This is a genomic window from Niallia laureatilytica (genome assembly GCF_046613985.1).
GTDB lineage: Bacteria > Bacillota > Bacilli > Bacillales > Cytobacillaceae > Niallia.
Map to the genome: position 1 here is coordinate 1 of NZ_JBKKHP010000003.1, position 230,686 is coordinate 230,686.

Annotated in this window: 210 protein-coding genes, 4 tRNA genes, 1 pseudogene and 6 riboswitches (1 of these 221 cut by a window edge); of the genes and pseudogenes, 149 read left to right on the forward strand and 66 right to left on the reverse strand. The window is 39.1% G+C overall.

Going from position 1 to position 230,686, the window contains the following annotated elements:
* Nucleotides 1–175: 175 nt before the first annotated feature.
* The 8 genes from ACLIJJ_RS09760 to dnaA all read right to left on the reverse strand — a co-directional run bounded on the left by ACLIJJ_RS09760 (nt 176) and on the right by dnaA (nt 10,540).
* On the reverse strand, nt 176–1,255 hold the full coding sequence (locus tag ACLIJJ_RS09760) for an HD-GYP domain-containing protein (RefSeq protein WP_237940500.1): 1,080 nt from the start codon (nt 1,253–1,255) through the stop codon (nt 176–178).
* Between the two features lie 179 nt (nt 1,256–1,434).
* A complete protein-coding gene (gene gyrA, locus ACLIJJ_RS09765) occupies nt 1,435–3,945 on the reverse strand; it encodes a DNA gyrase subunit A (protein ID WP_233319103.1) in 2,511 nt (836 codons plus the stop codon).
* Nucleotides 3,946–4,018: 73 nt separating this feature from the next.
* Nucleotides 4,019–5,944 (reverse strand): DNA topoisomerase (ATP-hydrolyzing) subunit B, encoded by a 1,926-nt coding sequence (gyrB, locus tag ACLIJJ_RS09770; protein WP_396953844.1) that lies wholly within the window; start codon nt 5,942–5,944, stop codon nt 4,019–4,021.
* A 76-nt stretch (nt 5,945–6,020) separates the two neighbouring features.
* Nucleotides 6,021–6,269: an extracellular matrix regulator RemB gene (gene remB, locus ACLIJJ_RS09775; protein WP_233319102.1), complete on the reverse strand. Its 249-nt coding sequence runs from the start codon at nt 6,267–6,269 to the stop codon at nt 6,021–6,023.
* 15 nt (nt 6,270–6,284) lie between these two features.
* A complete protein-coding gene (recF, locus tag ACLIJJ_RS09780) occupies nt 6,285–7,403 on the reverse strand; it encodes a DNA replication/repair protein RecF (RefSeq protein WP_233319101.1) in 1,119 nt (372 codons plus the stop codon).
* Between the two features lie 17 nt (nt 7,404–7,420).
* A complete protein-coding gene (gene yaaA / locus ACLIJJ_RS09785) occupies nt 7,421–7,633 on the reverse strand; it encodes a S4 domain-containing protein YaaA (RefSeq protein ID WP_233319099.1) in 213 nt (70 codons plus the stop codon).
* Between the two features lie 245 nt (nt 7,634–7,878).
* Nucleotides 7,879–9,012, reverse strand: a complete 1,134-nt coding sequence (dnaN, locus tag ACLIJJ_RS09790) for a DNA polymerase III subunit beta (protein ID WP_233319097.1) — start codon at nt 9,010–9,012, stop codon at nt 7,879–7,881.
* Between the two features lie 187 nt (nt 9,013–9,199).
* Nucleotides 9,200–10,540 (reverse strand): chromosomal replication initiator protein DnaA, encoded by a 1,341-nt coding sequence (gene dnaA / locus ACLIJJ_RS09795; protein WP_233319096.1) that lies wholly within the window; start codon nt 10,538–10,540, stop codon nt 9,200–9,202.
* A 731-nt stretch (nt 10,541–11,271) separates the two neighbouring features.
* Here dnaA and rpmH point away from each other — a divergent pair.
* The 10 genes from rpmH (at nt 11,272) to ACLIJJ_RS09845 (ending at nt 21,103) form a co-directional block, all read left to right on the forward strand.
* Nucleotides 11,272–11,406 (forward strand): 50S ribosomal protein L34, encoded by a 135-nt coding sequence (gene rpmH, locus ACLIJJ_RS09800; protein WP_127738799.1) that lies wholly within the window; start codon nt 11,272–11,274, stop codon nt 11,404–11,406.
* A 192-nt stretch (nt 11,407–11,598) separates the two neighbouring features.
* A complete protein-coding gene (gene rnpA / locus ACLIJJ_RS09805; RefSeq protein ID WP_233319094.1) occupies nt 11,599–11,949 on the forward strand; it encodes a ribonuclease P protein component in 351 nt (116 codons plus the stop codon).
* A 122-nt stretch (nt 11,950–12,071) separates the two neighbouring features.
* Nucleotides 12,072–12,851 (forward strand): YidC family membrane integrase SpoIIIJ, encoded by a 780-nt coding sequence (gene spoIIIJ, locus ACLIJJ_RS09810; protein ID WP_233319092.1) that lies wholly within the window; start codon nt 12,072–12,074, stop codon nt 12,849–12,851.
* On the forward strand, nt 12,848–13,483 hold the full coding sequence (jag, locus tag ACLIJJ_RS09815; protein ID WP_251647947.1) for an RNA-binding cell elongation regulator Jag/EloR: 636 nt from the start codon (nt 12,848–12,850) through the stop codon (nt 13,481–13,483). The genes spoIIIJ and jag overlap by 4 nt, the downstream gene beginning before the upstream one ends.
* Before the next feature lie 372 nt (nt 13,484–13,855).
* A complete protein-coding gene (mnmE, locus tag ACLIJJ_RS09820) occupies nt 13,856–15,241 on the forward strand; it encodes a tRNA uridine-5-carboxymethylaminomethyl(34) synthesis GTPase MnmE (RefSeq protein WP_233319088.1) in 1,386 nt (461 codons plus the stop codon).
* 30 nt (nt 15,242–15,271) lie between these two features.
* The gene (mnmG, locus tag ACLIJJ_RS09825) at nt 15,272–17,152 is read left to right on the forward strand and encodes a tRNA uridine-5-carboxymethylaminomethyl(34) synthesis enzyme MnmG (RefSeq protein WP_233319112.1); all 1,881 of its coding nucleotides are present in this window, start codon (nt 15,272–15,274) and stop codon (nt 17,150–17,152) included.
* A 100-nt stretch (nt 17,153–17,252) separates the two neighbouring features.
* Complete coding sequence (gene rsmG / locus ACLIJJ_RS09830; RefSeq protein ID WP_233319086.1) at nt 17,253–17,972, forward strand: 16S rRNA (guanine(527)-N(7))-methyltransferase RsmG; 720 nt, start codon at nt 17,253–17,255, stop codon at nt 17,970–17,972.
* Nucleotides 17,973–18,196: 224 nt separating this feature from the next.
* Nucleotides 18,197–19,087 (forward strand): nucleoid occlusion protein, encoded by an 891-nt coding sequence (gene noc, locus ACLIJJ_RS09835; RefSeq protein WP_233319083.1) that lies wholly within the window; start codon nt 18,197–18,199, stop codon nt 19,085–19,087.
* A gap of 404 nt (nt 19,088–19,491) precedes the next feature.
* A complete protein-coding gene (locus ACLIJJ_RS09840; protein WP_233319081.1) occupies nt 19,492–20,253 on the forward strand; it encodes a ParA family protein in 762 nt (253 codons plus the stop codon).
* Nucleotides 20,246–21,103: a ParB/RepB/Spo0J family partition protein gene (locus tag ACLIJJ_RS09845; RefSeq protein ID WP_233319079.1), complete on the forward strand. Its 858-nt coding sequence runs from the start codon at nt 20,246–20,248 to the stop codon at nt 21,101–21,103. The genes ACLIJJ_RS09840 and ACLIJJ_RS09845 overlap by 8 nt, the downstream gene beginning before the upstream one ends.
* Nucleotides 21,104–21,137: 34 nt before the next feature.
* Here ACLIJJ_RS09845 and yyaC read toward each other — a convergent pair whose 3' ends face one another.
* Complete coding sequence (yyaC, locus tag ACLIJJ_RS09850; protein ID WP_411410817.1) at nt 21,138–21,755, reverse strand: spore protease YyaC; 618 nt, start codon at nt 21,753–21,755, stop codon at nt 21,138–21,140.
* Nucleotides 21,756–22,060: 305 nt separating this feature from the next.
* Here yyaC and ACLIJJ_RS09855 point away from each other — a divergent pair, with 305 nt between their 5' ends.
* The 23 genes from ACLIJJ_RS09855 (at nt 22,061) to rlmH (ending at nt 41,733) form a co-directional block, all read left to right on the forward strand.
* Nucleotides 22,061–22,921, forward strand: coding sequence for a mechanosensitive ion channel family protein (locus tag ACLIJJ_RS09855; protein ID WP_233319076.1), 861 nt, complete (start codon nt 22,061–22,063; stop codon nt 22,919–22,921).
* Nucleotides 22,922–22,934: 13 nt separating this feature from the next.
* Nucleotides 22,935–23,132 carry a DUF951 domain-containing protein gene (locus ACLIJJ_RS09860; protein WP_233319074.1) on the forward strand — a complete coding sequence of 66 codons (198 nt, stop codon included), beginning with the start codon at nt 22,935–22,937 and terminating at the stop codon, nt 23,130–23,132.
* Nucleotides 23,133–23,294: 162 nt separating this feature from the next.
* Nucleotides 23,295–24,395 (forward strand): redox-regulated ATPase YchF, encoded by a 1,101-nt coding sequence (gene ychF, locus ACLIJJ_RS09865; protein WP_233319072.1) that lies wholly within the window; start codon nt 23,295–23,297, stop codon nt 24,393–24,395.
* Nucleotides 24,396–24,657: 262 nt separating this feature from the next.
* Nucleotides 24,658–25,809 carry a glycosyltransferase family 4 protein gene (locus ACLIJJ_RS09870; RefSeq protein WP_411410818.1) on the forward strand — a complete coding sequence of 384 codons (1,152 nt, stop codon included), beginning with the start codon at nt 24,658–24,660 and terminating at the stop codon, nt 25,807–25,809.
* A gap of 146 nt (nt 25,810–25,955) precedes the next feature.
* Nucleotides 25,956–26,246, forward strand: coding sequence for a 30S ribosomal protein S6 (rpsF, locus tag ACLIJJ_RS09875; RefSeq protein WP_233319109.1), 291 nt, complete (start codon nt 25,956–25,958; stop codon nt 26,244–26,246).
* Between the two features lie 54 nt (nt 26,247–26,300).
* The gene (gene ssb, locus ACLIJJ_RS09880) at nt 26,301–26,819 is read left to right on the forward strand and encodes a single-stranded DNA-binding protein (RefSeq protein WP_233319068.1); all 519 of its coding nucleotides are present in this window, start codon (nt 26,301–26,303) and stop codon (nt 26,817–26,819) included.
* Between the two features lie 41 nt (nt 26,820–26,860).
* Nucleotides 26,861–27,097 (forward strand): 30S ribosomal protein S18, encoded by a 237-nt coding sequence (gene rpsR, locus ACLIJJ_RS09885; RefSeq protein ID WP_233319107.1) that lies wholly within the window; start codon nt 26,861–26,863, stop codon nt 27,095–27,097.
* Between the two features lie 296 nt (nt 27,098–27,393).
* Nucleotides 27,394–29,367, forward strand: a complete 1,974-nt coding sequence (locus ACLIJJ_RS09890; protein ID WP_411410819.1) for a DHH family phosphoesterase — start codon at nt 27,394–27,396, stop codon at nt 29,365–29,367.
* The gene (gene rplI, locus ACLIJJ_RS09895; RefSeq protein WP_411410820.1) at nt 29,364–29,813 is read left to right on the forward strand and encodes a 50S ribosomal protein L9; all 450 of its coding nucleotides are present in this window, start codon (nt 29,364–29,366) and stop codon (nt 29,811–29,813) included. The genes ACLIJJ_RS09890 and rplI overlap by 4 nt, the downstream gene beginning before the upstream one ends.
* A 144-nt stretch (nt 29,814–29,957) precedes the next feature.
* Nucleotides 29,958–31,322: a replicative DNA helicase gene (gene dnaB / locus ACLIJJ_RS09900; protein ID WP_233319065.1), complete on the forward strand. Its 1,365-nt coding sequence runs from the start codon at nt 29,958–29,960 to the stop codon at nt 31,320–31,322.
* A 253-nt stretch (nt 31,323–31,575) separates the two neighbouring features.
* The gene (locus ACLIJJ_RS09905) at nt 31,576–32,868 is read left to right on the forward strand and encodes an adenylosuccinate synthase (protein ID WP_233319064.1); all 1,293 of its coding nucleotides are present in this window, start codon (nt 31,576–31,578) and stop codon (nt 32,866–32,868) included.
* Nucleotides 32,869–33,042: 174 nt separating this feature from the next.
* A tRNA-Lys gene (locus ACLIJJ_RS09910) sits at nt 33,043–33,118 on the forward strand.
* 11 nt (nt 33,119–33,129) lie between these two features.
* A tRNA-Glu gene (locus tag ACLIJJ_RS09915) sits at nt 33,130–33,201 on the forward strand.
* Between the two features lie 19 nt (nt 33,202–33,220).
* Nucleotides 33,221–33,296, forward strand: a tRNA-Asp gene (locus ACLIJJ_RS09920).
* 58 nt (nt 33,297–33,354) lie between these two features.
* A tRNA-Phe gene (locus ACLIJJ_RS09925) sits at nt 33,355–33,427 on the forward strand.
* Between the two features lie 465 nt (nt 33,428–33,892).
* Nucleotides 33,893–34,603: a response regulator YycF gene (gene yycF / locus ACLIJJ_RS09930; RefSeq protein ID WP_233319063.1), complete on the forward strand. Its 711-nt coding sequence runs from the start codon at nt 33,893–33,895 to the stop codon at nt 34,601–34,603.
* A gap of 9 nt (nt 34,604–34,612) precedes the next feature.
* Complete coding sequence (gene walK, locus ACLIJJ_RS09935) at nt 34,613–36,445, forward strand: cell wall metabolism sensor histidine kinase WalK (protein WP_233319061.1); 1,833 nt, start codon at nt 34,613–34,615, stop codon at nt 36,443–36,445.
* A complete protein-coding gene (locus ACLIJJ_RS09940) occupies nt 36,442–37,761 on the forward strand; it encodes a YycH family regulatory protein (RefSeq protein WP_233319059.1) in 1,320 nt (439 codons plus the stop codon). The genes walK and ACLIJJ_RS09940 overlap by 4 nt, the downstream gene beginning before the upstream one ends.
* Nucleotides 37,748–38,560: a two-component system regulatory protein YycI gene (locus ACLIJJ_RS09945; protein ID WP_237942180.1), complete on the forward strand. Its 813-nt coding sequence runs from the start codon at nt 37,748–37,750 to the stop codon at nt 38,558–38,560. The genes ACLIJJ_RS09940 and ACLIJJ_RS09945 overlap by 14 nt, the downstream gene beginning before the upstream one ends.
* Nucleotides 38,561–38,567: 7 nt before the next feature.
* On the forward strand, nt 38,568–39,356 hold the full coding sequence (locus tag ACLIJJ_RS09950; protein WP_192486398.1) for an MBL fold metallo-hydrolase: 789 nt from the start codon (nt 38,568–38,570) through the stop codon (nt 39,354–39,356).
* A 243-nt stretch (nt 39,357–39,599) separates the two neighbouring features.
* Entirely contained in the window at nt 39,600–40,805 is a 1,206-nt protein-coding gene (locus tag ACLIJJ_RS09955; protein WP_233319055.1) for a S1C family serine protease, read from the forward strand.
* Nucleotides 40,806–41,011: 206 nt separating this feature from the next.
* Nucleotides 41,012–41,173 carry a CxxH/CxxC protein gene (locus tag ACLIJJ_RS09960; protein WP_192486417.1) on the forward strand — a complete coding sequence of 54 codons (162 nt, stop codon included), beginning with the start codon at nt 41,012–41,014 and terminating at the stop codon, nt 41,171–41,173.
* A gap of 80 nt (nt 41,174–41,253) precedes the next feature.
* On the forward strand, nt 41,254–41,733 hold the full coding sequence (gene rlmH, locus ACLIJJ_RS09965; RefSeq protein WP_192486400.1) for a 23S rRNA (pseudouridine(1915)-N(3))-methyltransferase RlmH: 480 nt from the start codon (nt 41,254–41,256) through the stop codon (nt 41,731–41,733).
* 329 nt (nt 41,734–42,062) lie between these two features.
* Here rlmH and ACLIJJ_RS09970 read toward each other — a convergent pair whose 3' ends face one another.
* Complete coding sequence (locus ACLIJJ_RS09970; protein WP_411410821.1) at nt 42,063–42,545, reverse strand: GyrI-like domain-containing protein; 483 nt, start codon at nt 42,543–42,545, stop codon at nt 42,063–42,065.
* Between the two features lie 109 nt (nt 42,546–42,654).
* Here ACLIJJ_RS09970 and ACLIJJ_RS09975 point away from each other — a divergent pair, with 109 nt between their 5' ends.
* Nucleotides 42,655–43,617, forward strand: coding sequence for a helix-turn-helix transcriptional regulator (locus ACLIJJ_RS09975; protein WP_411410822.1), 963 nt, complete (start codon nt 42,655–42,657; stop codon nt 43,615–43,617).
* 208 nt (nt 43,618–43,825) lie between these two features.
* Here ACLIJJ_RS09975 and ACLIJJ_RS09980 read toward each other — a convergent pair whose 3' ends face one another.
* Entirely contained in the window at nt 43,826–44,311 is a 486-nt protein-coding gene (locus tag ACLIJJ_RS09980; protein WP_192486409.1) for a hypothetical protein, read from the reverse strand.
* A 251-nt stretch (nt 44,312–44,562) separates the two neighbouring features.
* Here ACLIJJ_RS09980 and ACLIJJ_RS09985 point away from each other — a divergent pair, with 251 nt between their 5' ends.
* Nucleotides 44,563–45,441 carry a radical SAM/SPASM domain-containing protein gene (locus ACLIJJ_RS09985; protein ID WP_233316168.1) on the forward strand — a complete coding sequence of 293 codons (879 nt, stop codon included), beginning with the start codon at nt 44,563–44,565 and terminating at the stop codon, nt 45,439–45,441.
* Between the two features lie 168 nt (nt 45,442–45,609).
* The gene (locus ACLIJJ_RS09990; RefSeq protein ID WP_192486411.1) at nt 45,610–46,431 is read left to right on the forward strand and encodes an alpha/beta fold hydrolase; all 822 of its coding nucleotides are present in this window, start codon (nt 45,610–45,612) and stop codon (nt 46,429–46,431) included.
* Between the two features lie 56 nt (nt 46,432–46,487).
* Here the strand turns inward: ACLIJJ_RS09990 and ACLIJJ_RS09995 are convergent, their stop codons facing one another.
* Nucleotides 46,488–47,627, reverse strand: coding sequence for an MGDG synthase family glycosyltransferase (locus ACLIJJ_RS09995; RefSeq protein ID WP_192486412.1), 1,140 nt, complete (start codon nt 47,625–47,627; stop codon nt 46,488–46,490).
* Nucleotides 47,628–47,631: 4 nt separating this feature from the next.
* Nucleotides 47,632–48,627: a metal-dependent hydrolase gene (locus tag ACLIJJ_RS10000; protein WP_411410823.1), complete on the reverse strand. Its 996-nt coding sequence runs from the start codon at nt 48,625–48,627 to the stop codon at nt 47,632–47,634.
* Between the two features lie 534 nt (nt 48,628–49,161).
* On the opposite strand from ACLIJJ_RS10000, the gene ACLIJJ_RS10005 reads away from it, so the two are divergent.
* Nucleotides 49,162–49,920, forward strand: coding sequence for a DUF6270 domain-containing protein (locus ACLIJJ_RS10005; protein WP_237942169.1), 759 nt, complete (start codon nt 49,162–49,164; stop codon nt 49,918–49,920).
* Between the two features lie 158 nt (nt 49,921–50,078).
* Here ACLIJJ_RS10005 and adhP read toward each other — a convergent pair whose 3' ends face one another.
* Nucleotides 50,079–51,101: an alcohol dehydrogenase AdhP gene (gene adhP, locus ACLIJJ_RS10010; protein ID WP_411410824.1), complete on the reverse strand. Its 1,023-nt coding sequence runs from the start codon at nt 51,099–51,101 to the stop codon at nt 50,079–50,081.
* Nucleotides 51,102–51,307: 206 nt separating this feature from the next.
* Here adhP and ACLIJJ_RS10015 point away from each other — a divergent pair, with 206 nt between their 5' ends.
* The 4 genes from ACLIJJ_RS10015 to ACLIJJ_RS10030 all read left to right on the forward strand — a co-directional run bounded on the left by ACLIJJ_RS10015 (nt 51,308) and on the right by ACLIJJ_RS10030 (nt 56,104).
* The gene (locus tag ACLIJJ_RS10015; RefSeq protein ID WP_411410825.1) at nt 51,308–52,270 is read left to right on the forward strand and encodes a DUF4822 domain-containing protein; all 963 of its coding nucleotides are present in this window, start codon (nt 51,308–51,310) and stop codon (nt 52,268–52,270) included.
* Between the two features lie 44 nt (nt 52,271–52,314).
* Nucleotides 52,315–53,766, forward strand: coding sequence for a sensor histidine kinase (locus tag ACLIJJ_RS10020; protein WP_411410826.1), 1,452 nt, complete (start codon nt 52,315–52,317; stop codon nt 53,764–53,766).
* Between the two features lie 15 nt (nt 53,767–53,781).
* On the forward strand, nt 53,782–54,477 hold the full coding sequence (locus ACLIJJ_RS10025) for a response regulator transcription factor (RefSeq protein ID WP_411410827.1): 696 nt from the start codon (nt 53,782–53,784) through the stop codon (nt 54,475–54,477).
* 220 nt (nt 54,478–54,697) lie between these two features.
* Nucleotides 54,698–56,104, forward strand: coding sequence for a PQQ-dependent sugar dehydrogenase (locus tag ACLIJJ_RS10030; RefSeq protein ID WP_411410828.1), 1,407 nt, complete (start codon nt 54,698–54,700; stop codon nt 56,102–56,104).
* Between the two features lie 10 nt (nt 56,105–56,114).
* Here ACLIJJ_RS10030 and ACLIJJ_RS10035 read toward each other — a convergent pair whose 3' ends face one another.
* Nucleotides 56,115–56,675, reverse strand: coding sequence for a YybS family protein (locus ACLIJJ_RS10035; protein WP_411410829.1), 561 nt, complete (start codon nt 56,673–56,675; stop codon nt 56,115–56,117).
* Between the two features lie 219 nt (nt 56,676–56,894).
* On the opposite strand from ACLIJJ_RS10035, the gene ACLIJJ_RS10040 reads away from it, so the two are divergent.
* The 4 genes and pseudogenes from ACLIJJ_RS10040 to ACLIJJ_RS10055 form a co-directional block, all read left to right on the forward strand.
* A complete protein-coding gene (locus ACLIJJ_RS10040) occupies nt 56,895–57,611 on the forward strand; it encodes a VCBS repeat-containing protein (RefSeq protein WP_411410830.1) in 717 nt (238 codons plus the stop codon).
* A gap of 182 nt (nt 57,612–57,793) precedes the next feature.
* On the forward strand, nt 57,794–58,933 hold the full coding sequence (locus ACLIJJ_RS10045; protein WP_411410831.1) for a glycosyltransferase family 4 protein: 1,140 nt from the start codon (nt 57,794–57,796) through the stop codon (nt 58,931–58,933).
* Nucleotides 58,920–59,939, forward strand: a complete 1,020-nt coding sequence (locus ACLIJJ_RS10050; protein WP_411410832.1) for a hypothetical protein — start codon at nt 58,920–58,922, stop codon at nt 59,937–59,939. Before ACLIJJ_RS10045 ends, ACLIJJ_RS10050 begins: the two co-directional genes overlap by 14 nt.
* 164 nt (nt 59,940–60,103) lie before the next feature.
* Nucleotides 60,104–60,256 (forward strand): annotated as a pseudogene (locus tag ACLIJJ_RS10055) (phosphonate ABC transporter permease); the annotation flags it as partial.
* 97 nt (nt 60,257–60,353) lie between these two features.
* Here the strand turns inward: ACLIJJ_RS10055 and ACLIJJ_RS10060 are convergent.
* Complete coding sequence (locus ACLIJJ_RS10060; RefSeq protein WP_233316098.1) at nt 60,354–60,995, reverse strand: GntR family transcriptional regulator; 642 nt, start codon at nt 60,993–60,995, stop codon at nt 60,354–60,356.
* A 274-nt stretch (nt 60,996–61,269) separates the two neighbouring features.
* Here ACLIJJ_RS10060 and ACLIJJ_RS10065 point away from each other — a divergent pair, with 274 nt between their 5' ends.
* The 8 genes from ACLIJJ_RS10065 to ACLIJJ_RS10100 all read left to right on the forward strand — a co-directional run bounded on the left by ACLIJJ_RS10065 (nt 61,270) and on the right by ACLIJJ_RS10100 (nt 68,899).
* Nucleotides 61,270–62,187, forward strand: a complete 918-nt coding sequence (locus ACLIJJ_RS10065) for a phosphate/phosphite/phosphonate ABC transporter substrate-binding protein (protein ID WP_237942153.1) — start codon at nt 61,270–61,272, stop codon at nt 62,185–62,187.
* Between the two features lie 12 nt (nt 62,188–62,199).
* Nucleotides 62,200–62,997: a phosphonate ABC transporter, permease protein PhnE gene (gene phnE, locus ACLIJJ_RS10070; RefSeq protein WP_233316095.1), complete on the forward strand. Its 798-nt coding sequence runs from the start codon at nt 62,200–62,202 to the stop codon at nt 62,995–62,997.
* Between the two features lies 1 nt (nt 62,998).
* A complete protein-coding gene (locus ACLIJJ_RS10075; RefSeq protein WP_341079283.1) occupies nt 62,999–63,844 on the forward strand; it encodes a PhnE/PtxC family ABC transporter permease in 846 nt (281 codons plus the stop codon).
* A 10-nt stretch (nt 63,845–63,854) separates the two neighbouring features.
* Nucleotides 63,855–64,628 (forward strand): phosphonate ABC transporter ATP-binding protein, encoded by a 774-nt coding sequence (gene phnC, locus ACLIJJ_RS10080; protein ID WP_233316167.1) that lies wholly within the window; start codon nt 63,855–63,857, stop codon nt 64,626–64,628.
* 25 nt (nt 64,629–64,653) lie between these two features.
* Nucleotides 64,654–65,448 carry a tyrosine-protein phosphatase gene (locus ACLIJJ_RS10085; protein ID WP_233316092.1) on the forward strand — a complete coding sequence of 265 codons (795 nt, stop codon included), beginning with the start codon at nt 64,654–64,656 and terminating at the stop codon, nt 65,446–65,448.
* 193 nt (nt 65,449–65,641) lie between these two features.
* Entirely contained in the window at nt 65,642–67,447 is a 1,806-nt protein-coding gene (gene cstA / locus ACLIJJ_RS10090; RefSeq protein WP_233316091.1) for a carbon starvation CstA family protein, read from the forward strand.
* 223 nt (nt 67,448–67,670) lie between these two features.
* Entirely contained in the window at nt 67,671–68,405 is a 735-nt protein-coding gene (locus tag ACLIJJ_RS10095; protein WP_411410833.1) for an SDR family NAD(P)-dependent oxidoreductase, read from the forward strand.
* A 71-nt stretch (nt 68,406–68,476) separates the two neighbouring features.
* The gene (locus tag ACLIJJ_RS10100) at nt 68,477–68,899 is read left to right on the forward strand and encodes a MarR family winged helix-turn-helix transcriptional regulator (RefSeq protein WP_233316165.1); all 423 of its coding nucleotides are present in this window, start codon (nt 68,477–68,479) and stop codon (nt 68,897–68,899) included.
* A 66-nt stretch (nt 68,900–68,965) separates the two neighbouring features.
* Here ACLIJJ_RS10100 and ACLIJJ_RS10105 read toward each other — a convergent pair whose 3' ends face one another.
* Complete coding sequence (locus ACLIJJ_RS10105; protein WP_237942146.1) at nt 68,966–70,264, reverse strand: globin-coupled sensor protein; 1,299 nt, start codon at nt 70,262–70,264, stop codon at nt 68,966–68,968.
* A 209-nt stretch (nt 70,265–70,473) separates the two neighbouring features.
* On the opposite strand from ACLIJJ_RS10105, the gene ACLIJJ_RS10110 reads away from it, so the two are divergent.
* From ACLIJJ_RS10110 to ACLIJJ_RS10120, 3 genes are all read left to right on the forward strand, one after another.
* Nucleotides 70,474–70,881, forward strand: a complete 408-nt coding sequence (locus ACLIJJ_RS10110) for a hypothetical protein (protein ID WP_237942144.1) — start codon at nt 70,474–70,476, stop codon at nt 70,879–70,881.
* A 1-nt stretch (nt 70,882) separates the two neighbouring features.
* Nucleotides 70,883–71,536 carry a PspA/IM30 family protein gene (locus ACLIJJ_RS10115; protein ID WP_411229728.1) on the forward strand — a complete coding sequence of 218 codons (654 nt, stop codon included), beginning with the start codon at nt 70,883–70,885 and terminating at the stop codon, nt 71,534–71,536.
* Between the two features lie 200 nt (nt 71,537–71,736).
* Complete coding sequence (locus ACLIJJ_RS10120) at nt 71,737–73,662, forward strand: FUSC family protein (protein ID WP_411410834.1); 1,926 nt, start codon at nt 71,737–71,739, stop codon at nt 73,660–73,662.
* Nucleotides 73,663–73,699: 37 nt separating this feature from the next.
* Here the strand turns inward: ACLIJJ_RS10120 and ACLIJJ_RS10125 are convergent, their stop codons facing one another.
* Nucleotides 73,700–74,098, reverse strand: a complete 399-nt coding sequence (locus ACLIJJ_RS10125; protein WP_233316164.1) for a DoxX family protein — start codon at nt 74,096–74,098, stop codon at nt 73,700–73,702.
* 415 nt (nt 74,099–74,513) lie between these two features.
* Here ACLIJJ_RS10125 and ACLIJJ_RS10130 point away from each other — a divergent pair, with 415 nt between their 5' ends.
* The 3 genes from ACLIJJ_RS10130 (at nt 74,514) to ACLIJJ_RS10140 (ending at nt 77,977) form a co-directional block, all read left to right on the forward strand.
* The gene (locus ACLIJJ_RS10130; protein WP_233316085.1) at nt 74,514–75,542 is read left to right on the forward strand and encodes a polysaccharide pyruvyl transferase family protein; all 1,029 of its coding nucleotides are present in this window, start codon (nt 74,514–74,516) and stop codon (nt 75,540–75,542) included.
* Nucleotides 75,543–75,724: 182 nt separating this feature from the next.
* Nucleotides 75,725–77,188 (forward strand): protein adenylyltransferase SelO, encoded by a 1,464-nt coding sequence (locus ACLIJJ_RS10135; protein WP_411410835.1) that lies wholly within the window; start codon nt 75,725–75,727, stop codon nt 77,186–77,188.
* Nucleotides 77,189–77,296: 108 nt separating this feature from the next.
* Entirely contained in the window at nt 77,297–77,977 is a 681-nt protein-coding gene (locus ACLIJJ_RS10140; RefSeq protein WP_233316083.1) for a YdeI/OmpD-associated family protein, read from the forward strand.
* Between the two features lie 29 nt (nt 77,978–78,006).
* Here the strand turns inward: ACLIJJ_RS10140 and ACLIJJ_RS10145 are convergent, their stop codons facing one another.
* Nucleotides 78,007–78,711: a DUF421 domain-containing protein gene (locus tag ACLIJJ_RS10145; protein ID WP_237942136.1), complete on the reverse strand. Its 705-nt coding sequence runs from the start codon at nt 78,709–78,711 to the stop codon at nt 78,007–78,009.
* 162 nt (nt 78,712–78,873) lie between these two features.
* On the opposite strand from ACLIJJ_RS10145, the gene ACLIJJ_RS10150 reads away from it, so the two are divergent.
* The 3 genes from ACLIJJ_RS10150 to ACLIJJ_RS10160 all read left to right on the forward strand — a co-directional run bounded on the left by ACLIJJ_RS10150 (nt 78,874) and on the right by ACLIJJ_RS10160 (nt 82,454).
* Complete coding sequence (locus ACLIJJ_RS10150; RefSeq protein ID WP_233316081.1) at nt 78,874–80,136, forward strand: ATP-binding protein; 1,263 nt, start codon at nt 78,874–78,876, stop codon at nt 80,134–80,136.
* Between the two features lie 10 nt (nt 80,137–80,146).
* Nucleotides 80,147–81,040 (forward strand): response regulator, encoded by an 894-nt coding sequence (locus ACLIJJ_RS10155; RefSeq protein WP_233316163.1) that lies wholly within the window; start codon nt 80,147–80,149, stop codon nt 81,038–81,040.
* A gap of 139 nt (nt 81,041–81,179) precedes the next feature.
* Nucleotides 81,180–82,454, forward strand: a complete 1,275-nt coding sequence (locus tag ACLIJJ_RS10160; protein WP_233316080.1) for a cation:dicarboxylate symporter family transporter — start codon at nt 81,180–81,182, stop codon at nt 82,452–82,454.
* A gap of 55 nt (nt 82,455–82,509) precedes the next feature.
* Here ACLIJJ_RS10160 and ACLIJJ_RS10165 read toward each other — a convergent pair whose 3' ends face one another.
* Together ACLIJJ_RS10165 and ACLIJJ_RS10170 are read right to left on the reverse strand one after the other, a co-directional pair.
* The gene (locus tag ACLIJJ_RS10165; protein ID WP_411410836.1) at nt 82,510–83,652 is read right to left on the reverse strand and encodes a 5-methyltetrahydropteroyltriglutamate--homocysteine S-methyltransferase; all 1,143 of its coding nucleotides are present in this window, start codon (nt 83,650–83,652) and stop codon (nt 82,510–82,512) included.
* Nucleotides 83,653–83,792: 140 nt separating this feature from the next.
* Nucleotides 83,793–83,892, reverse strand: a riboswitch (SAM riboswitch).
* A gap of 151 nt (nt 83,893–84,043) precedes the next feature.
* Complete coding sequence (locus ACLIJJ_RS10170; protein WP_411410837.1) at nt 84,044–84,802, reverse strand: SDR family NAD(P)-dependent oxidoreductase; 759 nt, start codon at nt 84,800–84,802, stop codon at nt 84,044–84,046.
* A gap of 129 nt (nt 84,803–84,931) precedes the next feature.
* Here ACLIJJ_RS10170 and ACLIJJ_RS10175 point away from each other — a divergent pair, with 129 nt between their 5' ends.
* From ACLIJJ_RS10175 to ACLIJJ_RS10195, 5 genes are all read left to right on the forward strand, one after another.
* Nucleotides 84,932–85,756, forward strand: coding sequence for a methyl-accepting chemotaxis protein (locus tag ACLIJJ_RS10175; RefSeq protein ID WP_282581410.1), 825 nt, complete (start codon nt 84,932–84,934; stop codon nt 85,754–85,756).
* Nucleotides 85,757–85,918: 162 nt separating this feature from the next.
* A riboswitch (cyclic di-GMP riboswitch) is annotated at nt 85,919–86,018 on the forward strand.
* Nucleotides 86,019–86,138: 120 nt separating this feature from the next.
* Nucleotides 86,139–91,505, forward strand: a complete 5,367-nt coding sequence (locus tag ACLIJJ_RS10180) for an OmpL47-type beta-barrel domain-containing protein (protein ID WP_411410838.1) — start codon at nt 86,139–86,141, stop codon at nt 91,503–91,505.
* A 165-nt stretch (nt 91,506–91,670) separates the two neighbouring features.
* A riboswitch (Lysine riboswitch) is annotated at nt 91,671–91,855 on the forward strand.
* Nucleotides 91,856–91,959: 104 nt separating this feature from the next.
* The gene (locus ACLIJJ_RS10185; RefSeq protein ID WP_233316075.1) at nt 91,960–92,793 is read left to right on the forward strand and encodes a transporter substrate-binding domain-containing protein; all 834 of its coding nucleotides are present in this window, start codon (nt 91,960–91,962) and stop codon (nt 92,791–92,793) included.
* Between the two features lie 64 nt (nt 92,794–92,857).
* Nucleotides 92,858–93,604, forward strand: a complete 747-nt coding sequence (locus ACLIJJ_RS10190; RefSeq protein ID WP_233316074.1) for an amino acid ABC transporter permease — start codon at nt 92,858–92,860, stop codon at nt 93,602–93,604.
* Between the two features lie 16 nt (nt 93,605–93,620).
* Nucleotides 93,621–94,361 carry an amino acid ABC transporter ATP-binding protein gene (locus ACLIJJ_RS10195; RefSeq protein ID WP_233316073.1) on the forward strand — a complete coding sequence of 247 codons (741 nt, stop codon included), beginning with the start codon at nt 93,621–93,623 and terminating at the stop codon, nt 94,359–94,361.
* 46 nt (nt 94,362–94,407) lie between these two features.
* On the opposite strand, the gene acsA is transcribed toward ACLIJJ_RS10195, so the two are convergent.
* Nucleotides 94,408–96,117, reverse strand: coding sequence for an acetate--CoA ligase (acsA, locus tag ACLIJJ_RS10200; RefSeq protein WP_237942128.1), 1,710 nt, complete (start codon nt 96,115–96,117; stop codon nt 94,408–94,410).
* 226 nt (nt 96,118–96,343) lie between these two features.
* Here acsA and ACLIJJ_RS10205 point away from each other — a divergent pair, with 226 nt between their 5' ends.
* Nucleotides 96,344–97,345, forward strand: a complete 1,002-nt coding sequence (locus ACLIJJ_RS10205) for a DUF3231 family protein (RefSeq protein WP_411410839.1) — start codon at nt 96,344–96,346, stop codon at nt 97,343–97,345.
* A 31-nt stretch (nt 97,346–97,376) separates the two neighbouring features.
* On the opposite strand, the gene ACLIJJ_RS10210 is transcribed toward ACLIJJ_RS10205, so the two are convergent.
* The 3 genes from ACLIJJ_RS10210 to guaC all read right to left on the reverse strand — a co-directional run bounded on the left by ACLIJJ_RS10210 (nt 97,377) and on the right by guaC (nt 102,412).
* Nucleotides 97,377–98,279 carry a Gfo/Idh/MocA family protein gene (locus tag ACLIJJ_RS10210; protein ID WP_411410840.1) on the reverse strand — a complete coding sequence of 301 codons (903 nt, stop codon included), beginning with the start codon at nt 98,277–98,279 and terminating at the stop codon, nt 97,377–97,379.
* 236 nt (nt 98,280–98,515) lie between these two features.
* The gene (locus ACLIJJ_RS10215) at nt 98,516–101,188 is read right to left on the reverse strand and encodes a DUF4084 domain-containing protein (RefSeq protein WP_251647649.1); all 2,673 of its coding nucleotides are present in this window, start codon (nt 101,186–101,188) and stop codon (nt 98,516–98,518) included.
* 240 nt (nt 101,189–101,428) lie between these two features.
* Nucleotides 101,429–102,412, reverse strand: coding sequence for a GMP reductase (gene guaC / locus ACLIJJ_RS10220; RefSeq protein WP_233316068.1), 984 nt, complete (start codon nt 102,410–102,412; stop codon nt 101,429–101,431).
* A gap of 283 nt (nt 102,413–102,695) precedes the next feature.
* Here guaC and ACLIJJ_RS10225 point away from each other — a divergent pair, with 283 nt between their 5' ends.
* Nucleotides 102,696–103,358 carry a DUF975 family protein gene (locus ACLIJJ_RS10225; RefSeq protein ID WP_411229720.1) on the forward strand — a complete coding sequence of 221 codons (663 nt, stop codon included), beginning with the start codon at nt 102,696–102,698 and terminating at the stop codon, nt 103,356–103,358.
* Nucleotides 103,359–103,402: 44 nt separating this feature from the next.
* Here ACLIJJ_RS10225 and ACLIJJ_RS10230 read toward each other — a convergent pair whose 3' ends face one another.
* Together ACLIJJ_RS10230 and ACLIJJ_RS10235 are read right to left on the reverse strand one after the other, a co-directional pair.
* The gene (locus ACLIJJ_RS10230) at nt 103,403–104,410 is read right to left on the reverse strand and encodes a FecCD family ABC transporter permease (protein ID WP_233316066.1); all 1,008 of its coding nucleotides are present in this window, start codon (nt 104,408–104,410) and stop codon (nt 103,403–103,405) included.
* The gene (locus ACLIJJ_RS10235) at nt 104,410–105,441 is read right to left on the reverse strand and encodes a FecCD family ABC transporter permease (protein ID WP_233316065.1); all 1,032 of its coding nucleotides are present in this window, start codon (nt 105,439–105,441) and stop codon (nt 104,410–104,412) included. The genes ACLIJJ_RS10230 and ACLIJJ_RS10235 overlap by 1 nt, the downstream gene beginning before the upstream one ends.
* Nucleotides 105,442–105,654: 213 nt before the next feature.
* On the opposite strand from ACLIJJ_RS10235, the gene ACLIJJ_RS10240 reads away from it, so the two are divergent.
* The 3 genes from ACLIJJ_RS10240 (at nt 105,655) to ACLIJJ_RS10250 (ending at nt 109,753) form a co-directional block, all read left to right on the forward strand.
* Nucleotides 105,655–106,620, forward strand: coding sequence for an iron-hydroxamate ABC transporter substrate-binding protein (locus ACLIJJ_RS10240; protein WP_233316064.1), 966 nt, complete (start codon nt 105,655–105,657; stop codon nt 106,618–106,620).
* A 117-nt stretch (nt 106,621–106,737) separates the two neighbouring features.
* Nucleotides 106,738–107,181, forward strand: a complete 444-nt coding sequence (locus ACLIJJ_RS10245; RefSeq protein WP_251647644.1) for a VOC family protein — start codon at nt 106,738–106,740, stop codon at nt 107,179–107,181.
* Between the two features lie 94 nt (nt 107,182–107,275).
* Complete coding sequence (locus tag ACLIJJ_RS10250; protein ID WP_237942121.1) at nt 107,276–109,753, forward strand: DEAD/DEAH box helicase; 2,478 nt, start codon at nt 107,276–107,278, stop codon at nt 109,751–109,753.
* 42 nt (nt 109,754–109,795) lie between these two features.
* Here the strand turns inward: ACLIJJ_RS10250 and ACLIJJ_RS10255 are convergent, their stop codons facing one another.
* Nucleotides 109,796–111,232, reverse strand: coding sequence for an NAD(P)-binding domain-containing protein (locus ACLIJJ_RS10255; RefSeq protein ID WP_411410841.1), 1,437 nt, complete (start codon nt 111,230–111,232; stop codon nt 109,796–109,798).
* A 516-nt stretch (nt 111,233–111,748) separates the two neighbouring features.
* On the opposite strand from ACLIJJ_RS10255, the gene ACLIJJ_RS10260 reads away from it, so the two are divergent.
* Nucleotides 111,749–112,189 carry a hypothetical protein gene (locus ACLIJJ_RS10260; protein WP_233316162.1) on the forward strand — a complete coding sequence of 147 codons (441 nt, stop codon included), beginning with the start codon at nt 111,749–111,751 and terminating at the stop codon, nt 112,187–112,189.
* The gene (locus tag ACLIJJ_RS10265; RefSeq protein ID WP_233316060.1) at nt 112,177–112,464 is read left to right on the forward strand and encodes a YxcD family protein; all 288 of its coding nucleotides are present in this window, start codon (nt 112,177–112,179) and stop codon (nt 112,462–112,464) included. The genes ACLIJJ_RS10260 and ACLIJJ_RS10265 overlap by 13 nt, the downstream gene beginning before the upstream one ends.
* Before the next feature lie 52 nt (nt 112,465–112,516).
* Here ACLIJJ_RS10265 and ACLIJJ_RS10270 read toward each other — a convergent pair whose 3' ends face one another.
* Nucleotides 112,517–113,554 (reverse strand): PTS sugar transporter subunit IIC, encoded by a 1,038-nt coding sequence (locus ACLIJJ_RS10270; RefSeq protein WP_233316059.1) that lies wholly within the window; start codon nt 113,552–113,554, stop codon nt 112,517–112,519.
* Nucleotides 113,555–113,786: 232 nt separating this feature from the next.
* On the opposite strand from ACLIJJ_RS10270, the gene ACLIJJ_RS10275 reads away from it, so the two are divergent.
* Nucleotides 113,787–115,007 (forward strand): sensor histidine kinase, encoded by a 1,221-nt coding sequence (locus ACLIJJ_RS10275; protein WP_237942118.1) that lies wholly within the window; start codon nt 113,787–113,789, stop codon nt 115,005–115,007.
* An 88-nt stretch (nt 115,008–115,095) separates the two neighbouring features.
* On the opposite strand, the gene ACLIJJ_RS10280 is transcribed toward ACLIJJ_RS10275, so the two are convergent.
* The 5 genes from ACLIJJ_RS10280 to ACLIJJ_RS10300 form a co-directional block, all read right to left on the reverse strand.
* A complete protein-coding gene (locus tag ACLIJJ_RS10280) occupies nt 115,096–116,220 on the reverse strand; it encodes a 5-methyltetrahydropteroyltriglutamate--homocysteine S-methyltransferase (RefSeq protein ID WP_233316057.1) in 1,125 nt (374 codons plus the stop codon).
* Between the two features lie 108 nt (nt 116,221–116,328).
* Nucleotides 116,329–116,432, reverse strand: a riboswitch (SAM riboswitch).
* Nucleotides 116,433–116,527: 95 nt separating this feature from the next.
* The gene (locus ACLIJJ_RS10285) at nt 116,528–117,538 is read right to left on the reverse strand and encodes a FecCD family ABC transporter permease (protein ID WP_233316056.1); all 1,011 of its coding nucleotides are present in this window, start codon (nt 117,536–117,538) and stop codon (nt 116,528–116,530) included.
* Nucleotides 117,535–118,533, reverse strand: coding sequence for a FecCD family ABC transporter permease (locus ACLIJJ_RS10290; RefSeq protein ID WP_411229714.1), 999 nt, complete (start codon nt 118,531–118,533; stop codon nt 117,535–117,537). The genes ACLIJJ_RS10285 and ACLIJJ_RS10290 overlap by 4 nt, the downstream gene beginning before the upstream one ends.
* Before the next feature lie 76 nt (nt 118,534–118,609).
* Nucleotides 118,610–119,533: an iron-hydroxamate ABC transporter substrate-binding protein gene (locus ACLIJJ_RS10295; protein ID WP_233316054.1), complete on the reverse strand. Its 924-nt coding sequence runs from the start codon at nt 119,531–119,533 to the stop codon at nt 118,610–118,612.
* A complete protein-coding gene (locus tag ACLIJJ_RS10300; protein WP_233316160.1) occupies nt 119,484–120,329 on the reverse strand; it encodes an ABC transporter ATP-binding protein in 846 nt (281 codons plus the stop codon). The genes ACLIJJ_RS10295 and ACLIJJ_RS10300 overlap by 50 nt, the downstream gene beginning before the upstream one ends.
* A gap of 181 nt (nt 120,330–120,510) precedes the next feature.
* On the opposite strand from ACLIJJ_RS10300, the gene ACLIJJ_RS10305 reads away from it, so the two are divergent.
* Complete coding sequence (locus ACLIJJ_RS10305; RefSeq protein ID WP_411410842.1) at nt 120,511–121,593, forward strand: NAD(P)/FAD-dependent oxidoreductase; 1,083 nt, start codon at nt 120,511–120,513, stop codon at nt 121,591–121,593.
* Nucleotides 121,594–121,626: 33 nt separating this feature from the next.
* Here the strand turns inward: ACLIJJ_RS10305 and ACLIJJ_RS10310 are convergent, their stop codons facing one another.
* Nucleotides 121,627–122,388, reverse strand: a complete 762-nt coding sequence (locus ACLIJJ_RS10310) for a hypothetical protein (RefSeq protein WP_411410843.1) — start codon at nt 122,386–122,388, stop codon at nt 121,627–121,629.
* A gap of 697 nt (nt 122,389–123,085) precedes the next feature.
* Between ACLIJJ_RS10310 and ACLIJJ_RS10315 the strand changes: the two genes are divergently transcribed.
* From ACLIJJ_RS10315 to rfbB, 8 genes are all read left to right on the forward strand, one after another.
* On the forward strand, nt 123,086–124,255 hold the full coding sequence (locus ACLIJJ_RS10315) for an ABC transporter substrate-binding protein (RefSeq protein WP_237942115.1): 1,170 nt from the start codon (nt 123,086–123,088) through the stop codon (nt 124,253–124,255).
* 86 nt (nt 124,256–124,341) lie between these two features.
* A complete protein-coding gene (locus ACLIJJ_RS10320) occupies nt 124,342–125,217 on the forward strand; it encodes a branched-chain amino acid ABC transporter permease (protein WP_233316050.1) in 876 nt (291 codons plus the stop codon).
* A gap of 9 nt (nt 125,218–125,226) precedes the next feature.
* On the forward strand, nt 125,227–126,168 hold the full coding sequence (locus ACLIJJ_RS10325; RefSeq protein WP_411410844.1) for a branched-chain amino acid ABC transporter permease: 942 nt from the start codon (nt 125,227–125,229) through the stop codon (nt 126,166–126,168).
* A complete protein-coding gene (locus ACLIJJ_RS10330; RefSeq protein WP_411410845.1) occupies nt 126,155–126,937 on the forward strand; it encodes an ABC transporter ATP-binding protein in 783 nt (260 codons plus the stop codon). The genes ACLIJJ_RS10325 and ACLIJJ_RS10330 overlap by 14 nt, the downstream gene beginning before the upstream one ends.
* Nucleotides 126,937–127,644: an ABC transporter ATP-binding protein gene (locus tag ACLIJJ_RS10335; RefSeq protein ID WP_411410846.1), complete on the forward strand. Its 708-nt coding sequence runs from the start codon at nt 126,937–126,939 to the stop codon at nt 127,642–127,644. The genes ACLIJJ_RS10330 and ACLIJJ_RS10335 overlap by 1 nt, the downstream gene beginning before the upstream one ends.
* A 110-nt stretch (nt 127,645–127,754) precedes the next feature.
* A complete protein-coding gene (locus tag ACLIJJ_RS10340; protein WP_411410847.1) occupies nt 127,755–128,279 on the forward strand; it encodes a sigma-70 family RNA polymerase sigma factor in 525 nt (174 codons plus the stop codon).
* Nucleotides 128,272–129,654 (forward strand): DUF4179 domain-containing protein, encoded by a 1,383-nt coding sequence (locus ACLIJJ_RS10345; RefSeq protein ID WP_411410848.1) that lies wholly within the window; start codon nt 128,272–128,274, stop codon nt 129,652–129,654. The genes ACLIJJ_RS10340 and ACLIJJ_RS10345 overlap by 8 nt, the downstream gene beginning before the upstream one ends.
* A 214-nt stretch (nt 129,655–129,868) precedes the next feature.
* The gene (gene rfbB, locus ACLIJJ_RS10350; protein WP_411410849.1) at nt 129,869–130,849 is read left to right on the forward strand and encodes a dTDP-glucose 4,6-dehydratase; all 981 of its coding nucleotides are present in this window, start codon (nt 129,869–129,871) and stop codon (nt 130,847–130,849) included.
* Nucleotides 130,850–130,914: 65 nt separating this feature from the next.
* Here rfbB and ACLIJJ_RS10355 read toward each other — a convergent pair whose 3' ends face one another.
* A complete protein-coding gene (locus tag ACLIJJ_RS10355; RefSeq protein ID WP_233316043.1) occupies nt 130,915–132,111 on the reverse strand; it encodes an NAD(P)/FAD-dependent oxidoreductase in 1,197 nt (398 codons plus the stop codon).
* Nucleotides 132,112–132,241: 130 nt separating this feature from the next.
* Here ACLIJJ_RS10355 and ACLIJJ_RS10360 point away from each other — a divergent pair, with 130 nt between their 5' ends.
* Nucleotides 132,242–132,580 carry an MGMT family protein gene (locus ACLIJJ_RS10360; RefSeq protein WP_233316042.1) on the forward strand — a complete coding sequence of 113 codons (339 nt, stop codon included), beginning with the start codon at nt 132,242–132,244 and terminating at the stop codon, nt 132,578–132,580.
* A 78-nt stretch (nt 132,581–132,658) separates the two neighbouring features.
* On the opposite strand, the gene ACLIJJ_RS10365 is transcribed toward ACLIJJ_RS10360, so the two are convergent.
* From ACLIJJ_RS10365 to ACLIJJ_RS10375, 3 genes are all read right to left on the reverse strand, one after another.
* Nucleotides 132,659–133,660: an alpha/beta fold hydrolase gene (locus tag ACLIJJ_RS10365; RefSeq protein ID WP_267913420.1), complete on the reverse strand. Its 1,002-nt coding sequence runs from the start codon at nt 133,658–133,660 to the stop codon at nt 132,659–132,661.
* 297 nt (nt 133,661–133,957) lie between these two features.
* Nucleotides 133,958–134,905 (reverse strand): L-lactate dehydrogenase, encoded by a 948-nt coding sequence (locus tag ACLIJJ_RS10370; protein ID WP_233316040.1) that lies wholly within the window; start codon nt 134,903–134,905, stop codon nt 133,958–133,960.
* Nucleotides 134,906–134,936: 31 nt separating this feature from the next.
* Nucleotides 134,937–136,553: a lactate permease LctP family transporter gene (locus ACLIJJ_RS10375; RefSeq protein WP_411410850.1), complete on the reverse strand. Its 1,617-nt coding sequence runs from the start codon at nt 136,551–136,553 to the stop codon at nt 134,937–134,939.
* Between the two features lie 313 nt (nt 136,554–136,866).
* Nucleotides 136,867–136,968: riboswitch (TPP riboswitch) on the forward strand.
* A 108-nt stretch (nt 136,969–137,076) separates the two neighbouring features.
* Between ACLIJJ_RS10375 and tenA the strand changes: the two genes are divergently transcribed.
* From tenA to treP, 5 genes are all read left to right on the forward strand, one after another.
* Nucleotides 137,077–137,760, forward strand: coding sequence for a thiaminase II (tenA, locus tag ACLIJJ_RS10380; protein ID WP_233316038.1), 684 nt, complete (start codon nt 137,077–137,079; stop codon nt 137,758–137,760).
* Nucleotides 137,760–138,356, forward strand: coding sequence for an ECF transporter S component (locus ACLIJJ_RS10385; protein WP_233316037.1), 597 nt, complete (start codon nt 137,760–137,762; stop codon nt 138,354–138,356). The genes tenA and ACLIJJ_RS10385 overlap by 1 nt, the downstream gene beginning before the upstream one ends.
* Nucleotides 138,334–139,947 carry an ABC transporter ATP-binding protein gene (locus tag ACLIJJ_RS10390; RefSeq protein WP_411410911.1) on the forward strand — a complete coding sequence of 538 codons (1,614 nt, stop codon included), beginning with the start codon at nt 138,334–138,336 and terminating at the stop codon, nt 139,945–139,947. Before ACLIJJ_RS10385 ends, ACLIJJ_RS10390 begins: the two co-directional genes overlap by 23 nt.
* On the forward strand, nt 139,913–140,644 hold the full coding sequence (locus ACLIJJ_RS10395; protein WP_411410851.1) for an energy-coupling factor transporter transmembrane component T family protein: 732 nt from the start codon (nt 139,913–139,915) through the stop codon (nt 140,642–140,644). The genes ACLIJJ_RS10390 and ACLIJJ_RS10395 overlap by 35 nt, the downstream gene beginning before the upstream one ends.
* A 282-nt stretch (nt 140,645–140,926) precedes the next feature.
* Entirely contained in the window at nt 140,927–142,360 is a 1,434-nt protein-coding gene (treP, locus tag ACLIJJ_RS10400) for a PTS system trehalose-specific EIIBC component (RefSeq protein ID WP_233316035.1), read from the forward strand.
* A gap of 40 nt (nt 142,361–142,400) precedes the next feature.
* On the opposite strand, the gene ACLIJJ_RS10405 is transcribed toward treP, so the two are convergent.
* Nucleotides 142,401–143,339: a Gfo/Idh/MocA family protein gene (locus ACLIJJ_RS10405; protein ID WP_411410852.1), complete on the reverse strand. Its 939-nt coding sequence runs from the start codon at nt 143,337–143,339 to the stop codon at nt 142,401–142,403.
* 139 nt (nt 143,340–143,478) lie between these two features.
* On the opposite strand from ACLIJJ_RS10405, the gene ACLIJJ_RS10410 reads away from it, so the two are divergent.
* Entirely contained in the window at nt 143,479–144,810 is a 1,332-nt protein-coding gene (locus tag ACLIJJ_RS10410) for an MATE family efflux transporter (protein WP_411410853.1), read from the forward strand.
* Between the two features lie 55 nt (nt 144,811–144,865).
* On the opposite strand, the gene ACLIJJ_RS10415 is transcribed toward ACLIJJ_RS10410, so the two are convergent.
* Nucleotides 144,866–146,230: an MATE family efflux transporter gene (locus ACLIJJ_RS10415; protein WP_233316032.1), complete on the reverse strand. Its 1,365-nt coding sequence runs from the start codon at nt 146,228–146,230 to the stop codon at nt 144,866–144,868.
* Nucleotides 146,231–146,563: 333 nt separating this feature from the next.
* On the opposite strand from ACLIJJ_RS10415, the gene ACLIJJ_RS10420 reads away from it, so the two are divergent.
* The 17 genes from ACLIJJ_RS10420 (at nt 146,564) to ACLIJJ_RS10500 (ending at nt 166,147) form a co-directional block, all read left to right on the forward strand.
* Complete coding sequence (locus ACLIJJ_RS10420; protein WP_233316031.1) at nt 146,564–147,769, forward strand: MFS transporter; 1,206 nt, start codon at nt 146,564–146,566, stop codon at nt 147,767–147,769.
* Between the two features lie 475 nt (nt 147,770–148,244).
* Complete coding sequence (locus ACLIJJ_RS10425) at nt 148,245–149,261, forward strand: PTS sugar transporter subunit IIC (protein WP_233316030.1); 1,017 nt, start codon at nt 148,245–148,247, stop codon at nt 149,259–149,261.
* Nucleotides 149,262–149,313: 52 nt separating this feature from the next.
* The gene (locus ACLIJJ_RS10430; protein WP_237942106.1) at nt 149,314–150,840 is read left to right on the forward strand and encodes a PucR family transcriptional regulator; all 1,527 of its coding nucleotides are present in this window, start codon (nt 149,314–149,316) and stop codon (nt 150,838–150,840) included.
* Nucleotides 150,841–150,976: 136 nt separating this feature from the next.
* Nucleotides 150,977–151,654 carry an aspartate/glutamate racemase family protein gene (locus ACLIJJ_RS10435; protein WP_237942105.1) on the forward strand — a complete coding sequence of 226 codons (678 nt, stop codon included), beginning with the start codon at nt 150,977–150,979 and terminating at the stop codon, nt 151,652–151,654.
* Between the two features lie 48 nt (nt 151,655–151,702).
* Nucleotides 151,703–153,325 (forward strand): OPT/YSL family transporter, encoded by a 1,623-nt coding sequence (locus ACLIJJ_RS10440; protein ID WP_411410854.1) that lies wholly within the window; start codon nt 151,703–151,705, stop codon nt 153,323–153,325.
* A gap of 10 nt (nt 153,326–153,335) precedes the next feature.
* Nucleotides 153,336–154,391 (forward strand): S-methyl thiohydantoin desulfurase family protein, encoded by a 1,056-nt coding sequence (locus ACLIJJ_RS10445; protein ID WP_233316026.1) that lies wholly within the window; start codon nt 153,336–153,338, stop codon nt 154,389–154,391.
* A 20-nt stretch (nt 154,392–154,411) separates the two neighbouring features.
* Nucleotides 154,412–155,356: a DUF1177 domain-containing protein gene (locus tag ACLIJJ_RS10450; RefSeq protein WP_233316025.1), complete on the forward strand. Its 945-nt coding sequence runs from the start codon at nt 154,412–154,414 to the stop codon at nt 155,354–155,356.
* A 57-nt stretch (nt 155,357–155,413) separates the two neighbouring features.
* Entirely contained in the window at nt 155,414–156,085 is a 672-nt protein-coding gene (locus tag ACLIJJ_RS10455) for an AroM family protein (RefSeq protein WP_251646873.1), read from the forward strand.
* 16 nt (nt 156,086–156,101) lie between these two features.
* Nucleotides 156,102–157,052 carry an aminopeptidase gene (locus ACLIJJ_RS10460; protein ID WP_411410855.1) on the forward strand — a complete coding sequence of 317 codons (951 nt, stop codon included), beginning with the start codon at nt 156,102–156,104 and terminating at the stop codon, nt 157,050–157,052.
* Nucleotides 157,053–157,295: 243 nt separating this feature from the next.
* On the forward strand, nt 157,296–158,663 hold the full coding sequence (locus ACLIJJ_RS10465) for an FAD-dependent oxidoreductase (RefSeq protein ID WP_251646874.1): 1,368 nt from the start codon (nt 157,296–157,298) through the stop codon (nt 158,661–158,663).
* 86 nt (nt 158,664–158,749) lie between these two features.
* Nucleotides 158,750–159,358 (forward strand): DNA-3-methyladenine glycosylase, encoded by a 609-nt coding sequence (locus tag ACLIJJ_RS10470; RefSeq protein ID WP_411410912.1) that lies wholly within the window; start codon nt 158,750–158,752, stop codon nt 159,356–159,358.
* Nucleotides 159,359–159,502: 144 nt separating this feature from the next.
* The gene (locus ACLIJJ_RS10475) at nt 159,503–161,416 is read left to right on the forward strand and encodes a BglG family transcription antiterminator (protein ID WP_233316021.1); all 1,914 of its coding nucleotides are present in this window, start codon (nt 159,503–159,505) and stop codon (nt 161,414–161,416) included.
* Nucleotides 161,417–161,621: 205 nt separating this feature from the next.
* Nucleotides 161,622–162,953, forward strand: coding sequence for a PTS sugar transporter subunit IIC (locus ACLIJJ_RS10480; RefSeq protein WP_233316020.1), 1,332 nt, complete (start codon nt 161,622–161,624; stop codon nt 162,951–162,953).
* Between the two features lie 2 nt (nt 162,954–162,955).
* Nucleotides 162,956–164,005 (forward strand): mannonate dehydratase, encoded by a 1,050-nt coding sequence (gene uxuA, locus ACLIJJ_RS10485; RefSeq protein ID WP_411410856.1) that lies wholly within the window; start codon nt 162,956–162,958, stop codon nt 164,003–164,005.
* Nucleotides 164,005–165,447: a glycoside hydrolase family 1 protein gene (locus tag ACLIJJ_RS10490; protein WP_411410857.1), complete on the forward strand. Its 1,443-nt coding sequence runs from the start codon at nt 164,005–164,007 to the stop codon at nt 165,445–165,447. The genes uxuA and ACLIJJ_RS10490 overlap by 1 nt, the downstream gene beginning before the upstream one ends.
* A 22-nt stretch (nt 165,448–165,469) precedes the next feature.
* Complete coding sequence (locus ACLIJJ_RS10495) at nt 165,470–165,790, forward strand: PTS sugar transporter subunit IIB (protein WP_237942099.1); 321 nt, start codon at nt 165,470–165,472, stop codon at nt 165,788–165,790.
* A gap of 18 nt (nt 165,791–165,808) precedes the next feature.
* Nucleotides 165,809–166,147 carry a PTS sugar transporter subunit IIA gene (locus ACLIJJ_RS10500; protein WP_233316016.1) on the forward strand — a complete coding sequence of 113 codons (339 nt, stop codon included), beginning with the start codon at nt 165,809–165,811 and terminating at the stop codon, nt 166,145–166,147.
* Between the two features lie 37 nt (nt 166,148–166,184).
* Here the strand turns inward: ACLIJJ_RS10500 and ACLIJJ_RS10505 are convergent, their stop codons facing one another.
* Both ACLIJJ_RS10505 and ACLIJJ_RS10510 read right to left on the reverse strand, forming a co-directional pair.
* Entirely contained in the window at nt 166,185–167,159 is a 975-nt protein-coding gene (locus ACLIJJ_RS10505) for a bile acid:sodium symporter family protein (RefSeq protein WP_233316015.1), read from the reverse strand.
* 38 nt (nt 167,160–167,197) lie between these two features.
* Nucleotides 167,198–167,851, reverse strand: a complete 654-nt coding sequence (locus ACLIJJ_RS10510) for an oxidoreductase (RefSeq protein WP_237942098.1) — start codon at nt 167,849–167,851, stop codon at nt 167,198–167,200.
* A 184-nt stretch (nt 167,852–168,035) separates the two neighbouring features.
* Between ACLIJJ_RS10510 and ACLIJJ_RS10515 the strand changes: the two genes are divergently transcribed.
* The 8 genes from ACLIJJ_RS10515 to ACLIJJ_RS10550 all read left to right on the forward strand — a co-directional run bounded on the left by ACLIJJ_RS10515 (nt 168,036) and on the right by ACLIJJ_RS10550 (nt 176,459).
* Entirely contained in the window at nt 168,036–168,794 is a 759-nt protein-coding gene (locus tag ACLIJJ_RS10515; RefSeq protein ID WP_233316012.1) for an ABC transporter ATP-binding protein, read from the forward strand.
* A gap of 19 nt (nt 168,795–168,813) precedes the next feature.
* Nucleotides 168,814–169,632: an ABC transporter permease gene (locus ACLIJJ_RS10520; protein WP_233316011.1), complete on the forward strand. Its 819-nt coding sequence runs from the start codon at nt 168,814–168,816 to the stop codon at nt 169,630–169,632.
* Nucleotides 169,633–169,789: 157 nt separating this feature from the next.
* Nucleotides 169,790–170,812, forward strand: coding sequence for an ABC transporter substrate-binding protein (locus tag ACLIJJ_RS10525; protein ID WP_233316010.1), 1,023 nt, complete (start codon nt 169,790–169,792; stop codon nt 170,810–170,812).
* 147 nt (nt 170,813–170,959) lie between these two features.
* A complete protein-coding gene (gene chbG / locus ACLIJJ_RS10530; RefSeq protein ID WP_251646877.1) occupies nt 170,960–171,664 on the forward strand; it encodes a chitin disaccharide deacetylase in 705 nt (234 codons plus the stop codon).
* A gap of 174 nt (nt 171,665–171,838) precedes the next feature.
* A complete protein-coding gene (locus ACLIJJ_RS10535) occupies nt 171,839–173,077 on the forward strand; it encodes a helix-turn-helix domain-containing protein (protein WP_411410858.1) in 1,239 nt (412 codons plus the stop codon).
* A 148-nt stretch (nt 173,078–173,225) separates the two neighbouring features.
* Nucleotides 173,226–174,362: an alanine dehydrogenase gene (gene ald, locus ACLIJJ_RS10540; RefSeq protein ID WP_341079189.1), complete on the forward strand. Its 1,137-nt coding sequence runs from the start codon at nt 173,226–173,228 to the stop codon at nt 174,360–174,362.
* 175 nt (nt 174,363–174,537) lie between these two features.
* The gene (locus ACLIJJ_RS10545) at nt 174,538–175,479 is read left to right on the forward strand and encodes an ABC transporter ATP-binding protein (RefSeq protein ID WP_341079186.1); all 942 of its coding nucleotides are present in this window, start codon (nt 174,538–174,540) and stop codon (nt 175,477–175,479) included.
* Nucleotides 175,476–176,459, forward strand: a complete 984-nt coding sequence (locus ACLIJJ_RS10550) for an ABC transporter permease (RefSeq protein WP_411410859.1) — start codon at nt 175,476–175,478, stop codon at nt 176,457–176,459. Before ACLIJJ_RS10545 ends, ACLIJJ_RS10550 begins: the two co-directional genes overlap by 4 nt.
* Before the next feature lie 34 nt (nt 176,460–176,493).
* Here ACLIJJ_RS10550 and ACLIJJ_RS10555 read toward each other — a convergent pair whose 3' ends face one another.
* The 5 genes from ACLIJJ_RS10555 to ACLIJJ_RS10575 form a co-directional block, all read right to left on the reverse strand.
* Nucleotides 176,494–177,681 carry a MalY/PatB family protein gene (locus tag ACLIJJ_RS10555; protein ID WP_411410860.1) on the reverse strand — a complete coding sequence of 396 codons (1,188 nt, stop codon included), beginning with the start codon at nt 177,679–177,681 and terminating at the stop codon, nt 176,494–176,496.
* A gap of 8 nt (nt 177,682–177,689) precedes the next feature.
* The gene (gene malX / locus ACLIJJ_RS10560; RefSeq protein ID WP_233316003.1) at nt 177,690–179,246 is read right to left on the reverse strand and encodes a maltose/glucose-specific PTS transporter subunit IIBC; all 1,557 of its coding nucleotides are present in this window, start codon (nt 179,244–179,246) and stop codon (nt 177,690–177,692) included.
* 139 nt (nt 179,247–179,385) lie between these two features.
* Nucleotides 179,386–180,177, reverse strand: a complete 792-nt coding sequence (locus ACLIJJ_RS10565) for a MurR/RpiR family transcriptional regulator (protein ID WP_237942094.1) — start codon at nt 180,175–180,177, stop codon at nt 179,386–179,388.
* 148 nt (nt 180,178–180,325) lie between these two features.
* Nucleotides 180,326–181,735 (reverse strand): M20 family metallopeptidase, encoded by a 1,410-nt coding sequence (locus ACLIJJ_RS10570; protein WP_233316001.1) that lies wholly within the window; start codon nt 181,733–181,735, stop codon nt 180,326–180,328.
* A 186-nt stretch (nt 181,736–181,921) separates the two neighbouring features.
* A complete protein-coding gene (locus ACLIJJ_RS10575) occupies nt 181,922–182,059 on the reverse strand; it encodes a hypothetical protein (RefSeq protein WP_233316000.1) in 138 nt (45 codons plus the stop codon).
* A gap of 229 nt (nt 182,060–182,288) precedes the next feature.
* On the opposite strand from ACLIJJ_RS10575, the gene ACLIJJ_RS10580 reads away from it, so the two are divergent.
* From ACLIJJ_RS10580 to ACLIJJ_RS10590, 3 genes are all read left to right on the forward strand, one after another.
* The gene (locus ACLIJJ_RS10580) at nt 182,289–182,615 is read left to right on the forward strand and encodes a MerR family transcriptional regulator (protein WP_144455070.1); all 327 of its coding nucleotides are present in this window, start codon (nt 182,289–182,291) and stop codon (nt 182,613–182,615) included.
* Between the two features lie 209 nt (nt 182,616–182,824).
* The gene (locus ACLIJJ_RS10585; protein ID WP_233315999.1) at nt 182,825–183,589 is read left to right on the forward strand and encodes a threonine/serine exporter family protein; all 765 of its coding nucleotides are present in this window, start codon (nt 182,825–182,827) and stop codon (nt 183,587–183,589) included.
* A 15-nt stretch (nt 183,590–183,604) separates the two neighbouring features.
* Nucleotides 183,605–184,060, forward strand: a complete 456-nt coding sequence (locus tag ACLIJJ_RS10590) for a threonine/serine exporter family protein (protein ID WP_233315998.1) — start codon at nt 183,605–183,607, stop codon at nt 184,058–184,060.
* Between the two features lie 152 nt (nt 184,061–184,212).
* Here the strand turns inward: ACLIJJ_RS10590 and ACLIJJ_RS10595 are convergent, their stop codons facing one another.
* Nucleotides 184,213–184,968 carry a MurR/RpiR family transcriptional regulator gene (locus ACLIJJ_RS10595; protein WP_233316156.1) on the reverse strand — a complete coding sequence of 252 codons (756 nt, stop codon included), beginning with the start codon at nt 184,966–184,968 and terminating at the stop codon, nt 184,213–184,215.
* A gap of 111 nt (nt 184,969–185,079) precedes the next feature.
* On the opposite strand from ACLIJJ_RS10595, the gene ACLIJJ_RS10600 reads away from it, so the two are divergent.
* The 13 genes from ACLIJJ_RS10600 (at nt 185,080) to ACLIJJ_RS10660 (ending at nt 201,377) form a co-directional block, all read left to right on the forward strand.
* Nucleotides 185,080–186,417: a 6-phospho-beta-glucosidase gene (locus tag ACLIJJ_RS10600; protein ID WP_233315997.1), complete on the forward strand. Its 1,338-nt coding sequence runs from the start codon at nt 185,080–185,082 to the stop codon at nt 186,415–186,417.
* A 284-nt stretch (nt 186,418–186,701) separates the two neighbouring features.
* Nucleotides 186,702–186,995, forward strand: a complete 294-nt coding sequence (locus ACLIJJ_RS10605) for a WXG100 family type VII secretion target (protein ID WP_233315996.1) — start codon at nt 186,702–186,704, stop codon at nt 186,993–186,995.
* Between the two features lie 168 nt (nt 186,996–187,163).
* Nucleotides 187,164–187,403 carry an ESX secretion system protein YukD gene (gene yukD, locus ACLIJJ_RS10610; RefSeq protein WP_233315995.1) on the forward strand — a complete coding sequence of 80 codons (240 nt, stop codon included), beginning with the start codon at nt 187,164–187,166 and terminating at the stop codon, nt 187,401–187,403.
* Nucleotides 187,404–187,417: 14 nt separating this feature from the next.
* A complete protein-coding gene (essB, locus tag ACLIJJ_RS10615) occupies nt 187,418–188,581 on the forward strand; it encodes a type VII secretion protein EssB (protein ID WP_411410861.1) in 1,164 nt (387 codons plus the stop codon).
* A gap of 44 nt (nt 188,582–188,625) precedes the next feature.
* Nucleotides 188,626–193,092 carry a type VII secretion protein EssC gene (essC, locus tag ACLIJJ_RS10620; protein ID WP_233315993.1) on the forward strand — a complete coding sequence of 1,489 codons (4,467 nt, stop codon included), beginning with the start codon at nt 188,626–188,628 and terminating at the stop codon, nt 193,090–193,092.
* Nucleotides 193,092–196,199: a type VII secretion protein EsaA gene (gene esaA, locus ACLIJJ_RS10625; protein ID WP_411229693.1), complete on the forward strand. Its 3,108-nt coding sequence runs from the start codon at nt 193,092–193,094 to the stop codon at nt 196,197–196,199. The genes essC and esaA overlap by 1 nt, the downstream gene beginning before the upstream one ends.
* Nucleotides 196,186–196,695 carry a type VII secretion protein EssA gene (essA, locus tag ACLIJJ_RS10630; RefSeq protein ID WP_251646883.1) on the forward strand — a complete coding sequence of 170 codons (510 nt, stop codon included), beginning with the start codon at nt 196,186–196,188 and terminating at the stop codon, nt 196,693–196,695. Before esaA ends, essA begins: the two co-directional genes overlap by 14 nt.
* 2 nt (nt 196,696–196,697) lie before the next feature.
* Nucleotides 196,698–197,123: a YwqH-like family protein gene (locus tag ACLIJJ_RS10635; protein ID WP_233315990.1), complete on the forward strand. Its 426-nt coding sequence runs from the start codon at nt 196,698–196,700 to the stop codon at nt 197,121–197,123.
* Between the two features lies 1 nt (nt 197,124).
* Nucleotides 197,125–197,388, forward strand: a complete 264-nt coding sequence (locus ACLIJJ_RS10640) for a YwqI/YxiC family protein (RefSeq protein WP_233315989.1) — start codon at nt 197,125–197,127, stop codon at nt 197,386–197,388.
* Nucleotides 197,389–197,394: 6 nt separating this feature from the next.
* The gene (locus ACLIJJ_RS10645; RefSeq protein ID WP_411410862.1) at nt 197,395–199,431 is read left to right on the forward strand and encodes a ribonuclease YeeF family protein; all 2,037 of its coding nucleotides are present in this window, start codon (nt 197,395–197,397) and stop codon (nt 199,429–199,431) included.
* 15 nt (nt 199,432–199,446) lie between these two features.
* Entirely contained in the window at nt 199,447–199,920 is a 474-nt protein-coding gene (locus ACLIJJ_RS10650) for a hypothetical protein (RefSeq protein WP_411410863.1), read from the forward strand.
* Nucleotides 199,921–200,319: 399 nt separating this feature from the next.
* Nucleotides 200,320–200,703: a hypothetical protein gene (locus ACLIJJ_RS10655; RefSeq protein ID WP_411410864.1), complete on the forward strand. Its 384-nt coding sequence runs from the start codon at nt 200,320–200,322 to the stop codon at nt 200,701–200,703.
* A 338-nt stretch (nt 200,704–201,041) separates the two neighbouring features.
* Complete coding sequence (locus tag ACLIJJ_RS10660) at nt 201,042–201,377, forward strand: hypothetical protein (protein ID WP_411410865.1); 336 nt, start codon at nt 201,042–201,044, stop codon at nt 201,375–201,377.
* 88 nt (nt 201,378–201,465) lie between these two features.
* Nucleotides 201,466–201,553: riboswitch (cyclic di-GMP riboswitch) on the reverse strand.
* 10 nt (nt 201,554–201,563) lie between these two features.
* On the opposite strand, the gene ACLIJJ_RS10665 is transcribed toward ACLIJJ_RS10660, so the two are convergent.
* Entirely contained in the window at nt 201,564–201,725 is a 162-nt protein-coding gene (locus ACLIJJ_RS10665) for a hypothetical protein (protein WP_233315985.1), read from the reverse strand.
* Between the two features lie 185 nt (nt 201,726–201,910).
* On the opposite strand from ACLIJJ_RS10665, the gene ACLIJJ_RS10670 reads away from it, so the two are divergent.
* Nucleotides 201,911–202,813, forward strand: coding sequence for an NAD(P)/FAD-dependent oxidoreductase (locus ACLIJJ_RS10670; RefSeq protein ID WP_233315984.1), 903 nt, complete (start codon nt 201,911–201,913; stop codon nt 202,811–202,813).
* A 30-nt stretch (nt 202,814–202,843) separates the two neighbouring features.
* Here ACLIJJ_RS10670 and ACLIJJ_RS10675 read toward each other — a convergent pair whose 3' ends face one another.
* Nucleotides 202,844–203,569 carry a class I SAM-dependent methyltransferase gene (locus tag ACLIJJ_RS10675; RefSeq protein WP_251646885.1) on the reverse strand — a complete coding sequence of 242 codons (726 nt, stop codon included), beginning with the start codon at nt 203,567–203,569 and terminating at the stop codon, nt 202,844–202,846.
* A 162-nt stretch (nt 203,570–203,731) separates the two neighbouring features.
* Here ACLIJJ_RS10675 and ybaK point away from each other — a divergent pair, with 162 nt between their 5' ends.
* Nucleotides 203,732–204,208, forward strand: a complete 477-nt coding sequence (ybaK, locus tag ACLIJJ_RS10680; RefSeq protein WP_233315982.1) for a Cys-tRNA(Pro) deacylase — start codon at nt 203,732–203,734, stop codon at nt 204,206–204,208.
* A gap of 65 nt (nt 204,209–204,273) precedes the next feature.
* On the forward strand, nt 204,274–205,173 hold the full coding sequence (locus ACLIJJ_RS10685) for an SDR family oxidoreductase (RefSeq protein ID WP_411410866.1): 900 nt from the start codon (nt 204,274–204,276) through the stop codon (nt 205,171–205,173).
* 28 nt (nt 205,174–205,201) lie between these two features.
* Here the strand turns inward: ACLIJJ_RS10685 and cydC are convergent, their stop codons facing one another.
* The 4 genes from cydC to ACLIJJ_RS10705 are packed head-to-tail and all read right to left on the reverse strand — an operon-like array spanning nt 205,202 to nt 211,070.
* Nucleotides 205,202–206,944: a thiol reductant ABC exporter subunit CydC gene (gene cydC / locus ACLIJJ_RS10690; protein WP_411410867.1), complete on the reverse strand. Its 1,743-nt coding sequence runs from the start codon at nt 206,942–206,944 to the stop codon at nt 205,202–205,204.
* A 13-nt stretch (nt 206,945–206,957) separates the two neighbouring features.
* Entirely contained in the window at nt 206,958–208,658 is a 1,701-nt protein-coding gene (gene cydD / locus ACLIJJ_RS10695) for a thiol reductant ABC exporter subunit CydD (protein WP_411410868.1), read from the reverse strand.
* A complete protein-coding gene (gene cydB / locus ACLIJJ_RS10700; RefSeq protein WP_233315978.1) occupies nt 208,658–209,674 on the reverse strand; it encodes a cytochrome d ubiquinol oxidase subunit II in 1,017 nt (338 codons plus the stop codon). The genes cydD and cydB overlap by 1 nt, the downstream gene beginning before the upstream one ends.
* The gene (locus tag ACLIJJ_RS10705; RefSeq protein ID WP_233315977.1) at nt 209,667–211,070 is read right to left on the reverse strand and encodes a cytochrome ubiquinol oxidase subunit I; all 1,404 of its coding nucleotides are present in this window, start codon (nt 211,068–211,070) and stop codon (nt 209,667–209,669) included. Before ACLIJJ_RS10705 ends, cydB begins: the two co-directional genes overlap by 8 nt.
* A gap of 481 nt (nt 211,071–211,551) precedes the next feature.
* Between ACLIJJ_RS10705 and ACLIJJ_RS10710 the strand changes: the two genes are divergently transcribed.
* Nucleotides 211,552–212,406 (forward strand): Cof-type HAD-IIB family hydrolase, encoded by an 855-nt coding sequence (locus ACLIJJ_RS10710; RefSeq protein WP_233315976.1) that lies wholly within the window; start codon nt 211,552–211,554, stop codon nt 212,404–212,406.
* Between the two features lie 71 nt (nt 212,407–212,477).
* On the opposite strand, the gene ACLIJJ_RS10715 is transcribed toward ACLIJJ_RS10710, so the two are convergent.
* The 3 genes from ACLIJJ_RS10715 to ACLIJJ_RS10725 form a co-directional block, all read right to left on the reverse strand.
* Nucleotides 212,478–213,122, reverse strand: a complete 645-nt coding sequence (locus tag ACLIJJ_RS10715; protein WP_233315975.1) for a TetR/AcrR family transcriptional regulator — start codon at nt 213,120–213,122, stop codon at nt 212,478–212,480.
* Nucleotides 213,123–213,209: 87 nt separating this feature from the next.
* A complete protein-coding gene (locus ACLIJJ_RS10720) occupies nt 213,210–214,220 on the reverse strand; it encodes an ABC transporter permease (RefSeq protein WP_411410869.1) in 1,011 nt (336 codons plus the stop codon).
* A complete protein-coding gene (locus ACLIJJ_RS10725) occupies nt 214,210–214,944 on the reverse strand; it encodes an ABC transporter ATP-binding protein (RefSeq protein ID WP_411410870.1) in 735 nt (244 codons plus the stop codon). Before ACLIJJ_RS10725 ends, ACLIJJ_RS10720 begins: the two co-directional genes overlap by 11 nt.
* Before the next feature lie 227 nt (nt 214,945–215,171).
* Here ACLIJJ_RS10725 and ACLIJJ_RS10730 point away from each other — a divergent pair, with 227 nt between their 5' ends.
* Nucleotides 215,172–215,639, forward strand: a complete 468-nt coding sequence (locus ACLIJJ_RS10730) for an SRPBCC family protein (RefSeq protein WP_233315972.1) — start codon at nt 215,172–215,174, stop codon at nt 215,637–215,639.
* A gap of 26 nt (nt 215,640–215,665) precedes the next feature.
* Here the strand turns inward: ACLIJJ_RS10730 and bshB2 are convergent, their stop codons facing one another.
* From bshB2 to pdxK, 3 genes are read right to left on the reverse strand one after another with little or no spacing between them, the layout of a single operon-like run.
* Nucleotides 215,666–216,334 (reverse strand): bacillithiol biosynthesis deacetylase BshB2, encoded by a 669-nt coding sequence (gene bshB2 / locus ACLIJJ_RS10735; protein ID WP_233315971.1) that lies wholly within the window; start codon nt 216,332–216,334, stop codon nt 215,666–215,668.
* A gap of 30 nt (nt 216,335–216,364) precedes the next feature.
* Nucleotides 216,365–216,712, reverse strand: coding sequence for a YojF family protein (locus ACLIJJ_RS10740; protein ID WP_233315970.1), 348 nt, complete (start codon nt 216,710–216,712; stop codon nt 216,365–216,367).
* Nucleotides 216,713–216,730: 18 nt separating this feature from the next.
* Nucleotides 216,731–217,552 (reverse strand): pyridoxine/pyridoxal/pyridoxamine kinase, encoded by an 822-nt coding sequence (gene pdxK, locus ACLIJJ_RS10745; RefSeq protein ID WP_237942075.1) that lies wholly within the window; start codon nt 217,550–217,552, stop codon nt 216,731–216,733.
* A gap of 268 nt (nt 217,553–217,820) precedes the next feature.
* On the opposite strand from pdxK, the gene ACLIJJ_RS10750 reads away from it, so the two are divergent.
* Genes ACLIJJ_RS10750 through ACLIJJ_RS10760 form a run of 3 tightly spaced genes read left to right on the forward strand, consistent with a single transcriptional unit; the run spans nt 217,821 to nt 219,539 of the window.
* The gene (locus ACLIJJ_RS10750) at nt 217,821–218,285 is read left to right on the forward strand and encodes a molybdenum cofactor biosynthesis protein MoaE (RefSeq protein ID WP_233315968.1); all 465 of its coding nucleotides are present in this window, start codon (nt 217,821–217,823) and stop codon (nt 218,283–218,285) included.
* The gene (moaD, locus tag ACLIJJ_RS10755) at nt 218,278–218,511 is read left to right on the forward strand and encodes a molybdopterin converting factor subunit 1 (protein WP_233315967.1); all 234 of its coding nucleotides are present in this window, start codon (nt 218,278–218,280) and stop codon (nt 218,509–218,511) included. Before ACLIJJ_RS10750 ends, moaD begins: the two co-directional genes overlap by 8 nt.
* Nucleotides 218,512–218,516: 5 nt before the next feature.
* On the forward strand, nt 218,517–219,539 hold the full coding sequence (locus tag ACLIJJ_RS10760) for a ThiF family adenylyltransferase (protein ID WP_411410871.1): 1,023 nt from the start codon (nt 218,517–218,519) through the stop codon (nt 219,537–219,539).
* Nucleotides 219,540–219,578: 39 nt separating this feature from the next.
* Here the strand turns inward: ACLIJJ_RS10760 and ACLIJJ_RS10765 are convergent, their stop codons facing one another.
* A complete protein-coding gene (locus ACLIJJ_RS10765) occupies nt 219,579–219,902 on the reverse strand; it encodes a YflT domain-containing protein (protein ID WP_233315965.1) in 324 nt (107 codons plus the stop codon).
* Nucleotides 219,903–220,099: 197 nt separating this feature from the next.
* Here ACLIJJ_RS10765 and ACLIJJ_RS10770 point away from each other — a divergent pair, with 197 nt between their 5' ends.
* The 4 genes from ACLIJJ_RS10770 to ACLIJJ_RS10785 all read left to right on the forward strand — a co-directional run bounded on the left by ACLIJJ_RS10770 (nt 220,100) and on the right by ACLIJJ_RS10785 (nt 222,459).
* On the forward strand, nt 220,100–220,816 hold the full coding sequence (locus tag ACLIJJ_RS10770) for a DUF4230 domain-containing protein (protein ID WP_233315964.1): 717 nt from the start codon (nt 220,100–220,102) through the stop codon (nt 220,814–220,816).
* A 12-nt stretch (nt 220,817–220,828) separates the two neighbouring features.
* A complete protein-coding gene (locus ACLIJJ_RS10775) occupies nt 220,829–221,518 on the forward strand; it encodes a uracil-DNA glycosylase (protein ID WP_233316154.1) in 690 nt (229 codons plus the stop codon).
* A gap of 260 nt (nt 221,519–221,778) precedes the next feature.
* Nucleotides 221,779–222,069, forward strand: coding sequence for a YwdI family protein (locus tag ACLIJJ_RS10780; RefSeq protein ID WP_411410872.1), 291 nt, complete (start codon nt 221,779–221,781; stop codon nt 222,067–222,069).
* 18 nt (nt 222,070–222,087) lie between these two features.
* Entirely contained in the window at nt 222,088–222,459 is a 372-nt protein-coding gene (locus ACLIJJ_RS10785; protein ID WP_233315962.1) for a DUF423 domain-containing protein, read from the forward strand.
* A gap of 43 nt (nt 222,460–222,502) precedes the next feature.
* On the opposite strand, the gene gerQ is transcribed toward ACLIJJ_RS10785, so the two are convergent.
* On the reverse strand, nt 222,503–223,015 hold the full coding sequence (gerQ, locus tag ACLIJJ_RS10790; protein WP_233315961.1) for a spore coat protein GerQ: 513 nt from the start codon (nt 223,013–223,015) through the stop codon (nt 222,503–222,505).
* Between the two features lie 188 nt (nt 223,016–223,203).
* The gene (hemQ, locus tag ACLIJJ_RS10795) at nt 223,204–223,947 is read right to left on the reverse strand and encodes a hydrogen peroxide-dependent heme synthase (RefSeq protein ID WP_233315960.1); all 744 of its coding nucleotides are present in this window, start codon (nt 223,945–223,947) and stop codon (nt 223,204–223,206) included.
* 319 nt (nt 223,948–224,266) lie between these two features.
* Here hemQ and pta point away from each other — a divergent pair, with 319 nt between their 5' ends.
* Complete coding sequence (gene pta / locus ACLIJJ_RS10800) at nt 224,267–225,244, forward strand: phosphate acetyltransferase (RefSeq protein WP_233315959.1); 978 nt, start codon at nt 224,267–224,269, stop codon at nt 225,242–225,244.
* A 149-nt stretch (nt 225,245–225,393) separates the two neighbouring features.
* Nucleotides 225,394–226,239: an octanoyl-[GcvH]:protein N-octanoyltransferase gene (gene lipL / locus ACLIJJ_RS10805; RefSeq protein ID WP_233316153.1), complete on the forward strand. Its 846-nt coding sequence runs from the start codon at nt 225,394–225,396 to the stop codon at nt 226,237–226,239.
* Nucleotides 226,240–226,372: 133 nt separating this feature from the next.
* On the opposite strand, the gene ACLIJJ_RS10810 is transcribed toward lipL, so the two are convergent.
* Nucleotides 226,373–227,152, reverse strand: coding sequence for an RsfA family transcriptional regulator (locus ACLIJJ_RS10810; RefSeq protein ID WP_233315958.1), 780 nt, complete (start codon nt 227,150–227,152; stop codon nt 226,373–226,375).
* A gap of 125 nt (nt 227,153–227,277) precedes the next feature.
* The gene (locus ACLIJJ_RS10815; RefSeq protein ID WP_237942070.1) at nt 227,278–228,618 is read right to left on the reverse strand and encodes an MFS transporter; all 1,341 of its coding nucleotides are present in this window, start codon (nt 228,616–228,618) and stop codon (nt 227,278–227,280) included.
* A 276-nt stretch (nt 228,619–228,894) separates the two neighbouring features.
* On the opposite strand from ACLIJJ_RS10815, the gene ACLIJJ_RS10820 reads away from it, so the two are divergent.
* From ACLIJJ_RS10820 to ACLIJJ_RS10830, 3 genes are all read left to right on the forward strand, one after another.
* Nucleotides 228,895–229,119 (forward strand): YuzB family protein, encoded by a 225-nt coding sequence (locus ACLIJJ_RS10820; protein ID WP_233316152.1) that lies wholly within the window; start codon nt 228,895–228,897, stop codon nt 229,117–229,119.
* Between the two features lie 160 nt (nt 229,120–229,279).
* Nucleotides 229,280–230,578 carry an HD domain-containing protein gene (locus ACLIJJ_RS10825; RefSeq protein ID WP_237942355.1) on the forward strand — a complete coding sequence of 433 codons (1,299 nt, stop codon included), beginning with the start codon at nt 229,280–229,282 and terminating at the stop codon, nt 230,576–230,578.
* Nucleotides 230,579–230,622: 44 nt separating this feature from the next.
* A protein-coding gene (locus ACLIJJ_RS10830; RefSeq protein WP_411410873.1) for a YwgA family protein crosses the window boundary here: on the forward strand, nt 230,623–230,686 show its 5' end (the start). The gene runs 443 nt beyond the window's last position; the window shows 64 of its 507 coding nt (coding positions 1–64); its start codon is at nt 230,623–230,625; the stop codon falls past the right edge of the window.

Genomic DNA, 230,686 nt, shown 5'->3' on the forward strand with positions numbered 1-230,686 from the left:
TCGTTGCTATCAGAAGCAACTTTTATATAGTAACATATCATTCTATACAAGTCAACAGGAAATTTTAGAGGTTTTTCACAAAACTTTCTATCTGTCTTGCTGACTTGTATGATTATAGCAACTTATTTCAAAGAGTGCAATATCTTTTTATAAAATATAAATAGATTTTTTAATTTCAGCTATAATGCAGAATTTCATCAATATAAAGATGCCTGTTTTTTTCCAGATCGAGCATCATACCATCCTCTGCTATCTTTACAAGAGGTCTTGTGGCAGACTTACCTTCAATAAATAAAACCTCAGCTCTTTGCCCGTTAGAAAGCTTTACAGTACTTCCAATAGTATACTGAATAATACTGCTGCTCAAAGCCTGAAGTACGACGTGATCAAACTTTCCGAAATAATCCTGCTGCATCTTTTCTAGAACTTTAAAAGGCGATTGCTTGCTTCTATATAACCTTTGGGAGGTCATAGCATGAAAAGTATCAGAGACAGCTATAACTTTTGCATATGGATGAATTTTGTTATCTTCATTACCTAATGGATAACCGCTCCCATCAAGTCTTTCATGATGCTGAAGTATAGCAAGTCTTGTTTCTTTTTTTAAGAGAGCATGCTCTGGCAGCATTTGCAAACTATAGCTTGTATGTCTTTTCACTTCCTCAAATTCTTCTTCCGTCAAAGGTTCTTCCTTTGTAATTAAGTTAGATGGTATTTTTGACATCCCTGCATCACTTAAACAGCCGGCCATAGCGATTTGGACGATTTCCCCTTTACTGTAGTCCATTTTTTTTGCTATAAGAGCACTAATAACACCTACTGCAACAGAATGCTGATAGATATATTCTTTTTTATTAGATAAATGATATAAAGAAAATACTTCCTTGCTATACTGCTCTAAATCCTCCAATAGCGGCAGCATTATTGTGCGAACTGCAGGAATATTCAGCGGTACACCATACTGCCAAGAACGAAACTCCTTTTTGTACTGGTTAACAGCAAGAAGAAATTTATCAAAGAAACTCTCTTCTTTCTTTTTCAATCCTGCACTATCTTCCTCTTTAAGCTCATCGAGAAAGTTTCCATCAATCTGAGTATTTTCAATCTCTATCTTCTCAATTTGAAATGCTTTAAGAACATTTATATGCTCGTCTGTCAATACAGTTTTAGAAGTTATTATCGGTCTATTCGTCATGCTGAAAACATCTTCTGCTAAGATGCACCCGGCCATTAAACGATTAACACTTACATTCATGTATTACTCCACCCTCATAAGGACTTTTATACTATATTCTACTTTATTTTTTATTGAAATGATAACCTTATTTTTAAAAAAAATACTGGAAAATTCTTATTTTTGGGATTATAAGGGTCATATTACCTATACCATTTAAATGTCCAGAGCGAAAAAAAGAAGCTGCTTTTGGCAGCTTCTTACTCCTCTGTTTCAGCAGCATCAGATACTGTGCTATCTTCCGCTGTTTCTTCAGGCATTTCTGTTTCAGCTTCTTCTTCTTTTTCCACTTTAGCGACTGTTGCTACAAATTCGCTTTCACTTTCATTAAGCTTAATCAGCTTAACACCTTGAGTGCTTCTACCCATAGATGATATATCGCCGACAGCCATACGGATTAAGACACCGCCCGTAGTAATTAGCATCAGGTCTTCCTCACCATTTACTGCCTTCATGGAAACTAACGGTCCATTTTTGTCAGTAATATTGCAAGTCTTAATACCTTTACCGCCTCTTCCTTGGATTCTATATTCCTCTGCAGATGTTCTCTTTCCGTAACCATTTTTCGTCACGATAAGAATTTCTGAACCTTCCTCTAACACTTCCATACCAACAACTTCATCATTAGAGGATAGGGTAATCCCTTTAACACCAGTAGCTGTTCTACCCATAGAGCGAACATCTGTCTCTGGGAAACGGATTAGAAGCCCATTTTTAGTTCCAATGATAATTTCCTTGTTACCGTCAGTGAGACGTACAGAAATCAATTCATCTCCATCTCTTAGGTTAACGGCAATTAGCCCGTTATTCCTGATATTTGCAAATGATGATAGCGGAGAACGTTTTGATATTCCTTCCTTAGTCGTGAAGAATAGGAACCAATCATCGACAAATTCTGAGACTGGTATGATAGCATTCACCCATTCATCCTTCTCTACTCCAAGGAGGTTGATAATCGGAATCCCCTTGGCTGTGCGGCTGAATTCAGGGATTTCATAGCCTTTAAGGCGATATACCTTCCCTTTATTCGTAAAGAATAGAATCGTATCATGAGTGGAAGTTGTGCTAAGCTGTTCCACAAAGTCATCTTCATTTGTTCCCATACCTTGAATACCGCGGCCACCGCGTTTTTGAGCGCGATAAGTAGACGCAGGCAATCTCTTAATATAACCGTTATGAGTTAGTGTGATGATGATATTTTCTTCTGGAATTAAATCTTCATCCTCGATATTTTCAATTCCGCCCGCTACAATTTCTGTACGGCGTTTGTCATTGAAACGCTCTTTTACTTCAAGGAGCTCCTCGCGGATAATATCAAGCAGCTTTTCTTCATCAGCTAAAATAGATTTTAACTCGGCAATCAATGCTACTAATTCCTTGTATTCTTCCTCTATCTTTTCTCTTTCAAGTCCAGTTAATCTTTGCAGACGCATGTCCAAGATTGCCTGAGCTTGCTTTTCTGACAGATTGAAATTGCTCATTAATCCTTCTCTAGCAATATCTGTTGTTCTAGAACCGCGAATTAAGGCAATTACTTCATCTAAATGATCAAGTGCAATGCGCAAGCCCTCTAATATATGAGCGCGCGCTTCTGCTTTTCTCAACTCAAATTCAGTACGGCGGCGAATGATAACCTTTTGATGATCCAAATAATAAACAAGGCATTGCTTTAAGTTAAGCACTTTAGGCTGTCCGTCCACTAGCGCAAGCAAGTTAATACCAAAGCTTGTCTGCATTGCTGTGTGCTTATATAAGTTGTTCAGCAGCACATTAGCATTTGCATCCTTGCGAACTTCAATAACAACCCTCATTCCATTACGGTCTGATTCATCTCTTAAGTCTGTAATACCATCAATCTTCTTATCCCTAACCAACTCAGCAATTCGCTCTACTAGACGAGCTTTATTAACCTGATAAGGGATTTCTTTGACGATTATTACTTCTTTACCATTCGGCTTTACTTCGATTTCCACTTTTGCTCTAACAATGATAGAGCCTCTGCCTGTCTCGTAAGCCTTTCTGATGCCAGATCTCCCGACAATCATTCCACTTGTAGGGAAGTCAGGACCAGGTATTATTTCCATCAATTCGGGAATTGTAATATCAGAGTTTCTGCTGACAGCCAAAACACCGTCAATAACCTCTCCTAACTGATGCGGCGGTATGTTTGTAGCCATACCAACTGCAATCCCGCTTGTTCCGTTTACCAAAAGGTTTGGGAAACGGGATGGTAAAACAACAGGTTCCTTTTCTTCTCCATCGAAGTTTTCTGTGTAGTCGATAGTATCCTTGTTGATATCCCTTAACAGCTCCATCGCTATTTTGGACATTCTTGCTTCCGTATAACGCATCGCTGCAGCAGAATCGCCATCAACTGAACCGAAGTTACCGTGACCATCTACCAACATATAACGGTAGTTGAAATCCTGCGCCATACGAACCATTGTTTCATATACAGCACTATCACCGTGGGGATGGTACTTACCAATTACTTCCCCAACAATACGAGCAGATTTCTTAAACGGTTTGTCAGAATGCATTCCTAAATCGTGCATAGCATATAATATCCGGCGGTGAACAGGTTTAAGTCCATCTCGAACATCTGGAAGTGCACGGGAAACAATGACACTCATCGCATAATCCAAGAAGGATGTACGCATTTCCTTGCTTATATTTATTTCTTTAATTTGAGAATTCGGCATATCAGCCATATAGGAACCTCCTTAAGCAAAGCGCAAGGTGCTAAATCTCCTTTAGCACCATAGTCATTCTTTTGCATTTATCTTAAACATCCAGGTTTTTCACATATACTGCATTTTCTTCGATAAAGTTTCTGCGTGGTTCTACTTTATCACCCATTAGCATTTCAAATGTCTCATCCGCTTCGATTGCGTCATCTAGGCTTACCTGCAGCAACACTCTTGTGGAAGGATCCATTGTCGTATCCCACAGCTGTTCTGCATTCATTTCACCTAAACCTTTATAGCGTTGGATATTCGGTTTTGGTGATGCTGGCAATTTTTCAAGTACCTCAGCCAATTGGCGGTCATTATATGCATACTCAAGCTTTTTCCCTTGCTTGACACTGTAAAGCGGTGGTTGAGCAATATAAATATATCCAGCTTCTACAATTTTCCGCATATAGCGGTAGAAGAAAGTGAGCAGCAGTGTTCGAATATGTGCACCGTCAACGTCCGCATCTGTCATAATAACAACCTTATGATATCTAGCCTTTGAAATATCATAGTCGTCTCCAATTCCAGTACCAATAGCGGTAATCATAGAACGAACCTCATTATTGGATAAGATACGATCCAATCTAGCCTTTTCAACATTCAGGATTTTTCCTCTTAACGGCAGGATTGCCTGGAAATGCCGGTCTCTTCCTGATTTTGCTGAACCGCCTGCAGAATCACCCTCAACTATGAATAATTCGCTTATTGCAGGGTCTTTTGACGAGCAGTCTGCTAATTTACCAGGTAAGCTGGAAACTTCAAGGGCACTTTTTCTACGCGTTAACTCCCTTGCTTTTTTAGCAGCAATTCTAGCTCTCAATGCCATTTGACCTTTATCAACAATTTTCCTAGCTACTGAAGGATTTTCAAGCAAGAATTTCTCAAAATGATCAGCAAAGATTGTGTCAGTGATTGCCCGAACTTCTGAGTTGCCTAGTTTTGTCTTTGTTTGTCCTTCGAATTGCGGGTCAGGGTGCTTAATTGAAACGATAGCCACAATCCCTTCCCTGACATCTTCTCCTGAAAGGTTTGCTTCTGAATCCTTAAGCACTCCGTTTTTCCTTGCATAGTCATTAATTGCTCGAGTCAATGCAGTTTTAAAACCGGATTCATGTGTTCCGCCTTCGTGTGTATTGATATTATTAGCAAACGAGAAAATGTTGCCTGTGTAGCCATCGTTATATTGGAGTGAAACCTCGACAGTAATGCCGTCTTTTTCTCCTTCAATATAGATAGGCTCTTCAAACAGCACCTCTTTATTGCGGTTTAAATGCTCAACGTAGGACTTTATTCCACCTTCATAGTGATATTCCTTACGCTTCTCCATACCTTCTCTTGTATCTTCAATGGTAATTTTAATATTGCGATTCAAGAAGGCTAACTCTCTAATTCTGTTTGCCAATGTTTCATAATCATAGACGAGAGTTTCTTTGAAAATCTCACTATCCGGTTGGAATCTTGTTGTTGTACCTGTTACATCTGATTCACCGATAATCTTAAGATCTTCCTGAGGAACACCTTTTTTATATTGTTGGTAGTATATGTTCCCATCCCGGTGAACAAAAACTTCCAACTCGGATGAAAGGGCGTTAACAACAGATGCACCTACACCATGAAGACCTCCGGATACTTTGTATCCTCCGCCACCAAATTTACCACCGGCGTGAAGTACTGTCATGATTACTTCAACTGCAGGTCTTCCCATCTTTTCATGAATCCCGACAGGAATACCACGTCCATTATCCTTAACTGTAATGCTGTTATCTTTTTCAATAATGACGTTGATTTCATCGCAGTAACCTGCCAGTGCTTCATCAATACTATTATCTACAATTTCCCATACAAGATGGTGCAAGCCTTTACCGCTTGTTGAACCAATATACATCCCTGGTCTTTTGCGGACCGCTTCTAACCCTTCAAGTACCTGTATCTGACTTTCATCATATGATTGTTGTTCCATTGGATCATGTTCCATTGACAAATTGATCACCTTACTTTCTATTGACATCCAAAAATTTACTCTTTGCTTATCCTATTAGACCTTAAAATTGCTAATACTCCTGAGCTGTCAGTCTGTATGATCGCCTTTTTAGTGTATTGGAAGCAATTGGAGAATAATAAATGGCATCTTTTGTTATAACAATAGATTTATAAGCTTTACTGTCGCCACTTATTGTTGTCTCTTTTTGCGTATTTAAAAATTCAGTTGTAATCTCAGAGGAACCAATTGTTTGTTTGTCTAAAATTGTAATGATATCTACAGTTCTTATAAGTACATTTTCACCAATATGAACGTACACTTTTTCACCTCAAAGCTATTGAATCTTTTTCATCGTTCCTGCTTCCACCTGGAATGTAGATGCTTCTTTTAATGTTTGATGATCAATTCCATCCACATTCGTAGTCGTCACGAATGTTTGTACCTTTCCTTGGATGGTATTCAAAAGATGAGATTGTCGATAATCATCTAATTCAGAGAGCACATCATCTAATAAAAGGATAGGATACTCACGGATCTCCGCATGTATGAGTTCGATTTCTGCCATTTTAATCGAAAGTGCTGTAGTTCTTTGCTGACCTTGTGAACCAAAAGTTTGAACATCTCTTCCATTTACGAAAAACAATAAATCATCTCGATGGGGACCGAACAAGGTCATACCTCGGTCAATCTCTCTTTTTTTCACACTGGCAAACTTTTCTTCGTATACTCTTCTCATTTTCGACAAATCTAGATCTTCTGATACATCTGCCGAGGGTTTATACTGAATTTGTAATGTCTCCAGTCCTCTTGAAATTCCTTTATGAATTGGGATTGCCCAATTTTCCAGAAGTTCCAGGAATTCAAAACGCTTTGATACTATCTTCACTGCCATATCAATAAACTGCTCTGTCAGTATTTCAAGCATTGTATGATCTGACTGTTTATTCATCTGCAGTTGTTTTAAGTAAGTGTTTCGCTGCTGCATAATCTTTTGGTACTGGCTCATATCGTGCAAATAAACAGGGGAAATCTGCCCGATTTCCATGTCAATAAATCTTCTTCTAATTTGAGGACTACCCTTAACAAGATTTAGGTCTTCCGGAGCAAACATCACAACATTCATATTGCCGATGTATTGGCTTAGCTTCCGTTGCTCAATATGATTGTACTTAGCTTTTTTTCCTTTTTTAGACACAACTAACTGCATGGGTAGCGGCCCATGTGCTTTTTTTAATCTACCTTCTATTTTAGCATAATCTGAGTCCCAGCGAATAAGATCTTTATCATTTGAAGTTCTGTGGGATTTTGCCATTGCTAAAACATAGATGGATTCCATGACATTTGTTTTGCCTTGCGCGTTTTCTCCCAGAATGACATTTACCTTATTCTCAAATTCCACTTCCAGGTGCTCGTAATTACGGTAATTCCTCAATTGCAGCTGCTCAATAAACATAAGGGATCATCCTTTTTTTACAGAACTGTAAATGTACCAATAGAGGGAATTTCAATCTTATCGCCTGACCTTAATTTTCTGCCTCTGCGCTGATCTTGTTCTCCATTGACAAATACTTCATGTTCACTTAAAAACCATTTTGCCATTCCTCCAGATTGGATAATATCTGCAACCTTCAAGAATTGGCCTAATGTTATATATTCCGTCTCAATTTTAATTTGATTGTTCATGTTTTCACTCTTTCAAGTTTAATCGTATCTCTTTATTTTACTAAATTATTTAACGATACACAAAGAAAACTGAAATATTTCTATAAATTAGTAGTATTCAACACATTTTCAAGAGATTTTGACGAACATTTAGGCATTAAATTCGTCTATAAAAAACATTCATAATTCCTGCTTTGCCTAAATATATTATTCATGAAGGAAAATAGGATGCCCCTATGGGACACCCTATAAGCTTTAGGCAGCTGTTAATATGTTCGCACTGGAAGAATTAGCTGAAGGATAGAATCATCATTTAACGGATTGATTACAAACGGTCGCATAGCACCAGTGAAGTTAATTTTCACTTCCGTTCCTTCTAAAGCCTTTAAAGCATCCATCATATATTTGGCACTAAAAGATATTTTCAGTTCTTCACCTTGAATAGACTCGCTGATTAGCTCCTCTACAACTTTACCAATTTCAGGCGTAAAAGATGAAATTTCAATTACATCCTCTCCAATGGTGGAGAATTTAACGACATTATTCCGTCCTTCTCTTGCAAGCAAGGATGCACGATCAATAGATTGCAGGAATTCTTTTGCATTCACAACTATTTCCGTTTTGCTTTCTGTCGGAATTAGACGATTTGTGTCAGGATAATTCCCTTCAAGCAGGCGAGAGAAGAATAAGATATGCTTCGCCTTAAATAGAATTTGGTTTTCTGTCACAACAATCTCAACCGGTTCGTTATGGTCATCTAAAATACGGTTTAACTCATTTAAGCTTTTCCCAGGAATCACAATATTAAATGACTGTTCCGTATTTGAATCAATTTTTGCTTTTCTTAATGCAAGCCGATGGCTATCTGTTGCAATACAGATTAAGTCATCATTTTCAATCTTCCAGTTTACACCTGTCAACACCGGGCGTGTTTCTGAGGTGGACACTGCAAACACTGTTTGTTTGATAATGTTTTTTAGCAGGTCAGTTGGAATTTTAAAGATATTTTCTTCTGATATTTGAGGCAAATGTGGATATTCCTCAGAATCAAGACCGTTTAAGTTAAATTCCGATTTCCCTGAACGAATTACCGTTTGTAAGTTATCTACTTCAAGTTCTACTTGGCTAGTAGGAAGCTTTTTAACGATTTCACTAAAAAATTTAGCTTGCAGCACGATTGATCCAGGACGTTGAATTTCCACAATGACAGAATCATTTTCTTCTTTAGGAATAAAGGATTCAATAGAGATATCTGAATCACTTCCTGTTAATGTAACACCTTCTTCTGTTGCTACGATTTTTATCCCTGTCAGAATTGGAATTGTTGTTCTGCTAGTTATGGCTTTCATTACATCCTGTACCCCTTGGACAAGATTATCTTTTTGGATGATAAATTTCATTAATTGATCCTCCGTTATCATTAGTTTTTTTATTGCGTATTTATAATAATATTTCTTTTAAAGATCGTAGTAATAGTAGTAGGCCTTGTTAATTTGTGAATAACTCGCTTTTTCAAAGGAAACACAGTCTATCCACATGTGGATAGACTGTGTCTAAGTTGGTTAAAGTTATGCACAGTATTCAGCTTTATACTTTTAAGAGCTCGTTGATTTCTTTTAGCTGTTTTTGCAAAAGCGAATCAGATACAAGGAGCTTTGAGATTTTTTCATGTGCATGGATAACTGTAGTATGATCTCTTCCGCCGAATTCTTCGCCGATCTTCGGAAGGGAAAAGTCTGTAAGTTCACGTGACAAGTACATGGCAATCTGTCTAGGAAAAGCGATGGATTTCGTTCTTTTTTTAGCCTTAAAATCCTCTAATTTCACACTGAAATGTTCCCCGACTACTTTTTGAATATCATGTATTGTTATGACGCGCGGCTTAGAGCTAGGGACAATATCTTTTAATGCTTCTGCCGCAAGATCTGCATTAATGTCTTTGTTGATTAAGGAGGAATATGCAACAACTCTTATAAGTGCACCTTCTAGTTCACGGATGTTGGAATCAATTTGATTCGCGATATAAAGCATGACTTCATTTGGAATGTCCAACCCATCAGCTTTTGCTTTCTTTCTAAGAATGGCAATCCTTGTTTCTAAGTCAGGCGGAGTTATATCCGTTATTAGTCCCCATTCAAACCGTGAACGAAGCCTGTCTTCCAAAGTTGGAATCTCCTTTGGCGGCCTGTCACTGGAGATAATGATTTGTTTGCTTTCCTCATGCAAAGTATTAAATGTATGGAAAAATTCTTCCTGTGTTGATTCTTTTCCAGCAAGAAACTGAATATCATCTATGAGAAGTACATCAACATTCCGGTATTTATCACGGAATTCTGCACCTTTATTGTCTCGAATACTATTAATGAACTCATTTGTAAACTTTTCCGAAGATAAATAAACAACCTTTGCTGAAGGATTATGATCTAAAACATAATGCCCGATTGCATGCATTAAGTGAGTTTTTCCAAGACCTACACCCCCGTAAATAAAAAGCGGGTTATAAGCTTTAGCCGGTGCTTCAGCTACTGCTAAAGAAGCAGCATGTGCAAAGCGGTTCCCAGAACCAATTACAAACGTATCAAAAGTATATTTAGAATTCAGTATTGTTTGTTCGGTTGTTTCTTCTTCTTTTTTCTTTTGTTTAGAGGAGATTTGAAGATCAAATTCTTCCTCCTTTTGGTTTTGAGGAATAATAAATTTTACACCAAGCTCTTCACCAGTTATTTCTTCAAGAATGTCCGAAATAAGCTGGGAATATCGTTCTTCCAACCAGTCTCGAGCAAATTCATTAGGAGCTGTTATGATTAGGCTGTCACCTTGAAGGGCATGTGCCTTCGTTGCTTTAAGCCATGTATCAAAGCTAGGTTTGCTGATTTTTTTTTCAATATTGCTTAACGCTTTATTCCATAGATCCGCAATATTTTCCAACCAATTTCCCTCCTTTTCCTTTTTATTTGCGTGCCGAAAAGAACAGATTCCTAAAAAAAGAGCTAATCTGCCAATACATTAATAATGATCTGTGGAAAAAATATATAATAAGGAAGTTAAATAGCATTTCGACAGTATCCACTATTTGTGGACAACTCTTTTAAGAGGTGTCTAATAAGCTGTCCACATTTTATCCACATTCTGTGGATAAAAGAGTTATACACAGAAATTATTCAAATGTGAAAACAAAACTATAATATCAAAAAATCATAATAACTGCAATGGTTTTTCATATCTTATCCACAAGTGAAACAATATGTTGATAATAAATGTCCACAGGTTATTAGTTTGTTAAAAACCTGTAAATAAGTATTGTGGACAGTGAAAAAAATGTCGAAATTTTATCCACAGGCTCGAAATATGCAATTTAAGTGCTTATTTAAGCAATGTAAAAAAATTAAATATCCATTTGGGGAGAAGCAAAAAATGACAGCGTATTGACAAGTGGCCTTCTATTCCTTATTATTACTATTCAGAAAGAAATATAGTACGTAGCATATGTTTTACAGGATATTTCCGATGTTATAGAACATAAAGCAAAAACTTGTTAGAGCGATCAACAAGGATAAATAGACTAGAAAATAAATGAATGGTTGACAATCAATCAGCTATGTTTATATAATTGTAAGGACTGTCTGTAACAGCTATTCCTCAGGGAGGTGTCATATACAATGAAAAGAACTTTTCAACCAAATAAACGTAAAAGAAGTAAAGTTCACGGATTCCGCAGCCGCATGAGCAGTCCAAATGGACGTAATGTTTTAGCTCGCCGTCGACGCAAAGGAAGAAAAGTATTATCAGCTTAGGCCACTGAAACGTCAGTGGTCTTTTTTTCGATAAATGGACTGAAAAGTTATGGGCTCTTAGAATAAATCTTAAGAGCCCATACTATAATGGATATATAAGCTCCTGGTTTTGAAGCAAAGGATGTTTCTATGTTGGAAGGTACATAAATAATATAGATTCGGAAAGTATTGAATAAATAAGGAGTAAATGATTTGAAGAAAGAATATCGCGTAAAAAAAAGTAAAGAGTTTCAAGAAGTATTTAAAAAGGGACAATCATTCGGCAATAGGCAGTTTGTTGTATATAAGTATGAAAAAAGCGGACAAGCTCATTTTAGAATTGGGCTTTCTGTCAGCAAAAAGATTGGAAATGCCGTTATGAGAAATAAAATTAAACGGTATATAAGGCAGATATTTTTGGAAATCGGAGATTCTTTGGAAAATGAAGCGGATTATGTCATTATTGCTAGAAAGCCTCTAGCTGAAATGGAATATGAGGAAACAAAAAAGAGCCTTCTCCATGTTCTGAAAATTGCAAAGGTCTTAAAAAGAAAGATTCAGTGAAATTTCAAGTTAAGCGTTTCCTATATCATCTAAATTAGGATACAATTATCATCTAAATTAGGATACAATGAAGCCAGAAGCTAATTTTGGCTCTATTATTTATTAACAGGAGGATTTTACGGTTGAAGAAAAAATTAGTGTTGCTATTTGGTCTATTATTTTTAGTGACTATCTTGGCTGGATGTACAGAATTCAATCAGCCGATCACTTCAGAAAGTGATGGCTTCTGGAATGAATATATTGTTTATCCATTATCACAGCTCATCATTAAAACAGCAGAACTTGCCGGCGGAAGCTTTGGCGTATCTATCATTATTGTAACAATACTAGTTCGTCTTGTTATTTTGCCGTTAATGATTAAGCAAACTAAAAACAGTAAAGCGATGCAGGCAGTGCAGCCTGAAATGGAAGCATTAAGAAAAAAATACAGCTCTAAAGATCAAAAAACACAACAAAAGCTGCAAGAAGAAACAATGAAGCTTTTCCAAGAAAATAAAGTAAATCCATTGGCAGGATGTTTTCCATTAATCGTTCAGATGCCAATATTGATTGGTTTCTACCACGCTATTTCACGTACAAGAGAAATTGCTCAGCATGAATTTTTATGGTTTAACTTAGGACAGCCAGATCCATTCTATCTGCTTCCTATCATTGCAGGGATTACGACATTCATCCAAACAAAAATGACAATGGCAGGAACAGCTAACCAAAACCCGCAAATGGTTATGATGCTTTGGATTATGCCAATCATGATCTTAGTATTTGCTATTAACTTCCCAGCTGCATTATCACTATACTGGGTTGTAGGTAATATCTTTACAATTATCCAAACGTACTTCATCAAAGGTCCGGAGTTGAAGAAGTCCGGTCAGACAGGAAAATTGGAGGGAGCCAAAAAGTGAGAGAGGTAACTGCTACAGGACATTCAGTCGAAGCAGCAGTGGAATCAGCTTTAGCTCAGCTTAAGACAACAAAGAACCAAGCCGAAATCATTGTTGTTGATAAAGGAAAAAAAGGTTTTTTAGGAATTGGGGCCCGCTCGGCTACTGTAACTGTAAGGAAGCTTGAGACGCCTCTAGAATCTGCAGAGCGATTTTTGCAGGATATTTGCACCCAAATGGGAGTTAACGCATCTATTTCGGCAAAAAAGTCGGGCAGGAATATCTTTTTTGAATTAAAAGGAGACAAGATCGCCCTTTTAATTGGAAAAAGGGGACAAACGCTCAACTCACTTCAGTATTTAACGCAATTGGTCATTAATAAGAATTCCGATGAATACTTAAGGGTCACGCTAGACGCTGAAGGCTACCGGGAAAGAAGAAAGCAATCCCTTATACAGCTTGCAGAAAGAACGGCCCATAAAGCCCTAAAGATTGGCAAAGAAATTTCGTTAGAGCCAATGCCGTCAAATGAAAGAAAAATCATTCATAATGCATTAACAGGCATTAAAGGTATAAGCACCTGTTCATCAGGTGAAGATGCTTTCAGGCATATTATCATTTCTCCAGAAAAAAAGCCTGTTCAAAAAGCATAAAATAAGAAAAAAAGACAATCTCAAAATTTTTGGGATTGTCTTTTTTTGTTCCTTCTTACATTAACATTCTGCAAAATTCCCTTCAAAAGTTAACCAGTATTCATCTTTACAGAGCATATTCGGCAAAATAGCCATAAAATCTGTGAATTATTTGTCTGAACAGCGCTATTTTTGGTGCGTTTTATTGTTATTCACATGTGGATAAGATAAAATGGTAATAATAAAGAATAGTAATGTGGATAAGTGTGCGGATTTTTTTCTTTTTTTAAAGTTGTGGATATGATAATCTAATCTATTGTAACAATTAAATGAGTTGTTGATAAGTTTACATCAGTTTCTATATATAGATTTTTAATGATTTGAGGTGACAGCATGGAATTTGATACTATAGCTGCAATCTCCACACCAATGGGAGAGGGAGCGATTGCGATTGTAAGATTGAGTGGGCCAGACTCATTTGCGATTGCAGATAAGGTATTTAAAAGTATAGGAAATAAAAAGATAAAAGAGGTAGCAAGTCATACTATTCATTATGGGCATATCATTGACCCGGCTACGGATGAAACAATTGAGGAAGTAATGATTTCTGTAATGAAGGGACCAAAAACATTCACTAAAGAGGATGTTATTGAAATTAACTGTCATGGCGGAATGGCTTCTGTAAATCGTTTGCTTCAGTTGCTTGTAACGAACGGTGCAAGACTTGCTGAACCAGGTGAATTTACGAAAAGAGCATTTCTAAATGGAAGAATCGATTTGTCCCAAGCAGAAGCAGTCATGGATTTGATCAGAGCGAAAACGGACAAAGCAATGAATGTAGCCCTTGGACAAATGGAAGGAAGACTTTCAAAGCTGATTAGAACCTTGAGACAAGAAATATTAGAGACACTCGCGCAAGTTGAGGTTAATATAGATTATCCTGAATATGATGATGTGGAAGAAATGACTCATCAGCTTATGCTCGATAAATCTCGGTTTGTACAGGCGGAGATAAAGAAGCTGCTTCAGACTTCTCAGCAAGGCAAAATATTAAGAGAAGGACTTTCAACGGTTATTGTAGGACGGCCTAATGTAGGAAAATCCTCATTGTTGAACAGCTTGGTCCAAGATAATAAGGCAATCGTAACAGATATTCCTGGTACGACAAGAGATGTTATTGAGGAATATGTTAATGTGCGCGGTGTACCTCTTCGTCTGCTAGATACGGCAGGTATCCGTGAAACAGAGGACATTGTTGAAAGAATTGGTGTTGAAAAGTCCAGAAAGGTTTTAAAGGAAGCAGACTTAATCCTGCTTGTTCTCAATTATGCAGATGCTTTGACAGAAGAGGATGTCAATCTGTTCAAAGCGGTTGAGGGAATGGATTATATAGTGATTGTAAATAAGACAGACCTGCCGCAAAAAATTGATATGGAGCGTATAAAGGAATTGTCAGCTAATCAAAAAATGGTTACTACTTCACTGTTGCAGGATAAGGGCATCAACCAGCTAGAAGAGGCAATTTCCAGCCTGTTTTTTGAAGGTGCAATTGAAGCAAGTGATATGACATATGTGTCCAATACAAGACATATCTCCCTTCTGAACCAAGCGCTTCAATCTATTAATGAAGCCATTTCAGGAGTGGAAATGGGAACCCCAATTGATATTGTCCAAATAGATTTAACAAGAACTTGGGAACTGCTTGGTGAAATCATCGGCGATAGTGTACACGAAAGCCTGATTGATCAGCTGTTCTCCCAATTTTGCTTAGGTAAATAAAAGAAAAAGTTGCAGTTAGGAGGCACCATGATGCAGTACGAAGCAGGAAATTATGATGTCATTGTGATTGGGGCAGGACATGCTGGGTGTGAAGCAGGTCTTGCAGCCGCAAGATTGGGCGCCAATACATTGATGTTGACTATAAATTTAGATATGGTAGCTTTTATGCCGTGTAACCCATCTGTTGGGGGGCCGGCTAAAGGAATTGTCGTTAGAGAAATTGACGCACTTGGCGGAGAAATGGGTAAAAACATCGATAAAACCTATATCCAAATGAGAATGTTGAATACAGGAAAAGGGCCTGCAGTCAGAGCTCTTCGTGCACAGGCAGACAAATATATGTATCAGCACGAAATGAAAAAAACACTGGAAAATCAGCCAAACTTAACATTGATCCAAGGTATGGTTGAACAGTTGATTGTAGAAGACAATACAGTAAAAGGTGTTATCACAAAAACAGGTGCTACTTATACTGCTAAAACGGTTGTAGTAACTACGGGAACTTATCTACGCGGAGAAATTATCCTTGGTGAGCTGAAATATTCAAGTGGTCCAAATAACCAGCAGCCATCGATTCGTCTATCTGAACATCTGCAGGAATTAGGATTTGATCTTGTTCGTTTTAAAACAGGAACACCGCCGAGAGTAAACAGTCATTCTATTGACTACAGCAAGACGGAAATCCAACCAGGTGATGATGTTCCAAGAGCTTTTTCTTACGAGACAACAAAATATATTACAGAACAGCTGCCATGCTGGCTGACATATACAAATGAAAAAACGCATCAAATTATTGATGACAACTTGCATCGATCCCCAATGTATTCTGGGATGATCAAGGGAACAGGGCCGCGCTATTGCCCATCTATTGAAGATAAAGTCGTTCGCTTTAATGATAAGCCAAGACATCAAATTTTCCTTGAGCCGGAAGGTAAGAATACGCAGGAGGTTTATGTACAAGGCTTGTCAACAAGCTTGCCTGAGGATGTACAGCAAGAAATCCTTCGTACAATTCCTGGATTGGAAAATGTCCAAATGATGAGAGCAGGTTATGCCATTGAATATGATGCTATTGTACCTACTCAATTATGGCCAACATTAGAAACAAAGAAAATTAAGAATCTCTATACAGCAGGTCAAATTAACGGTACTTCAGGTTATGAAGAGGCTGCCGGCCAAGGTTTAATGGCAGGAATTAACGCAGGTTTGAATGCCACTGGTAAAGAACAGCTTATCTTAAGCCGCTCTGATGCCTATATTGGAGTATTGATTGATGATCTTGTTACGAAGGGCACAAATGAACCGTACCGCCTGCTAACTTCCAGAGCAGAATACCGCCTTCTGCTTCGCCATGATAATGCAGATTTGCGCTTAACTGACTATGGATATGAAATCGGCTTAATAGCGGAAGAAAGATATAATAAATTCACTGACAAAAAGCAACAGATCGAACAAGAAAAGAACCGCTTAAAAGAAATTATCCTTAAGCCAAATGAACAAGTTCAAGCTGTCATTAAAGAACAAGGCGGCAGTGAATTGAAAGACGGCATTAAGGCAGCGGATCTGCTGAGAAGACCAGAAATGAACTACAAGCATATACAACAATTAGCACCAAGTGAAGCTGGTTTATCTGACGAAGTAACAGAACAAGTAGAAATCCAGATAAAGTATGAAGGTTATATTGATAAATCATTGCAGCAAGTAGATCGTCTGAAGAAAATGGAAAACAAAAAAATTCCAGAGAACATCGATTATGATGCAATTTCCAGCCTTGCAACAGAAGCAAAGCAGAAGTTGAAAATGGTACGGCCATTATCTTTGGCACAGGCTTCTAGAATCTCTGGAGTAAATCCTGCAGATATATCCATACTATTAGTATATTTGGAGCAAGGTCGCATAGCGCGAGTGTAATAGAAAGTGATTGGCTTTTTGCCTGTATTACCATAGGCAAGAAGCCTCTCCTGTTGTAAAAAATATACATAATCAGGAATTGGATGGAAAGGGAGCAAGCATGAATACAGAACAATTTAGACAAATGCTCCGAGAGAAAGGTCTGGAGCTCTCTGATAGGCAGATGGAACAGTTTAAGATTTATTTTGAAACACTTGTTGAATGGAATGAAAAAATGAACCTGACTGCTATTACAGAACAATCTGAGGTTTATTTGAAACATTTTTATGATTCCATCACAGCAGGATTTTATTTAGAAAGCTTTAAGTCGCCTATTCATATTTGCGATGTTGGAGCAGGGGCGGGATTCCCGAGCATACCGCTGAAAATAGCTTTCCCGCAGCTGAAAATAACAATTGTTGACTCATTAAAAAAACGTATTCACTTTTTAGAGCATTTAGCAAAGGCTTTAGATTTAAAAGAAGTCCAGTTTATCCATGACAGAGCGGAAACATTCGGACAAAACAAAGAATATCGGGAAACTTTCGACATGGTAACAGCAAGAGCTGTAGCAAGGTTATCGGTTTTAAGTGAACTATGTATGCCATTGGTAAAGGTTGGAGGCGTATTTGTTGCTATGAAAGCGGCAAGTGCACAAGAGGAAATAGAAGCTGGCAAAAAAGCCATAGCTGTTCTAGGCGGGAAATTGGTCAATGCCCATTCATTTACTCTTCCAATTGAAGAAAGTGAGCGCAACATACTTGTTATCTCAAAAGAAAAACAAACGCCGAAAAAGTACCCTAGAAAACCAGGTACTCCAAACAAGGAACCGATTGAATGAATATATGCTATGTAAAATAGCATATATTCATCAAAGAAATAGCTTATCAACAGGCGATTATCTTATTTTTTGTACTATATCATTTTTTCTATCTACTATATAATATAACTATAAAAAGCACAGTAAATGAAAATTAAAGAAGTTTCTTATTATATTTATATATTGCAGTAAAAATGCTTGGATTTTTTTAAATAATAGGGAGTTTCGTAAAGGTGGTGCAGGTTTTGAAGCCTTCTTTCTCACGCTTTTTTGGCTTAGGCGAAAAAGGGAATAATACAGAAGAAGAAAGTCAATTCGAGACGGTAGACGCTAATGAGGAGCTTGAAAAAATGGTAAATAATGAAGAGATTAATAGATTGCCAATAAGCCAGATTGTTCCAAACCGTTTTCAACCAAGAACTGTATTTGATGATGAAAAAATAGAAGAATTATCAAGAACCATTCATACACATGGCATTATACAGCCAATTGTTGTACGGGAATATGATAGAGGTAAATATGAGATAATTGCAGGTGAAAGACGCTGGCGGGCAATGAAAAAGCTAGGGTGGGAAGAAGCTCCTGCTATCATTAAGAATATGAGCGATACAGAAACTGCTTCTGTAGCCTTGATAGAGAACCTTCAAAGGGAAGAACTGTCACCGATAGAAGAGGCTGTAGCCTACGGCAAATTACTCGAACTCCATAACCTGACACAAGAGGCACTTGCCCAGCGGTTAGGAAAAGGACAGTCAACGGTAGCTAACAAGCTGAGACTGTTAAAACTTCCTGAGGAAATACAGGAGGCACTTCTCAATAAGCAAATATCAGAGCGTCATGCCAGATCTCTGATTCCATTGAAAGAAACAGAAAAGCAGCTTAAGCTCCTTCAAGAAATACTAGAGAAGAACTTAAATGTAAAACAGACAGAAGAGCGCGTCGCTAAAATGCTGGAACAGGCAGAACAAAAGCCTAAGCCAAAAAGAAAGGCTTTCAGCAAAGATATGCGTATTGCAGTCAATACAATTCGACAATCCCTTACAATGGTGTCTGACAGCGGTATTAATTTAAATGCTGAAGAAGAAGAGTTTGAGGATTTTTATCAATTCACCATAAAAATTCCAAAAAAGAAATAGCTATTATAAAATGAATAATCATTCACTGTGAGAACATTAGCCATTTTGGTTTCAATTTCTCACTTTTTTTCTGCAAAAAAATAAATGCTACTAAATTCTTAGAAAAAATGGGCTTTCAGTAGCATATATAGAAGTAAAAAATAGAGCAATGCCTCTATATATTATAAAGTCTATTAAAAAATGACGATATTTAGAAGTTTTCATGATAAAATAATAGATGATTGTGCTACATTTGTTCCTTTTAGGAATAAAAACAGTCATAATCACGGGAAAACGGTGTATTTAACACCTGATTACCAATAAAATAACTTTTTCATGTCTGATTTAAATAAATAAAATAACATTTACAGCACCTTCTGCTGAATAATTGAAGGTAATTTATCGTAATAAAGGTAGGTGACATCATGGGGAGAGTAATTACGGTAGCTAATCAAAAAGGGGGAGTTGGAAAAACAACAACCTCGGTCAATCTTGGCTCTTGTTTAGCTTACATCGGAAAAAGAGTACTTTTAGTTGATACAGATCCACAGGGAAATGCCACAAGTGGCGTTGGTATTGAAAAGGCAGATGTAGATCATTGCATTTATGATGTGTTAGTAGATGACATTGAAGCAAGCCAAGTCATCAAAGCAACAAATGTAGAGAACCTTGATGTAATTCCAGCAACAATTCAATTAGCTGGGGCAGAAATAGAGCTTGTTTCCACAATCTCCAGGGAAGTCCGCTTAAAAAGAGCATTGGAAGAAGTTAAGGACAGATATGATTATATTTTGATCGATTGTCCGCCATCTTTAGGCTTATTAACAATAAATGCACTAACTGCATCTGATGCTGTCTTAATTCCAGTACAATGTGAATATTATGCACTTGAAGGATTGAGCCAGCTTCTGAATACAGTAAGATTGGTGCAAAAGCACTTAAATCATGAGCTTGCTATTGAAGGTGTCTTATTGACAATGCTTGATGCCCGTACGAATTTAGGGATACAAGTAATAGAAGAAGTAAAAAAATACTTCCAGGATAAAGTGTTTAAAACAATTATTCCACGTAATGTAAGACTAAGCGAAGCGCCAAGCCATGGGGAACCAATTATCATTTATGATCCAAAGTCCCGTGGAGCAGAAGTATATTTAGAGTTGGCAAAGGAAGTGGTTACGAGTGGCTAAGGGATTAGGGAAAGGTCTTGACGCTTTTTTTCCGAGCATGGAAGTAGAAAAGGAAGAAGTAATTAAGGAATTAAATATAAAAGAATTGCGACCAAACCCTTATCAGCCAAGAAAAGTTTTCGAGAAAGAGGCAATTGAGGAACTTAAAGCATCAATCTTGGAACATGGGATACTTCAGCCAATCATTGTACGTAAAAGTATTAAAGGGTTTGAAATTGTTGTTGGGGAACGGCGCTTTCGTGCGGCAAAAGAAGCTAATTTAGAAGTGGTTCCCGCAGTAATTCGAGAACTGTCTGAACAGCAAATGATGGAACTTGCTGTACTGGAAAACCTGCAGCGTGAAGATTTGTCTCCGATAGAAGAAGGACATGCCTATCAGCTGCTTATGAAAAAATTAAATTTCACACAGGAAGAGTTGGCTAAACGCCTTGGCAAAAGCCGACCTCATATTGCCAATCATGTCAGACTCCTATCACTTCCGCCGGCTATTCAAGAGATGATTACAGATGGAACCATTTCAATGGGACACGGAAGGGCATTATTAGGATTAAAAAATAAAGATAAGCTGCCACTGCTTGTTGAAAAGACAGTCAAGGATGGTTTGAACGTTAGACAGTTGGAGTATTTAATTCAACAAATGAACGAAGATGTTTCACGTGAAACACCGAAAGAAAAGAAAGAAACAAAGAATGTCTTTATAAAGGAACAAGAAACTTTCCTAAGAGAAAGATTCGGTACTACAGTGAATATCAAACAAACGAAAAACAAAGGTAAAATTGAGATTGAGTTCTTTTCTGAAGATGATTTAGATAGAATTTTACAGCTTCTCGATCGTAATGAGGATATTTAAAAAGAAGAAACCAAAATATGGTTTCTTCTTTTTGTTAAATGGGCCGTTCTTGAAGAGAGTATTCTTCCTGTCCTTCAGCATAGCGATAACGAAGACTGCTTTGATAAATACCTTTTGAAATCGTTTTAGCCATTTCAAGCACAAGACTGAGTCTTGTATTTTGTAGTACAAGAAACTCCATTAAGCCGCTTATGTTAACAATTCCAGTGATATGAATATTACCTACTGGCGGCAATTCCTTTTTAACTCCACTTCCAGGTTTGACGGGGCCATCCCCTAGATGTATGACACCAACACTTTTCATCCTGCCTAAACAAGCATCTATCCCAATGATAAAAGGATCTTTATGCTTTTCGTGAATCTCCATCATCTTTTCTTCTAAGTTCAGCGCATGGATAGGTTCATTTAAAGTGCCATAAACAAAAAAGGAACCTAGTTTTTTTTCTGCTAATAATGTTCCAATAAGTGGTCCGAGTGAATCACCTGTAGAGCGATCTGTGCCAATACATACAAACACAATTGGCTGTGCAGAGGAAGCTGGTGGCAACTGTTTATACAAAGAGTCTGCCAGTTTATAGGATGCTAACTGCTCATTATGGGCGATTCTTATCGGAAGTTCACTTTTATCAAATATATTGGTATAGATGCTCATCAAATCTACTCCTTTGCACTAGGAAACTATAAATAAGCAAGCTGTTCAATTTAATATGTTATTTCAAAGTAAAAGTAATACCATTATAGGAATATATATTAATTTCTATACATCTTCATGCCAATTCCATTGATAAAGAGGGAGAAAGATAGGGGTCATACAAGTCGATCTATGATAATATACCTAGAAAATAACAGGTAGGTTATTACTTCAAACTAAAATTAGAACCTGTTAAAATAAACTAAATAGCCAGGAATAACAATCTGGCTTTTGAAAAGGGAGAAAAGAGGCAGCAGGGGTGTGTTATGGATAATTTAGAAGAAAAAGTGAACGATAGTGTAGATGTTATTACAGATGAGAATATATGGATAAATTTAGGCCAGGGATCTTTAAAAATTATTATTATCATTTTAATAAGCGTTGTTGTTACAAGGGTTGCTAAGATTGCTGTGCGGAACATATTTAAGGTTAGAACACATTCTGCACTCAGAATATCGGAAAGAAGAGAAGCTACACTAGTTAAACTATTGGAAAATACCCTTACCTACGTTATCTATTTTATTGCCTTTATGATGATTTTAGGTACATTGAATATTGACGTGAAGGGATTGCTTGCCGGAGCGGGAATTGTTGGCTTAGCCGTCGGTTTTGGTGCGCAAAGTTTAGTGAAGGATATTATTACTGGATTTTTCATTATTTTTGAAGACCAGTTTTCTGTAGGAGATGTTGTGCAGATCGGCCAATTTCAAGGTGTTGTGGAGGAAATTGGGTTAAGAACAACGAAAGTAAAAAGTTATACTGGCGAAGTGAATATTATACCGAATGGAAGTATAATGGAAGTAACAAACTTCTCATTAAACAACAGTAAAGCAGTTGTTGATGTCAGCATAGCGTACAAGGGCGATATAGATAGGGCTGAAAGTGTTATTAAAGATCTTATTGAAACATTTCCGGAAAAATATGAACAAATTGTCGGTGTCCCGGAGCTTTTAGGTGTTGAAAACATTATGGCAGCAGAGGTAGTTATAAGAGTTGTTGCTGAGACATTGCCAATGCAGCATTATACAGTTGCCCGTGCGTTAAGGAAGGAAATTAAAAATGTCCTTGATGAGAATGGAATAGAGAGCCCATATCCGAAATTAATGATGTACTCTAAACCGGAATAAAACAGGAGGGAATATGGAACAGAAAGAGTTTGCTATCAATGATATAGTTGAAATGAAAAAAGCACATCCTTGTGGCACAAATCGTTGGAAAATTATTAGGATGGGAATGGATATCCGCATTAAGTGTGAAGGCTGTGAACATAGCGTCCTTATTCCAAGGCGAGAGTTCGCGAGAAAAATGAAAAAAATGTTAGTAAAGCATGAAGAGTGATTCATGCTTTTTTTTATGAAAATAAGGTATTTTTACCTTGCGAACAAGCATGGCTACTTGTCTTTTTTGAAGGTTAAATCTATAATTGGTAAAGGTTTAATAGTACAAATGAAATTAATTTCTGCTCAATAAAAAGCAGGTTTATTATAAGGGAGTGACATTATGGCGTTAACTGCTGGAATAGTTGGATTGCCGAACGTCGGTAAATCTACATTGTTTAATGCAATAACACAGGCGGGTGCAGAATCTGCAAACTATCCATTCTGTACAATCGATCCGAATGTTGGAATCGTAGAGGTACCAGATCCAAGGTTAAATAAGTTGACTGAGCTTGTTCAGCCGAAAAAAACTGTACCGACAACTTTTGAATTTACAGATATTGCTGGAATTGTAAAAGGTGCGAGTAAAGGAGAAGGCTTAGGAAATAAGTTTCTTTCCCATATTCGTGAAGTAGATGCTATTTGCCAAGTGGTGCGCTGCTTTGCTGATGACAATATTACTCATGTTTCTGGAAAAGTAGATCCAATTTCCGATATTGAAACAATTAATCTAGAATTGATTCTTGCAGATTTAGAATCTGTTGAAAAAAGAATTGCCCGTGTAGGGAAAATGGCTAAACAAAAAGATAAAGATGCAGTGGCAGAATTGGAAGTTCTTGAAATTCTAAAAGCAGCATTTGAAGAAGAAAAGCCAGCAAGAGCTGTTGAATTTACGGAAGAGCAGGCTAAATTAGCGAAGAATCTTCACTTGCTGACAATCAAGCCAGTTCTTTATGTGGCAAATGTCGGCGAAGATGAGGTTGGCGATACAGATAATAATGAATATGTGCAGAAAGTTAGAGAATTTGCTTCTAATGAGAATGCAGAAGTAATCGTAATCTGTGCAAAAATTGAAGAAGAAATTGCAGAGCTTGAAGGGGAAGAAAAAGCAATGTTCCTTGAAGAGCTTGGCATTGAAGAATCTGGTCTTGATCAGCTAATTAGAGCTGCTTACCACTTGCTTGGTCTAGCAACATACTTTACAGCTGGAGTGCAAGAAGTTCGTGCTTGGACATTTGTTCAAGGAATGAAAGCTCCGCAATGTGCTGGTATCATCCATTCTGACTTTGAAAGAGGCTTTATTAGAGCAGAGACTGTTTCTTATGAAGATTTAATGGTAAGTGGAAATATGGTTGCGGCAAAAGAGGCAGGTAAAGTTCGTCTAGAAGGAAAAGATTACGTAGTTAAAGACGGAGATATTATTCACTTCCGCTTTAATGTTTAATAGCTGTATATATATGAGAGAAAAACCGCCCTTATACAAGTGAGGGCGGTTTTTTACATTTTCTTTAGCTTATTCGACACAAGCACTTGGAAAAGAGTTTAGCAAGTAGGAAAAGTCCAGAAAAATAGCTTATGAATAATAAGCTTATTTCGACAGTGTGATAAAGAAAATACTTTTACAGTGCCTTTACATGCCCCTTTCAAACCGGTGCTATCATTTCTTTAGAGGGATCATAATACATGTTCCAAAGGGGGATTCACAAGTGAAAATTGCAATTTTTACAGACACCTATTTTCCGCAAGTGAATGGAGTAGCCAACTCTTTAAAGAGATTAACAGATCATCTGGAAAAAGGGCAGATTCAATATCAGATTTTTGCACCGGAAGTGGAGGATACTCCAGCATACCCAAATATTAATCAATTTTTTAGCATTCCAGTTTTTTTATATCCTGAATGTAGGACCGCATTAGCAAACCCTAAACGGATTAAGGCTAAAGTTCAAGAATTTAACCCAGATATCATACATATTGCAACACCGTATATGATGGGGCTCTACGGCCTGTTTTGTGCTAAAAAACTTCACATACCAGTTGTTTCCTCCTACCATACTCATTTTGACCAATATTTGGAGTATTATCGAGCATCATGGCTGCTGCCTGTTCTTCATAAGTACTTAAAATGGTTTCATGAGTCCACAGAAAGAACCTTTGTACCTTCAAAAGAGACCAAATCAAAGCTGGCTGAGCTTGGCTTCCATTCCTTGTCAATATGGGGAAGAGGGGTAGATTGCTCTCAATTCCATCCTATTGCAGTAAACCAACCCATTAGAGAAAAATACAATATACAAGAAGAATATATTCTTTTGTATGTTGGCAGATTTGCTCCAGAGAAAGATTTAGCCACCCTTTCAGCGATAATGGATTCCCTCCCTGAAAGCTGGAATAATAGAGTTCATTGGCTGCTGGCAGGAGACGGACCATGCTTGCCTGAATGGAAGCGCAAAGCTGCAGAAAGAAAAAATATGACTTTAACCGGTTATTTAAAAGGTGCGGAATTATCACAGGTGTATGCAAGTGCAGATTTATTTGTATTTCCTTCCACAACTGAAACATTTGGAAATGTCGTACTGGAATCCTTAGCTTCAGGAACACCTGCTATCGTCTCCAATTCAGGCGGTGTTAAGGAAATGGTGGAGGATGGTGTAACGGGAAGAATTTGCCAAGCAAAAAGCACAGAACATTTCACTGCTGCTATCATTGAATTATTAAATCAAACAATGATGAGAAATATGTTTGGTACAGCAGCCAGGAAATATGCGTTAAGCCAATCTTGGGAGAGTATACTTGACGGTTTGATTGGCGAATATGAAGAAGTGATAATGAATAGCAGAGAAGATCAAAGAATATATGCGTAAAGTATTGCTTAAAACATTAACTGTGGCAATTCTTTTTAGTATTCATTGCAAATTGTTTTTCAATATGCTATAATTTTATCTTGTGAGTAATGTATATATTGCTCCTTGCCCAATCGGGCCGTTTAGACCAAAAGGAGGTGAAAGTGATGAAAAAGTACGAAATTATGTACATCATCCGTCCAAATATTGAAGATGAAGCTAAAAAAGCTCTAGTTGAGCGTTTTAACGGTATTCTTGCTGATAATGGAGCGGAAGTTACTGAAGCGAAAGAGTGGGGTAAACGTCGTCTTGCATACGAAATCAATGATTTCCGTGATGGCTACTACCAACTAGTGAAAGTTAACGCTGCACCAGTAGCAGTTGAGGAGTTCACTCGTCTAGCTAAAATTAGCGAGGATATTATCCGTCATATTGTTATTAAAGAAGAAGCTAAATAATAAATAGAATGAATTCATGTTCCACGTGAAACATGATGAAGGGAGTTGAAACTGATGATGAACCGTGTTGTTCTTGTTGGCCGATTGACGAAGGATCCTGAACTGCGATACACACCAAGTGGAGCTGCTGTTGCAACTTTCACTCTTGCGGTCAACCGTACTTTTACGAACCAACAAGGTGAAAGAGAAGCAGACTTTATCAATTGTGTAGTCTGGAGGAAACCTGCAGAGAACGTAGCTAATTTCTTGAAGAAAGGAAGCTTAGCTGGCGTTGACGGCAGACTTCAAACGCGCAGTTATGAGGGACAAGATGGGAAACGTGTCTATGTAACAGAAGTGCAGGCGGAAAGTGTTCAATTTCTTGAACCTAGAAACAGCAGCTCTGGAAATAGAAATGACAACATGAATTATGGTGCGCCAAGGGAACAAGATAATCCTTTTGGAGGCTCTAATAATTATCAGAATCAGCGACCTCAAAACCAAAATAGAAATAACGATTATACGAGAATGGACGAGGATCCATTTGCAAATAGCGGTCAAATCGATATTTCAGATGATGACTTACCGTTCTAATAATCGGAAATAAGTTATAAAGGAGGGAAATTGACATGGCAATGGGCGGACGCAGAGGCGGACGTGCTAAACGCCGTAAAGTATGCTACTTTACAGCTAACGGCATTACGCATATCGATTATAAAGATGTAGATCTTCTTAAAAAATTCATCTCTGAGCGCGGTAAAATCTTACCTCGTCGTGTAACTGGTACAAGTGCAAAATATCAACGTAAGTTGACTATTGCAATCAAACGTTCACGTACTATGGCTTTACTTCCATACGTAACTGGTGAATAATAAAAAAACACATTAGGGTTAAATCCTAATGTGTTTTTTTATACCTTATATAATACAGTCTATACAAATTATATGTTTGAATGAGCTTCTATAAAATAGTAAAATGATATAGAGGGTATCTCTATATTCTTTATATGTATTGGCTGCAAAATCGTGTTTATGAATATAAGGGTTAGTGGAAATACTAAAAGATGCAAATTACATTCCCTTGTTTCGTAAATATCGAAATACGGTAAATAATAAGAACAAACAACCGTATACATATTAAATTAACTATATTAGGAGTTGAATAAATTTTGCCTGCTTTTTTGGAAAAGGGATCAATTCGCTATCCATTAGTTTGTCTAATTGGCATTACTCTGATCCTCCTTGGTATCATCTCCTATTATAATTGGCTTTTTGCCTTGGTGGGGTTACTCCTTTCTGTTATCCCTTTTTATTTCATCATTCAGATGAATTTGCGACAAAGAAAGGAAACAGAAGAATATATTACGACCCTTTCCTACCGTGTGAAAAAGGTCGGAGAAGAAGCATTAATGGAAATGCCGATTGGGATTATGCTCATTAATGATGAGTACTTTATTGAGTGGACAAATCCATATTTAGCTTACTGTTTTACAGAAGACAGCTTAGTCGGAAGATCATTATATGATGTGTCTCCTTCCGTTATCCCTCTGATTAAGCAAGAGGTTGAAACAGAAATTATTACGCTTCATAATCGTAAGTTTCGTGTTATCCATAAAAAAGAGGAGCGCCTCCTATACTTTTTTGATGTAACAGAACAAACGGAAATTGAAAAGTTGTATGAGGATGAAAGAACTGCAATTGCAATCATCTTTTTAGACAATTATGATGATCTAACACAAGGTATGGACGATCAGACTCGCAGCAGTTTGAATAACAGTGTTACCTCTATTCTCAACAAATGGGCAACAGACAATGGCGTCTTATTGAAACGGATATCTTCCGATCGCTTCTTTGCAGTATTCAATGAAAACATTCTGCAGCATCTTGAAAAAGATAAATTCACAATCTTAGATGAAGTGAGAGAGTTAACCTCTAAACAAAATGTGCAGCTAACGTTAAGTATTGGCGTTGGTTCGGGAGTTTCCTCACTCCCTGAGTTAGGAACGATTGCGCAGTCAAGTCTAGATTTGGCACTAGGTCGTGGTGGAGATCAGGTTGCTATCAAACAGCCAAATGGAAAAGTGAAATTCTATGGCGGAAAAACAAACCCTGTTGAAAAGAGAACAAGAGTAAGAGCGAGAGTCATATCCCATGCCTTAAAAGAATTGATAACGGCAAGTGATAAAGTCTTCATCATGGGTCATAAGCATCCTGATATGGATGCAATTGGTGCTTCCATTGGTATTCATAAGATAGCTCAGATGAACAAAAAGGAAGCTTATATTATTTTAAATCCTAATGAAATTGATTTAGGTGTAAGAAGACTGCTCGAAGAAATAAAAAAACATGAAACATTGTTTGATCGTTTCATCACTCCAGAACAAGCGCTGGAAATGGATACAGAGGAAAGTTTGCTCGTTGTCGTAGATACCCATAAACCATCATTGGTTATTGAGGAAAAGCTTATTCATAAGATTGAAGATGTTGTGGTCATTGACCATCACAGGCGAGCAGAAGAGTTCATTGATAATCCATTGCTCGTTTATATGGAGCCATATGCATCATCAACAGCTGAGCTTGTCACAGAGCTACTGGAATATCAGCCAAAGACAGCTAAAATTGAGATGCTTGAAGCAACTGCTTTATTAGCAGGAATTATTGTTGATACAAAAAGCTTTACGCTTAGAACCGGGGCAAGAACCTTTGATGCTGCTTCCTACTTGCGGGGGCAGGGAGCTGATACTGTATTAGTACAGAAATTCTTAAAAGAAGATATCAGTAACTATGTGAAAAAGGCAAAAATTATTGAAAATGTAATTTTTTATAAACCTGGCGTTGCCATTGCTAAAGCTCAATCTAATGAAAATAGTGATAATGTCCTTATCGCGCAAACAGCAGACACCTTACTGACGATGGACGGCATTTATGCGTCATTTGTCATCTCGCCAAGAGGAGATGGACAGATTGGTATCAGTGCAAGATCATTAGGGGAAATAAATGTCCAGATTATAATGGAAAGCCTCAAAGGCGGCGGCCATTTAACTAATGCTGCGACACAGCTTTCTAACATGACAATGGCAGAAGCAGAAGCGCGGCTGAAGCTGGCAATCGATGAGTATTTTGAAGGGAGAAAAAAGGAATGAAAGTAATCTTTTTAAAAGACGTTAAAGGTAAAGGGAAAAAAGGCGAAGTAAAAAATGTGGCAGACGGTTATGCACATAACTTCCTATTAAAGCAAGGACTTGCTGTTGAAGCAAACTCAGCAGCTGTCAGCACATTAAATGCTCAAAAGAAAAAAGAAGAAAAACAAGCTGCTGATGAGTTAGCAGAAGCAAAAGTATTAAAAGAAAAAATGGAACAAATTACTGTTGAGCTAACGGCAAAATCAGGAGAAGGCGGCAGACTATTTGGTTCAATTACTAGCAAACAAATTGCTGATGAGTTGAATAAAATGCATAAAATCAAAATCGATAAGCGTAAAATAGAATTAAATGATGCTATTCGTTCATTAGGGGTAACGAAGGTTCCTGTGAAGCTTCATCAAGAGGTATCTGCTACACTAAATGTGCATGTAAAAGAATTAAGCTAATATTGGAAGTTCCTTTTAAGCTTAAACATGATAAAATAGAATAGATTTGAGAGAAATGTGATACAGGCAAACTGATCACATTTTTTCTTTTGGCATGTACTAATTTGACATTATCCTCTTAAAATAAGGAGGTTTTAAAATTTTATGAGTGAAATGCTCCATGATAGAATTCCACCACAAAATATCGAAGCAGAACAAGCTGTACTAGGGGCAATCTTTTTAGAACCTCAAAGCTTGACGATGGCTTCAGAAATTCTCATACCAGAGGATTTTTACAGAGGTGCCCATCAGAAGATTTATACAGCAATGCTAAAGCTGAACGATGCAGGAAAAGCGGTTGACCTTATTACCGTTACAGCAGAGCTTTCAGCAGGCAATAATCTTGAGGATACTGGTGGCGTCAGCTACTTAAGTGAATTGGCAGCATCTGTACCTACAGCAGCTAATATTGAGTATTATGCGAAGATTGTTGAGGAGAAATCCTTGCTGCGCAGACTTATACGGACAGCCACTGATATAGCACAGGACGGCTATGCGAGGGAAGATGAAGTAGAGGTATTGCTGAGTGAGGCAGAAAAAAACATTCTTGAGGTTGCCCAAAGAAAGAACGCTGGGGCATTCCACAATATTAAGGATGTTTTAGTACGGACATATGATAATATTGAGGTCATGCATAACCGTCAAGGGGATATAACAGGTATTGCTACAGGGTTTGCTGAGCTCGATAAAATGACAGCCGGTTTTCAGCGAAATGATTTAATCATTGTCGGTGCCCGTCCTTCTGTTGGTAAGACGGCATTTGCTTTGAATATCGCTCAAAACGTAGCTACAACAACTGGGGAAAATGTAGCGATATTCAGTCTTGAGATGGGGGCAGAGCAGCTTGTCATGCGTATGCTGTGTGCAGAAGGTAATATTGATGCACAGCGCCTACGTACAGGGTCATTGACAGACGAAGATTGGGGTAAGCTCACTATGGCGATGGGAAGCCTCTCTAATGCCGGTATATTCATTGATGATACACCAGGTGTAAAAATCACTGATATTCGCTCTAAATGCCGCAGATTGAAGCAGGAGCATGGTTTAGGTATGATCCTAATCGATTACTTGCAACTCATCCTTGGAAGCGGGCGCTCTGGAGAGAACAGACAGCAGGAAGTATCGGAAATCTCCCGTTCTCTTAAACAGCTTGCTCGTGAACTGCAAGTGCCAGTTATTGCTTTGTCTCAGCTATCCCGCGGAGTGGAGCAGAGACAGGATAAGAGACCGATGATGTCTGATATAAGGGAATCAGGAAGTATTGAGCAGGATGCTGATATAGTAGCCTTCTTATATCGTGACGATTATTATGACAAAGAATCGGAAAGTAAAAATATTATTGAAATTATTATAGCAAAGCAGCGGAATGGTCCAACGGGAACAGTCCAGCTCGCCTTCGTTAAGGAATATAATAAATTTGTTAACTTGGAAAGGCGGTTTGATGACCCATCAATGCCGCCGGGAGCTTAAATATAGGCAGATTGGCTTTAAACAGCCAATCTGCCTTTTTTTATGCCCGAAATTAGGAACTAAACTCAAATTTTTTAAGATTAAAGTCTATTGAAAAAACCCTATATTAGTAGAATGATTACGAACATATATTTATTTTCTAGTTTTGAATGTTCGGGTTTTGTTGACTTTTGTATGCGTAAATTGGTAAAATAAGATTGTTTGGTAATGAATCTAAATAATTTATAGTAACCTTTGGAGGTGCTTTGGGAATATGTCATCAGTCGTGGTTGTTGGAACACAATGGGGAGATGAAGGAAAAGGAAAGATTACTGACTTCTTGTCAGAGAATGCAGAGGTCATTGCTCGTTACCAAGGCGGGAACAATGCAGGTCATACGATTAAATTTAACGGTGAAACATATAAATTACACTTAATTCCGTCTGGAATTTTTTATAGCGATAAAATTTGCGTTATTGGCAATGGAATGGTAGTCGATCCAAAAGCGCTACTTACAGAATTGAAATACTTGCATGATAAAGGCGTAACTACGGATAACTTGAGAATAAGCAACCGTGCTCATGTTATTCTTCCATATCACTTAAAGCTTGATGAAGTGGAAGAGGAAAGCAAAGGCGCTAATAAGATTGGGACAACTAAAAAGGGAATTGGTCCTGCTTATATGGACAAAGCTGCTCGAATTGGTATTCGAATTGCTGACCTTTTGGACAGAGAAATTTTCGAAGAGAAGCTTGAGCGTAACTTGGTAGAGAAAAACCGTTTGCTTGAGCGCATCTATGAAACAGACGGCTTTAAAATGGAGGATATCCTGGATGAGTATTACGAATACGGCCAGCTGATTAAACAGTATGTTTGTGATACATCTGTTGTTCTAAACGATTCATTGGATGAGGGAAGAAGAGTGTTGTTTGAAGGGGCACAAGGCGTAATGCTTGATATTGACCAAGGTACGTACCCGTTCGTTACATCTTCTAATCCAGTTGCCGGCGGTGTTACAATCGGATCGGGTGTTGGTCCAACGAAGATTAAGCACGTTGTCGGAGTTTCTAAAGCTTACACTACTAGGGTTGGAGATGGTCCTTTCCCTACAGAGCTTGATAATGAAATTGGCCACCAAATCAGAGAAGTCGGCCGTGAGTACGGTACAACTACTGGAAGACCGCGCCGTGTCGGCTGGTTTGACAGTGTGGTAGTACGCCATGCCCGCAGAGTAAGCGGCATTACAGATCTTTCTCTTAACTCTATTGATGTGCTTACAGGCATTGAGACATTGAAAATCTGTGTTGCATATAAATATAAAGGGGAAGTTATGGAAGAGTTCCCTGCAAGCCTAAAAGTATTGTCACAATGTGAACCAGTTTATGAAGAGCTTCCAGGCTGGACAGAGGACATTACAGGTTGTAAATCACTAAGTGAATTACCTGCAAATGCACGCCACTACTTAGAAAGAGTTGCGCAGCTTACTGGTATTCCATTATCTATTTTCTCAGTAGGGCCAGACAGAAGTCAGACAAATGTGGTTCATAGCCCATGGAGACAAAGCTAAAAGAGCTGATTTAGTAGGAAGGAGCCGCTTTTAAGAGCGGCTCCTAAATATTTTTTTAATTTTTTTTTAAAAAAGTATTGCCATATATACTAAATGCATGATAATATAAAAAGCGTCGCAAATGAAGCGAATAAAGCAGCAAAATAAACGGTCTGCAAGTTTACTTTTAAAAGCGAGTCATTAGCTCAGTTGGTAGAGCATCTGACTTTTAATCAGAGGGTCGCAGGTTCGAATCCTGCATGACTCACCATTTTTTAATATGGCCCATTGGTCAAGCGGTTAAGACACCGCCCTTTCACGGCGGTAACACGGGTTCGAATCCCGTATGGGTCATTTTATATATAGATTAGCTGGTCCCGTGGTGTAGCGGTTAACATGCCTGCCTGTCACGCAGGAGATCGCGGGTTCGATTCCCGTCGGGACCGCCATTTTTGTTTCATATGCAATAAGCATATTTTACATATATTATATAGAAAATATAAATATGGCTCAGTAGCTCAGTCGGTAGAGCAAAGGACTGAAAATCCTTGTGTCGGCGGTTCGATTCCGTCCTGAGCCATCCTTAAAAACAACTATGCATTTTGCATGGTTGTTTTTTTTATTCCAACAGTAATACATTTCTATTACATTCTTGCAACGTTTGCAGATAATAAATGGAGTTATGATAAAATGATATAAGGCGGATTCTGCAATTAGAGGAAGCATTGGGTATTTGAAGACAAAAAAAGAGGCGAGAGGCAAGCGAAAAAAATACCTCTCAACCACAAATAAAGGAAAATGAAACTACATGTTATTAAACGGATGAGAGTCCTAAAAGGTTTCATTTTATATTGAAATTTTTAACCCTCTATTTAGGAGGGTTTTTCAAATAGGTTTTAGGAAATGTCTAAATAAATGCAATGAAAATGCGGAAGAATAGAAGAATAGAAAAAAAGTGAATATATAAAATGAAAATGGTAAAGTAGAGCTATAGTAGAAATACCAACAATTTGAATAGATAGAACAATGAAGGAGATAGAAATGCATGAATAAAAAGATACTTGTAGTAGATGATGAAAAACCGATTGCTGATATTCTGCAATTTAATTTAAAGAAGGAAGGCTTTGAAGTACATTGTGCTTATGATGGCAATGCTGCATTGGAAATGGTAGAAGAAGTGCAGCCCGATTTAGTTTTGCTTGATATCATGCTTCCGCAGCGAGATGGAATGGAAGTTTGCCGTGAAATTCGCAAAAAGTATGAGATGCCAATCATTATGCTTACAGCAAAGGATTCTGAAATCGACAAAGTGCTTGGTCTTGAGCTTGGCGCAGATGATTATGTAACGAAGCCTTTTAGTACGAGAGAGCTTATTGCTCGCGTTAAAGCTAACTTGAGACGTCATCAGCAGGTTCCTGCTGCTGCAGAGGAAGAGAATGAATCAAATGAGATTGAAGTTGGCTCCTTAATTATTCACCCGGATGCTTATATTGTTTCAAAAAGAGGGGAAATGATTGAGCTGACACATCGTGAGTTTGAGCTTCTTCATTATTTGGCAAAACATATCGGTCAAGTAATGACAAGAGAGCATTTGCTCCAAACGGTTTGGGGCTATGATTATTACGGTGATGTTCGTACAGTGGATGTGACGGTGAGAAGATTGAGAGAAAAAATAGAGGATAACCCAAGCCATCCAACCTGGATTGTAACGAGAAGAGGGGTAGGGTATTACTTGCGTAATCCTGAACAGGAGTAATAGATATTAATGAAAAAAGTTAGTTTTTTTAGATCAATTCATGTAAAGCTAATGATAATAATTGTATTGCTCATACTCATATCGATACAGATTATCGGTGTATACTTTGTACAAAAGCTGCAGTCCACTTTAATCGAAAACTTTAAGACCTCTATTCAGGAAAAGGTAAATATAGTTTCTATATATATGGAGGAACAGTTTGTAAAAGAGCGGCCAGTAGAAAATGCCGATACTACTCTTGAAGAAGATGTGAGAAGACTGTTAAGCGAGCATAATAATGCAACAGATATTCAGGAGATAAGGGTAATAAATAATAACTCCATTATTATTGGTACCTCAGATCCTGAAAAACAAAATTTAGTCGGACAGAAAATGGTGCAAAGTAAAGTTAGAAGGGCTATGTCCAATTCTTCGCAACCGACTTCCTATATTAGAGTTACATCCAATAAAAAAGAATATGTGTTAATTACGCCAATCAGGCAGCAGGGCGGCGAAACTGTTGGGGTAATTTATACTGTAGGTAAGATTCAGCAAGTGTATGACAGTCTGGACAGTATAAACAGTATCTTTCAAAAAGGGACAGCTATCACTTTAATTGTCACAGCAGTACTGGGGATTTTATTAGCAAGAACAATTACAAGACCAATTTCTGATATGCAGAAACATGCTTTTGCACTTTCTAAGGGAAACTTTTCACAGAAGGTTAAAGTGTACGGATTTGATGAAATTGGACAGCTGGCAATCACTTTTAATAATTTGACAAAAAAGCTCCAAGAATCTCAGGCATCTACAGAAAGTGAAAGAAGAAAGTTGTCCTCTGTCCTTTCTTATATGACTGATGGCGTTATCGCCACAGACAGAAAAGGGAGAATTATTCTTATCAATGAACCTGCTGCGAAAATGCTGGATGTTTCACGTGAAACAGTCTTATCGGAACCGATTATTCAGTTGCTTGGTTTAAAGGATAAATATACTTTTGATGAACTGCTTGAGGAACGGGAATCTGTTATTTTGGATTATAGTACAAATTATGAACCATATATTCTTCGAGCGAATTTTTCTGTCATTCAAAAAGAAACAGGCTTTGTAAATGGCTTAATTACTGTACTTCATGATATTACGGAACAAGAGAAAATTGATATGGAAAGAAAAGAGTTTGTGGCGAATGTTTCTCATGAGCTCAGGACCCCATTAACGACGATGCGAAGCTATGTGGAAGCATTGGCAGAGGGTGCATGGCAGGATGATGGACTTGCTCCAAAGTTTCTGGAAGTGACTCAAAACGAAACAGAGCGAATGATTCGCCTTGTAAATGATTTGTTACAGCTGTCCAAGCTCGACAGCAGAGATTACAAGCTGAATAAAGAACTAGTTGATTTTATGGTGTTTTATAATAGAATCATTGATCGTTTCGAATTGACAAAGGAACAAAACGTTGTCTTTGAACGGAAGCTGCCAAAACACGCAGCATTTGTGGAAATTGATGAAGATAAATTAACACAAGTGCTCGATAATATCATTTCAAATGCAATGAAGTATTCTCCTGAAGGTGGGAAAATTACATTTTCTATAAAAGAACAGGAGCAGCAAATCATTGTGAGTGTAGCAGATAATGGTGTTGGCATACCGAAGGAAAATATAAGCAAAATCTTTGACCGTTTTTACCGTGTAGACAAAGCGAGAACAAGAAGGCTCGGTGGAACTGGTCTTGGCTTAGCTATTGCGAAAGAAATGGTTGAAGCACACGGGGGAAGAATTTGGGCATCAAGTAAAGAAGGAAAAGGCACGAAGATTTCCTTTACACTTCCTTATATTCAATCTGAAGAGGATGATTGGGTATGAATTATGAAAATATAAAAAGTTTAGTACTGACAATTTTAGTGATGTTAAGTCTGCTCATGTATTATTTGCTTTGGACAGATCAAGGTAACACAACAGAGCTTCCAACTGATAATATTGTGGAGCCTGAAAAAATCGGCAGCAAAAAAGAGGTAGCTGATATTGTTCGACCCGATAGAATTTTCCAGCATGTAGATGGTGAAACTTATGGTACAATTTCAATGGACGAAATAAATTCAGTTCTAGAAGTGTTAAAAACGGTCGAATACGGAAGTCTTGAGAATATTTCCGAAGAAATAAATGATATACCTTCTTTTATTAAACAAGAAACAGATAGTATGGAAATTCGTTTCCCAGGTCAGACACCTTTCAGTCTATATAGGGATATACTTCATATTGAAGAGAGCAATCTTTTTAATTTTGATACGATTCTTGTATCCTATAATCTTGTGAATGAAGATGAAGGAACGGTTTACTTTATTTCAGAGAAAGAAAACAAGGTTTATAAAAGCAATATTTCTGTTAGTTATATCAATAACATTAAAGACCTTCAGAAAAATATTACTGCTGAAGAAACACCTTACAACGCTTATTTCAGCTATCAGGCAGGAAGTAAGCTGATCTATTTGCCAACAGAAGAAACTGAAATAAATAGATATATATATAAGAGCGAGACAGTTGATTCATCTAGACTTAAAAATGCTATTTTTACTAATTCAAGTTTAGCTCAAAAGAGCGTTGAGACAAATCAGGAAGTTTATACAGATGATACTAGTATCTTGAGAGTAATAAAGGATACACATGTTGTTAATTTTAAAAGCACATCTGGGATTACCGTAAATGAGCTTAGTCCAAATCAAATCATCGAGAATAGCATTGACTTTGTGAATAGCCATGGAGGCTGGGTTAACAGCTTTTTATATGTAGGCAATGATAATGATCAAAGTACGATTAATTTCCGTATTTATAATGAAACAGGCTTCCCAGTCTTTAACTTGAAGAACGGCCTTTCTTCTATAAAGGTTAGCTGGGAAAATAATAAGATAGAGCAATTCATTACAAGCAACCTGACGATAACAGCAAAACCAATTGATACAACAACTCAAAAGCTAGATTCAGGAAGTTCTGTGTTAAAGGAAATTAAGTCCTCGGAAAACTTCGATCCTGATAAGCTGGAGGCTATTGTGCCAGGCTATGATATGGTCATAACCAACCCGAGCTATGTTTATTTAGAGCCAAGCTGGTTTTACTTATATAATGGGCAATGGCGTCAATTAGGGGAAGTGAAGACAGGGGGCACAAAAAGTGGATTGGAGTAAAATTAAGACTATTTTTATTGTAGCCTTCTTACTGTTGGATATATATTTGATATATGAGTACACACAGTTAAAAAAGGATAATGAACAGTTTGAGACAGAAGAGCCAGAAACACCAATCGCAAAAACATTGGCACTTGATGGCATTAAGTATGATGAAGACAAGTTTCCATCAAATGTAGAAAAAGGTCAGTATTTAACAGCAAAATCTATGACTTTCAGTGATGAGGATGTTGAGGAGCTTGAAAAAAGCAGGCTAAGCGGTCAAAGTATTAGAGTTCAAGATTCTACTATGCTACAGTCTATATTAGAAAAACCGATAAAGCTAAGTGATGAATTTAAGAAAGAAGAATTGGCTGATTTTATTAAGAATAATATTTTAAATGGTGATCAATATGTTTTCTGGGAGAAGAAGGATAATACGATTACCTATTATCAGCAATATAATGGCAAGACTTTATATCACAATTTAAAAGGAGAATTGACCTTTTTAGTGAATGAAGAAAATAATATCGTATCCTATAATCAAACCTATCTGCAGGACATTAAAGAATTCGATGAAAAGGAAATGCTCGTAAAGCCGTTAGAGGCCATTTTTGCCCTCTATAAGAATGCCTATTTAGAAATGGGTACTTATATCTCAAATGTGGAGCTCGGCTATTATTCACAGCAAAATGCGCCATCTGTACAGCTGCTGGCGCCAACTTGGAAGATTACGATCAAAGGACAGAAAAACCTTTATGTCAATGCATTGAATGGGGAGATTATTAAGCCAGAGATGGAAGAGACGAAATTGGAGTGAACAAAACATGCATTTTAGTGTTCTCGCGAGTGGGAGTACAGGCAATGCTATATATGTAGAATCAGGGGAACATGCTTTTTTAGTTGATGCAGGCTTGAGCGGAAAGCAGATGGAAACACTGTTCCAAGGCATCGACCGAAAAATGGACAAGCTGTCTGGTATATTCGTTACACATGAGCATAGTGATCATATTAAAGGTGTTGGCATTATAGCGAGAAAGTATAAGCTGCCAATTTACGCTAATGAAAAGACGTGGAGGGCAATGGAGCCTCTAATTGGGGAGATACCGGTTGAACAGAAGTTTCAATTTGATATGGAAACAGTCAAAACATTTGGAGATGTCTCCATTGAATCATTTGGCGTTTCCCATGATGCGGCAGAGCCAATGTTTTATATTTTTCATCAAGGAGATAAAAAGCTTGTGCTTATAACGGACACTGGCTATGTGAGTGACCGCATGAAAGGGATTATCCGCAATGCTGACTCCTACGTTTTTGAAAGCAATCATGATGTACAAATGCTCAGAATGGGAAGATATCCGTGGAATATTAAAAGAAGGATATTGAGTGATGTTGGCCATGTTTCCAATGAAGATGCTGCTATTGCAATGAGTGAGGTCATCGGTGACCGCACCAAGCACATTTATTTGGCACATTTAAGCATGGATAATAACATTAAAGATTTGGCAAGGATGTCAGTGACACAAACTTTAGAACAGCGTGGTATTGAGTTATCAGATCAGTTAGGCCTGTTTGATACAGATCCTAAAAAACCGACAAACTTAATGGCCATCTAAATGAAAGCAAGCAGAATTATTTCTGCTTGCTTTTTTTGTTCAGCTTTTAAGTCATAAGCAAGATTTCAGCTTAATAAAATGGTTATGGACTACAACTTCCTTCATTACTTAGTTTGTTTTTACGAGAAATAGGAAAAATTAATAAGGTAATTATAGGTGCAGCTTTGCTAAGATAGCGTTGTCTTTAAAGAATAAGGACATACTAAGAAAAACATTGTTAAAGAAGGAAGGGCGGTATTAAAGATGGCAAATGATGAGGAATTTCGTTATGAAGAATATAAACGGAGCAGACCTCAGCGAAAACGCAGAGGCTACTTTTTTGCTGGCTTAGTTGGTGCAATTATTGGGGCATTAATCATTGTCCTGTTGCTTCCCCGTTTATCCCAATTAGGAATACTGTCCATGCTGCAAGGTTCAAACAGCGGAACAAATTACAGTGGAATCACACAAGGTGTAACTGTTGATGTTGATACAGATGTTACAAAAGCAGTTGATATTGCTGCTGATGCAGTTGTCGGAATAACAAATTTACAAGAGTCAGGTTTTTGGGCAGATGCAAGTGAATCCGAGGCAGGCACAGGTTCTGGAGTTATTTATCGCAAAAGCGGAAATGCTGCTTATATCGTAACAAATAACCATGTTGTAGAAGGAGCTTCAGAGCTTGAGGTTACCCTTGCAAACGGTAAAAAAATTAGTGCTGAGCTTATCGGTAGCGATATATGGACTGACTTGGCAGTGCTTAAGGTGAGTTCACAGGAAATTACGAAGGTTGCTGAGTTCGGGAATTCAGACGCGCTTAAGTCAGGCGAACCAGTTATAGCTATCGGAAATCCCCTCGGTCTAACCTTTTCTGGTTCGGTTACACAAGGAATCGTCTCTGGGCTCGACAGGACAATTCCAGTTGATATCAATAATGATGGAGTTGCTGACTGGCAATCAGAGGTTATTCAAACCGATGCGGCAATCAATCCAGGTAACAGTGGAGGAGCACTAGTTAATATTAAGGGTCAGCTTATTGGTATTAACAGTATGAAAATCTCTGAATCCTCTGTAGAGGGAATAGGTTTGGCTATCCCTATTAATTCTGCCATTCCCATAATAGAAGACCTCGAGCAGAATGGTGAAGTACAACGCCCTTATATGGGAGTTGAGCTTGAGTCTGTGAGCGATATACCAGGGTATTATCAAGAAGAGGCGCTTAAGCTGCCAAAAGACTTAACTACAGGTGTTGCCATTAAATCAGTCTCTCCTAATTCTCCTGCAGAAAAGGCAGGCTTAAAAGAATTGGATGTTATTGTTGAACTGGATGGTGAGGAGATTACCGATTTAGTAGAACTTCGCAAGCATTTGTATACAGATAAAAAAGTCGGCGATAAGCTTAAAATTAAATATTATCGTGAAGGTAAAGAGAAAACAACAGAACTTACATTAGCAGAAGATAAGATGTAAAGGAGGGGAGATTGTCCCTCCTTTTTTGTTTTATTAAAAAAGGTATTGATTATTAATTGTGGACAATTATTTCCTGAAGAAGTTGCAGTTTCAGCAAGGAATGGTAAGATGGAGTGTGGATAACTTGTTTTGATTATAAAAAGCAAAAATATCCACAGACTAAAAAAGAAATAAATGAACTGAACAGAACAAAGGAGTTTATGAGTATGATATACAGCTGCGAGGAACATGTTGATATAGCAATAGATACAATCGTTAACGAGTATGAAACATTCCCGTCTTTAGAGAAAATAGACGAAGAAAAAAAGTTATCAACAACCTGTGAATATTGTAAAAATAACGCAATATATATTGTGGCGAACAAGTGATTCCATACTATATGTGGATTAAAAATGTGGATATGTGGATAACTTCTGTGGATATATTGTTTGTAAAGTGAGGAATAACTGTGAATATCTCGATTATAACTGTTGGGAAATTAAAAGAAAAATATTTAAAACAAGGAATAGAAGAATATACAAAGCGACTTTCAAGTTATTCTAAAATAGAAATAATTGAAGTGCCAGATGAAAAAGCCCCAGAGGTTTTAAGTGAGGCAGAGATGATTCAAGTTAAGGACAAAGAGGGGGAAAGGATACTTGCAAAAGTGCCGGCTGACGCTCATGTCATCGCATTAGCAATAGAAGGTAAGCAAAAATCCTCCGAAGAGCTTGCCGAAACATTGGATAAGCTCGCAACCTATGGAAAAAGCAAAGTAACCTTCATTATTGGTGGTTCGCTAGGCTTGAGCAGCCAAGTATTAAAAAGGGCAGACGACAAGCTTTCCTTCAGTAAGATGACTTTTCCCCATCAGCTTATGCGCTTGATATTGGTGGAGCAGGTTTATCGAGCATTTCGGATTAATCGGGGGGAACCTTATCATAAGTGAATGATTCTCTCGTTCGCAAGCAAGTGTATGTAAAACATGAGAAATAATCATGTCAGGACTAAATGTGTTAGCTTCTTAGCTAGGTCGAAGTAATGAACTGGCACATAAGCTTGTTCAAGTAGAATATCATGATGGTATGGTAGAAATAGTTACCGGGAAAAGAGAAGCACTTAACAGCTTCTCAACTAAAAAGAGTTAAAAATGCTTATAAAACATTAAAAGCTAATTTTTTGTTCAGTCAGGATAATCTTATTAGAAGGAATATCCTGACTGAACAAATACAAATTACAGCACTCTAAGTCAATTGTAATCACATTTGCTATTAGCTTTTATTTCTTAACAACCGGAATCCACATTTCCCCATATATTAAACCGTTTCGCTGCTCCATCTCAACACTTGCGTTTGGTCCACCAACATAAGCGATATTCTGTTCTTCTGGTAAGACTTGACCAAAGGCAATCCCAGTAAGTTTATTGCTTAGCTCCTCAGCTGTCAGTGCTTCTCCTTTGACAATTAAATAGAATCCTTTAGGAAATTGGATAACTCTAGATTCCTCTTCTGGTAAGGTTGCCTCTGACATGACACCGGCATAATGCATCATTTTGTTATTCACTGCCTCGTTAACAGCAAAAATATAGTCATTTGTAGCGAGTGCTTTTAAAGTGTTAAGTCTTCCATCTTGTTTGACAGCTTCCCAGAAATCTGACTTTTCTTTATTTATACCAGCATAGTCTGTATAATCGCTTTTTAGCTCAATTCCCAAACCTAAAACCGTAAAGCTTTCTTTTTCTTCTAAAGTATACTCTGCCATATTCAAAACCTTCCTTCTTGAAATTTTTCAAATGACTTGTGTTTTCATTTGATGTGTTTATAATAACCTTTAATCATGTCAAAAAATGATACTGTTTAGGAGATCGTTTATGAAAAAAGTTGAACGGATTAATACTGTTATGCGCTATATTAATAATCGTGCCCATTTTACAATTTCTGAAATCATGCAAGAATTTAATATCTCTCGTTCAACAGCTACCAGAGATATCAAAGAAATTGAAAGTATGGGAATGCCGCTTGTTGCTGAGGTTGGAAGGGACGGAGGATATTATGTAATGAACAACTCTGTTTTGCCTAATGTTCACTTTACCGATAGTGAAATCAAAGCTCTTTTTATTGCCTTCATGGCAACAAGAAATCAACAGCTCCCATATCTTAAGAGCAGACAGTCTTTGGCTGAAAAGTTACTTGGCCTTCTTTCAGAAAATCAACAAGATGATTTAGTGCTTTTAAATCAAATTTTACTGTTTGAAGGAACCAATCCTCATAATCCTGATCTTCTTGATTTATCAGATCTTCCACATCCAACATTGGAGAAACTTATCCAAACACTACTTTTGGATAGCTATTTACTGATTACCATTAAAGAGGAGAAGGAAATAAGCTCTTATCCAATTTTTCTCCTGCATCTGTACCGTGAAAAAAGTCTATGGATAATTGAAGGCTTTGATTTAAAAGACGAAAAGAGGAGAATTATTCCTGTCGACAATCTCACCAATGTAGAACCATATCCTACAAAAAATAGAGTAAGTAAGAAAAAGATTTTAGAAAAACTACATAAACAGCAGGAAGTATACAACATTGTCTTAGAACTTGGTCCAAAGGCGATTGCACAATATAAAAAATACCATCCACTAAAGGTATCCATTTCTTATACGAATCCTTATCAAACTGCAGCTATTCTAAAGGTTTTTATTAACGTTAAAAATCCAGAGGAATTAACTGAATGGACAAACTGGTTGCTTTTTTTAGGTAGAGATATCAAGGTCAAGGAATTGCCTGAAGAGGTTTTAGATGATTTGCGAGAGAGATTATGGTTATTTGATGCATAAGCGGTGCCAGCACCTATATCTAAGTTGGAGAATTGTACCACAATTAAACATTAGTATTGCCTATGGTACTTTCTTAAAAGAGGGCATCTTAGAAGGAGTTTTTCTTAAAAAGTTCGCAGTATATAGTATGTAACGTTATCTCGATAAATTAAAAGGCTTGAGCCCCTTAGAATTTTAGAGGTCAAGCCTACTGACACTAAGTCAGTTCTTAATCATCTACACGTTTTGCTCTAGACCGTTTAAACCCGCCGTCCTGCCACAGTTGAAACAAATAGATGATTAACGAAAAACCGACCATCATAGCGACAACAGCTATTGTAGGCAAACTCGATTTACTTGAAACCATTCCTAGCCGTTGCCATATTGGGTAAACTATGTACATAAATCCCCCGTCCAAAAGGATATTAACAATCAAATATATCCAAAACTTCTCATAAGTAAAATGAAATACCCAGATAACAATCACTAAATAGGCTCCATATACCCAAGGAACCGGAATGATTTTATCCCATCCGAACAGACTAGAACCTGTCTCATTCCACCATCCATAATGATGAGCCGCTTGATAGGCCAAGGTATGAATAACGGTCATAAAAAGAGCGACCGGCATGTATCTGCGGACAGTATCCATTTTCAAAAAAAACAAGGAAAGCCAAGGCACTATCAAGAGTGACCAGAGGATGATCTGTTTCATGTTTATTTAATACCTCACACAATAGTTTTATGATTAGTGTTGCTCTCGGTTCTTATATTTATTCGGATGCATCCTTTAAAAGTAACTAAAATATAATTGTGATTCCATATATAATGGAATCTATACATAACAAAAATAATAACGCTAGTTTCCATGAATAAGTATGTTTCTATTTATGAACAAATATGCTCTAATAGGGATAGATAATAGTTCATACAGATGTGAGTAGTTAAAGAAGTGAGGAATTAATGGTGAAAAAATTCAAGAAGTTTTACTTAGAGATTACAAGTGTATGTAATCTTGCATGCAGCTTTTGTCCGCCAACAGAACGACAGAAGCAATTCATTTCTGTGGAGGATTTTTCTAAGCGATTAGACCAAATTAAACCGCACACAGACTATATTTATTTACACGTAAAGGGTGAGCCGCTGCTTCATCCTAAAATAGGCGATTTGTTAGACGTAAGCCATGAAAAAGGGTTTAAAGTTAATATTACAACAAATGGAACATTAATTAATAAAAAGAGAGAAAAATTACTAAATAAGCCTGCGCTAAGACAAATGAATTTCTCACTCCATAGCTTTGATGGCCATATTGGTTCTAAAGATAAGGAAGGGTATGTGAGAAGTATTCTTTCCTTTATTAAAGAAGCTACAAGCCAATCTGATATGATAGTTTCCCTGAGATTATGGAATCTCACTCAAGATAATACGACGAATTTGGAAAGAAAACGAAACAGAGAGTTGCTTGAAATTATTGAGAAAGAATTTGAGTTAGACTTCAAAATTGAAGAGAAGGTCACACCAGGGAGCGGTGTTAAACTAGCGGAACGCATCTTTATTAATCAAGATTACGAGTTTCAGTGGCCTGCATTACATGAGGAAGAAGATGATGGAAAGGGCTTTTGCTATGGTATGCGTAATCAAGCAGGTATTTTAGCAAACGGAACGGTTATTCCTTGTTGTTTAGATGGTGAGGGAGTTATTAACCTTGGTAACATTAATGATAATTCATTTTCTGATATTATCGAAATGGATAGAGCAAAAAATCTTGTAGAGGGTTTTTCACGAAGAGTGGCAGTAGAGGAACTCTGCAGAAAATGCGGATATCGTAAAAGATTTGGAAAATAGAGAGGCAATTGAGCAGGAGGTAGTGAGTTAGTTAGATAACTCACTACCTCCTTTAGATTTTATAGACTAAAAACAGGTGAATATATTTGGAAAAAATAATGTTTCCTGTATCCTCCAGCTCCAATTGATTAATAATAAAATCAATTGGAGCTGGAGGAGTGGAACACAATGACTGTCAGTGGATTAAAACAAACCTATCTTAAAGTATCTGGTATCAACTTATACTGTGAATACATATTGAATGATAAACCACCAATTCTTTTGATCCACGGCTTTGCATCCTCAACTTATACGTTTCGACGCATTGTACCTTTATTGCAAGAGCATTATTCTGTCGTTGCTGTTGACCTCCCTGGATTTGGGAAAAGCGAGAAATCGACTTCGTTTATATACAGTTTTCAAAATTATGCGAAGCTAATGTTAGAATGCATGGAACAGTTTGGATACTCTAATGCTCATATTGTTGCTCATTCGATGGGAGGTCAAATAGCGCTTTATATGGCCATGATGGCTCCTGAGAAAGTTAATAAATTAGTTTTATTATGTAGTTCTGGATATTTGAAACGGGCGAAAAAACCGCTCGTTTTCACTTCATATTTACCTTACTTTGAGAAGCTTGTTTATCATTATATTCAAAGAAGGGGTGTCATACATCATTTGAAAAATGTCTTTTTTGACCAAACATTAATCAATGATGAAATGATTCGAGAATTCGGTAAACCGCTGGATGATATGGGATTTTATAAGGCTTTAATCCGACTCCTGCGACATCGTGAGGGAGATTTACTGCCAAAACAGCTGAATGATATACAAGTGCCAACATTATTGATATGGGGCGAGGAAGACCGTGTTGTTCCAGTGGGGGTAGGAAAACGCCTTGTTAGTGATTTACCCGATGCACAGTTAATTACCTATGAAAAGACAGGACATTTAATTACAGAGGAACGTCCAGAGCTTGTTTTTAAGAATATCATGATGCATATAAACTGATAAAGGCAAGTTAATGTAAAAAAGGTGCTTGATTAAGCACCTTTTTTGTTAATTCATTAAGATAGTTTTTCTTTGGCTGCTTCATAGTAAGGGTCGCCAACCTCTAGAATAAATTGCAGAATGTCTTCTGCTGCTTTTGTATTGATAAAATTGCGTTGACTAACAATCATTTCATTTAGTTTCTCACCATTATTTTCAAGTAAACTTGTTAACGTATATTTAATTTCCTTTGGTTTTTTACAGACTACGCCTAAATTAAAGTTCTCTGCAAAGGTTGGATTATCCTCTTCCTGACCTGGCAATGCTCCCGTAATAATAAGTGGCGTATTGGTAGCTATTGCTTCAAACATGACGTTAGGACTTCCTCTAGTAAAGGCAATATCTGCTGAAAGCATGAGATCTTGGATGTTTTTCGTGAAACCATAAATCTCTACTCGATCACCATATTTGGCCTTAAGGGACATTTCCAGCTTGGTTTTTAGATTTAGATTTTTTCCAGCTACTATTTTAACGTTACAATCAAAATGGTTCAGTAAATTTTCAGCTATTTTCTTCATATTACCAACACCTTCACCACCGCTCATAATTAAGCATGTTAAAGATTGGCCTTTTTTATAAAATTTACGATGATTATAACTTTTAGGGAAAAATCGGGATCGGACAGGAAAACCGGAAACCTTTATTTTCTCATCTGGAATCCCAAATTCAATGCATTTATTTTGAGCTTCAGAGGTAGGGCTGATAATATAGTGTGCTCTTTTGTCTGCCCAAAGAGGAAAAATATTCACAAGATCAGCAATGAGAGTAAAGAAAGGAATATGAATATCCTGCTTTTCTAAAATATTTAAGATAGAACCATTAAAGTTAGGATGAACCGATAAAATCATGTCTGGTTTTACATCTTCCAGTAATTTTAGAAAATTATCTCTAATTAGTGATTCAATAAAATTGTCTACTAGATGGGGCTTCAATGCAGATAGTTTCCAAATCATTTTCCAAAGATTTTCAGAGTTTCTTGTGATAGGGCCATAGGATTGACCAATTTTTAAAAGCAAGCGTTTACCGAGAGAAAATCCATCTACTACAAAAATTTTCACATCATTATGAGATTGAACTTTTTCACACAATGATTCTGTGATGCTTTTATGCCCATGTCCTGTAATATCAGAGGAGATTATCAGTAATGTCTTTTCCATAGAATCAGCCCTTCTTTAAGATTGCTTTATTTTTTAATTGTTTTATAACTTGCTTATATTGTTTCAAGGAGTACAGTGTACCGATAAAACAGTCTCTAATCTTGTGATCGGATGATACAGAAAGGATGGCAAGAATGGGAAAAAACTTATTGGTACGAAAACGCAGATCCTTCCAATAGACCAAATATCCATTCTTTCTTTTAAGAACAAATGGGTATGCATATTGGGTACTAGAAAGAAAATCGGAAATAAGCGGGTGGCTTTTACTGTCTGTGACTATTTTTGGATATTCTATTTTCTTTACAAGAGAGTGATCGACCTTAAGACTGCCATTTGAGTAAACTCCTAATAAAAAGTCTTCTTTCGTCTCAATGATAACGTCCCAATGAAACAAGGAAATACGTGGGATTATTTTAATTCGAATAGAGTGATGAAAATGCAGATGCAACGTTCTCTTAATTAAAACGGTCGACAGAGTTCGAACAGCAAGATATAGAATAATAAAGATATAAATAATTAAAAACACTTTGCCCATTTCATAAAACGGCAACAGGCAAAAGCCCAGCAAATGTACGAATAGGATAGTAGGATCTACTAATGGAATGGAGTCAAAGGCAATCCATTTTTTCGAGAAGGGCAGTAAAACTTGAGTTCCATGAACATTGAATAAATCAAAAAGCACATGCAAAATAACAGCTAAAAATGTCCATAAAAGTAAATGAAGAAAGGAAGATTCCGGGAAAAAGGCATAAATAATACCTGAAACAGCGAGACTCCATAATGGCAATGCTGGGAGAGAATGGGATAAGGAACGGTGATTTCGGATATAACTTCCTTTGCCCTTCATACGATAGATGAAGTCAAAGTCAGGAGCATTTGAACCAATTACTGTTCCAAACATAACAGCTTGTGACAGGGCAGGTTGATTAGCAATAACAGGATCAATATGAGCAAGGGCAGCTAATCCAAAACCCATAAAAATGTGAGAACTTGTATCCATATAATCACTCCTTATCATTTTTCAATATAAATCATTTTGTATATAGGTAAGTCCTCTTCATTATATTTGGTATGTGTTCCTTCATTCGTGATTTAATGTAAAGATTATGTAGAGATTCTTCTTTTTGATTTTTTCCATGGCAGGTAAATCATAAATGTTCGAACAATTATCTGACCTAAATTACTTTGGATAGGTTAACTTTTTTGAAATTTAAATTTATAGGGTTTATTGAAGTAAAGTGTTCTAATTTAGAAGCTTTATTTTTTTAATGTTCACCAAAGTGAATATTTAAAGCAAAAAATGAGTTAATATAGTAGAAATGAATTATTGGCTTATAACACACCTATGGTAAAATGAAACTATATTTTTACTTATATTTTTTGGAATACTCTAAATGTAAGGAGAATTTACCTATAATAGAATGTAATTAAAATAGTAATGATCAAACTATTTCTAAGTTCTATTTTTAATTTTAGTATTTTAATATTTGTAAGTGTCGTTTTTTTCTTAAATAAGAGTGTTAGAGGAGAAGTTATGAAGATAAAAATAGCCTGTTATGGTTCTTGTATTACTAGAGACAACTTTAATTCTAAATTAAACCCAGATTATAAAAGTATTTATGAATGTGTTGCAACTTCTGAGCACTCATCATTAATAAGTCTTGTAGCTCCAGAAGTAAAGTACGAGGATAATACCTTAGATCTTACTTTAAGTAATTTTGATTCTAGGAATAGAAATATTGTAATGAAGGATTTCGATAGGTCATTTTTAAATGATTTAGTAAAAACTCAGCCTGATTATTTAATTATGGATTTTTTCCCTGATGTTTTTTTTGGTGTTCTTTTTTCAGAGGATAAAATTATGACACATAATGATTGGTTATTTCTTAATACCACTTTTTATCAAGAACTTCCAAATAAATTTGTATTAAAACTAGTTAAGAATTCAAAGGATTATTTAAGTATCTGGATACCAGCTTTTGTGAATTTTATGAATTTCATGAAAACTAATGTGCCTAATTGTGAGATTATTATTAATAAAGCAAGGTTTAGTAATCGTATTTTAGATAATGATAGTATTCAGTACTTACCTTCTCTTGATAATCATAATGAAATTTGGAAAATACTAGATAACTATGTGATTTCAAAGTATGGACTAAGATATATTGAAATGGACCATTCTAAATATTATTTAGCTAAAAATCCAACTCTGGGTTGGAAAGTTTTTCATCTTCATTACTTAGATAATTATTACCAAGATTTTTTAAAAAATTTAAATCAAATGGTAATATAAATTTCAAGGAAATATTAAAATAAACAGAAATATGCGAAAAACAGGAAAAAGCTGAGGTTGCAATTCTTACTTGTGACCCCAGCTTTTTTAAGAGTAACCTAGGAAAGGACAAAATTCATTTCTTAAACATAAAAACTACTTTCTACTAGCAAATCACACTAGCACTGTTTAAAATCAATCACCATCCGTCCTTGAATCTTACCATGCGCCATTTCCTCAAAGACATCCTGTACTTCCTCTAAGCAGCGAGATTGCACAATTGGAACTACTTTTCCTTCTGCTCCGAATTGGAACGCTTCTTCTAAATCTCTGCGTGTGCCAACTAATGATCCGACTACTTCTATCCCATCAAGTACAAGGCGTGGAATATTTAAGTCCATCGTCTCTGATGGCAGGCCGACTGCGACAACTTTACCACAGGCGCGGACTCCGTTGACGGCAGAGTTAAATGCTGTTTTTGAAACAGCTGTTACAACTGCTGCATATGCTCCACCGAGTTGTGCTTGAATGATTTTATCAGCATCCCCCTGTGTGACAGGATTGATTGTCATATCTGCTCCTATTTCTTTAGCTAATGTTAATTTATCATCATTAATATCTACTGCAATAACTTTTGCGTTAAATACATGTTTAGCATATTGGATAGCAAGATTTCCTAATCCGCCACAGCCATATATTACAATCCACTGACCAGCTTTTATGTCGGAAACTTTAATCGCTTTGTAGGTAGTAACACCTGCGCACGTGATGCTGCTAGCTTGTGCTGGGTCTAGTCCTTCAGGCACTTTAACTGCGTAATCGGCTGTTACGATGCACTGTTCAGCCATCCCTCCATCGACACTGTAGCCAGCGTTTTGGACGTTGCGGCAAAATGTTTCTCTGCCTGTTGTGCAGTATTCACATCTGCCGCAGGCTTGGAACATCCAGGCAATACTGACTCTATCGCCAATCTTTAAGCTAGTGACGTCATCTGCAATTTTTGATACAACTCCAATCCCTTCATGTCCAAGGATCCTGCCTTCCACATTACCAAAATCACCAGCAGCCACGTGCAGGTCAGTATGACATACTCCGCAGTATTCAACATCTACCAAGGCTTCACCAGATTTTAGCGGTCGCAATTCCTTTTCAATAATCTCAATGTTTGCTTTAGATTTTGGATTAACTACTACTGCTTTCATAAATGTGATTCACTCCTTTAGTGATTAAGAATATCACTAGTTTCCTTTAACCTTATTACGGGTTCATCATAACACGGAAATCCACCATAAAATTGTGAAATATTGAACAATTTATGAATTTATATTTTGTTTATATTTGCGATATAAGGAGTTTAGTATTGGTCTCTAAAATAAAGGTAAGCAAATGATAAAGGAGAGGAATAAATATGGAGAAAAAATTTAAATTGGCAGCAGCAGCTTTTTTAAGCTCAATTACTATTCTTACGGCATGCAGTGATACAACAAATAATGAAACGAAATCAGACTCTGCAAAGACTCAGCAGACAGAACAGGAAAGTGTGGTCCAACAAACAAAAGGTCAAGAGATGGCCGATATACTAGGCATCACAAATTGGCAGGGTACTCGTGTTTATGATAAAGATAATAATGATCTTACAAAGGAGAATGCTAACTTTATTGGCTTAGCAAAGTATGATTCAGTGACTGGACATTATGAATTTTTTAATGCCGAAACTGGTGAGACACGCGGTGATGAAGGCACGTTCTTTATGACAAATGATGGTGCAAAGCGTATACTTATTTCCAGTACAATGAATTATCAGGCAGTTGTTGATATAACAGAATTGGAAGCGGATATCTTTACTTATAAACGCATGGGGAAAGATGCGGATAACAATGATATAGAAGTTTTTGTTGAGCATATACCGTATGATGAAAATGAGCTAACCTTCACAACACCAGCGCAAAATTTAACGGCTTCTACAGGGGATATTGTTACAGAGGAAGATGGAGATAATATTCTTGGCAGTACGTTATGGCAAGGTACAAAGGCTGTTGATGAAGAAGGCAATGATGTTACTATGTATAATGAAAACTTTATCAGCTTAGCAAAGTTTGATAAATATACAAATCAATATGAATTTTTTAATCTGGAAACAGGGGAAAGCCGCGGCGATTTTGGTTACTTTGATGTAACCAATGATAATAAAATCCGTGCACATGTTTCAATCGGTGAAAATAAATATGGTGCAGCGTTAGAGCTTACTGAGTTGAATGAAAATAGATTTACTTATAAACGTGTCGGGAAGGATGCTGAAGGAAAAGACATTACCATTTTTGTAGAGCATGAACCATATAAAGGAGAATCAAAACCGTCCTTTAGCTTTTAAGAAAGCATTGACTATCTCCTTTATAAATGGAGAAGGGAATCAAGATGACCATTAAAAATCGGTTTTTAATTTCATATATTGGCGGTATTGTGATTGCGAGTATCTCTATTCTCGCAATCCTATGTATTTTGTTTTATGTAACGACAGGTACTGTTCCGACACCGAAAACATGGTATCAAACCTTTACGAAGCAGCGCTCCTTGAGTCCGGAAGAGGAGCTTGCTTACGTTGAGCTGCGCAATATTGCAAAAACAGATCCAGACCAGCTTTTAGTAGAAGATGTGCAAAGAAATTTCCAAGATATTGAGAAAAAGTCACTCGGTGTTGTCATACGCCATGATAAGGATATTTTGTATTATTCCAAAGGCTTAGTTGAAAAATCGCTAGTTGTTCATTTTCCAGTTTTTGATGCAAATAATATTGAAACAAAAGGAACAATAGATAACGCAGGAAGATTATATCGTTTTATTAAGTTTGATTTTTATTATAGTGATCAGACAAAGGGAAGTATTCTCGTGTTAAAAAAGGAAAATAATCTATTAGAGTTTTTTACTAAATGGGGAATTGCTATTATTATCATTATCCTACTTGCATCATTTGGAGCTGTGCTGTTTTTGAATCAGCTATTACGCAGGACTATTATTAAGCCTTTAGAAAGTTTAGGACAGTTCATGTCTGAGCTGCGCGAGGAAAACTTAATAATTGAAACACCAGCCTTACCGGAGAGTACTGCAAAGGAAGTGCAGCAGCTGAAAGAAAATTTTGAGAGTATGCGCGCAACACTTTTAGCCTCTAAAAAGGAAAAGCAAGGTCTTGAAAATAATCGAAAAGAATTAATTGCGAGTATATCTCATGATTTAAAAACTCCGATTACATCTATTATCGGTTATATAGAAGGCTTGCGAGAGGGGGTTGCTGATACTCCTGAAAAGCAGGAAAAGTATTTGAGAACAATTCATTCTAAATCACTTGCTTTGAATCAGTTAATAGAAGAGCTCTTTCTGTACTCCAAGCTTGATGCAGAAGCAGTTCCTTTCCAATTTGAACGTATTCAGCTTTCCGATTTTCTTGTGCATATGGCAGAAGAGTTTCAATTATACAACCAAGATGTTAAGTTCCAGATAAATGCGGCTGATGAGGTATATGTTTCTATTGACCGTATGCAAATGAATCGGGCATTTAATAATCTATTTGAAAACAGCTTAAAGTTTAAGAAGCTAGCAGAGCCATTATCTATAACAATAGAAGCATTGGCAGCTGCTGATAATGTTGAGGTATATGTCACAGATAATGGACAGGGAATTGAAGATTTTCAGCTTCCTTATGTATTTAACCATTTTTACCGTGGAGAAGCAGCGCGTACAACGACGACAGGAGGCAGCGGCTTAGGGCTTGCTATCGTTAAGCAAATCGTCGATAAACACCATGGAAAAGTGCAGATTCAAAGTAAGTTGCAATTAGGCACAACTGTAACAATAATATTGGCAAGGGCTTAAAGGGAGGTGTCTATCATGCTGTCACCAAGAGTATTAATTATTGAAGATGATATTAGTATTGCTGAGCTGCAAAGAGATTATTTAGAGATACATCAAATGGAGGCTGAGATTGTAGTAGATGGTTTAGAAGGTGTAAATCGGGCATTAAATGAACCCTTTGACTTAATTGTTATTGACTTGATGCTGCCTTCTTTGGATGGTTTTGAAATCTGCCGGCGGATTCGTGAAAAGAAAAATATTCCTCTTATGATTGTTTCGGCGAAAAAGGAAGATATTGATAAAATAAGGGGACTCGGCTTAGGTGCAGATGATTATATGACCAAACCATTCAGCCCGAGTGAGCTCGTTGCACGTGTACAGGCCCATATAAAACGGTTTAAGCAGCTGACAGGTGCTGGATATTCACAGGATTTTCTAGAAATGAAGGATATTCTAGTCGATAAAGGTGCACGTAAAGTATTTATTTTAGGGCAGGAGTTTATTTTTCCTACGAAGGAATTTGATTTACTTGTGTTCTTTATGGAGCATCCAAACCGCGTATGGACAAAGGAGCAGCTTTTCAGGCAAGTTTGGTATATGGATGATTTAGATGGTGATGTATTTACAGTTGTAGTTCATGTTGGGCGTATTCGAGAAAAGTTAAAAAAAGGGAAATTATCAGAGTTGCCGATAGAGACTATTTGGGGAAGTGGTTATCGCTTTAATAGCTAGCAGAAATGTTTCACATGAAACATTTTAACTTCTATTATTGCTTAGTTTCATTAGACAGGTTGGTTAAAATGAGTTCGGTATATATCGAACTCATTTTTTTTGTTTAGGGAGGTAGCTAAGTGCGATCCTTTTTCTCATAAAATCTCCCATCTTAATTTAGTACTTATAAAACAGCTCAAAACATATTCTTATAAAAGAAAATGGGGGGAGGTCAAAGCAGTTGAAAAAAGTTAAAGTTGGTTTACGCCCGATTGTAAGTAAGATAAATTTGCCCACTGTAATGAAAACAGCTGTACTTCCAGGTGATTCTGTTGAAAGTTTATTTATTGCAACCCAGGTAGGAGAAATCTTTTATGTGGGTAACGGGAGGATTAACACTTTTTTAGATATTCGCCCGCTCATCATACAATTAGGCACTAGTGGCGGATATGATGAAAGAGGATTGCTTGGGCTAGCTTTTCATCCTAATTTTAGGTATAACGGTTTGTTTTACCTTCATTATTCTGCAGCTGGAACACAGGGGCCAGGTGTTCAACTAGAAGATTTTAAACCTGACCCATGCAAGCCTGAAACTTTAAAGTTAAGGTGGACGAATCGAGAATCTCAGTATGACCATATAGATAAGGTAGAAGAATGGGGTTTACAATCTAGTGGCCAACCTAAAAAAAGACGGACACTGCTTAACTTAAGAAGGCCTTTTTCAAATCATAATGGTGTCAACAGCTTAAACTTTTCACCTGAAACAGGCAAACTTATTTTAACAACTGGGGATGGTGGATCAGGTTATGACCCATATAATTTAAGTCAAGATGATATGGAAATCGCCGGTAAAATTATTGAAGTGGATATAAATAAGTATACATCTACCAATAATCAACCTGTCGTTAGTCGTTTTCATGAACTGCCTTCAGACATTCAGGAGATGCTCGCTGTTATGGCAAAAGGAGTTCGAAATATAACAGGTATTTCATTTCAAAGTTATTATCATCAGTTTATTAAATATGCAGGAAATGTCGGACAAGATTTGGTAGAGTCTATTTTTGCATTTGTCCATTATAAGCCAATAGCGGTTACTCAGCTTGTTAAAGCTTATGATAGAAATATCAAATCAAGCCAAAAAGGACTGATAAATTTTGGCTGGCGGGGTTGGGAAGGAGATTTTCCTACATCCATTATAAGAGATTGTACGATTAACCCAGAAACTAAGGAGCAAATATGGAGCTTTTATAAGGAAGCTGTGACACTCTCAGGGGGTCGACTTCCGCCTTTAACCAGTTACTTTCATCAAGACCCTAGACCGGATAAATTTAGTGGAACAGCACTAACTGGAGTTCAGCCATACTTAGGAAATGAAATTCCTAGTTTAACGGGAAGAGTTATCTTTACTGATGTTATGCGGAAGAACTCTGCACGAAAAAGAGGTGCTTTAGCATATACAAGTGCAAGACCAGATGGGAAACAAAATGATTTTCATGTGATTGATATTAATTATGACTTTGGGCCGCAGTCAGCATACTATGTTAGCTTAGGATCAAATCTAAATCAAACTACCTTATATTTAGGAGTATATGGGTCTATGAAGGTAGCTGATTATAACCAAGGCACTGTTTTTGAAATAATTCCATAACCTTATATAGCTAGCTAGCAAACACTTTTAATCGTTTAAAAATAATTAAGGCAATTTCGACCCATATCCAGCTGTAAAGGAAGCAACAGAAAAAAATAAGGCCAATAGTAAGATAGGAAAGGGAGTTTGAGAAGGCTGGCCCTAGAATAGGATAGTGCAGTAAAAACAACAGAGTGCTTATGCCTAGCATTAAAGACAAAGTTCCAGCAGCAATAATACTTAATCTGTGTTTAAAGAAGTAATAGGCTGCCCCAATGCCAAGCCCTAATAATCCTGTTGTAAAAGGAAATACAATCAGTTCTGTTGGCTGAAGGATGAATAGCAATAAAATTGTTTGAAAATAAGCCAGAATTCCAAATGGAGTAGAAAGCATCGAATATAACAGAATAGGTGCTGTGGCAAGGGGGCTTAAAAGATAGCCTATTCCGGGAATAAAGCCGCCCGCAGATTGGAGAACAGCTGCTATACAAGCAAAAATCGCTCCTAAAATAAGCTTTTTCGTCTTTTTATAGGTTTTAAATGTTTTTTGAGCTAAACGAACCTCATTAGAAACAGGTTTGAAATGGTACACAATTTCACCTCATTTTATATTCGTCTATACATTATATAGAAGAGGTGAATTTAATATTAATAAACGAAACTAAAAGGAGACATTTGCCTCCTTTTAGTTTCGTTATTTTAGGAGATATATTTTATCGTACAGACTCTATTGTCATCAAACACCATAGACTGTAGGAACGAAGTAAAAACGGGATATATAAGGAATCGCCAAGCTGAAAAGAGGGATAGTATGTATCATTATTATAGGACTGGGGTTAATCAGCCGGAATTTGTTTCCTTTGCACGTGGTGATGTTAATGGGGATGGAATGCCTGATAATGTCTATTTAACTGGAACGAAGACAGCAGACAGTCCATTTATTCAAAATATTACGCTTCATGTTCAAGATGGAAGAACTGGCCAGGTAATAAGTGTTTCCCTACGTGAAAATGCAGGCTACAATCCTGTGTTATTTTTAGGAGATTTCACTGGAGATGGCATCGACGATATTTTTATAAGTATTGCCACCGGCGGCAGCGGTGGAATTATGTATCATTATATATATTCTTTGGCAGGGAATACTGCAAAACTGTTATTTGATTTCAATGTCTATAATGAACAATACCAGTACGAGGTTACGTATTTAGATCATTATAAAGTGAAGGTTTTCAGCAAGTTTAATAATCAAAATTATATAATCGATATCTCAACAAGAGATGCAGATTATTTAAATGAAATTTATGATCCTAATGGTAAATTGAAGAGTCCTATCACTGGTTTTGTAAATCCTTTAAGCGGTTTGTATCCTGTAGATTTTGATTTAAATAATGTTTATGAACTATTAGCCTATCAAAAAGTCGCAGGCAGATATAATGCCGATTCTTTAGGTTATGTGCTGAATACTTTAGGCTGGTCAAATAATAGATTTGCGCTGCAAAATCAGTATGTTGCTATTCTGGGCTACTAGTAAAATACTTTCCCAACAATAGTAGTACTTTTCTGCCTTTAATCTTTAAGATTAGCACTCATTTAGTCAAAGGATAAAAAAAATTTAGGAGTAATACAGTTCATCTATTTACTTAGTATTATTTGTAATATAATATAGGATATTAAAAAAGTATAAGATTTAAGTAGTAAGGAAGGCATTAAATGAATAATTTAAAAGGAATTTATAACTTTTCACCCTATATATATTATAGTAATGAACAGCTGATGAAAGACTGTTGTCTTATACCTTATATGTTTCACAAATATCTGGGTTACAATGCTGTGATAGTTACAGCAAAAAAGGAAGAGTATACCTACCTAGAACGGTTAGAGGGCTTGAAAATGGAAATACTGGGTACCCCAATTGATATAACCGAATGGGTGGAATTTTGCTGTGATTACATTTCTGAGAATTATAAAAAGATAGATGTTATGTTTTGCTTTGGAGCATATCCTTCACATAGTAAGATGGTTTCTCATTATAAAAGTCTTCGACCTGATGGTAAGGTTATCTTGAAATTAGATGCTAATATTTACTGGGAAGACAGAATTCCATTTCGGGATAGTAATTATAAATCATTCCTTGGTAATTGTGATGTAATAACTGTTGAATCTAAAAAGTTAAAGCAGCATTTATCTAGAAAGTGGCCATATAAAATTGATTATATACCTAATGGTACTCCTGGTATTAAAAGGAGAACAATCGATTACTTGGAAAAAGAAAATACTATTTTGACGGTTGGAAGAATAGGAACAAATCAAAAGGCAAATGAGATTTTATTGGAATCTTTTAGACGAATAGCTAGTTCTCTTCCACAATGGAAAGTAAAGTTAATAGGAAACATTGAGGGTTCTTTTAAACCATTTATTGAGAATTTTTTCAAAAGATATCCATTCTTAAAAGAGAGAATTATCTTTACAGGAAAGATACTAGATAAAGATGTTCTTGAGGATGAATATAGAAAAGCTAAGATATTTGCTTTGACATCAATTTTTGAAGGAGGTACACCTAACGTTTGGGTAGAGGCTGCGAGGAATGGCTGTTATATTATTTGTAGTGACATTGATGCTGTGAATGAGGCAACTAATTGGGGGCAGTGTGGTAAAAGCTTTGAAATTAATAATATAATGCAATTATCAAATGTTCTTTTAGAAGTTTGCAATGATGAAAGTTACTTTGAAAGAGGTTGTTTTGATATTCAGGAGTATCAAGATAGATTTTTTAATTATGAAAAAATGGTATATAAGCTTGATAACCTTTTAAATATGCCAGTAGGGGAAATAATATATGGAAAAAAGTAAAGAAATAACCCTTTTTGATAGAAAAATAACCCTTTCTAACAATAAGTTATTATTCGAGGGGGATATTGTCTATGATTTTGAAGATAGATATCAAAATATATCTTCTTTAGCTGTAGAAAAACAAATTCAAATCTTCTATCAATTAATTGAATTAATAAATGGTGTTAATGTATCAAGTATTATTAAAGCAGAAACTATTTTAATACTTTCCCAAATATTTAAGAATTTATCAAGTACGAACAAAAAATCATCGTTACTAACTATCGGAGGAAGTGTTTTCAGCAAAACCTATGCTGAAATAATTACCTTTTTCGGAAGTGAAAATAAACTTTACGAAGTTTTTCAAAGTAAAGAATCGGTTGAACATCCATTGGAGAATATAATTCCACTTTTTATAGGTGAAGATTTTAATATGGATTTTCTTGCTGAGAACTATTTTTCATTTATTTTAATAAATGTTGATTCCGTTAGTAAATCAGTAGAAACGGTAATTTCCGAATGCAATAGATTAATAAGTAAGCATGGCAATATAATTTGTTATGGATCCAATTTGTATGATTTAGAAAAAATAAGCTCCTATTTAAATAATAATGCTGTTGTCTATCAAATAGATAACGAGAGATTCCTCATTAATATTAACATGTGTGGAAATAAACTATTTGAAAGTAATGTTAAAGAACGAATTGTTAAACTTATAGAGTTGAGACATTCTGAACTATTTCCTAAGCTAGAATTTGTTATGTCTGAACGTCCAACTTCAAAAAATGATGAGTGGTATACCATAATCGATAATGCCATTTATCTTATTGCAGAAATAGAAACAATAATATCCGAAAATCATATGTTATTTGACAATAACGACTTAAAATTTCAAACAAATGAAGTGAAAAATGCTCTGTTAGATATTAAATACGAAGCATTTTTAAATAGAAGACATTATGACTTCTTTCAATCTAACTTATTTGATTGTTATAACAGTTGGATTGAGAATTTAAAGAATATGTAACAGTAGAGGTAAGTTGCTTTAATTCTAAAATCGTAGATATTATTTTCTTTTACTTTTATAACAATATAATACATGAATTATATTTTCTTCTTTAAGAATACTACAACAAAAAATAATAAGCTTAGCTGGGCTTATTATTTTTTCATCATTACATTAGCAGCTGAGCAGGTGGTATTGGATTTGATATGTTTATGGCCAGCAATTTCTATCTGGATATTAGAGAAATAGAAGCAATAACGTAATTTATTTTAGCCGTTGCCATTCTGCTTGAAATGGTAGCAATTCGATTAAAGAGAAAGCTGAAGGTTAATGGGTAAAACTAAAAAGTGCCGTACAAGAGAAGCTAGAATAGCTTTTCTTTTTGTTTGTTCCAAAATAAAAATAAACAGCCGCAACAACGGCCGTTTCCTGATTTTACTGAATTCCAGATCGAATAAATCGTTCCCGATTTCTCCCATAAGCCTCTTTACATAACCGCTTGACCTCCGCATAATTCTCGGCACAAACCGCTTCATAAATAGCCTTGTTTAGTAGATTGGCAGAGTAATGTTTTTGATGAGGTGTCAGCTTCCAATTGATAATGCCGAAATGGATAAGCTTATCCTTAACAGAATCCATGATTTGCAGCATTCTGTGGTTATTAGCTGAAGTGATCATACTTCGTGTGAACATCATGGATGAGTGCACATAGGAAGGATAATCATCTCTTTCTTCCGCTTCAAGTTGCTGATCTAAATGGGTTTTTAATTCTTCTATATTAAAGGTGAGGCCTTTTTCCTTAACGGAATCCACGGAAAACTCTTCTAAAAATAGGAATACTTCCATTACATCTAACATTTCTTTGAAAGATATTTCTTTTACGAAAATGCCCCTGTTTTTTAGTGAGGAGACGAACCCTTCTGTTTCTAAACGGGAGATGGCACTTCTAATAGGTGTCCGGCTCATGTTCAGCAGTTCAGCTAGTTCATTTTCTGATAAAAGGGATCCAGGCATATAAATACCAGTCATAATGTTTTCCCTGATTTTGTTGTAGGCGATGTCAACTAAGGAGGACATATTTCCATTTCCTTTCAAAATAGGATTGCACACTAATCTTACCTGATACTTTATGCAACCGCAACAAACAAAAGCTAAGTGATTTACTTACATTAACTTAATAGTTCGTTAATATGGACTTTACGTTAAGGCGTTATTCTATTATTGCATTCAAGTTGTATACAAGTTGCATTCAAAGGAGGTTTTCTTTCCGGTAGTTTGAAGGGATGTTCTTAGTCCTTATAAAAATAAAGATGTGGCCATACAGGAAAAAACTCGATAATTTCAGGAGGAAATGATGAAAAAACTTCTTTCATTTTTAGTGTTCATGCTTATCATATCGGGGATTTTAGCTGGCTGTGGGACAAGCAGTTCGTCAGGTTCTGCAAAAAAGGATAAGTTTGTTATTGCTTATCTGCCACAGGAGTCTGATGAACAAATGCAAAAAACATACAGTAATTTTGAAAAGGAACTCTCTGAAAAAATTGGCGTTAAAGTGGAGGCTTATCAGGCCAACAGCTATAATGCTGCAATCGAAGCGATGAAGAATAATAAAGCAGATATGGCTATGTTTGGTCCGTTCTCCTACATAGTTGCGGAGGAAAGAGCAGATGCAGAGCTTATTGCTAATCTAAATAATCCAGAATTAGAAGGACAGGCGCCATCTGTTATTGTTGTTCCTAAAGATTCAGACATTCAAACAATTGCCGATTTGGAAGGCAAAACAATTGGATTTGCTGATCCAGTATCCACAACAGGGCATTTGCTTCCTAAATCAACGATTGTTAAAGAGCTGGGCATTGGTGTAGAAGAGCTGGAAAAAAGTTTCTTTAAAAGTGTGCAATTCGCTGGAGGACATGATAAGGCTCTTATAGGTGTTGTGCGCGGCCAATATGATGCTGCCGGGGTTTCTGCGATGATGCCGGCAATGCTTGAGGAAAAAGGAATAATTGAAAAAGGTTCCTACCGTGTTATTGCAGAGTCTGAAGCAATTCCTGTTGGAGCACCATTTGCAGTAAGAAGCGGCTTAGATCAAGAAATGAAAGACAATATTAAAGAGTTTTTATTGAGCTACGATGATCCGCAGTATTTTAAAAATATTTTGGGTACGGAAAATGCAAAGTTTATGGAAGCATCTGATAGTGATTATGACCAATTGCGTGATATAGCTGAAATGCTTAACTTAAGTCCTGAGCAACTATTGGAAAGCTAAGGAGGAACTGATATGCCAGCACACAATAACCCTGCGCTGAAAACAGCTGAAATGCGCAAAATGAAAGGGACATTGTCCCTTATATTCTTCGCCATCCTAATTGCTTTTTCCGTTTGGTTTGTAGAAATGGATATATTTGAGCTTATCCAAAGCATCCCTTTATTTTTTCAGTTTTTATTTACAGATTTTTTTCCACCGAATATTAGTGATCTGAGCACATACCTTGGTCCTGTTGTCGATACACTTATTTTTGCGGTAGTGACAACATGTTTGTCTTCCGTACTGGGCATTGTCATTGGATTTTGTATGGCGCACAATACGACACCGCATTCAGCTGTTCGGCTGTTTTTCAGAGGGATAATTGCCTTTTTAAGAAATATTCCCTTCTTAGTATGGGCATCTATTTTGGTAGTAATATTTGGGGTTGGAACAATGCCAGGGCTGTTTGCGCTAGTCTTGTTTGGGACAAGCTTTTTATCCCGTGTCTATGCAGAATCGATTGAAGAGCTGAACAAGGAAGGCATCGAGGCTCTTGATGCTTGTGGTGCTTCCTATTTCCAAAAGATTAAACATGGAATTATTCCGCAGTTCCTGCCGGGCTTTTATTCATGGACGCTGTTTATGTTCGAAATTAACATCCGCGCTTCCGCCATTCTTGGGCTGGTAGGAGCAGGGGGAATGGGAAGCATCTTAAAGCAAACGATGGATTTGTTTCAATATGGCAAAACCTCTACCGTCATTGCCATAATGGTCATCCTGATTTTAATGGTCGAGTATGTAACAAACCGGGTAAGGGAGAGATTAATTTAACATGTCAAAAAGCCAAATGCCGATCCCTAATACATTAGTAATGAAAGAAAGTATGCTAACGAAGAAAAAAATACCAATAGCACATAAACAGACTAAGAGGCAGCAACAATACTTTTTCACAACAGTCGGTATCTTATTTATTGTTTGTGTTTTTCAGATAGATATAAGCTTCTCCCAGTTTCAAGAGGGAGTAGCAAGAATTCCATCTGTTCTGTCCATGATGCTGCAAATGTCTTTTGCCGAATTTCCTGAGCTGGCAAGTGAAATGGTAGTTTCCTTAGTAACAGCCTTTTTAAGTCTTGTTCTTAGTATTATCTTTGCAGTTGTACTTGCATTTCTCGCAGCAAGAAACACTACTCCGAACAGATACTTTGGAATGCTGCTCCGTTTCCTCTTTATGGTTATCCGTGCTATCCCAGCAACTGTGTGGGTCTTAATTGCTGTAGCCAGCATTGGGTTTGGAACGATGGCAGGTGTGTTAGGTCTTATTTTTCCAACCTGCTCTTATTTAGTGAAATCCTTTTCTGCTCAAATTGAAGAAGTGGGCCAAGAAACAATTGAAGCACTGCAATCAGTTGGGGCAACATGGTGGCATATTGTTTTTAGAGGCTTAATTCCTACACTTCTCACTAGCTTTCTGGCTATAACAGCCTTTCGATTTGAAATGAATGTAGCTGAATCTGTTATTTTGGGAATGGTTGGTGCTGGCGGTATAGGACTATTAATTCAAGGATATATATCCTTCTATGATTTCAGCAGTCTAAGCTTAGGAATAGTAATGGTCTTTATCACAATGTTTATGCTTGAATTTATGACAACTCAAATTCGCAAGCGCATGTCTAATTAGGAGGAATATGATGGAAACCATCCTTAAAATTACGAATCTAGCAAAAACATATAATGGCGGCACATTAGCGTTAAAAGATATTAATCTTGAGGTGAAAAAAGGGGAATTTATAGCCGTAATTGGACCAAGCGGTGCTGGAAAATCAACTTTACTGCGCAGTATCAATCGTTTAATTGAACCGACAGAAGGGACGATTGAGTTCCTTAATCAGCATATTGAAAAAGTAAATAAAAATGAATTGAGAAAAATCAGATCAAAAATGGGCATGATTTTTCAACATTATAACCTGATTTACCGATCAAGTGTCCTCGAAAATGTTCTTCATGGCCGATTAGGATATATGGGTTCACTGGCAGGAGTCTTTAACCGCTATAAGGAAGCGGATAAAAGGGAGGCAATCATGCTCCTTGAAAAGGTAGGATTAGAAGCTGAAATTTACAAGCGGGCGGACGAGCTGTCAGGTGGCCAAAAACAGCGCGTTGGCGTATGCCGTGCTTTGGCGCAAAATCCTGAGCTTATCTTGGCAGATGAGCCAATCGCTTCCCTAGATCCTAAATCATCAACTGTTGTGATGGACGCTATTTATAAAAACTGTAAGGAGCAAGGAATTGCCTGCTTAGTAAACCTCCATCAAGTCGATGTGGCCAAAAGATATGCAACTAGAATTGTAGCAGTAAAAGCAGGCACCATTATCTTTGATGGAGAGGCAAGTGAATTAACAGATGCAATGATTAAATACCTTTATGAAGGAAAAGAGCAAGAGATGTTGGAGCGAGCCAATTAAGCTAAAAGAAGGGGTGTAGTTGTAAATGGAGAAACAAGGAGTAACAGCAAGTCCAAAAAGCAGAATTATTCCATTTGAAGGAATCCGCAATTTTCGCGATATGGGTGGATATAAAACCACGGATGGAAGAACAGTTAAATATGGAGTGTTTTACCGTTCAGCCGAATTGACGGGAATGACGGAAAGAGATAAAGAGATTTTCAGCACACTGGGAATAAAGTATATATTTGATTATCGTGATGATGGGGAAGCTTCCGTCAAACCAGATCCTGTTATAGAGGGAATCATAAACGAGAGAATTCCTGCAATTGCTGGAGAAGTACAGGGGCTTGTTCAATCAATGGAGGATATAGTAAAAAGTGAATTATTTAAAAATATAAATATAACTGGATTAGCTGAAATGTACGGAAAAATGACCTTAAATAATTCTTCCTACAAAAGATTGTTCGAAGTTATCCAAAACCCTGAAAATCTAGGGATTGTTCATCATTGTGCAGCAGGCAAGGACAGGACTGGGGTAGGAGCTGCTTTGATTTTATCAGCATTGGGTGTTCCTAAAGAAACAATCATAGAGGATTACTTAATTACAAACGAAACCATGCGAGAATTCCAGGAAATAATCAAAGCAGAGCTGTCTGGACAGCTGACAGAGGAAGAACTCTTGTTGTTTGATGTAATGATGGCGGCGAAAGAAGAATATTTACAAGCAGTATTTACGGTTATTGAGGATACTTATGGAAACATGGACATTTACTTTGAGAAGGAATTGAACTTGACTGCAGCAGACCGAGTAGCACTGCAAAATCTATGGTTAGAATAAGAGTTTCTGAAAAAAGGCGCTTTAAAAGGGTCTTTTTTTGTTGATTAGTTATTCTGTCTTAGCAGTCTTAAGTCCGTTTGTCCTAATCCCTAAAATATGACAATACTCGATATTGAAATAAAAAATGAAAACGTTTACTATAAGGTAGTATATACATGTAATAGCAATAATTACTGAAGGAGGCTGAAATGAAATGAATGCAATTACGATTGTAATTGGGACGATGTGTTTCTTAATGATTGCGTATCGTTTATATGGTACTTTCATGGCGGTTAAGGTAATGAAGCTAAAGGAAATGGAAGAAAGAAAAAAGACTCCTGCTCATGAGCTCAATGATGGGAAGGATTATGTGCCGACAAATAAGTGGGTTACCTTTGGGCACCATTTTGCGGCAATTGCGGCCGCTGGCCCCCTTGTTGGTCCCATTTTGGCTGCTCAATTTGGTTATTTGCCAGGACTGCTTTGGCTGTTAATTGGGGCAGTTATCGGGGGAGCGGTTCATGATGCAGTTGTGCTTATGGCCTCCATGCGTAAGCAAGGAAAGTCTTTGTCCGAGGTTGCCAAAGAGGAGCTAGGTCCAGTTGCCGGCTTCTGTACAGGACTTGCCATGCTGTTCATTATTACAATTACGATGGCAGGTCTTTCAATGGTTGTCCTTCATGCTCTTGAGAGAAATCCGTGGGGAACATTCGCAGTAGGTATCACTATTCCGATTGCGATGGGTGTTGGTTTATTTTATAAAAAGACAGGAAATTTAAAGCTGGCCAGCACAGTGGGCTTTATTCTCCTTATGATCGGTGTTTTTATCGGTCCCTCTATCCAAGAGACTGCATTAGGAGAGTTCTTGACATTTGACTCAAAAACATTGGCAATCATCCTGCCGATTTATGCTTTTTTTGCAGCTGCTCTGCCAGTATGGCTGCTGTTGGCTCCAAGGGATTATTTAAGCAGCTTTATGAAAATTGGTGTTTTTATCGCTTTAATTATCGGTGTGTTCATTATAAATCCAGATGTACAAATGCCTGCCTTTACTGAATTTATTCACGGCGGCGGTCCAATCATTGCAGGACCTGTTTGGCCGTTTATTTCTATCACCATTGCTTGTGGTGCCATATCCGGTTTCCATGCCTTCGTAGGTTCTGGAACGACTCCGAAAATGCTTGATCGCTGGCAGGATATAAAAATAGTCGGGTTCGGCGGCATGCTTGTTGAATGCTTAGTAGCAATTATGGCTTTGATTGCAGCCGTTTCCCTGCATCCAGGAGATTATTTTGCCATTAACTCAACACCAGAGGTTTTTAAAACATTAGGAATGTCTGCCGTTCATTTGCCAGAATTGAGCCAGGAAATTGGTCTGGATTTGGAAGGCAGAACGGGAGGGGCTGTTTCGTTAGCTGTCGGAATGACCTATATTTTCACCAGCATTCCTTGGTTTGATAATTTAGCACCGCACTTTTTCCAATTCGTTATTATGTTTGAAGCGGTATTCATTTTAACCGCTATTGATGCTGGTACTCGTGTGGCCCGCTATTTAATTCAAGACTTTTTCGGTGAAGTTTATAAGCCGCTGAAAAGGGTCGATTGGATGCCTGGAAATATCTTTGCCAGTGCATTAGCATGTGTAGCTTGGGGGTACTTATTGTATTCAGGGGATATCGGTTCTGTTTGGGCATTATTTGGTGTGTCTAACCAGCTGATGGCATCAATTGGCTTAATTGTTGGAGCTACTGTTATCTTGAAAATAGCTGATAAACGCTCTTATATGCTTACATGTCTTATCCCGCTTGCTTATCTTTTTGCTACAGTAAATGTGGCAGGCTACTGGATGATTACTAATGTCTATTTGAACCCAGAAGCGGCTGGTTATAATGTCGTCAACGGTGTTTTGTCGATTATTATGCTTATTCTCGGAATTATAATTGTAGTGGCAGCCATTAAGAAGTGGGTGGAAATTTGGAAGACTCCAAGTTTAAGAGGAGATAAATACCTTTCTGCTTAATTTAGAGGAGAGCCTGCATTCATTTAAGCAGGCTCTCTTCATTTTATTTGGCTAGTTTAAATTAATTGCTGAAGAAAAGTCATTCTGTTATTATTTAGATGTCTATTATTTAGATATCTAAATAATAATACGGAGGCAGTTAATCTCCGCTGTTAAAGAAGATTAGAAATAATATTTAGATGTCTAAATAAAAAACAAATGACAGTTAGGAGTGTATATAAAGATGGGAAGATTAGAAAATAAAGTAGCAATCATCACTGGTGGAGCATCAGGCATTGGTGAATGCATGGTCGATTTATTCCAGCAAGAAGGTGCGGTGGTAATTGCTGCAGATATTAATGAGGCAGCACTAGAAAAGGTAAGCCAAAAGGAAAATGTGTATGGGCTGAAATTAAATGTAGCTTCCGATGAAAATTGGCAAGCGTTGGTGAAAGAAGTGATAACCAAGTTTGGAAAGATTGATATTCTCGTAAATAATGCGGGTATTTCTTCTGAAAAAATGTATAAGGATATTAATTTTGAAGACTGGCATAAAATGCTTTCCATTAATGGATATGGTCCTTTTGCAGGGATTAAGCATGTTGCTCCATACATGGCAGCTCAAAAGAAAGGTTCTATTATCAATATCTCATCCTATACAGCTCAAATTGGTCAAGGCTTTAATCATTATTCTGCATCTAAAGGGGCAGTTCGTGCTTTCTCTAAAGCAGCGACTACAACCTTTGGACATGATGGTGTACGTGTAAATGCACTTTTTCCGGGCATCATTGAAACACCAATGACACAGTCCTTGAGCACTTCTAGAGAATTGCTTGACCGATTAATCCAGGCAACACCTCTTCAACGGCTGGGACAGCCTAACGATATCGCGAAAGCCGCATTGTTCTTTGCCTCAGACGACTCGGATTACATTACAGGTGCAGAATTAGTGATTGACGGTGGATTCTCAGCTCAGTAGTAATGTATGATAAGAGAGCTCCTGAATAAATTCAGGAGCTTTTACACTTATCGAAAGCAGGGATATGATTGATGGAAGAACAAACTATTTTCGAGATTATTCATAACATGGACAAGGTTACCAATAATTTAATCATTCAGTGGAATAAAATGTTTAATGAGGATCTTGGCATATCCCATATTCTTGTTCTCAGCCATCTGGAGAAAAAGGGAAATAGCCGTCCATCTGATATTGCGAAGGCTCTAGGTTTGACTCCGCCCACCTTGACACATTTATCAGAAAAACTAGTGCACAAAGGATTGGCCATAAGAATTGTAGATGAAACGGATCGCCGAATCATTTATTTAGGAATTACAGATAAAGGCAGTGAGATAGTAGTTAAAGCCCACCAAGAAGGGCAAATGCTCCGCCGAAACTTGTTTGAAAAACTGACAGAAGAAGAACGATTACAGATGTTAAAGATATTTGAGAAGCTGAATGACGCACAAGCTTAGAGAAAGGGAAAAGACGAATAAAAGTCAATTATTCGTCTGCTGATTTATTCCTTTTGTTTATATAGATTAATACCCTTGCATTGTCTGGTTTAAATCATCTGCCAGTTCAGCTACTTTAGAGCCGGCTTCGCCAATTTCTTTTAAAATATTAGAGAAATTACTCATTTCTTTATTGTTTTGCTCATTTTTTTCGGTGCTTACGATGCTTGCTGACAGAATTTCATCAAAGCTGTTCACTGTCTCTTGAACATTCTGATTGGCTGATAAGGTTTTAGAGTTTACTTCATTTATTTGTTTCACCACATCTTCAATCTGCTTTGTAGTAGAAAGAACTAAATTAGTAATATTGCTTGAAGATAATTTAGTCTGCTCAGCAAGTTTTCTTACCTCTGCTGCTACGACAGAAAATCCTTTTCCATGTTCCCCAGCTCTTGCAGCTTCTATGGCAGCATTTAGAGCAAGAAGATTTGTTTGCTCTGCAATGGATGTAATTACGGCCACGATATCACCAATTTCCCTTGAGTTAGCTTCAAGTGAACCTACACTAGTCTTTATTTCATTGACACTATCTTTCAATGCCACCGTTTCTTCTATAACTTGATCGAGCTGCTTTCTTCCTTTTATAGAAGATTCGGATGTAATGATAGAGGATTTCAAGCCTTCATCCAGTTCTGTTTTCATGTTTTCAGAGCGGACAACCACATCGGCAACAGATGCGCCAACTTCCTCTGACATTGCTGCAAGCTCCTCTGTAATAGACCCAATTGTTTCTTTTACTTGCTGCTTTGCTTCCATTTCCTTCTTCGCAGAAGCTTCGTTTTGCAGCTCTTGTAGATAAGAAAGGCACAGCTGCAGCTCCAGATTATAAATTTTTGTAGTGACATTAGCAGCTAAGATAAGGCTGTCTACATCATCTTTATAAACTTCCTTTAAAAGGTCAAGAATGGTGCTAACAAAGACAGCATTTGTACAAAGATACCAACGAGCCTCTACACCTACCGCTAAATAATATTTTGAGATGTTCATTCTTCGTTCTGCGAATTGGTCATCTATGATTCCATCAAAAAAGCCAATTACATATTCTTGACATCCAGCCAAGTCTACACCGATTGATGTCATGTCCACTACCTTGCGTATGCCTGGATTAGCATGATGATAAATAGGATTATAGATGGCCTCAATATTTTCTCGAATGAAGGGCTGCAGTACTCTTGCTACTGCTAAATCGTCTAATGTGAGATTAATTACTTCCAGCTGCTTAAGAAGATTAGCTTCTTTTTTTATATCTATTAAAACATTGTCCCGTTCCTGCTCAGCAGCCTCTCTTAAACTGCTTGCTTTTTGTTTTTTTGCAAAAATATTCATGTATACCACCCCTGTGAAAATAAAATGTGTCCGAACTATTAGGAATTATTTACATGTAATATATCGGTAAAAATAATTATTTTTAAATAGTAGCTCGTTGCTCCTGTCTATCAACGGAAAAAACTTTTACATTCTTTTTTGCTTTCACCGACTTTTCACCAAAGACTATTAAACTACAAACTATCAACAGGAAAGGTGGAAAGAAAACAATGAATGCTAGAGTTAAAAAAAGTATTTTCTGGGGTGTGTTAATTGCCTCCATCCTATTGGCAATTAGCATCATCAAAAATCTGATTGGAGGGGCCGCCGCACTTGCACACGGTTATGGATTCGGCGGAGGCATGAGACAAGGCGGGTTTGGTCATGGCCAAATGATGGGTGGTTTCCACCATGAACCGAGTTTTTCTTGGCTGGGCATTTTATTCTTCGTAATCATAGCAGCTGCAGTGATCACATTTGTGATTAAACTTTTCAAAAAGAAATCACAATCATCATCTGTTGAGCACTTCATTAATACATCAGCTATGAGTACACCTAAACCGTCAGTGAACGTTAATAATGCTTCTATCTTAGATGAATGGGAAAAAAATAACACAAACTCAAAGGAGAGACTATAAAATGGGTATTTTTAAAAGAATAAAAACAATTGCAAGTGCTGATATTAACGGATTGCTGGATAATATGGAAGATCCAATAGCAATGTTAAATGAATATACGAGGGAAATGGAGCAGGAGCTTGGCAAGGCGCAAGCAGCACTATCCCGCCAAATATTCGTAGAAAATAAACAAGCAGCACTAATTGGACAAACGAAAGAGTTAATAGAAAAACGAACACATCAAGCTAAGCTTGCTCTTGAAAAGGGAGAGGAAGGGATTGCGAGGCTTGCTGTACAGGAAAAAATCAACCATGAGCACCAGCTTAGTGTGTATGAGCAGCAGCTAGAAGCAATAAAGGAGCAAACAATTATCCTCAAAGACAAGTACAATGAACTGCAAGTAACATATAATGAGCTTCAGCATAAAAAGATTCTGCTGGCATCCCGTGCAAATGTGGCAAAATCAATTAAGCAAATTCAACAGGTGTCAAGTTCCTTTAACGCAGACAATGTAGTTAGAGGCATTACAAGAGCGGAGGAGAAAATCCTGTTTATGGAAGCGGAAGTACAAGCAGGAGGCTTTACAAAAGCTCCGCTTAACAGCTTTGCTGCAACAAGCTTCACAAATGTCAGTGATGAGGAAGTTTCAAAAGAACTAGCGAAATTAAAGGCATAAAATAAGGAAAGACCTCTTCATTTTGAAGTGGTCTTTCCTTATTATTTTGGAATATCGTTCCTGTTAAAAGGAATACTAAGCTCATGACGCAAAGCTTTCACCCATATGCTCGCCGCTCATTATGATACACTAAATATAACCTCTTTAATCCTCTAATAATCCTTTCTATATGTATTTTTACACAAAGGAGTTTTGCAAAAATGAATAATTCTGATGAAAAAGTTTCTTCTAAAATCTATTTTCAGAAGGTGTTTGCAGTTTTTAAACAATCCTTTAAGGTGAGCAAAAACCCATTTCCATGGCTGAAGGCTTTTTGTGCCGGCTTGGCCGCTTCTTTGCCTGTATTCATTGGTGTCCTTTTCGGCAGCTTTGAATATGGTTTACTAGCAGGAATAGGGGGATTCACCTATTTATATGTATTTGATATTCCATATGTCCAGCGAGCAAAAAAAATTTTTTTTGCCCTGTTAGGAATCACATTTTCCGTGTTTATCGGTACCATATTAGCACCATATCAAGCTTTGTCTGTGCTAATGCTGGGAATAATCGGTGCCGTTTCTGTCTTTATTTTTGGTGCACTGAAAATAACCGGACCATCTGCGCTGTTTTTTGTACTTTGCTTTGCGATGGCAACTGGCATGCCTGTAGATCCGTCTTTAGCTCTAATGCGTGCAGGCTTTGTATTTTTAGGAGGTGCTTTATCGTGGGCTATTGCAATGTTTGGCTGGTTCTTTCAGCCTCATGACCCTGAAATAAAGGCGGTGAAAAAAGTTTATAGTGCACTTGCAGAATTAATGGAAACTGTCGGCACAAGTGGTATTAATAATGCCAAGCATAAAGCTGTTACTGCTTTGAGCGAGGCGGAATCCGTCCTGTTTGCTGGTTATTCTTCTAAGACGGCGACATTATTGTGGAATCAATTATTTCTATTAAATGAGCATGCCAACGCAATTTATTCCCATCTTGCCAGTATATCTACACAAACTAAAATTCCACCTGAATTTAGTGCAGCGGTGCAGTCTATCTGTGCAATGATAGGTTCTGGGAGAAGCAGCAATAATTTAGATTTTCCTGATTATAGGAATCAAGAGTTCGAGGAATTAGTACATAAAATTAATGAGGCCAATAGTATCCTTAATCGAACAGTTGAAAAGTTACAGCATGACGTAAAGCTAGTGAAACCACCTTTAAGGACAGTACTTTTAGGAGCCTTTGATAAGAACTCTATTGTATTTCTATCCTCCATAAAATATGGAGCAGTCTTGATGATAGCAGCGCTTATTGCTTATGCTTTTCCTTTTGAAAGAGCTTATTGGATTCCACTGTCCTGTGCAGCAGTCATGTCAGGTCCAACAATAATTGCGACATTTCATCGCGCAGTCCAAAGAATGATTGGAACAGTCCTTGGTCTGTTTATTGCAGGAAGTATTCTCTTGACGGTCCATAATGGCTATATAGTTGCTCTTCTTATCCTCTGTCTGACCTTTTTAACAGAACTGTTTATTGTTCGTAATTATGGATTAGCTGCCATATTCTTTACAGCTTCAGCTCTGACTATGGCAGAATATTCTTCTCAAATGTTTGATTACTCCTATTTTGCAGTTGTAAGAGCCACTGATATTTTAATCGGAAGTCTTATTGGTCTTGCTGGGGCACTGCTGATTGGCAGGAAATCAGCTTCAAATTTATTGAATCACTTTATTGCCAAAACAATCAGAAGCCAAAATCAATTACTGGTGGCACTGTTTGCTGAAAACAGCGGGCTTGAATATGCAAACAGCAAAGAGAGAAGTAAAATGCAGACAAATCTTACAAACTTAATGACAGTTTACCAGTCGGCATTAGGGGAAGTGTTTATAAACAAAAGTAGGCTGGAAGCATTATGGCCTGTCATTTTCTCTATAAAGCAGATTAGCCATTATTTAATTGTATATTTAAAGTCTGAGCAGAAAGAGGATTTTCCTGAGAAGGAGCTCGCTCAATGGCTTTATGTCATGGAAACAATGGCAGTGTCTATTGAGAATAATATGGTGCCGGCACAAAAGCAACTTCCTGTTGTTGCAGGCTTTGCTCAGCTGCGCAACGAAATGCTTGATTTACAGAAGGGGCTTCAACATATTGAGTAATAAATAAAAAGCTGGCGGCTGCCAGCTTTTTTATGTATTATGGTTGATAGAATAAAACGTAGTCACCAGGTCCAGTTAAAGCTACACCAATAGCGACTGCAATTAAGACGAAATTGTATTCAAATCCACCTTCCGTCATCCAGTAGCCATTTTTGCCATGAACAGCGATTATGGCATCAATCATAACGATGACAATCATTGCTGCTCCGAGCCATGTAAGAGCACCTGAAGCAAACAGGAGTCCGCCGATAAGCTCGAACAATCCTGCCAAGGTTGCCCAAACTCTCGCCCCTTTTTCAAGACCAATCGTCTTCAGCCAGTTTCCAGTTCCAGTGATGCCAGTACCGCCAAACCAGCCAAACAGCTTCTGGGCACCATGCCCGACAAAGGTCAAGCCAACTACAAGGCGAATAATTAAAAGCCCGATATTTACCATTGCGATATTATGAGCCATGCCTCTACCTTCTTCCAATATATGTTTATCGTTATAGAATGATCTGATAGCTTAGTATATGGACAAATGGTCAAGATTATACGACTAATAGACCGGAGAACATTATTCTTCTAAAATATGTTCCGCCAGTTGAGAAAAGCAATCCATTCACCATTCTTTTCCCTAATAAGCCTTAATCTAATCACATTAATACCCATAATCAAAAAGCTATTTAAATAACCAGTTGTAATTATAAACATTCCTTTTTTTGAAAGTAAATAAAATTAGTCGGAAATAGATACATTTTACTAATATATTATCAAAACGAGTAAAGCACACCTCTTAAAAAAATGCATATTTCCTCCCTTAAAGGGTAAAGAGCTTCTATGAGCAACTTGTTTGATTGGAGGTAGCAACAATGAATACAGAAACTTTAACAGGAAAATTAGTAAAGGGAATTGCACCGAATGTTGATCCGCAAGCTTTGTTAAATGACAAAAGAAAGGTGTTCTTATTCGGTTCACCAAGCTATACAAACATTGGTGATCAGGCGATTGCTTATGCGGAGGAAAAGTTTATAAAAAATCATTTCCCTTATTATGAGTATATTGAAATTATGGATTATGCAACAGAAGAAGGGATAGAGCTAGTCAAAGAGATAATCAAGGAAGATGATATAGTTTGCTTTACAGGCGGAGGAAATCTCGGCAGTCTGTATTTGGAAATTGAAGAAGACAGACGGAAGGTATTTGAAGTATTTAAGGACTATAAAACCATTTCCCTTCCACAATCTGTTTATTTTGAAGACAACGAGGCAGGTAATGAGGAAAAGAAAAAATCCCAAGATGCCTATCATCAAAACCGAAATTTAACGATTGCGGCAAGAGAGTCACAAACTCTTGATGTTGTTAAAGAAACATTTGATTCGAATGTTATTTATACACCAGATATGGTTCTTTCCCTTGATATCGTGCCGAAAGAGCTGGACAGAGATGGAGTATTGTTTATATTAAGGGCAGATAAGGAAAAAGTGACCGATGAGAATTTTATTACTGAATTGATGGCATGGGCAGAAAAAAAGGGTCCTGTGGAGCGAACAGATACTGTGCTCTCAGAAGTAGATATGATTGATTATGATGAACGAGAGAAGTATTTTCTGAAAACACTCGAGAAAATCGGTTCGAGCAAAATAGTAATAACAGACCGATTACATGCGATGATTTTTTCCATCATTACCAAAACCCCATGCTTAGTATTCGGTAATAGTTACGGCAAAGCAAAGCATTCCTATACAGACTGGCTTCATGGGCTAAACTTCATTGAATATACAGATACACAGAATATTAGTGAGCTGGAAAAGCTGGTTGAGCAGCTTATGCAGGCAGAGCCGAATCGTGTTCAGCTAACAGACGATTTCCAGCCTTTAAAGGATTTCTTCGCGAACTAACATAAAAAAGGGGGCTGCCAAAAGGCGGCCTCTTTGGTGGGTGAATTATAGGAATAAAGCATCCGTGTAAGTTATTTCAATTAATAAGCCAGAATCAAAGCTAACACTCCTAGCTAACAGTATAATAAGTGTATGGATGTAAACATTAGTAAAGAATATTACTTCGTTAAAAAGGAGATATCATGACAAAAAGCAATGAAGCTGGATGGAACTTAGATAATAGCTATGCTCAACTGCCAGAAATGTTTTTTACTAGAACAAAGCCGACCCCAGTAGCAGCTCCCAAGGTTATCTTTTTCAATGAAAGACTAGCAGCAGATTTAGGATTAAATGTTCAAGAGCTTCAAAAACAAGAGGGCGCAGAGGTTTTCGCCGGAAATGTCAGTCCTGACGGAGCAGATCCACTGGCTCAAGCTTATGCAGGTCATCAATTCGGCTATTTTAACAGACTTGGAGATGGTCGTGCCATCCTTTTGGGAGAGCAGATTACTCCAGCTGGAGAGAGGATTGATATTCAGCTGAAAGGCTCAGGCCGGACACCGTATTCCCGCGGTGGGGATGGTCGTGCAGCAGTCGGACCAATGCTTCGGGAGTATATTATCAGCGAAGCAATGCATGCGCTTGAAATCCCGACAACGAGAAGTCTGGCGGTAACGAAAACAGGTGAGCGCATCCTTCGTGAAACAAGGCTGCCTGGTGCCATTTTAACGAGAACGGCAGCAAGCCATCTTCGTGTTGGGACCTTCCAATTTGCTGCTCAGTGGGGAACTGTAGACGATATTCGTTCTCTTGCTGATTATGCAATTAAACGACATTACCCTGAGCTGGAACAAGAAGAGAACCGATATCTGGCTTTGCTTGAGGAAGTGATTAAGAGGCAGGCTAAGCTTATCTCTCAATGGCAGCTTGTCGGTTTCATACATGGTGTCATGAATACAGACAACATGACAATCAGCGGCGAAACGATTGATTATGGACCTTGTGCGTTTATGGATGTTTATAATCCTAACACCGTATTCAGCTCGATTGATGTGGAGGGCCGCTATGCTTATGGAAACCAGCCGGTAATTGGCGGCTGGAACTTAGCCCGGTTAGCAGAAAGTCTGTTGCCGCTCCTTCATGAAGATGATGCTGTTGCACTTGAGATGGCGCAGCAAAAAATATCAGGCTATATGGATATGTATAAAGAGAATTGGCTTGCTGGGATGAGGGCAAAGCTTGGAATCTTTAATGAGGAGAAGGAAGACGAAGCTTTAGTTAACAGTCTTCTTGATTTAATGGAGAAATATCAAGCAGATTACACAAATACATTCCTGACACTTACCTTTTCTAAAAAGGATGATTCTGCATTGCTGGTAAGCGAGGAATACGAGCAGTGGCATAAGCGCTGGCAGGAAAGGCTCAACAGGCAGGAGGAAACAAAGGCTCAATCAGATGAGCTGATGCGAAAAAGTAATCCGGCTGTTATTCCTAGAAATCACCGGGTGGAGGAAGCGTTAGAGGCAGCGGTTGAGCGTGGTGATTACACAGTTATGGAGAAGCTTGCGGCTGTCATTACCAAACCATATGCGCATACTCCAGAGCAGGCTGAGTATGCAGAGCTGCCTGCGCTGAAAGCACCGTACCAGACTTACTGCGGCACTTAAACATCTGTAATGCCTTGCATATATGAAGTGATGCTGCCTATAATGAGGGCAGCATCACTTCTTTTGTTTAATTGTAGTTATTCCCATAAGTAAGGAGTGTAGAAAGCAGTGGCTAAATCGATTACAGATAAACTTAACTTACATAAATACGAAAAAAAAGCAGTGCTGCATATGCCTCAAGATAGCGCGTATTTGGACGAGCTTAAAAATTATGGGACAGAGCTGGTGCCTGAGGAATCTTACGACTTGATATTTGCCTTCGTATTTAATATGGATTCCATGAAACAGCTTGCTTTGGAAGTTGTAAAGAACAGCTATCTTAACAAAGGCGGCTACTTGTTCTTTGCCTATCCAAAAAAGGGCAATAAGCTTTACTCAACCTATATTCATCGTGATGAAATATTGGGCGGACTTGGAGCGGATGCGGATGGATTTATCGGCAGCAGCAATATTAAATTCAGTCGGATGGTTGGCATGGATGAAACATTTACTGTCGTTGGCCTTAAGGAAGACTCTAAAATAAAAAATAAACCATCAACAAAGGCGAGTCAATGTGTGGATGATTATATAGAGGATATGGCACAAATTGAAAAAGACTTAAAGGATGATCCAAATCTGCTTGCGTTTTATCAATCTCTTACACCTGGATACAAAAAGGATTGGGCCCGCTATGTTTATAGTGCAAAGCAGGAGACAACAAAGGAGAAGAGACGGGAAGAGATGAAGGTCATATTAGGTGCAGGATTTAAAAGCCGTGACCTGTACCGAAGGGATAAGGCGAGCAAATAAAGATAGATAAAGGCAGTATAAGCTGGCCTTTATCTATAGAAGAAGATGGTTAAGTTATCCTTATTATCAATGGTAGCAAGCAGGATGTCTTTCACCTCTGCTTGATATAAGCTTTTTAAATTGTCCGTCAGCCATTCTTCGTTCTTTCCGTGTATTTCCAGTTCCTTTTCACAAATGTGACCATCCCGTATAATCGTTTTAGGCAGGTCAAAAGAAGCTGTTGTCATTTGGAGAGAAGCTTGGGTAAGAGGTACGTATAACGGTTCAAGAAACACGGACATATTTCCGTTAGGCTCCCAGACTGCTAATGCTACTTTTTTTATGTTTTCCACTTGCTTTCCACGCAGTTCTTCAAGAAGGACATCAATGGAGATTCTTGCTTTTTTCAACCCTTTATAGACGATTTCTCCATTTTGAACAATTACAATGGGCTCTTTGTTGATTATTTTTTGAAACCATTGCCATTTCAGTATTAATTTTGTTCCGCCGAGATAAAGGACAGCAAGAACGAGCGTTGTCAGCATGGAACCTTTAAGTCCTAGTTTTTCATCTGAAAGAGGATGGGCAACTATATTTCCAATCATCAATGCAATGACAAAATCCATCAGCCGTAATTGGGATATAGTACGCTGCCCTAAGATTCTTCCAATTATCACTAAGAATATAAATGCAATAATGGCGCGGAGTATCCATTCAATAGCAGTTAGTGTTTCTTTCCCTTGGTAAAAATCCATTAATTACACTTCCTTATGGTTCATATTCTTAGTGTTACACGGATGTCTCCTTCATAATCAGAGACGTAAAAAAATTCCATAATAGCAATAACAGCAAAGATATTGGAGAATGCTATAATTAACATTTTCAAAGATAAATTAGATATATTTTAGGAGATATCCATGTTTGGAACTAAACTTTTCAGCAAACCCCCATCTAATTGGGCAGTAGTGGCACTTATCGCGATTTTTACTACAATAGCAAGTGAAGTAAAAGTTGTCCCTTTCCAAGGAGAAGCATTTCGTTTCGGTTTAGGCAGTATTACTTTTTTTATGCTTATTTTAATATGGTTGCCTAAAAACATTTTGAAGGCGGGGGCAATTACAGGATTAACAGTTGTAATTATTAGGACATTGGAAGATGTTGTTTTTCGAGATGAGCTATTTTTCCACAGCATAATTAGCCATATTCCTGCTTTTCTTTTTTATTTCACCTATGCTTTTGGCTTTCATCTTATAAAAGTGGAAAGATATAAAACAATGCCCTTCCATTTGGGGGCATGGGCCTTTCTTTTTGAATTTCTAGGTAATGGCGCTGAACAGCTTCTTCGTCATGAGATGGAAACAAATATCAATGTCGATTTTTGGAGCTGGGCACTCATGAGTGGAGTAGCTTTATTCAGAAGTTATTTTGTTGCGGGGTTAATTGCGTCCATCACTGTTTCTGAACAAAAAAAGCGAGTAGAGGAAATGCTGGGTGTCGGTTCAGAGTTATATGCAGAAGCATTATACTTGCAGAAATCAATGAATCATATTGAAAAGATAACTGCATCAAGCTATGAACTTTACCAGAAATTAAAGAAGAAGGAAGAGCTGTCATTAAGTATTCAAGCATTGAAAATTGCCCAGGAAATCCATGAGGTCAAAAAAGACTCCCAGCGAGTATTGGCAGGAATCTCGAAAGTTACTTCTCAGAAAAAGGAAACGAGTCTTACCCTTTCCGAGTTATTGCGGCTAGTTATTTTGGCAAATGAAAAATACGGGGAATTTTTAAAGAAAGCAATAAGCTTTCAGCTTAAGCTGTCTTCAGACTATGAAACAGATAAGCATATCCCTTTGCTTGCGCTTTTAAATAATCTTGCAGCAAATGCCGTTGAATCAATTGAAGGCAAAGGTGTTATTAAAATTCACTTATATGAAGCAGAAGGACAAACCTGCTTCGTTATTGAGGATACAGGAATAGGCATAAAAAAAGAGGATATCCCTATTCTTTTTGAACCAGGTTATACAACAAAATTCAATGAAAAGGGAGTAGCTGCTACAGGAATCGGTTTATCCCATGTTAAAGAAATAGTCCAAAAACTGAATGGACAAATACAAGTAGAAGCACCGGAAAATGGCGCGGTTTTTCGGGTTTCTATTCCAACGCAATGTTTAAGAAAGTGAGCTGATATTTCTGCGTTATTATATTGTTGACGATGACAAGGCGAGCAGAACCATGCTAAAGAATATTATTGAAGAGGAAGATCTCGGTGTGGCAATCGGTGAGGCTGATAATGGAAAGGAATGCTTGACTGCTATTATGACCATGCATCCAGATGTTGTTTTAATAGACTTGCTGATGCCGGAAATGGACGGAATAGAAACAATAGATCAACTTAAAAGAGAAGGTTTTGAAGGACAGTTTGTCATGATATCCCAAGTTGTAAACAAAGAAATGGTTGGTGAGGCATACAAAAAGGGAGTAGAATTTTTCATACATAAGCCAATCAACAAAATTGAAGTGCAAAGTATATTGAAGAAATTAGTTGAGCAGTGCAAGCTAAAGGAATCTCTGCTAACAATACAGGAGTCTTTAGCGAATATTGGCCTTGCGAACACATCCTTGCAAAAGCCGCAAAGCGTTAACCAAATCGTTTTATCTATTTTGAACTATATGGGCATTATTGGAGAAGCAGGCAGTGATGATATCGTTTCTATCATTGAATATTTGGTAAATGAAAGAGGACATTCACCGCAGCTGCCGCCTTTAAAGGAATTATATGAAAAGATTGCTGCAAGAAATGCAGCCGGCATTGAGGTTAAGAAAGAAACAAAGGCGATTGAGCAGCGTATCCGCAGAACCATTTTAACGGCTATTAATAATTTGGCATCACTTGGCGCCATTGATTATACGAATCCAGAGTTTGAGTATTATGCTCCCCGCTATTTTGATTTTCAGGAAATACGAAATCATATGATTCATATTCAAGAAGGAAAAGGCGATTCAGCAAAAGTGAAGGTTAACATAAAGAAATTCCTTCAAGTGCTGTACTTAGAAACTTTGGAAAAATATAATAAAACTCACTAGAATATTTAATAATTTTAAAAATTTAGATAGATTAAATTTACGATTAATTTAGGATTTTGTCGGATTTTATAAGTAGCCTTTATAATGTGTAGTATCCTGACTGTTTTCGTTAAGGTTAACACAAAAGAGGTGAAAATTAATGAAGAAAAAGTTTAAATTTACTTTAGCCTACCAGATTCTTGTTGGTCTGGTGCTGGGGATCATTGTTGGGGCAGTTTTTTACGGAAATCCTGGTGTAGAGAAATATTTACAGCCAATCGGAACTGTCTTCCTTAACATGATCAAAATGATTGTTGTACCTATCATTATCTCTACATTAGTAATAGGAGTTGCCGGCACTGGTGATCTCAAAAAACTAGGTAAGCTTGGCGGAAAATCCTTAATTTACTTTGAGGTTGTTACAACAATTGCTATTATCGTAGGTTTGCTTGCTGCAAATATCTTCCAACCAGGTAATGGTATTGATATGTCTTCCCTTTCAAAAGGAAATATCGACCAGTATGTGGAGACGACGGAGGAAGTGCAAAGCCATGGTATGCTGGATATCCTTGTCAGCATTGTTCCAAGTAATATTTTCCAAGCGATGGCAGAAGCTGATATGCTTGCGGTTATTTTCTTCTCCGTTGTATTCGGCTTAGGTGTTGCTGCAATCGGAGATAAAGGTAAACCTGTGCTTGCCTTCTTCGAAGGTGTAGCAGATGCGATGTTCTGGGTAACAAACTTTATCATGAAATTTGCTCCATTTGGAGTATTTGCATTAATTGGTGTTACTGTATCCAAGTTCGGTGTTGAATCACTGCTCCCGCTTGGAAAATTAATGATTTTAGTATATGCGACAATGATATTCTTCATCATCGTTGTACTGGGCGGAATCGCAAAATTAGTTGGTATTAACATTTTCCATCTTATGAAAGTATTAAAGGATGAAATGCTTCTGGCTTATTCAACATCAAGCTCAGAAAGTGTTTTGCCAAAGGTTATTGAGAAGATGGAAAAATTCGGATGTCCAAAAGATATTGTATCATTTGTAGTACCGACAGGCTATTCCTTTAATCTGGATGGATCTACTTTATACCAAGCATTGGCTGCCTTGTTCATTGCCCAAATGTACGGGATTGAATTGAGCATAACAGAGCAAATTACATTAGTGCTCGTTTTGATGGTCACATCAAAAGGTATTGCTGGTGTACCAGGCGTTTCCTTTGTTGTCTTGCTGGCAACGTTAGGGACTGTCGGCATTCCATTAGAAGGTTTAGCATTTATTGCAGGTATTGACAGACTTCTTGATATGGCCCGCACTGTTGTAAACGTAGTAGGTAACTCTTTAGCAGCGGTTGTCATGTCCAAATGGGAAGGTCGTTTTGATTCAAAACAAAAAGATAAGTATTATGCTACTTTCAAAAAAACAGCATAAGTTAGATAAAAACAGGTCTCTAAAACAGAGACCTGTTTTTTTATTATATATATTTTTATGCTCTGTCTGTATTTGCAGCAGCAGTTAAATTCTCTTCTTTATCTTCCCAAACTTCCTTAGCGATTTGAGCGATAAACTTCAGCTTTTCCCATTGCTGTTCTTCTGTCAGCTCATTACCGTGATGAGTTGATGCAAATCCACATTGCGGGCTTAAGCACAGCTGATCATGCGGGATATATTGCGATGCTTCTTTAATGCGGGCTTTAATGGCCTCTTTGTCCTCTAGCTCTCCTGTTTTTGAAGTAACAAGCCCTAGCACGACTTTCGGGCCTTCTTTAGGGATATGGCTTAAAGGCTGGAATGTTCCAGAACGCTCATCATCATACTCCAAGAAGAAGCCGTCAACCTTTTCCTTAGCAAGCAAGGTTGGGGCAATAATATCATAGCTGCCCGCAAAAGCATGGTCAGAGCGATAGTTTCCGCGGCATAAATGAGTAGTTACAGCTAAATCCTCAGGTTTTCCTTCTAATACCTCATTGATAACATGAAGAGCAAGTTCAATAAGCGTTTCCCGTGAATATTCACCATCATTGAAAGGAATATCTGGGGAAGAAAGTCCTGCTATGTAGACATCATCAAGCTGAAGATAGCGGACACCTGCATTATAGAAGGCTTGAATGGCATCTTTATATGTCTGAATAACATCCTTTGCAAATTCCTCAATAGTAGGATAAGTTTCCTGATCGCGGATACCAATGTTAAAAAGCTGGTTCGGACTAGGAATAGTTTGTTTTGCCACCGCACGTCCGCCAACAATCTCATTGAAAAGAACGAAATCCTTAATTTGAGTATGATCTGGATTGAAGGAGATTTTCCCTTTGTTACGAATAGTATAACGCTCCGTTTCCCCTCTGCTGAAAGGATATCCTTTATCAGGAATAAAGCCTTCAACTCCATTAAGCTGCTCTAGGAAGTCTGTATGCCAGAACCTGCGTCGGAATTCACCATCTGTAACAACGTCTAGTCCAGCTTCAATTTGCTTATCAACAATTCGTTTAATTTCGTTTGTTTCAATTTCATACAATGCTTCAGCTGTAATTTTGCCATCCTGGAAATCTGCTCTTGCTTGAAGAAGTGTTTCCGGACGAAGTAAGCTACCAACATGATCTGCACGGAATGGGATTGTTTTATTTGACATATAATTACCCTCTTTCTTTTATGATTCGTATTTTTTATAACGGTTGAACTCTATCAGATAAGGAAACTGCATAATAAAAATTAGCTAGTAAAAAACCCTCTTCTTATCATAAGAAGAGGGTTTGAATGAACTCATGTCTCTCCTTATCTTCAAGCATTGCTTTCTGGAATTAGCACAGTGTTAAAGTAACCTGTTGCTGAGGCTTCAAAGGGCCAGTCCCTCCACCTCTCTAGATAAGATTTTTTGCTATTCACTTTAAATAGATTAACTGTTTGCTAATCTTGTATATTAATTTAAATGGAAAAGGGGTATTTGTCAACTGAATTTTCAGAATAAATTTAAAAATATTTTACACACCAAAAAAGGAAGGAGCTACCCTTCCTTTCATTCATTATAGTGCAGTTAAACCGCCGTCGATTGGATAAACAGCCCCATTGATAATGTTTGCCTCATCGCCTAGCAAGAATACAACTAGGGAAGCAACTTCCTTAGCAGTTCCGTATCTTCCAGCAGGAATTCCGGATTCAACAGCTGCTTTTGCTTCCTCAGATCCTTGTGTAAAGCGCTCCATCATGCCAGTTGCTGTTGGACCAGGAGCAATTGCGTTGACACGAATGCCTTGTGCTGCATATTCGCCAGTTGCTGTTTTAGTTAATCCGATAACGCCATGCTTAGTTGCTGCATATGGACTAACACCTGGAGAGCCAACTAGGCCTGCATTTGATGCAGTATTAACGATAGAACCGCCGCCATTTTTAAGCATGACTTGCAGAACGTATTTCATGCCGTAAAAAGCACCTTTTAAGTTTATGTCCACAACTCGCTCAAACATATCCTCTGGATAATCTGCTAAAGGTGTAACAGTTCCTTCAATTCCAGCATTGTTAAAGAACATATCAATTGTGCCGAATGCCTCTACTGTTTTATCAACATAGTTTTTTACATCCTCACGTGCTCCAACATTTGCTTTAATGAAGATTGCTTCTGCACCTAAATTTTTAACAAGGTCTACAGTCTCGTTACCGCCTTGCTCTGAGATGTCGACTACGGCGATACGAGCTCCTTTTGCAGCAAGTAGAAGTGCTGTTTCACGGCCGATGCCGCTGCCTCCGCCTGTAATTATTACTGCTTTATCTGTGTAATTTGTCATATGTAAAAATCCCCTTTCATAGTTAATTATGCATAAAAACTTTTTATAAATAAACAAATCTGCTTTATTATTGGGTAAATTTACCGATATAATACATAGAATTTGTTTAAATAAAGGGGTTTTATATAATTGGATAACGTACAGGCATTTATAGCTTCTATACCATACTGGAAAATTATTATGAAAGAAGAAGTAATGATTACTGTTTTTGATCATGAAAAATACTTATACTACTCTCCGAGTTCTGATTTAAACTTTCATCACAAACCAGGGGATTCCTTGCCACCGTCATATTTAAATTATGCAATGGTGAACAAGTCAGGTACTACAATAGTGAAAGTACCAGAAGCTGAGTTTGGTATTCCTTTTGACAGCATTTCTTTTCCAATTAAAGATGATAATGGTACAGTTGTCGCAGCGGTAAATGCCGCAATCAGCACGAAGAAGCAAGAAATGTTTAAGCAAATAGTCACGGACATGGATACTATTGCTGATTCCTTATTAGGGAAAGTTCAGCAGATTGCTGCTCATTCAGAAGAATTATCAGCAACAGCTGAACAAATCTCCGAGAATACAAAGGAAACAGTAGAGCAGTCCACACAAATTACTGGTGTTACTGGAATGATTAAAGGAATCAGTGAACAGACAAATCTACTTGGACTTAATGCAGCAATTGAGGCTGCAAGAGTAGGCAGCGCTGGTGCAGGGTTTGGTGTTGTAGCAACAGAAGTGAGACGTCTTGCTATCGATTCAAAAAATGCAACTGTCAACATTGAAGAGACATTAAACAAGATCAAAGAATCAATTGAACAAATGCAGGATGACTTTACTGATATAGCGAAATCCTCTCATGAGGAAGCAGCTCTTGTTACAGAATTTATGTCAGAAATCGAGAATTTGACGGCTACATCTAATAAACTGAAGAAATATATGGAAGAATTTATTATGCAATAACCGCTGGCTTGGGACTTTATAGTTCCAGGCTTTTTATTTCTTTTAATCTGCTGAAAAATTTTCTTGTATTATTTAATAGTCCTATTATACTATTTAGGTGAAGAGGTGGTAAAAAAGTACTGGTTAACAAACTTTTTTAACATTTTAGTAATAAAAAATTAAAAGTGAAAAGGGCAAATCATGGGAAACTGTGAGACGCAAAGCTATGGGCCTAATACATATCATTTGTTCAAAAGTGATATGATGGCAGCCGGTTACCACAAGAAGTCATAGTTGGCATTTTTCTATGGACCTTCTGCGGGTCTTTTTTTATTGTCCTTTTTTACAAGAAGGGTAGGAATATCGGATGAGGGGAAAATCTATATTTTTAAAGTCTTTTTTATTGTTAACGCTCCTTGTATACCAGTTGGCTTTTCCAGTTGGAGCAATAAAGGCAGCCGCAAATGAAACCATCTTGCCTCCGAGCAATCTTGCTTATCAATCATCTTCACCAGATGATGGGAAATTGACATGGAGTGCAGTATACGGTGCAACTGGATATAAAGTTTATGAAATTAAAGACGGTCAGTTAACAATGCTTGGCACGACTTCATCAGTAAATTACAGCGTAAACGATCTTCCTGAGGGAGCATACAGGTACGTTGTTGCCACAGTAACGAATGATGGCGAGTCAGGGCCTTCTGCACCAGTGAGTACAGAAATAATATATCCAGATATGCAGACTCCGACAAACATTGTGTCAACAGTGAAAAATGGGAATGATATTGTGCTTTCTTGGCAAGCAGCAACTTATGCAGAAAAGTATAATATTTATATAACAAAATCTGGACAGAAATCTTTGCTGACATCAACGACAGCAAGGTCATATACAATTGAAAAGGCAGAAGAAGGAGCATACTCTTACTCTGTGTCAGCTTATAATTCCCTTTATGGAGAATCTCCAGAAAGTGAGCCGGTGAGTGTTGAGTTGGTTCATCCTGTGTTAAAGGAACCAGAAAATCTGACATTTACTATCACAAATGGAACAGATGTTAACCTAAAATGGCAAGCATCAGATTATGCAACAAGTTATAAAATTTATGAAGTAAAGGACGGTCAGCTTGAACTGCTGAAGACTGTTGCTGGTACAAGTGCTTCTTTTACAAATTTGCCAGCGGGAAATTATATTTATAAAGTTTTTGCATTCAGTGACCGATTTGGGGAATCGATTGAGGGCAGTCAAGCAGAGGTAGAAGTGAGTTCTATCGTTATGACAGGTCCCGAAAATGCTGCCTATAAAATACAAAATACAAATGATGTTGTCTTTAGCTGGAATACAGTTCCATATGCTAATGCTTATAAAATCTATGAAATAGTAGATGGTGAAAAAATATTAAAGACAACGGTAAAGGGCACAACAGCAACATTATCAAAGCTTGCCGGTGGCAGTCACGAATACGAAATATATTCATACAGTGATAGATTTGGTGAGTCTGAAACAGCCTCAAAACTATCATTCAGCATAGAAACAGTAGCGGTGAATCCTCCGGAAGGACTAACTTATAAAGTCCAAAATGGGAACGATATTGTTTTAAATTGGTCTGCAGCAGAGAATGCAACTAATTATAAAATTTATCAAATCATAGACGGAGAAAAAATAGTAAAAAGCACTGTGACAGGAACAACTGTTACCTATACGAATCTAGCAGCGGGAAGCTATCAGTTTGAGGTCCATACAAACAGTACAAGATTTGGTGAATCAGAAAACGGAACATTAGTGTCGATACAGCTAGATGAAGTGAAGCTTGCGGCACCTGAGGAGCTTTCTTATGAACTGAAAAATGGAAATGACGCTGTGCTGACTTGGAAGCAGGTTGAAAATGCAGCCAGCTATAAAGTCTATCAGGTCATTGATGGGAAGAGAACATTAAAAGCAACGGTTTCCAACACAACAGCAACAATTACGAATTTGCCTGAAGGAGACAATTCGTTTGAGGTATATGCTTACAACAGCCGCTTTGGTGAGTCAGAAAAAGCAGCAGTGCTCAGCATTCCGGTTATTTATCCGAAGCTTGCGCCACCATCAGAATTAGCGCAGACAATATTAAATCCTTCTGCCTTCACACTCAGCTGGAATCAAGCAGAATATGCCTCTAGCTATCGAGTCTATCAGCTCATAAATGGCGAGAAAGTATTGAAGAGCAATGTGAACGGAACAAGTGTAACCTATTCTAATATTCAGCCAGGAACATATAAGTATGAAGTTTATTCCTATTCATCTCGTTTTGGTGAATCAGAAGAAGGAAAAGTACTTGAGGTGACGCTTAGCGGACAGGTACTCGCAGCTCCTGAGGATGTCACTTATACTATTGCAAATGGAAATGATCTTACTCTGAAATGGAAATCGGTTCAATATGCAAATGGATATAAGATTTATAAATTATTGGACGGAGAAGAGACGTTAGAACGCACAGTAACAGGCACAAGTGTAACCCTCACTAATGTATCAGAAGGGGATTTCCATTATGTTATAAAAGCCTACTCCAACCTGTTTGGAGAGTCACCTGTTGGCGGAGAAGCAAAGGATACACTCAACTATCCAGAAATGGCACAGCCCCAAAACGTGACGAAAACTGTTACTAACGGAAATGATATTACATTGAAGTGGAATGCTGTTACTTATGCAAAGGGCTATAATATTTATCAATACAAAGATGGCGAGAAAGAACTTGTACGCACAGTAACAGGCACAAGTGCTGTATTTTCCAATATGCCTGAAGGGGAGTATCTATATATTATTCATTCCTTCAGCGATCGTTTTGGAGAGTCAGCAGAAGGAAGTACAGCGGAATTTAACCTAACTTGGCCGATTATGCAGGCACCAGGGAATCTAACAAAAACGATCAGCAATGGAAATGATATTACTTTAAGATGGAATAGTGTTACTTCTGCAAAAGAATACCGGATATACCAAATAGCTGAAGGGGAGAAAACCTTAGTCAAAAAGACAACAGGTACATCTGCGTCCTTCACAGACATGCCAGAGGGCGATTATGAGTATGTTGTATATTCATACAGTGACCGCTTCGGGGAATCACCAGAAGGAAGCACACTTACATTTAATGTAGTGTGGCCGATTATGCAGGCTCCAGAAAATTTAACGAAAACAATCGCAAACGGCAATGACATTGTTCTGAAATGGAATGCATCTGCCTATGCAAAAAATTATAAAATCTACCAAGTTATTGATGGTGAGAAAGTGTTGCAAAGCACAGTTACAGGAACATCAGTAACATATAAAGATATGGCTGAAGATGACTATACATTTATTGTGCAATCGTACAGCGACCGTTTTGGAGATTCACCAGAGGAGAGTACGCTTACGTTCAATTTAACATGGCCGACTGTGCAAGTACCAGTGGTCAGCGGCAGTGTCTTTAATGCAAACAATATCACTCTCTCATGGAAAGCAGCGGATTGGGCTAATAGCTATAAAGTATATGAAGTGATAGAGGGGGAAAGAAAGCTTTTATACAGCGGAACGGCGCTTACGTATAAAGTTTATAATCTCTCAGAAGATACGCACACTTTTGAAGTGACAGCATACAGCAATCGTTTCGGTGAGTCTTTACCGTCTGAATCGTTCGTTCAGACAATTGTCTATCCAGTAATGGAAGCACCAAAGGCATCACTAACATTGCTGAGTGAGACAAGTGCGAGAATTACTTGGGACTTTGTCACATATGCTAATGGCTATAATATTTACGAAATTATAAACGGCAAGCCAGTTTTGCTTGTTGAGAACTTGAATAATTTATCGTACGAACTGAAAAACCTGACTCTTGCTAATCATGAATATTATGTCACTTCATATAGCAATTCCTTTGGAGAGTCTAAACCTTCAGAGACGGTTATCGCAAAGCTTATTGTAGATACACAGGCACCTGAGACAAAGAGCAATGCACCTGCTCATTGGATTAATGAAAATTTTTCTGTCCTTTTAGAAGCTGAAGATGATGAAACTGGAGTAGCGAATACTTATTACTCCTTAAATGAGGGCATTATTCAGGCAGGTACATCAGTCTATATCGACCAAGAAGGCGTTAATAAGCTTAGCTTTAATTCATTGGATAAAGCAGGAAATATGGAAGAAGTGAAAACTGTCTATATTAAACTGGATAAGACGGCACCTGTAACTACAATTAGTGAAATGCCTGCATATGCACAAATAGTAGATGTGCAGCTGACAAGCTCAGACTCATTGAGCGGTGTTGATAAAACATACTATTCAATCAATGGCTCTGATTATGTTGAGGGAACAAGCTTTTCGGTAGAGAAAGAAGGAACAAATGAAATCTCCTATTATTCTGTCGACGTTGCAGGCAATAAAGAAGAAGTAAAAACAGCACAAGTAAAAATAGATAAGTCAGCACCAGCTACTGAAGCCAATATAAAAGACGGTTGGGCAAATAAAGAGGTGGCAGTCACATTAACTGCAAAAGATGAGATGAGTGGAGTTGTAAAAACATACTACTCTATCAACGGCTCAGAGTATGCGGAGGGAACAGACTTTACAGTGGAGAAAGAAGGAACAAATGAAATCTCCTATTATTCTGTCGACACTGCAGGTAATAAAGAGGAAGTAAAAACAGCACAAGTAAAGATAGACAAGTCAGCACCAGCTACTGAAGCCAATATTAAAGATGGTTGGGCAAATAAAGAGGTGGCAGTCACATTAACTGCAAAAGATGAGATGAGTGGAGTTGTAAAAACATACTACTCTATCAGCGGCTCAGAGTATGCGGAGGGAACAGACTTTACAGTGGAGAAAGAAGGAACAAATGAAATCTCCTATTATTCTGTCGACGCTGCAGGCAATAAAGAGGAAGTAAAAACAGCACAAGTAAAGATAGACAAGTCAGCTCCAGCCACTGAAGCCAATATTAAAGATGGTTGGGCAAATAAAGAGGTAGCAGTCACATTAACTGCAAAAGATGAAATGAGTGGAGTTGTAAGAACATACTACTCTATCAACGGCTCAGAGTATGCGGAGGGAACAGCCTTTACAGTGGAGAAAGAAGGAACAAATGAAATCTCCTATTACTCTGTCGATGCTGCTGGCAATAATGAAGAAGTGCAAACAGCAGAAGTCAAGATAGACAAGTCAGCACCAGACCTTACAATCCATAAACAATCTCTTTATGAACTTGGCACAAAATTTGTACTGGATTATGATGCCAGTGATGATCTATCAGGAATAACGACTGAAATTGCTGTTATTAATGGGAAAACGTATAAAAAAGGTGATGCCGTTCAACTTAACGAGCCTGGCGAATATAAGATAAGTGTAAGTTTGACAAACGGTGCTGGGCTGACAACTGTAAAGGAAGAGACAATTAAAGTTTATGTCCCTATATCACTTGAAGTGTTGCCAAAAGTGATTAAAGGGAATAAAGGTACCTTTACGGTGAAGGCAACTTTGCCGAAAAAATATCAATCCTTAAAGTTTGATGTATCATCGATTAGACTGAATGGAATTGCTCCTAAATTAGACAGCAAAGGCCTAATATTGCAGGCAGAAAAAGGCCAGTTCAAATTTGATCGAGAGGATTTTGACTGGGAATCAGGGGATGTAGAACTTGTGCTTAGCGGCTATCTAAATAATAAGATTTATGTAGTTGGCCAGACAACAGCAGAAGCGAAAGATTGCAGCTATAAGGGCAATTGTCTTTTCGGTTGTTTCTTCGATTGGCTCTGGTGTATAAAGTAGGTCTTTAGATGTATAAATCAAACAGAAATGGATATAGTAAAAAAGGCAGAAAACGCGTTCTGTCACAGAATTTCCAATATATTCACGGGAAAACGAGGTTGACAGATTTAGCAGCATCATGTAGCCTAAAAGATATAACTGAATGAATTAGACCTCACTTTTTTTCAGTGAGGTAGAGGCGCGATATTTAACAGTCTTTAAGCGGAGCTTGAGAATGCAATGATGCTAAAGAGAAGGAAATATCGCCGAAGTGAGCAATAGATCTCAGGTATTGCTTGCTGGGTCTGCAGTTAATAGCTGCAGGACTGTCTCAATAAACTCCCAGTTTATTGAGTTGTGCTATCTCAATTGGAAACAAAGAGAGGACTTTAGGGCAACTATAATATTGCGACCTGAGTGTATCTCAGGTCGCTTTTTGTTTAGGCGCCTAACAGACCATGTGGAGGGAAAACAAATGAAGAAAAAAGCACCATTTTTATTTTTATTGTTGCTTTCAGCTATTATTCTCTTAGCTGGGTGCGGGACAAGCAATGGGTCCGGATCCGGGGATGATGCAGATACATTTAAAGTAGGACTAGAAGCAGGCTATGCACCATTCAACTGGACACAAAACGATGATTCCAACGGAGCAGTCAAAATAGACGGCACTTCAGAATATGCGGGCGGCTATGATGTAGAAGTTGCGAAAAAAATCGCTGATGGTTTAGGCAAAAAACTAGTAATTGTCAAAACGGAGTGGGATGGACTTGTTCCAGCACTTACTTCAGGTAAAATTGATGCAATTATTGCAGGTATGTCTCCTACCGAAGAGCGTAAACAAACAATTGACTTTACAGATAACTATTACAAGTCCAACTTGGTGATGGTTGTTAAAAAAGGTGGTAAATATGATGGCGCAACATCTATCCAAGACTTTAAAGGCGCCAAAGTGACAGCACAGCTGAATACTTTCCATTACTCTGTTATTGACCAAATTAAAGGTGTTTCTAAACAGACGGCAATGGATAACTTCCCGTCAATGCGTGTTGCTCTTGAGTCAGGTGTAATTGATGGATATGTATCAGAGCGTCCAGAGGCAGTTAGTGCTTCCAATGCAAATGATAACTTTGCAATGGTTGAATTTAAAGATGGCTTTGAAACATCAGAAGATGATACAGCCATTGCTGTAGGGCTTAAAAAAGACAGTGATCTTAAAGATAAAATCAATGAAATATTAAAAGGCATCTCAGAAGAAGACCGTACGAAAATCATGGATGATGCAATTGTAAACCAACCTGCAGCAAAATAATGATAACATAAGACCGGCTGTCTTTTTGTGCAGTCGGTTTTATGATGAATAATGGAGGAAAACGATGAGTTTTGAATGGATAGTAAAAATTATTTCCGAAAACTGGCCAATGTTTCTTCGCGGTGCAGGCATGACGCTTTACATCGCATTAATAGGTACAATTATTGGGGCAGTTATCGGTTTAGTCGCTGGAATTGTCCGCACAATACCTGTGCCGGAGCGCGGCTTTAAAAAATTTATTCTAAAAGTTATTAATATCATACTTTCTATATATATTGAGATTTTCCGCGGAACGCCTATGATTGTACAAGCAATGGTCATTTACTATGGTTCTGCATTAGCTTTCAACATCGATATGAATGTAATGTTTGCAGCGGTAATTGTTGTATCCATTAATACGGGAGCATATATGGCAGAAATCGTCCGCGGTGGAATCGTGTCTGTTGAGAAGGGACAGTTTGAGGCAGCTCAAGCAGTCGGCATGAATCATTTCCAAACAATGATGAATGTTGTCTTGCCGCAAGTAGTCCGCAACATCCTGCCGGCAACAGGTAACCAGTTCGTCATTAATATTAAAGATACGTCTGTACTAAACGTTATTTCCGTTTCCGAACTGTTTTTCATGACAAAATCTGTTGCAGGCAATAACTTTAGATATTTTGAATCATTCTTTGTAGCATGTATCATCTACTTTGTGATGACATTTATTGTTACGAGAATATTGCTTTACTTCGAAAGAAAATTAGAAGGACCAGATAACTACAAAATGCTTGGCGAGGAATTGGATGCACAGCCAGGAATGAAGCAATAAAGAAGGAGGAGAGACAATGGAAAAAGTCATAGATATTCAGCATTTAAGCAAAGCCTTTGGCAGCCATGAAGTGTTAAAGGACATTGACTTCTCAGTAAACAAAGGAGAAGTTGTCAGCATTATTGGCTCTTCAGGTTCCGGAAAATCGACCCTTCTTCGCTGTATCAACATTTTAGAAAAGCCAAGCGGTGGTCAAATCATCTTTAATGGAGAGAATATCCTTGATGATAAACATGATATATTTGCTTATCGAAGAAGATTAGGAATGGTGTTCCAGCAATTCAATCTCTTTAATAACCATAATGTTTTAAGCAATTGTGTGGTAGGTCAAATCAAGGTGTTGAAGCGTTCAAAGGCGGAAGCAGAGAAGATAGCGATGAAGTATTTGAAGGTCGTTGGTATGGATCGCTATATAAATGCCAAACCAAAACAGCTGTCAGGCGGACAGAAACAGCGTGTTGCTATTGCTAGAGCGTTGTCAATGGAGCCAGATGTTCTGCTTTTTGATGAACCTACTTCAGCGCTTGACCCAGAAATGGTTGGAGAAGTATTGAAAGTAATGAAGGAGCTTGCTGAGTCAGGACTTACAATGCTGATCGTAACACATGAGATGGAGTTTGCAAGAGAGGTATCTGACCGTATCGTATTTATGGACAAAGGGGTTATTGCAGAGCAGGGAACTCCTGAGCAAATCTTCCTGAACCCAACTCAAGAGCGCACAAAGGAATTCTTGAAGCGCACATTAAAAGAAGCCTAAGAATCAAAAATCGCACCCCAATTGCAGACAATTGGGGTGCTTTTTATTAATCATCCAATGTTGATAAATCACCAGTAGGCAAACCAAGCTCCCAAGCTTTCAAGACGCGGCGCATTATTTTGCCGCTTCTTGTTTTAGGAATCTTTTGGCAAAATTCAATCTCTCTTGGTGCTGCATGTGCTGCTAAACCGGTTTTTACAAACTGCCGTATTTCCTCTTTTAGCTGATCTGACTCTGTATATCCATCGGTAAGGGCAACAAAGGCTTTAATGATTTCTCCTCTAATAGGGTCAGGCTTACCGATAACACCCGCTTCAGCGACAGCAGGATATTCAATCAGCTTGCTTTCAACTTCAAATGGCCCGACCCTTTCTCCAGCAGTCATGATGACATCATCCACACGACCTTGGAACCAGTAGTAGCCATCTTCATCTACGTAAGCACTGTCGCCTGAGATATACCAATCGGAGACAGGGAAATAGCTGTCGTACTTTTCCTGGTTGTTCCAAACTGTGTGCATAAGGGAAGGCCATCCCTTTTTTATTGCCAAGTTGCCCATCTGATTTGGAGGGAGGATGTTGCCTTCATCATCAAGAATAGCTGCTTCTATGCCAGGAAGCGGCTTCCCCATTGACCCTAGCTTTATTTCTAGGCATGGGTAATTACATATAAGCTGTGCTCCAGTTTCCGTCATCCACCAAGTATCATGAATTCTTTGCTTGAAGGCTGTTGCCCCCCAGCGGATTACTTCTGGATTTAATGGTTCTCCCACGCTTAAGACATGCCTTAAGGAGGAAAGATCATGGCTAGGTTCACCTGCAGCCATCAGCATGCGAAAGGAAGTAGGTGCACTGTACCAAACTGTTACACCAAAAGTTTCAATGGTTTTATACCAGCCCTCAGGACTGAAGCGGCCGCCAACCACAATATTTGTTGTCCCAGTTAGCCAAGGACCAAAAATACCATATGATGTACCTGTTACCCAGCCCGGGTCAGCTGTGCACCAGTAGATATCATCCTCCTGTAAATCTAACACCCATTTTGCTGTCTGATAGTGCTGAATCATTGCATTATGGACATGCAATATACCTTTAGGTTTACCTGTCGAACCAGAAGTGTAGTGAAGTATTAAGCCATCCTCGCGGTCCACCCACTCAATATCAAGTTGATCTGATGCTTCCTGGAAATACTTTTGGTAATCAAGATAATTATTCTGCTCCTCCAAATTTTCTCCAACGAGAAAAATCGTTTCTAAGGCAGGAAGGTCTTTGACAGGCACCCTTTCAATTAACTCTGGGGTTGTGATGAGGACTTTCGCAGAGCTGTCATAAAGGCGGTCTTTAACTGCATCTTCCATGAATGCCTCAAATAAAGGGCCGACAATTGCACCGATTTTAATTGCTCCTAATAAGGCGAAATAAAGCTCTGGTGAGCGGGGCATAAAGATGAAAACACGGTCACCCTTTTTTACATTTGCTTTATCTCTTAAAACATTGCCAGCCTTATTGGTCAGCTGCTTTAAGTCGCCAAATGTGTATGTCTCATTTCGTGTGCTGCTGAGGTAGCAAAGGGCTGGTTTATCCTTTTTTGAACCTTCTGCGTGTCGGTCGACCGCTTCATAAGCCAAGTTGACTTTTCCTGTTGTATGCCATGAAAAATGCTCTTCTGCTTGTTGCCATTGAAATTGTTCATACATCACATCATAGTTTTCAAGATTATAATTGCCTTCAACAGGTGGAAACGCTTCCATTTTCATAGGATAAATCATCCTTCCTCTCAAGTCTTGGACTTACTCGGAAATGCTGTTTAAAACCATATACACAATTTTAATGATGAAAACGCTTTATTATGACTATTTTATAAAAAAGTATCAAAATGATTCAATAGCCAAATTAACTAGTTTATGTATTTTTTTAGCTCAACAGCAAACAATGATAGTAATTAAGAATGAGTACAGCAGGCGGAAACTAAATAATGGAGGAATGGAATTGCAAAATAACCCTTCGATTACGTCATCAGAAATTGGCGTACTTTGGATGACATATCAACAAAAAACAATGATTATCAGTATGCTGGAATATCTCATTAATAAAGCAGAGGATCCAAAGGCAAAAGATATAATGACTGATTTATATAAGGAAACAAAACCGTATTGTGAAAAAATAAGAAAAATTTACGAAAAAGAAAAGCTGCCTGTACCGGTAGGGTTTAACAGTGAAGATGTGAACCCTGAAGCCCCAAAGCTGTTCGATAATGGGTTCGACATTATGTTTATCAGACTCATAAAAGAAATCAGCATGGGCATGCATACACTCAATCTGACGATGGCTTATCGGAGTGACATCATGCAGCTGTTTAGAGAGATGACGATAATAACACAAAAGTACTATGACCGGTGCACATCTTACTTGCTTGAAAAAGGTCTGCTTCCGCGCGCCCCATATGTAGCTGTCGAAGAAGGGGTCGAATTTGTAAATGAAAAGAGTTATTTAAGTGGAAGCAATTTGTTTAATGAAAAAAGATCGTTAAATACAGTGGAAATTTCCCATATGTACCATGCAGTTGAAACAAACTTGATTGGAATGCAGGTAATCAACGGTTTTTCCCAGTGCGCGAAGGAAAAAGAGACTAGTCAGTACTTTGCTAAAGGAGGGGAGCTTGCCAAGGAAATTGCCACAAGCCTGGGAGATATTATCTTAAAGAATGACACCCAGCTTCCTGGGCTTTCAGGAGGGAATGTGACAACATCTACGGTAGCGCCTTTTTCAGATAAAATTATGATGTATTGTATCAGCTTATTTTGCAGTTTTTCCTTAGGTGGGAATTCACTTGGAACTGCCTTTAGCTTAAGAAATGACCTGCCTGTCAAGTTTTCAATTGTCATGAAGGATGTATTTGAATATGCCCATGAAGGTGCAAAGCTTATGATTAAATATGGCTGGATGGAAGAGCCGCCGCAAACAAGTAAAATAAAAACAAAATAATTAAAAGCAGACAGCTGGCAGCTGTCTGCTTTTAATTATTAATGCGTTGAACAATTTGCTCGCAAATAAGATGTGTTATAAGAGAATCCTCTATCGACGGATCAGGTATCTGTTCATTTGCTACACAGTCAAGAAAATGATCGGTAATTTGGTAAAAACCCCGTTTAAATAATGTAGGCTCCCAATCGCCAAATTTCGTCACATTCATTTGTTTATGATGATAATGAACGGTTTCAACAAGACTGCTAACAACATATTTGTGAAGACCAGTATGATACTCGATTATTTCCTCTGTTACTCCACCATTTCGATTCATGATTCCGATGGCAATGCAGTTTTTGCCGATAAGCTGAACGATGAGCTGGTTGAGGGTTTCATCAGTCTTAGAGCTCTCGACATTAACTGCAATGACTTCTTCATCCATTAAAAAGCGCAAGGTATCAACAACATGGATGAAGTCTTCTACCACCACTTTTCTTGGGATATCGGGCAATGCAAAGCGGTTTTTTTGCATTAATATTAAATTAGCTTTGCCTTTTTCCTTTAAGCTTGCCACCATAGGAATAAATCGGCGATTAAAGCCGACCATGGCAATTAGTCCATATTTATGTGCAAGCTCGACTATTCTCTCTGTTTCATGCAGATGTAAAGACACTGGTTTGTCTATATACAGATGGATTCCGTGCTGAAGCAATAGTTCGGCTGTTTGGAAATGAGCCTCTGTTATTGTGGAGATAAAAGCAGCTTCTATGTTTTTTAATAGCAGCTCCTCAACTGTTTGCACTCTATCCTGAATTCGATATTTTTCAGCAAGCTTTTGGAGTACAGCTTCATTCCTAGTGCAGAGTACTAATTCTATATTTTCTCGTTCTGTCAGAACAGGCAGATAAGCCTTCTTAGCAATATCACCTAATCCAATTACTCCAACCCTCATCTTCATCGTCCTCCAAGTAATTAGTTACTTTGCTTTTAAGTATAAAACAAATAGAACTATAACAAAAAAGGCTTGAGACAAAATAAAATATAGCCTATCGAAATACGAATAATAAAATTACAGCTAAATTTAAAAAATGAAGCTTGTGACTAAATAGAATATGGCTTTAAAATTAGTTCGTTTCATTGCGCTCCAGCCATTCGCTTTACATACTTAATTCCCAGTCCTCTGGTGAATCAGTCACTTATAGATAAATCAGGCTGCCTGTTTAGCAAATCTTCCATTTCACTGCTTCCACAAGGTCTTCCGAAAAGATAGCCTTGCATTGCATGGCAATTAATTGATTTCAGAAGCAATGCTTGATTTACTTCTTCTACACCTTCTGCAAGTACATCTAAGTTTAAGTTTTGTGCAAGATCAACAATGGAAGAGATAATGGTTTCCTTAGATTTATTTTCCTCGAGCTTATTTATGAACTCTTTTGCAATTTTCACTGTATTAATTGGAAACTCAGCTAGATAGGAAAGGGAGGAATAGCCTGTCCCAAAATCATCAATAGAGATAGTTACACCTAATGCTTTTAATGCATGTAGTTTAGGTAGAACTGCTTGTAAATTATTAATAGCAGTTTGTTCTGTGATCTCTAAATCTAAAAAGGAGGAATCTAATTTAGAGATAGCTAATGCTTGTTCTACATCGGTCAAAAGATTTTCCTGATAAAATTGTTTCGGAGAAAGGTTAACTCCCATTTTTAAATAGTAGCCTTTATCATGCCATTTTTTTGCTTGTTTGCAAGCCTCCATTAACACCCATGCACCGAGTTTGTGTATAAAGCCTGACTCTTCAGCGATTGGGATAAATTCACCTGGCAGCAACAGACCAAGCTGTGGGTGCTTCCAGCGGATGAGCGCCTCTGTGCCAGTAATTTTTCCTGCAGATAAATCCATTAATGGTTGATAATGAAGGAAAAACTCCTTGTTCTCCAAAGCATAAGGCATATCCTTTTCTAATAACAGTTTTCTCGTATAAGCTTTTGCTGCATCAGAATAAAATAAATAACAGCCTTTGCCGTTCTCTTTTACTTGATACATTGCTGTGTCTGCTTTTTTCATTAATTCAACAGAAGTCGTGCCATGATCAGGGTAGAGGGCGACCCCAATGCTTGGTGTACTTATGAGCTGGTGGCCGTTGATATCATGAGGGAGCTTTAATGATTTTAGCAGCTCCTTAACGTATTGCTCTGCACTCTCTTTAGTTGTTTCTTTTAGGACAATAGTAAATTCATCGCCGCCTTGTCTAGCTGCCAGATCTGCCAGGGGAAGACTGTTCTTAATTCTGCTTGCTACAGAGAGTAAGAGTTTATCGCCAATATCATGCCCTAAAGTATCATTGATGCTTTTGAACTTATCTAAGTCGACAAATATGACTGCAAGCTGTTCCTTCCTTTCCTGTGCTTTTTCGATTGCCTCAAGGAGATAGGACTCAAATCTTGCTCTATTTGCCAAGCCTGTCAATGGATCATGAAAAGCAAGAAACTGAATTTTTGCCTCGTTTTTTTTGAATGCAGTAATATCTCTGCCGATGCCAAAGATACCGACAATCTTATTTTTTACGACAATGGGAATATTAGTGATGCTGTAATAACCATGACCATATTGGCTATTGATGGCAACTTCATAAACTTGAGGAATGCCTTTTCGCACCTTTTCATAATGTTTTAGAATTTCGTCTTCCTTCGACATTAAGAATGTTGTGCTAGCCAAGCCTTTAATATTTTCATTTGCCATTCCAAGCATTCTTGTCCCAGCATTATTCACGCTCACAAAGTTTCCATCTAAGTCCATAGAAAAGGCAGCATCTGGATGGTAATCAAAAAGAGATTGATAATGCTGTTTATTTAATTCAGCCTTTTCTGTTTGTTCATAAAGGCTGTTAACAAGCCGTCTGTTTTCCGTGATAATCAGGATTTGTCTTAATAGAACAAGCAGAATGGAAACGCTTGTCCCAATTGTTAATGCGTCCATGCCTTCTGAATTTGTAATCATAAAAATAAACAAGATGATGACATTAACATATGGCATGGCTGTGCGAAGAACATCCCGCTGCATGAAATTACTTTTTCGTACTTCTATCTTTTTCTGCGGAGCATTTCTATATAAATTGCCAGTAAATCCGACAAGCAGTGTACCTAACAAGAATAATGGATCAACAAAATCCCCAGATTGATAGCTATCATGATATTGTAAATAGAAATACCAGCTGTCTGCCAAAATATAAATTATTAATCCTGTCAAAATAAAAAAAATGCTCTGACCGGAAAGAAACGACTTTGGACCGAACAGTACGAGAATGACTCCAGCTAAAACAGCTAAATCACCGATCGGGTATGCTAGTGTTATTGCTAAAGCAAAATGTGACATTTGTGCTGAATTAATAATAGGGCTAATGATAAAATGCCAGCTGAAAGTAAATGCAACAGTCATTAAAATAGCAACATCAAATAAAAACCGGGCAACCTGCAATTTTCTTTTGACTAGTGATAGATGATATAAAAATGCGCCAAAGAAGGCAAGAACCTGTATAAAATAAAGAACATCCAAAAAGCTTGGAAATGGAATTTCCTGCTTAAGAATGTTTTCTTGGAAAAACCAAGAAACCTCTGAAAGCATATAGCTCATATTTCCGATGAACAGCAAATACCAAAACGTTTTTACAGGCTGTTCGCTTCTTTTGGCAGCATGTAAAAGCCATAAGGATGCGGCACAGCTGCCTAACACACAGAGAATGTTTGCTCCCCATGTCAGTACAGATTGATTTTCCTGAAATAAATACAACCAGATATAATAGATAACAGTAATAAGCAGAGTAAAAGTAAAACTTAATAAAGGAATTGTATTTTGTCTTTCCATAATGTAACTCCTTGATAAACTTGTGAAAGCAATACTGATAAGTAGCTTTTCCTTTCTTCATCTTATAAGATTTCCTTGGCGTTGCATACTAAATTTTAGGTGATTGTAATAATTGGAAGTGTTGTGATGTGCAAGGGGGAGAAGGATGCTAATGCCTGTCGAAAAGCGGCGAGGAATGTTTCATGTGAAACTTTTGTAAATTAAAAGAGCAAGCGTCTTAACGACAGCTTGCTCTCTTTATTAATAAACTTTGTCTCCGTTAAAGATGGAGTTTTTTACAATAACATAATCAACATTGCGGATGGCATCCAGTTTCTTTCCGCCAGCATAAGAAATAGAAGACTGCAAGTCTTGCTCCATTTCAATTAATGTATCCTGCAGGGAACCTTTATGCTCTACATACATTTTTTTGCCTTCAACGTTTTTCTTTTCGCCTTTTTGGAATTCAGAAGCAGATCCAAAATACTCTTTGAAAAGCTTTCCGTCTTTTTCAAACGTTTCTCCAGGAGATTCCTCATGACCAGCAAAAAGGGAACCAATCATGACCATGGAAGCACCAAATCGAACGGATTTCGCAATATCCCCATGTGTGCGGATACCGCCGTCAGCGATAATTGGTTTGCTCGCAGCCTTTGCACACCAGCGAAGTGCTGCTAGTTGCCAGCCGCCAGTTCCAAAGCCTGTTTTAATTTTTGTAATACATACTTTACCAGGTCCGATACCAACCTTAGTTGCATCAGCTCCTGCATTCTCCAGCTCTCTGACAGCTTCTGGTGTACCAACATTACCAGCAATAACAAAGCTTGCAGGCAAATGCTGTTTAATATGCTTAATCATTCTGATTACAGCATTAGAATGACCATGAGCAATATCTATTGTTATAAATTCAGGAACTAGGTTCTTGGAAGCAAGTTCTTCAACAAACCCATATTCCTCTTCTTTAACTCCTACACTAATTGATGCAATATATCCTTTTTGTTGCATATCCTGGATAAATGCCTTTCTAGTTTCAGGCTGGAAGCGGTGCATAATATAGAAATATCCATTTTCCGCTAAATATTCAGCAACCTTTTCATCTATTATTGTCTGCATATTTGCAGGAACAACTGGCAATCTAAAAGTATGTCCACCCAATGTTACAGATGTATCACATTCTGAACGGCTATCCACGATACATTTTGCGGGAATTAACTGTATATCTTCGTAATCAAATACGTTATCCATAGTTTACACTCCTAAATACGAATATTTTAGTATGTTTAATTAAAATTGTTCGTCCCTATGGTACTTTAACTCATTTTTAACAGTATGTCAAAGTTTTTTGATAATTATGTAGCTGATAATTTGTTCTAGCTTGGTTTCTTTTGAATACAATGTATGGGGGTACACCTAAATGATTGTAGTTTGCCTTTGTCATAAATTGACGAAGGGTGTAAATTTCCCGGGAAATTTATATACAATAATGTAAAATATTGCTGCACTTTGTCTTTTAGGAGGAGATAAATACATGAAAATAGGAACTATTAAAAAAGAAGCTTTACATGCTCTAAGAGGGAATTGGGGACCGGCAGTACTGGTAACTTTTATTGTTTTTATTATTAGCGCTTTTGTTCCTTTAGTTTTTGAGGTGCCATTAAGCGGCGGGTTTGAGGCTTGGGTGCTGCAGGATGCAACGCCATTAGGAGCAACTATTGTGAGCACTCTCATCTCGGTGCTGCTCGTTCCGTTATCAATTGCCGTACTTTGGTACTTTTTGGACTTAGTGCGAGGAAAACTGCCTAAAGTAGCAGATATATTCCTTCCATATAAAGACCTTGGGTTAGGCTTGAAAATAATTGGTACATCCATTATGCAAAGCATATTCTTATTTCTTTGGTTTTTGCTATTATTCATACCTGGTATTATCAAATCATTGTCTTATTCCCAAACATACTATTTACTAAAGGATCATCCTGAGTATTCCGTATTTGAAGCAATAACAGAAAGCCGTAAACGAATGGTCGGCTTTAAGTGGAAGTATTTCCTTCTATATTTAAGTTTTATTGGCTGGGGATTGCTGTCTATCCTAACACTTGGCATTGGTTTTCTGTGGCTTGCACCATATATCAGCACAACGCTTGCAGTATTTTACGACAATCATATTTCAGATAAAAAGGCAGAATTAGAATAAATATAGAAAAGGAAAAGGCGGTGAATGCCTTTTCCTTTTTTGATTTAATCTTTTATAAGAAGGTAAATAAAATACGGTGCGCCAAGGCAGGAGACAACAAGACCTACTGGTATTTCAGTCGGTGCCATTAAGTTTTTGCCAATTGTGTCAGCAGTCAAAAGCAATAAGGCACCTATTAATGCGGCAACAGGGAGGAGTGTCTGATGTCTAGGACCGATTATTCGTCTTGCCAAGTGAGGGGCAATCAAACCTAGAAAAGAGATTCCTCCGCCGACAGATACGCAAGCTCCTGCAAGAGCTACTGAAATAAAGAGAAGGATGCCTCTTTCACGTTCAATTGCTACTCCAAGCCCTGCAGCAGTGTTTTCACCAAGCTGTAATAAATTCAGCTTATGGGACTTATACAGAGCTAAAGGTACAAACAGGCAAATCCAAGGGAGCACTGCAAAGACATAATCCCAGCTTGCGCTCCAGATGCTTCCTGTAATCCAAATAGTTGCTTGTGTAAAGTCCCGAGGGTCCATCATTAATTGGAAGATAATAATTAACGCGCCAAATGCAGAATTAATACCAATTCCAACAAGCACAAGTCTTACCGGCGAAACGCCATCCTTCCAAGCAATCATATAGATAAGACCAGCAGCAAGCAATGCCCCAAGCAAAGCAGAAAAAGGCATAATGAAAACAGATGCAGTGCCAAAAGATCCTTGGAAGAAGAAAATATAGAGAATAACCGCAAAACCAGCACCGGCATTGATGCCAATGATACCTGGGTCTGCAAGGGCATTGCGTGAGACGCTTTGCAGGATAGATCCAGCAATAGCCATGCCTATACCTATCAAAATGGCTATAACCATTCGCGGCAGTCTAAAGTTGAACAAAATGTTCGCACTTTGCGGTGAGCCTTGTCCTAAAAAGGCTTGCAGCACCTCAGATGGCGATATTTTTATAATGCCCAAGTTTAAGCTCAGAAGGAAAACAACAATAATCGCAGCAATTAAGCTTATAACTGTAACAGTAAAGCGCTTTGTGGTCCATTTTGTCTGAGACATTATAACCCCCTCCCTTCTCGGCGAGCTAAATAAAGAAAGAATGGAACCCCAATTAATACGGTGATGGCTCCTAACGGCGTTTCAAACGGCGGGTTTATGACACGCGCACCAACATCGGATATAACTAAAAGAAGGGCGCCGACTACTGCCGAGCATGGAATGATTAACCGGTAATCAGGACCAACTATAAAGCGGACAATATGCGGTATCACGAGACCGACAAAACCGATTGTTCCGCCGACTGCAACTGCAGCACCAGTTAAAACTAATACGGCGATAGTGCCAAGAAACTTGACTAAACCTGTCCGCTGCCCGAGACCTGCGGCAACATCTTCGCCTAGGCTTAAAACAGTAATTGACCTGCTGATAAACAGGGCAATAACCAGACCGACAATGACAGCAGGAAGAAGCAGCTTAATGCTTATCCACTGAACACCGGCAACTCCGCCTGCATACCAGAAGCTTATATCCTTGGCAATATCAAAGAACAGGGCAATACCTGTTGAGATGGAACTGAGAAGCGCTGTTACTGCTGAGCCAGCAAGCGCCAGTTTAATTGGAGTAAGTCCTCTTTTGGATAAAGCGCCTATTGAAAAAACTAACAATGTGCCTAAGCCTGCACCTAAAAATGCAAGCAGCATAAGCACTAGATTTGAAGCGGATGGCAGAAAGGCAAAACTAATTGCAATCATAAAGCCTGCTCCAGCTGTAACTCCCATAACGGAAGGGGAGGCAAGGGCATTTCTTGTCATCCCTTGCATAATAGCTCCGGAAACTGCCAAAGCTGCTCCGATTAAAGCAGCCGCAACCGCCCTCGGCCAGCGGAGACGATGAATAATTTGATGCTGAGTAGACTGAGGGTCATAATGGAAAATACTTTGCCACACTGTTGATATACTGATATCAGCTGCACCATATATGATGGATAAGCCCATCGATGCCAGCAAGAGGGCGAGACCGAAAAAGATGACAGCTGTTGCTGTTTTTGGTCTGTAAATATCTTTTTGTACACCCGTTTTATTTTTTTGCATAAAAGGACCAACTTTCCGACCAGATTTCATAATTCCTTTTTATAAAAATATGTAATTAGTGCAAAATAATAATAATCTTCAATTGACTGTTAAAAAATTTGTCGTTTTCTTTAATAAATTTTACTAGAAAATGATAAAAAAATACATAGTCTATTGAAAATGATAATTGTTATCACTTATAATGATTGTATAAACACTCAGGAGGGTACATAGATGTCCAATAAAATGGTTAAATCGCTTTTATTTGCTAGTTTATTATTAGTATTTACTATATTAGCTGCATGCGGTAATGAAAGCGATTCAGATAAAGATACAGGAACAGATACTGCGGAAGAAGCAAAAGACCGCACATTAACAGATGCTATGGGACATGAAGTGACTGTTCCGGCTGAACCAAAAGCAGTAATTGGCTCTTATTTAGAAGATGAGCTTGTTGCACTAGGTGTAACACCTGCAGCACAATGGTCTATCCAAGATGGAGCAGGCGTACAGGATTATCTGCAAGACTCCTTGAAGGATGTGCCGACAGTTGACTCAGAGCTTCCTTACGAAGCTGTTGCTAGCTTCAATCCAGATTTGCTGCTGATGACATCAGCTGCTACTGTAGAAGGTGCTAAATACGAGCAATATACAAACATTGCGCCAACATATGTTGTTTCTGAAGAAAACAACAATGATTGGAGAAAAAGACTGGAAACAGTTGGAGAAGTGCTAGGTAAAGAAGACGAAGCTAAAAAGGTTTTAGCTGATTATGATAAAAAAGCAGAAGAAGCAAAAGCAAGCATTCAAGAGGCTGCCAAAGGCGAATCAGCAGCAGCAATCTGGCTTGTGGGCGGACAGCTGTTTATGGTTGGTGAAAATGTATCAAGCGGTGCAGTATTGTACGGTGACTTAGGTTTAGCAGTACCGGAAGTAGTTAAAGAAATTTCTAAAACAGCAACTGGCAACTGGTCTTCGGTTTCACTTGAAAAGCTTGCTGAGCTTGATGCTGATCACTTATTCCTAATTAACAGTGACGGCGAAGCTGCTGAAACGTTGAAAGATCCGCTATGGTCTAATATCCCAGCAGTGAAGAACGGAAATGTTTACGAGTTTAGTCCTGATACTAGCTGGTTATACTCGGGCTCTATTGCTAACACACAAATCATTGACGATGTTGTGGAAAGCTTAACGAAATAACCCAAATTGGCACATTCCTTTTTCAGGAGTGTGCTTTTTTTAAGAGATGTAAACAAAGGGATATGTTGCTGACATAGCGAAATAATATAGCAAGGAAAAAATGACAGGAGGAAACATATGAACAGAATCAATTTAATCGCACTTGGTGTAAGAAAAATTGCAGACTCACTGGCATTCTATAAATCAATAGGGTTTCAAGCATCTGTCGTCGGTTCAGATGAAGAACCAGTCATTGTGTTTTTTAAAAACCAAGGCTCTAAATTAGAGCTGTATCCTCTTGAGCTGCTTGCTAAAGATATTAATGAAGAAAATCCGCCATCAATAGTAGAGACTGGAGGATTTCCCGGATTTACGCTTGCTTATAATGCAAAATCTGTTGAAGAAGTGGATGCTATTTTCACAAAGCTTGCTGAGCTTGGTGCCGAAATAGCAAAAATGCCACAAGCAACAACTTGGGGAGGCTACAGCGGGTATTTCAAGGACTTGGACGGTTATTATTGGGAAGTTGCATATGGGTCAGACTGGGAGTTTGATGAATCGGATATGCTTGTCATTAACTAAGAGGAAGGGAAAGACCATTAAAATGGTCTTTTTTGAATTGATTTTCCTAAATGAAAGAGACTAATGGAAAGACTTATGTGAAGAGGTTGTTTAAATGAGTGAACTACTAGAAGGATATTACGACAAATCAGTAGAGAAAACAAAGAAGCTGATTATTGAGGATATAGAGAGATATCTGCAGGATAAAGAGAAAATGCCTTCCTATGAGCAATATTTGCGGGAAAGAGGAGAGTTTATCCACCAAATATGGCTTAACACGTGGATTAACATGACTGGAAGTGAGGCATCCGGCAGAGAAAAGAAAGAGTATTTAGAGGAAAAGGGAATAGAGACGGAGGGCTTAACGAAGAAAGTAATCAAGCAATTATTCAGACAGGAAATAAGAGAACCGAAAACCTATAAGTTTGAAGAATGGCTGGATACGCTGTACGCAGGAAAGGAACTTGAATGGGAAGCCCTTTATACGAGTGTACGGGAAAAATATCTTGAATGGAAAACAACGCAAGAAATACAGGAAAAAAACCGCAAGCTGAACAGGAAATTTGCCTATTATATAGAACAGGAGCTTGGAGAGCATTATGAGGAATTGTATTTATATGTTCGCTACTTGATTGGCTGTCACTTAGAAGTGGAAATAGAAGGGAATGGCATTATTCTGTCTTCAGATGATATTATGTTTGAAGATTATTTATACAATGAACTAGACATGCCATATAACCAGTTTTATTTTGTAGAGGACAGAACAGCGGCTTATGAGGACATGATCATTGCTTATTTAGGTGATTTTGGACCAAATTGGCTGAAACAGCATCTTCCTAAACATCTGCTTGACGAGTATCTTAAGTACTCGGAGAAACCAGTTCCGCTTTCCTATTTACGGGAAATAGCCAGTGAATTATTTGAAGATATTGCTTCAGACTTCTTCGCCGATCTTCTTGAAGAAAGGCTGGCAGATTTAACGAAGCTGATTGATATTCCTTTTGATTTAGAAATCCATAGGGATATTTATATAAAAGATAAGGAGTGGAGAGAGCGGCGCGAACGGGAAGAGCGCGAAGAAAAAAGAAAGCGCAAAGAAAAAGAAAAAAAGATGCTTGAAGATATTTTTGGAATGGAATATAGTCCTCCGACTGGCCGGGATATTCAGTATAAACTCCATGTGGGTGAGACAAATACGGGAAAAACCTTTCGTGCTATCCAAAAAATGAAGGAAGCAGCAAGCGGTCTGTATCTTGCGCCATTACGCTTATTAGCATTGGAAATATATGAAAGGCTGAATGACGATGGCGTCCCTTGTTCGTTAATAACTGGAGAGGAAGAAAAACTTGCGAAGGAAGGAAAGCATCTTTCCTGTACCGTCGAGATGTTTCGTGAAAAGGACTTTTATGAAGTAGTTGTCATTGATGAAGCCCAGATGATTGCTGACAAAGACAGAGGTTTCTCATGGTATAAGGCAATCACGAAAGCAAATGCAAAGGAAGTACATATTATTTGCAGCTTTCATGCAAAAACGATGATTTTGGATTTGCTTGGAGATTCAGATGTGGAAGTGAAGGAATATGAAAGAGATACCCCATTGAAGGTAGAGTCCTCGCCATTTAAGCTGAGCGACACGAGAAAAGGTGATGCACTTGTCTGCTTTTCAAGAAGAGGCGTTTTAGAGACTGCTTCACAAATTCAAAAGATGGGACGGCAGACGAGCATGATATACGGCAGTATGCCGCCAGAAACGAGAAAAAAACAGATGCACCGATTTATTGATGGAGAAACATCTGTTATTGTTTGTACGGATGCGATTGGAATGGGGTTGAACTTACCGATCAAACGGATTGTTTTCCTGGAAAATGATAAATTCGATGGAACTAAACGAAGGATACTCACATCCCAAGAGGTAAAACAAATTGCAGGGAGAGCAGGACGCAGAGGTTTGTATGAGGTGGGCAGAGTAGCATTCGCAAGTGAGCCGAGAATGATGAAGGTGCTGCTTGAGAAAAAGGATGAGGATATCACTGGCTTCACAATTGCGCCGACTTCTGCTGTTTTGAAGAGGTTCCAAAAATATTCCAACAGCTTAAGCTTGTTTTTTTATCTATGGGAGAACTTCAAAAATCCAGAAGGTACAAGAAAAGCAACATTAGCTGATGAAATGCTCTTATATGATATGATTAAGGACACATTGGTTGAGGCGAGGCTGTCCTTAGATGATCTATTCGGGTTTTTGCGTCTTCCATTCTCTGCGAATGAGCCTGTTTTGCGGGCACAGTGGAAAAGCAAAATGATTTCCATAGTGGAAAACAACGATTTGCCTGATCCTATTATAAATAAATCAAGCTTAGAAGAACTTGAACTTTCATACAAATCTGTTGGCCTGCATCTTCTCTTTTTATATAAGATAGGCAAAGCGACAGAAGCCTATTATTGGGAAAGAGTTCGTGAAGAAATAAGTGATTTGATTCATGAACAATTAAAATCTGGCGTTAAAATACGCAGAAATGTATGTGAAACTTGCGGGAAAGAACTGCCGCACCGGTTTAAACATAAAATATGCAATGAGTGCTTTTTCATCAGATAAAAAACAGCCAAAGGCAAATTTGCCTTTGGCTTCCTTTTTAATTTAATGTAGATGCTGCTCTGATTCTTTTTTAGGCCAAACCCCTGCAAACTCCTCTACATCATAGGAGAGAAAATCATGTAGCTTTTGCTTTCGATCATCAAGAAACAGCTCATCTGCTACAGCCGAAACGATTCTTGGGATTCCGTAGCGCATGCCGGACAGGGCAGAAGCAGACAAACCACAGCTGATAAGCGCCGAATAATTAAAGGCAAACAAACCGTAAAGGAGCGCTTCTCCAGCTTTATCCTTACTTATGAAGGAGAAACCATTACTTAAATATGGATGGGCATCAATAGTCGGGTTAGCAATATCTTTAGGTGCTTGGTAATAATCTTTCCAGCGTGTAATATGCTTTTCCACTAATTTAAGCTCAGGGCGAAGCGCTGGATCAGTTATCAGGCCAGTGCTGATAATAAGGAAATCAAACTTCGCCTTACTTTGAGGTGTAGTTACAACAGCTGCACCTTGCTCCTCTTTAACTTCAAGCCACGGGGACCCTAAATGAAGATGAAATCCTGGCCAATTGCTAGCCCGCTCGAAGATGTCATTTGTAGGCGGCTGGTTGAGCTTAAAGAAATGTGCCATTCCTGCATATTTCTCTGCGTCGGAAAAGGCAGGGTAACGCTCAATCATCCCTGAAACTTCCATTTGCCGGATTGGATTAATGCGAGGCAGCTCTTTTCTGCGGACAAATACATGTACCTCGCTGGCACCTTTCTGGAGCGCGTAATTGGCATTATCAAAAGCAGATGCTCCTCCTCCTAATACAGCCAGCTTTTTCCCTTTTAGTTCAGTAAAATCAATGGACTCAGAAGTATGGGCATAAAGACTTTTTGGCAAAGATTCTGATAAGAAGGAAGGTACATGCCACTCACCGCCGCCTTGAATTCCAGTTGCAAGGATGACTTTTCGCGCCAGCAGCTTTTCCTGAACATTCCCTTGTTTGCAAACATGGAGGCAATGCAATCCCTCACCAAGCGGTTCAATGAGTTGGAGCTTTGTGTCATTAATAACAGGTAGATTTAAGATTCTGCGATACCAGCGTAAATAATCCATCCAATCTCCCCGGGGGATTTTATCAAGCTGTTCCCAGCCCTCCACTCCTGCCTGAGCCTCCCACCATGCCCGGAAGGTTAAGGAAGGGATGCCAAGGTCAATGGATGTTAAATTTTTCGGTGTGCGCAATGTAATCATTCTTGCGTACGTATCCCAAGGACCTTCATAGCCTTCAGGGTTTTCGTCTAGGACGAGAATATTACTGATCCGTTCCCGCAGCAGACCAAATGCAATTCCTAATCCTGATTGTCCACCGCCGATGATGACTGTGTCATAAACATGACCATTCTTATGAGAACGGGGCTTCATCCAATCTGGTCCGCCAAAATTTATATAAGATAAATCCGTTTTTACTCGTTCATTTAGTGCCTCTAAGCTCATGTATCCTCATCCCTTCCTTACTTTTTCATGTATAAATATAGTAAATAATATAATTTCATGTTAGGTTTTATTACATAGTTGCGTTATGAAATAATGGTATCATTTTTGTATGTTTATTGTATGGATAAAATATCTAAATTTTCACTCTTTTTTTAGTTATTTCGCTTTACTACCGAAAGTGTTGACTGTAGCCCATCTTTTTAGTAAAATAGAATCATCATAGAGCTAATAGCTCATGAACATTTGAATACTCCAAAGGGGAGTAGCTAACAGTTACGTCGTCAATACGTGGCAATTTACATGCCACCGGCCAAACTGGCAACTTGAATGTTGTTTGCGAGACCTTTGCCATTAACGGTAAAGGGATAAATATGACTATTTTCAAACCTTTACCAATCCGGTAAAGGTTTTTTGTTTTTAAAAAAAGGGGGAATAGTAATATAAGCGGTAGATAATCACTGTATATATTGCGAGTCATAACAAAAACAAATAGAAAAGTGGAGGAAACAAATAATGATGAAGAAACTCTTAACAGCAGTATTAACACTTGGACTTATCTTTTCACCTGTCGGAAATGCAGTGTTCCATGAACAGACAACAACGGTTGAAGCGAAATCTTATAAATCTGGAAAACGAAGCTTTAACAATAATAACAGCAATACAAACACAAATACGAACTCCTTCTTTCAAAAGAAGCAGAACAATAATTCAACAACAACAACTTCTAAATCAAACAACAGAGGATTCTTTTCAGGCGGCTTGATGAGAGGCTTAATGATTGGTGGACTTGCAGGATTGCTGTTTGGCGGCCTTTTTGCCAATATGGGTGTACTTGGGTCTATTTTAGGTCTAATCATTAATGTTTTGGCTATCGTAATTCTAATTAGCGTCATCAGAAAAATCTTTGTTTATTTCAAAAAGAAAAAAAGAGAGGAAGCTAATAATTGGAGAAACTAATCATTCCAGAGCAGGATATTATAAATGCAATTTGCGTTTATATTTCAAGAAAGAAGCAAGTCCGTCCGGATGAAGTAGAAGTGGAGCTTATGTACGATGATGATTACGGCTTTTCTGCTGAATCCTATGTTCATGACCGAAAGCAAGTGCTGATTGCTCAAAATATCATTGAAGCATTGCGCCTATGGATGGATGAGTATTTAAATATTGATCCTTATATCGGAATTAAATTAGTGCTGGATGACGAGCAAGGAATCATTGCTGTAACGCGATAAGCAAAAAAAATAGTAAAAAGCCGTTAAGGAAATTCCTTAACGGCTTTTTTTATTAGTCGAAATGAAGCTTATAATCATCTGCTTTGATAACTTTAAGTTTTCTGGCAAAGATATAAATTAAGGCAAGGTTGAGTATGACTGGAACGATAAAGAATACGGAAATCATAATGGTAATATTCTTATATGTCCACCCTCCGTCAGCCAAATGCATATAATTTAGCGGACCTACAAGTCCTGAAAGCCCAAAGCCTGCACTGTAAGGAGTGCCCTGTATATTTAAGAATCCTGCTAATGCACCTAGCACAGCAGCGGTTATCAGCATTGGAAACAATATCTTAGGCTTCATAAAGAAGTTCCTCATCTGAATCTTTGGTGAGCCGAGCACATGTGCCAACGCTGTTCCGAGTGCGTTAGCTTTATAGCTTGCAATTGCCAAGCCGATGCCTGCTGCAACAATTCCAAGGTTCGCTGCACCTGACCCGATCCCGGATAATGAAATAACAGTCGCAAGGCCGACGGTTGAAACGGGAGACAAAATGATAATGCAGAAAATGACAGAGATGATGGCTCCCATCAGTACTGGTTGAAGGGTAGTAACATGCTGAACCCCTACACCAATAATTCCTGTTGTGTTTTTTATGTAAGGCAAGATAAGATATCCAGCCATGCCTGGCACTAATATACTCAAGGTAGGCAAGAGTAGAATAGAATATGCCTTCAGGCGGTCTCCTACTAATTGGACAAATAATACGGTTAAAGCGGCAGTTAATCCTGTGTTGATGACGACCCCAATTCCGTTTAAGGTAAATAGCCCATCAGCCGTTTTTTGAATAACACCGCTCCCGACCATCGCGGCAATGCCGACACTCGCTGTTTGGATGGAGGTGAGCTTAAAGGATATTCCGACCATTACACCAATAAGCACAGGCAGCAGGCTCATCACAAATACGGTGATGTCATAAACATGTTGAAGGGATGGTATATAAGGTATCAGAAGCTTTAAAATTTCCCCTAAAAGTGCATTTGGTATTAATGAGACGACAATGCCAATACTGATTCCAGTTAATAATTTGTTGAAAAACTCTTTCATCCCCATAATCTCCATTCCCTTGTATTTTGTGGTAATTATATGCAATATATGGGTGGGCGTCAATAAAAATTTTTAATACTTTAACGCATGTGTGTATAAAAGTAATGAAGTATTAAAAAAGGTAGTTGGAAGCAGATAAAAACCATAACAAATAACTGGAAAAACGTATTCAAGCGCTTGCCAGTTTGGTAGACTAAAGATGTATGGAAATTAAATAAAAGGTGCATAAAACATGAATTCATATAAGGATTTTAATGTAAAGGTTTATTACGGGGTTATAGCTGTTATCATCCTGTTCATGGTGACAGGAATGGTAGCAAGTTTATTCATGGAGACAGCGGGACTGCGCTTTGGGAATTACTTAAATGCAGTAGAAGTGGTCATATTATCTGTGCTGTTGCTGCTGTATCCGAAGATTTCTGGCTGGTGGCTTAATTTTTTAATCATCATCGTTGGAACGGCCTATTTTTATACGATATTTTATGTATATCCAGATACATGGTCTTCCTTTATTTTTGTATGTTTCATCCCGGCAATCTCCATTTTATTTTTTGATAAACAGCTTTTCATATTTTCAATGGTAATGAATATATGCCTTTACTTGCTTGGATATGGTTACATTCTGTTTATGGACAAGGCAGAGACATTTGGGCTGCTAGGAATAAATGTTCCAGGCAATGTTATTAACTTCCTAGGAAGCCAAGCGCTATTATATTGTATTTTTCTTTTAACATATGAACGAATAAAAAAACAGCAATTGTATTACAAACAGCTTCAGCAATCAGAACGGCTGAAAACTACAGGTCAGTTAGCAGCAGCTGTAGCCCATGAAATCAGGAACCCATTAACAGTAGTAAAAGGTTTCCTGCAGCTCTATCAGCAAGAGGAGAAAATGGATGAAGGCTCCAAACGGAACTATAGCCTGATGATTGATGAGCTGAACACAGCAGAGCATGTTCTTTCTCAATTTCTGATGCTGGCAAAACCCGATAATGATATTAAGCTGGAGAAGGTTGAAGTAGACTACTTGCTTCAAAGTGTTACTGATCTAGTAAAATCATATGGAATTCTCAGGGATAATAATATATTTCTCCGTGATGTACAGAAGGATTGTTATATTTTAGTGAACACCATTGAATTTAAACAGTTGATGATCAATCTGTTGAAGAACGCAATGGAGGCATCGCCGTATGGTGAGCCAATCTTTATTGAAACAGAGCTGCAAAAGGATATGGTGGAAATAAAAGTGACAGACCATGGCTGCGGTATGTCAGAGGAGGAAGTCCAATCATTAGGGACACCGTTTTATTCCTTGAAAAGCAAAGGAACCGGTTTGGGAATGATGATATGCTTCAATATTGTCGAAAAGTATAACGGAAAAATCAACATTGAAAGCAAAAAAGGGGAAGGAACGATAGTTAAAATTCAGTTCCCGCTTGTAAAAAATCCGTAAGAATAGGAAAGGGCAGCAAATTGCCCTTTCCTTTTTTATGGGAATATTGATATAAACAAGCAGGAAGACAAATAAAGTGCCCGTTTTATTATTTAGTTACTGGTTCTTTAGCTTCCCATAATTCCTCGGCAACTTCGACTACTAACCGCAGCTTTTCCCACTGCTGCTCTTCTGTCAGTTTATTGCCGTGGTGTGTCGACGCAAAGCCGCACTGTGGACTTAAGCATAGCTGCTCTAAAGGCAGGTGATTTGCCGCATCAAGAATGCGGGCTTTTAATGTTTCTTTCTTTTCTAATTCGCCAAACTTAGATGTCACAACTCCTAAAACAACCTTTGCTCCTTCATGAGGAATATGTTCAAGCGGTTTGAAGTCACCTGAGCGTTCATCATCATATTCAAGGAAGAAGCCATCAACCTTCTCTTTTGCAAGCAAAGTCGGTGCAATTAAAGAATAGCTTCCTTCGAAAGCCCAAGTTGATTGGTAGTTTCCTCTACACAAGTGGGTTGTAACAACAAGATCCTCTGGTTTATCTTCCAATATGCTGTTAATGACATACAATGCTAACTCAATCCAATGCTCCCTGCTGTACTCTCCGTCATTAAAGGTATGCTCTGGCGAAGAAAGTCTTGCAATATAAACATCGTCTAATTGTAAATAACGCACACCAGCATCATAGAAAGCTTTAATAGCGTCACGGTAAGTTTGGATTACGTCTTTTGTGAAGTCTTCTAAGTTTGGATAAATAGCTTCATTTCTAATAGTGCTGTAAAAAAGCTGGTTCGGACTAGGGATGGTTTGTTTCGCAACAGCGCGATCTCCGACGATGTCTTTAAACACTTTAAAATCTTCAATGAATGGGTGATTTGGATTGAAAGCAATCTTGCCGTTATTGCGGATATTATATTTTTCTGTTTCCACGCCATCAAATTTATAACCGCTTTCTGGCACATAGCCTTCGATTCCATCCAAATGCTCAAGGAAGTCAAGATGCCACCATGTGCGTCTAAATTCTCCGTCTGTCACGGCTTTTAAGCCAATCTCGATTTGTTTATCAACAATTCTCTTAATCTCTGCTGTTTCCACAGCTCGAAGCTCATCTTTTGTAATAATGCCTTCTTTAAATTCTTTTCTAGCTTTATGCAAGCTTTCAGGCCGCAATAAGCTGCCAACGTGATCTGCTCTGAATGGACCTTGGTTTACTATTTTTGTCATGATTAACTCCTGCTTTCGTTATTTTATTTGGAATGAAAGAAGATAAGCCTAAAACACACAAAAAGCCTCTTCTTGTAAATAAGAAGAGGCGAACATTCACATTGGCTCTTCTTATCTTCAAGCGTTGCGCTTCTGGAATTAGCACAGTATTCTAAGCAGAATCTGTTGCTGAGGCATCAAAGGGCCAGTCCCTCCACCTCTCTCGATAAGAAATGAAATTTTTATTTTTGTTTTTGAAATATCTGTATACTAGATTAATTGGAAAAATCTAAATAGTCAAGGAAAATATTTTATTATATTGATATACTTATTTTTTCTTGAACAGCAAATACATGAAGTAAGGCGCGCCAATAATGGCAGCCATGATTCCAGCTGGGACTCCGTCAGGATCAAGTATGTTTTTGCCAATTGTGTCCGCAGCCAGAAGGAAAAGCCCCCCGATCAGCAGTGCAACAGGTAAATACATTTTATGCCTTGGGCCGACTAATGCTTTCGCAATATGAGGTCCCATTAATCCTATAAAGGAGATGCTTCCTGTTGCGGAAACAGCAGCAGCAGCCAGAGCGACCGCAGCTATTGCCAGAACTATTCTCTCCTTCTGAACCGATGCGCCAATACCGACAGCAACAGGCTCGCTGAAGGTCAGAACATCGAGCTTATTCGCTTTGTATAAAGTAAAAGGAATAAATACAATCAGCCAAGGAAGCATAGCCAAAATATACGGCCAGTCTGTTCCCCAAACATTGCCTGCCAGCCATTTTGAAATGAACTCTACTTTTTCTCTTTCAGCAGAAGAAATCAGCACAACCATGATTCCTGATAAAGCCATAGAAAAGCCTACCCCAACTAGTACAAGGCGAGTTGGCTGGAAACCGAGGCCTTTATCGTATGAAAAGAAATAGATAAGCAGGGCGGACGCAACAGCACCGGCAAATGCACAAACTGGAATCATATAAACAAATGATCCAGCGTCAATCGGGAAAAACAGGAAAAAGATTGCAACAGCAACACCGGCGCCTGCGTTAATGCCAATAATGCCTGGATCTGCTAAATCATTTCTTGTGATGCCCTGCAGAATTGCTCCAGAAAGAGAGAGGGCAACCCCTGCAAGCAAGGTAACAATAATTCTTGGCAAGCGAACAGAATATAGAATAAATTCCTCTGAGAATGTGCCATTTCCAAACAGTGTCGGCAGAAGCCGTGACAGACCGAAGGAGGCGTACCCGATACTCAAGGAGATTCCAATAGTCAAAAATATGAGTGCTGCAAGCACGGTGATAACTAGTTTTTGTTTTTTCAGCAGTGCAGAGGATATCATGCGAATTTACTTCCTCCTTTTTTAACGATGAATAAAAAGAAAGGCAAACCTAAAATACTGATTATTGCTGCTACAGGTGTTTCATATGGAGCATTCATTGTCCTTGCAACAGTGTCAGCCATCAGCATAAATATTCCACCTGCAATGGCTGTAATTGGGAGAAGAAAGCGATAATCTGTTCCTGCAGCCCAGCGGACCATATGTGGAACCATCAGCCCAATAAACGCCATATTTCCAACAAGTGCGACAGCGGCTCCTGCCAGAATAATAATAACAATAAAAAGCAGTCCCTTAACCAAGGCTGTCTTTTGCCCAAGCCCGACTGCTACATCTTCACTTAAGCTTAAGATAGTAAGCTGCCTGGATAAAAAGAAGGCAACAGCGATGCCAATAAGGATGGCAGGAAGAATAATCTTAAGCTGTCCCCATGATGTGCCAATCAGACCACCAGAAGTCCACATCGACACATTTTTATTGATGTGAAAAAACAGGCTGATTCCTTCAGCGATGGCAGTAAGGAATGCTGTTACAGCTGATCCTGCCAACACAAGCTTAAGCGGAGAGTTTCCTCCTTTTCGCATCATCCCGATTCCAACTACTAAAACCATGCCAATAGCGGCACCAACAAAACAGATTAACATTATACTAAAATAGTTTAATGACGGGATAAGTGCTAAAGATAAAGCTAAGGCGAAATTTGCACCTGCAGTCAATCCTAGCAAACCAGGATCAGCAAGCGGGTTTTTTGTTATGCCTTGCATGATAGCACCAGAAACGGCTAAAGCAGATCCCACTGCAATTGCAGCAACCTCTCTAGGAAGACGGATTTCCCGCAGTATATTGCTGTTTTGATTTTGGTGTTCAGAAGTGATGGCGAGCCATAAGTCCTTTAATGATGTATCGGCAGCTCCGAAGATCATGGAGATGATAAATGCAGCAATCAAAAGAGAGATACCTATTAATAATTTCCATACAAACGAAATAGAATTAGTCATTTTATATCATCTTTTCTGTTTAGATTTGTATAAAAACATGCTGCGCACAAACGTGCACAGCATGCAATCCTAGTAGTTAGTTGCCTAGAAAATGCTCTTTAAAGAATTCCAGTTGATAATCAAGCGTCACAGGATCATTAAAGTAGAATTCATTTGCATTTGCTTTAAATACATGGTTATTTTTTACTGCTGGTATATTTTTGTATGCTTCTGTTTCTTGATAAGAGTTATCTTGATCTGCATATTCACTGATAATCAAGTAATCTCCTACATACTCAGGCAGCACTTCTGAAGATAATGCATAGTATCCGTCTGCAAGTGCCATTTCTTTCACCTTTTCGGGCATGTTCAGCTTCATTGCTTGATAGAGTATTTCAGTTCCGCGACCCCAGTTGTTGCCGAATACATACATTTGCTTATTAAAGTTTTCGATGACAGTTACTGTTGCATCTTCCCCTATTTTTGCTTTGATTTCTTTACCAGCTGCATCTGCACGCTGTTTAAAGTCATCAACCCAAACTTGTGCTTCTTTTTCTTTATTAAGAAGCTTTCCAATTTCAAGATGCTGTGTTAAATAGTCTGCCTTGCCATACGTAAATGTGACAGTTGGAGCGATTTCATTTAACTTGTCTACATTTTTAATAGTTGATAATCCGATGATTAAATCTGGCTTTAATTCAATTATTTTCTCGAGATTTTCATCTGTTACTTCTTCTACGTCTTTCAACTCTGAATCAAATCTTGGGTTTTGCTTTGACCAGGAATCAACACCGACTACGTTTACTCCAAGTGCCATAACGTTACCAGTGAAGGTGGATAATACGACAACGCGCTGTGGATCTGCAGGTACTTCAACAGGTCCATTTTCAGACTGGTAAGTAATAGTTCCAGATTTTTTGTCTGTATCTTCTGTATTGCCGTTCGTTTCTGATGCCTTATTTCCACAGGCACTAATAACTAGCAATAAGATTAGAATCATTGGCAATAACGACTTCTTCATGTTTCTTGTCTCCTTTTATGAGGTGGTATGTTAAGCATATCGGCTTTTTCGTGCGAGGGTCTTCCCCTATTTCCGCATCAATTTGAAAAACTTTTCGTAAAATATCTTTTGTAAGGATTTCCTGCGGGCTGCCAGCTTTAACTACCTCACCGTCTTTCATTGCTATAATATAGTCAGCAAATCTCGCGGCTTGGTTTAAGTCATGAAGAACCATCACGATTGTTCTGCCTTGTTCTTCATTAAGCTTCTGGAGCAATTCGAGCACTTCTAATTGATGTGCCATATCTAAATAAGTTGTCGGTTCATCAAGAAAGATAATATCTGTTTCTTGGGCAAGTGCCATTGCAATCCATGCACGCTGTCTTTGACCGCCTGACAAGGCATCTACAGATCTGTCCTTGAATTCCTTTGTATTGGTCGACTCTAACGCCCAATCAATGGCCTCGATATCATGCTGTGATAGTTTTCCGAATCCTTTCTGATGAGGGAAACGCCCGTATGACACTAGCTCCCCTACTGTTAATCCTGCAACACTTTCCGGTGTTTGAGGAAGTATAGCCATTTCCTTTGCAAGCTGTTTCGTATGTATTTTGCTTATGTGCTTGCCATCCAACAGGACAGAACCAGACTGGTGCGGGATAATCCGCGTCATTGCTTTTAATAATGTTGATTTTCCACAGCCATTAGATCCAATAATTGTCGTGATTTTTCCATCTGGTATAACAACATCAAGGTTTTTAACTATTAGCCGTTCGCCATAGCTGATGCTTATATCCTCGGTATATAGTCGCCCCATCATTATCCTCCTATGATTTTCTATTATTAAATAAATGAGAATGATAATCATTTTGAACAAGTAAATCTTATTATCGTTTCATATTTCTGTCAATAATCCATTGTAAAAATTTTAAAAACGGGTTATGATACTAAATGAGAATGAGAATCAATTTAATTCCAAACCATAGGAGTGAAGTAATATGGAAAATACGGAAATATTCGATGTGACGATTATTGGTGGTGGACCAGCAGGACTTTACTCTGCTTTTTATAGTGGTTTAAGAGAAATGAAGACAAAAATTATTGAATTTTTGCCCCATCTTGGAGGCAAACTTCATCTTTATCCTGAAAAGATGATCTGGGATGTAGGCGGCGTTACACCGCTTCCAGGAGAAAAGCTAAGAGAACAGATAGTACAACAAGGGCTTACGTTTAATCCGGAAGTCGCATTAAATACAAAAATTACATCTATAAGCAAAAATGCTGAGGGATGTTTTATATTAGAGTCAGCTAATGGTGAGCAGCATTATTCAAAAACGGTTATTGTTGCTGTCGGCAGCGGAATACTTACTCCACAAAAAATAAAAATTGAAGGTGCTGAAAGATTTGAGGTTTCCAACTTGAATTATACAGTTAAATCTCTCATGCAATTCAGAGATAAAACAGTCATTATTTCAGGCGGAGGCAATTCAGCAATAGATTGGGCCCTTGAATTAGAGCCAATCGCTAAAAAGGTATATATAACTTGCAGAAAAGACAGCTTTAAAGGACATGAAGCTAAAGCTACACAGCTTATGGAAAGTAAGGTAGAATGTCTTTTCCACACATCGATTACAAAGCTTATCGCAAAGGATGGTCATGATACGATTGATTCGGTAGAAGTCACAAATAATCAGACAGACGAAGTCGGTTTGCTTGATGTTGACGAGGTTGTCATTAACCATGGCTATGAAATGGATTCCTCATTATTAAAGAACAGTGATCTGGAAATCAAAATGTTGGATGATTTTTATATTGCCGGCAATGCCAACAGTGAAACATCTGTTGAAGGATTGTATGCTGCCGGAGACATTCTGAAGCATGATGGAAAGGTTCACCTGATTGCAGGTGCTTTTCAAGATGCAGCCAATGCGGTAAATAAGGCAAAGCTGTTCATTCAGCCAGACGCCAACACTAGTGCGATGGTTTCTTCTCATAATGAAGTCTTTAAAGAACGAAACAAAGACATCGTCAAAAATATGATGCAATGTGACGATTGCACACAAATGAAAGTGAAGATATAAAAAAATCCGCTGTACTAGCAGCGGATTTTTTTGCTATTTAACCGAAACAGCCATCTTCAATGCATCAACAGGATCCCCTGTTGTTGCAAGAGTGTATAAAGTGGAGTCATCCTCCCATATTATCCGAATCTCAGCATTATTTTCACCTTTTGGATAGCTTACCTCTACCATGCCTTCATCATGAGGAGCAGGCAGAGCGTGTTCCTCTAAGTATTTTACCATCTTTTTGCCGTCTACCTGTAAATCGCGATTATCAGCAGACACCGCTTTAATCTGTAGAACCCATCTGCCTTCCTTCCATTGAAGATAAGTACTTCCTGCTGCTCCTTCGAGTATACCGTTGATGCCGTAGCCTAAATCGACAGACATATCCTCAGGGATATTCTCTTCATCAAAAGCGGGGAACGCAGGAGCATCCTCATCTGTAGTTGCTGTGAACTCTGCTAATGGCTCACCAGCTTGATTTGAATCTTCGGCTACAGACTCGTAAAAGCGGATGCTGTAGCCAACCTGTGTGTTTTCCTCAATATGTGCTCCAAGATAATTGCCATCCTCAACAGGAAAGCTTTCTGGCAGCAAAGCATCTTTTATTTTCAACTCGTTTCTGATATCTGTTAATACTTCTCTATTAGTAAGCTCCGTGGCGGCATCTGTGTTGTTAGCAGTTTGTTCTGCTTGCACTTGATTGCTGCTAGCAGAAACCTTCGTATTCTCCGTACTATTTGCTTGTTCCTTTGTACTGCAGCCTGTGAGTAAAAGGCAGCTGGCAGTCAGCATAATGGGAAATATTTTCATTGGTATTCTCCTTTCTACCGCATTCTTACTTCTTCTTTTCCCTATCTTTCATTAAAAATGAGTTTTTTTGAAAAATTTTTTTTAAAAATTTACGAAAATTTTGAACACCGTTGTTCATAAAATATGTCATGTTAAATGACAAATTAAGGTTTGCGAAGAATAGTCTTTTTTAGCTGTTAAAAGCAATAGAATAGACTGAATGCTTAATAATAGGGAAATATGCAGTTATTTTAAATATCAATGTAATTATACTAATAAATATAAGTGTTAGATTATGTGACAAATTTTAATTTAATAATAAAACTATATGCAAATATCTACTTTGGTAGAAGGGAATTAGGTTGTAAATAACTTGTTTTGTGAAAAGATATAACATCAAAATGGCAAAATCAAGGTATTGCTTTCTACAATAATTTGAGGTTAATATAATAATCACATTAGTTCCATTTTTCAAAAAACTATTAGTGGATATGAATAATTTGGTTCTAATAAATAACGAGAGAGTGCCGATAAATAGGAAAGCAGCGCTAATTCTAAACAAAACTGTCTTAAATTTTCAGAGTTATTAAACTAATTAATAATTATATTAAAAATAAAGACAGCGGCGTACTAGAATAGCAATTATGTTTCAAAGAGATAGAGAAATAGCTTTGGAGATATTATTTTCGGAATACTTAAACAAAAGGGGAATTCAAACATGAAGAAGAAGCTTAGTTATTTGTTAGCAACGTCTGCTTTAGCGGCAGGAATCTTGGCTGGATGCAGTCCAAAAGGTGACAGCGGTGCAAGCAGTGATGAAATAAAATTCGGAATCAATTTAGAATTATCAGGTCAGGTTGCATCATATGGACAATCATTAGAAAGTGGAATTGATTTAGCAATTGAAGAAATCAATGCAGACGGCGGAATTGACGGCAAAAAAATTGTCCCTGTAAAGGTTGATAATAAATCAGATCTTACAGAAGCAACAAACGGAGCCCTTAAATTAATTGAACAAGATAAAGTATCGGCAATCATCGGTGCAGCAACAAGCGGTGATACAGTAGCACAAGTTCAGATTGCCAATGATAAACAAACGGTATTGCTAACTCCATCAGGAACAGCACCAAACGTTACAGTAAATGATGATGGCTCTGTAAACGAATATGCTTTTAGAACATCCTTCATCGATCCTTTCCAAGGAAATGTTGCGGCAAACTTCGCAACAGAAAAACTGAATATTAAAAATGCAGCAATTTTTGCTGACAGTGCCAGTGATTATGCGAAAGGTTTAGCGGCAGCATTTAAAGAAACATTTGAAGCAAATGGTGGAAAGATTGTGTCTGAAGAAGCTTATGTAGCAAAAGATACTGACTTTAGCTCTACATTGACAAGAATTAAGTCAGAAAATCCAGAATTCGTATTTATTCCAGGCTATTACGAGGAAGTTGGACTTATCATCAAGCAAGCTCGTGAAATGGGTATCACTGTACCATTTATGGGAGCAGACGGCTGGGATTCACCAAAGCTTATCGAACTTGCTGGTGCAGAAAACTTGAACAATACGTATATCACAAACCATTATTCTTCTGAAGATCCAGATGAAAACATTCAAAAATTCGTTAAAGCATTTAATGATAAATACAGCAAGAGCCCTGACGCGTTCAATGCACTTGGCTATGACTCTGTATACTTGTTGAAAGATGCAATTGAAAGGGCTGGAAGCACAGATTCAGAGAAAGTGAAAGACGCATTAGCTGAAACAAAAGATTTATCCTTAATCACTGGTGTAGTCTCCATTGATGAGAATCATAACCCAATCAAATCTGCAACAGTGCTTGAATATAAGGATGGAAAACAAGTCTTTAACTCAAAGGTTAATCCTTAATAGTTCAAAAAATGGGGGGGAGCATCCTCCCTATTTTATATTTTAGGAGAAAAAAAGGTTAGTTTTGGAAGAAGGAGTGAGAAAAAATGGAATGGATACAGCAGCTTGTCAACGGCATCTCCCTTGGCAGCATTTACGCACTTATCGCATTAGGTTATACAATGGTTTACGGAATTATTAAACTTATCAACTTTGCCCACGGGGATGTCTTTATGGTCGGCGCCTTTATAGGCTTTTATTCCATTACAGGCTGGGGATTGGGGTTCTTCCCTGCATTGATTGTTTCCATGGTAGCATGTGCTATTTTTGGTGTAATTATTGAAAGAATTGCTTATAAAAGACTGCGAAATGCTACTAGGATAGCGGCCCTTATTACTGCTATCGGGGTTTCGTTATTAATTGAATATGTATTTATTTACTTTAGAGGAGCAGGCTTAGTTGCCTACCCGAATGTACTGCCAACAAAAACATTTGAAATTTTCGGTGCGCAAATCAGCAGCAAGTCGCTATTAATTCTAGGAACTTCTGTAACGTTGATGCTTATTCTGCAATTCATTGTCCATAAGACGAAAACAGGAAAAGCAATGCGCGCAGTTTCTCATGACATGGATGCTGCGAGGTTAATGGGGATTAATGTAGATAGAACAATCTCAGCTACATTTGCTATCGGATCGGCTCTCGCTGGGGCTGCAGGTGTTATTTTCGGTGCTTATTATACAAAAATCGAGCCATTAATGGGTGTAATTCCAGGGTTGAAGGCTTTCGTTGCTGCCGTACTTGGGGGTATTGGCATTATTCCTGGAGCAATGGTGGGCGGACTTATTTTAGGTCTTGTTGAGACAATAGTAAGTGCACTCGGCTTCTCACTTTGGAGAGATGCTGCTGCATTCATCATCTTAATTCTGATACTTATCTTTAGACCAGCTGGTATTTTAGGTAAGAATACGAAAGAGAAAGTGTAGGTGAAGACAATGAAAAAATCAAAAAGTTTCTGGGTGTTTTTGGTGCTTTCCATTATTGCCTACAGTGTTATCCAATATTTAATAACTTATGGAATAATTGATTCTTTATACAGCAACATGATTATCTTGATTGCGATCAATATTATGCTGGCAGTCAGCTTGCATTTAGTTATTGGGATAACAGGCCAGTTTTCAATTGGACATGCAGGTTTCCTTGCTGTCGGTGCTTATGTATCTGCGATTGTAACGATGAAATTACAGTTTCCTTTTCCTGTCGCAATTATCGCAGGCGGTGTAGTCGCAGCTCTGGCTGGCTTATTGGTCGGAATCCCGACATTAAGACTAAGGGGAGACTATTTAGCAATTGCTACATTAGGCTTTGCAGAAATTATTCGTATCTTTTTCTTGAACATTGATTATGTTGGCGGAGCTGCAGGGATGCAGGTTTCCCATATGACCACTTGGACATCTGCATTCATCTGCTTGTTTATTACAGTGTTAGTTATTGTTAACTTTACGAACTCTCGGCATGGACGTGCAGCCATTTCTATTAGAGAAAATGAAATTGCTGCAGACGCAATGGGAATCAACACAACTTATTATAAAGTCGCAGCATTTGCAATTGGCTCCTTGTTTGCTGGGGTTGCAGGCGCACTGCAGGCACATAATTTCTATATTATTAACCCTACTAACTTCGGTTTCTTGAAGTCTTTTGACATCTTAATTTATGTTGTTTTAGGTGGATTGGGAAGCTTGTCTGGTTCTGTGATTGCAGCTGTTTTCTTGACCATCATCTCCACCTATCTGCAGGATTATCCATCAACACGGATGATTATCTACAGCTTAGTTCTCGTTATTGTTATGCTATATCGTCCTAAAGGTTTAATGGGCACATTGGAGATCACTGATTTATTTAAGCGGAAAGGAGGCGGTTCGAATGGCAAACAATGATGTGCTTTTGCAAGTGAAGGGTGCAGGCATTCAATTCGGCGGATTAAAGGCCGTTTCAGAAATTAATATAGAGCTTAACCGCGGTGAATTGATTGGTCTTATCGGTCCGAATGGCGCAGGGAAAACTACAACATTCAATATGCTGACAGGTGTCTATGCACCTACAGAAGGAGAGATTTTCTTTGACGGAAAAAGGCTGAAGGGCTTGAAGCCATACCAGGTAACACGGCGCGGTATCAGCAGAACCTTCCAGAATATCCGTTTGTTTAATGAATTAACTGTTCTGGACAATGTAAAGGTAGCCTATCATTCTTTAGCTAAGCATTCGATGTTGAGCAGCATACTCCGCCTGCCTTCCCACTTTGCAGGTGAAAAGGAAATGGAAGAAAAATCGATTGAATTTTTAAAGATTTTTCAGCTTGACCGCTATAAAGACGAAAAAGCAAAAAACCTGCCATACGGCCAGCAGCGCCGGCTCGAAATTGCCAGAGCGCTTGCAGCAGGTCCTAAGCTGCTATTGCTTGATGAGCCTGCAGCAGGGATGAACCCGCAAGAAACACATGAGCTCATGGAGTTGATTGCATTTATTAGAAAACAATTCGATTTGACGATTCTGTTGATTGAGCATGATATGCCTCTAGTCATGGGAATCTGTGAGCGCATCTATGTTTTGGATCATGGACAGCTGATAGCAGAGGGTACTCCTGATGTAATCCGCAATCATCCAAAGGTAATTGAAGCATATTTAGGCGAGGAGGTTGCAGAATAATGCTGAAAGTAGAAGACATTAATGTCTATTATGGCAATATACAAGCATTAAAGGGAGTCAGCCTCGAGGTGAATGAAGGAGAAATCGTCACACTTATTGGTGCGAATGGTGCAGGAAAAAGCACGCTCCTAAAAACATTGTCAGGGCTGCTTAAGCCAAAGAAAGGAAGCATTGAGTACTTAGGCAAGTCTATTTCAGGAAAAGCAGCTCAAACGATTGTTAAAGCCGGTATTTCCCACGTACCAGAAGGACGCAGAGTTTTCTCCAACATGACAGTGGAAGAAAATCTTGAATTGGGTGCTTACTTGCGCAATGATAAAAATGAGATAAAAAAAGATTTGGAAAAAGTATATGAAGTGTTTCCGAGATTACTGGAACGGAAGAAACAGCTGTCAGGAACACTTTCCGGCGGAGAACAGCAGATGCTAGCAATGGGAAGAGCTATCATGGCAAGGCCAAGGCTGCTTTTGCTTGATGAACCTTCCATGGGCTTAGCGCCGCTGTTTGTAAAAACAATATTTAAAGTTATTCAGGAAATAAATGCAACAGGAACTACCATATTATTAGTCGAACAAAACGCCAATATGGCTCTGTCCATTGCAAACAGAGGCTATGTCATCGAAACAGGCAAGGTTGTGCTGTCAGGGACAGCCGCCGAGCTGTTAGAAAGTGATGATTTAAAGCAAGCCTATCTTGGCGGACATTGATGGTTTTGGTAAGCTGCCTTTAGTAAGGCGGCTTTTTTTATGGAGAAAACAAAAAAATGAAACTTTTTCGCTCACTTTTTTCACTAATAAGGGAAAGGGGAAGATGAAGATTGAAGGATAACGAAATAGTGCTTATAAAAAAAGCGATAAAAGGAAACAGCAAGGCTTTAGAGCTGTTGCTTCAGAAACATTATGAACGGTTATACAGGACTGCCTATTTGTATGTAGATAATAAGGAAGATAGCTTAGATATTGTTCAAGAGACAGCATATCAAGCGTTTAAATCAATAAAAACAGTAAAGAATCCAGAGTATTTCCTGACATGGCTGACAAAAATAGTGATTCATTGTGCCATGAATCATTATAGACAAAGAAAAGATGTTATTCCACTGACAGAGGAAATACTCTCAAAGCAAGCGTCACCTAGCACAGGGCCGGCATATGAGCTCATGGATGCAATAAAAGAGCTTAAAGAAAGTTTCCGAACAACTCTTATTCTTTTTTATTATCATGATTATTCAATCAAAATGATCAGTGAAGTAATGGAGCTGCCGGAAGGAACGGTCAAGACAAACTTAAGCAGAGGAAAACAGGCGTTAAGAAAATGCTTAAAGGAGGAGATGATCCATGGATAGACAGAAGTGGATAAAGGAAGTAGACTCCGTCGAGGTGCCGAAAGAAGAAGTTTTTCAAGCAATTTCTCAAGGAATTAAACAAGCTGAAAAACCACGCCGGAAAAAACGAATAATTATTGGAGCACTCACAGCTGCAGCAGCCACAATCATCATCGGTTCAGGTTTCGTAAGCCCTACAGCCAATCAAGTACTGGCGAAAACGCCAATATTAGGAGAGCTGTATAAAAAGTTTGACGATAAGCTTGGCATGAAGCTGGCAGAGAAGGATATGGTCACAAACCTGAATGAAACTATTACCAAAAATGGTGTGACATTAAAGGTAACGAGTGCTTATTTTGACGGTTTTCAAGTGACAATTGTGGGAGAAGTCTACAAAAAAGGCAAATGGCCAGCAAATGAACCGGATGAAATAAGTTTTGATATGAATTTTGAGGGTTACAAAGGGGATGCAGACCCGTGGCTCGATGGACATACTAGCGATTTTATTCAAATTAAGGACGGTTTTGAATTTCATTGGACAATGAACTATCCATACGAAGATATTAAGGAGAATATAGAACTGCCAATAACTATTCATAATATTAATGGTGTTGAAGGAGATTGGAAGTTTTCTGTCCCTGTTGAACAAAAAAAGTTCGCAGAAATCGATTTTGCTTATAAAGAGACCTTCGAGAACGGCAGTTACATAGAAACAAAGAGAATACTAGAAGGGGCTGAATATCCTACATTAATTTACAGCATAGCAAATCCTAATGAAAATGATGTGGTGTTTTTGTCGAAGGCGATGGATGATAAGGGAAATGAATTATTTTCTGGTATCGATTCGCAGATAATTGATGATTCTCCTGATGACTCCATTGAGACTTTCGCTTCCGAAATACATAGTATGGATAAAGAGGCAAAGTCTATAACCTTTTATCCATATCTTAATATATATGAAGACACATTATATCAGAATTTAAGTGAATCAGGGTTTGTGTTAGCGAGTAAAAGGACAGATTTAGCACTTCATGTAAACAGTGTTAAACAAGAAAAAGACAAGCTGATATTAGACTACAATATAACAGGAACTATAGATAAAGCATCTAGGTCAGACTTAATAACTAACTTAGAATCTGAGTTGACATTGGTTGATGAGAAGCATGTGAAAGACATTGATGAAGACAATCCTTTCCCTCCAGAAGGGCATTCTATTTCAAGAAATAAACTGAAGGTATTAGATAGAGACAAGCTTCACTTCCAGTCTGTCTTTAATTTAAAGGGAGAGGAAAAAATAGAAAACTTTAAACTAGAGGAAACAGTTCTTGGTATTAATTTTTCTATGTATTTTAATTCAATCAAGCTTGAACCTTTTACAGTGAAATTGAAAGAATAACCACTGGAAAAAGCAGTTGATTTTAAGATGTCCACCATATGATACAAGAAATAATAAGACTCTTGGATTTCGTCAAAACAGCCAATCACCATGTATTATATAAATGAGAACCCTCAGAATTAAAAGTTGTTAGGGAATGCTTGATTTCAATAATATAAGAGTTTCTATAGATGACTCAATGGAAGTATAACAATTTCCGATGGGAGGAATCATTGTGAATTTGCTTGTAACAGGCGGAGCCGGCTTTATTGGCAGTAATTTTGTCCGTCATATGCTTGATACATATCCAAATATGATTATTGTTAATCTCTACTTGCTGACGTATGCAGGTAATTTAAACAGCTTGGCGGATTTAAAGGGAAATCCTCGCCATAAGTTTGTTCATGGCAGCATTACGAATCGAGAGCTTGTTAATCATTTGCTTGATGTTTATAGTATTGATGGAATTGTCCATTTTGCTGCAGAATCGCATGTAGACAGAAGCATTATTAATCCGGGTGCTTTCGTGGAAACAAATGTGCAAGGGACGCTAGTTTTGCTGGAGGCAGCAAAGATAAAGGGAGTTGGCCGGTTTGTGCATATTTCTACAGATGAGGTTTATGGAAGTCTTGGCGAATCTGGCTATTTTACAGAAGGCAGCTCCATTGCTCCAAACAGTCCATATGCGGCAAGTAAAGCAGCAAGCGATATGCTTGTTCGCTCCTATTACAAAACGTATGGTTTAGATGTAAATATAACAAGATGCTCTAATAATTATGGGCCATATCAGTTTCCTGAAAAGCTCATTCCGCTTTTGATTACAAATGGTGTGAATGGGGAGAGGCTTCCTGTTTATGGGGATGGAAAAAATATCCGCGATTGGATTCATGTTAAAGACCATTGTGCTGCAATTGACCTTGTTCTGCGCAAAGGAAAAAAAGGGGAAGTTTATAATATCGGCGCAAGAACAGAAAAGACCAATAATGAAATAGCGCAGTTAATCATGAAAGAATTAAAGCTGCCAGAAAAAAGGCTGCTATATGTAAAGGATCGGCCTGGTCATGATTATCGATATGCTGTCAATCCGGAAAAGCTGGAGAAAGAATTAGGCTGGAAACCAATGTATTCTTTTGAGACCGGCATTAAAGAAACAGTTGATTGGTATTTGGCTAATGAATCATGGTGGGGCCCTTTAAAAGGCAAGCAAGGAACATAACATAATCAGGGGTAAAGGCGCACTAAAGGGAGTCACTTATTCTTTAATGTGCCTTTTATTCATTTTTACCTCATGTATATTGCAAGGTCTGGATGACTGCCTGTAGTGATAACTTCACGAAGAATTTTCGCTAAGGCCATGCTGTAAACAAGACCGTTATCTCCATAAGCCATTAAAAAGTAGCAGTTAGGAAATTCCTCGTATTCCCCTATTAGCGGAAGCCCATCATGTGTCCCTCCATAAAAGGCACCTAAATAGTAATCTGCTTGAAGAGCTAGATCAGGGAATAATTTATTGCATTCCTTTATAAGCTTGTCTTTTCGGCCGATAATTTTTGCATCCCGCTCTTCGGCAATAGCAGTGTTTTCATCCAAACCGCCAATAATAATGCGGTTATCTGAAGTTGTACGCATATAAATGTAAGGACGGGCAGTCTCCCATATCAATGTGCGCTTATGCCAGCTGGAGAAATCTTCAACCGGATTAGTAATGACAGCATAGGAGCTTGACAGTACACTGTTTTTTTCTTGTTTAAATTCTAGGTTTTCGTAGCCTGCAGCAAAAATTACATGTTTAGCTGTAATCGAGTGACCTTTATCTGTATACAGAACGGCTTGGTCCTTTTCTAGCTTCTTGCCATTTATTCTTGTGTTTTCGTAAATAGAGACTTTCTTTTTGGCAGCGCCGTCTAAGAGGGCGTGATTGAACTTGAAAGGGTTCAGCTCGCCGTCATTATATGTATAAAGGGCTTTGTACTTGCTGAATCCATATTTCTCTTTTATCTCCTCTTCTGAAAGCAAATCAGCCTGAAAACCGTGCTTTGTAAGATAAGCATACTCTTTATCAAGCTTTACAACATCCTCTGGGTAGCTCGCATAATAAAGGCTGTCTCGCCGCTTGAAATCAGAGGCAATATCAAGTATGGCTGCTGCCTTTTCAATATCATTGATTGCTTCTTCACATAGCTTTAAATGTCTGATTGCCAGCTCCTCACCAAAGCTGTTTACAAGCTCAAACAGCATTTTATCGCCAAGGTATTGAATCAGAGCCGTGTTTGTTGAAGTGCTGCCTTCTCCAATCCTCCTTTTGTCCACTACAGCAACATTCAAGCCTGTATCCTTTAAGTAGTGGGCACATTGGGCACCAGAGCTACCGCCGCCAACAATCAGCACATCACAGTTAATGTCCTCCTCTAATGAAGGATAGACAGGTGCTTCTGGAAATGTAGTCGGCCAATAATAGTTTCCAGCTTGCAGTTTCATTGCGTTTTTCCCCTCTCTTCATTTAATCTAATCATATAAAGGTTAATTCCTGCATAGCATTTCCTGATTTCAGAGTTTTTACTTAGAATGGAAGTGTTAATGTAAAAAAATAAAGGCAAAGGCTAAAATTATGACACCATTTACAGAGAAGGTAATTGAAATCATTCAAGCTATTCCATATGGAAAGATCATGACATATGGCCAAATAGCAAAAGCAGCAGGGAGCCCGAGAGGTGCAAGACAGGTCGTAAGAATTCTGCACACTTCTAGCAGAAAGCACAATCTTCCTTGGCACCGGGTCGTCAACGCGAAAGGTGAGATAGTGATAAAACAGGAGGAAGGAAGTGCTATGCAAAAGCAGCTTTTGGAAAGTGAGGGTGTAGAGTTTATAAGTGCGAACAAGCTTGAATTGAAACGATATCAGCACATTCCTTTAGAGGAGTGGGAAAGAGATTATTTTGATGAATAAGACAGACAGAAATAACAGTCACAATCACTTTTACTGCATCTAAAAAACCCTTCAAAACCGCCTTTAGGGTTCGAAGGGTTAATGGCTAAGCGAAGTTTTTTGTTTTAGTTCCTGTAAAGATTGCTGAAAAGCGCTGTTAAAGTGGTCGGGATTATCCATCATGACATTATGTCCTGCATTTGGAATGGTGATGAGTTTTTTGTATGGTGCCTCCATGAGAGGATAATATTTCTCCAATAAGTAATTAAAATGAAGATCATATTCACCAACCATGTAAATGACAGGTACATGGTAGTTCGAAGGAAGCTTCCGCAAATCGTATCTCATTGCATATTTCGATAAGGGAGCTTGAAGCTTTTCCATCTTGAGAAAATAGGTTAAATGCCTAAGAGAAAAGTAAGGCGAAACTATTCCAGCCTTTATGAAAATAAAAGAATCCTCTACGTAAGAAATATACTTCTTTGCAACCTTATACATTTTTAGAACTGCAGCTTCGGTTGCTTTAAGACTGTCATGCAAGCCTTTTTGCAAACGGTCCAAAATCTCAGCATCCTTTGATTCCCCTTGTACAAGAGCTTTCTTTCGTATTTCAGCTGCCATAAGTGCAGCACCTTCATTTAAATGAACGATTTGAGAGATGCTGATATAAGCTTTTGTCAGTTCAGGGTAGCGCTGGACAAACATGCTGCCGATAATCGTACCCCATGAGTGTCCCATTATTATGATGCTTTGCTGGTTAAAGCGCTTTGCCAAATAGAGGGTGATTTCATGAATATCCTCAACAAGCCGGTCGGCGGATAATGTAGCAAGGACATCAGCTGCATTCTTTTTGTTCAGAAAATACGTCCTGCCTGTATTTCGCTGATCCCAATTTACAATGGTATAATCCTGCTCCCATTCATATTGATACGTATGCAGCACAGGAGTCATCGAAATGCCTGGTCCACCATGAAGAAAAAGAATAACTGGATTGCCAGTATGCTGTCCTCTTATATATAAGTATTGTTCTATTCCGCCAATATTAATTGTCAGTTCCTGATCAATCCCATTTTGTGATTGAATTCTATGCTTCTTAAGCATATTATTTGCGAGAATTCTCCTGCAGATAAAAAGGATGGTTATAAGAAGGAGGAACATGACCAATGCTTTTATGAAAATAAATTTTATCACTGGCTGTACCTCCGTGTTAGTCTTCATTTTATAGTAATGCTTTCTTCTAGACATTAGCAGATTAACTGGAAACAAACAATAATTTTTCCAACTTTTCACAAAAAAGGATGCTTGAATCTATCTATAGCACTAGCATGGTCAAATATTTGGAAAACTATTAAACAAAACTAGAACCCTGATGCAAATTAGCATCAGGGACTCTGTTTGTTAGATTACCGTAGACATTGTTTCTTTCAAAACTTTTACAGAATGGTCGAATTGTTTTTGTTCCTCTGTGTTTAACGGAATTTCAAGCACCTCACGAATTCCATTCACATTAATTACAGCAGGAACACCGATATAAACATCTTTATGACCGTATTGTCCATCTAAGTAAACAGATACAGGCAGGATAGAATTTTCATTTCCTAATATAGCTTTTGTGATGCGAACAAGAGACATTCCGATTCCATAATAGGTTGCGCCTTTTCTCTCAATAATATGGTATGCCGCATCTCGGACATTGACGAAGATATCATCAAGATCCTTTTGGCTGTACTTGCTGTTTTTAGCGATAAGTGTCTCGATTTCTTCCAATCCTATTGTTGTGCGGCTCCAGACTGGCAGTTCTGTATCACCATGTTCCCCAATGATAGCAGCATGGACGTTTCTAGTATCAACATTAAAGTATTCACCAAGCATATAGCGGAATCTAGCTGTATCTAAAGTTGTTCCAGAACCGATTACCCTCTCTTTAGGCAAACCAGATTCTTGCCATGTTACATATGTCAGAATATCAACAGGGTTTGTGGCAATAAGGAAAATGCCGTTAAAGCCGCTGTCCATTACATTTCGGACAATCGTTTTGAAAATCGCTGTATTTTTTGCTACTAAATCAAGACGTGTTTCACCTGGTTTTTGAGGCAAGCCTGCAGTGATGACAACTAAATCTGCCTCTCCGCAATCTGCATATTGACCGCTCCATACCTTCACTGGAGTAGGTGCAAAAGGAATTCCGTGATTTAAGTCCATTGCCTCTCCTTCGGCTCTTTTTTCATTCACATCAATCAGTACTAGCTCTTCGGCAACACCTTGATTGATGAAAGAATAAGCATAGCTGCATCCGACTGCACCAGTTCCAATTAAAACGACACGATTGATATTTTGCTTTTTCATAAGTAACTCTCTCCTTTAGATGATTAATATTTTAAAATAGTATCCAACTGACTAATCCAACTAACACTAGCAGACAAATGCTGTATTTAATGGTTACTTTAAACAAGTCGCTGTCTCTGCCTGCCAATCCTACTGCCGCTGCTGCTACAGCGATTGATTGTGGAGATATCATTTTGGCCATTGTGCCGCCAATGACATTGACTGCAACCAGTGTTTCAGGTGCAATGCCAATTTGAGTGGCTGTGACAGCTTGCAGTGGTGCAAATAAGGAACCACTGTTAACAACAGACCCTGTAAGGAAAACACCTAACCAACCTAATAATGGTGCAAATAATGGGAAGATATCCCCTGTTGATGCAAAGGCAAGACCGAGTGTAGAAGACATGCCAGAATAGGTGCATATATAGGCAAATCCAAGCACACTGCAAATAGTCAGTACAGGTGCTAACAGCTCTTTTGCTGTTTCTTTCGTTGTTTCCATAAGCAGTTTTTTTCGGCATTTAAACAATATGCTCGCAACAATGATTGTAATGACAATTGCTGTTGTTGTAGATGAAAACAAATCCAGTTTAAAGATCGCTGCATATGGGGTTGCTTCTGGCACAATTGGTGCCAGTTTTATCACATTGTTATTCAGGAATGGAATTGGCAGCTGAAGCACTAATTTTTCCAATGGCCCGCCTGAAATAAATAAGTTCTTGAAAAAAGATAAGTTGAACAAAGTAACAATAATAGTTAAAAAGATAAATGGCAGCCAAGCATAGGCAATAGTAGATAATGAGTACTTCACCGTACTATCAGCTTTTTCCTTCTGATTAACACGGTAAATCTCCTTAGGCTGCCATTTTTGCAGAAAGAGAGCTAGTGTCACAAGGCTGACGATGGCTGCAAATATATTGGCTAACTCTGCTCCGATAAAGTACAGCACCAAAGCTTGAGTAATGGCGAAGGACAAACCAGATACGAGCACTGCCGGGTATGTTTGTCTAATACCTTTCCAGCCGTCGATGATAAACACGAGCAAAAATGCAACGAATAGGGCGAGAATCGGAATAATGATGGCGGTATACCTGCCGACTGAAAGTCCATCCAGTCCTGTGAGGAGTGATGGAACGGTTACAGGTATTCCCATTGCTCCATATGCACCGCCTGCAATGTTGGCAATCAAGCAAAGACTTGCCGCATAAATTGGACTGAAGCCCAGCCCTACTAATATGGCAGCGGTTATCGCGACAGGTGCGCCAAAACCAGCTGCTCCTTCTAGGAAGGCTCCAAATGAGAAGGCTACAATCAAAACCTGCAAGCGTTGATCTGATGTAATAAAGGATATGCTATTTTCGATAATGGCAAACTTACCAGTTTTGACAGTAATCTTGTAAAGGAAGATGGCGGCAAAGACGATGGAAGCAACTGGCCAAATTCCTGCAAGTGCACCGTATAATGCTGACATAAGTGCTAAAACAAAAGGCATTTTATATATGAGAACAGCCACAATTCCTGCAGCGATAATACTCAATGCTCCTGCGATATATCCCTTTAACTTAAATAAAGTCAACATGAGGATGAAAAATAGTATCGGTATTGCAGCGATGATAGCTGAGATCCATAAGTTATTCATTGGATCATAGACTTGGTTCCAAGGTGTCATGTTTTTTCAGCTCCTCTTAAATAAAAGATTTAATTTACAATGTCATTATAAAACATACTTTGTGAAATATATCACATAATTTTTGTCTATTTTGTGAAAGTGAAGTGTAAAACGCTTACTATGCTGTTTGATGTTCACCTGTTTGTAACATTTTCATGAGATTTCGAAATGAAAACAATGTCTATAGTTTTATCCAAATGCTGTTTTTTTATATGCTTTTTTATGAAAGGAGAAAAGAAGGGAGTTCTGATTTTTTCGAATATTTTATTGACAGTATTTAGCTGTTTATGTAAAGTATAGGTAAATTAATAGGAAAATCCACTAGGGGAGCCAATCGAGGCTGAGACAAGAAGTTCTTGGACCCTTTGAACCTGATCTAGTTCGTACTAGCGTAGGAAAGTGGAGTTGGTATCTATTCGGTTATTTTTATTTGACTTTTATAGGCCGCTCCATTTTTGGAGTGGCCTTTTTATATTCAAGTTCACTCTTATTTTCCTATTAAACAAAAAGGAGGAGAATAGTGATGAGTTTTTCTAAGCAGTTGCGTCAAGAAGCAGATCCAATTTTCGAGGCTATTTTTGAACATCCCTTTGTCAGAGGTATTGCCAATGGAGATTTGAAAAAGGAACAGCTAATTCATTATGTAAAGCAGGATTTTGAATACTTGAATTCCTTCATGCAGATTTATGGAACAGCTATTTCTAAATGTGAAAATAGGGAGGATATGCAAATGTTCAATGAGCAGATTTCCTTTGTGCTCCATAGTGAAATCCACCCTCATAATAATTTTTGTGAAGTGGCTGGAGTTACGTATGAACAGTTGCAAGGTTTCCCCCTTTCTCCAAGTGCGCACCATTATATTCGCCATATGCTCACGGTTGCCCAAACAGGAGGAATTGCAGATATTCTCGCGGTACTGCTGCCATGTCCGTGGACATATGCAGAGATAGGCAAGAGGCTGCTTGAAGAGGTGAAGCCAGACCGAAGCCATCCCTTCTATGATTGGATCGTCTTCTACGGTGGTGGTTCAATGGGAATTACAAGCACCTTTTGCGAACGTCTTGATGAATTAGCAGAAAGCCTGAATGAACACTATAAGCAAAAGTTGCTAGAGTACTTCTTAATAAGCTGCCATATGGAATATAAGTTTTGGGAGATGGCTTATACGCTTGAGGACTGGCCTGTGAAAATGGAGGTAAAAGCATAGTGAACTGGAAGATTAAAGAGGTAGTGCTGATGGTTGTCCTGTCCGTTGCGTGCGGGGTGTTATATTTAGGCTGGTCTAGTCTTTACTTGCCGATTTCTGCACTAGTTGGCCCAGTTGGTTCTAACTTTATGTTTGGAATATGGGTGATAGCAAGCCCGATTGTCGCATATATCATTCAGAAACCTGGAGCAGCTTTCATCTCAGAGGTTGCAGCTGCCGCCGTTGAGCTTCTTACTGGCAGCCACTTTGGATTATCAGCATTGCTGATTGGTGTCTTTCAAGGGCTTGGTGCAGAGGCCGCTTTTGCACTGTTCCGCTACCGAAAATACCATGTTTCCGTATTGATGCTCTCCGGTGCATTTGCAGCAGTAGGGAGTATGCTGTACAGCATCATCGCCAATGGATTTGGCTATTATACATCAGGTACATTGCTGCTTACATTAATCATTCAAGTTATTAGCGGCATGCTGCTTGGTGGACTGCTTGCTAAAGTTATCGTCGATTCCTTATTTGCAACAGGTGCGCTTGACCAGTTTTCAATAAATAAACAAAAAGCTTCAAAGGAAGATAATGATGAGTTCATTATTAGGATGTAAAAATCTATCTGTTCAGTTTTATGGTCAAAATCAGCCTGTTCTTAAAAATATTACCTTACAGTTCCACCCTGGTGAAACAGTCTTAATTGTTGGGCCAAGTGGTTGCGGGAAGTCAACATTGCTTGCTGTCCTCGCAGGCATCATTCCAGAACACCAAGAAGCAAAAATGAAGGGGGAAGTGACTAGAAAGAACCGTGTCGGGATTCTGTTTCAAGATCCTGATACGCAGTTCTGTATGCAGCATGTGGATGATGAAATAGCCTTTAGTCTCGAGAATAAAAGGGTCCCCAAGGAAGAGATGACAGCTAAGATCAAGGAGCTGCTGAAGATAGTCGGACTTGAGGTTGAGCTTGATACAAGGATTGATGCATTGTCAGGTGGGATGAAGCAGCGCCTTGCCTTAGCTTGTGTTCTAGCAATGGAACCAGAAGTGTTATTTTTAGATGAGCCTACCGCCCAGCTCGACCCTGTTAGCAGAAGAGAAATATTCGCCGTCTTAAAGCAAATCTCAGAACGAAAAAAACAGACGTTGATTATGGTAGAGCATGTGTTGGATGGCTGTATCGAATGGGCAGACCGTATTATTTTGTTAAATAAAGAGGGGAAGGTAATGGGTGATGCCGATCCTAACAGCGCTTTATGTGAATTTGAAAGTGTAATAGAGGAAGCTGGGATCTGGAGCCCAGAATTGTATCCATATGATTGGGATGAGATCATTAATGACAGTCACCATCCATTAAGCAAACAATTAAAGGAAAGATATCGGCAAAGAAAAGCAAACAAAGTCCAAGTAGAGCGGAGCACCCTTTTGGAGGTGCAAAATCTATCTGTTTCCTATGAGAGCAAGGAAATTCTTCATAATCTAAACTTCCGGTTTGGAAAAGGCGAGTGGATCTCGATTATTGGAAAGAACGGAAGCGGAAAAAGCAGCCTGTTGAAGGTGCTGGCTAAATTGAAAAGAAGAAACAAGGGCAATATCCTCTTTAAAGAACTGGAGTTAAAAAATTGGAAGGAGAGTCAGCTTTATCAGCATATTGGCTTTGTCTTCCAAAATCCAGAGTGGCAGTTCATCACTCAAACTGTTTATGAGGAAACTGCCTTTTCAGGAGAACAGCAGAAGTGGCATAAAGAGATGATTGAAACAAAAACTTTGGCGCTTCTGGAGGAGTTTGGTCTTTTACAGCATAAGGACGTTAATCCATTCAACTTAAGCTTTGGTCAAAAAAGAAGGTTGAGTGTTGCAACAATGCTGTTGCTAAATCAGGATATTCTTTTCCTTGACGAACCTACCTTTGGACAAGATAAAAGAACAACAGAGAAGCTGTTAAAAATGCTGAAGAACCGGCAGGAGCAAGGAACAACGATTGTAATGGCAACCCATGATATGAATCTTGTTGACCAATATTCTGACAGAGTCCTGTTTTTTAAGGAGGGTGCTCTTGCATTTGACGGCCATCCTTTCCTGTTATTTTCCAATCCTCAGCAGCTAAACGAAACGGCAATCATCCCGCCTTTGCACTATGCCTACATAGAAGCAGTAAAGGAGGAGTTACCTAATGGAGGGCAATCAGTCTTATCTGTCTCATATTAATCCAAGTGTAAAGCTGATAGCCCATCTTGCTGTTATGTTTTTGCTGATGATGATAAGCGAACCAGGTAAAACATTATTAATATGGACGGCATTTTTATTTCTAGGCATGATAGGTGGGGGCTGGACAATGAAGTATTTACTGAAAGTGATGCCTCCTTACTTTGTTTTTTTTGTACTAACCTTTTGGATGCTTGCAGCGTTTGGAAAAGGAGAAACTGAAATATGGCAATGGGCATGGTTTAGAATAACAGCGGAAAGTGCAAGCAATGGCCTTACCATTGCAACGAGAATGCTAGCATTCGTGACTATAGGGTTGCTTTTCACCTCTACCACATGTATCCATCCATTTATGATGAGTCTTGTACATCAGCTTAAAGTTCCGCCAAAATGGGCATACGGATTTATGGCAGGCTTTCGTTGCATACCATTGTTCCAAAAGGAGCTTGCCCACTTAAAGGAAGCGCACCGAATAAGAGGCTGCAGGCATAATGGCAGCTGGCAAACATTTAAAAGATATGCAGTTCCACTCCTTACAAATGCTGTTCGAAAGTCAGAACGAATGGCCCTTGCAATGGAGGTAAGAGGTTTTACAGGTGACAGAGACAGAAGCTATTACAAAAAGACAATCGTTACAAAAAAGGATTATTACTATGCCAGCTTGCTTGTAGGCAGCGCAGTTTTCATTTTAATTTTTTAAACAGAAGGGTAAGGGCTTTTTGCTCCTTATCCTTTTATTTATTGAAGAAAATCCAGATCAAATTTTAGTGTTCCGATACATGGGTATATTAAGGAATATTCTGCCGTTTATCACTATAAAAATGGAAATAAAATCTAATGAAAAAAGAATTGACACAACATGTATATACAACATATAATTGAAAGCGTAAACAGTTTACTTGTATATACATGTTTATGTAATCGCAATCATATTAGTATAGATAGAAACAACTTTTGTTTACGGAAAAAAGGAGGAAGAACTATGAGCAAGTATACAGAACCAGCGAAACAGCTCCTTGAACATGTCGGTGGAAGCGATAACATTTCTGTTGTTACTCATTGCGCGACAAGAATGAGATTTGTATTAAAAGAACCATCAAAGGCAGATGTTAAAAAGGTAGAGGAAATCGGCTTAGTTAAAGGTACTTTTACTCAAGCAGGACAATTCCAGGTTATTATCGGAAATGAAGTATCGTCTTTTTATAATGACTTTATTAGCATTGCAGGTGTAAGTGATACGTCAAAGGATGATGCAAAGCAAGCAGCGAAGCAAAATATGAATTTCCTGCAACGAATGATTGCACACTTGGCAGATATCTTTACACCGTTAATTCCAGCAATCGTTGTTGGGGGGTTAATTTTAGGATTCCGAAACATCATCGGTGAAATCAAAATGGTTGATGGTGGTACAAAAACATTGGTGGAAGTATCCCAATTTTGGGCAGGAACAAACGATTTTCTTTGGTTAATTGGCGAAGCGATATTTCACTTCCTCCCAGTTGGTATAACATGGGCAGTTACTCGGAAAATGGGTGCGACGCAAATATTGGGAATTGTACTAGGTATTACACTTGTTTCACCACAGCTGCTTAATGCTTACGCTGTGGCAAGTACACAAGAAATTCCATTCTGGGATTTTGGCTTTGCTCATGTTGACAAGATTGGTTATCAAGCACAAGTGCTACCGGCAATATTTGCAGGACTGCTGTTCTCCTTCTTGGAGCTGCGTTTGCGCAAAGTCATACCTAATGCAATCAGCATGATTGTTGTGCCATTTTTAGCATTAGTTCCGACAGTTCTTATTGCACATACTGTGTTGGGCCCTATCGGCTGGCAAATCGGTTCATTTATTTCAGATGTTGTTTACTCAGGTTTAACATCTTCATTAGGCTGGCTGTTTGCTGCAGTATTTGGCTTTGCATATGCGCCGCTTGTTATTACAGGCTTGCATCATATGACCAATGCAATTGACTTGCAGCTTATGAGTGAATTTAACGGCACAAACCTGTGGCCAATGATTGCTTTATCAAACATCGCTCAAGGTTCTGCTGTATTGGCAATGATCTATATTAACCGCAAGGATGAAAGAGAAAAGCAAGTCTCTATTCCAGCAACTATCTCTTGTTATTTAGGAGTTACAGAACCGGCAATGTTCGGTATTAACTTGAAATACGGCTTCCCATTCTTAGCAGCTATGATTGGCTCTATGATTGCAGGTGTGATTTCAGTTGGTTCCCATGTTATGGCGAATTCCATTGGTGTCGGCGGACTTCCAGGCATTCTGTCCATCCAGCCGCAGCATATGGTAGCATTTGCAATCGCAATGGTTGTTGCAATCGTCGTTCCATTCGTATTGACTATCATCTTTGCAAAAGCAAATATGGGCAAAGTATCTTTGAAAAAATTCAGAGCATAAACAATAAAAAGCAGCTGAGCTTCAGCTGCTTTTTGCTGTTTTAGTTTCGCAAACTTTCAAGTACAACTTGAGCTTGATACCCATCATAAAAGTCTGGCAGATCTGCCTCCTTATGATGAAGAGCATTAACCAATTCGTTCATTAGTGAGGAAACTGGTGTGCTTTCATCAAGCTTTTCAAAGTCGCATCCCTGCTTTGCTCCATAGAGCTCAGACCAATCCTCCAGCGCGAGTGTTCCTTCTGTGCCATATGCAGTAAATTTCACCACTTCTTTTCCTGCTGTTTGGCTCATTCCGTTAATAAAGACAGGTGTTCCGTCTTCCAGCTCGAGGACAGCGAGAATGCTGTTTTCTGAAAGATTTTCGTCTTCCGGAAAGGAAACGTTGCGATGGACCAATTGAACGGGTCCGAAAATCTTTTGGATTTGTTGAATCCAATGGACGCCAACCTCCAGCACAAATCCGCCTTGTTCTCTGCTTCCAACCCAATTATTTTGCTGCCATGCTCGCGGCCATTGGGGGAAATGCATTTTTAGCTCTAGGCGGCGCAATTTGCCGATATAGCCTTCTTTAATATAAGAAGCAAATGTTGCATTGCCAGAGCTGTAATTAAGGGGAAAGTTCATTGCATGGATAATGCCCGCATCAGCCGCTTGTTTATATAAGCTCTCCGCTTCCTCTACAGAATTAGCTAAAGGTTTTTCGCAAAGTATATGCTTTTGCTCAAGCACACAATCTGTAACGATTTGATGGTGGAATTTAGGCGGAACTGCGACATAAACTAAGTCTATATCTGCGTTTTTAAGCATTTCTTTATAATCAGTAAAGCCTTTTGCCTTTCCAATTGCAGCAACAGTGCTGTTTAGCAGCTCCTCTATTGGATCACAAACAGCGGTAATTTCCATCTCTGGATGCTCTGTAAAGCTTTTGATAAGCCGCTGCCCAATTGCTCCTAAACCGATAATTCCTACTTTAAACATGTTCATCTCTCCTAATTAGTTGGACTAATAATAGTTTATCAGTTTTTTGATTATTCTGGCATAACTTGAAAAAATATTTCAATAGGGAAAAACTAGAGTGATATAATATTGAAAAAAAAGGCTAGGAAGGAGCAGTGTTGTGACACATCGATATTTTTTATCACTGGCATTGCCGTTAATCTTTGCGACGATAACTGTTCCATTGCTTGGTGCTGTTGATACGGCTGTTGTCGGACAGCTGCCAGATCCAGCATATATTGGCGGAGTCGCTGTGGGCACCGTTATTTTTAACACCATTTATTGGCTGTTTGGTTTCCTTAGGGTCAGCACATCAGGATTTGCCTCCCAAGCGTTAGGTGCAGGGGATGATGTGCAAAGCTCAATGGCCTTTTTTCGGCCTGTCTGCATTGCTCTTATTGTCGGTATAGCAATTATCTTACTTCAAGAGCCGATTTTTAAGCTGTCTGTTGCATTTTTAGGAATTCAAGGAAATGTAAAGGAAGTAAGCTCATTATACTTCCATATTAGAATTTGGGCAGCGCCTTTTGCATTAATGAACTACGCTGTTTTAGGCTGGTTATTAGGAATGGAGCAAATTAAAGCAACGGTGCTCATTCAATTACTGATGAACATTCTTAATATCGTTTTGGCAGTTGTACTTGTCCTGTTTTTTAATTTTGGAGTGGCAGGTGTTGCCATTGCCGCATTATGTGCAGAAGTATTTGCGTTCCTATTAGGTATCATACTTTTAATTCGCAGCGGCAAAATGAAGAACAGCCTGAACAGGAAGGAACTGCTTGGTCATCTTTATGACCGGGAGCCATTGCAAAAAATGATGCTAGTTAACCGTGATTTGTTTATCAGAACGGTTTGTCTGCTGGCAGTCTTTAATATATTTACTGCCAAAGGTGCTGTGTATGGTGAAGAAATTTTAGCTGCTAATGCTATCCTCATTCAAATACATTACATAATGGCTTATTTTTATGATGGGCTTGCCAATGCTGCCAGCATTTTGACGGGAAAAGCAGTAGGGCAAAAGAACAGCCAGCTGTATAAGGCAACCGTCAAGAAATCGTATTTCTGGTCATTTGCCTTTTCGGCTGCAATCAGTCTGACATTTTTGCTGAGCAAGGATGCGGTCATCCCGTTATTTACAGTAGTAGAAGAGGTTGTTGCCATTGCAAAGCAGTATGATGTATGGCTTGTGCTTTTCCCCCTTGCCTCAAGCATAGGATTAGTCTTTTATGGAATTTTTGCAGGTGCCTCAGAAGCTGGGCTGGTTAGAAATAGTATGCTTGGCTCTGTTGCAGTATTTTTACTCATCCTCTTCCCGTCAACGCTCTTCTGGGGTAATCACGGATTATGGCTTTCCTTCATTGTTTTCAGTCTGTTCCGCTCCATCCTTTTAATTCTTTATATGCCAGCTTTAACGAGGAGGCTGAAATTCTTAAACAGGGAAAAGGCTGCCTAGAAGAGAGCTCAAAGAAAAACACCGCTTCTTAGTGTAAGAAGCGGTGTTTTTTATGTTAAATATGGCCTTTGGCAGTGTTTTTAACTCGAACTCGCTCCCATGGCCTTGACAGCCAGCGTTTGCAGGCGAAGATTCCTCTGAACCACTCATCCATACCTTGGGCAAGCCAAACGCCGAGTAATCCTAAGCCGAAGGTTATACCAAGAGTATAGCTTAGCGTAACGGCAATTCCCCACATAGAGACCATGCCGATGATGACAGGGAAACGAACGTCTCCGGCAGACTTTAAGGAGCTCATAAGTACAATATTCATAGCTCTTCCCGGCTCGGTAAATACGACAGCCCATAAGATTGGCAGACCGATAGCTATGATCTGATAATCATCTGTAAACAGCTCTAATATTGGCGAACCAATCATTGCCATAGCAACAGCAGCTGTAAGGGATGCTACCATAGCAATTCTTAATGTTTTTATGCCCCGTTTCAATGCACGGTCATATTGCTTTCCGCCAATATATCTTGCTACAAGAAGCTGTGTTCCTTCTGCAATAGCGACAGTGAACAAGTAACAAAGCATGGAAATATTGGTTATATACACTCTTGCTGCCAAGGAAGCATCACCTAAAGAAGCAACAATTGCTGTAATTACTAACTGGGAAAACTGATAAGACAAGTTTTCACCTGCGGAAGGAATGCCGATATAGAGCATTTCCCTAACATCCTGTTTATTGACCTTAATAATATCCTGTACTTTAAATGTCAAAGCGATTCTGCGGTAAACGATATAGAGCAAAACCACAACGGCAAATGCACGTGCAATTACAATCGTCCATGACACCCCAACTACTCCTGTAATTGGCAAACCGAATAATCCAAATATGCTCATTGCATATCCTATAACACTGATGACATTCATCATAATACTGACAATCATTGATTCTTTCGTAAAACCGTGGCTGCGCAATACTGCGCTTAGTGCAAGTGAAAGAGATTCTAAGAAGAGGGAAGCACCACAGATGCGGATAAAAATAAGCCCGTAATTTAAAACTTCTCCTTGTATATCAAATAATCGTAACAAAGGCTCACCGAAGACTAAAACGAGGATAGCAACAATCACTCCGAACCAGACGTTGAGGCCGACTGCTGATCTGGCGAATTGTCTTGCCTGACTTAATTGATTAGCTCCTAGTCTTTGCCCGATTAAAATCATGGCTGCGATGGAAGTGACGTTGAAAACAAGGATGAATATCCCGAGTAACTGGTTAGCCACTCCGACCCCTGAAGCTGCATTGTCTGAATAATGGCTGAGCATAAGTGTGGCGATAACCCCCATCCCCATATGCAATGCAAGTTCGATAAACAGAGGCCAAGAAATGTTAAAAAGTGACTGTTCCTGCATTTTATTAGATGTAACGTTCAAACTTTATATCCCCTTTACATTTAAAGATTATTGGCAAATATAAGAACCATTTTATGCTTATTTATTAGAAAGTAAAGAGGAAAACATCAATTTTTTCTGGAAAATTTTACACTGTTTTGCATAGAGTAATAGGTTTGTTCTTATTCAAGAAATAATGCGTTTTCATTATGTTTTTTAGCTATTTTTCTTAAATATTCTGATATTTACAAACTGATTTTTGTGTTAGTCAATAAAAATGTAATGATTACTGTCAAGACACGTGTTAATATAATACTTGGTTATCATAAATCGCTTATAGATGGAAAAACTATAGAAAAGTTGTAGGAGGATTGTATGAAAAAAGAAATATCAAATAAAAAGCTGCTGGGAATAGCAGGCCTTGGCTGGCTGTTCGACGCAATGGATGTCGGTATGTTATCGTTCATCATTGCTGCTCTGCAAGTAGACTGGGGTTTGTCCGTTAAAGAGATGGGATGGATAGGAAGCATTAATTCCATCGGAATGGCAGTAGGTGCATTCTTGTTCGGCATTATGGCAGATAGAGTCGGCAGAAAAAATGTCTTTATTATAACGCTATTACTGTTCTCTATCGGCAGCGGAATATCTGCATTTACAACCTCGCTTTGGATGTTCCTTATCCTGCGGTTCTTAATTGGTATGGGATTGGGAGGAGAGCTCCCTGTGGCATCAACACTTGTCTCAGAAAGTGTTCCTAATGAAAAACGGGGGCGAGTTGTTGTTCTGCTAGAAAGCTTTTGGGCATTTGGCTGGCTGATTGCAGCAGTCATCTCCTATTTTATTATTCCGAACTTTGATAATGGCTGGAGAATTGCACTGTTGATCAGTGTTCTGCCTGCAATTTATGCTTTATATTTAAGGTTGAAGCTGCCTGACTCACCGAAATACTTGAAGGTAGAGCAAACAAAAAGGCTGACAGCTTGGGAAAGCATCAAAACAGTCTGGTCAAAAGATAATGCTAAAAACACAGCAATGCTGTGGGTACTGTGGTTTTGTGTTGTCTTTTCCTATTATGGGATGTTCCTTTGGCTGCCAAGTGTGATGGTGCTTAAAGGCTTCAGCTTAATTAAAAGCTTCGAATATGTTCTGATTATGACATTAGCACAGCTTCCAGGATATGCACTTGCAGCATACTTAATTGAAAAGGTAGGCAGAAAGTTTGTACTCGTTGTGTTCCTAATCGGTACGGCAATCAGTGCTTATATGTTCGGAACAGCAGAAAGCACAGCCTTGCTGATGACTTCTGGAATATTGCTTTCCTTCTTTAATCTTGGAGCATGGGGAGCATTATATGCCTACACACCTGAGCAATATAAGACAAATGTCCGCGGAACAGGAGCGGGAATGGCAGCTTCCTTTGGGCGAATTGGGGGAGTACTCGGCCCATTGCTAGTTCCATATCTTGTAGCACAAAATATTTCAATCGCCGGTATATTTACGATTTTCTGTATTGCAGTCCTTGTAGGAGCAGCAGCTGTATTCTTTTTTGGAAGAGAAACGAAGAATACAGACATTGCTTAGAAAGAATAGGGTAAATTCCCTATTCTTTTTTTATTTTTAAAAAACTGCAATTGTGAAATAAATATAGCGTTATTCCTGCGTATAGCAAAAAAAATATCTTAAAAAACAACAATATAGAAAAAAATGAGCTGGAAATCTTCCATATTGGTTAAAAATGAGAACGCTTTAATATATTCAGAAATAAAATAATTATTTACATTTTCAGAATATTGGTGATATTATTGCTTCACAATAACTTGTTTTAGGAGGAGAATATCATGAAAGCAAATGCAATCTTAACTTCATCACTCATTATTATTCTCATACTCAGCACGTAGGATTAAATGAACCCCCCATTACTATTATAGGGAATCGTTTAGTCCAGTTTTTGTTGTATCAAACAAGGGCGCTAAACGTGATGTACGAATGGTGCCTATCCGGAATCTGCGGACAGGCTTTTTTATTGGAGAAAATTAAAACAAGGGAGTAGAGAGAGATGAATAAAAAAACTTTTATGGATGGTTTATATAAAGCATCAGCAGGAATGTCAAATGCCGTGTTGGTTACATTAGGACTTGGCTTGCTGCTTGAATCAATCGGAAAAGCGCTAGGGTGGGATACTCTTACCCACATCGGCTCTGTAGCTAAAGTGCTATTGGCACCTGCCTTCGGGGCGGGAATTGCCTATCAGCTTGGCGGTAATACATTAGTGATTTTTAGCGCGATGGTCTGCAGTACAATTGGAGGGAATGCACTGCATGCCACAGAGTCAGGCATGGTCCTTGTTACAGGGCAGCCAATCAGTGCCGTTCTTGCTGCAGTAGTGGCAACAATTGTTGGTAAAAAAATTGTCGGCAAAACTATTTTGGATATGATTGCTATTCCAGCAGGTGCTATTCTAGTTGGTGGATTTGCGGGTGTTGGCTTGGCTTATGTTACAACACCGCTATTAGAGTGGATCAGTGCTGAAATTACTTCTTCTGTGCAAGGTTCACCATTAGTTGCATCAATGGTTATTTCATTAGTTTGGAGTATTTTGTTAATGACACCGGCTTCGTCGGCAGCCCTGGCAATTGCCTTGCAGATGGATCCAGTTTCAAGTGCTGCTGCACTTATTGGCTGTACCGTTCAATTTGTTGGATTTACGGCAATGTCTCTACGTCAAAACGATATGGGTGGCTTCTTGGCACAGTCGATCATCACACCAAAGGTGCAGTTCCCGAACATTGTGAAAAATCCGTTGCTGATCATTCCGCCATTTGTAGCAGCCGTTATTTGTGCACCAATCGCTACATTAGGCTTTGGCTTTACAGCAACTTATGAATTAGCAGGACTTGGCTTGAATTCTTTAATTGCTCCAATCAGCATTTTGGCAACACAAGGTGCGAGCGGATTCTTAACATATATGGCATTAGGAGTTGTTCTTCCAATAGCCATTACACTGCCTTTATACTATGTTGTTTTAAGAGTCGGCTGGGCAAAAACAGGCGACTTAGCAATGAAGGTACAATAATAAATTAAAAAAAGGGCTTTCGGATGAAACGAAGGCCCTTTTTTTCATAGGGGTGAAGCAACGCATGAATCCATCTGGCATTACATTAGAAGAGTTGTTAATGCTTCCAGTTTTAAGGGAAGCAAGTGTAATAAGTGGAAAGGAGGGGCTCTGCCGTGTTGTTCAATTTATCGATATTATGGAAGTGCCTGATATTGACGGTTGGTTAAGGGAAGGAGAACTGCTGTTGACCACAGCTTATTCTTTAAGAGATGATCTCTCAAAGCTGCCAAAGGTTGTCGAAATGCTTGCAAAGGCAAATGCTGCTGCACTTGCTATAAAGCCAGAAAGATATTTACATGAAATGCCGCAGGAAATGATTGATTTAAGCAATCAGCATCAGCTGCCCATCATTCAGCTTCCGCCAGGAATTCCCTATATTGATATTACTAATGCTGTCATGGAACAGATTCTGAACAAGCAGGCTTCATTGCTCAGAAGATCGGAGGAAATTTATAAAAAGCTGACAACATTAGTTTTAGAAAACAGCGGAATCCAAGTGGTTGCCGATAATGTCTCGCAAATGCTGAATGCGCCAATCTCTCTGCTCGACAAGCATGGCAATATGATTGTTTCTTCCAACTCTATTACAAGCGAAACATCTGCAAATATGAGCTACTGGGATATTACAGTAGATAAGGAGCATGTGGGAACATTTATACTTCAAAAAGAATCCCTTGATGAAATGGAAATGGTATGTGTAGAGCAGGCCAGACTTGTGTTCTCATTAGAACTGATGAGAAGAAAAACAGCCGTTGATACTGAAAATAGACTAAGAGGAAGCTTTATGGAGGAGCTTATAGCAGGAATTTACTTACCGCAGGATGAGGTAGTCACAAAAAGCAGACAGTTTGGGCTAAATCCAGATGCTATGTGGCAGGTGGTTGTCTTTGAACTGCAAGGGCTGTTAGAGGAAGATGCAGGCATGCTAGTTCAGCTGCAGACTTCTTTAAAAGAGCTGGAAGGGTTACAAGGTATTAAAATATACAGTCTCTTCCAAGGAAATAGGCTTGTAATAATCCAGTCGAGCAGTTCAAATTCACTTTGGAGGCCTGAGCACTGGTCTAAGCAGCTAGAGCCGTTTACAAAGAGATATAAAGGACTTCAAGTAGGAATAGGTGGCTATTCCTTGCTATGGGATATTCATTTGAGCTACCAAGAGGCAAGAAACGCAGTCAAGATAGGGAGAAGCTTAAATAACGATCAGCAGCTTCATAACTTTGATGATGTGGAGCTATTTAAATTGCTGTTAGACAGCACAGAATATATTAATTTTGATGCTGTCATCGAAAGAAAGATTGGCAAACTATTATCATATGACAGAGAGACGGGCAGTGAGCTTGTGAAGACATTATTTTATTACTTATCAACAAATGGCAGTTTGTTAGAAACAGGTGAACAATTATTTATCCACCGAAACTCTGTCAAATACCGAATAGATAAGGTAAAGGAAATGTCTGGATTAAAACTAGAATCTTTCTATGAAAAGTTTTCATGCTATCTTTGTATATATTTCCATTTATTTCGAATTTCTAGGTGAAATTCCTGCTCATTGTGCTCAGAGCACAATGGGCTTTTTTATTTTTTGTATTTTCGGGACATTGTTTGCAATTTATATAATCGGTAAGATAGACACATTAATAAATTTCAGAAAATTAAATCAATAGGAGGAAATTATGATTGGAGTTATCCGGGTTTTCACCGCAAAGGATCCTGAAGTAGTTAACAGCCATGGAAATAAAATCAATTCTTTATATGGAATTCCTGTCATAAACAGATGTATTCCAGATCAGCCACAAGGTATTCATGATGCTGCCACAGAATTAGCAGCGGTGCCGAAGATAGTGGCATTAGGAATCGAAATGGAGGAAGAAGGCGCAGAGCTGATTGTAATAAGCTGTGCAGCAGATCCAGGTATAAAGGAGCTGCGTGAGGCTGTTTCGATTCCTGTCATCGGTGCAGGCAGTGCGGCTGCTTTGACTGCACTGGCAATAGGAAAGCCTGTAGGAATCATCGGTATAACAGAGAAGCCTCCGATTGTGATGGAAGAAATCCTCGGTGAAAAGCTAGTAGCCTACTTGGTGCCGGAGGGTGTTGCGAATACAACGGATCTAATGAAACCAGAGGGGAAGGAGAAGGGGAGACAAGCAGTCCTAACCCTGCTGGAGCAGGGAGCAGAAACAATCGTCTTTGCTTGTACTGGCTTCACAACCATTGGTCTTGCAGATATGTTGCGGAAGGATATGAATATTCCGATTATCGATGCAGTAGAGGCGGAGGGCTTAATTTCCGCATATATAGTGAACTCCTCCTTTAATAGAAGTGGTCAAGGTGGATTAGGCGTCCTTCTCTAGATAATATAGTAAAAATCAACTTACAACTTTGTAATGGAGGGCCATTAAATGAAACAATTCAAAGAAGAAAAAAAGCATCCACGGCTGTTTGAGCCATTTTCGTTAATTTTAACAACTATCACAGCAGTATTCGGAGCCATTATTGGGATGCAGATTATCGTCTCACTTGGAGTAACGCCTAATACATCGATTATCGGTGCTCTTGTCGCTATGCTGATAGCTAGAATACCAGTAACAATCCTGTCGAGATACAAGTCAGTGCATCGGCAAAACCTTATTCAAACATCTATCTCCTCCGCAACCTTTGGGGCAGCCAACAGTTTGTTGATTCCAATCGGTATACCTTTTTTAATAGGTGCTCCTGATCTTATTATACCGATGTTAATAGGCGCAGCGCTGGCAATGTTTGTAGATGCTGCGATTCTGTATAAACTGTTTGATTCAAAGCTTTTCCCAGCATCAGGAACTTGGGCGCCGGGTGTTGCCACAGCACAAGCAATTGTTGCAGGTGATAAAGGGGGGAAACGGGCTGGTCTGCTTGGAGTCGGCGCCGTAATTGGCATAGTCGGCTCCATACTGCATATTCCAATGTCCGCTTTTGGTGTAGCGTTTATCGGAAATATTTGGGCGCTGTCCGTATTTGGGATTGGCTTGCTGTTCCGCCAATATTCTATCCCAGTGTTTGGCGTCGATGTGAATGCATTATATATTCCCCATGGCATTATGATTGGCGCCGGTATTGTAGCGCTTGTGCAAGTTTCTATATTGATTTTCAGAAAAGAAGGCAAGGAAAGCAGAAATGGAAGAAAAGAGATTGCTGCCGCAGTAGACAAGCCAGAGGCCGAGACTTTTACTACTCCTATTAAAACAGCTCAGAAAACGTTAGGTTTTGGCTTTCTTGCCTACCTCGTCATTGCATTAATTCTGGCCCTTGTTGGAGGTCTCATGACACAGATGTCATTAGGCATGCTCCTTGCTTTTCTCTTGTTTGCTGCCTTTGCTGCATTCGTACATGAGCTTATTGTCGGGATTGCCGCCATGCATTCTGGCTGGTTCCCAGCATTTGCTGTAGCCTTCATTACCCTATTGTTAGGGATGATGATCGGTTTTCCACCGCTTGCCTTAGCTCTTCTTGCCGGGTTTAGTGCAGCCACAGGTCCAGCATTCGCCGACCTTGGCTATGACTTCAAAACAGGCTATATCCTGCGTGGAAAAGGAGAGAATCCTGAGTATGAGGTGGACGGAAGAAAGCAGCAATATATGACGTCACTTCTGGCTTTTGGGATTGCTTTATTGACTGTTTTGTTCACATATAAAGGCTACTTTGCTAACAATCTTGTACCGCCAATCGATGCTGTTTATGTTTCTACCATTCAAGCAGGCACATCGACAGACGTTGCAAAACAGCTCTTAATATGGGCAATACCAGGAGCATTGCTCCAATTAATTGGCGGACCGACCCGCCAAATCGGCATCATGTTTGCAACAGGATTGCTTATATTGACACCTTATGCCGGTATCGCTGTTCTTGCAGGTATTATTATTCGACTGCTGTGGGTCAAGAAAAAAGGAAAAGAAGCAGAAACACCAATGAGCATATTGGCAGCCGGATTTATAGCTGGTGATGCCTTGTACAGCTTCTTTAATTCCGTATTCAAATTAGGGAAGTGAGGAATATAAATTGGCTATTAAATTAGATGAGTATACAGTAGAGCATGCCGTTTATGGAGGAGCAGTCCTTGGCGGAGGTGGAGGGGGCAAAATTGCAGACGGACTTCAAATCGGCCGGCTTGCCCTTGAAATCGGTCATCCGATTTTAAAGACAGCAGAGGAAATGGAAGATGAGGACCTGCTTGTGACTGTTTCCCTTGTCGGGGCACCTGCAGCAAAGGAACAATATGTGAAACCGATGCATTATATCAAGGCTATTGATTTACTTTCACAAGCAATGAACGAGCCAATTCGCGGAATTATCACAAATGAAAATGGCGCGAGCACAACTGTTAATGGCTGGTTTCAATCAGCCGTAACTGGTTTGCCTGTTGTGGACATTCCTTGTAACGGAAGAGCTCACCCGACAGGAATAATGGGATCTCTTAATTTATCTGAACAAGCCGGATTTATTTCTCATCAGGCTGCTGTCGGCGGAAGAGGCGAGCGCTTCCTGGAACTCTCCATCTCAAGCTCTTTAGATATAGCAGCTAGTACTGTGCGGCAACTGTCAGTGGAAGCAGGCGGTTTAGTGGCTGTAGCCCGCAATCCAGTTCCAGTTGCTTATGCAAAGAAACATGGAGCAAGCGGTGCGATTCAGCAGGCAATCCAAGTGGGAGAAGCGCTTTGCTCTCACAAAGGAGAAGCCGCTATTGACAGCGTAGTCGCTTTGCTTGGCGGAAAGGTCATCGCCGAAGGGACAGTTACTGATTTTGTGCTGGAAACAACAGGCGGCTTTGATGTTGGCACGGTGACGATAAATAAGGATTGGAGCATGAGCTTTTGGAATGAATATATGACGATTGAAAAGGATGGAATCCGCTACGGAACATTTCCAGATTTAATTATGACACTTGATGCTAAAACTGGCCGGCCGGTTGTTACGGCAGAGGTGGAAAAAGGGCAGAACTTAGCTGTGATTATTGTTCCAAAGGAAAAACTGATTTTAAGCAGCACAATGAGAAATCATTCATTAATGTGTCCAATCGAAAAAATAATCGGCAAGCAAATTATTAATTATCTATAAAAATTACTGGAGGGATTACAATGGCGCTTAAACAAACACTGAAGGCAATTGATTTACTGGATAATGCTTATGTAACGGGAGAGACAGCTGCTGAGCTATTTAAGGAGTATCCTAACATAGAGGTAAAAGTTGAAACTGTCAAAGGCGAAAAAGGCAGCACGGATTTTATTAAGGTGACAATACCAGGTTCTGACGGCAAACTTGCGGGAGGAAGTGCTCCGACTGTTGGTATCATTGGAAGATTAGGGGGAATAGGAGCACGGCCAAGCAGAATTGGCCTTGTATCAGATGCTGATGGTGCTGTCGCTGCGATTGCTGCTGCACTTAAATTAGCTGAGATGCAGGCAAAGGGCGACACCCTTGTAGGAGACGTTATTATCACAACACATATTTGTCCAAATGCGCCGACAAGACCTCATGAGCCAGTGGACTTCATGGATTCACCAGTCGATATCTTGACGATGAACAAACATGAAGTTGTTCCTGAAATGGATTGTATTCTGTCTATTGATACAACTAAAGGAAATCGCGTGATTAATCATAAAGGCATCGCCATTTCACCAACAGTTAAAGAGGGCTACATACTGCGGGTTAGTGAGGACTTGCTGCGGATAAAAGAAATGACCACTGGGAAATTTCCTGTTACATTTCCAGTAACCTCGCAAGATATAACTCCTTATGGGAACGATCTGTATCATATAAACTCGATTCTTCAGCCTGCTGTTGCAACAAGTGCCCCTGTTGTAGGCTTGGCAATCACCGCTCAATCCATTGTCCCAGGGTGCGGTACAGGCGCAAGCCATGAAACAGATATAGCAGATGCTGTCCGCTTTGCAATTGAAGTGGCAATAGAGACAACGAACGGAACTTGTGAATTCTACAGCGCGTCTGAATTCAGCCGTATCACAGAATTGTATGGTTCAATGCAGATTTTACAGACGATGGGCAAAACAGCTGCTGTTTAAATACTAACTTAAAGAGGAAGTTTGCTTCCTCTCATTTTATTAGAGGGGAGACTAATCATGAAAAAACTAGGTATGATCACAATTGGTCAGGCGCCAAGAATGGATGTTGCTCCTATTATCCAAAAGCATATTAAGGAAACAGCCGAATTAGTCCAGGTGGGAGTATTGGATGGTCTTACTAAAGAGCAAATAGAAGCTGATTTTTATCCAGAAAAAGGGGAATATGTGCTGACATCAAGGCTTACAAACGGCGAATCTGTCATCATGTCAAGAGAGAAGATAAAGCCGATTTTACAGGATAAAATTAATTACTTAGAAAGAATAGGAATAACGCAAATTTTGCTTTTATGTACAGGTGTCTTTCCTGGATTAACGACGAAAAAAGCCTATCTAATTGAACCAGATCATATCATTCCGCCTACAATACATGGACTGACAGGGAAACGCAAGCTTGGTGTGATTGTTCCTCTTGAGCAGCAAAAGGAAACTTCCTTTCCTAAGTATTCACCGTTTGGAATGAACCCAGTGTTTCAAGTGGCAACTCCTTATGAAAATGACCTAACTGAATTCCACAAAGCAGCTGCAATGCTGAAGGAAGAAGCAGATCTTATTTTACTTGACTGCATGGGCTACACAGAAAATTTAAGACGAGAAGCAGAAAAGATTACCGGCAAGCCTGTCATACTGTCTAATGCATTGATCGCCAAGCTTGTTTCCGAAATGATATAAGGAAAGAGGGAGGAAAATGAAAGAGAAAATTATCGAAGTTAGTAAAGGACTGCTCGTTAATTGTTTGGATTTGAAAGAGCAGGATTCATTTCTTGTTATAGCTGATGATGAGAAGAAGGAGATAGGAGAATGCTTGTATCTTGCAGGTAAAGAGCTTGGCGCAGAAGCGATGCTGATGATAATGGGAGAAAGAAATCATTCTGGTGAAGAGCCGCCTTTAGCTGTAGCAGCAGCAATGCTACAGGCAGATGCAGTCATATGTGCTACAAAGCATTCCTTAACACATACACAAGCAAGAAAAGCTGCTGCAGCAGCGGGATCAAGAATTGCTACAATGCCTGGCATAACAGAGGACATGTTTTTGGAAGGTGCCATTGCTGCAGACTATAGCAAAATTAAGACAATAACAGAAAAAATAACAAAATTACTGACAGACAAAAGCACTGTGACAATAGTCAAGGCTGGCTGCTCCTTAACTTTTGATATAAAAGGAAGAAGTGGAATACCGAGCACAGGAATGTATGTGAATAAAGGAGAATCAGGCAATTTGCCTTCAGGTGAAGCTTATATTGCACCTGTTGAAGGATCAGCACATGGTAAAATCACAGTAGACGGCTCTATTGCAGGTATTGGTCTTCTGACATCACCAATTATTCTCACTATTCACGAGGGAAGGCTCGTGGAAGCAGAGGGAGATCAGGGACAAGAGCTGCTGGAAATGCTGGGGACCGGCGAGGGAAGATTGCTCGGTGAATTTGGCATTGGCACAAACGAGAAAGCAAGAGTTACTGGTGTCGTGTTAGAAGATGAAAAAGTTTATGGCACTATACATATAGCCTTTGGCAGCAATATGACATTCGGAGGAACTGTCTTTGCAGGAGTACATATAGATTGTGTTGTCATGCAGCCGCAGGTATTTTTGGATGATCTTTTGTTAATGGAAAATGGAGAATTACTAGCTGAATAATGATATAGACATAAAGCTTGGGAAAAGCACTGCATGTTCCCAAGCTTTTTTGGCAAAAATAACACGTGAAATAATTATTTGTGAAATTAATCACAAAACCCTTGCATGCGAAAAAAATGTATGTATAATAAAGGTATGAACAAATTGTGAATGACATCACATAATTTGTGATTTTTTTCACTAATAATGTGAAATAGTTCACAACTTTTACAAAAAATTCTCTTACAAAGGAGCTTCAAAATTATGAAAGTTATTGTAATTGGATGTACACACGCTGGTACAGCGGCAGTTAAAACGTTAGCTAATGTAAATAAAAATATAGATATTACTGTTTATGAAAAAAATAATAACGTATCATTTTTATCTTGTGGAATCGCCTTATATGTCGGCGGTGTTGCGAAGGACGCAAATCAATTATTCTATTCTTCTCCAGAGGAGCTTAAAGCATTAGGTGCTAATATGCATATGGAGCATGAAGTGCTGGAGATTAATACAGATAATAAAACAGTACTTGTGAAGGACTTGAACAGTGGCGAAACTCGCACAGATTCTTATGATAAATTAGTAATGACAACAGGTTCTTGGCCAATTATTCCACCTATTGAAGGTATTAAACTTGGAAATATTCTTTTGTCTAAAAACTTCAACCAAGCAAATGAAATTATTGCAAAAACAAAAGATGTTAACCATGTTACTGTAATCGGCGCCGGCTATATCGGAGTAGAGCTTGTAGAAGCTTTTGAACAAAACGGCAAAAAGGTAACGCTTATTGATAGTGAAGACCGTATCCTGAATAAATATTTGGATAAAGAGTTTACAGATATTATCGAAGCCGAGCTTCAAGGAAAAGATATTGAGCTTGCATTGCAGCAAACTGTTACTAAATTTGAAGGAAATGAAGCAGGAAATGTAACAAAGGTCATCACAACAAAAGGAGAATATGAAACAGATCTCGTTATTCTGTGCGTAGGCTTCAGACCGAATACAGGCTTGCTGAAAGATAAGGTTGACCTTCTGCCAAATGGCGCAATTAAAATTAATGAGTATATGCAAACAAGCAATCCTGACATCTATGCTGCAGGCGACAGCTGTGCGGTAAATTACAACCCAACAGGTGATAAAGTGTATATCCCGCTAGCAACAAACGCTGTGCGCATGGGAACATTAGCAGGTTATAATATCGCCGGGCAAAAAGTGAAATATTTAGGAACACAAGGAACTTCTGGCTTGCATCTGTTCGGATTGAGCATGGCATCAACAGGTCTTACAGAGCTGACAGCAACAGCAAATAAAATTCCTTATGAGGAAGTAACGGTTATTGAAAATGACCGTCCAGAATTCATGCCGACATTTGAACAAGTACGTTTGAAAGTTCTTTACCATCAAGAGACTAGAGAAATTATCGGCGCACAAATTATCTCTAAAGCAGATATGACACAAATGATGAATACTTTATCTGTCTGCATCCAAACAAAAATGACAATAGATGAATTAGCATTTGTTGACTTCTTCTTCCAGCCGCATTTCAACAAGCCTTGGAATACATTGAACCAGGCAGGCTTGGCAGCAGTTGCAAAACAAGCTGAGAATAGTGTGCCGGCACATGTATAAATAAATGCAGGAAAGCTTAGGTATCCCCTAAGCTTTTTTTGTGTTTTATGAGAAAATAAAAATAAAAAGCGCAGGTGACCTAAATGATTGATTATATAAACACAACTACAGAGGAAATTGCCAGACAGCTGTTAGGTAAGCTGCTCGTTCACCAAACACCAGATGGTATTTATTCAGGCTATATAGTGGAAACGGAAGCTTATATTGGAGTTGAAGATATGGCATGTCATACTTATGACGGCAAGCGGACTCAAAAAGTTGAATCGATGTATCAAACAGGTGGGACAATCTATATTTATACGATGCATACACATGCCATGCTCAATATCGTCACAAAGGAAGAAGGAGACCCGCAGGCAGTCCTTATTCGTGCGTTGGAGCCTGCAGATGGAATGGCGAGAATGGAAAATAACAGAAAGGTTACTGGAGTTTCCATAAGCAACGGACCTGGAAAACTGACGAAGGCAATGGAAATTACTAAGGAGCTAAATGGAAAGATGCTTAATGAATCTGCTCTTTCGATTGATGCTCGCCTCGGAAAGACGCCGGCTAGCATTGCAGTATCAGCAAGGGTTGGCATCCCGAATAAAGGAGTATGGACGTCTAAACCATTGCGGTTTTATGTAAAAGGGCATCCTTATGTGTCAGGTATGAGAAAAAAGGATTATCAAGAATTAGTTGATTGCTGGCTTTAAAATGGGAGGGCTGCTTGCACATAAAATACAAAAGGAAATCAGATAGCGCTTTCACAACAGTCCTTCTTCGGCTATGATGTTATTAAGGAAACATATAGCTGATAAATAATTGGAAATGCAGTTGATGAAGGGGTGTAATTTGAAATGCTTTCATTACGTCAACAGAAACTGTTGCATTTATTGATGCAGGCAGAAGAGGCACTAACGGGTGCGGAGCTTGCTTCAGCATTGCAGGTCACATCACGGACGATAAGAAGTGATGTGAAGATACTTACAGATAAGCTGCAGGCAAATGGTGCGTATATTGCTTTAAAAAGAGGAAAAGGCTATGAGCTCATCATTGATGATTATAAATATTTCCGGTCTTTTTTGCAGCGTGCCGTTGCAGGAAATGAGGATGATACAATCCCGGCAGATCCGTCAGAAAGAATGGAATATATGCTGAGACGCCTGCTTCTTTCAGAGGATTACATTAAGATTGAACATTTTGTAAAAGAGCTGTATATAAGTGAAACGTCTATTAAAAACGGGCTGAAGGAAGTAAAAAAAATTCTTCGCCGTTTCAATTTGGACTTGGAAAAACGTCCGAATTACGGGCTGAAAATAGTCGGATCCGAAGCGAAAATGCGCATATGCATGGCAGAGTTTGTTTTCCATTCAGATCATCAACCATATCAAGTTTTGCCAGCACATGAACTTGAAAAGATAGAGGAGATTCTGCTCAAGCATACGAAAGAAGCTTCGATTTTACTTTCCGATATCGGGAAATCTAATTTAATCACACATATTGCTATCGCCTGCAAACGAATACTCGATGATAATTATGTTTCTATGCCCGAAAAGGAATTGGAAGCTATCATGGCGGAAAAGGAATATAGTGTTGCCAAGTTGATTGTGAAGGATCTGCAGACATCATTAGGTACAGCATTTCCAGAGGCTGAAGTTGCTTATATAGCTGTTCATTTATTAGGAACGAAGATTATTTCTTATCAGCCAGCAGCAGAGATTAATATATTGGACATGATTGAAAAGGATATACTAGAACTTTCCAAAAAACTGCTTAACGAGGCAGAACAGGTTATGCAGCTAGGAATATCCACCGATGAAGAATTGATATACGGGCTGTGTCTTCATTTAAAGCCGGCTATTAACCGCTATAAATTTGGCCTTAGCATCCGCAATCCGATGTTGAAGGAAATCATCAAAAACTATCCAGTTGCCTTTGATGCAGCCATTTCCATGGCAGAGAAGCTTAAGCAGGAAACTGGCATGGAGATAAATCAGGATGAGATTGGCTATATCGCCTTGCATATAGGAGCTGCGATGGAACGGAAAAAAGCAAAGGGGAAGGCGAAGCGCTGCCTGATTGTTTGTGCTACTGGGGTTGCAAGCGCCCAGCTTTTATACCATAAGCTGCAGGCTACCTTTGGCAGCAAGCTGCAAATAGTTGGAACAGCTAATGTTTTCGACATGCATAAGTATGATCTAGGGTCCCTTGATTTTATTATCAGCACCATCCCAATTCAGAAGAGATTAACCGTTCCTATTATTGATGTAAATACTATTTTAAGAGATGAAGATATTGCCAGATTGGAAAACTTAGTAATTGAGAATATCGGCAGTGTCTTGAAATATATAAGACCAGAGCTTACCTTTTTTCAGCAAGATTTAAAATCAAAGGAGGAAGTGCTTCGCTTTCTTTGTACGAATATGGAAAGACTGGAGGATATCCCTGATAACTTTCAGGAACTGGTAGAGGAACGGGAACAAATAGCTCCAACAGGATTTGGAACAATGGTTGCCATTCCCCATCCAATCAGACCTGTCACTAAAAAGACAATTTGGGCTGTGTGTACATTAAAAAGGCCAGTGCAGTGGGGCGACAGCCGTGTTCAGTTCATTTGCTTGCTGAGCGTCCAAAAAGAGTATAAAAAGGATTTACAGAAGATGTACCAGCTTTTAGTGAAAATATCAGGAAATGCAGCTCTCGTAGAAAGGCTTGTAAAGGTTAGTTCTTATGAAGAGTTTGTGAGTATCCTGCTTTCGGTGGAGGAATAAACGGTTATGAAAAAGGACAGCGTTATGCTGTTCTTTTTTGTTATACAATCTTGAGGCACTCTTTTCCTCGTAAAGTTGGAAAAAGAATGCATGTAAATGAAAGCGCTTTTTATATAAACTGATAAACAAGAGCACAAGAAGCATTTCACTCTATAAAATTATTGATGTAATTCCATTTTTTTATAAAAGAAACGGAGGTTTTAAGATGAGCTTTAAAGATAAGGCGGCAGATGTATTAGGCAATGTCGCCTACAAAATCACCAATCAGAAATATATTATGGCAATCAAAAAAGCATTTGTTACGTTAATGCCAGTCATTATCACAGGAGCTTTTGCTGTGCTTGTAGCAAATATGATTCTCGGAACAGAAAGCGGCTTGGCGCATTTTGAAATGTTTGCCTTCCTCGCAGACTATAAGCCGATTATGACAGCCATTCAATATGCTACGCTTAACTTCCTGACAATCGGAGCTGTCTTTTTAATTGGGATTGAGCTGGGACGGATAAATGGTCATAAATCACTGTTTCCAGGGATTCTCGCTCTTATGTCTTATATTTCAGTTGTGCCGACAACGATAGAACTGCTTGTAAATGAACAAAACCAGCTAGTCACAGATGTATTGGCAAGGCAATTCTCCGATCCGAAAAGCTTATTCTTAGGAATGATTATTGCTATTGTTTCTGTTGAGATCTACAGCAAGCTTGCGAATGTAGAGAAATTGAAAATCAAGATGCCAGACAGTGTACCTTACAATGTAGCCACCTCTTTTTCAGCATTGATTCCATCGATCTTGACGGTGACAATTGTCGCAACATTCGGATTCATCTTCTATAAAGTAACTGGCATATATTTATATGAAGCCATCTACAATGTTGTACAGAGACCGCTTGAAAGTGTTATGCAGGGCTTACCGGGAATTTTGATTCTTATGTTTGTCGCGCAGTTCTTCTGGGTGATTGGAATTCATGGTAACCAAATGATTAAGCCGATTCGGGAGCCGCTCTTGCTTGCGTCCATAACAGTCAATATGACTGCCTTCCAAGAAGGAAAGGAAATTCCAAATATTATTACAATGCCATTCTGGGATGTATATATGAGCATTGGTGGTTCAGGAGTAACAATTGGTCTCTTAATAGCAATCTTTATTGTTTCAAAAAGAGAAGAAATGCGAAGTATTGCTAAATTGTCTTTCGGTCCAGGGATTTTTAATATTAACGAACCTGTTATCTTCGGACTTCCGGTCATGCTCAATCCAATTATGGCGATTCCATTCGTTATCACACCATTAGTAACAGGAACAATCGGGTATATCGCAACTGCAACAGGCTTTGCAGGAAAAGCAGTCGTTATGGTTCCTTGGACGACACCGCCGATTATTAATGCTTGGCTGTCTACTGCCGGCAGTATGGGAGCAGTCATCACACAGCTGATATGTATTGCTGCTTCTATATTCATCTACCTGCCGTTCGTCTTAATGGCTAATAAAGTGTCCCAGCAAACTGGAGAAGAAAGTGATGATACAAGGAAGGTGATTTAAAGATGAAGATGTCTTTCAGATGGTATGGAAAACAAGACTCTATTCCCCTTGAATATATTAAGCAAATCCCTAACATGAATGGGATAGTCAGCGCTGTTTATGATGTTCCTCCAGGTGAAGCTTGGCCGGAGGAAAGCATTCAGGAGCTCTATAGAGAGATAAGCGCAGCAGGACTAGATTTCAAGGTAGTGGAAAGCGTGCCTGTTCATGAAGATATTAAATTAGGTCTTCTAAACAGAGATACGTATATTGATAATTATATCCTCACAATGGAGAGGTTGGCAAAAATTGGTATTAAAGTGATCTGTTATAACTTTATGCCTGTCTTCGACTGGACGAGAACACAGCTTGATAAGGAGCTGGAGGATGGGTCTACTGCATTAGTTTATTATCAAGAACAGCTAAAGAGGATGGATCCTGTGCACAACGATCTGTCCCTCCCAGGCTGGGATACTTCTTATACGAGAGAAGAACTGCAAGAGTTAATCAGGCAATATCAGGAGTTGGGAGAAGAAGGCTTGTGGAATAATCTGGAGTACTTTTTAGCTAGAGTGATTCCGGCAGCAGAGAAGCACGGAATCAAGATGGCCATCCATCCAGATGATCCGCCGTGGAGTATATTTGGACTGCCCCGCATTATTACAAATGAACATAATCTTGATCGCTTTTTAAACTTATATGAAAGTGAAGCAAATGGAATCACTTTATGCTCAGGCTCGTTAGGTTGTACAAAAGATAATGACATCGTTAAGCTGGCAGCAAAATATACGCAGCTTAACCGAGTTCCTTTTGTTCATTTGCGCAATATTAAGATACTCGCAAACGGTGATTTTGAGGAATCAGCACATTTCTCAACATGCGGAAGTCTCGATATGGCTGCTATTATGAAGGCGCTCCATGACAATGGCTTTACAGGTTATGTAAGACCTGATCACGGCCGGATGATTTGGGGGGAAACCGGAAAACCTGGCTACGGACTTTATGACAGGGCTTTAGGAAGTATGTATCTTTCAGGCATATGGGAAACGCTTGAAAAATCGGGAGGTAAATAATGTCGGATAAATTAATGGTGAAAATACCTGATGATTTTATCATCGGTGCTGCAGCATCTGCCTGGCAGACAGAGGGCTGGTCAGGAAAAAAGGAATCTCAAGACTCGTATTTAGATCTTTGGTACAAAAATAACAAGAACGTCTGGCATAACGGGTACGGACCAGGAGTAGCAACTGATTTTTATAACAGATACAAGGAAGACATCGGGATAATGGCAGAAATCGGGCTAACCCATTATCGCACCTCCATTAATTGGTCCCGCTTCTTACTAGATTATGAGGAAGCAATAGTGGATGAAGAGTATGCAGCCTATATCGATAAGGTGATTGATGAGCTCTTAGAAAAACAAGTGGAGCCGATGATATGCTTGGAGCATTATGAAGTGCCTGCCTACTTGTTTGAGAAATATGGAGGCTGGGACTCCATGCATGTGGTCGAGCTTTTTGTAAAGTATGCTGATAAAGTGCTGGACCGTTATGGACATAAGGTGAAGCACTGGTTCACCTTCAATGAGCCGATTGTTGTTCAGACAAGGGTTTACTTAGATGCCATTCGTTATCCTTTTGAGCAGAATACAAAAAAATGGATGCAGTGGAACTTTCATAAGGCTTTGGCAACAGCTAAAGTAGTGGAGCTTTTTAAACAGAAAGGGCTCAAGGAAAAGACTGGAGCGAAGATGGGGGTTATTTTAAACCCAGAAGTGACATATGCGCGCTCATCTGCTCCACATGACCAAGAAGCAGCTAACATCTATGATTTGTTCTTTAACCGAATATTTTTGGACCCTTCCATTAAAGGCGAATATCCGCAAGAGCTTTTTGACTTGATGGCCAGACATAGCATCGCCTTTGAGTATACACAGGCAGACTTAGAAACTATCAAGCAGAACACAGTTGATTATGTAGGCATTAATTTGTATTACCCTCATCGTGTTAAGGCAAGAACGACAGCTTGGAATGAAAGCACGCCATTTCATCCTTCTTATTATTATGAGATGTTTGATATGCCTGGCAAGAAGATGAATCCTTTCCGCGGTTGGGAGATCTATCCGAAAATTATGTACGATATGGCTATGAGGATGAAAGAGGAGTATGGCAACATAGAATGGTTTATCGCTGAAAATGGCATGGGTGTTGAGCAGGAGTGGCGCTATAAGAATGACGAAGGCAGTATTCAAGACGACTACAGAATTGAATTTATTGCCGAGCATATGAAATGGCTGTTGAAGGCGGTGGCCGAAGGCTCTAATTGCAAAGGGTATATGCTTTGGGCGTTTACTGATAATGTTTCACCGATGAATGCCTTCAAAAACCGCTATGGATTAGTAGAAATTAATCTGGATGATAACAGGAACAGACAGATGAAAAAGTCTGCTAGATGGTATCAATCCATTATAGCCAATCGGACTTTAGAAGCCGCAGATGATGATTTGGTGAAATAAAATAGAAGGGCAGGAATTTAATATGAAGAAAATTATCTTAGCATGTGCAGCAGGCATGTCCACTTCCATTGTTGTCTCTAAAATGAAAGCAGCAATTCAAGCAAGAGGAGAGGACATCGATGTTTATGCCATACCAGAGGGAGCTATTGAGGATGAATTAGCCACTTCAAGTGAGGGGATTATTGCTATTCTCCTTGGACCACAAGTACGCTTTATGAAACAGGCGGCAGTCAATACTGCCAAGCCGTATGGAATACCAGTTGATGTTATTGATGTCAGACTGTATGGAACAGCAGACGGGGAAAAGATTCTCGATCATGCATTGCAATTAAACCAAAAATAAAGCTGTCGGAGGGAAAAAATGAAGTTACTAGAGGAAATGCAGGCGGCGGCTTTTCAAATTATAACGTATTCAGGTGAGGCACGGAGCAGCTATGTGGAGGCAATCCGCACTGCGAGGGAGGGGAAAATAGACGAAGCGAAAGAGATTATTAAGGCAGGGGAACGCTCCTACAACAAGATACATAAAGTTCACGCCTCCTTTGTTCAAAGAGAAGCAAGTGGGGAGGAGCTGCCTTTTTCGTTAATCTTGATGCATGCGGAGGATCAAATGCTGACAACAGAAACCTTGAAGATTATGGCCTGTGAAATGGTGGAAATGTGTGCTGTTTTTTTGAAAGACAGCAGGCAAAATACGTGACCTAACAAAAAACACGAGATATGCTCGTGTTTTTTTGTTAGGAGATTTTCTTGCCAGCAACTTTTATCAATGAAGGCTTCTGATAAACCGTTCGAATCGCTTGGCCATAAGTGGCAGCGAGTATTTGCTGGAAAAGCATGCCGATGACAACAGGCACAGCTGTTTGGGGCGGGAAAAAGCTGACCGCAATAACAGCACCAGCGCTGATGTTCCTCATTCCTCCTGTATAAATCATCGCAATCGTCTCATCCTTATGACGCTTTGTGAGAACACCAAGCATCCATGAAAAAAAGTATCCAGATAACGCCACAAAAAACATCGTTAGAGCAATGTAGATGAATTTCATGTCAATATTGCGGAGATAAGGAGCAACAACGGAGCTGTTTATTGCTACAACAGCTGCCAAACCAAGCTTTGAAAAAGGAGCAAGTGTCTTATTCCAAGTTAACGCCTTTTCCTTGGAATAAAACTGGTTAACAGCCATCCCTGCGATGGATGGAAGTACAATCATTCCAAGAAGTCCCCTCATCATGCCCCAAATATCTAACTGAACCGATTCTCCGACAAAAATGCTCATGCTCAATGGCACTAAGAATGGAGACAGCAAGGTGTCTGCCAAAATAATTGCCAACGTGAGGGGGACATTTCCTTTATAGATGGAAACCCATATAACGCTCGTAATACCTGTTGGAATTACTGTGGCAAGTATAAGGCCGGTAATGGTGTACGGGTCATTATGAAAGAATAGGTGACCAATTGCAAACGCCCAAATGGGGGTGATAATATGCAGGGCGCCCAATGTCAGTAATAAGGATAATGGATGAGTGACAGTATGCTTCATTGATTTAAAGTTGGAGTTAAGGCTCCCTGTGAATGTCATGGCAGCAAAAATCCATGGAACGAGAAAGGATAAATGATGCAAAAAAGAGGCTAAAAGCACCCCTATTACCACACTAACTGGTGTAAGCAAAGGCATCCATTTACTAAGAAAAGCATTCATGCTTTGAAGCATATAACAGGACTCCAATCAAAGTTAATATATAAGTAGCATTAAGCGCGTCTTTCAATTTCATCTGATTCAAGTATATGCACACCGCTTTTGTTTTCTGCAGCAAGCTTGCTCATTGCAGCTGCAACAGTTTGCGCTTTAATGCCCCGATACTTCCTCAAACGGCCAACGAACATAAAGTGCAGAGGCGGCAGCAAGTAAGAGCTCAGCTTTTCTCCAAGACGAAACTCACCTCTTGCACCAAGGAGAAGGGAAGGTCTTACAATTGTCAGAGATGGAAAACCGATTTCTTGAAGATGCTCTTCGAATTCTCCCTTGAGTCTGCTATAGAATATTTTAGAGCTTGAATCAGCTCCAATTGCACTGATTGCAAGCAGCTGTTTTGCTCCCATCCCAAATGCGAGCTTAGCAATTTCCACAGGATATTCCAAATCAATTTTTGTCATTTCTGCCTGGCTACCTGCCTTTTTTATTGTTGTTCCTATACAGCAAAAAACATCATCAACTGCAAACTCTTGTTTGTATGCGGACAGCTTGCTGAAATCTGCGACTACTTCCTTTATTAAAGGATGATCAAAGCTTTTCCTTCTTGTCAGTACGGTTATTGTGCTGTACTTGTTCTCTCTTGCAAGCAGCTGTACAAGCTCCCTTCCGACAAGCCCTGTTGCGCCGATCACTAAAGCATTTTTTTCCATTTCGACGTTCCTCTCTAATAAATATTTACATATAGTATAGCAAATAAATGCAGTCAGCTTGTTGTCAGTCTTGTGATAAATAAAATGCCCATTGATTTTTGCGCACATAATGATATCGCCTAGAATAATTATACATTAAGGCCAGGAGTTGGATGAAAAGTGTTTTAAGACAGGAGGTTTAAAAGTGTATAAGTTAGAGGTTAAAAACAGCAGCAAGATTTTCAGGAAGGACAGTAAAGACTTCTATGCTTTAAAAGATGCAAGCTTGCAAGTTCCAGAAGGAAGATTTGTCAGCATCATAGGTCCAAGCGGCTGTGGAAAATCAACTCTATTTAATATCATTGCTGGGTTAATCAAACCTTCCACAGGGGAGGTGCTGCTTGACGGTAAAGATATTGTCGGCAAGAACGGCTATGTAGGCTATATGCTGCAGAAGGATTTGCTGCTGCCTTGGAGGTCGATCATGCATAATGTCATTTTAGGATTGGAGATAAAAGGTGTTTCTAAAAAAGAAGCAATCAGCCAGGCGGCTCCCCTATTAGAAAAGTACGGATTAGGCGGTTTCGAAAATCACTTTCCCGATGAACTCTCCGGGGGAATGAGGCAAAGAGCAGCTTTGCTCAGGACACTGCTGTATGACCAGGACATCATTTTATTAGATGAACCGTTTGGTGCTCTTGATGCGCAAACAAGACTATTAATGCAGGAATGGCTTTTGCAAATATGGACGGATTTTAAAAAGACCATTCTTTTCATTACACATGACATTGATGAAGCGATTTTCCTGTCTGATGATATTTATATCATGTCTTCTAGGCCAGGAACAATTAAGGAGAAGGTCACTGTCCCTCTAGCAAGACCGAGAAGTGCCCAAACCTTATTAAGCACTGAATTTATTGATTTAAAAGAGCATGTACTGCAAACGCTGAAAACAGAAAAATAAAGGAAAGGAGGAGTCTTCGTTGGCGCAGCAGAATCAAAATCCCCTTCCGTATATAGAAGATGAAGAGAAAGCAGCAAAAAGAAGATCACGCATTACCTTATACGGACAATGGGCTTTAGGAGTTTTACTGATTGTGTTTTGGGAACTGTTTGCTAGATGGCAGATTATTGACTCTTATTATTGGAGCAGTCCGTCAACTATATGGAGTACGGCATATACAGCATTTACAGAAGGAACATTGCTCGATGATTTAATTTATACAAGCGGATCGACTGTACTCGGCTTTATTCTTGGAACCTTTATTGGTGCACTGCTTGGTTTATCCTTTTGGTGGTCCTACTATTACTCGCGCATTTCAGAGCCATATTTAATTGCATTTAACGCGGTTCCAAAGCTTGCTCTTGCACCAGTGCTAGTTATTCTCTTTGGGATTGGCTTCAGCTCTAAAGTGGTGCTTGCCTTCATGATGACGGTTATCGTCACAGCACTAGCTGCATACAGCGGTGTGAAAGCAGTTGATAAGGATTTAGAGAAGCTCATGTATTCGCTTGGCGCAAAGCGCTGGCACGTATTCACAAAGGTTGTTATTCCAACAAGCATGCCATGGATTGTGAGCTCATTAAAAATAAATATTGCCCTTGCCTTGGCAGGAACAATTGTCGGAGAATTTATCAGCTCCAGACAAGGAATTGGCAGAATGATTCTTTATGCAGGACAAATTATGAATATCAATCTCGTCTGGGTAGGAGTTGTTGTCTTGTCCTTACTGTCGATTCTAATGTATTTCGCGACGGTCTGGGTGGAGAAAATACTGTTAAAGGGCAGGAATGCTCCGTAATAATTGGAGCCAGGAGGTAAGATTCATGAATATAGACAATGCTGCCTCCCATATATTTTACCGATGACCATCCTTTATTAGAACAATTATCAGCAACTTTAATAAGATGTGTTTTCCCGGGAGATGGCTAATCGCAACTTAGAAAAAAGGGGGATTTATGGTGCGGAAAGGCAAACTGCTGCTGATTGCTTTATTAGGCCTTATGATGCTGCTTGCAGGCTGTGCTTCAAAAGATTCTGGTGGCGGGACAGAGGAAGGCTTGAAGAAGATTGTCATAGCCGAACCTGTTCATTTAATTGGTTATCTGCCTCTTTATTTAGCCATACAGGAGGGGTATTTTGAGGAAGAGGGACTGGAAGTGGAAGTCATTACTGCTACAGGAGGAGCCCACGTCACATCCCTTGTGAGTGGAGATGCTTGGGGCAATATTGCCGGACCTGATTCAAACCAAATGGCGAATCCAGGCAGCTCTGATCCGATTCAAGGAGTCGTGAATGTCGTCAATCGAGCTAATGTGTATTTAATGGGCAGCTCTGATGAACCAATAGACAGTACAAATGAAGCGGAACTGGCAAGTTATTTGGAAGGAAAAACAATTGCCGCCGGCCGGTATGGCGGCAGCCCAAATCTTTTGACAAGATGGCTGCTGCTCGAGCTTGGTTTAGACCCGGATAAAGATGTGAAGCTTGAGGAGCCTGCTGATGCAAGCGCAGTTGTCTCCCTTGTTGAATCTGGGCAGGCCGATATTGCCAATGGCGGAGAACCGCAAATAACAGAAGGCATTAATAAAGGAGTCTGGAATGAACCGTTCTATAGCTTTCCTAGTTTAGGAGACTATCCTTATTCTGTAATCAGTGTCAAAAAATCAACGATTGAGAATGAGCCGGAAGTGGTCGAAAGCTTTGTCAAAGCAATGCTTAAAGGACTGAAGACGGTTGATGAAGACCATGATTTGGCTATGGAAGCTTTGAAAAAAGAATTTCCGACTACGTCTGACGAAAGCTTAAAGGCTTCTCTTGACCGGGCCTATGCAGATCAGCTATGGAGCAAGGATGGCTTCATTTCTGAAGAAGCATTGGCAAAGCCGATGGATGTTGTGGAGAAAACCGGTGTATATAAAGAAGGCTATAAATACGAAGAGCTAATTGATATGCAATTTGTGGAGAAGTTGTCAAAGTAGTATTAATAAGCAAAGCCAGGTCTGTAATGGGCCTGGCTTATTATGTGAGTAAGTTGCCGAATAAAAGCGCTTTCACTCCGGTGGGTTTTATGCCAAAATATATAAAGTAGATGATTAAAAAATAAATGAGAGCAAAGGGGAACTAGCATGATTAAATTGCTTGTAAATGCGGATGATTTCGGTTTTTCCAGAGGTGTTAACTACGGGATTCTTGATACTCACTTAAACGGGATTGTCAATTCCGCAACAATGATGATGAATGCAGCAGGAACGGAGCATGCCCTTGAGATTGCTAAAGCTACACCTTCTTTAAAGGTGGGAGTCCATCTTGTCCTCACATTGGGAAAACCGCTGACTAGTGCTTCAAGCCTTATTGGTGATGATGGTTTTTTTAAGAAGCAAAAGGAGGTATATGAGCATCCAGAGGAAATTTCACATGAGGACTTGGAGCGGGAATGGACGGCGCAAATAGAAAGGTTTTTGGCTGCAGACCTGAAACCGTCGCATTTTGACAGCCATCATCATGTCCATGGTATCAAAGAGTTTTATCCTGTTATTAAAAGGCTGTCAGAAAAATATGATGTTCCAGTCCGGATTGCTGGTCCCCATTTTACAGATATAAAAACAGTTACAGATATTTTAATTGCTGATTTTTACGGTGAGGGAGTTACAGAGGATTATTTTGAAAAGCTCCAAGATAGAGTGGAAGATGGCAAAACGGTGGAAGTGATGACACATCCTGCCTATTTAGACTCTAGACTGAAAAACGGCAGCTCCTATTATGAGGAAAGACAGGAGGAGACGAGAATTCTGTCTGAAGTAAAATTGCCAGAAAATATGGAGTTGCTTTGAGATAGTATACAGAAAATGAGCCAGGATCTCGGCTCATTTTTTCATGCAGCAGGCTCCAGTTGGTACGCTCGATTTGAAGCTAACTATAATTATAGTGTTGTTGTACATAACCTAATCCATATAGAATAGTAGAAAAGCTAAATAACCATTCCAAAGGAAGAAGGGAGCAAATCAATGCCTAATCAGCCAATAAATCCTTTCCGGCGGGAGATGTACGATTCTCTTGAAAGTTTTGTAGACCATGTCAGTGAATTGCTCGGATGCTCGATAACGCTTGAAGATACACATCATCGTGTGCTTGTATACAGCAGTCATGGGGAGGAAACCGATCCTGTCAGAATTTCTACCATTATAAGCAGACGGGTTCCTGAGAAAGTAATAAACCGCTTATGGAAAGACGGAGTTATCCCAAGTCTCCTCCAAAGCAAAAAGCCAATCAGAATCGAAGGAAAAAAAGAGATTGGTCTTGGAAGCAGAGTGGCTGTTTCTATATGGCGAGGGGATGAAGTCATTGGGTATATTTGGGCTATTGAATGGGATCAGCCTCTTACAGACAGTCAAATGGAAATATTACAGAACGCTGCTGCCGTCGCGAAGCATCTGTTATCGCGGTTTGGGAAAAGCAAAAGACCGTCAACCCATGATGATCAGGAATTCTTTTGGAAGCTTCTTACTGGTCATGTGAGCGACCATGAGGCTAATCAAAAGCTGTTAGAGCTAAATTACACAAGCAATAAATATACGATTATGGTTTTTAACTTTAAAGAAATTATCAGCAAGGATATGGAAAAGCAAATCATATATTTGCTTAAAGTAATGGATGATATCAAAATCATTCTCTATACGATGGATGATCATGAGCTGATTTTGCTAGCAAGCACAGTAGACAGACAAATCAGCCCTGCTGCAGTATTTAAGCAGTTCATTGAAAATTTCCCCAAAAGCTTAGCGGAAAAATTTCATATAGAAGGCGTGTACGGCGGATATGGCAGCATATATTCTGAATGGAACCATGTAAAGAAATGCTTTAAGGAAGCGAAAAAAGTCGTGGAGGTTAAGGAGAAGTTCCCAGAAGAGGCAGAGTCTTTTTCTGCTTATCAGGAATTAGGAATTTATCAATTTATGGACGTCCTGTTGGAAAAACGAGTTCAGGATGGGTTCGACAATATAGCGATTAAAAGATTAAGAGAATATGATAAGAGTCATAATACAGAGCTTTTAGTTACCTTGGAAGCCTTTTTGGATGAGAGTGAAAGCATGCAAAAAACAGCAGCACGGCTTCATATACATACTAATACATTAACCTATCGATTAAAGCGGATTACTGAAATAATGGAAGTTGACCTGTCCGTCCCTTCTCAAAAATTCATGCTGTATCTCGATTTGAAGCTGCTGCGCTGGCGACAGAATTAAACCCTTGTTTTTGAGTTTTGTGAATTTTCACAAAGGCTCATCTTTACTTTTATCCTTTTTACCAAAGATTAATTTCACAATCCGTCCTATTATAATTATAAGATAACTAACAATTAAAGTAAGGAAAACTGACAAGGGGTGGATTGGATTGATTATTGGTATTCCGAAAGAGATAAAAAACAACGAAAACAGGGTTGCAATTACTCCATCTGGAGTTGCTTACTTAAAAAATAGCAATCATGAAATCTTAGTCGAGACAAATGCTGGTGCAGGCAGCGGTTTTACAGATGCTGAGTATGCAGCGGCTGGGGCGAAGATTGCTGAAAATGCAAAAGAGGTATGGAATTCTGCAGAGATGATTATGAAAGTAAAGGAACCGCTGCAATCAGAGTATGGCTACTTCCGCAAAGGGCTCATCTTGTTTACGTACCTGCACTTAGCTGCAGAAAAGGAATTGGCTGCAGCCTTGACAGAAAAGGGAGTAACAGGCATTGCTTATGAAACGATTGAAGTGAATGGCAAACTGCCGCTGCTTACACCGATGAGTGAGGTTGCAGGCAGAATGGCTGTTCAGATTGGTGCCCAGTTTCTTGAGCAGCCCCATGGCGGCAAAGGGATCCTGCTTGCAGGGGTGCCTGGTGTGAAGCGCGGTAATGTGACAATCATCGGAGGTGGTATTGTCGGCGCGAACGCTGCGAAAGTTGCAGTTGGTCTTGGGGCAAATGTAACGTTGTTGGACTTGAATCCGGAAAGATTAAGAGAATTGGATAATCAATTTGGGTCAAGCCTAAACACAGTTATGTCTAACCCGGCAAATATTGAAGCAGCTGTAGCAGAGTCCGATTTAGTAATCGGGGCTGTTCTTATCCCTGGTGCTAAAGCGCCGAAGCTTGTGACGGAAGAAATGGTTAAGAAGATGGCTCCAGGCTCTGTGATTGTCGATGTGGCAATCGATCAAGGCGGAATCTTTGAGACAGTAGACCATATTACCACACATGATAATCCGACATATGTAAAGCATGGTGTCGTTCACTATGCTGTTGCTAATATGCCAGGTGCGGTGCCGAGAACATCTACAATTGCTCTAACTAACGTCACGGTCCCATATGCGCTGCAAATTGCCAATCAAGGAGCGGTCAATGCAATCCAGAACAACTACGCAATCAAGCAAGGTGTTAATACCTTTAATGGACATATAACATATGCTCCTGTAGCGAAGGATCTTGGGCTGGAGTATGTGCCTGTTCAAGAAGTAATCAATTCCATTCCCACTACTGCAGTTTAACAATAGATTAACAGCCAGGTTTCCGTTTTACTGGAACCTGGTTTTTTTATGGAGTTTGCTTACAAGTATATAAATTTTTTCCAAATAAATGAAACTTATTAAAAGGCAAACTCGTAATAGTATATGACAGATAAGGTGGGGTACATAGGATCTTAAAAAAAGAGAGGAGTTTAACATGTCTCAATATGCATTAGAGGTAAAAAATCTCACAAAGAAAATCAGAAGCAAAACGATTGTAGATAAGGTCAGTTTTGCGGTGGAAAAGGGAGAGATTTTCGGACTGCTTGGCCCGAATGGTGCGGGAAAAACAACTATCATTAGAATGATAGTCAGCTTGATTAACAGAACAGAAGGCGAGGTTGTCATTAACGGACATAATCTAGACGCTTCCTTCGCTGAGGCGATGAGCAGCTTAGGGGCCATTGTTGAAAACCCTGAATTCTATAAATATATGAGCGGCTATAAGAATTTGCGCCATTATGCCAGAATGGCAAAAGAAGAAATTTCGGAAAGCAGAATTGCAGAAGTCGTTAAGCTTGTAGGACTGGATAATGCTATCCACCAAAAGGTAAAAACATATTCCTTAGGAATGAGACAGCGTCTTGGCGTTGCACAAGCCCTTCTGCATAATCCTGCGATCCTAATTCTGGATGAACCAACAAACGGTCTTGATCCACAAGGAATAAGAGAGTTCCGTGACTATCTTCATGAACTGGCAGCAACAGGGATATCTGTGCTCGTATCATCACATTTGCTTTCGGAAATGCAGCTCATGTGTCATCGCTTTGCAATCATTGAAAAAGGTAAGCTGATCCACATCTCCTCTATGGATGAAACAGTCGCTGAGGGAGTAGATGAGCTAAGAGAAGTGACCTTTGAAATAGATGAGGCTAATAATGCTCTAGAACTGCTGAAAAGCAGCGCAGTAGCTTTTGAGGAGGTTTCGCTTAAAAAGGAACTGTTAACAGTAAAACTGTCGAGGTCTTCCATTCCGGCTGTGAACAAACTATTTGTGGAAAAGGGAATTTCTGTGTACGGAATAAATGCGGCGAAAGCGACATTAGAAGACAGATTCCTAGAAATCACGAATAAAAAAGGAGAGGAAGCAGTACGATGATTGGGTTAGTCCAGAATGAACTGATAAAGATATTTGAAAAGAAGATGAGCTGGATTTTTGCCATTATACTTATTATTGCATTAGTTGGAACTGCTGTACTTGAGTTGAAAACTAGCACACAGCAAACAGAAGATGATTGGAAGGTGCAGGTTCAAACGGAAATAGACCAGCTGGAGAAGGAAATGGAAAAAGCTCCAGGCTATGAGGATATTCCAGAAGATGATTATACGACAAAGGCAAAGGAGGATATCCAAGCCGAAATCGACAGTTTTAATGGCAATTTAAATGACAATGTGAATCCCTATACGACAAGCTGGTCATATTTGGATTATTATGGAATTGCATTGAAGTCTCTTATTACTCTTTTTGTAGTAATTGTTTGTGCGGGGAATATATCGTCTGAGTTTTCCGATGGCACAATTAAGCAGCTGCTGATTCGTCCTCATAGAAGATGGGCAATCCTGCTGTCAAAATATATTGCGCTTCTTATTTATTCTGCGTTTTTGATTGCGGTACTAATTGGAATAGGCTATTTAGTGAGCATTGCCTTCTTTGGTATTGATGACTTTAGTGGAAAATTGTCGGTGCAAAATCCTACTACTTTTGAAATGGAAGCTGTAGCTGGTGGAGCATATTTCTTCCAAAGCCTTCTATACTATTTGCCAGGGCTTATCATGGTCCTTACGCTGGCATTTATGCTGTCTACATTGTTTAAGAACCAAGCAATTGCAGTTGGAATTGGTGTATTTGTACTATTCTTTTCTTCGACTGCAGGAGCATTAATTGTTGGTTTTTCAGAAAAGTACACATGGACAAAAGCGTTAATTTTCCCGCACTTAGATCAGACTGTATTCGTAGTGCAGGATAAAATCTTAGAAAATATCACGATGCCGATGTCATTAGGAATTCTTGGAATTTACTACCTTATCTTTATGTTTATCACATTTTTCTTTTTCCAAAAAAGAGATATCAGCATTTAATGAAAAAACCGGAGAGGGCTGCTCTCCGGTTTTTTTAGCTTTTCTTTAAAAAGTTAATAGCTTGTGTGAAACGTGCTAAGCCATCTGCAAGCTTTGATTGCGGACAGCCAGCATTCAGCCTCAAGAAGCTCCTTCCTTCAGCTCCGTAGGTATCTCCGGCCATGATAGCCACTTTACCTTCATGGATAAGGGCGTGCTGAACTTGTTTTGGGGTATATGGCATGTTTTCGATATTAATCCATGCTAAGTAAGTTGCTTCTGGAATTTGCAGCGTCGCTCCTAATTGCTGCTTTTCTAAATATGCCTGTATAAACAGCATGTTATTTTTAATATAGTCATTCAGTTGATCCACCCAACTGCCGCAAGACTGATAGGCCTCTATCGTTGCAGTCAATCCTAATATGCTTGTGGAGGAAAGGCCATCACGATTTTTTAATGTTAGCAAAAATTCATCTCTTATATGCTCATTTGGGATAATGGCATACGAACCAATAAGTCCTGGAATATTGAATGTTTTGCTGGCAGAGGTACATATGCATACATTTTCAAGCGCTGTTGCTTTGCTGATGATGGGAGTATGCTTATTAGGCTGCAGCACAATATCCATATGAATTTCATCGCTGATAATAAAAACATGATATTTCCTGCAAAGATTAATGATTTGTTCAAGCTCATTTTCTGTCCAAACTCTGCCTGTCGGGTTATGTGGGCTGCACAGCAAAAGCACTTTCGCTTTATTGTGGGCAAGCCTGTTTTCTAAGTCAGCAAAATCAATGTGATATTTCCCGTCTTTTACAACTAGTGGATTTGCAGAAATCTGCCTGTTATTATCTGTAATCATCTTAAAAAAAGCATCATATGCTGGAGTCTGTATAACAACATGATCTTCATCATCTGTTAAAACATGAATTAGTTTCGCGATTGTATAAATAACACTTGGGCTGTAAACAATCCAATCTTGTTGCGGCTCTGCAGAAAAGCGTTCTCGATACCATTTTTGAACAGCTTCTTTAAATTCCTGGTGATTCCATCTTGTGTAGCCGAAAATGCCGTGCTCCAGCCGTCTGCTTAAAGCTTTGCTTACTTCTTGCGGTGTTTGGAAGTCTGTATCAGAGATGGAGAAGGGCAACAGGTCTGCTTCTCCGAATCTGTCTTCAATATAATCCCACTGTGTACAGTACGTACCAGTTCTTTTTGTTATCCGATCAAAGGAATATGTCATAAACGGTACTACTCCATTTCTATTTCTAATGCATTTTTTAAAGATGCTACTTGTGTGCCGATAATAACCTGTAAATTATGATTATCGAGCTTTACCACGCCGAGTGCTCCGCAGTCCTTTAATTCCTTCTCATCAATTTTGCTCATATCATTGATTACAAGGCGCAGTCTAGTAATACAATTGTCGAGTGACTGAAGATTTTCTTTTCCGCCTAATGCTGACAGTATTCTTTTCGCATCATACTTGCCTTTTTTCTGATAAGTTAACTCCTCATTCCCAGTCGTCACTGCTTCATCCTCACGGCCAGGTGTTTTTAAATTGAACTTAATAATGGCATATCGGAAGATGAAGTAGTAAACAGCAAACCAAACAGCGCCAACTATTAGAACGAGATACCATTTCGTATACGTTCCTTGCAGAACTCCAAAAATAATGAAGTCAAGGATACCGCCGTCTGTATTCCCGATTACGACACCAAGCAAATGCATCGTCATAAACCCTAACCCTGTTAATAGAACATGAATGCCGTAAAGGGCAGGTGCAAGAAATAGAAACAGGAACTCAATCGGTTCTGTTATACCAGTTACAAATGTAGCAATGACACCAGATATCAATAAACCTTTAATCTTGCTTCGTCTATCAGGAAGGGCTGTATGATAAATTGCCAGTGCGACTGCCGGTAATCCAAACATGAAGGTTGGCATTTTTCCTTGAGACAAAAAAGCAGTAGCGGAAGGACTGATTGGAGAGCCGCTTTGCAGCTGAGCATAGAATATGTTTAATGCTCCAGCTACTGTTTGCCCATCAACAACTTGGATGCCCCCTGCTTCTGTAAATCGAATCATGGCGACAAGAATATGATGCAGTCCGAATGGGAGCAATAAACGTTCTCCTGCTCCGAATATGAACGGACCAAATGCTCCAGATTTTTGAATTAGCTGGCCAATTCCAGTGATAGCAATGGCGAATATTGGCCAAATGATTGGAATAAGTATGCCGACAACAGCTAACGTAAGAGAGGTGATGATGGGCACAAATCTTGCTCCCCCGAAGAAGGCAAAAGCATCTGGAAGCTGAATATTATAGAAACGGCTATGCAGTAAATGGACAATTACACCGACAATAATTCCGCCGAGAACGCCCATCTCAATTGTTTGAATACCCATTACCATGCCTTGACCTGCTTCGCGAAGTTTTTCCGCTGCTGCAAGCTGGCTTGTTTCTGTTAAATAAAAATTGATAGATAAATGCATAATGACAAAGCCTACAAATCCTGAAAAAGCAGCAACTCCTTTTTCATAACGTGCCAATCCGAGTGGGATTGCAATTGCAAAGAGAACAGGCAGATAGGTGAAAGCGAAGCCTCCGATGGTAGACATAAACCTAAATATCGTTTGCAGGAAGCGGTTGTCTAAAAAAGGCAGAGCTTCAATTGTAGACGGGCTTGTGAAGGAGCTGCCGATTCCTAGCATAAGACCCATAAAGGCAAGCAGAGCTACTGGAAGCATGAATGTCTTTCCGAGCCCTTGGAAAAACTCCCAAAAGCGTGATTTTGCATTATTCATAATCACTTACTCCTTTCTAAAACATGGATGTTTGTGTCTAGAGTAACTGTCTATGACAAGAAGAACAATTGGTTTTGGGATAAATGTAAGGGTATACAATTTTTGTACAGCGGGTTTTCCATAAAAAAAGCCGCTAGGTTCACGCCCTAGAAGCCTTCTGTCCTGTTTTACCTGATTCTAATGCAGTCAGGATGATAAAATCTAATAAAATACTTAATGGAAATCTTGAACTCATATCAAGATCTCCGAGATAACAGTTTTGAATTCGGGCTTGAAAAGTAATATCTGCTAAATCCTTCAGCCGGCTGCTTTTCCTTCCGACAATAGCAATTGTTTTTACTGCTCTTTCCTTTAGAATTGCAGCATAATCAAGAATATGAGCGGTTTCTCCGCTGTATGAAACCAATATAGCTAAATCCTTATTGGACAACCCGTTAGCGACACATCTTAACTCATCCCAGTCTTCTCTTGCGTTGCAGATTATCCCTGCAAAGGTTAGTTTTCTGGCCGCATCAATGCAAGTTGGCAAGGATGCTCCGACTCCAAAGAACTCAATAAAATTACTTTCATGAATGAAGCTTGCTGCCTTATGAATATCAAGCTCATTAATATGTTCCAAAGTCCATTCCATTTCCTGTTTGACTCTGTCCATATGTGCTGTCAAAAAGCTCGGAGGATGTACAGCTTCTTTATATAATTCTTGTTCGCTATCTTTGTTTAAGCTGTATTTTAAGTCTTGAAATCCGCTGAATCCTAAGCGTTTACATGTTCTGCTTATTGTAGCAGTTGATATGAATAAAGCTTTTGATAAATGGTCCAAGCTCGATTCAGCTACAAGCGCTGGGTTTGCAATTATATAGTCCAATACTTGTTTTTCTAATTCGCTGAGTTCGCCTTTAGATTGGGCAAGGCGCTTTAAGAGGATATTCAAATTTTTTCAGCTCCAGACTTTGTTAAGAAAGGTACTAGCTAGTCCTCTTTATTATAAGTCGACTGCCGGCGAAAAAGTACTGTTGCAGCTGCAGTTTTAAAAAGATATTGCCTAAAACCTACGAAAGAGGCTCAGGCAATATTTGTAACTATCTCGCAGCAGCTGGCTGTACCTCATCAGGGATAGGGCAGACATAGCCTTTTTCTCCAACTGTTTGCTGCAGCTCCTTTTTCGCTTCTATAAGTAGTTCCGGATCTTTAAGCAGTTTAGCTGCAGTAAGGAAAAGGATTTTTGCAACCTGTAAGGTTCCTTTATGAGCGCTGCTTGATTTTCCTTGTGCTGTTAACTGCCAAGTATGAAAGGGAGTTCCGATTGCGCAAGTTGTAACATTGCATTGAGCTGTTGGTGTAACCCAGCTGACATCGGAAACATCAGTAGAGCCTGGCATGAGTGACATTGATTGTTCGTAAGCAAGGACATCCTCGAACAAGGGACTATCCCCTCTGTTCATACTTAAAGGTTTATATGCTTCTGTTAGCATCTCATCAGTAAGGGTGGCTTGAATCTCTGTCGCAAACTGCTTTTCGGCAGCAGTGAATTTTGTCGGCCCGACTTCAAGCATTGCTTCTTGCATCACTAAATTAAGCGTGTTGTTCGGGATATAGTTGGAGCAGGCCTTATCTATAACAACCTCCATTTCTGTGCCAGTCATTAAGGCAGCTCCCTTTGCGACATCTTTCACTCGTTCAAATAAATCTATCACCGTATCTGTTTTAGGAGCGCGGATTAAATAAAGGACCTCTGCAAAGCCTTGTACAACATTTGGGGACAAACCGCCTGAGTTAGTGATGGCATAATGAATACGAGCCTGGTCAATTATATGTTCTCTCATATAATTAGATCCAATATTCATCAGCTCTACTGCGTCAAGCGCACTTCTTCCTAAGTGAGGAGAGCCAGCAGCATGTGCGCTTTTGCCTTTGAAACGGAAGTAAACTTGAATATTCGCTAAGGAGCTGGTGTTCATTACAAAGGTAATGTCATTTGGATGCCATGTTAATGCACAATCAACATCATCAAATGCTCCCGCTCTGACCATGAATGTTTTGCCTGAACCGCCTTCTTCTCCAGGGCAGCCATAATAACGAATGGTGCAAGGAATATTGTTTTCGGCCACATAATTTTTCAATCCAACAGCAGCAGCCATGGCTCCTGTGCCTAGAAGGTTATGACCGCAGCCGTGGCCATTGCCGTTTGGAATAAGAGGACATTCCCTCGCGGTTCCATCTGCCTGACTTAAGCCTGATAAAGCATCAAATTCACCAAGGAAAGCGAAAACTGGCGTGCCTGAACCAAATTCGGCCATAAAGGCGGTCTCCATGCCGCCGATCTTTTCGTGAATTGTAAATCCTTCCCCTTGAATAGCTGTCTTCAAATAAGAAGCGGAGGCGAACTCCTCAAACCTTGTTTCAGGATGATCCCAGATATAATCGCTTATTGTGCTCCACTTGGCCTTTGTTTCCTCTAAGTATTCTGTAATCCAAAATAAGTTGCTCATCTATAATCCTCCTCTTAAAAATAAAAAAATTAAAAAAATTTTGACATTTACTTGCAGTTGTTGCTTCCATCCATTAAAATAACGTTAGATTTCCTAACATTAAAAGGGTAGGTTAATGGCGAAAATGCAAAAATCCACCACAAGCTAAAAGTATAAGGAAGCTGCTTGCGATGGATTGTATCTATTTTAACTATTTTGGATAATACGAAGAATATCATGGGCGTTATCGCCAGCAACTGCTGCGAAGTCTTCCCATACCTCATCACGAAGAAGGTCAATCTCGACAATTTTTTTTGCTAATTCGATTGCTTCTTTGCTGATCATTGCAAATAGCTCCTTTCAGTAAAAAATTTTACGTTCTCTCCTGATGACCAACTATACATAAATATTTTAAAAGAATTTTATGCAAAAAACAGCTATATTGTCAGGTATTCTTACCTATTTTTTGAATTTTGCGTTAGATTTTATAACAGGATACGATAAAAATCTGAATACTCGTATTATAATTACAGTTAATGAGAGAAATTATTACTTCATGAGGTGAGATGATAATATGGATCATGAGCCATCCTACAAAAAAAGGAAAGTTATCACGATTGGTGTTGTTAGTGAGCTGACTGGGTTAACAGAAAGGCAAATTCGCTATTATGAACAACGAAAGCTTATTTTCCCGGAAAGACCTGAACGGGGGAACCGGAAGTATTCATTTTCAGATGTAGAGCGCTTAATTGAAATTGCCAACAAGCGGGAAGAAGGAGTAAGAACCCATGAAATACGTCAGGAAATAATTAAAAAAACCCGTGAAGAAGAAGAGCGCAAAATAAAAAAACAAATGTTACGCGGCCAAATCAATGCGCGGTTTGGCATTCAAAAAGACTGAAAACAAAATGAGAAAATTCATCCACTTCGAAAATTGTCCCCTTCATAATATTTACATTCCCAAGTGAAAGTCCTTTTTTAAAGGACTTTTTGTTATGTTTGCAAACAGGAGTTGTACTTCTTCTATTGATTATAGGTGAACATGTCCTTTAAACTGATAATGGTAATTTCTTTTAACAGCTAAGAATGTTTATATATTGGAGAGTTGGCATGGACTATATATCCAAAGAAAAAACGTATGAAATAATTGAGGTTTGCTTGCTTGCTGGAAGAATTATGCTCAAAAATGGAGCAGAAACATATCGGGTGGAAGACACGATGACCCGCATAGCCAAAGCGTATGGAGTGGAGGATTCAGACAGCTTTGTTACACCTACTGGTATTATCTTTTCTTTAGAAGGGCGTGAGCCGACAAAGACAAAGCTGATTCGGATTATTGACAGAACAACAAATCTGGAAAAGGTTCTGAAGGTAAATGATATATCGCGAAAAATCAGCTCCGGCTATATCTCTTTGCAAGAGGCATATCATCTATTGAAAGAGATTGATAAAGAAGGCCCAACCTATACAGTTTGGGTGCAGTTTGTTGCTGCGGCAATAGCAAGCGGCTGTTTCTTAATAATGTTCCAAGGAATCTGGAAGGATTTCTTAGCGGCTGTGATTGCAGGCGGAGCAGGGTTTTTATGTTCTGTTTATTTCCATCGAGTGGTGCAAATTAAGTTTTTTGCAGAATTCCTGGCATCGGTGCTCGTTGGATTGATTGCTTTTGGAGCTGTTTATATAGGTTTTGGTGCAGAAACAGACAAAATCATTATCGGTTCGGTTATGCCCCTTGTTCCAGGGTTGCTGATAACTAATGCAGTCAGAGATTTAATGGCAGGTCATTTAGTTTCAGGCATCTCTAAAGGAGCTGAGGCCTTTTTGACAGCTTTTGCGATTGGATCTGGAATTGCTGTTGTGTTTGTAGTATTTTAAGGAGAAATTTATATTATGTGGGAATTATTAGAACAAGCAGTTACAAGCTTTATTGCATCATTTGCCTTTGCGATGATTTTTCACACACCACAACATTTGCTTGTGAGATGCGGGTTTGTCGGCATGTGTGGCTGGGTCGCATATTGGGGCGCGGTCTATGTAAATATAGATGAAGTTCCTGCGACGATCATTGGTGCATTTCTTGTTGCAGTGATGAGTCAAGTATTTGCAAGATGGTATAAAACACCGGTTATTATTTTTACAGTAGCTGGGATCATTCCCCTTGTACCTGGTGGAATGGCTTATAATGCCATGCGACACTTTGTGGAGAATGACTATTATAACGCAGTCAGCCTTGCTGCCAAAGCGTTTCTCTTATCAGGGTCGATTGCAATCGGATTGATGTTCTCAGAAGTGATAAATCAGTTGTTATATAAAAGAAAAACAAGAAAAAGCAATGGAAGCATATAAATGAGTGCTTATCATTGCTTTTTTTATGTAACAGGTTGTTCCTATAAAGTAACAAGTTCCATTCGGTGTGACTAAGTACTAAATCTGGAAGATGTATTTACTATCATGAGCGTGCATTGTAACTTATAGATGTAAAGCAAAAGGGAGCAATGCTATTTCCCTTCATCCCTGTTGATTAAGGAGGATTGCATATAGTCGAAAGTCTCTTTTCCTAACCGTTCAATTAAAAACATGACTGGTATTTGAGTCGTTAAATTGACATTTCCCAAATATTCTGTCGTTATATAATACGCCAGGTTGTAATCAGACATTTTGGCCAGTGAGCTGTCAGAATGATTTGTCAAACTTACAATGATGCTGCCGTCCTGCTTAAGGCGGTCCAGCTTTTCCATTGTTGACTTAGATTCGCCTGACACAGACAGCACGATTGTGACACTGTCAGTTATGTAGTGACTGTAAATTGGGAAATACGGATCTTTAATATGAAGAGAAAATTTCTTGAGACCGGAGAAGAACCTTGCACCATATTCTGCAATGACGCCAGAGGTTCCTGCACCGATAAAAATAACGATTTTTGCTTTAGCGATAACTTCGGCTATTTCTTTAATTTTAGATTCATAGTTTGCTGAAAGCGTTCTTTCTACGAAATCGGAAACAGTTGTATATGTATTGTTAAGCCGATATGTTTCTTCCTCTGCAAGATGATTTTTCAGCTGCACCTTGAATTCAGTAAAGCCGTCAAAACCAAGCTTTTTGCAAAAACGAAGTATGGTGGTTGTGGAGACATGCGTTTCATTTGCGAGTTCTCGTATTCTCATATAGGTTACTTCCCGAGAATTCTTCATAATGTAATTGTAAAGCTCATATTCAAGATCGGAAAAAGATTGAATCTGCTCATTTGTAAACATGTTAAACACATCCATTAAATAGATTTACTCCAACTTAGATAATCTTATTATAACATCAACTAAAATTGAAAAGGGTTACACACCTAAAAATAAGAAAAGGGGCGTTTCTATATGAGCAACGGAATTAAAATTGTAACGATTGGCGGAGGTTCCAGCTACACACCTGAGCTTGTTGAAGGATTCATTAAAAGATATGATTCACTGCCGGTTCGTGAGCTATGGCTTGTTGATATTCCTGAAGGACAAGAAAAATTAGAAATCGTAGGTAATTTAGCGAAGCGTATGGTGAAAAAGGCTGGTTTACCAATAGAGGTTCATTTGACTCTTGACCGCAGAGAAGCCTTAAAAGATGCCGATTTCGTTACAACTCAATTTCGTGTCGGCTTGCTTGCAGCAAGAGCGAAGGACGAAAGAATTCCTTTGAAATACAATGTAATTGGACAAGAGACAAACGGTCCTGGCGGCCTTTTCAAAGGCTTACGCACAATCCCTGTCATCCTTGACATTGTTAAAGATATGGAAGAGCTTTGTCCAAATGCTTGGCTGATCAACTTCACGAACCCTGCAGGAATGGTAACAGAAGCAGTGCTTCGTCACAGCAATTGGAGAAAAATCGTCGGTCTTTGTAACGTGCCGATTTCTATCCAAATGAGTGTAGCCAAGCTGTTGGAAGTAGAACCTGAGCGAGTTCGCGTTGATTTTGCAGGACTTAACCACATGGTATACGGCCTGCATGTGTATCTTGACGGAAAAGAAGTTACAAAAGAAGTGCTGGAAGAAATGACTTCAGGCAAGCATGCAAGTGCGACAATGCGTAATATTGCAGCAATTGACTGGGATCCAGACTTCATTAAAGCGTTGGGAGCAATCCCATGCGGCTACCACCGTTACTACTACAAGCAAGCACAAATGCTTGAGCATGAGCATGAGGAAGCAGCAGAGCAAGGAACAAGAGCAGAAGTTGTACAAAAGCTGGAAAAAGAGCTGTTTGAATTATACAAAGATGAAAATCTTTCTATTAAACCGCCACAGCTTGAAAAACGCGGAGGTGCATACTACAGCGATGCAGCCTGCAGCTTGATCGACTCCATGTACAACGATAAGCGCGATATCCAGCCTGTTAATACAATTAATAACGGTGCAATTGCCAGCATTCCTGATGAATCAGCTGTAGAAATCAGCAGTGTTATCACAAAAGACGGCCCTAAACCAATCTCTATTGGTGACCTTCCTGTACCTGTCAGAGGCTTAGTACAGCAAATTAAGTCCTTTGAAAGAGTGGCAGCAGAAGCAGCGGTAACAGGCGACTACAATACAGCATTGCTTGCGATGACAATCAACCCGTTATTGCCTTCTGATAAAGTGGCGAAAGAAATTCTGAATGAAATGCTTGAAGCACATAAAGAGCATTTGCCGCAATTCTTTAAAGAAGATAAAGTTTTATCATAATCAGGAACAACGAATGTGAGAGGAGTGTCATTGTTGACACTCCTCTTTTTGTAGAAAAACAAAAAAGAACTATATTACTAGATTTTAGTGTTGAAAAAAGGGAGAATATGTCCTATTTACTATAATATTCATAGGAAAATAAATGCATTTATGGTCAAAAGTTCGTTTTATCCTTTATTTGGATATTAAAATGTGGTAATTAATATATAGATGTTTGTTTTCCATTAGCTACATAGTTATAAAGAATGATAGCTAAAATTTTTTTGAAAAAGGAGAGAGGAAACATGGCAGGAATCATTCGAGTAACCCCTGAAGAGCTTATTAGCATGTCAAACCGTTATGCAAACGAGGGAAGTCAAGTTGGTGAACAAGTCACTCGTTTGGATCAAATGATCCAAGAATTGGAAAGCATTTGGGAAGGTCAATCAAGCCAAGCGTTCAGTGAGCAATACCAATCACTTCGCCCTTCATTCCTTAAAATGCAGCAATTGCTAGAGGATATCTCCTCACAATTGAACAGCACAGCTAAAGCGCTTGAGGATGCTGATGCTCAAATCGCTAACCAAATTCGCGGCTAAGTGTCTGAACTTAATATCGTTAGAGCTTCTTCATGATTTGCATCATGATGGGTGACGAAATAGCGGATGTGGCTTTTTAAAAGCCGTGTGTATTTTAATAAATGAACTAAACCCTAGGAGGAGCGCTTTTTTTATGGAGCGCTCCTTTACGTTTTGAGGTGGAAAATAATGTATATAGAAGTAACGGTCGATTTGCAGAAATACAATCGAAACAAAATCGACTTACGCTTATCTGACTATTACACAATAAAAAAGCTAATTGATTTATCATGGCAGGTTTCTGATATAGAAACTCTTCCACGATCAGGTTATTGGGTGCGTGTGAAAAATAAACAAAAGGTATTCCCGGGAAATCAACGGCTAACAGATGCAGGAATTACTACGGGAGATATTATTGAAATTTTATGAGGGTGGTATAGAAGATGCCTCAAGCTGAACGTACATACTTAGAAAAAAAGTTGGATGCGATAATCAAAAAAGACAAAAATCGTATTACGTTTATCTTTCAAATTGAAAAGATAAAGATGGATGATAAGAGTGAAGTGTTAATTCTTAAGGATATAGAAAGTCAGCTTCCTAAAGAAATTAATGTAGAGGAGGATGCTCTTCAAATACAGATTGATATTCCCAGCTCCTATCAATATGGTACCTCTATTCAAGGGCTTTCGCACAAGGACAGATTAAAAATAATCTATCAATTGATTCATAAAGTAAAAGATCATCGCATCTCAAGGCTGCATCTTTTCATCAGTCCCGAGAACATTGTGGTGGATCAAGGCTTGACCCCTTATTTCCTGCATTATGGAGTGAAAGAAAGTCTGCCTCCTTACGAAAGAGATGAGGTTGAGCTGTGGCAAGAGCTGAAGGCGCTGGCTGCTTCTTGGGTCGATGTCTCCCGTTCATTTGAGCAATACCTGCAATATGAGAAGACTTTGGAGCTGAGTGAAGACAGCAAAAGGGTGCTTGAGGCCGAGTCTGTTGAAGAGCTGTTAACAGTAATCGACGAGTTTATAAGGAAGGATAGGGAGTTTGCATCTCTGTATATAGAAGTGACAAAAAAGAAATGGAAATGGTTCCGTAATAGTTTGATTGCTGTGAGTGTTCTGCTTGTACCAGCCATTATATATTCCTTTTATTCTATCTTTTTTCTGCAGCCGAAGCAGTCCAAGATTATACTTGCACAAGAACAATTTCTAACCAGTTCCTACAGTGACGTAATTAATACACTTCAGCCTTATAAAATCGATGACTTGCCTAAGGTTGCTAAATATGAATTGGCAACAGCTTATATTTCAAATGAAAACCTGACAGATGAGCAAAAACAATTTGTCCGCAATACCGTCACCCTGCAATCTGATACTAAGTATTTAGATTATTGGATCCAGATTGGCAGAGGAGAAGGGGAAGAAGCACTGAAAACGGCAAGATTTCTAGAGGAGACAGATCTTATTGTCTTTGCCCTTATTAATTACCGGGAAAATATTTCTGCAGATGAATCGATGGACAGCGAGGAACGTCAGCAAAAAATCGATGAAATTGATCGGGAGATTAAGGAATACCAGCAAGAAGAAGACAGTGAAACTTAATCGTTTATCGTCATTACGTCAGCGATTAAAGAGGAGATAACAAGATGTACACATTATTTGTATTTCATGATGATACATACGAAAAGGCTCATCTGAAAAAGGATGACGAGCTAACCATCGGAACAGCAGTTGATGATGATATTACTTTAACCGCAGCAAACATAATAAGCCAGTTAACAGTAACAGTCGACAAAAATGGGAATGCCTTCTGTCAGGTTGGCAAGGAAACAGTCCAGTTAGAGGAACAAATGCAGCATTCTGTAAATACAGGGACTTTATTTATTAAGTTGTTTCTAACAAGGAATCTACCTGAAACCACCTATTATATTGGTAATCGTAAGGAAATCCGTTTTGCAGCGAATGGAGATGAAGGAAAGAGCGCGTCGGAATACTGGCTGCTAGAGAAACAGGACGAGTTGTCAGCAGGCTTTATGCTCGATTTATATGACAAACCGTCTGTAAAGAAAGGGGAAGCCAACTTATATCTTAATGGCCATTTGCTGGCTGCAGACAGTGAATTGGAATTAGGCGATATCCTCTTCTGGAATGGTATGGAAATTACATATTTGGAGGAAGACCTACTTGCTGTTACGAGTGCAAAGGAATTTGGCACAGAGTTGGAGGCAATTAAACCTCATCAGTCTGAAATGAAAAAACGTTATCCTTTATACAGACGAACACCGAGGATGGTATATGAGCTTCCAAAGGAGAAAGTTCAACTCACATTTCCAGGACAAGAGGCACAGCATACGAAGCGCCCACTATGGCTGATTATCCTGCCGCCATTAATGATGCTTATCGTAATGGGAATTGTAGCGCTGTTCATTCCTAGAGGAATATTTATCGTCGTTTCTCTTGTGATGTTTGCAACTACTTTATTTACATCTACCTTCCAGTATTTTAAAGATAAAGCAAACCGCAAGGAATGGGAGCTAAGAAGACGGCGTATTTATTCTAATTATTTGGAAGAGAAACGGGAAGAGCTTCATCTGCTGTCTGAAAAGCAGCGTGAAGTGCTTCACTATCATTTTCCATCCTTTGAACGAATGAAATATATGGTCTCAGAAGTATCAGACAGAATATGGGAGCGAACATTAACAAGTCAGGATTTCCTGCAGTTCCGCATTGGAACAGGTAAAGTGCCGGCCAGCTACAAAATCGATGTAAGCTCACAGGATATGTCCAACAGGGAAATGGATGAGCTCATGGAAGCGTCAAAGCGTCTTGAGAAAACCTATCAGGAACTTGAGCCGCTACCAATCACTGTCGATCTGTCAAAGGGTGCAATTGGATTAATCGGAAAGGAAGCAGTACTTAAAAGGGAGCTTCACCAACTGATTGGTCAACTGGCATTCTTCCACAGCTATCATGATGTCCGCTTCATCTTTATTTTTGATGAAAAGGAATACAGCACATGGGAGTGGATGAAATGGCTGCCTCATTTTCAGCTGCCTAATTCCCATGCAAAGGGCATGATTTATAACGAAAGCACGAGAGACCAGCTTCTGAGCTCGATATATGAAATGATTCGGGAAAGAGACTTAGAGGAGGATAAAGAAAAGCTGTTATTCTCCCCGCACTATATTTTTATCATTGCTAACCAGCAGCTTATATCAGAGCATGTCATCCTAGAATATTTAGAGGGTGAGCACAAGCAGCTTGGCATCTCTGTCATCTTTGCTTCAGAAGCAAAGGAAAGCTTTTCTGATAATATCCATACGCTTGTCCGCTATATTAACACCTCTCAAGGAGATATCCTGATGCAGGATAAAAAGGCAGTCGAAATTCCGTTCAGCCTTGATACCCATCAGTATGAAAATAATGAGTATTTTGCGAGGATGCTAAGGACGCTGAACCATCAGGTCGGTGTGACAAACTCTATTCCAGAGAGTGTATCCTTCTTAGAAATGCTGCAATTTAAAGATGTTAAAGATATACCAATCGAGGAGTACTGGCATAATAACCAATCAGCAAAATCGCTAGCAGTACCAATCGGTCTTAAAGGGAAAACAGATCTTGTCAGATTGAACCTTCATGAAAAAGCACACGGTCCGCATGGATTATTAGCAGGAACTACTGGGTCTGGTAAAAGTGAATTCTTGCAGACATACATCTTGTCATTAGCTGTGCACTTCCATCCCCATGAGGTTGCCTTCCTGCTGATTGACTATAAAGGTGGGGGAATGGCTCAGCCATTTAAGAATATGCCCCATCTGCTTGGCACTATCACCAATATTGAAGGAAGCAAAAACTTCAGCCAGCGCGCACTTGCTTCTATCAAGAGTGAGCTCAAGCGGCGCCAGCGTCTGTTTGACCAATATGAGGTGAATCATATTAATGATTATACTCGTCTGCATAAACAAAATAAGATTGCTGAACCGCTGCCGCATCTCTTCCTTATTTCTGACGAGTTTGCAGAATTAAAGAGCGAACAGCCTGAATTCATTCAAGAACTGGTCAGTGCTGCCAGAATTGGACGAAGCCTTGGTGTCCATCTTATTCTCGCAACACAAAAGCCAGGCGGCATTATTGACGCGCAAATCTGGAGTAATGCCCGCTTCCGCATTGCCTTAAAAGTGCAAAATGCTGAGGACAGCAGAGAAATCTTGAAAAACGGAGATGCTGCCGGTATTACAGTGACAGGAAGAGGCTATTTGCAGGTTGGCAATAACGAGGTATACGAGCTGTTCCAATCTGCATGGAGCGGAGCAGCCTATAACGATGAAGCCTCACTTAATGAGGATGAGGTTGCTCTTGTTACAGATTTAGGACTAGTGCCTTTATCGGAGCTTTCCTCACAGGATACAACAGGAAAAGATTCGGTAACAGAGATGGAAGCAATTGTTGAAGAGATTGAAGCAGTTCATCAAAAATTAGGTCTTATCAAAATCGCTAGTCCATGGCTGCCGCCTTTATCACCGCGCATCTACAGACCAGATATCGCCCAAGAGAAAGAAGCGAAGAAGGTCTTGTTGGCAATGGTTGATGAGCCTGAGAAACAAAGTCAGTCTTCATATACATATGAATGGATGGAGGATGGCAATGTCGGAGTCTTCGGATCTTCAGGCTATGGAAAAACACAGACAATGATTACCTTGCTGATGGGAATTGCTGCCGATGCAAGCCCGGAAGAAGCCCATTTCTATTTGCTTGATTTCGGTAACGGCGGTTTGCTGCCATTAAGGCAGCTCCCGCATTCGGCAGATTATTTCTTGATGGATGAGCAGCGCAAAACGAATAAATTCGTTGCCATTATTAAAAGTGAGATGGCGAAGCGAAAGAGACTGTTCCAACAAATGGAGGTAAGCTCCATTAAGATGTACAACACTCTTTCGGCAGATCCGCTGCCATTATGGTTTATTGTCATTGATAACTATGATGTTGTGAAAGATGAAATGCATGACTTTGAGACCCAGATGAATCAATTTGCAAGGGATGGACAATCGCTGGGCATCTATATGATTTTCAGTGCAACGAGAGTTAATTCTATTCGTCAGACATTAATGAACAATCTTAGAACGAAAATTGTCCATTATTTGATGGACAACACGGAAGCTTATTCCATATTAGGCAGGGTGCCGTTTGAGCCTGAACCGATTCCAGGCCGAGCAATTATTAAAAAGGATTCTGCCTTTTTCTCTCAAGTTGTTCTGCCAAACATCGGAATGGATGAATATGAGCAGCTGCGATTGCTGAAAGAAGACATTGATGCTTTAAAACAGAAGTATATGGAATGTGATAAGCCGAAAGCAGTGCCAATGCTGCCTTCTGAACTGAATAATAAACAGTTCTACTTGTATGTAAAGGAGCAGCAGCAAGGCTTAATTCCAATTGGATTGGAAGAGGAGCTTGTCGAGCCTGTCAGCATAAACTTTGCCAAGACCAATCATTGCTTAATTTTAGGTCAAGCGCAAAAAGGCAAAACAAATGCCATGCAGCTTATTTTAAATGAGGCGCTTAATCAGACGACCGAAAAGCCTGCCATCTTTGATTCTATTGACAGAAGCCTGTCACATGTTGGAGATAAGGATGAGGTCAGCTTTATCGATAACAAGGAAATGATTGCTGCTTGGATAGACAATGTTGAGAACATTTTAAAGCAGAGGGAATCAGATTATGCAGAGGCTGTGCAAAGCGGCAGGATGCCAGAGAAGCACCCGCATATCTATATGTTTATTGATGGATACGGAAGGTTTTTACAGCAAGTCGATAACCGCATTCAAGAAAATATTGTTCGACTTATGAAGAATTACAGCCATCTTGGTTTCCATATCGTTGTATCTGGAACAAACAATGAGCTGACCAAAGGCTATGACCCACTGACATTAGAGTTGAAGCAAGTCCGCCAGGCACTTGTCTTAATGAAGAAGTCAGAGCAGACCTTATTTACCCTCGCTTATGACAGACAAGAGCAGGAAGTGCAGCCAGGGTTCGGCTATTATGTGGAAAATGGTAAAGAAAAGAGAATCCAGATTCCGTTGATGTTAGTGGAAAGGAAGGTGAGCCTATAGTGAAGGGCTTTCCTATATGGAAGATAATTATCGCATTAGTTGTCATTATTGGTTCCCCATTGCTGTTTTTTAAGGCAATTGGGGAAAATCCCCTTAAAGAGAAGGAGAACGCAACAAAATCAATTGCTATTGTAAACGAAGATGTTGGCGTACAAGGGGAGCAAGAAATTCGTTTAGGCGAAAGTGCTGCAAGTATTTTGGCAAAAGACTCTGCATATAACTGGAGTGTTGTTGGCAGAAGCGCCGGCGAAAGCGGGCTGCGCAACAATAAATATGATGCTGTCATTTATATTCCATCAGACTTTTCGAAGAAAGTAATGGATTATGAGAGTGAGAACCCAGCCAAGGTGACATTTGATTATAAGTTGCAAGCACAATTAAATGCTGTCAATACAGAGAAGGTAAAGCTGGAAATTGAAAAAGCAACAAAGCGGACAAATCAGCGCGTATCTTCTTTATATTGGAGCTATGTCGCGACAGACATGAATTCTGTTAAGAAGGAATTCGACCAAATCCTGCAAAAGGAGCTTGATTTCCAAACTACGATGCTTGCCTTTTATAAGCCGAGCTCAAAGGATTTAACAGATCAGATAAAAGAACAGCAAACGATGCTAAACAATATTAAGAACTCCTTCGGGCAAGTTGCTGATCAAGGGACAGATCAGGCAGCTTCAGCTGATTCCTTTTCAGAGGACTTAACAGGTTTTGTTGATAATGTGAAAGCATATGAACAATATCAACAGGAGCAACAAAAGCTTCTTGCAAGCATTCAAGAGGATGCGGTTGCCAATATTAGCACAGCGACAGAAAACCAAAAGTCGCCGTATTTGCAGACACAAAACTTGTTAAATGAGAATGAACAAACAGTATTGCAGCAAATGGCCGACTTGAACACTTCTCTGCAGACAAATGAAAGCCTGCTTCTAGAAACAAAGCAAGAGCGAGTTGATACAGTCGGAAGCCAGCTGCTTTCCTATAATCAATATCAAAGCAATCTTTTAGACTATTATCAGCAGTTAGTTGATACGAAAACACTTAACTCCTTGCAGACTAAAATAGTAGCTGCAAAACAAGGTTTATCAGATGGAGAAGAAGTGCTGCTGCCAGAGGCTCCGCCGGAAAACCCGGAAGTGCCAGAGGAAATGACGGACGATGATGTTACAGAAGATCCAGGAACAGAGCCTGATGAAGGCACAGAAGAAGAGGGAGCAGATAGTGATAAGCCAGCTGATGACAGCGGTGAAAACTCATCTGCCACAATTGAGCAAGACGGAACGAACGGAAACGAGCAAACAGGTGAAGAACAGGAGCAACAGCCTGGAGGTTCGAATGAAGCAGGTAGTGAACAAAAGGAATTAGAAGATATCCATGCTGCTTTGCAAAGCCTTGAGGAACAATTGGCAAGCATGGCAGGCAGCACCTCTAGCGAAGAAGTGGCAAAGGCTGTTGAACAGCTGAAGGCTATTAATGAGCGTGTGCTGAAAGTGAGCGAAAGTCTAAAGACAAGCGGTGATAACCAGCAAGGTTATGTTAAAGGACTGCTTTCACAAATTGCCGAACTAACAAATCAGCTCACCAATAACGCAACAAGCTTAACAGAGCTGGAAACGAAGAATGAAGACTTAAATAAACAACTCGAAGAGCTGACGAATCAAAAAGAAAGATTAATAGAGTACGCAGAGGATTTAACAGAGGTAAATGACGAGCTGAGAGACCAGCTTTCCCAATACGCTGATAATATGACCGCAATATTGGATGTGATTGAAGAAAAGGAACAGTCTATATTATCATCTGAAGCTCTTTCCGGAGAGCGTAAACAGGAGCTTGAGAGCTGGTTTGATAAAGATATGGAGACAGGCAAAGTGGTAGATCTCCTTTATTACTATGCGTTCTTAAACGAGTATGAAGGCACATTGTCAAGCATGCTCGGTCAGAATCCAGCAAAAGAAGAAGTTATGGCAAATGAAGATTTCCTTAAACAAATTCAAGCTATCTTCCAAGTAACAGATGAAGAAGCCAGCTATTGGAATCAGCTGGAGCAGGAAACACCAACAATGCGTGACGGTTTAACTGCATTAAACGATAGATTTACTTTGTTTATGGCAGATTACAAGAAAACAATGGATGAAAATCAAAGCATTCTTTTAGACAGCTTTACTTCCATGCAAGAGGATGCGAGCAAACTAATGGAGCAAATTCAGCAGCCGGTTCAAAACGAGGCTGGCAATTTAAGTGCCGAAGCAAAGGGAACTGGAGTTGCAACGAGCTACAAGCTTATTCAAGAGCAAATGAGCTCCTTCCACAATGGGCTCAAGGAAGCAAGCGAAAGTCAGGATACCATTATTGATTACACCAATGATTTACATCAAGAGGTTTCTGCTGTTCAGACAGATGCAGATGTGCTGAACAATAAATGGTCAACAAATGTTAAGTCAACACAGCTAATAAGAGATGACGTCTTCTCCGTGCTTGGCAATGCTTTTGTTGACGATCAATCGAATGGTGTTGTTTATGACTTCCTTTCAAGTCCGCTGCAGCTGACTGCAGGAACTTCTGAAAAGGTTGAAACAAACACAGTGCCGCCGGTAGTTGTGCTGTTTATCGTTTTATTAAGCAGTCTGTTAATCGGTTATACAACCTACTATTTCAACAGCCTGCCATATTGGGTAAGAGCAGCACTATTCCTGCTCGTCAACACCCTTGTCGGCTTTATCATCAGCCTTTACGGTCTGAAAATATATCAGCTGGCAGAGCAGGCCACAATGGAATGGACGGTGTTCACTATCTTATTGCTAATGGTAAGCTCAGGCATAATTACTGTAGCATTTTCACTGCACCGCCTTGCCGGTCTGTTTGTAACAGCAGGTATGGTTGCTTTGTATGTCACACCATTGCTGGCATTGAGCACACCTAACTTTAAATTTACTGATCCGATGAGCAATGTATATATTTCCATTCAGTACAGCACTGAATCATTATTTGCTCCGGCTGCTATCATCCTGGTGTTTGCACTGCTTCTTCTTATCGTTCTGCAGGTGCTGATTGAACGATTTAAAGGTTCCTCCAGCAGCTTAGAGCATGAGGTGGGAGCTAATGAAACGATGTAAATGGATTATATATCTGGTTATTTGTTTTATGGGAATAAATGTTTATTTTTACAATGAAGCTGTGAAAAAAGCATATGCAGAGACAAATACAAATATTGATGAATTGGCACCAAATGATTATGAAGGTAAATCAACTGACAAAAATACAGACTTGCTTGATGAGGATGCTTCCTCATCAAGTAAGTCTGAAATTCCAGAAGAACAAAAGCAGCTCATATTTGACGGCAAAAAGACCTTTTCTGCTGATGATGTCAAAGAGAAGCTATTCCAAAAAGCAGCCACAAATAAGATTGAACAGAATGCAGAACAGCTTGGATTGTTTGCAGGTGATGATGAAATAAGGCAAGCGGGAGTATCAGAAGAAACATTGACTGATACCACCTCCTCTTTATCCTTATTTTTAGGCATTTTGATTGCTGTCTGCATCACTTTGCTTGGCATCGTTTTAACTGTTTTCTATCGGACAGCAAAACAAGGGGAAAGAAAGGGGCAATAATTATGAGTCTTTCTAGTATACTCGCAAACCTAGGCGGCGATGTAAGCGGCAAAATAGATAATATTGAACGAAAAATTAAAAGGTTAAGATCAGCTAAAAATAAAGTGGCGAATGAGCAGGATGCAATGCTCGAAGAAATCAGACAGCTGAAAAAGCCTGATTTAGACAAAAACTGGGTTGGCAAAAGAGCAGATGAGTTTGACGGAAAGCGGGAAGATGTGTATCAGACGATGAGTGATATTGGGAACAGGGAATATGAATATTACCAAAGCTCAATCGAAAATAAAATCAACTTCCTGGAAATAGAAAAAGCCAGTCTCCATGGTATCGGGGTCCTTGTTTCTGAAGCAAACAAACTATTGGACCGCGGAGAAGAAATGGTTGAGGATGTCAAAGGCAAAATATCTGAAATTAGAAGGATGTTGTGATATGGCTACGATTAAACTAAACCATGCAAATGCAATCAGCAAACTAAGCAATGCAGAACAGGCGGTGCACAATCTTGATATGAGCAGTGCACCGACAAGCAAGCTGAAGGATAACAAGCTTGATTTCACTTCAGAATGGAAAGAAAGAGAAGAACGAATCGAGAACTTGATAGAGGAATACAAAAAGATTGTTCTAAAGAATGTGGCCGATACGAAGGATAATATTGATGCATTGAAGGAACAAGATGAAGCGATAACCAGGTAAAGGGTGATGTCAGTGAAGGTATTAGATGGAAATAGCTTACGTGAAACAATGGAAGCAAGAGCTAAACACTATTCATCCATACGGGAACAGTTTGCACAGCTGCGCAAAGCCTTTCAAGACATTGTTGAACTAAATGAATTTGAGGGGCGAGGCGCAGAGGCAATTAAAGGATTTTACAGAGGTCAAATAGAAGTAACAGAAGCATGGCAGCGCCTGATAGACAGGCAAATTGCCTTTTTTGAAGGTGTGCAAGGCAAGCTGGAGGATAAGAACTTAGGCAGCAATACTAGAGTGGAAACTGGCTTTCTTGAAGAAGCGCTGCTTTATAAAGAACGACAGGCAGATGAAATGGTCAGTGAGCAGCGCAAAGCTCTCCAAAATATTTTCGCAGAGATCGAGGATCTGATATCCCTCGATCCTTTTTCTAGAGAGCGGTTCGACAACGAAATGGTAGAAGCTAGAAAGAAAAGGACCGATACACTAGATGCCGTCGGGCAAACCGACCAGGAGTTATTAGAAGAATACCTCTCCTCAGAAGGAGAAGAATTCTACGTGGCAGCCCTTTTCCGCGCCCTCCTTGAAGCTACAAAACAGGGCAGCGATATATCACCAATTCATTTTAACGCAGACGCTTACCTAACAAGCGAAGTGTATCAGCTCAAATCTAAAGCAGAAGCACAAACAGATGCATATCTCAGCTTCAAAAAAGAGGAAAAAGAAGCGAGAGAAATAGCAAACCGGCCATGGTACGAAGATCTATGGGAAGGGACCAAAACATTTGCAGGAGAATTCTCCGGCTATTATGATTATCTTAGGGCAAAAGACGGCGTCGACCCCGTAACAGGAGAAAAGCTTTCAGCCGGTCAGCGCGTCACAGCAGGAGCCATGGCCGCAGCAGGATTTATACCAATAGTCGGCTGGGCAGGACGGGCCATCAAAGGCGGCAAAGGCATTTACTCCGCAACGAAAGCCATCACAGCAGCCGATCACGCTCTCGATGCATACAGAAGTGCCAGCACCTTCTCCGCATTAGAGAAAACAGAAATGGGCCTTTACGGTCTAATCGCAGCAAACGGCCTGTCCGAATACATGACAGGCAATGACATGTTCGGCAACGAACTAACAGACGAGCAAAGGCAAGCAAGCCTTGCCCAAGGCATTTTTGCAGGGCTGCCCTTTGTGCCAACTATGGCGCGGGAAGCGACAAGTATGGGGAAAGGCTGGATTGATGACGTCACACAGCGTATCAGCAGCTCACCCAAACTTGTGACAGAAACCGGAATTGTCCACATCGATGATACTGTAAAAGCAGAAAGTAAGGCAGTGGAGTCTGTTAGCGGGGAAAAGGATAAGGCTTTGAGTTTGTTGTCTGGGCAACAAAGACCACAACTTAAAAATGGGCCAATAAAAACTAAAACTAGTGAATCTATACAAATTATTTTAGAGAAGTATGGTTATTCAGTTGATGAATTTTTGGTTTTATTACATCCAGATAAATTATTAAGTGAAGAAGATTTTCAGAAAGTTAATTTAATTAGAGATGAAATAGGCTTACCGCCAAAAAATACTCCAATGGCAAAAGTAATTCCACAAAGTGATCTATACAATTATCTTTATAATGAAGAATATAGTGGAGTAAGAGGGTTTACTGCTGTGAAGGAGCATACAGAAAAGTTGATAACTTTAGAAGAGAAATTTGAGGGGGCTCGTCTAGATTATAATAATACAGCATTTAAAATAACAAACGGTATTGACGGTATATCAGAGTCTGTTGGAAGTCCAGATAATTTTTTTGGAACAATAGAATATAAGATACTAGAGCCTGAACAGTTATCTATCCCAAGATGGGAGCCTAAACCTGATTCCTATCCGTACACAGGTAGAGGTTTTACAGGAAGCAGAGAAGTTGTTCTTCCAGAATACTACCAACAAGCAAGAAAGTTTGTTGATGGAGATTTGTTGATTATTAGAGATAGCAAAACAGGGGAACCTGTTTTCAAATTTATTTTTGATGAAGAAGTTGGATGGGTTAAAGATAATTAGGGTGGTGTTACATATATGGCGAGATACGCTAGATATAAAAGTGCAAATTATCCTCTAAATATACGTAATAATACGTATAGATTAAAGAGTAATAATAAGGAAAGTGGATTTAAGGTATTAGTGGATTTAGGTGGCAATGTTCATGATAATATATTTATTAAAGAAGTAGACATTGATGAGATTGAGTTAATATTTGAACGAAAATATAAGGTGATATATAAAGGAAAAGAATATGATACTTTTGCAATAGGGGAATTAGTGATAAATGATGGAAAAATTAAATTAGTGAGCAGTGATTCCGAGGATTATCATAATAAAGGGTTCGAGAAACAGGAGCAATTTGTGTTTACGAAAAACGTTAGAATAGAAGACATTGATGCATTAGTAGAAATTATAGAGCCAATTATGGAATTCAACAATTTACCTGTAGAAAGAAAGATAATTCCTAGTACTGAAATAAAGGAGTTTATAGATAACGAACTATTTTAAGGAATTAGGAGAATTATGAGATTTACTATCATATTACAAATGGTAAAAAGATATCGATAGTTAAAAATCGCCAGCTTTTGTTGTCATGTACAATTATAGTTTCTATTTAAAGCAAGTTAATAAAAATAGCCTTCCTTTAGCTCGAAAGGAAGGTACTACTGCTGGTAAGGATATAGAAAATCTTAAGAGAAGTTACTTTAAAAAGTAACAATGCTAAAGCATTATTTTAAAAGGTGTTTCCTTTAAAATAATGCTTTTTATTTATAGGTTGCCTTTTAGAACTTGAGGAATAACAAACGAGGTGAGCGATATTAATGATTATTAGTCAGGTATAGGAAAATAACAGAGGTTAAGGGAAACTATATAAAGGAAATTGTTCCTCCATATAAGAATTACTATGTGTTAGAAAAGAAAAGGGAAATATGGGAGTTTGATTTAGTTATTGTAGAGAGGCAGAATGAGCCTTATCTAAAACAGAAAAAACAATTCAAATCAGAAACAGACACGGCAAAATACTTCTTACTTAATAGATTGTTGGACTACTATTTTGCGAGGTATATCAGTCCGTTTATGAAAGAGCATCCACAATTTAATATCGGCAGGCCAACTGTTAATGAAAATAAATTATGGATTGCGATGTCTTTGGCTGGAATACCTAGCGATATGCTTATACGTGAAAATAATGCTGTTAAGCTAAAACAGCTAGACGAAGCGCAATCGTCTGTAACATATGTTGGCAGTAAAGGAAACACAGTGAGTTCCAGTATACCAATTGATTATTAAAGAGCACTATTTATTACCTTTAAAAGTTTTTTTGCTATATCTATTTGAACAAAATATAAGCAGAATACTGCAGTTAGAAGGAGTAAGTGCTGAAAACTCTGAAGAAGATCTCAATATTTTTCTGGCTTAATTTTAATTGAAGTCTGCTTTGGTACAGGAGATGCAAAGTTTGTATTTGCAAACGCTCTTGAAAGAACGGATACATTCTACTATCAAAAGAGAGTGACCCTGGATGAGATATATTTAATAAGAGAGATAACCGAGCTCTAATCACCATAAATGTTTAATTCCGATAATATATTAATGGAGGAATACAGTTGTGATAAAAAAAGGTTATTATGGAATCTATAAAGGTGAAGAATATAAAGTTACAAAAGATATGGATAATAATATGCATTGAGGATATTTCTAAGATAGACAGTGATTTTGTTGATACATATGGTAGAGGGATTTATAAGAAAAGAATAAACCGAAATGATCTAGCAGAATATAAGGGAAAAACATTTAATGTCAGTCCACGCATAGTAGACGGAAAGGTATTTCTCGGCACAGGTGATGCTAAATTAGCTATGAAATATCAGTTTGATAGGACAGACAAATATTATTATGAGAAATGGTTTCCTCTAGAAGAGGTTATCTTAACAGAGAATCGCAAAGATATAATATTAGAGTAAATGGAAGTTTATAAGAGATACTTTTAAGCATAATTTCATTAGAAGTTATGCTTTTTTCTATTGGGGTATTAATGGAACTATAAAGGATCCTGGCAGCCCGGCGGCCATAATAGGTTGTCTATCTTAGGTCCGTGGCTTTGCGTCTTTTACTTTCGTAAAATTTGCCTTTGCAAGATATTCATATATTCAGGTTTCTTTCTGGTGGAAGCTGTTCTGCTGTTCTTCGAAGATGGAAATGGCTTCCTTTAATAATTGTATGTCTATTTCGATTTCCCTTTTTATAAGAAAATCAGGGCATCTGCTGTGATCGTCTAATAAGCGCGCAAGCTCCCTTTTTACCAGCTGCAAACAAAACCACTTCCTTAATTTGGGGTTGCTGAATCTATTATGACTTATTATAGCCAACTTGAAAAGTATTCATGTCTATTTTGGGAAAAACAGTAAAAAAGATGTTCACCATTTAGCCTTGTATAAACATCATTCGATTCAGGAAATCTAATAAAACCGATAAACTTTAATAAGAGGAGTTCATAATGAAGAAAACATTGGATTGTGCAATTATTGGCGGAGGTATCGCTGGCTTGCAGGCGGCTATTCAGCTTGGCAGGTATAAACATAATGTATTGGTGATTGATTCAGAAAAGGGCAGGTCTACTCTTTGCAGGAGTTATCATAATATCCTTGGCTATCCGGACGGTATCAGCGGTGTCGAGCTGCGTCAGAAGGGAAAGCAGCATGCAGAAAGCCTTGGTGTCGAGTTTCTTGCTGCTGCCGCTACTAAAGTAGAGAAGCAGAGTGACTCTTTTCATATTTATACAGAAGCAGGGGAGTTTGAGGCGAAAAGACTACTGCTCGCAACTGGTATCATTGATAATATTCCGCCATTTCCTGAGCTATATCCTTGTTTAGGTATCAGTGTTTATCTTTGTCCAGATTGTGACGGATATGAGGTTAAGAACAAGAAGACGATTGTTATCGGCAATGGCAAAGTCGGTGCTAATATGGCATTAACATTGACTTATTGGACGCAGGAGCTAGTTTACATTAATCACGGCGGTGAAGCAATTGATGAGGAAGTGCAGAAGAAGCTGGACGAGCATCATATTCCTGTCATAAATAAGCAGATTAAAAAGGTAGAAGCAGAAGGATCCAACTTGAAAGGTTATACATTAGAAGATGGAGAATTTCTTGAAGGAGAACACAGCTTTATTGCATTTGGCGGCAATATTGTTAAGTCAGAACTGGCCAGACAGCTTGGCGTTCAAGTCATGGATAACAACCATATAACGGTTGATGGCAGAACAAAGATGACAAATGTCGAGAATGTTTGGGCTGCTGGAGATGTTGTTGCTCATTCCGAACAAGTGACGATTGCGATGGGGGATGGCTCTCAGGCTGCTATTTGGATACACAAATCTTTATTAAATGAAAAATAACCTCCTGATTTTTCAGGAGGTTTCCTTCGTTTACAAAGAGGCCCTGTAAACACGATAACCAATGAAATTTCCATATGTGTATAAGATTTGCGCATGCTCTGATAGCTTATTTTCCATTTCCATATTTCTTGAAACAGTAAAATCCATTTCCTCTTCTTCGGCTTCCATATTGGCATACATATGGGAGAACACAGTATGAGACAGCTTTATGTCTACATTTGTAAATCCTGCGTTCACTAAGCTGCGCACCCATTCTCCTTCTGTATATACCCTGTCAATACCATACACAGCCCGCATATTGCCTTGTTCTGCTGGTGTCAAATCCCTTTCAGATGTCATTTCCAATGCAAGGACGACACCATTTGGCTTCAGCACTCGCTTTAGCTCACTCAAAGATCTGCGGATATCTGTAAAGATAAGGACAGATTCTACAAGAATAATATCGAAGCTTCCATCAGGAAAAGGAAGCTTTTCAACGCTGCCTTCAAGCAGTCTGATAGGTAAGTTCTCCCTTTGGAAACGGATTGCTGCTCTTTTTATCATTGTTGGATGAAGATCGATGCTTGTGACAGAGCATGGATAATGTTTTTTTATAAAGGCGGAGGTTTGTCCTGTGCCGCAGCCTGCGTCTAAAAGTTGTGTTGTTGATGTTATTCTTTCTTGCTGCAGCAAGTATTTGGTCAAGGAAAGTCCGCCAGGATGGGCACCGTTTACCCCGTAGTAAGCTAGTGCATCTTGATAGGATGGTTTCATCATTATTCCTCCAATAGTCCGAAAGCATTTTGCTTCCTGCTGAAATAAGGAAGCTTTCCAATACTATATGGCACATCTTAAAAATAGGTTCTGGTAATGGGCGGGATTTAGAGAAAGGGATGAGCTATAATGAAAAAAAGAGAGTAGAGAGTGGGAAGTGATTAGATGGCCAAAGGAAAAACAAATGCAATGCGAATTCTGGATGGATTAAACGTCAGTTATAAAATTCACTCGTATGAAAATAAAGATGGAAAAATTGACGGTGTTTCTGTAGCGGACAAGATTGGTGTTGATAATAAGATTGTGTATAAAACACTTGTTGTCCAAGATGGGGGGAAGGAGGTTTATGTTTTTGTTATTCCAGTTGCCGAGGAGCTAGATTTAAAAAAAGCAGCAAAAGCAGTTCATGCTAAAAAGGTTGAAATGGCAGCAGTAAAAGATATTCAAAAGCTTACAGGTTATATTAGAGGCGGTTGCTCACCTGTGGGCATGAAGAAAAAATATACAACAGTGCTTGATAAAGGTGCAGATGGGCTGCCGTCCATTGTTGTCAGCGGAGGAAAAATAGGTCTGCAGATTGAACTGGAAGTTAAGGATTTAATGTCTGCGACAGACGCAGTGCTCGCTGATATTCTGTCATAATGCACCACTTCTTCTTACTGGGCATACCATATGTAAAGACAAAGGCCCAAAGGAGTGCGAATATAATGTATCCCGAATATCCATATTATGATCAAAAGCAAGAAGTGAAAACGATCCCCATTGCCTTTCCCCCGCAGCATCAGAACAGAATGCCAGGCTTTGAATATGAGATGAACCCACTGCCTATTTCAGAAAATCCCAACTATCAAGGCAGCGGCAAGCTCAAGGGGAAAGTGGCAATTATTACAGGCGGCGACAGCGGTATTGGCAGGGCAGCAGCATATGCCTTTGTAAAGGAAGGGGCAAAGGTCGTTATCGTTTACTTAAATGAACACAGAGATGCCCAAGAGACAGAGCAGCGAATTAAACAGCTGGGCGGAGAAAGTTTATTTATTGCAGCAGACCTCAGAGTCGAAGAAAACGCAGCGGTTGTTGCACAAAGGGCAATCCAGCGTTTTGGAAAAATTGATATATTAGTCAATAACCATGCCGTACAATTTGTACAAAAGAGCATTCTTAACATTACAAAGGAACAATTGCTGAATACCTTTGAGACGAATATATTTTCATTCTTTTACTTAATAAAGGCTGTGCTTCCTCATATAAAGGCGGGAAGTTCCATCATTAATACAACTTCTGTCACTGCATATGAGGGAAATAAGGATTTAATTGATTACTCAGCTACAAAGGGTGCAATTCTTACATTGACAAGGTCGTTATCTAAGTCGTTGGCTAAAAAGAAAATCAGGGTGAATGCTGTTGCGCCTGGTCCAATTTGGACACCATTGATTCCGGCAAGCTTTTCTGAAAAGAATGTTATGACTTTCGGAACTGATACACCAATGAAACGGGCCGGCCAGCCGTTTGAGCTTGCGCCTGCTTATGTATACCTGGCGTCTGATGATTCAAGCTACACGACAGGGGAAGTTATTCATATAAACGGCGGGCAAGTCGTAACGACATAAATAATAAACAAAAAGATGAGGCAGTTAATCATGCCTCATCTTTTTTTAAGAGAAAATCTGGATGATCCAGTTCATATAGCTGTCTGTAGCGTTTCTCTTTCAGAAGTTCCGTATGGGTGCCCCTCATTACTATCTGGCCTGCTTCCATAAAGAGAATCTCATCCATATGCTCTACGCCGACTAAATGATGAGTAATCCAGATGACTGATTTTCCCTCTAGAGCGGTAAAGATGGTCTGCAGAAGCTCCTTTTCTGTACGAGGATCTAGGCTTGCATTTGGCTCATCTAAAATGACTACTGGTGTGTCTTTTAAGAGAATTCTCGCAAGTGCGACACGCTGTCTTTCGCCTCCAGAAAAGCGCTGCCCTGTTTCCTGCATAAATGTATCCAGTCCTTCTGGCAGTTTTTGGACTAAATCACCGAGCTGGGCAAGGTTAATTGCCTCATTTAATTCCTTGTCACCAGCATTTTCTGATCCTAACAGCACATTGTTTCTTAGCGTTGTATCAAAAAGATGAGGATTTTGATTTAGTACAGAAATGATTGTTGAAGAGTCCATCTGAACGCAAGCAGTCTTTCCATTATAGGATACTCTTCCAACTTGAGCAGGAATCGCTCCTTGGATTAGCTTTAATAATGTTGATTTTCCAGCACCGCTTCTGCCGATAACTGCAATTCTTTTTCCTTGTGGGATATCCACAGAAACATTTTGAACGGAAGGAATATCAGCTTTTGTGTAGGAATAGGAAACTTGCTCGAGCTTAATGTGAACAGAATCTTCTTTTGCAGCAGTTTCCTGTGCGCTAATTTTTTGTTCAGCACCGTTTTCTATTTTTTTTAGTCTGTTCAAGGAATCCTGATAGCCTGGAATTCTTTCGAATGCCTCGGAAACGACGAGAAGTGCGTCCAGTATAGGTAATGCTACTAAAACTATTGCGGCAATCAATGTAGCTGGTATATGCCCTTGTGCATACTGTTCAGCAGACCAAACAAGCAAAGAAGTGATAACTAATGCAGCAACTGCCTGCTGTGCAAAATTACGCCATCTTGAAAAGCTTGTTAGCCTGCTGTTTACCTGAGCAGCAGAGACTTCATCTTCTTCATAAGAGGAAATAAAGCTGCCAGAGCGCCCGCTGATAACCCAATCTGTGATGCCTAAAACACTGTCAGTCAATCTTTGATATAGCCCGTTCCTTCGCTGTTTATAGTCTGTTTGTTTTTTTCTCATTAAAAAGAGAGAGCAAATCGGAAACACAATAAGCAGCAATGCTAAATATATGGCCATTAAGATCGCAAACGGAATATCAAGAATTCCGATAGAGCAGATGACGATGATATAAAGTACAAAGGCGGCAATTGTAGGGAAAATCGTCCTCAAGTAAATATATTGCAGCTGTTCAATATCTTCAGCCAGCACACCGAGCATATCGCCCATCTTGAAGCGGCTTTTAATGAAAAGTGCCTGTGGCTCTAAAATAAGGTAAAGCTTAATGCGCATTTTCGATAATATACGCAGCACCGCATCATGACCTGCCAGTCTTTCCAGGTAGCTGAACACAGCTCGGCTGATTCCGAATGCCCTCACACCGACGATTGGAATATAAACCATCAGGATGTTTTCAATCGGCATAGCAGATCTGCTGATCAAGAAGCCGGACGTAAAGGTGAGCATTGCTCCTGTACCGAGTGCCAAGATGGCCAATAAGAGAATGATTAGGATTCGTCCAGCGTTTTCTCTCATAAACGGAAATATCCAATTGTCTTCTTTCATGATTAGCAGCTCCTTACTGTGTCAGCAGCTTGTAATAGCTTCCTTTTGCTGTTACAAGCTCTTCATGTGTGCCGTTTTCAACTATTTTACCGTCTTCCATTACGAAAATCTGATCCATGTCCTTCATCCAATGAAGGCGGTGTGTTGCTAAAAAGACAAGCTTATCTTCAAATAATGGAAGCATTGTCTCCTTTAATTCGTACTCTGTTTCAATATCTAAGTGGGACGTAGGTTCGTCTAGCAGCATGACTTTCCGATCGGTTAGGAAGGCCCTAGCTAATGCAATCCGCTGTTCTTGTCCGCCGCTGAGTGTCCTGCCGCCATCACCAAGCATTTCATCGAGTCCATTTGGAAGGGAGCGGTACAATGCTTCCAATCCAGTTGCTCGTAAGGCATTCTCCACGTCCTCATCTTTCGCTTCTGGACAGTAAAACTTAATATTATCTCGCAATGTCATGCTGAAAATATACGGCGACTGTGGGATATAAACCGTTTGTTGTCGCCATTTTTCTTGCATGAGGCTAGGGATAGCTTTATTGTTTAGCAAAATGGTTCCCTCTGTATTTGCAGAGAAACCGCTGAGCAAGTCGATAAGTGTTGATTTCCCTGCGCCACTTTCACCGACAATTCCAACCTTTCTACTGCCATTAATATGGAAGGAAATATCTTTAAGTGTAAACTGTTCACTTTGAGCATGCTGGTAGCCAACATGCTCAAATGAAATGGAAGAAATGTCCTGTATATCTGCATCTTGCCTACTCGAAATATCATCACTTTTCTCATCGAGAATTCCCAAGATGGATGCACCTGCTTCTTTGCCATTTAATGTAGCATGATAGTCAGCTCCAACCATTCTGACTGGCAGAAAGTATTCAGGTGCTAAAATTAAAATCATCAGTGCCGGCAGCAGCATCAAGTTCTCATTGATAAGGCGGACGCCTAAATTAACGGCAACAGAAGCAACAGATAATGAAGTGAAAAAGTCCAGTGCAAAAGAAGATAGGAAAGCGACACGCAGTGTTTTCATTGTCGCAGCCCGATATTGTTCGCTGACTTTAACAATATTGTCACTGTGTTTTTTACTTTTTCCAAGAAACTTAAGTGTTTCCAATCCTCTCAAAGAATCGAGAAAGTGATTGGAAAGAATTCGATATGTTGCGAGCTGTCTGTTCATTTGCCCCTTTGCTGCTAGCCCAACAAGGATAAGAAAACCTATTAAAATTGGCATGGTAATGGTCAGAATGATGCCTGCAATCCAATCCTTCCAATAAACAAACAGTAATATCATTGGCGGAATCACGGCAGTGCTGATCATCCTTGGCAAAATCAGCTCTACATAACCTTTGTATTGGGATATTCCCTCAAGTACAAGTGTTGATATATTTCCGCTCCCTTGTTTTTTCGTATATTTCGGTCCAAGCTGAAACAATTTATTGATAAGACGGGAGCGCAGTTCCCTGCTAGTTTTTTCAGCAAAGCGAGAGGAGATGCTCTGCTGGAAGAGCTGGAGAAGATGGCGAACCAGAAATGCCAACAAGAACAATATGATCGTCTCATATTGTTCTTGAATTTTTTCCCCATTAAATAAAGAGGTGATCGCCTCTGCAAGCCACTTGGCTTGCAGAATAATGGCGGCACCTTGAAAGATTGTTGAAACAGCTAGCAATGCAAGAATCGGCTTGATTCCTTTTGACTTCATTAAGTTTTTATCCATCAGTACTCCAGATGGGACTTTTCTGTAACGCGTTTACGGAATACAATATAGCTCCAAATTTGATACCCTAATACAAAAGGCAGCAAGGTAAGTGCGACAATGGTCATTACCTTTAAGGAATAATGGCCGGAGGCTGCATTGGAAACCGTTAAGCTAAATGTGCTGTTGATCGAGCTGATCATCAGTCTTGGGAATAAGCCGATAAAAATGGATATAAAGGAGAGGGCAATGACAGCACCTGTCATTCCAAATGCCCAGCCGTCCTTTTTCCTAGAAATGAAATATCCGCTCAGAACAAATGCAATAACACCGATTCCGAACAGGAAGGAAAGGATGGTGCCTTGTCTTTCGAAGATATCCGTTTTGATATATGTCATTACAGTAAATGCTGTTAATAAAATACCTAATGGCGGCAGTAGTTTTTGGCCAAGGCTGCGGGCGCGGTCCTGCAAATCGCCGACAGTCCGGATTGTTGTAAACATAAGCCCGTGAACTAGACAAAGCATAAGGACAGTAATGCCGCCTGTTAGTGTGTAAACATTAACAATATCGAAAAAGCCGGCATTAAGCTCCATGTTTTTGTCAATCGGAAGTCCTTGTATAAAGCAGGCAAACACAACCCCAAACAAGAGTGGGGGAAGGAGACTGCCTAAAAATATGCAGATGTCCCATGTCTTTTTCCACAATGGGTGATTTCCTTTTGCTCGGAACTCAAAACCTGTTGCACGAATAATTAAAGCAAGCAGCACGACGACAAGCGGTGTATAAAATCCGCTGAACAATGTTGCATACCAATGAGGGAAGGCAGCGAATAGCGCTCCTCCTGCTGTTATCAGCCAAACCTCATTTGCGTCCCAGAATGGGCCGATTGTGTTAATGAGAATTCGTCTTTCCATATCATTTCTGGCAATTAACTGTGTGGACATGCCGACACCGAAATCAAATCCTTCTAGAAAGAAGAACCCGATGAATAAGACAGCAACTAAGATAAACCAAAGTACACCTAGATCAAACATGGAAACCCTCCTTTGCAAATGGGTCATTGTTGATTTTTTGCTCTTTTGCGTCCATTTTGTACGGGCCTTTTTTGATTACCTTCACATAAAGGAAAATCATGATTACAGCCAGTATTGCATAGACGGTGCAGAACGTGATGATGGAAAATAAGACTTGGCCTGCACTGACACTTGGACTTATACTGTCTGCTGTTTGCATAAGACCGAAAACTGTCCATGGCTGCCTTCCTATTTCTGTCATAATCCATCCTGAAGTATTGGCTATAAATGGCAAGGATATACCTGCCACCATAAAACGGTAGAACCACTTATTTGGTTTAGAAACAAGTTTCTTTTTCCAGGCCAAGTAAACACCGTAAATGCCTAACACAAACATGGCAACTCCAGCAGCAACCATGATGCGGAAGCTCCAAAACGTTGTTTTAACAGGAGGAATATAATCTCCTTCCCCGTATTTTTGCGTATACTCTTCTTGAAGCTCATTCATCCCTTTTACGCTGCCGTCCAAAGTATTGTAGGAAAGAATGCTGAGCAGATAAGGTATTTTAATTTCACCTGTGTTTTCCTTTTTGTCGACATTAATAAAAGCAGAAACAGTCCATGATGCCGGATCATCGCTATGTTCCCAAAGACCTTCACTCGCTGCCATTTTCATTGGCTGTGTTTTCACCAAATATTGAGCTTGTGCGTGACCTGCGACCATTGTCAAAAATGTCGAAATTAACGCAACTGCAATCCCAATTTGGAACGATTTTTTGAAGAAAGAAACATCTTGTTTTTTTAATAGTTTAATTGCGCTTATCCCTGTAACGAGGAAAGCTCCTGTTGCCAAAGCCCCGAGAACAGTATGGGGAATTTCAACAAGTGCCTGCCCGTTTGTAAGAAGTGCCAAAAAGTCATTCATTTCTGCTCTGCCATTGTTGATTTCATAACCGACAGGATGCTGCATAAAGCTGTTTGCCACAAGAATAAAGAAGGCAGACATAATCGTACCGAAAGATGTCAGCCAAATGCAGGCAAGGTGAACCTTCTTGGATAACCGATCCCAGCCGAAAATCCAGAGCCCGATGAAGGTGGATTCTAAAAAGAAGGCAAGCAATGCCTCAATCGCAAGGGGAGCACCGAAAACATCTCCTACAAAGCGGGAGTAGTTCGACCAGTTCATACCAAACTGGAATTCTTGAAGTATCCCTGTAACGATTCCGATGACAAAATTAATAAGAAATAACTTTCCCCAAAATTTTGCCATTCTTTTATACTCTTCATTTCCGCTTTTAACGTACATCGTTTCCATAATAGCAATCATGAATACTAAGCCGATGGAAATTGGCACGAAGAAGAAATGAAAGATGGTGGTGGAAGCAAATTGCAAACGTGATAAAAACACCATATCCATGTGTTTTTCCTCCTTGTTCTTAAAAATGTGAATTTGTGAACATGATAATTAAAATTGCGATAAATATCGTTGACTAACCAGTGAAAAAGAAAAAAACATTTGGAATCAGTAGCATGTTAGAGCAGCAACCTGAATGTGTTTTTTAGTCTCTTTACTCTTTAAAAAAGCTGCTGTACAGTTGTTTGTGCCTCTATCGTCTCCTTTTCCAAATGATAGCTATATCATAATGAAAAAGGATAATTCTGCGTTATAAATCACAAAGTGTTTGAAAAATGTTCACAATATTAGTTCACAAATATGACAAAAATACCCTGTTGAAGAAGAGTGGAAGCACTACAAAGCGGGGTGTTATTAAAATTGGTGGATACATGGTATCATAAAGATATTGGCTACAAGATTAAATTTTTTTTAGGAAGGTTGGAAGCGCTAAACTTTACTAGTGTTACTCCTTCCGCAAATAAATAAAAAGGGTGTTCAAAGAATGGTAAAATGTATTGCGATAGACATGGATGGCACGCTGCTGACATCAACTCAGCAAATAACAACGGAAAACCGTGAGGCGATTAAACTCGCACAGGAGAGCGGAGTGGAGGTCGTGATTGCAACAGGTCGTGCTTATGAAGAAGCAGGCGATTTGCTGAAGGATGCAGGTATTATCACACCGATGATTTGTGCAAATGGAGCGGAAATCCGCACAAGCGCACATGAAATTATCCATACAAATCCACTAAGCAAGGAACTTGCAAAGGAAGTTGCGGAAATTCTGCATAGCAATCAAGTTTATTATGAAGTTTACACAAATAGAGGAACATACACTTTGGATAAGACAATGGCCAGATCGTTGATTATGGACATTTTTACTGTAAATGGGCATATAAAAGACATGGAAGAAATTAAGCAGGCTGCAGAGGAGCGTTTGCAGGAGGTTAATCAGCTGGACAGTTATGCTGTACTGTTTGAGGATGAAGACCAGATTATTTACAAGCTGCTGGCATTCCACTTTGAACCAGTCACATTAAATAAGGTAAGAGAAGAATTAAAGCAAATTTCAAAGCTTGCAGTCAGTGCATCAGGCAAGGAAAATATGGAAATAACAGCAGTGGAAGCTCAAAAGGGCATTGCTTTAGAGGAGTTTGTACAGTCAAGAGGAATTTCGCTACAGGACACAATGGCAATCGGCGACAACTATAATGATTTGTCCATGATGCTGAAGGTTGGACGAGCAGTGGCAATGGGAAATGCTGATGATGAAATTAAAAGACAGTGCCACTTTGTGACAGCAACAAACGAAGAAAGCGGTGTTGGCAAAGCGATTAAGCTTGCTCTAGAGGCATGATGAAAACTTACATATATGAAAATCCCCTGTTGGCCAAGTGGCTACAGGGGATTTTTTTGTGAATGTACCTTTTAAGGGGCAAGGCCGGCTAATATGAATTCAAGCGTTCTTTCGATTTCAGCTTCATCATCCCAATTAAAATCAGGGATGATGAGGTGCCGGGCAATGAAATATCCAATGATAGAAGTGACTGTTAGACGTACGGCAGAAAGGCTGGGCATTTCTTTTACTTCGCCCTTCTTCTGATAGAAATCCATGATTTCCTGCAACCGCTTGAACACCTTTGAGGCAATTTGTTCAATGAAAATTTCTCTTAAATCTTGATGAAAGGGAATTTCTTGTATGAGAATTTTAAAAAGTGCTTCATTCTTTTGCAGAAATTCCATCCGGTTTTTGACGACCGCTCGAAGAAAATCCTCAAAGCTGTGATGTTCTGCATCCAATACTTTATTAAAATCCTTTAGCACAACTGGTGCAATCAGCTTTGAAAGCATAGGAGAAAGAAGCTTTAGCAGTAAGTCTTTTTTTGTTTTGTAATGACGGAAGATTGTTCCTTCGGCGACGCCAGCTTTTTTGGCAATTTCGCTCGTGGAAGTTGCTGCAAACCCTTTTTCGGAAAAGGCTTCAATTGCTGCTGCGATTATTTGTTTTTGCTTTTCTGTCACATTATCTTCATCTTTAAGAATGAAGTCTAATATGGATTCTTGATTACTCATGAGACGCTCCTTTAATTGCAGGATCTTTCTCCTATTGTACAATGAAAAATGCAGAAAACCTATTTAGAAATAACTTTGCCTAGTATGTTATATACTTCGATGCCGCTTTAATGCTGCTATATTGATTAGTACAAAAAGGGTGGAAAAGGCGAGCAAAACGAGAATCGGGCCACCGATTTCTGTTAAATCCTTTCCTCTAATCATAACATCCTTCATGGCATTGCCAGCATAGTACAATGGCGTAAAAACAGAAATCCAGCTGATGGATCGAGAGATAGTCTCTAAAGGAAACAATCCTGAAAAAAACACTTGTGGTACCACAATAATTGGAATAAACTGAATCATTTGCAGCTCATTTTTAGCAAAGGTAGACAATAAAATGCCAAGTGTCAGTGCTGTTAAGGACAGGATAAGTGTAATCAGCAAAACAAGAAATACAGAGCCTTCATTTATCATCCCTAGAATATATACTGCAAATAAAACAATAATCGCAGATTGAAGCATGGTGAATAATCCAAAGCCAATTACGTAAGAGAGAACTAGTTCCCATCTTCTAATTGGGCTAGAGAAAAGTCTTTCTAATGTACCGGATGTCCTTTCTCTCAAAAAGGAAACGCCTGCGACAAGAAAGACAAAAAAGAAGGCAAAAAAACCAAGTAGAATGGGACCAAAGGAGTCAAATTGGCTCATTTCTTCTTCACCATACAAAGTATCTATCCTCATATTAGGAACATCTGTCCCAGCAGGAAGGGCTGACTGAACCGCTTCAAGTACAGATTTACTTATACTTGGATCACTGCCTTCCACCATAATGCTAAGGTCCTTGCCAATAAGAAGATAACCGTCTATCTTGCCTGCAGCCAGGTCAGTGAGCGCAGATTTTTCTGTTTTATAAAGGGTTGTGGAATCATTGGTAAAGGCATTTTCTATGTTGCTCGGAGGATTAATGAGCCCAATTGTAGGTTCATAGCCATCACCGTTAAAAACAAGATGAACCATTGTTAAAATAAAAATTGGTGCAACTATCATCATAGCGACTGTTCTTTTATCCCGATAAAATTGCTGTAAGATACGGATGACTAATGCTCTAATTCTCATCGTTAACCCCTCCAAAATATAAGAAAGCTTCCTCCATTGTTCGGGCATTACAGCGGGCCATCAGTTCATCTGGAGATCCTAATGCGATGATTCTGCCGTTGCGAATCATACCCAGTCTGTCACATTTTTCGGCTTCATCCATCACATGTGTTGTCACAATGATAGAAGTGCCTGAGTCTTTAAGACTGCGGAATGTTTCCCAAATGCTTTTACGGAGAACAGGATCTATGCCAACGGTTGGTTCGTCTAAAATAAGAAGTTGTGGTTTATTTAACAGAGCGATGCAAATAGACAATCTCCGTTTCATACCGCCTGAATACTGAGAAACTGTTTTATGGAGATGTTCTGTTAAGTTAACAAGATGAGCAGCCTCTTCAATCCGCTCCTTTCTTTGAGCCTTTTTCAACCCATAAAGCCTCGCAAAAAACTGGAGATTCTCAAGTGCTGTTAAATCATGATATAGGGCATCAGCTTGCGTCATATAGCCAATTTTCTCCATGGTTTTGAGGTTAGGCATGGCTGTCTCAAGTGCTGTTACACTTCCACTGCTTGGTGTTTCAAGGCCAATCATTGCTTTTACAAGTGTTGTTTTCCCAGCACCTGAAGGTCCAAGCAGACCTAATATTTCTCCTTGCTGCACCTCTAGATTAATATTTTCTAATACAGGACGCTTGCCAAAAGCTTTGGAGAGTTTATGAATAGCTACAACTGGTTTTTCTGCCATAATGACTCCTCCTGTCTTTTAATGAGTGATTACTCACTTTAATAATAAAATCTATAAAAGATAATGTAAAGTGAGTAATCACTCATTTTTATAATTTGTGACTATTGCTGCTTTTTTAAATAAGCTTGGCAATAAAATAGAGTCTTTTATGAAAATCGGTTATACTTATAAAAAGTATTTCAAATAATAGCTAGATTAATAGATAGAATATAATATGAGGTGGAAATATGGCAGACTTTCGTGCAAGTGTCATCATAACAGAACCAGTAGATGTTGTTTTTGCCTACTTTGCCAATATGAGCTACGCACCGGAGTACATGAGTAATGTTGAGGAAACGGAGAAGCTGACAGATGGCCCTATCGGGGTTGGAACTAAATTTAGAGAACTAAGAAAAGTGCGTGGAAAAAACGCAACAGCTGAAATAGAGTATCTTTCTTATGAAAAAAATGTTGGATTTAAACGGAGAAGCAATTCAAATGGATTGCTGGTAGATTATGATTACAGATTCGCAGAAATCCAAGAAGGCACACAAGTAGAATTTGAAGGAAAGGTCCATGTGAAGGGCTTGATGATGAGGCTGACGAAAAGAGTGCTGGTTAATATTATCAAGACAGAAGACGGCGATCATGTCCAACGGGCAAAGGAATTACTTGAACGAGAAGAAACAAGCTTGGAGCTTAATAGAGAATATTAAAAAAAGGATGCGGTCGCATCCTTTTTTTATTTGAATTTATATGTCCATAATTTTTCTGTGTACAGTCTTTCCAGCACAGCAGGATCTTGGTTATTCAATCCCTCTTGCAAGGACAAGGCATACATCTGTGTTTGGGAACGATGTGCTGCGATCGTTGCTATTTTCTTCTCTGCAAAATTTTGAACGTCAACGTGAACATCTGGTTCACCTAAGTCTTCTATGCAGTTGCGGGAAAAAGCAAGACATTGGAGCTTAGGCCTTTTTGATGGCTCTATTTTCTCTAATGTTCTTACAACTCCTTCTGCCGTGGCATCATGGTCCGGATGAACCGAATATCCAGGGTAGAACGAGATGATTAACGATGGATTAAGCTCTTCAATCAATGCTGTGAATTCATTGACAAGAACAGAGTCATCCAAAAATTCTATCGTTTTGTCTCTGTAGCCTAACATTCTTAAATCTTCAAGGCCAAGTACTCTTGCTGCTTCTTGAAGTTCTTCTCTCCTGACATCCGGAAGTGTTTCTCTTGTTGCAAATGGAGGACTTCCAAGATTCCTGCCCATTTGTCCCAGAGTTAAGCATGCATAAGTGACAGGCGTGCCGTCATGAATATACTTTGCTATTGTTCCAGAAACACTAAAAGCTTCATCATCTGGATGGGGAAAGATGACTAAAACATGTCTTTCTTTTTCCAATGTTATTTCCTCCTGCCTAATTCAACTAAATTAATCAAATGGTGTTTCACTAATTTCCAATGCTACAGCAAGCTTGCCTGTAAAATCGAGTCCTGCCAAAAGGAGACGTCCTTTATCATCTACTTCATAATGAGTGATTCCCTCTGCATAAACCCAGCCAATTTCTGTCTTAAGACCAATTCGGTATGGTCCATTGCCTGTGATTTTACCATATTCATAAGCAAGCTTTGCGTTGCGAATATAGGCGCCGGAATTAAAGAAGGATTCGTCATTATGGTTTGCGTAGGCGCCGTTTGTTGTTTCTAAATGAATATAAACTTCCTTTTTAGCCTTCTCATTAATTTGCTCTTGTACCTTGTCAGCTTGAATGAAATCCATGCTATCCCTCCTTCGGCTTTACTTTACAGCTGCGCCGTTTCTTTGGTTGCGGTATGCACCATGCATTGTTGGGCCGACATATTCATTCAGCTTGAAGCCGTTGCTGATTGCAGCAGTGATGAAATCCTTAGCTACCTGTACAGCTTCTTCAACTGATTTGCCCTTTGCAAGTTCTGCTGTGATAGCAGCAGAGTTTGTGCATCCTGCTCCATGAGTATAAGTTGTGTCCACAAGATCACTTTCTAGTACAGTGAAGTCTTTTCCGTCATAAAGAACATCTATTGCTTTGTCATGATTCAATTTGCTGCCGCCTTTAATCAGCACATATTTTGGTCCTAATGCGTGGATTTTTACAGCAGCTTCCTTCATGTCATCAACTGTTTTAATCGGTTTATCGGTTTTAGCCAGCTGCCAAGCTTCGAACAGATTAGGTGTTACAACAGTAGCTCTTGGAACAAGCAATTCTCTAAGAGCCTCCGCTGTTTCTGGATGAAGCACTTCATCTTCCCCTTTGCAGACCATAACAGGATCGATAACAACATGCTTGATTTTATTTTCATCAATTACCCTTGCAGCTTCTTCAATAATTTCAACAGAACCAAGCATTCCTGTTTTCATAGCGTCAATTCCGACAGAGATAATTGTTTCTAATTGAGATTTAACGGTGTCAATATCTTGCGGAAAAACATTATGATGCCAGTGGTTTTTTGGATCCATTGTAACAATTGTTGTCAGTGCAGTCATTCCGTAGACACCAAGTTCCTGGAATGTTTTTAAATCGGCTTGAATGCCTGCGCCTCCACTTGAGTCAGATCCAGCCAAAGTTAATACTTTTTTCATTGTATAAGCCCCCCTATGTAATCATCGAAGATGTTTCTAATCCAAATAGATAGATGGAATTATTGTAGTTCATTTTAAGCTAATGATACTACTAATTGTTTTTTTTTTCATTAAGTTAGCATTAATAAGTCTATCTTTTAAGATGCCACTGAAATTATAAGTGTATGCGAATTCCTAAAAAAGGCTTTTTCGATTCGTTTAATAATTGAAATAATCAGGAAAGTTCGGTTTAATTAAAACTAAAAGAATCAGTATAAGGGAGAAGGCTATGAACTATCGTATTGTACATGAACCTATTGTTGTTCAGGAAGCAATTGATCTTGTAATAAGCAGAAATGCAGGAGCTGTTACAACCTTTATTGGAACGGTCAGAGAAATGACAGGAAACAAAAAGACGATGAGGCTTTGCTATGAAGCATATGAACCAATGGCCAGAAAAAAGCTGGAACAGATAGGACTTGAGATAAAAGCAAAATGGCAGAATGCAGAGGTTGCGATATTTCACCGAATCGGTGAGCTTGACATAACAGATATTGCAGTAGTAATAGCAGTATCGACGCCTCACAGAAATGATGCTTATGAGGCAAACCGCTATGCAATTGAGAGAATTAAAGAAATAGTGCCTATCTGGAAAAAGGAGTATTGGGAAGACGGGGAAGAATGGATAGGCAACCAGAAGCAGACAAAAGCCTATCCAAGCGGCAAGCCGGAAGGAGTGGATACATATGAATAAGCTGCTGTTTTTTGCAGGATTAAAGGATATTGTAAACGCTGACCAACTAGAGCTCGATATGGTAGGTAAAACGGTGAAGGAAGTAAAGGCAGAGCTAGCGCAGCAGTATAGTGATCTTCCGTTGGAATCAGTGATGACGGCGATTAACGAAGAGTTTGCCTTCGATGATGACATCATCGAAGAGAATGATGTGATTGCCTTTATTCCACCTGTGAGCGGGGGATGAAGCAAATGAAGGACAATCGTTATTCGAGGCAGGTGCTGTTTCCCCAGATAGGAGCTGCCGGTCAGGAGAAGCTTCAAAAAAAGCAGGTGCTTATTGTCGGAGCTGGCGCACTTGGTTCCAGTTCTGCGGAAATGCTTGTGAGAGCTGGTGTCGGCAAGGTGACAATCATCGACCGGGATTATGTGGAATTCTCAAACCTCCAGCGTCAGCAGCTGTATACAGAAGAGGATGCTACTAGCCGTGTGCCGAAAGCAATTGCAGCTGAAAAAAGACTGAAAGAGATCAATTCCTCTGCTGCTGTCACTGGTGTTGTTGCAGAGGCAACGAAGGAATTACTAGAACAATATTTGATAGATGCTGATGTCCTAATCGATGCCACAGATAATTTTGAAACAAGAATGCTTTTAAATGATTTAGCCGTTTATCATCATATTCCATGGATATACGGTGCATGTGTAGGGAGTTCAGGAATGAGTTTTACTATAATTCCTGAGGAAACTCCATGTCTTAATTGCTTGCTTCAGAAGCTGCCTGTACAAGGCATGACTTGTGATACAGTCGGAATCATTGCACCTGCTGTCCAGATGGTCGTGACGCACCAAGTTACGGAGGCGCTGAAAATCCTTATTGAAGACAGACAGGCTTTAAGGGGAAGCTTTTTACACTTTGATTTATGGTCGAATGCATACTCCAGCATGAAGGTAAGCCGTGCCAAAAACCCAGCCTGCCATACATGCGGAACGGAGCGGTCTTATCCATATTTAAAAGGGGAAAACAAGACAAAAACAGCTGTGCTGTGCGGAAGAGAAACGGTCCAAATAAGGCCTTCCCATGCAAAGAAGCTCTCATTAATAAAGCTGGCTGACAGTTTAAAGAAGAACGGCTATAAAGTAATGGTCCATCCATTTTTGCTTTCTGTTGAACTGGAACAAAACAGGCTGGTCCTCTTTGAAGATGGGAGAGCCCTTGTGCATGACACAAAGGATGTTACGTATGCTAAATCTCTATATGACAAGCTGCTTGGATAAAAAAAGTCAGCCCGTTAAACATTGGGCTGACTTTATTAATTATTGCTGGTGTCCGACGATTACTAATTTTCCTGTGTCCAGCACTTCTTCGTATTTCTCCGCTTCCATTTCTGTTAATCCTACGGATTGCATTTTAGAACGAAGCTCGTCTCCTCTTTTTCTGAAGACATTTCCAATTGTGTCCATTAAGCCTTGTTCCTTCATGCTGACATCACCAGTTTCAGTGGCCGCAGTCAAATCTTCTGAGCGATCTTTGTCGTGGGCGAAAATATAGATATTTTCCTTTGTATACCCTTGATTTTCTAATTGTGTAATCACATTAGTTGCTTGTACACCATTTTCCACTACTTCTACTTTATACATATCTAATTCCTCCTTAGAATTTGTATAGAGCTTCTGTCGCTCTCTCTATCTACTATTTATCCGATTTTACTAATAGTGAAACATAAAATTTTGTTTCTACTAAACTGGAAAAATGATACAAACGTGAAATGCACCACTTTCGACAAATTTCCCTATATAATAAAAAGTACATAAGCTATTAATAAAGGGGAGAAGGAATGAAGAGAAAAGACTGGAAGCAGAGCCGAAGAGAGCAAGCGGCAGCAGTAATGGAAGCAGAGCAGCGTTCTTACCTGCCAAAACTAGGGATTTTCAATCGAACAAAACGGGGGATAAAAAGAGCTTTTTTTATGGTTGTCCTCTTACTTGTTTTGGTAGCAATTATTATAGCATGTTGGAAAATGGCAATGGCAGATGAACCTGCCATAAAGGAAGGCAGTTTTGTTGAGCAGATGAAGGATTTATCCTCATTAGCTACCTCGCAAGCATTTGTGAAGGTTATTCTGGAAAAAGAGGATAATGAAATCTTTGGAAAAGAAATCAGTACAGATATTCCTGGAACAAAACGAAAAATTCTTCTTGTTGTCCCTGGGTCTGTTACTGCTGGTGTAAATCTGGAGGAAATAGAATCGGACCGGATAGCAGTTGACGAAGAGAAAAAAGAGATTAGCCTCAAGCTTCCTCATGCAGAAATTTTGCAAGAGCCGTCGATAGACTTTGATCAAGTAGAGACATATTCTATTTCTGGTTTATTTAGAGGAGATGTAGATTGGGAAGAAGGTTATCAGCTTGCCAATGAGGCTAAAGAGGAAATCAAGAAGGAAGCAGAGTCACAAGGTTTATTGGAAAAGGCAGAAGCAAATGCCGAAAAGACTATAAAAGAGTTTTATTCACAGCTTGGATACAGTGTAAAGATAGAATATACAGAAGGTTAAAGGATGATTATTATGTTGGATATAATTAATAATGACTGGCAGCAGCTCTTAGAGCGTGAACGGCAGAAAGAGTATTTTACTAGCTTGGAAGAATTCCTGAAAGAGGAATACAGTCAGTATACGGTTTATCCTGCAAAGGAAGATATATTCAATAGTTTAAAATACACACCACTAAAGGAAGTGAAGGTAGTCTTCTTAGGGCAGGACCCTTATCACGGACCGGGGCAGGCGCATGGGTTAAGCTTTTCTGTTAAGCCTGGTGTAAAGCTTCCGCCTTCCTTAAAGAATATTTTTAAAGAGCTGAAAGAGGATGTCGGCTGTGAAATTCCTGATAATGGTTATTTAAAAGGCTGGGCAACACAAGGTGTGCTTATGTTGAATACAGTTTTGACAGTCAGACAAGGTCAGGCTAATTCCCATAAAGGAAAAGGATGGGAATTGTTTACGAATGAAGTAATTTTAGAGCTGAACAGAAGGCAGGAGCCAGTTATTTTTGTGTTGTGGGGTAAGCCTGCACAGGAAAAGATGAAGCTCATTGATACAGACAAGCATCGAATTATTACATCAAGTCATCCTAGCCCTTTATCAGCATATAGAGGTTTTTTCGGAAGCAAACCTTTTTCCAAAATAAATGCCATTTTAGAAGAGTTAGGCACAAATCCAATAAATTGGTGTGCAGATGATTGTTTTGGCAAGGAGTAATATAATAAAATAAGAAGTGGACTATTGCTAGTCCGCTTTTTTGACGAGGAGAAAAAGATGACAGAGCAAAAAAGGATAGATTGTTTTAAGTGCAAGCATTTTTATATTACTTGGGACTCTAGATTCCCAAAGGGGTGTAAAGCCTTTGAATTTAAAGGCAGAGCACTTCCGTCTATTGAAGTGAAGAGGGCATCCGGACAAGATTGTCTCCGCTTCACTCACAAATAAACGCGGCAGCAAAAGAAGGAAGGATTAAAACTATGAACATTTCTGTCCAAAAATTATTGGCAAAGATAGAAGATCAGCTGAAGGAAGCAAAAGCAAGCGGCAGCGAGGCGACTATTCGCGAAAGGGTTTATGCGATAAAATCATTATGTGAGCTGTGTTTGGAACAAGAAAGCACGTATCGTTCAAGTGAAACATACAGCCAGCCTGTATACCAGCCAAGCATTGCTCAGCCTGCCCCTGTTCCGGTTCAGCAGCTGCAGCCAGTGCAAACACCTAAATTGGATACTGATGAAGGAAATGGCGACTCTTTATTTGATTTCTAAGGAAACGAGGAGAATAATATGAAAATGTTTATTATCATTGGAGCAATCAGCGCCATGCTATCTGTGGCTATTGGTGCTTTCGGATCACATGGTCTTGAAGGGAGGATCCCTGAAAAATACTTGGAAATTTGGAAAACAGGTGTGCAATATCAAATGTTCCATAGTACAGGCCTTCTTATTATTGGTATTCTTATGAGTAAATTTCCAGAAAATACTCTTTTGACTTGGGCTGGATGGCTGATGGTTGCAGGAATTATTTTCTTTGCAGGCAGCCTTTACGTATTAGCACTTACTCAAGTAGGAATATTGGGAGCTATTACTCCAATTGGTGGAGTGGCGTTTATTGCTGCTTGGCTACTCATTGTAATCGCAGCAGTTAAACATCTGTAAAGCTCTAAAAGCCGCCCACTGGGCGGCTTTTCGTTTTGATTATTTATCTTGGCGGGTACGAAGTTAAGTTTGGAGCACCTGTGACATACGGATATTCATACTCAATTTCTTCGTCAAATGTTACATAATCAAGGTAAATCATTGGAATCAGATAGCGCTGTCCTGTTTGTGGATCACTCAAAATAAGGTGATCACGTCCAGCTGCTTCAATAAGACCTTTAAAAATCTTTGCATTCCATTCACGGTTATTTTCAAATGTAGTGTAAACAGTGGCAAGCTTACCTTTGTTTAACCGTAAAATATTCTCTATATAAGAAGCTTCTAAAGGAAGCTGGCCTGGCAGGGAAGGTGCTGTCTGCTGAGCATTGCTTTGCGGCTGTATGTACGGCGCCTGTGTGCCATATCCAGGTTGTGGTGCTGTACCAAAAAGCTGTCCGGGTGCTGCTCCTTGACTGCCAGGCAATGCTTGACCTTGCTGCCCTGTTCCATAGCCTTGTGGGAAACCATAACCTTGGTTTCGCCCGTCTTGATAAGGGTAATAATTAGACTGACTCATTTTCATCCCTCCATCTTTTAAACAAAACATTTTTATTGCAAACATTCATTCATTGCATTTTTAAAAAGCTGGGCTGCTTGCTCACTATTCCATCCTATGAGGGGAAGAAAGAAGTTATTCCTAGGGGACTGAAAAATTAATAAGTGAAAACCCCACCATTAAAATAGTGGGGTTCTAAAAACGTATTATTAAACTTCCAGGAATGCAGGTATATCTGACAAGATATTGCCGACAAAGAAAGAACCGAATTCGCCGTAGCGGGCACTTACTTCATCAAAGCGCATTTCATATACTAATTTTTTGAATTGGAGAACATCATCTGAGAATAATGTAACGCCCCATTCATAGTCATCAAAGCCGACAGATCCTGTGATGATTTGTTTCACTTTGCCGGCATATTGACGCCCGATCATTCCGTGGCTTCTCATTAAGCTTTTGCGGTCATCCATCGGCAGCATGTACCAGTTATCATTGCCTTGGCGGCGCTTGTCCATTGGATAGAAGCAGACATATTTTGATTCAGGTAGAATCGGATATAGTCTAGCTTTTACATGCGGGTTTTCATAAGGATCTTCATCAGAATTAGATGGAAGATAGTTGCTCAATTCTACTACAGAAACATAGGAATGAGCAGGTACAGTAAATTCTGCTAGCTTCGTTTTGTTGAATTCTGTTTCGATTTGCTGTAATTCTTCCATTGTTGGGCGCAAAATCATCATCATGAAATCTGCTTTTTGGCCTACGATATTATAAACAGCATGGCTACCTTGTTTATTTGTTTGAACAGCATTCCATTTTTCTAGCAATCCTAGGAATTCATTAATGGCTGCTTGTCTCTCTTCACTTGGAACCATCTTCCAAGTAGTCCAATCCATTGTCCGGAAATCATGAAGGCAATACCAGCCATCAAGTGTTTTTGCTGCTTCGCTCATTGCTACCACTCCTTGATAATAATTCTCATATAGGTTTACTATAACATAGTTTCTCCATAAAAGTTGTGAATAAAACTTGAACAAAATAAAGCATAAAACGAACCTAGTAAAAATCATGTGCATGTTAGAACATGATTAGGGAAAAATATAACGGGTAGTTATGCTATAACAGGATATAGCTTATCTGGCGCCGTTTAGAACAGATTTTAGGTGTTACAACAGGAATTGGCGCTTAATTTTAAAATATCGGTATAATTCCTTGAATTTTTAGCAAGGAAGAGTATCCTATAATATGTATACATAAAGGAGGAATTCGTTAATGAGTGACCTATTTACAGGCTTGAAAGAAAAAGTAAAAGGCCAAAACCTTAAAATTGTTTTTCCAGAAGGACTGGATGAAAGAATATTAAAAGCTGCTGGCCGTCTGGCAGAAGAGAATATATTAACACCAATCTTAATCGGAGATTTGGAAGAAGTTCAAACGAAAGCAGAGAACTTAGGTGTTTCTTTACAAAATGCTGAAATCTATGATCCGAAAAGCTATGCACAATTCGATGCATTAGTAGCTTCTTTTGTGGAAAGAAGAAAAGGGAAAGCAACAGAAGAGGATGCTCGCAAAGCGCTTCTTGATGAAAACTACTTCGGCACAATGCTTGTTTATGCTAACCAGGCAGATGGCTTAGTAAGCGGTGCGATTCACTCAACTGCTGATACTGTACGCCCTGCATTGCAAATCATTAAAACAAAAGAAGGCGTAAAGAAAACTTCTGGCGTTTTCATCATGGTTCGTGAAGATGAGAAATATGTATTTGCAGACTGTGCAATCAATATCAATCCAGATAGTTCCGACCTTGCTGAAATTGCAGTAGAAAGTGCAAAAACAGCAAGAATGTTCGATGTTGACCCACGTGTTGCTATGTTGAGCTTCTCTACTAAAGGTTCTGCAAAATCGCCAGAAACAGAAAAAGTGGAAGGTGCACTTGCTGAAGCGAAACTTAAGGATCCTCTATTAGTAATCGATGGGGAGTTCCAATTTGATGCTGCCTTCGTTCCATCTGTTGCGAAGCAAAAAGCTCCTGATTCACCAATTCAAGGTGATGCAAATGTATTTGTATTCCCAAGCTTAGAAGCAGGAAATATCGGTTATAAAATTGCGCAAAGACTTGGTAATTTTGAGGCAGTAGGTCCAATCCTTCAAGGATTAAACCGTCCTGTTAATGACCTTTCTCGCGGATGTAATGAAGAAGATGTGTACAAGCTTGCATTAATTACTGCAGCTCAAAGCATCAGCCATTAATCCTCCTAAAAACTATTCATCTTTTAGTTAAGTTCTGCTGAAGATGAATAGTTTTTTCTTTTATTTATTTGCTATATAATAATATGGCGCTATTGATTCAGGAAAACCTGTAACACTAGCATGACTTTTCCTTATGAAGGAGCTTGGCAATAATGGAAAACAACAGTTTGTTAAAGCAAAAGAAATGGAGAATCATTGACCAGTCGAGCACCGGTTTACATGTTTCCCCATTGCATTCCTTTGGAATGGATGATACGCTATGCGCTTCTGTCGGCGGAGGTTTGGCGCCAGCAACAGCGCGCACTTGGGTGCATGGCAAGTCAGTCATATTAGGAATTCAAGATACGAAGCTGCCTTATTTAAAGGATGCGCTTGCCTATTTAGAAAAAGAGGGATTCCAATATATCGTCAGAAATTCAGGCGGATTGGCAGTTGTTCTGGATGAAGGGGTATTAAACATTTCCCTTATCTTGCCTGAGCAGGAAAAGGGGATAGATATTAACAGCGGCTATGATACGATGTGGGAGCTTATTAAATATATGTTCTCTGATTTTCATAAAAACATTGAAGCAAAGGAAATCGTAGGATCCTATTGCCCTGGCAGCTATGATTTAAGCATAGACGGTAAAAAATTCGCAGGAATTTCCCAAAGAAGAATGAGAAGCGGAGTTGCTGTTCAAATCTATCTTTGTGTTTCTGGAAGCGGTCAAAAACGAGCAGAAGCTATAGAAGAGTTTTATGCTATTGGAAAAAACGGCGAAGAAACAAAGTTTGCTTATCCAGACATAGTGCCTGAAGTGATGGCCTCATTATCCGAATTGCTCGGAGTCGAGCTCACAGTTGATCAAGTGCTGACAAAGCTGCTTTATTCCTTAAAGGATCATGCAGAGTTTTTGTTTGCTGACCAGCTGCAAGGAGAAGAGATACCTTTATTTGATTCTTACTATGAGCGTGTAATCGAGCGCAACGAAAAGTTCCTGAGTCCGTTCAGATAAGAAAAGAGGATTATAGATGGATAGTAGGCGCTATTTAACGCTTTTATCGATCTATAATCCTCTTTTATGGTTAACGAGAATGGTTGCCAAACCAGCACTTAAGTCCTGTGACTAGAAGGGTGTGCACGAATAGCTATTCAGCAAGCTTTTCTAAATTTCCGTTTCGATCCATCTTAAACTTTGTTGCCGGACGCTCATCTTCTTCTAAAACGACTAGCTTCCTAGCTCTGTTCATTATTTTAAGCAATGTTTCATAATCTTCCTGAATAGTTTCTGAGTTGCTTTCCAGCTTGTCCAATTTTCCTTCTAATTCTTGATTGCGGCTCTTCAGCATGGCCATTTCCCTTTTTAATCTTTCATTCTCACTTTTTAGCACTTCTACTTGAAGCTGAGAATTACGGAAATTTTGTAAATAGGCAATGACTGTGTCAAAATCCAAAGAATTAGTGTTGGCACTAGGGCTCTTATAGATGCTTGTTGTTTCCTGTGGAGCAGCAAGCAGCATTTGTTCTGGAACACTTTCCTGATAAACTGGAGCAGCCTCTTCTTCCTCTTCTATATTTTGAATCTCAAATGAGGAAAATTCCATGCTTGTGGAGACTGTTAAAGCTTCCAAATCGTCTGCAGAAGGCACTGGTGGAGAATACAAAAGCTTCTTTTTCCCACCTTGGTCTTTGCCGAGGATTCTTTGCCGCTGTTTACGCTGCTTTTTTGCTAATTGCAGTGCTTTCTCGTATTGGTGGCGAACAACTGCGTTCCAGCGGAAGCCGCATGCTGCTGATGTGCGATTGAGCTTATCCCCAACTTCTTCAAAAGCATTTAATTGTGTGCTTCCTTCTCTGACATGGCGCAAAACTGTTTCTGCCAGCAATAAATCATTTTCTTCTGACCAAGCATCTTGGCGTATCTTCATATCACTCAACTCCCGATTTGTTTCGATAAATAAGTATTTCTAGTTACATCATTGCCACCATGGCGCTTATTTATACAAACGAAATACAAGGATAGTAGATTTTTTTATAGAGCGAAAGAATACCGTTATCTTGTGGAACCAGCTTTTTCTACTGAACTTTCATTCTGGATAAAAAATGCTGTTACCAGTGCTGCGATGCTTGTAATGAACCCATAAAGGAAAAGATGATGAATTCCTGTCATAAACACAGCCTGACTTGTAAGAAGTGCGCCCATGATAGTAACACCAATGGATGTACCCATATTTCGGCAGAACATAAAGAAAGAGGTGGAAATCCCTTTTTCATGCGGGCCTACTAATGCTTGAGAGCCGATTACCCCGACGGTTGAAAGCAAACCAAATGCTAAACCTTGTATGAGCATGATGATGAATGTATACACAAATCCATGGGTCTCATTGAGGAGCACAAGCATTATACCTGATAAAACGAGAAGTCCGTTGCCGATGATTAGTAGAATGCGATAGCCGTATTTTAGTATCCATTTACCGGCAGGCACTGATACAAGCATCCAGCCAACTGCTACACCTAATAACGCAATTCCGCTCAGAAAAGGAGAAAGTCCGGCGACATCCTGAAGAAAGAGGGGAATATAGCTTGACGTGCCGAACAATGCCAATGTCCCAATAAATCCATTAATATAAATCCAGAAAATTGTCTTTTTCTTAAAGATGGACAGCGGAACAATCGGAGATGTTTGTCTTTTTTCATATAGATAAAAACAAATCAACAGAATGATGCCGGCTAATCCATACAAAACTTGGCCTTTTTCCACTAATGTGATTAACAGCAGGAAAGTGATTGCTGCACCAAACAAAATGGCACCAATATAATCGACACTTGCCTTTTTCGGCTGATAGTCTTCCTTATATGGCAATAAGGTTAAAAATGCAACGATACAAACAGGCAAGTTGATAAAGAATATCCATCTCCATGTTAAAAACTCTACAAATAATGAGCCGAGTAGGGGAGCAAGGATGGCAGATAAGCCCCACATTGCTGTGAACAACGCTTGGATTTTTCCTCTCTTTTCAATGGGAAACAAGTCACCAGCAATAATAGCGGGAAATGGCATCATAAAGCCAGCACCCATCCCTTGAAGAGCTCTGAAAAGGATAAGCTGGACCATATCGCCTGCAATGCCGCACAATAAAGAGCCAGCCAAAAATAACAGTATCCCGAAACCAAAGACCTTTTTTCTTCCAAATATATCTGAAAGTCTCCCTGCAATAGGAGAAAGGATAGTGCTTGTGATCATATAGGATGCAAAGGACCATGCATATAAATCAAATCGCCCTAGTTCTTTTGCAATGATAGGCATTGTCGTATTCATAATCGTTGTATCAATAGAAGCAACGAGCATGGCTAGGACGATACTTACCATGACTAATGTTCTGCTTTTTGTCATATTTACTCCTCCTTAAATTCAGATGAATTATACAATAATTTCCCTGGGAAACATAGATGTATGCTCAGAAGCTTTAAACTAGGAATAGAGCGGTTTCGAGACAAGCCTATTCTGTATTTTTGTTGCCTAAAAGGAGCCTTTTTTCGAGCTGTTTTGACAATAGTTTGCATCTTGCATTGATTTGGAAGAAGGGGTAAAATACCATATAGCAATATAACGAACTTATGAATATCTTTACTAGATTAAAGAATGTTTGAGATAGAAAGGGTTGTCATGATGGCAAACGAATTTAGAGTTTGCGACGATTGTCAGGCAGTTAACTTAAAAACACTGATACCGCGTCTGAAGCAAATAGATCCTGAGGCAAAGATAGAGATTGGCTGTCAATCCTATTGCGGACCAGGTCGCAAGAAAACCTTTGCATTTGTTAATAATCGTCCGCTTGCAGCATTAACAGAAGAGGAATTAATGGATAAAGTAAATAATAAGCTAAAGAAATAATCTTATAACAGCTTAACTGAAAAGAGGAGTTTCTAAAAAGTGTAACATCAGCTTGAGAGGCAAAGCCTGCATGCAGATAACCTTTTTAAACAGAAATCCCTCTTTTTATATTCTTCTTGCAGAGAAACCGACAATAAAAGAAAAGAGGGAAGACGAAAGCATGGCATATTCTACAGAGAAGTTAAATGAAGAAAAGGTGTTTAAGGATCCTGTGCATCGATATATCCATGTCAGAGACCGGGCTATTTGGGATCTGATCGGAACGAAAGAATTCCAGCGCCTGCGGAGAATTAAACAGCTTGGAACCACTTATTTAACCTTCCATGGTGCAGAGCACAGCAGGTTTAACCATTCTCTTGGCGTGTACGAGATTGTCAGAAGAATTATCGATGACGTGTTTAAGGACAGGAAGGAATGGAATAACAGCCAAAGGCTTTTGTCATTATGTGCCGCGCTGCTCCATGATTTAGGGCACGGTCCTTTTTCTCACTCTTTTGAAAAGGTGTTTGATCTTGATCATGAGCAATTCACACAGGACATCATTCTTGGTGATACAGAGGTCAATCAAGTGCTGTCAAGAGTAGCAGCCGACTTCCCGAAAAGAGTAGCAGAAGTCATTGGCAAGACATCAAAAGAAAAGCTAGTTGTAAGTCTTATTTCTAGTCAAATTGATGCTGATCGCATGGATTATCTGTTGCGAGATGCGTACTTTACCGGTGTAAGCTACGGGAACTTTGATATGGAAAGAATATTGCGTGTTATGCGCCCTCGTGAGGATCAGGCCGTTATTAAGCAGAGCGGAATGCATGCAGTAGAAGACTATATAATGAGCCGCTATCAGATGTATTGGCAAGTTTATTTTCACCCTGTGTCTAGAAGTGCGGAAGTCATCTTGACGAAAATTCTACATAGAGCGAAACACTTGCATGAGCAATTTTACTCCTTTATTCATCATCCAACCCATTTCTACTCTATCTTTGAAGAAGAAACATCGTTAGAAGACTACTTGAAGCTGGATGAGTCTATCATTCTTTATTATTTCCAAATGTGGCAAGAAGAAGAGGATGAGATTTTAAGGGATTTATGCCGACGCTTCATGAACCGGAACCTGTTCAAATATGTTGAGTTTGATCCGGCAAAAGAATACAAGAAGCTCGCTGAATTATCTAAGCTCTTTACAGAGATTGGTCTAGATCCAGAGTATTACCTGGTAGTAGATTCATCCTCCGATCTTCCGTATGACTTTTACCGTCCAGGTGAAGAGGAGGAGCGGCTTCCGATTCATCTTTTGATGAAGAACAATGAAATTAGAGAGCTATCAAGAGAATCCGAGATTGTGGACAGTATTTCGGGCAAAAGAAGGACAGATCATAAACTTTATTTCCCTAAAGACATCTTGAAAGACGATCGTGAACACGAAGAAACAAAGATGCAGATAAGGCAGTTATTAGATATTTAATAAGGTGTATTTACAGGATTATTCGGAGTAGGAGATGACCAATTTTGTTAAAAGATCATGCGAAAATTATGAACGCGATTGCTGCTTCAGGTGAGATTAACGGAAGAA

Bases quoted from the DNA above. Each gene is read 5' to 3' on its own strand.
- gerQ (WP_233315961.1), bottom strand. From the start codon at position 223,015: ATGAGTCAGTCTAATTATTACCCTTATCAAGACGGGCGAAACCAAGGT.
- ACLIJJ_RS10405 (WP_411410852.1), bottom strand. From the start codon at position 143,339: ATGTTTAAAGTAGGAATTATCGGTTTAGGAGCAATTGGGCAGCGGCTT.
- ACLIJJ_RS10545 (WP_341079186.1), top strand. From the start codon at position 174,538: ATGTCTCAATATGCATTAGAGGTAAAAAATCTCACAAAGAAAATCAGA.
- ACLIJJ_RS10585 (WP_233315999.1), top strand. From the start codon at position 182,825: ATGGACTATATATCCAAAGAAAAAACGTATGAAATAATTGAGGTTTGC.
- ACLIJJ_RS10510 (WP_237942098.1), bottom strand. From the start codon at position 167,851: ATGGAAAAAAATGCTTTAGTGATCGGCGCAACAGGGCTTGTCGGAAGG.
- ychF (WP_233319072.1), top strand. From the start codon at position 23,295: ATGGCGTTAACTGCTGGAATAGTTGGATTGCCGAACGTCGGTAAATCT.
- ACLIJJ_RS10365 (WP_267913420.1), bottom strand. From the start codon at position 133,660: ATGCTTAAGAAGCATAGAATTCAATCACAAAATGGGATTGATCAGGAA.
- cydC (WP_411410867.1), bottom strand. From the start codon at position 206,944: ATGAAAGAAGACAATTGGATATTTCCGTTTATGAGAGAAAACGCTGGA.
- ACLIJJ_RS10290 (WP_411229714.1), bottom strand. From the start codon at position 118,533: ATGACTAATTCTATTTCGTTTGTATGGAAATTATTAATAGGTATCTCT.
- ACLIJJ_RS10740 (WP_233315970.1), bottom strand. From the start codon at position 216,712: ATGGATTTCATTCAAGCTGACAAGGTACAAGAGCAAATTAATGAGAAG.
- tenA (WP_233316038.1), top strand. From the start codon at position 137,077: ATGAGTTTTTCTAAGCAGTTGCGTCAAGAAGCAGATCCAATTTTCGAG.
- chbG (WP_251646877.1), top strand. From the start codon at position 170,960: ATGATTAAATTGCTTGTAAATGCGGATGATTTCGGTTTTTCCAGAGGT.
- ACLIJJ_RS10065 (WP_237942153.1), top strand. From the start codon at position 61,270: ATGATGAAAAAACTTCTTTCATTTTTAGTGTTCATGCTTATCATATCG.
- mnmE (WP_233319088.1), top strand. From the start codon at position 13,856: ATGGAATTTGATACTATAGCTGCAATCTCCACACCAATGGGAGAGGGA.
- ACLIJJ_RS10705 (WP_233315977.1), bottom strand. From the start codon at position 211,070: ATGGATATGGTGTTTTTATCACGTTTGCAATTTGCTTCCACCACCATC.
- dnaN (WP_233319097.1), bottom strand. From the start codon at position 9,012: ATGAAATTTATCATCCAAAAAGATAATCTTGTCCAAGGGGTACAGGAT.
- pta (WP_233315959.1), top strand. From the start codon at position 224,267: ATGAGTGACCTATTTACAGGCTTGAAAGAAAAAGTAAAAGGCCAAAAC.
- ACLIJJ_RS09975 (WP_411410822.1), top strand. From the start codon at position 42,655: ATGAAAAAAGTTGAACGGATTAATACTGTTATGCGCTATATTAATAAT.
- ACLIJJ_RS10760 (WP_411410871.1), top strand. From the start codon at position 218,517: ATGAAGGACAATCGTTATTCGAGGCAGGTGCTGTTTCCCCAGATAGGA.
- ACLIJJ_RS10355 (WP_233316043.1), bottom strand. From the start codon at position 132,111: ATGAAACTGCAAGCTGGAAACTATTATTGGCCGACTACATTTCCAGAA.
- cydD (WP_411410868.1), bottom strand. From the start codon at position 208,658: ATGGATAAAAACTTAATGAAGTCAAAAGGAATCAAGCCGATTCTTGCA.
- rsmG (WP_233319086.1), top strand. From the start codon at position 17,253: ATGAATACAGAACAATTTAGACAAATGCTCCGAGAGAAAGGTCTGGAG.
- ACLIJJ_RS10085 (WP_233316092.1), top strand. From the start codon at position 64,654: ATGGAGAAACAAGGAGTAACAGCAAGTCCAAAAAGCAGAATTATTCCA.
- ACLIJJ_RS10230 (WP_233316066.1), bottom strand. From the start codon at position 104,410: ATGTCTCAGACAAAATGGACCACAAAGCGCTTTACTGTTACAGTTATA.
- uxuA (WP_411410856.1), top strand. From the start codon at position 162,956: ATGAAGATGTCTTTCAGATGGTATGGAAAACAAGACTCTATTCCCCTT.
- ACLIJJ_RS09980 (WP_192486409.1), bottom strand. From the start codon at position 44,311: ATGAAACAGATCATCCTCTGGTCACTCTTGATAGTGCCTTGGCTTTCC.
- ACLIJJ_RS10270 (WP_233316059.1), bottom strand. From the start codon at position 113,554: ATGAAAGAGTTTTTCAACAAATTATTAACTGGAATCAGTATTGGCATT.
- ACLIJJ_RS09760 (WP_237940500.1), bottom strand. From the start codon at position 1,255: ATGAATGTAAGTGTTAATCGTTTAATGGCCGGGTGCATCTTAGCAGAA.
- ybaK (WP_233315982.1), top strand. From the start codon at position 203,732: ATGGCCAAAGGAAAAACAAATGCAATGCGAATTCTGGATGGATTAAAC.
- ACLIJJ_RS10160 (WP_233316080.1), top strand. From the start codon at position 81,180: ATGAAGAAAAAGTTTAAATTTACTTTAGCCTACCAGATTCTTGTTGGT.
- ACLIJJ_RS10500 (WP_233316016.1), top strand. From the start codon at position 165,809: ATGAAGTTACTAGAGGAAATGCAGGCGGCGGCTTTTCAAATTATAACG.
- ACLIJJ_RS10495 (WP_237942099.1), top strand. From the start codon at position 165,470: ATGAAGAAAATTATCTTAGCATGTGCAGCAGGCATGTCCACTTCCATT.
- ACLIJJ_RS10135 (WP_411410835.1), top strand. From the start codon at position 75,725: ATGACAAAAAGCAATGAAGCTGGATGGAACTTAGATAATAGCTATGCT.
- ACLIJJ_RS10105 (WP_237942146.1), bottom strand. From the start codon at position 70,264: ATGAATATTTTTGCAAAAAAACAAAAAGCAAGCAGTTTAAGAGAGGCT.
- ACLIJJ_RS10440 (WP_411410854.1), top strand. From the start codon at position 151,703: ATGAAACAATTCAAAGAAGAAAAAAAGCATCCACGGCTGTTTGAGCCA.
- ACLIJJ_RS10475 (WP_233316021.1), top strand. From the start codon at position 159,503: ATGCTTTCATTACGTCAACAGAAACTGTTGCATTTATTGATGCAGGCA.
- phnE (WP_233316095.1), top strand. From the start codon at position 62,200: ATGCCAGCACACAATAACCCTGCGCTGAAAACAGCTGAAATGCGCAAA.
- ACLIJJ_RS10460 (WP_411410855.1), top strand. From the start codon at position 156,102: ATGAAAGAGAAAATTATCGAAGTTAGTAAAGGACTGCTCGTTAATTGT.
- gyrB (WP_396953844.1), bottom strand. From the start codon at position 5,944: ATGGAACATGATCCAATGGAACAACAATCATATGATGAAAGTCAGATA.
- ACLIJJ_RS10420 (WP_233316031.1), top strand. From the start codon at position 146,564: ATGAAAAAAGAAATATCAAATAAAAAGCTGCTGGGAATAGCAGGCCTT.
- ACLIJJ_RS09955 (WP_233319055.1), top strand. From the start codon at position 39,600: ATGGCAAATGATGAGGAATTTCGTTATGAAGAATATAAACGGAGCAGA.
- hemQ (WP_233315960.1), bottom strand. From the start codon at position 223,947: ATGAGCGAAGCAGCAAAAACACTTGATGGCTGGTATTGCCTTCATGAT.
- ACLIJJ_RS10075 (WP_341079283.1), top strand. From the start codon at position 62,999: ATGTCAAAAAGCCAAATGCCGATCCCTAATACATTAGTAATGAAAGAA.
- ACLIJJ_RS10145 (WP_237942136.1), bottom strand. From the start codon at position 78,711: ATGGATTTTTACCAAGGGAAAGAAACACTAACTGCTATTGAATGGATA.
- ACLIJJ_RS10110 (WP_237942144.1), top strand. From the start codon at position 70,474: ATGAATGCTAGAGTTAAAAAAAGTATTTTCTGGGGTGTGTTAATTGCC.
- ACLIJJ_RS10095 (WP_411410833.1), top strand. From the start codon at position 67,671: ATGGGAAGATTAGAAAATAAAGTAGCAATCATCACTGGTGGAGCATCA.
- ACLIJJ_RS10590 (WP_233315998.1), top strand. From the start codon at position 183,605: ATGTGGGAATTATTAGAACAAGCAGTTACAAGCTTTATTGCATCATTT.
- ACLIJJ_RS10600 (WP_233315997.1), top strand. From the start codon at position 185,080: ATGAGCAACGGAATTAAAATTGTAACGATTGGCGGAGGTTCCAGCTAC.
- ACLIJJ_RS10750 (WP_233315968.1), top strand. From the start codon at position 217,821: ATGAACTATCGTATTGTACATGAACCTATTGTTGTTCAGGAAGCAATT.
- yukD (WP_233315995.1), top strand. From the start codon at position 187,164: ATGTATATAGAAGTAACGGTCGATTTGCAGAAATACAATCGAAACAAA.
- ACLIJJ_RS10185 (WP_233316075.1), top strand. From the start codon at position 91,960: ATGAAGAAAAAAGCACCATTTTTATTTTTATTGTTGCTTTCAGCTATT.
- ACLIJJ_RS10785 (WP_233315962.1), top strand. From the start codon at position 222,088: ATGAAAATGTTTATTATCATTGGAGCAATCAGCGCCATGCTATCTGTG.
- ACLIJJ_RS10810 (WP_233315958.1), bottom strand. From the start codon at position 227,152: ATGAAGATACGCCAAGATGCTTGGTCAGAAGAAAATGATTTATTGCTG.
- ACLIJJ_RS10125 (WP_233316164.1), bottom strand. From the start codon at position 74,098: ATGGTAAATATCGGGCTTTTAATTATTCGCCTTGTAGTTGGCTTGACC.
- ACLIJJ_RS10195 (WP_233316073.1), top strand. From the start codon at position 93,621: ATGGAAAAAGTCATAGATATTCAGCATTTAAGCAAAGCCTTTGGCAGC.
- ACLIJJ_RS10190 (WP_233316074.1), top strand. From the start codon at position 92,858: ATGAGTTTTGAATGGATAGTAAAAATTATTTCCGAAAACTGGCCAATG.
- rpsR (WP_233319107.1), top strand. From the start codon at position 26,861: ATGGGCGGACGCAGAGGCGGACGTGCTAAACGCCGTAAAGTATGCTAC.
- ACLIJJ_RS10555 (WP_411410860.1), bottom strand. From the start codon at position 177,681: ATGACATATTCCTTTGATCGGATAACAAAAAGAACTGGTACGTACTGT.
- ACLIJJ_RS10130 (WP_233316085.1), top strand. From the start codon at position 74,514: ATGAATACAGAAACTTTAACAGGAAAATTAGTAAAGGGAATTGCACCG.
- adhP (WP_411410824.1), bottom strand. From the start codon at position 51,101: ATGAAAGCAGTAGTAGTTAATCCAAAATCTAAAGCAAACATTGAGATT.
- ACLIJJ_RS10505 (WP_233316015.1), bottom strand. From the start codon at position 167,159: ATGCTTCAAAGCATGAATGCTTTTCTTAGTAAATGGATGCCTTTGCTT.
- ACLIJJ_RS10215 (WP_251647649.1), bottom strand. From the start codon at position 101,188: ATGGAAAGACAAAATACAATTCCTTTATTAAGTTTTACTTTTACTCTG.
- ACLIJJ_RS10305 (WP_411410842.1), top strand. From the start codon at position 120,511: ATGGAAAATACGGAAATATTCGATGTGACGATTATTGGTGGTGGACCA.
- rpsF (WP_233319109.1), top strand. From the start codon at position 25,956: ATGAAAAAGTACGAAATTATGTACATCATCCGTCCAAATATTGAAGAT.
- yyaC (WP_411410817.1), bottom strand. From the start codon at position 21,755: ATGAGCATCTATACCAATATATTTGATAAAAGTGAACTTCCGATAAGA.
- ACLIJJ_RS10060 (WP_233316098.1), bottom strand. From the start codon at position 60,995: ATGTCCTCCTTAGTTGACATCGCCTACAACAAAATCAGGGAAAACATT.
- ACLIJJ_RS10050 (WP_411410832.1), top strand. From the start codon at position 58,920: ATGGAAAAAAGTAAAGAAATAACCCTTTTTGATAGAAAAATAACCCTT.
- ACLIJJ_RS09960 (WP_192486417.1), top strand. From the start codon at position 41,012: ATGATATACAGCTGCGAGGAACATGTTGATATAGCAATAGATACAATC.
- treP (WP_233316035.1), top strand. From the start codon at position 140,927: ATGAGCAAGTATACAGAACCAGCGAAACAGCTCCTTGAACATGTCGGT.
- ACLIJJ_RS09860 (WP_233319074.1), top strand. From the start codon at position 22,935: ATGGAACAGAAAGAGTTTGCTATCAATGATATAGTTGAAATGAAAAAA.
- ACLIJJ_RS10300 (WP_233316160.1), bottom strand. From the start codon at position 120,329: ATGGGGCGACTATATACCGAGGATATAAGCATCAGCTATGGCGAACGG.
- ACLIJJ_RS10120 (WP_411410834.1), top strand. From the start codon at position 71,737: ATGAATAATTCTGATGAAAAAGTTTCTTCTAAAATCTATTTTCAGAAG.
- ACLIJJ_RS10605 (WP_233315996.1), top strand. From the start codon at position 186,702: ATGGCAGGAATCATTCGAGTAACCCCTGAAGAGCTTATTAGCATGTCA.
- ACLIJJ_RS09950 (WP_192486398.1), top strand. From the start codon at position 38,568: ATGCATTTTAGTGTTCTCGCGAGTGGGAGTACAGGCAATGCTATATAT.
- ACLIJJ_RS10015 (WP_411410825.1), top strand. From the start codon at position 51,308: ATGGAGAAAAAATTTAAATTGGCAGCAGCAGCTTTTTTAAGCTCAATT.
- acsA (WP_237942128.1), bottom strand. From the start codon at position 96,117: ATGAAAATGGAAGCGTTTCCACCTGTTGAAGGCAATTATAATCTTGAA.
- moaD (WP_233315967.1), top strand. From the start codon at position 218,278: ATGAATAAGCTGCTGTTTTTTGCAGGATTAAAGGATATTGTAAACGCT.
- ssb (WP_233319068.1), top strand. From the start codon at position 26,301: ATGATGAACCGTGTTGTTCTTGTTGGCCGATTGACGAAGGATCCTGAA.
- cydB (WP_233315978.1), bottom strand. From the start codon at position 209,674: ATGTTTGATCTAGGTGTACTTTGGTTTATCTTAGTTGCTGTCTTATTC.
- essC (WP_233315993.1), top strand. From the start codon at position 188,626: ATGTACACATTATTTGTATTTCATGATGATACATACGAAAAGGCTCAT.
- recF (WP_233319101.1), bottom strand. From the start codon at position 7,403: ATGTTTATTGAGCAGCTGCAATTGAGGAATTACCGTAATTACGAGCAC.
- ACLIJJ_RS10275 (WP_237942118.1), top strand. From the start codon at position 113,787: ATGAATTCATATAAGGATTTTAATGTAAAGGTTTATTACGGGGTTATA.
- ACLIJJ_RS10580 (WP_144455070.1), top strand. From the start codon at position 182,289: ATGGATCATGAGCCATCCTACAAAAAAAGGAAAGTTATCACGATTGGT.
- ACLIJJ_RS10525 (WP_233316010.1), top strand. From the start codon at position 169,790: ATGGTGCGGAAAGGCAAACTGCTGCTGATTGCTTTATTAGGCCTTATG.
- ACLIJJ_RS10715 (WP_233315975.1), bottom strand. From the start codon at position 213,122: ATGAGTAATCAAGAATCCATATTAGACTTCATTCTTAAAGATGAAGAT.
- ACLIJJ_RS10210 (WP_411410840.1), bottom strand. From the start codon at position 98,279: ATGAGGGTTGGAGTAATTGGATTAGGTGATATTGCTAAGAAGGCTTAT.
- ACLIJJ_RS09855 (WP_233319076.1), top strand. From the start codon at position 22,061: ATGGATAATTTAGAAGAAAAAGTGAACGATAGTGTAGATGTTATTACA.
- ACLIJJ_RS10645 (WP_411410862.1), top strand. From the start codon at position 197,395: ATGTCAGTGAAGGTATTAGATGGAAATAGCTTACGTGAAACAATGGAA.
- ACLIJJ_RS10170 (WP_411410837.1), bottom strand. From the start codon at position 84,802: ATGACAAATTACACAGATAAAGCAGTAATAATTACAGGCGGAGGCAGC.
- dnaB (WP_233319065.1), top strand. From the start codon at position 29,958: ATGAGTGAAATGCTCCATGATAGAATTCCACCACAAAATATCGAAGCA.
- ACLIJJ_RS10225 (WP_411229720.1), top strand. From the start codon at position 102,696: ATGAAAATAGGAACTATTAAAAAAGAAGCTTTACATGCTCTAAGAGGG.
- ACLIJJ_RS10165 (WP_411410836.1), bottom strand. From the start codon at position 83,652: ATGTCAAATAAAACAATCCCATTCCGTGCAGATCATGTTGGTAGCTTA.
- ACLIJJ_RS09905 (WP_233319064.1), top strand. From the start codon at position 31,576: ATGTCATCAGTCGTGGTTGTTGGAACACAATGGGGAGATGAAGGAAAA.
- ACLIJJ_RS10395 (WP_411410851.1), top strand. From the start codon at position 139,913: ATGGAGGGCAATCAGTCTTATCTGTCTCATATTAATCCAAGTGTAAAG.
- ACLIJJ_RS10425 (WP_233316030.1), top strand. From the start codon at position 148,245: ATGAATAAAAAAACTTTTATGGATGGTTTATATAAAGCATCAGCAGGA.
- ACLIJJ_RS10325 (WP_411410844.1), top strand. From the start codon at position 125,227: ATGAAAAAATCAAAAAGTTTCTGGGTGTTTTTGGTGCTTTCCATTATT.
- ACLIJJ_RS10825 (WP_237942355.1), top strand. From the start codon at position 229,280: ATGGCATATTCTACAGAGAAGTTAAATGAAGAAAAGGTGTTTAAGGAT.
- ACLIJJ_RS10240 (WP_233316064.1), top strand. From the start codon at position 105,655: ATGTCCAATAAAATGGTTAAATCGCTTTTATTTGCTAGTTTATTATTA.
- ACLIJJ_RS10260 (WP_233316162.1), top strand. From the start codon at position 111,749: ATGAAGAAACTCTTAACAGCAGTATTAACACTTGGACTTATCTTTTCA.
- ACLIJJ_RS09990 (WP_192486411.1), top strand. From the start codon at position 45,610: ATGACTGTCAGTGGATTAAAACAAACCTATCTTAAAGTATCTGGTATC.
- gyrA (WP_233319103.1), bottom strand. From the start codon at position 3,945: ATGGCTGATATGCCGAATTCTCAAATTAAAGAAATAAATATAAGCAAG.
- ACLIJJ_RS09940 (WP_233319059.1), top strand. From the start codon at position 36,442: ATGAATTATGAAAATATAAAAAGTTTAGTACTGACAATTTTAGTGATG.
- ACLIJJ_RS10635 (WP_233315990.1), top strand. From the start codon at position 196,698: ATGAGTCTTTCTAGTATACTCGCAAACCTAGGCGGCGATGTAAGCGGC.
- ACLIJJ_RS10725 (WP_411410870.1), bottom strand. From the start codon at position 214,944: ATGGCAGAAAAACCAGTTGTAGCTATTCATAAACTCTCCAAAGCTTTT.
- phnC (WP_233316167.1), top strand. From the start codon at position 63,855: ATGGAAACCATCCTTAAAATTACGAATCTAGCAAAAACATATAATGGC.
- ACLIJJ_RS10455 (WP_251646873.1), top strand. From the start codon at position 155,414: ATGAAAAAACTAGGTATGATCACAATTGGTCAGGCGCCAAGAATGGAT.
- cstA (WP_233316091.1), top strand. From the start codon at position 65,642: ATGAATGCAATTACGATTGTAATTGGGACGATGTGTTTCTTAATGATT.
- ACLIJJ_RS10025 (WP_411410827.1), top strand. From the start codon at position 53,782: ATGCTGTCACCAAGAGTATTAATTATTGAAGATGATATTAGTATTGCT.
- ACLIJJ_RS10040 (WP_411410830.1), top strand. From the start codon at position 56,895: ATGTATCATTATTATAGGACTGGGGTTAATCAGCCGGAATTTGTTTCC.
- ACLIJJ_RS10335 (WP_411410846.1), top strand. From the start codon at position 126,937: ATGCTGAAAGTAGAAGACATTAATGTCTATTATGGCAATATACAAGCA.
- mnmG (WP_233319112.1), top strand. From the start codon at position 15,272: ATGCAGTACGAAGCAGGAAATTATGATGTCATTGTGATTGGGGCAGGA.
- ACLIJJ_RS10770 (WP_233315964.1), top strand. From the start codon at position 220,100: ATGAAGAGAAAAGACTGGAAGCAGAGCCGAAGAGAGCAAGCGGCAGCA.
- ACLIJJ_RS10045 (WP_411410831.1), top strand. From the start codon at position 57,794: ATGAATAATTTAAAAGGAATTTATAACTTTTCACCCTATATATATTAT.
- ACLIJJ_RS10235 (WP_233316065.1), bottom strand. From the start codon at position 105,441: ATGCAAAAAAATAAAACGGGTGTACAAAAAGATATTTACAGACCAAAA.
- ACLIJJ_RS10115 (WP_411229728.1), top strand. From the start codon at position 70,883: ATGGGTATTTTTAAAAGAATAAAAACAATTGCAAGTGCTGATATTAAC.
- ACLIJJ_RS10490 (WP_411410857.1), top strand. From the start codon at position 164,005: ATGTCGGATAAATTAATGGTGAAAATACCTGATGATTTTATCATCGGT.
- ACLIJJ_RS10815 (WP_237942070.1), bottom strand. From the start codon at position 228,618: ATGACAAAAAGCAGAACATTAGTCATGGTAAGTATCGTCCTAGCCATG.
- ACLIJJ_RS10650 (WP_411410863.1), top strand. From the start codon at position 199,447: ATGGCGAGATACGCTAGATATAAAAGTGCAAATTATCCTCTAAATATA.
- ACLIJJ_RS10720 (WP_411410869.1), bottom strand. From the start codon at position 214,220: ATGAGAATTAGAGCATTAGTCATCCGTATCTTACAGCAATTTTATCGG.
- ACLIJJ_RS10005 (WP_237942169.1), top strand. From the start codon at position 49,162: ATGAAGATAAAAATAGCCTGTTATGGTTCTTGTATTACTAGAGACAAC.
- ACLIJJ_RS10710 (WP_233315976.1), top strand. From the start codon at position 211,552: ATGGTAAAATGTATTGCGATAGACATGGATGGCACGCTGCTGACATCA.
- essA (WP_251646883.1), top strand. From the start codon at position 196,186: ATGAAACGATGTAAATGGATTATATATCTGGTTATTTGTTTTATGGGA.
- walK (WP_233319061.1), top strand. From the start codon at position 34,613: ATGAAAAAAGTTAGTTTTTTTAGATCAATTCATGTAAAGCTAATGATA.
- ACLIJJ_RS10390 (WP_411410911.1), top strand. From the start codon at position 138,334: ATGAGTTCATTATTAGGATGTAAAAATCTATCTGTTCAGTTTTATGGT.
- ACLIJJ_RS10000 (WP_411410823.1), bottom strand. From the start codon at position 48,627: ATGGATACAAGTTCTCACATTTTTATGGGTTTTGGATTAGCTGCCCTT.
- ACLIJJ_RS10765 (WP_233315965.1), bottom strand. From the start codon at position 219,902: ATGTATAAAGTAGAAGTAGTGGAAAATGGTGTACAAGCAACTAATGTG.
- ACLIJJ_RS10280 (WP_233316057.1), bottom strand. From the start codon at position 116,220: ATGACAAAAATAGTAAACCAAGGTCCATTCAGAGCAGATCACGTTGGC.
- ACLIJJ_RS10575 (WP_233316000.1), bottom strand. From the start codon at position 182,059: ATGATCAGCAAAGAAGCAATCGAATTAGCAAAAAAAATTGTCGAGATT.
- rpmH (WP_127738799.1), top strand. From the start codon at position 11,272: ATGAAAAGAACTTTTCAACCAAATAAACGTAAAAGAAGTAAAGTTCAC.
- ACLIJJ_RS10480 (WP_233316020.1), top strand. From the start codon at position 161,622: ATGAGCTTTAAAGATAAGGCGGCAGATGTATTAGGCAATGTCGCCTAC.
- ACLIJJ_RS10435 (WP_237942105.1), top strand. From the start codon at position 150,977: ATGATTGGAGTTATCCGGGTTTTCACCGCAAAGGATCCTGAAGTAGTT.
- ACLIJJ_RS10330 (WP_411410845.1), top strand. From the start codon at position 126,155: ATGGCAAACAATGATGTGCTTTTGCAAGTGAAGGGTGCAGGCATTCAA.
- ACLIJJ_RS10660 (WP_411410865.1), top strand. From the start codon at position 201,042: ATGGAATCTATAAAGGTGAAGAATATAAAGTTACAAAAGATATGGATA.
- ACLIJJ_RS10550 (WP_411410859.1), top strand. From the start codon at position 175,476: ATGATTGGGTTAGTCCAGAATGAACTGATAAAGATATTTGAAAAGAAG.
- ACLIJJ_RS10310 (WP_411410843.1), bottom strand. From the start codon at position 122,388: ATGAAAATATTTCCCATTATGCTGACTGCCAGCTGCCTTTTACTCACA.
- ACLIJJ_RS10780 (WP_411410872.1), top strand. From the start codon at position 221,779: ATGAACATTTCTGTCCAAAAATTATTGGCAAAGATAGAAGATCAGCTG.
- ACLIJJ_RS10570 (WP_233316001.1), bottom strand. From the start codon at position 181,735: ATGAGCAACTTATTTTGGATTACAGAATACTTAGAGGAAACAAAGGCC.
- ACLIJJ_RS10205 (WP_411410839.1), top strand. From the start codon at position 96,344: ATGGAATTGCAAAATAACCCTTCGATTACGTCATCAGAAATTGGCGTA.
- pdxK (WP_237942075.1), bottom strand. From the start codon at position 217,552: ATGAAAAAAGTATTAACTTTGGCTGGATCTGACTCAAGTGGAGGCGCA.
- ACLIJJ_RS10020 (WP_411410826.1), top strand. From the start codon at position 52,315: ATGACCATTAAAAATCGGTTTTTAATTTCATATATTGGCGGTATTGTG.
- malX (WP_233316003.1), bottom strand. From the start codon at position 179,246: ATGAATAATGCAAAATCACGCTTTTGGGAGTTTTTCCAAGGGCTCGGA.
- yaaA (WP_233319099.1), bottom strand. From the start codon at position 7,633: ATGAACAATCAAATTAAAATTGAGACGGAATATATAACATTAGGCCAA.
- guaC (WP_233316068.1), bottom strand. From the start codon at position 102,412: ATGGATAACGTATTTGATTACGAAGATATACAGTTAATTCCCGCAAAA.
- essB (WP_411410861.1), top strand. From the start codon at position 187,418: ATGCCTCAAGCTGAACGTACATACTTAGAAAAAAAGTTGGATGCGATA.
- ACLIJJ_RS10775 (WP_233316154.1), top strand. From the start codon at position 220,829: ATGTTGGATATAATTAATAATGACTGGCAGCAGCTCTTAGAGCGTGAA.
- ACLIJJ_RS10670 (WP_233315984.1), top strand. From the start codon at position 201,911: ATGAAGAAAACATTGGATTGTGCAATTATTGGCGGAGGTATCGCTGGC.
- ACLIJJ_RS10315 (WP_237942115.1), top strand. From the start codon at position 123,086: ATGAAGAAGAAGCTTAGTTATTTGTTAGCAACGTCTGCTTTAGCGGCA.
- ACLIJJ_RS10245 (WP_251647644.1), top strand. From the start codon at position 106,738: ATGAACAGAATCAATTTAATCGCACTTGGTGTAAGAAAAATTGCAGAC.
- ACLIJJ_RS10450 (WP_233316025.1), top strand. From the start codon at position 154,412: ATGGCGCTTAAACAAACACTGAAGGCAATTGATTTACTGGATAATGCT.
- rplI (WP_411410820.1), top strand. From the start codon at position 29,364: ATGAAAGTAATCTTTTTAAAAGACGTTAAAGGTAAAGGGAAAAAAGGC.
- ACLIJJ_RS10675 (WP_251646885.1), bottom strand. From the start codon at position 203,569: ATGATGAAACCATCCTATCAAGATGCACTAGCTTACTACGGGGTAAAC.
- ACLIJJ_RS10295 (WP_233316054.1), bottom strand. From the start codon at position 119,533: ATGAAGAAGTCGTTATTGCCAATGATTCTAATCTTATTGCTAGTTATT.
- ACLIJJ_RS09840 (WP_233319081.1), top strand. From the start codon at position 19,492: ATGGGGAGAGTAATTACGGTAGCTAATCAAAAAGGGGGAGTTGGAAAA.
- ACLIJJ_RS10255 (WP_411410841.1), bottom strand. From the start codon at position 111,232: ATGAGCTTAGAGGCACTAAATGAACGAGTAAAAACGGATTTATCTTAT.
- yycF (WP_233319063.1), top strand. From the start codon at position 33,893: ATGAATAAAAAGATACTTGTAGTAGATGATGAAAAACCGATTGCTGAT.
- ACLIJJ_RS10370 (WP_233316040.1), bottom strand. From the start codon at position 134,905: ATGAAAAAGCAAAATATCAATCGTGTCGTTTTAATTGGAACTGGTGCA.
- ACLIJJ_RS10730 (WP_233315972.1), top strand. From the start codon at position 215,172: ATGGCAGACTTTCGTGCAAGTGTCATCATAACAGAACCAGTAGATGTT.
- ACLIJJ_RS10595 (WP_233316156.1), bottom strand. From the start codon at position 184,968: ATGTTTACAAATGAGCAGATTCAATCTTTTTCCGATCTTGAATATGAG.
- ACLIJJ_RS10535 (WP_411410858.1), top strand. From the start codon at position 171,839: ATGCCTAATCAGCCAATAAATCCTTTCCGGCGGGAGATGTACGATTCT.
- ACLIJJ_RS09995 (WP_192486412.1), bottom strand. From the start codon at position 47,627: ATGGAAAAGACATTACTGATAATCTCCTCTGATATTACAGGACATGGG.
- ACLIJJ_RS10820 (WP_233316152.1), top strand. From the start codon at position 228,895: ATGGCAAACGAATTTAGAGTTTGCGACGATTGTCAGGCAGTTAACTTA.
- ACLIJJ_RS09970 (WP_411410821.1), bottom strand. From the start codon at position 42,545: ATGGCAGAGTATACTTTAGAAGAAAAAGAAAGCTTTACGGTTTTAGGT.
- ACLIJJ_RS10640 (WP_233315989.1), top strand. From the start codon at position 197,125: ATGGCTACGATTAAACTAAACCATGCAAATGCAATCAGCAAACTAAGC.
- ACLIJJ_RS10285 (WP_233316056.1), bottom strand. From the start codon at position 117,538: ATGATATCCTCTGCACTGCTGAAAAAACAAAAACTAGTTATCACCGTG.
- ACLIJJ_RS10465 (WP_251646874.1), top strand. From the start codon at position 157,296: ATGAAAGTTATTGTAATTGGATGTACACACGCTGGTACAGCGGCAGTT.
- ACLIJJ_RS10150 (WP_233316081.1), top strand. From the start codon at position 78,874: ATGTTTGGAACTAAACTTTTCAGCAAACCCCCATCTAATTGGGCAGTA.
- ACLIJJ_RS10375 (WP_411410850.1), bottom strand. From the start codon at position 136,553: ATGACACCTTGGAACCAAGTCTATGATCCAATGAATAACTTATGGATC.
- ACLIJJ_RS10685 (WP_411410866.1), top strand. From the start codon at position 204,274: ATGTATCCCGAATATCCATATTATGATCAAAAGCAAGAAGTGAAAACG.
- ACLIJJ_RS10345 (WP_411410848.1), top strand. From the start codon at position 128,272: ATGGATAGACAGAAGTGGATAAAGGAAGTAGACTCCGTCGAGGTGCCG.
- ACLIJJ_RS10320 (WP_233316050.1), top strand. From the start codon at position 124,342: ATGGAATGGATACAGCAGCTTGTCAACGGCATCTCCCTTGGCAGCATT.
- ACLIJJ_RS10250 (WP_237942121.1), top strand. From the start codon at position 107,276: ATGAGTGAACTACTAGAAGGATATTACGACAAATCAGTAGAGAAAACA.
- ACLIJJ_RS10360 (WP_233316042.1), top strand. From the start codon at position 132,242: ATGACACCATTTACAGAGAAGGTAATTGAAATCATTCAAGCTATTCCA.
- ACLIJJ_RS10100 (WP_233316165.1), top strand. From the start codon at position 68,477: ATGGAAGAACAAACTATTTTCGAGATTATTCATAACATGGACAAGGTT.